Genomic DNA, 230,686 nt, shown 5'->3' with positions numbered 1-230,686 from the left:
GCTTACGGACCTTGACCCAAGGCTCGATTGCCCAGCGCAATATGGTTATCCTTCACGGAATCCACCTAAAGAGCATAACCCTTCGAACACAGGGAGAATATGATGTTGCAGAAATCCAGCCAGTTCATGAAGCAGGCCAATCTTATCAATGGCGAGTGGATCGCGGCAGATTCGGGCAAGACAATCGATGTCATCAATCCCGCGACAGGGCTCGTCATTGGCACAGTGCCCAATTCGGGTAAGGCCGAAACGAAGCGCGCCATTGACGCGGCAGCGGAAGCCTTCAAAACCTGGCGCAAGACATCGGCGCTGGAGCGCTCAAAGCTGATGCGCAAATTGCACGATGCAATCCTGGACAATCAGGATGCGCTCGCCGAATTGCTGACGCTGGAACAAGGTAAATCACTCGCCGAATCCAAGGGCGAGGTTGGCATGTCTGCCGCTTATATCCTTTGGTATGCTGAAGAGGCGCGTCGTACTTACGGTGATACCGTACCGTCACCTTGGGCTGATCGCCGGATCATGATTACCAAAGAGCCAGTTGGCGTTATCGGCGCCATCACGCCTTGGAATTTCCCCTCTTCCATGCTGGCACGCAAGATTGGCCCGGCCTTGGCTTCTGGTTGTACAGCCGTTGTAAAACCAGCCACGCAGACACCTTATTCAGGTCTTGCATGGGGACTATTATGCGAGCAGGCAGGTATTCCGAAAGGCGTCGTCAATATTCTGACAGGCTCGGCCAGCGAGATTGGCGGCGAAATTACCAGCAATCCCGTCGTGCGTAAGATAACCTTCACGGGTTCTACCGAAATCGGCAAGATTTTGATCAAACAGGCGGCTGATACTGTCAAGAAAGTATCGATGGAACTTGGCGGAAATGCGCCATTCATCGTGTTTAATGATGCGGATGTCGACCGGGCCGTCGACGGCGCCATCATGGCAAAGTTCCGCAACTCCGGACAAACATGCGTTTGCACAAATCGGTTTCTCGTTCAGGCTGGAATCTACGATAGTTTCGTTGAAAAATTTGCAGCAAAGACTGCAAAGCTCAAGATCGGCAATGGGCTTGAAGCAGGCACCGAACAAGGTCCGCTCATTGATGAAAAGGCCGTCGAAAAGGTTGAGGAATTTATCGCTGACGCAAAACAGAAGGGTGGGAAGATTGTCACTGGTGGCAAGCGCCATTCGCTAGGCGGCAGCTTCTTTGAGCCAACCGTCATTGGCGATGCAAAGCCGGACATGCTTTTCACGACAGAGGAAATCTTTGGCCCCGTTGCTCCTGTCTACAAGTTTGAGACGGAGCAGGAAGCAATTGATCTTGCCAACAACACGCAGTTCGGCCTGGCCAGCTATTTCTACACGCAGGATCTTGGGCGTGTGTTCCGTGTTTCGGAAGGTTTGAAATATGGCATGGTCGGCGTCAATGAGGGACTGATCACAACCGTCGAAGCTCCCTTTGGCGGCGTTAAAGAATCAGGTCTCGGCAAGGAAGGCGGGCATCAAGGCATCGAAGATTATCTCGATACCAAATATGTCTGCATTGGTGGGCTTGGTCTTTAGACTATGTAGCTCACATCATTCACCTGATGCATTCCGGTGCATCAGGCTGCCTGCGCAGTGAATCTTATAAAAGGTTTTAAAGTCAAATGGATACGGAAGTTTTTGGGCATACTGATTCAGGTGAAGCGGTGCATTGCATTACCATTGTTGGCGGTGGCCTGACGGCGAAAGTCCTGACCTGGGGTGCCGTTATTCAGGACCTGCGCCTGAAAGGTCATGAAAGTCCGCTGGTGCTTGGCTATCAGAACTTTGCCGATTACCCCGCCTATTCGCCCTATCTCGGGGCCACGATTGGCCGTTCCATTAATCGCATTCGGGACGGCGAATTGACGATTGATGGCAAAACCTATCAGCTGGAGAAGAATTTCCGCGGCTTGCACAATATTCATGGCGGCACGCTTGGGGCGGGAAAACGTTTGTGGCAGGTTGTGGCCGTTGGGCCGGACTATGTGACGCTGACAATTCATCTGCCCGATGGCGAGGTGGGTTTTCCGGGTAATCTCAACATTACCTGCACCTATATGCTTGAGTCGAAGGGCACTCTGGCCATTCGTATGGATGCAGTCACAGACAAGCCAACCCTATGCAATCTCGCGCATCACAGTTACTTCAATCTGGATGATGGTGGCGCAACTGACGCGCTCGATCATCAGGTACGTATAGATGCGCAGGCCTATCTGCCTACCGATACTGATCTTCTGCCTGATGGGCGCGTCTTGCCTGTTGCAGGGACAACGCATGATTTTCGTGAATTCAGACCAGTACGGCGTGAAGAAAACGGCAAGCAGGTTATCTATGATAATAATTTCTGTCTGGCGAGCGAGCGGCGCCCGCTGTGCCCGGTCGCTTGGGCCAGAGGAGCTAAATCTGGCGTGGAAATGACCGTGTCCACCACCGAGCCGGGTGTGCAGCTTTATGCATCCAATACGCTTGGCGGAAAGCCTGCCATTGGTTTGACCGGAAAAACATACGAAAATTATGCGGCATTGTGTTTCGAAGCGCAGATTTGGCCAGATTCAACACATTTTTCGTACTTCCCGCAGGCGATCCTGCGGCCAGACGAAACATACAGCCAAATAACAAAGTACAGTTTTAAAAAATCTTAGCCAAAGGCCGCGCGCGCTTCGCTCATGGGAGCAAGCGCGCCGTGAAATTCAACCACGCGAGCGGCAACCCTATGGGCACTGGCTGCAGCCTTGACGGGGTCAAAGCCGGCAAGGCGCGAGGCAATGTAGCCGCCATTGAAGCTGTCGCCAGCGCCGGTCGTATCAACTGCCTTGGCAATGGTTGCTGGCACGTTGGTGCGGCGACCATCAGCCACTACAAGCGCTGGCTCCGTGCCATCTTTAACGACGATCTCGCCTACGCCAAAACCGGCTATCCGGTCAGCCGTGTGATCAGGTGTTGCGTCGCCAAAAAGTGCGTTCTCATCTGGAAATGTGGGTAAGGCAATGTCGGTGACGCGAAAGGCATCGCCGAGTACCTGCTGGGCTGTGTCGGCATTTTCCCACAGGCGAGGGCGGTAATTGGCATCGAAGACAATGAGAGATCCCTGTTCGCGTGCGTTTTTGACAGCGTTCAAAACATTTTCACGGTTTTTGGGACTGAGAATACCCATGGTGATCCCGGAGAAATAAACAATCTCACGTCCGGCGAGGCTTTGTGCCAGCGCCTCCGTGTCATCTGCCAGCTGGCGCGCAGCCGCGTCATTGCGCCAATAGGTGAACGAACGCTCGGCCCCGGTCAAACTTATCGCATAAAGTCCCGGGCGGGCACCGGCGATAATCGGACTATTGGCTGTTTGAATACCGTTTTCATTCAGGAATGCGCGCTGCTTCAGCGAGAAGGGATCATCGCCGAAAGCCGTGACGTAATCTACGGGATACTCGGTTTTGGTAAGCGCCCGGACATACCAGGTGGTGTTAAGCGTATCGCCTGCGAAACCCATGCGCCATTGGTCGCCATTAGCACCGGACAGCTCAATCATACACTCGCCGATTGCCGCAAAACCACCCATGTCATCTCTCCCGAATATTGTTCGCGCGACTGATATACTAGTGCGGTCTGTATGTCATTTCCAAAGTGATGGCTGTCATAATCGTTTCGCCATGGCATGTTAGTCGGCGAATGCGCATGCAGGAGGAAATGATGACGCGGATTACGTCGATAGAACAACTTGAAGCCATTTATAGCGGTGTAAGTGAAGCCTCGACTGCCAAAGTGGCAGATCGAATCACGCCGGATTATCGCTTGCTGATCGAAGGATCGCCATTCGTTGCTTTTGCCACGAGTGGTCCGGAAGGGCTGGATTGTTCTCCGCGTGGTGATCTAGCCGGGTTTATCCGGGTACATGACGAGAGAACGCTGATGATGCCGGATCGGCGGGGCAACAACCGTATTGATTCGCTGCGAAATATCGTCCGTGACCCGCGTGTGGCTCTGTTGTTTCTCATTCCCGGTTTGACAACGACCTTTCGAGTCAATGGCCGTGCCTATATCGAAACGGATCAGGTAGTGCTTGAGAGTTTCAATGTGGACGGCAAGGCGCCACGATCCGTCACCGTCATTGAGGTCGAAGAGGCCTATTTCCAATGTGCCCGCGCACTTATTCGGTCGGAGCTTTGGAATCCATCAAAACATCGTTCTCCGAAGGAGTTTCCGACACCGGGCCAAATCCTTGCCGCGTTGAGCGAAGCGCGCTTTGATGGTGATACCTATGACCGCGAATGGCCGGAGCGGGCCGCAAAAACCATGTGGTAGCAGGAGCAAGGTTTGCTCTAAAGAGATGACTGTCTGCCGATGGCAATTTCCATGCGGTCGGCAGAAAAGTGCGTTGTTGCGTATTCAACAGGCCGTCCATCCATATCGACATTGACGGCTGTTGCGACGATAACAATGGCGCCAGGCGAAAGCTTCAAGTGTCGCAGATCCTCAGCATCAGCATGCCGGGCTCCGATAATCGTTGACTGACGCAGATAGTCATCAATCCCTGCCCGTTTAAACGCTGCGGTAACCGAACCGGTCGCACGATAATCCTCGATGATATTTGGCACACGCGCAGCATCGAACCAGGATGTGGCGCAAGAGATGGGATTGTTATCTGCTGTGTGCATCGTATCAATTCTGATGACCATGCCGGAGTGCATTCCAAGCGCAGAGGCAACTTCCGCTGTAGGCTCCTCCAGCGACGACCCAAGCAGCACACCCTTTGTCTCGCGAACCTGTGTTGAGAGAATTTCCGAAAACCTCGTGCGTTCACCAATTCGATAGGTGAGCTTTTTGGCATTGGCGACGAATGTCCCGCGCCCTTGTTCAGCTCGAAGCACGCCTTCCTTCGTTAATGCGGCTATTGCGCTGCGGATTGTATGACGATTGACGGAAAATCGGGTTGCAAGCTCCACCTCAGGCGGCATGCGCACGCCACTGGCCATTTTGCCCGCTGAAATATCGCCCCTGATCTGATCGGCAATCTGCCGCCAGACAGCAACGCCACTATTCCTGGTTATCAAATGGCTTGAACGCATGCTTTGTCATGCTCCTGTCATTGACGGGTATTATAACCACGCTTATTGTCTAGTTGTATATATAAATAGACAAGTTGCTGTGAGGTGTCAATGCGCAATGCAAATTTGAAAACGGGTGAAGAACCCGAGGTAACAGCTGAGATTGCAGATTCTAGCCGCAAAGCGGCTATGGCGCTTCTGGCGCAAGCAACCGTGCAGGAAATGCGGCAGTTCTGGGAGCGCTGGGAAAACAAGCCAGCAGTGGAAACTCTGCGCGGTCCTGAAACCGGACTGGTCATGGTGCGTGGACGCATCGGCGGTGGTGGCGCAGCTTTCAATCTGGGCGAGGCGAGCGTGACGCGAGCGACCATAAGGCTCGATAATGGCGCTGTCGGTCATGCCTATGCGCTCGGGCGTTCAAGCGAGAAAGTAAAGCTCGCTGCAGTCTTTGATGCGATCTGGCAGGAGCCAGCCCATCGCCAAGCAGTTGAAGACAACGTGCTTGCTCCAATCGCGCAGCGTTTGAATGAAGGGCTTGAACAGAAGCGGGCTGAGACCGCTGCAACCAAGGTCGATTTTTTCACTATGGTGCGAGGAGATGATTGATGCGTGCAGCAACTCAGGTTTTTGAAGGCGGGTTCGCCGACACGGTTTTAAACTCGCAGGAGATTTTTCGGGCATTGATGGACGCTATGGCCAATCCGGGCCGTGTCATTTCCGTCGGTGATCTGGCTCTTGCCCCATCGCCCTTATCGCCGGCGATAGCTTCGATTGCAGCCACGTTGTTGGATCATGATGCGGTCGTCTGGTGTGACAAGCCAGTGAAAGCATCGCAGGACGCTATCGGCTGGCTGAAGTTCCATACCGGCGTTGAGCTCACGAATGATCCTTCCCAGGCCGATTTTGCTTTGGTCAGCGACATCGAAAACATGCCGTCTTTTGATTCATTTGCCAAAGGCACGTCTGAATATCCGGATCGTTCGACCACAATCATTTTGCAGGTGACCGGTTTTGATGGTTCGCAAGAATTGACCCTCCAAGGTCCTGGAATCAAGGATAATGCGGTCTTTGCGCCGAACGAGCTTCCTAGAATGTTTATTGAACAATGGGCAGCAAATCGTGGCGTCTTTCCGCGTGGTATCGACCTGATCTTTGCTGGCAATGGCGCGCTTGCCGCTTTGCCGCGAACCACCCGCATTTCGAAGAAGGAGGCTTAGGCCATGTATGTTGCTGTTAAAGGCGGCGAAGCCGCCATTCGCAATGCGCACAAGCTTCTGGCAGACCGCCGCCGTGGTGATCGCTCCGTTCCGGCTATCGGCCTCGATCAGATTATTGAACAGCTGGCGCTCGCAGTTGATCGTGTGATGGCTGAAGGTTCGCTCTACGATACCGAGCTTGCTGCGCTCGCTGTGAAGCAGGCTCGCGGCGATATGATTGAGGCGATTTTCCTCGTTCGGGCTTACCGGACGACCTTGCCGCGTTTCGGCTATACAAAGCCGGTCGAGACATCGCAGATGGCTATTGAACGCCGCATTTCCGCAACATTCAAGGATCTGCCAGGCGGTCAATTGCTGGGTCCGACCTTCGATTATACGCACCGCTTGCTCGATCCTGAACTTGCGGAAGATGGGTCGGTTGATCTGCCGGATCAACGCATCGAGGCCCATGAAAATATGCCGCGTGTGACCGATATTCTCGGCCATGACGGCATGATCGAAGCTGATGGTGATATGCCTGAGGGAGCTCAAACGGGCGATTTGACCCGTGAGCCTTTGACTTTTCCGCTTGAGCGGGATTTGCGATTGCAGGCTCTGGCGCGCGGCGATGAGGGTTTTCTGCTGGGCTTGGCCTATTCCACCCAGCGCGGCTACGCGCGTAGCCATCCTTTTGCCGGTGAAATTCGCATTGGTGAGGTTGAAGTGGAACTCGAAGTCGCCGAACTTGATTTTCCACTAACGCTTGGCCGCATTCGTCTTACCGAATGCCAGATGGTCAATCAGTTCAAGGGATCATCCAAGCAGCCGCCCCAATTCACGCGTGGCTACGGTCTTGTTTTCGGCCAAAGCGAGCGCAAGTCGATGTCCATGGCTCTTTGTGACCGCGCATTGAGGGCGCGGGAGCTTGGCGAAGATATCACCGCTGCGGCGCAGGATGAAGAATTCGTCATTTCACATAGCGACAATGTCCAGTCGACGGGTTTCGTCGAGCATCTGAAATTACCGCATTATGTGGATTTCCAAGCGGAGCTCGATCTCGTGCGCCGTATGCGTAGTGGGCATGAAAGCCAAAAGAACGAAATCAGTGAGGCTGCAGAATGAACTCAGTCGCCACCGCCTCCATCACCTCCGCCATCGGAGTCGCCCCAGCTGTCGCTGCTGCCGGAAACACCAGTGTCGCCGCTATCGTTATTCAATTTTTTTCGGTTCTTGTTGCGCTGTTCGATTGCGGCAAGCGCTACGATGAAAACAAAAACACCAGTAAAAAGATAAAACTCAATATCTCCCGTCATGCATCCCTACGTTTTGCAGTTCAAACCAAAGGATCAAAACTCCGTGGTTTTGCGCAAACCAACTCCTTTGAGGCTATGACAAAATGACCGAGCTTGCCACCTACAATTTTGCTTATCTTGATGAGCAGACCAAGCGGATGATCCGCCGGGCTATTCTCAAAGCCATTGCCATACCTGGATATCAGGTGCCGTTTGCCAGCCGCGAAATGCCCATGCCCTATGGGTGGGGTACTGGCGGCGTACAGGTAACGGCTGCGATCATCGGCCCGAAGGACACGCTGAAAGTAATCGATCAAGGCGCTGATGACACAACGAATGCGGTTTCAATTCGTGCCTTTTTTCAAAAGGTTGCCAATGTTCCGGTGACCACGAAGACCACAGAAGCAACAATTATCCAGACGCGCCATCGCATTCCGGAGACTGCGCTAGCAGCAGGTCAGACGCTCGTCTATCAGGTGCCAATCCCAGAACCTCTGCGCTTTCTTGAGCCGCGTGAAACCGAAACGCGCAAAATGCATGCGCTGGAGGAATATGGGCTCATGCATGTGAAGCTTTACGAAGATATCGCTCGCCACGGCCATATTGCGACCACCTATGCCTATCCGGTGAAGGTCGAGGGGCGTTATGTGATGGACCCATCTCCGACACCCAAATTCGACAATCCCAAGATGCATAACTCGCCAGCCTTGCAGCTTTTCGGTGCAGGGCGGGAGAAGCGGATTTATGCAATTCCTCCCTATACGCAGGTCGTCAGTCTCGATTTCGAAGATCATCCTTTCGAGATTCAGAAGTTTTCGCAGCCATGCGCTCTTTGTGGTGCCAAGGGCAGCTATCTCGATGAAGTCATTCTCGACGATAAAGGAGGCAGCATGTTCGTCTGTTCCGACACGGATTTTTGTGAAGAACGGCAGGCCGCAGGGCATCGCGGTGAATTATCGGCACCACAGGCGGAGGCAGCAGAATGAGCGATATACCACTCTTGAAGGTTGGGGCATTATCGAAATTTTACGGAAGCCGTATCGGCTGCAAGAATGTTTCGTTTGAGCTTTTTCCTGGCGAAGTGCTGGCCGTCGTTGGCGAATCCGGGTCCGGTAAAACCACATTGCTCAATTGTCTGGCTACGAGACTTGCGCCTTCTGCCGGCACGGTCGAGTACCGCATGCGCGACGGGCATTTCCGTGACCTCTACCGCATGGGCGAGGCAGAACGGCGCTTCCTGATGCGTACCGACTGGGGTTTTGTTCACCAGAATCCCGCTGATGGCTTGAGAATGACCGTGTCTGCGGGCGCAAATGTTGGCGAGCGGCTGATGGCCGTTGGTGACCGGCATTATGGCAATATACGCGCTACAGCCACCGATTGGCTGGGCCGCGTTGAGATTGCAGGGGACCGCATTGACGATCAGCCGCGCGACTTTTCCGGCGGTATGCGCCAGCGCCTGCAGATTGCACGCAATCTTGTTACCAACCCGCGTCTCGTTTTCATGGATGAACCGACGGGTGGACTGGACGTTTCGGTGCAGGCAAGGCTTCTTGATCTGCTCCGCGGTCTTGTCAGCGATCTTGGCCTGGCAGCGATTGTCGTGACCCATGATCTGGCCGTAGCTCGTCTTCTCTCACATCGTATGATGGTGATGAAGGACGGTCACGTCGTGGAAACGGGACTTACCGACCGCGTTCTGGACGATCCGCAGGCGCCATACACGCAGCTTCTTGTCTCCTCAATTCTACAGGTTTGACCATGCCGACACCTATCGTTGTTTCCGATGTTGCCAAGAGCTTCACCATGCATTTGCGTGACGGCATTTGCTTGCCGGTTGTGGCCAATGTTTCCTTCTCCATTAAAGCAGGGGAATGCGCCGTGCTGGGTGGTCCTTCCGGTGCGGGTAAAAGCTCGATCCTCAAGATGATCTATGGCAATTATGCTGCCGATATCGGCCAAATCATTGTGCCTTACCGGGACAGGTTGGTTGATGTTGTGGCGGCAGACGCGCGCACAATGCTTGGCATTCGACGCGATCTGATTGGCTATGTAAGCCAGTTTCTGCGCACTGTGCCGCGCGTTTCTGCCCTTGATGTTGTAGCTGAGCCATTAGTGGCACGCGGCATTGATCGCGATGAAGCGCGCGAAAAGGCAGCCGCTCTTCTCGCGGGGCTTAATTTGCCGGAACGGTTGTGGTCACTGCCGCCGGCGACATTTTCGGGTGGCGAGCAGCAGCGCGTTAATATCGCTCGGGGCTTTATCACGGATCATCCCATTTTGTTGCTTGATGAGCCTACCGCGTCACTCGATGCCAGAAACCGCGATGTGGTGGTTTCAATGATCCGCGACAAGAAAAATGCGGGCGTCGCCATGCTTGGCATCTTCCACGATGACGATGTGCGCGAAGCAGTCGCTGACAGGATTATCGATGTCACTGCGTTTTCGGCTCAAACCGGAGCGGCCGCATGAGTCGTCTGTCTGAAATACCTTTGGTGCATGAAACCGCAACGGTTCAGGATTCCACGCTGGGCCGTTACACGGAAGTTTCCGAGCGTTGCCGCATAAGCGAAGCTACGCTCGGCGACTATTCCTACATTATGCAGGATGGCGCCGTCTGGTGTGCGAAGATTGGCAAATTCGCCAATATTGCAGCCAGCGTTCGTATCAACGCGACCAACCACCCGACATGGCGTCCGACACTGCATCATTTCACCTATCGTTCCGCCGAATATTGGGATGATGCGGGAGTCGACGACGAGTTTTTTGAATGGCGTCGGTCAAATCTTGTCACCATTGGGCACGATGTGTGGATCGGTCACGGATCAACAATCCTGCCCGGAGTGACTGTTGGTGACGGGGCGGTTATCGGTGCTGGAGCCGTCGTCTCGAAGGATGTTGCGCCCTACACAATTGTTGGCGGTGTTGCGGCCAAAAAAATCCGGGACCGATTTGATCCCCATACTGCGGAGCGTCTGCAAAGGTTGGCCTGGTGGGATTGGGATCACGCAAAATTACGTGCTGGGCTGGATGATTTCCGCACATTGGAGATCCAGGAATTCCTGGAAAAACATCACGTTTAGATACAGCCCAAAGTTGTCACGAAACTGAGACAAAACTGCCATTGCAGGTTCACATAAACCCTCTACCACAGGCTGACGCCAACAGAGGTTAATTGATGCTGAAAATCGAAAACGTGACGCGGCGCTTTGGCAATAATATCGCCATAGACAACGTCAATGTAGAAATTCCGCAAGGTCAGATGGTTGGCATTATTGGCCGGTCGGGAGCGGGTAAATCAACGCTGCTGCGCATGATCAACCGGCTGATCGACCCGTCGGAAGGTGCCATCATTTTTGAAGGCACGGATGTTGCCAAATTGCGAGGCAGCAATCTGCGGAATTGGCAGCGCGATTGCGCAATGATTTTCCAGCAATTCAATCTTGTGCCTCGTCTTGATGTTCTCACCAATGTCCTGCTTGGCCGTCTCAATCACCGTTCGACAATCAAAAGCCTTCTGGGCATTTTTTCGCGTGAAGAACGCGCCATGGCCATAGCCGCGCTTGAGCGGTTGGATATTGCAAAGACGGCCCTGCAGCGCGCCGGCACGCTTTCCGGCGGCCAGCAGCAGCGTGTCGCTATCGCCCGCGCCTTGATGCAGAATCCCAAAGTCATTCTGGCCGATGAGCCCATCGCCTCGCTGGACCCGCGCAATGCGCAAGTGGTTATGGAATCACTGCGTGATATCAATGAGCGCGAGGGCCTTACGGTCATAACCAATCTGCATACGCTCGATACGGCGCGTCATTTTTGCCAGCGGATCATCGGGATGCAAGGAGGAAAAATCGTATTCGACGGCGGGCCGGACGACCTGACGGAAATGGCTGCCCGCCGGATTTACGGTGCTGACGGCCTCAAGGACGCATTTTCAGAAGCTATTACATCGACCAGTATTTCGCGCGGCGCGCCAAAACCCATTCCCGAGCTTGAGGCTATTCTGGCCGCTCGCTGAGAGATCGTCTAGCCCACGTCACGGGCAACCATGAACAGATCACAAACTCAAACAGACGTTTGACAGGAGAGACCAATGTTGCTCAAAAAAGCCCTTCTTGGTGCGATCGCAATCGGCGCAATGCTTGCCGGTTCGATGGCTCGTGCAGAAAACCTCGAAACATTCCGCGTTGGCATTATCGGCGGTGAGAATGAAGCTGATCGCCTGCGCAATTATCAGTGCATTGTAGACCAGCTGCCAAAGGTACTTGGCGTAAAGAACGTCAAACTATTTCCTGCTACGGACTATGATGGTGTTATCCAGGGCTTGCTCGGCGGTACGTTGGATTATGCAGAGCTTGGCGCATCTGGTTTCGCAAAAATCTATCTCGCAAACCCGAAGGCTGTTGAACCAATCCTGACAACAGTCCAGACAGACGGCGCCACCGGCTATTATTCGATCATGGTTGCCCGCAAAGATAGCGGCATCAAGACGTTAGCCGACATGAAGGGTAAAAAGCTGGGTTTTGCTGATCCAGACTCAACCTCCGGTTATCTTGTTCCAGTTACGGCTCTGCCAAAAGACATCAAGACCTCTGTGAAGGATTACTTCAGCGAAACCGGCTTTGGTGGCGGACACGAAAATCTTGTGCTTGCTGTCAAAGATGGCAAGTTTGATGCTGGTACGACTTTCGGTTCGGGTGTTGGCAAGTTCGATGAAGGCTATACCTCCGGCAATTTGCGCAAGATGGTCGATAAGGGCATTATCGACATGAAGGATTTTGTGGAATTGTGGAAGTCACCATTGATTCCAAATGGCCCGATAGTCGTCCGTACTTCGCTAGACAGCGACATGAAGACAAAGTTTAAAAACTTCATGATGGAACTTCCAAAGTCAGATCCAGCCTGCTTTGCAGCAACGATGGGCGGCGATTTCAAAGGCTACACAGAAGTAAACACTGAATTCTACCAACCCATCATTGACGCTCGTAAGGCGCAGATCGGCGGTTAATTCAATCACCCTTTCACGGCCAGATCACTTGATCTGGCCGTGATTTTTTATGCTCTGGAAGGATAAGCCCATGAGCCGCGCCAATTCGACAGAACTAACGCCTGAAGGAATAGAGATCGAGCGTCATTGGCAAGAACTTGCCAGCCGTCGCCGTGCATATTCCTGGTTGATCGGCATTGGCTTGCTCATTGCTGTTTCGGGTTCGCTTTGGTTTGCAAACGAGTCAAATGCGGGCAAGTTCTTTGACCGGCTGCCACATTTCTTCGATTTCGCTGGGGATTTGATTCCGCGCGATGGGTGGGAAGTCTGGCGCGCCTTGTTCGATCTGCCATCACCCTATTTCGATGGAAGCTTGAAATTCGACTACCCGGAGGGCCGGGTTTACATTTTCAGTGGGCTCTACATTCCCGAATATTTCTACAAAATGCTGGAGACGCTCAATATCGCGATCATCTCGACATTGGTGGGAGCGTTTTTCGGTTTCCTTCTTTGTTTTCTTGCGGCCAAAAACCTTGTGAAGAGCAAGCTGATAAGGTTTGCCGCGCGTCGCTATATGGAAATTCTGCGCGCCTTTCCCGAGATAGTTATCGCTGGGTTCTTCGCCGCGATTCTTTCGCTGGGGCCTATACCCGCTATGTTCGCCGTCGGAATTCACACCATCGGTGCGCTTGGCAAGCTATTCTTCGAAGTTGTCGAGAATGCTGACATGAAGGCAGATGAAGGCCTGCGCGCAGCTGGTGCCAATTGGTTCGAGCGAGTTGGCTTTGGAATTGTCCCACAAGTCATGCCGAATTTCATGTCCTATGCTTTGTTGCGTCTGGAAATCAATGTGCGTGCCTCCACAATCATCGGTGCGGTTGGTGGCGGGGGCATTGGTGAAGAATTGCGCCTTTCCATCGGGCGTGGTCATCAAGCAAAGACACTGGCAATCATATTGCTGCTTTTGGCAACGATTATCGCCGTCGATCAATTTTCTGCCTGGCTCCGGCGACGCCTTGTTGGCAATCAGGCTTTCGCTTTCGGAGGCAAACAGTCATGAGCGCTATAACCTCCCTGAATGTTGCTGACTTCGAAGCCCGCTACCCCGATGTGTTCAACCCTTCGATTTTGAAGCGCTTCATGCCCTTGATCATAGGGGCTGGTGTCGTGCTTTATGTTATCTATTGCTGGTGGTTTTTTTCCATCGGCACGGTGCTTGCATCAGGCCAATGGCAGCGGGCCGAAATTTACGCTCGCGACTGGGTGTCCTATGCGATCCGCACAACAGTCCGGATGGGCGCTGAGGGGACAACTATCAGCTATCCGCGCTTTTCCGAGCTTGGCGACAATCCGAAGCCGGATTGGGCGATCAAGCAAGGCAATGATGTCACGATAACATTCGGCACGGGTAAGTCGCTTGAGATCACCCCGACACAGGTTATCGCTACGCGCGGCAGTGAGAAACTCCTCGTGCTCATTGAGCCCGATGGTGCCAAACCTCAGGGAGCTTTGCCTGATTGGGCATCGCTCACGGAAGATCAGGTCACGGTCAATTTCGGCTTTGCCGGAACCGCCGATATTATTCCAGAGCGGGTCGTTGTCAGCCGACGTTTCTTCGGCTGGGCGAATTTTGTCTTCGATACCGCTTCGCCCTTCTGGAACAAATCCCTTGGCGAAGTCGCATCCATGATTGTCAGCGGCGAGCGTATAAAGCCGGAAATGTCCAATGCCGAGCTGGCATTCGACAATATCTGGTACAACTCCTCCTGGCAGCATGGCGATGTCTGGACCAAGCTCATGCAGACCATTGTCATGGCATTTGTCGGGACCTTGCTTGCAACGCTTGTGTCGTTCCCGTTGGCCTTCATAGCCGCACGCAATATCATGCCGAACTTCTTTGCAAATCAGATCACAAAGCGGTTTTTCGATTTTCTCCGTTCGGTCGATATGCTGATCTGGGCATTGTTCTTTACGCGCGCCTTTGGTCCGGGACCGCTTGCCGGTATTTCCGCTATCTTTTTCACCGATACGGGTACGCTCGGAAAAGTTTATTCCGAAACGCTGGAAAACATTGATGACAAGCAGCGCGAAGGCGTCAAATCTGTTGGGGCGGCGCCCGTAAATGTTCAGCGGTATGGCGTCTTACCGCAGGTATTGCCGGTTTTCGCCAGCCAAGCGCTTTATTTCTGGGAGTCAAACACACGGTCGGCCACCATTATCGGTGCGGTTGGCGCAGGTGGTATCGGACTGAAACTTTGGGAGGCGATGCGCACCAATACCAATTGGCATAATGTTGCCTATATGGTCGTGCTTATCCTCGCGGTGATCTTTATCTTTGATAGCATTTCCAATGCACTGCGCTCCCGCCTGATGGGAAAGCAACAATGAAATTGGCGACGTTCAAAGGCTTGTCATAATCGGAGCGTAACGCGACACTGCTCCGGAGGAATCAAAATGCGCTATGCGATTTATTTTACACCGCCTTCCAGCGATCCATTGTTGAAAGTGGCGGCTAACTGGCTTGGCCGGAATGCCTTTACCGGGCAGCCGGTGCGTCCGCCACAAATTCGCAACCTTGCGCATGAGGAAGTAACGAAGCTTACGGAATCCGCCCGGCGTTATGGGTTTCATGCAACGCTCAAGGCACCCTTTCATCTGGCCGAAGGGGTGGAGGAACGGGAGCTTCTGTCCGCCTTGATGCATTTTGCGTCCTCCATGCGACCGGTAGAGATTCCCAAGCTGAAGATCGCAAATCTTGACGGTTTCTTTGCTCTGGTTCCTGAAGAACCCGTGGCGAAGCTAAACCAGTTGGCCAATGATATTGTTGTTGCATTTGATCGTTTTCGCGCGCCGCCCAGCGTGGCGGAAATCGCAAGGCGAAATCCTGAGAAAATGAGTGTTTCGGAGCGGCGTAATCTTGAACAGTGGGGGTATCCTTATGTGTTCGATGATTTCCGTTTTCACATGACGCTTACCAATCCCGTTGCGGAGCAAGACCGGGAAAAGATCGCTCAAATGCTGAGCGAATTTCTGGAGCCTGTTCTCGAAGAGCCTGTTGAGATCAACAATATCGCATTGTTTATCGAGGCGGAGCCCGGTGCCCCATTCGAAGTACATTCCCTGCATCCCTTGGCAGGAACGAACATAAGAAAGACCGCTTGAAATGTCCGCCGAACTTGTATTGAACAACGCCAAAATCGTTCTGGAGAATGAAGTAATTCCCGGTTCCGTCCTTATCCGCGACGGTAAAATCGCCGATATTTCGAACACCTCCGCATCAGGCGGGGAAGATTTCGAAGGCGACTATCTTATTCCTGGGTTGATTGAGCTGCACACGGACCATCTTGAAGGCCATTACATGCCGCGCCCCAAGGTCCGCTGGAACCCTATTGCTTCCGTTCTAGCCCATGATGCGCAGATTGCCACATCGGGTATCACCACCGTGCTCGATGCCTTGCGTGTCGGTATGGATGAAGATGCCGAAATGACGCCGCAGGAAATCCGTAAGCTGGCGGATGCAATAGAAGACAGTGTGCAGCAGGATCGCCTGCGCGCTGATCACTATTTTCATCTGCGCTGCGAGGTGTCGGCGGCTGACTGCCTGGATGGATTTGCATTTTTCGAAAATGACAACCGGGTTCGTCTCGCATCACTCATGGATCACGCACCGGGTCAGAGGCAGTTTGTCAATCTTGAGACCTACGCAACCTACTACCAGCGTAAGCTGAAATTATCCGATGTTGAGTTTAATGCATTCTGCGAAAAGCGGATGGCGCAATCTGCGACGAATTCCGGTCCCAACCGCAAAGCTATTTCAGATTTTTGCCGTGACCACGGTATCGTTCTTGCCAGTCATGACGATGCGACGGGCGCGCATGTTGATGAGGCGGTCGAGCAGGGTATTCAGGTTGCCGAGTTTCCAACGACTCTTGAAGCCGCAGCTGCATCCAAACAGGCGGGTCTTTCAGTGCTGATGGGCGCGCCGAATGTTGTTCGCGGCGGTTCGCATTCGGGCAATGTTTCGGCGCGAGAGCTTGCCGAGCATGGATATCTGGATATCCTCTCATCGGATTACATTCCGTTCAGCCTTATCCAGTCGACATTCTTCATGAGCGAGACTGTCGATAATATTACGCTTCCCGAGGCTATCCAGCTTGTGACCAGAAATCCGGCCAAGGCTGTAGGGTTCGAAGATCGTGGTGTCATTGAGATTGGCAAGCGCGCGGATCTTGTTCGCGTTCGCGTCGATGAGCACATTCCGGTGGTGCGTACAGTATGGCGCGAAGGCCGAAGAGTGGTGTGATGACAGCTTCTGCTTCAATAGAGCGCTTGCTTGACCCTGCAGCTGACTACGTTCGAAATGGCGTATTTGTTGCGGTCGTCGGTCCAAGTGGTGCCGGTAAGGATACCATTATCGACTATGCTCGAATGGTGTTAAAAGATGAGCCGGGATTTCATTTTGTACGCCGCGTGGTAACTCGCCCATCGTCCGTCGATGCGGAGGATCATGATACGTTGAGTGAGGCGGAGTTCTCGAAGGCGTTGCAATCGGGTGCTTTTTCGCATCAGTGGGAAGCGCATGGCCTATGCTATGGTTTGCCTAAATCCGTCCATGATGAAATCCGGCTGGGAGCTGTCGCAATAGCAAATGTTTCGCGCGGTATCGTTCCGAAGCTTCGTGCGACCTACGCAAATTTTGCCGTAGTCCACATTACGGCTTCGCACGAGGTATTGGCTAAGCGGCTCGCGGCGCGAGGCAGGGAAAGTGCCGACGAAATTCAACGTCGCTTGATGCGGGCTGGTGCAAATCCTTGCGATCCTTTGGACGCCATCATGATTGACAATTCCGCGGACGTGGCAAAAGCCGGAGGCGAATTCGTTGCGCTGCTGAGAAAGATGGCGGTGAAAGCGGCAATCTCCGAACAGGTTTGAGCCACACAGCTGCTGGAGTGGACAATTGTGCCTCAGGATATTATGTGAATGCATAACAACATATCCGAAACCAGACAGCGAAAAAAATGCCAGTTAGCAGTGCTTATGGCGCCAACCGCTTCGCGGTAGCGCCGATGATCGACTGGACAGACAGGCATTGCCGGACTCTGCATCGCCAGTTCACGCGCTATTCTCTGCTTTATACCGAGATGATCGTTGCCGATGCTGCCATCCACGGAGATCGGGAGCGGATACTGGGTTTTGCGAATGAGGAACAGCCGGTTGCGTTGCAACTGGGTGGCTCTGACGCTGCCAAGCTGGCGGAAGCTGCTCGCATTGGCGAAGCAATGGGATATGTGGAAATCAACCTGAACGTAGGCTGCCCTTCAGACCGGGTTCAATCGGGAACATTTGGCGCTTGCCTTATGAAAACGCCGGATATCGTTGCGCAGGCCGTTCTTGCCATGAAGCGGGCGGTCGATGTCCCGGTTACCGTTAAGTGCCGCATTGGTGTCGATGATCAGGATACAGAGATAGCGTTGAACAATTTGGCGAAAGCCGTGTTCGACGCTGGTGCCGATGCTCTGTGGGTTCATGCCCGCAAGGCTTGGTTGAAGGGGCTTTCACCAAAGGAAAACCGCGATATTCCGCCATTGGACTATGATCGCGTCTACCGGCTTAAGCAGCAATATGTGAATCAATTCATTGGGATAAACGGCGGTATTCAGACCATCAGCGAAGGCCTTCAGCATTTGAATCATGTTGATGGCGTGATGCTCGGCCGGGCTGTCTATCATAACCCGATGATGCTCGCTGAAGTTGATACTGCCATTTACGGCAATGAGAACGGCCCGGCGTCGATCGATGCCATTATTGATTATATGTGCCATTATGCGGATAGGCATATAGCGGCTGGCGGGCGATTGTCTCACATAGCGCGCCATATGGTCGGGCTGTTTCATGGCGCTGCCGGTGCGCGGCGCTGGCGGCAAATCTTGTCAACAGAAGCCAATCAAACAGGTGCGACCAGCAATGTCATACGCCGCGCCTATGCGGCTGTTCAGAATGCTGCCATCGAAAAAGCGGCCTAATCAGTCAGGACCAGCCGGTCCCCGCGAACTGAAAAACCACTGAGTGTGTTAAGAAAGTTCATGCCAAGCAAGCTGCCGTCCATACGGCCATCTTGCGTTACCATGGCGCGCATATTCCGCCGCTCGATATCGCCAATTTTTATACTGTCGATTGTGACGTTCGCAGCATTTGCAAGGCCGTTGGCCGTCATAACGGGCGTGCTGTAGTTAAGTTTATCCGGATCGATACCCGTTCTGCGTGCATCATCTGCCGAAAGCACGATGGACGACGCGCCGGTGTCAATCATGAAGGGTACGGTTTCGCCATTAACCTGTCCGCGCACTTCGAAATGCCCGTTTTCTGCCTTGGCCAGCGTTACAGAAACCAGTCCATCTCCATCCCGCATGGAAATCGGGCTGCCGGGTATCAGGCCCGCGGTAATACGATGGCCAATATCCTGCAATTCATAGCGATATTGGTATCCGGTCACGAGGGTGAGAATAATAACGATCCATACGGCGAGGTTGCGCAAGGAATGGCTAAGCGGAATTCCCGAACCCAATAGCGCAGACCCGACAACAATGCCCAATATGCCAAAATAGGCCAGGCGCGCGAATGAATCATTGGCAATGCCGAATGTCGAGCCCGCATCATTGTTTGTTACCAGTAGCAACAGGACAATGCCGATAAGAGCGATGGCGATCCAAAACACACGCATTCTATTGCTCCTGCCTTTCCCGCGCCATGCGAGTGCGACGGGTTTCCCGGCGCGGGCGCCGTTCCAGCGTCGCGAGTCGGGCAGGGAGCGTGGCCATGATGGAGTGGCGATTATCCGCAGACATCATCATCCATCCGGCGATTTCATCGCGCGTACGTCCACAGCCGAAACAATAGCCGGTCTTTATGTCAATCGCGCATACGAGAATACAGGGTGACTCAATACTCATACAGCAAATCTGGTGTGATTAGAGGGCAATGACAAGCCCAAGCTGCAGCGTAATTGCGGTCAATTGCTGTATGGCTCCCAGCGTATCGCCAGTTTGCCCGCCAATTTTATCCCGGCACAATCTGCTGAACCCGAAAAATACCAGAGTAGTTAAAGCGGCAGCAAGGATAATCGCCAAAAGCCCGCCAGCAATACCGAATGTGATGACCCCGATAAGGCTGGCAGAAATGAGTGCGAAATTGGCTGCTGATGCATCGGGTATTCCGGCTCTGTCAGCAACGCCACCATTTCGCGCCGAGGGCAGGGTTTGCCAGAGTTTTACCAATAATCCACGGCTGGCAGCTTCCGTTCCGATCACGATAAGAACGACTTGAAACAGACTGACTTCATCAATGATGGTTGCAAGTAGCGCTATCCGCAGCAAGATCGTCAGAATCAGTGCCAATGTGCCATAGGAACCGTTGCTGGAGTCTTTCATGATCTCCAGGCGGCGTTCCGCCGTCGCGCCGCCAAAAAAGCCATCAGCCACATCTGCCAAGCCGTCTTCATGCAGTGCGCCGGTGGTCACGATCAGCGCCGTAACAGCAAGGATTGCGCTAATACTCTCTGGAAGGTCAAAGGCATTGCAAATCAGAATGATTATTACGGCAGGCAAAGACAGAACGACTCCAGCCAAGGGAAACCCGCGCACACTGTCTGCCAGCTTCCCGCTAAATCTATCGAACCAGCTTGACGCGACGCTTATGCGAGAAAGAAATGCCAGCGAGCGCATCATATCTGTGATCAGGTCCATGTTGCACACCTTGGTTGACAGGTCGCGACACTCTGCGCCGAACGTTGACCTTTGCGTTTTCCCATACAGCGCTTATAGGACGGGTAAATCTGATTTGCCATGAAGAGTTGACCGCAAGGAACATCATGACCACTGGCCTGCCATTTGACGACTTCCGCACCCTTATCGAAACTTTGCCTGGCCCGGATGACGCGGCTGTTGCAGTCGTTCGCAAACGCGACTCCATGTTGACCAAACCGCCGGGCGCGCTGGGGCGTCTTGAAGAAATTGTTGAGTGGCTTGCAGCATGGACAGGAAGGTCGCAGCCACAGGTGACGCGGCCATTGGTTGCTGTTTTTGCCGGAAATCACGGTGTTACCGCAAAAGGCGTTTCACCATATCCATCGTCTGTAACGGCCCAAATGGTTGAAAATTTTGCTGCTGGCGGCGCTGCTATCAACCAGATTTGCATTGCCAATGATCTCGGCTTGAAAATCTTTGATCTAGCGCTGGAATATCCAACCGCCGATATCACTGAAGATGCCGCGATGGACGAAAAGACCTGCGCCGCAACCATGGCATTCGGCATGGAATCGATTGCAGGCGGTACTGATCTGCTTTGCATTGGCGAAATGGGAATTGGTAATACTACAATCGCTGCCGCGATTTTCCATGCGCTTTATGGCGGGGAGGCGGAAGATTGGGTTGGTCCGGGCACCGGGTCCGACAGGGAGGGAATGAAGCGCAAAGCCGATGCCGTACGTGCTGCGGTCGCTTTGCATGGATCGCATCTCAAGGATCCGCTGGAGGTGTTGCGCCGTCTTGGCGGTCGTGAAGTGGCGGCCATGGTGGGCGCGATCCTGGCGACGCGCGTTGAGAAAATACCGGTCATTATTGATGGCTATGTAGCCACCGCTGCGGCTGCAATTCTACATGCCGCCAATCCCGAGGCGATTGATCATTGCCTGATCGGCCATGTGTCGGCCGAGCCTGGCCATCACAAGGTGCTTGAGCGGCTTGGGAAGAAGCCGCTTCTCGATCTGGGCATGAGATTGGGTGAGGGCACAGGTGCTGCGCTTGCGGCAGGGATCGTCAAGGCTGCAGCGCTTTGCCATAGTGGCATGGCGACATTTGAGCAGGCAGGCATCAGCAATCGCGATTAATTGATGGAAAAGGCCCGCCGAAACGGGCCTTTCAATCAGAACTCTTTGCCGATCTTGGCGTCGACCGAATGAGCGTTGGCGCCACGGAAGAGGAAAAACAACAGGACAAATGTCCAGAGAATGGATTTTTCCGCGCCAAAGAATCCTTGCCCGGCAGTAACCCAATGGAAATAGACGGTTACGATCAAAACGATGGTCGTTGCAAAGGCTGCCGGACGGGTAAACAAGCCGAGAACCAGCAGAATACCGCCGAAAAATTCCGTTATCGCCAAGAGTGGCGACCAGAAGACACCGGGATAAAAGCCGAGGCTTTCGACCATTTCGACAGAGCCGAATGGAGCGGCGATCTTGCCTGAGCCGTGAACGACGAGCAAAGCGCCAGCCGTTACACGCAACAGCGTTTCGGCGAGCGTGCCGAAATTTGAATAGATTGAGCCTAGAGCTGGTATGAAAAGTGGGCGGTTATTGACGGCCATTAATTTCGGGTCCCCGAATTGTTGCAATGCAGCAAGCAATGCAGGCCCGCTAACCCACTATCAAATAACAATAAGTTGAAGTGGAGTCTTCTAGGCAGCTTTTTGGGACTGTGACGAAGTCTTGTTCTTTCCGGCAGATGTGGCGATGCGGCTTCGTGGAAAAGTTGCAAGCGCTTCGGTTCCCTCGCGAAGCTTGGAGAAGAGATGGAACTCGCCATCGTGGACGTGAACCAACGCTTGAACGATGGGTAACCCAAGGCCTGTTCCCTGCTCGGCAGTCTTTATGGCAATCGATCCTTGCCCAAAAGCGGACAAGACAATGGGAATTTCATCGGCGGGTATGCCCGGCCCGGTGTCGCGAACTGAAAGATATTGACCGCCGCCGGCGGTCCAGCCGATCTTCACGTAGACCTTTCCTTTTGACGGCGTAAACTTGACTGCGTTAGCCATGAGATTGAGCAGTATTTGCCGCAAGGAGCGTTCGTCGCCCATCATGGGGAGCATGCCGGATTCGAATTGTGCAATGAGCGTAATTTCCTTGTTACGCGCTTTCAAAGACATCATGCGAATGCACTCATCGGCAATTTCTGTCAGCATTACCGCATCTTCACTGAGTGTGTGACGACCTGCTTCAACGCGGCTTAAATCCAAAATCTCATTGATAAGATTGAGAAGGTGTTCACCTGAAGCGTGAATATCGCTGGCATATTCCCGGTATGTGGCGTTTTCGATCGGTCCCAATACTTCCCTGACCATGACTTCCGAAAAGCCAAGTATTGCATTAAGCGGCGTGCGGAGTTCGTGACTCATTGAGGCAAGGAAGCGTGATTTTGCAAGATTTGCCTCCTCTGCGCGCCGTCTTCCTTCGTCAGACATGGCATTGGCAGTTTCAAGTTCGGCGATCAGTGCATCTTTTTCCGCCTGAAGTGCCAAAGTGAGAACAACTGAATAATTGAGGCGCGTGGCAACGAGATAGAAAAACATCAGGCCCGCCAGCAGCATTACAACCATTGTCGCTTGAGCAGGATCGCCAAGACTATCCGATACGGCGCTTATATAGGCGAGGATAGGGAGGGTAAATGCAATCGGTACAGCCAAGCGCAGAGCGGAAGAAAACACGGCGGTAATCGCCATTGCGAGAATGAGAACCACCGCTTTGATAATCGAAAACTGGCTGATGCCGCAGACTTCGCATTGGAGGAATATGAAATATGTCCAGCCAATGCCCGTCACAAAGTGGCCAAGCAGATAGACAAGATGCCATTGGTGAATGTGACCGTCGCTAATGCTGGTTCTATTGATCTGGCGTGCGAGCAAGCCAAGCAGGGCGTAAAGGCAAATGCTGAAGCACGCCCAGATAATCATTTGCTGGCCGAACCCGGCAAAAATGCTGGTTACGGTGACGATAGCGATAAGCAAGGGAATAGTGGCGGCGTTAATGATCAACGCGCGCGTGTGCATGAACAGCAATTCCCGCTCGAAATGCTCGGTTTTTGGCCGCTGCATGAGGCGTTCCCGGGCGCTGCGAACAACCACAGACATATCGCGGTTGCGCGGCTGCTTGCGCCGGTCAACTATGTTCTTGTCTGCATGGCTCGCGTCTAGTAGTGCCATAAGCCTCATTCCGGGTGAAACCGACCATTGGCTGCATTGCACCGCAAGCCCGTTCATAAATGATTAAAACGGGCTAGATTGCGGTAAGAAAGCGAATCTATTCTTGGCGATAAAGGTAAATATGAAACAACTTTATCAAGCGGGCAGGCCGTGAGAGGGCGGTTTCGCACCTCTCGACGATGGTCTGTAAACCGAACGGCACCACGCTCGGCCATTCGCAAATTTTTCGATATCTGCTTGACGCTTATTTTCTTCGGATTGGTAGCGTTGCTCATAGCGCGCATTGATCAAAGACCACCGGCCATTGACCTTTCCGGTAACGCCTACGTGATTGACGGAGATACGCTGATAATCTCGAATCAGCATATTCGGCTAAAGGGTATTGACGCTCCGGAGCTTGATCAAACCTGCGGCAGGCAGCCATCGCTACGCAATTGCGGGCAGATCGCCCGGCAAGCTCTGCAAAAGCTCGTTGCCAGGACGGACGTGCGTTGTGAAGGACAGGGGCGCGACAAGTTTGATCGCTTTCTGGCAACCTGTTTTGCTGGCCAAATTAACGTCAACCGTATTATGGTCGAAACGGGCCAGGCTATAGCCTATGGCGATTATCGCGATGCAGAATTGCTCGCTCGTGGACGCAGGGTTGGCATATGGGTCGACGCATTTGAAACACCACAGGATTGGCGCAGAACGCATGATGGTGTTACCGAAACATCGCCACCTGAGCGAAACGTAGTCGCCGAAGCGATTGATACGGTCGTCGCGTGGGTTGTCGGATTATTGGGAGGTATCTGGTGAAATTATATGATGGAGGTCGCGCGCCCAACCCGAGACGCACGCGCATATTTCTGGCCGAAAAAGGACTGAATATACCGCTTGTGCCGATCGATATGGGAGCATTGGGGCATCGTTCGAATGAAATAGAATCGCTCAACCCTTTGCAAAGGTTGCCAATTCTCGAACTTGATAACGGTGCGGTCATTACTGAATCCGTTGCGATCTGCCGGTATTTTGAAGAATTGCACCCGGAACCGCCCCTGTTTGGCGAAGGCGCACTCGGCAAAGCACGTGTCGAAATGTGGAATCGCCGCGTTGAACTGAATTTTTTTGGGCCAGTCTCGGCGGCCTTTCGGCACACGCACCCGGCCATGGCGGAGTGGGAAGTCCCGCAAATTCCGGAATGGGGTGAGGCAAATCGGCCCAAAGCCGTGAAGTTCATGGCTTTGCTGGATGAGCAATTGGCAACCAATACATTTATCGCCGGAGAACATTTTTCAATTGCCGATATAACGTTGCTTGTCAGTGTCGATTTTCTGAAACCCGCCAAGATAACCATGCCTGACGAGTTCCAGAACTTGAAACGCTGGCATGAGGCGGTTTCCGGTCGTCCGAGCGCCAAGGCCTGATATTGGATGCTCGCGGTGGGTTCCATTGGTTTGGATGATCTGAGTGCGGCGATAAAGGCTTGCCGGATTTGCCGCGACAATCCGCAATATGGTTTGCCTTTGCCGCATGAACCAAACCCGGTTTGTGTGCCGTCGCCCGTCGCGCGCATTATTATCTGCGGGCAGGCTCCCGGTATTCGTGTTCATAATACCGGTGTTCCATTCAACGACCCATCCGGCGTGCGGTTACGTCAGTGGCTAGGCGTTGACGCTGAAACTTTTTATGACCCGCATAAATTTGCCATTGTTCCGATGGGATTTTGCTTTCCCGGCTATAATGCGCAGGGCGGGGATTTGCCTCCCCGGCGGGAATGCCGCCAAGTCTGGCACGACCGGCTTTTTGCAGCCATGCCGCAAGTGAAATTGATCCTCACCATTGGACAATATGCGCAGGCCTATCATCTCGGTTCGCGCCGCAAATCCAGCATGACCGATACGGTGCGCAATTGGCGCGAATATTTTAACGATCACACAACTCCTGCAATCCTGCCTCTGCCTCATCCATCATGGCGCAACAGTGGTTGGTTGAAAAAGAATCCCTGGTTCGCACAAGATGTTCTGCCCGTGCTTCAGCAGACGGTTCAGAATCTAATTTGATCCATTTTCGGATGAAATTTTTTTACAATTGAAAAAGATTGGAATAATTTTCTTGTACGACGGCCGTTAATCAGCTCATAAAGTATCCCATTCCAAGGGGTAAGCAAACATGGACAGACTCGATAGAAAAATACTTCGCCTTCTTCAGGAGGATGCCACGCTGGCAGTGGCGGATGTTGCCAAGAAAGTTGGACTATCGACGACACCTTGCTGGCGGCGTATCCAGAAGCTTGAAGAAGATGGCGTGATCCAGCGCCGGGTCGCTATTCTTGATCCGGTCCGGGTGAACACGCGGGTGACGGTATTCGTTTCCATCCGTACGGGCGCGCACAATAATGAATGGCTCAAGCGCTTTTCAGAAGTGGTGCAGGAGTTTCCCGAGGTGGTCGAATTCTATCGCATGAGCGGCGATGTCGACTATCTGCTGCGTGTAGTGGTGCCGGACATTGCGGCCTATGATGCCGTCTATAAGCGCCTGATCAGCAAGATCGATATTCGGGATGTATCGTCTGCCTTCGCCATGGAGCAGATCAAATACACCACCGAATTGCCGCTGGACTATATGAGGATCGAAGGCCTCAACGAAAACCGGGAAGGAATTTAGAGCGGTTGCCGGCCATACGGGACCCAAAACCGATCCAACCCAAGCGCGGCTGGCTTACTTTTCCAGTCGCGCGAGCAGGGATGACGTGTCCCAGCGATTTCCGCCCATCACCTGAACATCCTTGTAAAATTGATCGACAAGCGCCGTAACCGGTAATTTCGCCTGGTTGCGGTCCGCCTCTGCAAGGCAGATGCCCAAGTCTTTGCGCATCCAATCAACGGCAAAGCCAAAATCATATTTACCGGCATTCATGGTCTTGTGCCGGTTTTCCATCTGCCAGGAGCCTGCGGCACCCTTGGAAATGACTTCGATGACTTTTTCGATATCAAGTCCTGCCTTCTTGCCAAAGTGGATACCCTCGGCCAGTCCCTGAACTAAACCGGCAATGCAAATCTGGTTGATCATCTTGGTCAATTGGCCTGCACCGGCATCGCCCATCAATCCGACCATTTTCGCGTAAGATTCGATGACTGGCTTGGCTTTTTCAAAAGCTGCCGCTTCGCCGCCTACCATGACGGTAAGCGCGCCGTTTTCGGCACCCGCCTGTCCTCCCGAAACGGGCGCATCCAGAAAATGGAACCCGCGCTTTATCGCTTCTGCGCTGAGCTCCCGCGCAACTTCCGCTGATGCCGTGGTGTTATCAATAAAAATCGCGCCCTTTTTCATGGAGTGAAAAGCGCCATTCTCGCCAGTCGTTACCGAGCGCAGATCATCATCGTTTCCGACACAGCAAAAGACAAAATCCTTGCCCTCTGCCGCCTTTTGAGGCGTGTCGGCATGTGATCCGGAAAACTGTTCCGCCCACTTTGCGGCCTTTTCCCCAGAGCGATTGAAGACTGTCACGTCATGACCGCCCCGGGTCTTCAAATGCCCAGCCATCGGGTAACCCATGACGCCCAGACCAATAAATGCAACACTTGCCATTCAGTAATTTCCTCTGTCTTATGGCCTTCAATCAGGTCGATTTGCGGAGGTTAGAATATTGCGGCGCATCATCAAAGGCCTGCTTTGGATTGTTTTTTCACTTATACCTCTCGCTCTTCTCGCTTTTATCTTCGCTTATGCCTGGCTCGCAGGTTCGGTAGCACCGGCAACCGGTGAAACAAGCATTGCGGGACTGTCCGCTCCCGTCACCATCACCCGCGATAAACATGCTGTGCCCCATATCACCGGCTCCTCGGTTGAGGACGTTTTCAGCGCGCTCGGGTTTGTGCATGCGCAGGAGCGCCTATGGCAAATGGACGTCACCCGCATGGCAGGGCGGGGCCGCCTGTCAGAGCTTTTCGGGGATAAGACCATTGCGACGGACGTCTTCATTCGCACACTTGGTCTTTATGAAGCCGCGCAAAGCTCGGCGGATTCACTGGCACCAGCCGATCGCGCGAAGGTGGACGCTTATGTGCGCGGTATCAATGCATTCATAGATAGTTCAGGGCCTTCTTTCGGGTCGAAATATTCGCCGGAATTCGTCATCCTCCAGCATTTCCCTGAACAATGGACAGCCGCAGATGTCATTGTAACGCTGAAACTGATGTCGGTTACGCTTGCGGCCAATATTGATGACGAGGTGCTGCGACTGAAATTTGCCCGTCTCGGAATGAATGAGCAAGAAATTGTGGATCTCTTGCCTCCTGTCGAAGGGGATACGCCGCCTCCATTGCCAAATTTGCAGCAATTGCTTGGTCTGCCTACAGGAACGATCAAGACGGGTGCGATTGAGGCGGAGAAACAATTTGCTGCGCTGAGCGATATCATGTCCACCGGAGCATCCAACAATTGGGTGGTTGGCGGAGCACGTACTGCCACTGGCAAGCCAATCCTGGCCAATGATCCGCATCTTGGTTTGACCGCACCTGCGATCTGGTATCTCGCGCATCTTCAGGTGAAGCAGGCGGATGGAACAGCGAAAAACCTTGTTGGTGTCACGCTTCCCGGCGCGCCGCTGGTTCTGCTTGGCCGTAACGACAAGGTTGCCTGGGGTTTCACCAATACAGGATCGGACGTTCAGGATATTTTCATCGAAAAGATCAATCCAGCCAATCCGGATCAGTATCAGGCTCCCGAAGGTTTTCGACCATTTGAGAAGAAGAGGGTGGAGATTCGCGTGAAAGGCAGTGAAACCGTCAGTTTCGATCGCCGTAGCACACGCCACGGGCCAGTTCTTCCGCCGGAATATCGCGGCCTTCAACACTATCTGGATGAGGGATCGGTTGCATCGCTTTCGTGGACTGTGCTTGCGGGGGACGATAAAACAATCGCTGCCGGATTGAAGCTTTGGGATTTCGCAAACGTATCGGATTTCCAAAATGGCATGGCTGATTATGTTACGCCTATGCAATCGATGGTCATTGCTGATGTCGACGGCAATATCGGCATGATCGCACCGGGCAGAATTCCTGTTCGCGATCCGGCTAATCAGATTATGGGTCGTGCGCCGTCTCCCGGTTGGGATGCCGTTTACGACTGGAAAGGGTATATTCCCTATGAAGAATTGCCGCGCGCCTATAATCCAGCGGATAATGTTCTGGCCACTGCCAATACCAAGATGGTTGATGCCAACTATCCGCACTTCCTGACCTTTGACTGGGATGAATCATGGCGCTTGGAGCGGATCAAATCATTGATCTATAACGCCAATCAACAAACGCTGGAAACAAACCGGATAGTGCAGGGCGATGTCTATGCAGGCGCCTATGCTGTTCTGACTCCTGCCATGCTTAAACTTGTTGAAGGCCGCGATGATGTTGATCTGACGGCGATAAAACAATTGAAAGAATGGGACTTCATCGAGGATCGTGCGCGCACCGAGTCGCTACTGTTCAATGCGTGGCTGCGGTTTGCGACGAAACGCATCCTTGAGGACGATCTGGGCGACGCTTTCCCGTCCTATTGGCAGGGCCGCGTCGATGCCATGATGCGTTGGCTTGGACAAAATCCGGGACGTGATTGGTGTGACAATGGACGCACGCCCGAGAAAGAGAGTTGCGGCGACGTGCTGGCGCTTTCACTTGGCGATGCGCTGAAGGATATTGAAACGCGGCTTGGCAGTGATCGTGCAAAATGGAACTGGGGTGCATTGCATTATGCCTATAGTGCCCACCGCCCCTTTGCTCAGGTCAGTCCACTCGACAAATTATTCAATGTTACCGTGCCTGCTTCAGGGGGCGCTTATACGTTGGATCGGGGCAAATCGACGTTCACCGACGAGAGCAATCCTTACCGCGCGACCCATGGGTCGAGTTATCGCGGATTATTCGACCTTTCGGATCTCAACCAGTCCACCTATATCCAGACTACTGGTCAATCGGGCAATGTTTTCTCGTCCAACTATCGTGATTTTGCGGAGAAATGGTCGAATATCGAAGCAATTACGATTTCGACGGATGAAGCCGTTTATCAGGATGGTTTGCAGGGGATCTGGCGTTTGAACCCTTAATGACGCTCCTCAAGTGAGGGGAGTCATTACCGATTTCTGATAGGCGGGGCGGGTTTTTAGCCGCTCATACCAACTCTTCAGATGTGGCAGTTCTGGACGATCAATCGCCATTTCAAACCAGGCATAGGCGAAGCAACCGAGCGGAATATCGCCGATGCCGAACTTTGAGCCCGACAGATAGGGTTGTGATGCCAGAGCATCATCGACCATCGCAAATAATTTGCTACAATTTTGAAAACCGGTTTCCTTGGCCGCAAGATCCTGCTTGTCTGGCGCCAAGCGTACGACATTCCAGAACAGATCACGGAACGGAAGCGCAAGCGAGGATGTTGTCCAATCCATCCAGCGTTCTGCTTTTGCGCGTTGTCCCGCATCGGCAATAAAAAGCTCCGAAACGCCATATTGAGCGGCCAGATAGCGGACAATCGTATTGCTTTCCCAAAGGATCAGGTCGCCATCCTCTAGTGTCGGCACAAGTCCATTCGGATTTTTGGCACGATATTCCGGATCACTGACTATGCCAAATGCGCCGCCAGCAGCGATATTTTCATAGGGAGCGCCTGCTTCTTCGGCAGCCCACAGGACTTTCTTGACGTTGGTCGAATTTGTTCGACCCCAGATTTTGAGCATGAGATTCTCTTTGTGATCGGGTTTTAGCGAGTCAAATGGCGGGTGATGCGGCGTTCCATCCAGTCCCATAAATGGCGCAAAGCTTCAACCAGCAATAGATATATGATTGCAGTCCAGAGATAGGTCTGGAAGTCAAAGGTGCGTGAATAGGCCAGTTTGGTATAGCCCATAAGATCATAGACTGAAATCAGCGCCACTATAGCCGAGCCTTTGATCATCAGGATCAATTCATTGCCGTAGGGCCGCAAAGCTACGATCAATGCCTGAGGCAAGATGACTTTGCGGAATGTCACAAACTTGGAAATACCCAAGGAGGCTGCGCCTTCCCATTGCCCCGGTGCAACGCTGCGAACAGCGCCGCGCAGGATTTCCGCCTGATAGGCGGCGGTGTTTAGTGCAAAGGATAGCAATGCGCAGTACCAGGCTTCGCGAAAGAACCCCCAAAGCCCGATCGCCTGAAGTTCTTTGCTGAACGATCCAAGGCCGTAATAAATCAGGAAAACCTGTGCGATCAGCGGCGTTCCGCGGAAAAAGTAGACATAGAAATAGGCTATGGAAGATATGACCCGGTTTTTACTCATCCGGCCAAGCGCAATCGGAACGGAAAGCACTGCGCCGATAATCACTGATGCGAGGACAAGGGTTATTGTGGTCCAAAGCCCGGACAGGTAAGTCGGAGCATATTTGTCGATAAGTTCTCTGTCCCAGGCGACGAAGAGAAAATATATCAAACCGACGATCAGAGCCGTCCAAAGGCCTACCAGCACATGGCCGATAATGCGTGTTTTCGTCCATGGCTTGGGCGGCGATGGTGGTCGGCGCACTGCTGCTGCAGAGGGGGCGATTGCATTATCGGTCATCTTTTTGCCCCGCTCTTGGCCGCCCAGCGATCAATACCGTTAATGACGAATGATGAAAGGATGCCGAGTATAAGGAAAATGAGACAGGCGGTTCCGTAGAACAGGAAGGCTTGCTTCGTTACACGTGCCGCCACTGCAGTCTGGCGCAAAATATCCGCAAGGCCGATGGCCGACACAAGCGCCGTATCTTTCAGCAATATCAGCCAGAGATTACCTAGACCGGGCAGGGCGATACGGATCAATTGCGGCAGGATAATCTTGCGCATGGTTTGCCCATAGGAAAGACCAATCGCATAGCCACCTTCATATTGCCCTTTGGGAATAACACGAAATGCGGAGAGAAAAACTTCACTTGCATAGGATGAGAAGACCGTGCCCAAGGCGAACATGCCCGCGATAAAGGAGTTTATCTCTATGGCGCCGGTATAACCGAGCAATTGACCGATTTTTTGAACGCCGATCTGTCCGCCATAATAGACCAGAAACAGCGTCAACAGCTCGGGCAAGCCACGAAATATCGTCGTGTACATATTGGCGGCGAGTTTGACCGAAGGTTCTTCTGACTGTTTACCGAGGGCGACGAAAAATCCAATCGCCAATCCCAAAGGGAGGGTGGCAAGCGCCAGCGTCACAGTGACAAGAATTCCGCTGGCTATGCTCAGGCCCCATCCGCCTTCGCCAAAACCCAAGAGTGCTATTGAGCCTTCCATAGGCAACTTTCATATCTCGCGGGCAATTCCCCAACCCGTCATTTTTGTAAGTTCGCAGATGGCAGTTTTATCCGCCATCTGCCTGTCAGATCAACTTTTTATCTTAGTTTTCTGCACCATATACGTCGAACTTGAAGTACTTATCGTTGATTTCCTTGTACTTTCCGTTCTTGCGGATCGCAGCAATCGCTTCGCTGAACTTGTCTGCCAGAGCAGTATTGCCCTTTTTGACAGTCACACCAGCACCTGGGCCGTGAATCGCGATATCAGGGGTAATTGTACCGAGGATCTTGCAGCAAGAACCGGCATCACTGTCCACCCACTGGCTAAGTACAACTACGTCATCCATAACCGCGTCGATACGGCCGTTTGAAACGTCGAGCTTATACTCGTCGGCAGTCGGATACATTTTGATGTCAGAGCCGCTATATTTGGCTTCAGCAAAGTTGGAGTGGCTTGTCGAACCTTGAACGCCAAGGGATTTGCCCTTCAGCGATTCCGGTGAGACATCCTTGATATCGGAATCTTTCGGTACAGCGATTGCTGGCGGCGTGTTGTAGTATTTCTTGGAGAAGTCGACCTGCTTCAGACGTTCCGGGGTGATCGACATGGAAGCGATAACAGCATCGAATTTGTCAGCCTGAAGTGCTGGGATCATTCCATCCCAATCCTGCGTGACGAAAGTGCAATCTGCCTTCATCTCTTCGCACAGCGCCTTGCCAATATCGATGTCGAAACCTTCAAGCTTGCCGTCCGAGGTCAGATTGTTGAAAGGAGGGTAAGCTCCCTCGGAAGCGATTTTGATCTTCAGCGCATCCTGTGCATGGGCTGCGCCCATGGTTAAGGCGAGGGCTGCAGCAGAAATCGCGATTGCGAGACGCTTGGTTGTACGCATTTATTTGAACCTCTCTTTTATAAGCCCGGCTGTTCCCCTGTTTTTTCTGGACAGCCTTCCGAGCAAAGTCGCAGTTTACGTCACTGCTCCTGACACCGATATTCCCACTAGTTTTCAAGGAAAAGCAACCGGGAATCGTGTGCCGTTTAACGAATCCGACCGTAAAAATTCCCGATATTTGAGGCCTCTATATTTTTATTTCACACATACGGGATGAAAAGACACATTCAAACACATCAAACGCGAAGTCCCGTTTCACGCTCGATCATATCGGCGAGCCCATTAACGTCATCAAGTTCAAAAACCGGCACGGTTTCATCATTTAAGGCGTGGTCACTGGCAACAGCGACGATTGTCGGATCGCCTGCCGTCAGGGGCTCGCCGGAGCGGCCTTCCTGACGCCGTGTCTCGATCTTCTTGTGTCCCTCGCGTTTATATCCCTCAATCAATATGAGGTCGCAGGGTGAGAGTCGCTCCACGATGGTGGCCAGCGACGGCTCAGCCTCATTCGTCAATTCGTGCATCACCGCCCAACGGCGACCGGAGACAATCGCAACTTCGCCAGCCCCGGCTTTGCGGTGGCGATAAGAGTCTGTGCCTTCCTTATCGATGTCGAAATCGTGATGCGCATGCTTGATCGTCGACACTTTCCAGCCCCGCCGCGTCAGTTCTGTAACCAGCTTGACTGTCAGCGTGGTTTTCCCAGAATTTTTCCAGCCAGTTATGCCGAACAGGCGAGTCGTCATGTTGAGGGCGTCCATCGCTTTTGCGCTTCGAGAATATCTTCCTGCGTATTTATGTTGAAGAAGGGGTCGATGGGCTGGTCTGTTTGCGTCGTTGTCAACGGAAACTCAAAGCTCTTGTGTGGGTGCGCAGCGATCCAGCTCATCACTCGGCGGTTTTCGTCATCAGCCAGCCATGCACGGAGTTCACCACGTGATGAAATCGGCCATATGCCAAAAACAGGGTGAATCCGCTCGGCCGACGATGCAATTACTATCCTATCTGGTGCATCGGCGATTTGCTGACTCAGTTTTTCACAAAGATTATCCGGGAAGAAAGGCGTATCGGTCGCAACCGTCAAGATATGCGAAAAACCATCGCTTTGGGTTGAGGCCCATTCCATTCCCGCCAGTATCCCGGCCAAGGGACCGGCGTAACCGGCAATTTCATCCGGGATAATCGGAATGCCAAGATCGCGAAAATGTGCAGGATCATTATTGGTGTTGAGAGCTAGAACCGGTAGCTGGCGTGCCAGACGCTGGTGAATATGGTCGATCAGTCTGCCCGTGCCGAAGGGTAGAAGAGCCTTGTCAGACCCATTCATGCGGCGCGATTGTCCGCCCGCCAGAATGATACCCGCTGTTTTCAAGATCAGACTCCGTCGGGTGAAGACGCTGCCGCAGTGGCTGCTGGCTTTGCGCGGCTCACCATCTGCTCACGATAAAGCGTATATAGACCGCTGCCAATAACTATGATCGAGCCGATTATCATTGGCATATCGGGCAAATCACCGAAAAACAGGAAGCCAAGAAGGATTGCCCATAGAAGGCTCGTATAACGAAACGGCGCAACGAACGAAATTTCACCTTCGCGCATTGCAAGAATGAGAAAATGATACGCTGCCATCACGCAACAGGCAGCAAGAATCAACAGAAACGTATTTGTGGTCGACATGGGTGTCCAGCCACCCAGCGGTACAATCATCGCGGCACCGGCGACGCCAACGCCGACCGATGTCAAAGCGGATATCATCAGCACGGGTATGGTTTTGGGAACTCTGCGGGTTGCAAGGTCTCGTAACGACGCAAAAATCACCGTAACCACAATCAGCAGAACATAGGGGCTCATTCCTTCCTGGCCGGGACGAACAATTATCAGAACGCCAGCAAGGCCTATGATGATGGCGACCCATCGACGCCAACCCACGGGTTCTCCGAAAAACAAAGCCGCACCGAGTGTGACCAGAAGCGGTAATGATTGAAGAATGGCGGATGTTAGCGCCAGCGGAATGTGAACGAGTGCGATAAGGAAGGTTATTGTCCCAACGACTTCTCCAATAACGCGCAATATCGTCATCTTGTGAAGCGCCTGCCGGATCGGGATCAGCATCCCCTGATACCAAGCCAGAGCCACGATTAACACTGTCGCTATGGTGCTGCGAACCAGCATGACCTGGCCCATGTTTATTTCTTCGGCGACAAACTTCACTGTCGCGTCATTGAAAGTGAAGCACGCCATGCCGATAGCCATGTGCAGACTTCCGCGCAAATTGGGAGATAGCGCCAAGATTTTTTACTTCCGCTGGGCAGGACGATTCTCCTCCAGAATCGCTGTCATTGATATATCAACGAAAGCAATATTGTGCATGCGGAATCTTTGGAATTTTAGCCGCCGGTCACGCTCATATGACGGGAAACTGCCGGGCGATTATGGCGGCGGTCAATAATGAAGTCATGGCCCTTCGGTTTGCGGCCGATAGCTTCGTCAATAGCGTTGCTTAGGAGCTCGTTGCCTTCTGATGCCCGCAAGGGAGCACGCAAATCTGCTGCATCCTCCTGGCCGAGGCACATATAAAGTGTCCCGGTACAAGTCAGGCGAACACGATTGCAGCTTTCGCAGAAATTATGCGTCATCGGCGTGATGAAGCCGACGCGACCACCCGTTTCCGGAATTTCGACATAACGGGCAGGGCCACCAGTCTTGTAAGGAATATCGTTCAGCGTGAATTCTTCCCGCAGCCTTGTTCTGAGCAGCGACAAGGGAAGATATTGGTCCGTTCGGTCGAGATCAATTTCGCCCATTGGCATGGTTTCGATAAGTGTCAAGTCCATGCCGCGTCCATGTGCCCAGCGGATCATGTGCGGAATTTCGATATCGTTGAAATCTTTGAGCGCGACAGCATTCAGCTTGACCTTGATTCCAGCGTCCTGCGCAGCATCAATGCCCTCCATCACTCGGCCAAGATCACCCCAACGTGTGATGGCCTTGAACTTTGCAGCGTCGAGCGTATCCAGCGATACATTGATGCGTTTTACCCCAAGGTCCGCCAGTTCATGCGCAAACCGCGCGAGCTGTGAGCCATTTGTTGTCAGCGTCAGTTCATCCAAAGCGCCTGAACGCAAATGTCGGGAGATCTCGCTGATAAGATGCATGATATTCTTGCGCACCAATGGCTCACCACCCGTGAGCCTTAGCCGTTTCACGCCTTTTTCGATAAAGGCAGTGCACAGACGATCCAGTTCTTCAAGCGTCAGAAGTTCTTTCTTCGGTAGGAATGTCATATGTTCCGACATGCAATAGGTGCAGCGGAAATCACAGCGATCCGTTACCGACACGCGCAAGTAATTAATCGTCCGCCCGAAAGGGTCGATCATGCTTGTCTGCGTTGGCGTCTGGTCGAATGTTGCCAAATGGTTCAAGAGCTTCCTCCTCACCCAGAGATAGTGCGGCGTCAAGGACTTGTCCAGTTATTGCGAATGGCGTCTATGCCTTATAGCTGAGACGTTTTCGCACATTTGCTTATAAGGATCGGCGGAATTAAGAGGCGCCGTCTTGGCGCTTGCAGCAATCAACGACAACGCCTACACCAAATAAAAACAGGGATATCAGTAATGACCGATGCTTGGCCAAAGGAACTACGCGTCAGCAAGGATCGAAAGTCGCTGGTCGTTACATTCGATAATGGCGAGCGTTATGATTTAAGCGCTGAATTGCTGCGCGTGGCATCGCCATCTGCGGAGGTGCAGGGGCATTCTCCCGAACAGCGCGTGACCGTCCCCGGCAAGATCAATGTCGAGATTGCCAAGATGGAGCCTATTGGCAATTACGCAGTGCGAATCACGTTTGACGACATGCATGACACCGGCCTGTTCAGCTGGAACTATCTGATCGATCTTGGCCGGAATAAGGACACACGCTGGCAGGCATATCTCGACGAGTTAACGCAAAAAGGCCTTAGCCGCGATCCGGTCAGCCGGAAACACTCATAAACTACCGCAGAACGACGACACGCGTGCCGACACCGACATTGGCATAGAGATGTTTCACGTCATCATTCGCCATTCTTATGCAGCCCGATGACATGGCGTGACCAATCGTCCACGGCTGGTTGGTTCCGTGAATGCGATAGATTGTCGAACCAATATACAGGGCTCTTGCGCCGAGAGGATTGTTCGGCCCTCCGGGCATATAAGCGGGAAGGATGCGTCCCTTCTTTGCTTCGCGGGCGCGCATGCGCGCTGGCGGCGTCCAGCCCGGCCATTCGGCCTTGCGCGAAATTTTGTTGCTTCCACTCCAGGTGAAGCCGGTCTTGCCGACACCGATTCCATAAGCCAATGCGCGGCCTTCTGCTGTCACATGATAAAGTCGCCGTTCGCCGGTTCGTATGACTATGGTTCCGGCTGAATATTTGGAAGGAAAAGCAACACTTTTTCGTGCAATTGGCGAAAAATCAGATTTAAATTTTGTCGACTGAATTTGGTATCCGTTGTTTGGGTGTTTTCTTTTCCCAAGGTTACTATCCATTGATTTTGCTGTTGCGCCGAAGCAACTTAGACAAAAAACGCCAAGACATACTAAAAATACGCGATAAACTCCAATCATCGTATCCCCCAATTCGATGTTTCGACCGCTTGTACTGTGACATTATTGCATGTTTGGGAAAAGAATGCCTATGATCAACTCGTCGTGTAGTGAATCAAAATGAAATTCGATGTGAATCGCGTTAATCTTTGAGCCGGGGTGAGTGCCGAAAATGCGTCGCCTGAGAATTATCTGCCGGCGGCGGAGCATTGTTAAAACATTCTAAACAAGATGCGCCGAAACTGGAACAACACCAAATTGATGGCCCGCTTTTGACTGCGGGCGAGACTGTTCCAGCTGGGCGAGCACCATGACTTCTTTCTCAAAAAAACGAGCACTCTTTCTGGCCGCAATGTTGTCGGCAACGGCGAGTGCCGTGCCGCAAGCTTCGGCAGCCAATAATCTGATGGAGCTTCTGTTCCCCGGTCGCCGGGTTCAATCCCAGCCTGTCATGCCGCCAGAACCAAGGGTCAACGTAGACCAGAATTCTGCGCCCGCGTCACGCGCGCCAATCAAGCGTGTAACGGTCACTGCGCCCAAGAATTATGACTACAAAGCGGATGCGCTGGTTCAGATCGATTTGACGAAGATTGACCCGCAACTGACAGCTTCCGCACATGTCGGTACCGGTGTTGCGCCATCCATGGAGATGGACCAGTTCGGTTTGAAGATCGATCATCTTCGCGAAGCGCATGTGAAAGCGGAAAAGGACATTGCTGATGCAATTGTCGCTTATTATGCATCCGGTAAGAACCCGATATGGACTGTATCCTATGATGTTTCGCCGAAAGCCAAAGCCGTTATTGCTTTGTTCGCAAAGGCTGCGGAAAGCGGGCTTGATCCTCAGGACTATGTCGTAAAAGTACCCGGAGATGACTATGAGCGGAGCGATATTCCTGCTCGATTGAAGGAGCTTGCCGAGTTCGAACTTTCACTGTCCGCCCGCGCCCTTCGTTATGCGATGGATCAGGGGGATGGCCGCATCAATCCTAATCGCCTGAGCGGATTTCACGATCTGAATACGGACAATGTAAAGCCGCGCAACGTTATCGATCAGCTTGCGTCGGCTGGCGATGCGAGCGCCGTCTTAGCGGGATTTGAGCCGCAAAATAAATGGTACGCCGAGCTTAAGCAGAATTTGCATGCCATAGCTGACACTGCTGGCCCTTCTATTCATATCGCGCCCGGCACATTGATCCGTCCTGGCGAAAGCAATGCCGAGTTGAAGAATGTGGTTGCTCTCATCAGGGCAAAAGCACCCAAGGATTATCTTCTTCAGCATGATGCGGTTCTGCAGGCGAATGAAACTGCTGAAACCTATGATGTAAGTCTTGTCGAGGCGGTTAAGGACTATCAAAAATCGCAGGGGCGACAGGCGGACGGCGTTATCGGCAATGCCACGATAAAAACTCTTCAGGGCGAGAGCAGCGCGTCCAAGCGCGACCGGATTCTCTATTCGATGGAGCGTTTGCGCTGGATGCCTCGTGATTTTGGCAGTCGCTATGTCTTCATTAATCAGCCCGCATATCGCGCACAATATTTCAACGATAATGCTGAGAAATTGGTGATGAATGTTGTTGTCGGGTCTGCGAAGAACCAGACCTATTTCTTCAATGATACGATTGAAACGGTGGTTTTTAACCCGTCTTGGGGGGTGCCACGCTCCATCATTCTCAATGAGATGATGCCAAAAATCCTGAACAATCCATCCTATCTCGAAAATAGCGGCTATGAAGTCTACGACAAGTCCGGCCGGGTGGTTCCATCAAGTTCAGTCAATTGGGGGCAGGTTGCATCAAACGGCGGCGGCGTTGGCATCAGACAGAAGCCAAGCCTGGACAATGCTCTTGGTGAGTTGAAGATATTGTTCCCCAACAGCCATGACATCTACATGCATGACACGCCTGCAAAGTCCTATTTTAAGAAGGATATGCGCGCTTTGAGCCATGGTTGCATCCGTTTGGAGCGTCCACGCGATATGGCAGCTGCAGTGCTTGAAATGCCTGTGGAGGAGTTGAACCAGTATTTCGGCAAGAACGAGCGTAATGTGAAGGTGAAATCACAGCTTCCGGTTTACGTCTCCTACTTCACAGCTTGGCCGGATGCGGCGACTGGGCAAATTCATTATTATGACGACGTCTATGAGCGCGACGCCTATCTTCAAAAGGCTATTCTCAAGACACAGGCCGTCCGTCAGGCTGACACCATTCAAACAGCAAATCTCTGAACGAATTTAATCGCGCGATTTGATTTCAAAGGGCGGCAGGCTCTGGAACGCAAGTTTCAAAGCCTGCGACCAGCCTTCCGAGACGATCTCGTAATAGGGATCATTGCGCTCGATACGCTTCTCAAACCCGAGACGGAAACTGTCTGATTCGTAAAATTGCAGATCGAGCGGCAGTCCAACCGACAGATTCGATTTCAACGTAGAATCAAATGAAACCAGCAATAGCTTTGTCGCTTCCTCGAAAGTCATCGCGGGATCGTAAGACCGCACGATGATCGGCTTACCATATTTATGTTCGCCAATTTGGAAGAATGGCGTGTCCTGCGTCGATTCAATAAAGTTTCCCTCAGGATAAATAAGGAAAAGCCGAGGGTCGCCGCCCTTTATCTGACCACCAAGAATAATCGAAGCTCCAAAAGAATCGGCCCGCTGACCGCCACTATCCACTTGGTGGATCACATCGCGAATCGTGTCTCCGACCAGCCTTGCTGTCTGAAACATCGAAGGCATCTCGTAAATTGAAGGCGAGCGTTCAGAGGGCGTTTTCGTCCGCTCGTTGAGAATGCTGATAACGGCCTGCGTGGTTGCTAGATTGCCGGCCGATAAAAGGGTAATCACCCGGTCGCCCGTTTTGGCCCAAGTGTACATTTTCTTGAATGTCGAAATGTTGTCGACGCCCGCATTGGTTCTTGTGTCAGACATAAACACAAGCCCACGGTCCAGTTTGAGCCCGACGCAATAAGTCATAGCGAATCCCAAGTTCGAAATATAAAGCGATTACTGCTCTACATTGACCTCGACGGCAAGTGATTCAATTGATGGTCCAAAGCGTATTCCGGAAACAGGCGCTGCTTCCCGATAATCTAGCCCGCAGGCGATGCGGACATAGGTCTCGTTCGGACAAAGGTCGTTAGCGGCGTCGAAGCCTACCCATCCCAGCCCATCTATATGTGCTTCCGCCCAGGCATGGCTGGCGGTCTGTTCAATCATATTGTTCATCATAAGATAGCCGGAGACATAGCGGGCAGGTATACCCAAAAGTCTGGCAGCTGACAAAAATACATGGGTATGATCCTGGCAGACCCCGGTCCCAAGTCGAAGCGCCTCTTCGGCGGTTGTGTTGATGGTGGTTGAGTTGGGCGTATAAACCAGCTTGCGGTTCAATGCTCCCATCAACTCATGCAATATTTCCAGCCTGTCCGATTTTGCCGGCAATCCCGCTGCCAGATCCTTGATCGCCTCACCAGCCGCCGTCAGTTCGGTTTCGCGCTCATAGAGCCAGGTTGGCATGAAATTATAGACCTTGCCGAGAACGCCGCTCCTGTCTTCTGTTTCAACATGTCCTGCGGCGCGGATCACGAGTTCTTCTGTTCCCCGGTCAACACTGATCAACATGGTCCGGTTGCCATAGCCGTCGCGGTAATTTGCTTCCTGGGTTGCGCCGTCCACGGTTACTGTCCAGTCGATGACTTTCTGACCCGGAGAGCTTTGCGGATGAAGGCGTAACCGCTGAATGGCATAGTGAACGGGCGCATCGTAGCGGTAGTGGGAATTATGCTGGATGTTCAAAAGCATGGGTTTCAATCAAAATTGTAGGCTTTAGCAATTTTACTGCTCAAGCCAGTTGTTTGATAGATGAGATCGCTCAGGAATTCATGCAATCCATTGTCGAAGATCGTGCGGATATCATTGTTCTCAAGACGCGTCATGATGCCCTCTGCCATATCGTGGCATTCGTGCCGGGCACCATAATCAATCGCCAGATGTTTAAGATTGTCGACTATATTGGAATAGCAGAAATTCAGCGAACGGGGCATGCGTGAATTAAGGATCAGATAATCAGCAATATTCACAGGGCTATATTCGATATCATAGACCCAGCGATAGGAGCGATGGGCGGAAACCGACCGCAAAATGGACTCCCACTGAAAATTGTCCAGCGTTGTACCGACATAGGAAATCGATGGTAGAAGCACATAATATTTTACGTCGAGAATTCGCGCCGTATTGTCGGCTCGCTCAATAAAGGTGCCGATCCGAGCGAAATTGAAAATCTCGTTACGCAGCATCGTGCCATGAAAAGCGCCGCGAATGATTGCTGTTTCACGTTTGATCTGGTCGAGAACGCGCGGCAAGTCCGTTTCGGGAACTGCTGAGGCCAAGGTCGACTTCAACACCATCCAGGTTTCATTGACGCTTTCCCAGGCTTCGCGGGTCAAAGCGGTACGCACCATGCGCGCATTTGAGCGGGCTGTTTCGACGCAGGACATGACACTTGAGGGATTGCTCGGATCACGCAGGAGAAAATCCGAAACGAGGCTGGCGTTATATTCCTTGTACTTGTTGTCGTAACCGATCTTCACACCGGCGCTCATCAATACGGATGACCATTCTTCGGGTGCATCGGATGTTTTGGTCAGCGCCATGCGCAACCCGGCATCGATCAACCGAGCCATGTTTTCTGCCCGCTCTATATAGCGAAACATCCAGTAAAGACCGTTTGCGGTGCGCCCAAGTAGCATTTTCTAATAAAATCCCTCTTTTATTCATCGGGGGCCTTATGGATGACCCTTATTTCCGCAATTATCGGCAGTCGATTGAACCTAATCGTCCAACACCCATGTGTCCTTTGTGCCGCCTCCCTGACTTGAGTTGACCACCAGCGAGCCTTCCTTCAACGCCACGCGTGTCAACCCACCGGGTGTGATGCGGATACGGTCCGAAACGAGCACGAAAGGCCGCAAATCCACGTGGCGTGGCGCGAGACCTTTTTCCGTCATGATCGGTGTGGTCGATAGCGCCAATGTTGGCTGGGCGATGTAATTTTTGGGGTTGGCCTTCAATTTGAGTGCAAAATCCTCGCACTCTTTTTTGGAGGCAGCCGGTCCGACCAGCATTCCATAGCCGCCGGAACCATGCACTTCCTTGACCACAAGTTCGCTGAGATTTTCGAGGACATATTTCAGCGTGTCCGGTTCGGAACAACGATGAGTCGGGACGTTTTCCAGTATTGCCTTTCGCCCGGTGTAGAATTCGACGATTTCCGGCATGTAGGAATAAAGCGCCTTGTCGTCAGCAATCCCGGTTCCCGGCGCATTGGCTATGGTGATGTTGCCTGACCGATACACATCCATGATACCGGCAACGCCAAGCGCCGAGTCGCGGCGGAAGGTGAGGGGGTCGAGATAGGAATCATCCACGCGGCGATACAATACGTCGATGGCGCGGTTGCCTTCGGTCGTGCGCATGACGACCTTGCCATTTTCGACCTTCAGGTCGCCGCCCTCGACTAATTCCACACCCATCTGATCGGCCAGGAACGCGTGTTCGAAATAGGCGGAATTATAGATGCCGGGTGTCAGAACCGCGATTGTCGGTGTGCCGTTGCATCCGGGCGGTGCCACAGCCGCCAGGGACTGCCGCAGCATTTTCGGATAGGTCTCTACCGGACGAACCTTGATCTGCTGAAACAGTTCCGGAAAGAGCTGCATCATTGTTTCGCGATTTTCCAGCATGTATGACACGCCGGAAGGGGTTCGCGCGTTGTCTTCAAGCACATAGAACTGGTTTTCGGCCGTGCGGACGATATCGACGCCTATAATATGGGTATAGACATTGCCCGGTGGGCGGAATCCGACCATTTCCGGCAGATAAGCATCATTATGTGTAAACAATTCGCGGGGTATGCGCCCGGCGCGGATGATTTCCTGACGGTGATAAATGTCATCAAGAAAGGCGTTAAGAGCCATCACGCGCTGTTCGATACCTTGGGAAAGGCGTCGCCATTCATTGCCTGTTATAATGCGCGGGATAATGTCGAAAGGAATAAGCCGCTCGGCAGCCTCTTCGTCGCCATAGACGGCGAAAGTAATACCGGTTTTACGAAAAACATTCTCAGCGTCGAGTGCTTTTTGCGCCAGTCGGCCTGGATTTTGCGTATCGAGCCAGCTTTTCAACTGGTCATATGGCGGACGGACCTCGTCGCCGGTCTTGATCATCTCGTCAAATGGCTTCACTCAAATCCCCTTTTATACAACTGACATTCAAGCGCGTTCGGGGAAAAATGCAAGCACATTCCTCCGTTAACATCCGCCAAGGATAAGAGGGGTTAAAAACTAGGCAGCTATGATGTCTTATGGGCAAGAGCAAAATGCCTTCGTCTAATATGAAGGCATTTCATTGATGTCGGCTAACTAGAAATGGGCCCGGCTGTGATAGCCGGGCCCAAGAATCGAGTCACACCACCTTAATAGGGTGAGTTGCACTGGCGGCGCGGACCGTAATTGGGCTGATATGTGTTGTCCGACGCACGATATGAACGATATCGGTCATAGCACCATTGAGTATGCGAACGGACGCCACGATATGCCGGGCGATTAACAGTGCTGCCAACAATCACGCCCGTGCCAAAGGCGGCCAGCGGGAACCATGCGCCGTCATAATAACGATATCCCGGACGATGATGACGCCAACCGCGATGGCCGCGCCAATATCTGTCGCCTCTCCAGCCGCGATCTCCTCGCCAGCCACGATCGCCGCGCCAATGCCTGTCGCCGCGCCAGCGATCACCACGGCTCATATATTGTTGATGCTTGTTGTAAAAAATGGTTCTGCGATCACGCACGATTTGCACATTCGCATTGCTGGTTTCGATAGCCACAGGCGCAAGCGGTGCGGAAATTGCCGGAACGGCACCCGCCGATAGCATACCGACAGACATGGCCATTGCTGTCAGAATTGAAGTGAGCTTTTTCATCGTTCCTCCAGAGTTTCCCGAAGTATCAAACACTTCGTTCTAATGACGAACCAATTTTGTCGGCATCATTCTACAACAGAAACGCGCATCGCGATGCTTTGTTCCTTCCTCTGGCCTATGCGTTCACGGCAGCAATCAAATTCCCGGTCATCTCGACGCTCAACTCGCGATAATGTGAAATAACGCGGCTGGGATCGTACGTCGCAACCGGCATATCGGAATAGCCGAAATCAACTGCGATCACCGGAATTCCGGCTGCTTTGGCTGTGTTGATGTCCGTATGACTGTCGCCCACCATCACGGCTCTGTCGACGTCTCCGCCTGCCAGCCGGATTGTCTCAATGAGATGCCGTGGATCGGGTTTTCTGAAGGCAAACGTATCACCACCGGTAATGGCGGCGAAACGGGATGTCTCTCCAAGGTGGCCCAGCAGCGATACGGCCAAACCTTCAAACTTGTTCGTGCAAATAGCAAGGAGGTAACCGGCATTGGCAAGCTCGTCCATTGCCTGTGCAACGCCTTCATAAAGCGCGGAGTGTCCTGGCATATTTGCACTATAATGCTCGATAAAAAGACCGAGAAGCCAGTCGAGTTGTTCCGGGCTCAAGAGTTTTTGCTGTGCCTCAAAAGCACGCTCGATCATGACGCGGCCGCCTTGACCGACATAGCGGCGCAGCGCCACCGGGTCGACCTTTTGCATTCCTGCTGCATTCAGACAATGATTGAGGCTGTCGAGAAGATCAGGAGCTGTATCTACCAGCGTTCCATCAAGGTCGAATACTATAATGGGTTGAGACATCTTATTCCTGCAATCGCTTTGTGGGTGTCAAACCGGCCAAAATCAAAAGGCCAGCGGTCTGATTCAAACATTCGCATCCCTTTTCGATCACCACTGGTCTTGACCCTTTTGACTGACGTGTTAGGGAGCCCAATGTCAATGCAAAAAGATGGCATGTCAAAGCTGCAAGAGGACGCATCACCCATGGATCCGAGAACACTGAAGATCGAAGCTGCCGCTGCGGCATTGACCTACGTCGAGGATGGCATGCGTCTTGGTATTGGCACGGGATCGACGGCAGAAGAGTTTGTTCGCCTTTTGGCAAAGAAAGTCGAGGAGGGAATATCTGTCATTGGCGTGCCCACCTCGGAACGGACAGCAGCGCTTTGCCGCGAGCTTTCTGTGCCCTTGTCAACGCTTGAAGAAACGCCGCAGCTTGACCTTACCATTGATGGTGCCGACGAGATTGATGCACAGCTCAGCCTTATCAAAGGTGGCGGAGGCGCGCTGCTGCGTGAAAAGATCGTTGCCGCAGCTTCAAGCCGGATGATCGTAATTGCCGATGCTTCAAAGTTCGTCGATGTGCTCGGCGCTTTTCCGCTGCCCATCGAAGTCAATCGCTTCGGACTGGCCGCGACAAAGCTGGCGATCGAGCGGGCGGCTGCGGGGTTGGGTCTGTCGGGCGCCCTTACATTAAGGGTGACGGGAGGCGATGCATTTGTTACAGAGCCATTTGTAACGGACGGTGGACATTTGATCCTGGATGCATCTTTTGGCCGCATTCCGGATACAAGAGCGTTGTCCAATGCTTTGCATGCCATTCCCGGCGTGGTGGAGCATGGATTGTTTCTGAATCTGGCGCATACAGCCATATTGGCCGGTGCTGACGGTATTCAAACATTGCAGCGTGCCCCATCTGCCTAGGCGCGCAGTAATACTAGAATTGGTTGTTTCATCTGCAAGCTTGGAGATGTTTCGGGTGAGACGCGTACAACGAAAAACGGAGCGATAAATTCATGAACCGAGCAACTGGCTTTCGCCGCTTGATTGCACCCTTGTCCATCGCAATCATGCTGAGCGGTGTTTATTCTGCACAAGCGCAGGAGATCACTCCATCACATCTGGCTGCTGCACGCGCCGCTGTTACGGCTATCAAGACCACCGATCAATTCGATACAATTTTGCCAATGGTTGCCCAGCAGCTGAAGTCGGAGCTGATCCAGAAAGACCCGAACCTGGAATCGATCATCAGCACCACTGTCGATGAACAGGCTCTGGTTTTGGCTTCGCGTCGCGGTGATCTCGAAAACGAAGCAGCCCGTGCATATGCTGTTTCTTTCACTGAAGAAGACCTGAATGCCATCACTGGTTTTTACAATTCTCCAGCTGGAAAAAAGCTCCTTTCGGAAGGCCCGATTGTTACGCGTGAAGTTCTGAAGGCCGCCGGCATCTGGCAGCGCGGTATAGCCCGCGATCTGGCTCAGGCTGTTGCCGAAAAGGTTGTTGCAGCAGCGGCGGCAACATCGCCTGCTCCCGCAGCACCGGAAGCCCCCAAGCCGTGAGCTAACACTACGGTAACTTGATTTCAAAGCCCGGTTCAAGCCGGGCTTTGTGCTTTTAAATCGTTTGGATAAGTCCCATATAGTTGCTCAGGCAAAGATTCGGAGTGCTCCCCCATGACATCATATGACTACGACCTTTTTGTTATCGGGGGAGGGTCCGGGGGTGTTCGCGCTGGCAGGCTTGCGGGCGCAATGGGCAAAAAGGTCGGCCTTGCCGAAGAGTTTCGCATGGGCGGAACCTGTGTCATACGCGGCTGCGTTCCCAAAAAACTGTTTGTTTATGCCTCGCAGTTTCCAGAACATTTTGAAGCAGCCGCTGGTTATGGCTGGACGGTTGGACCTGTCAGCTTTGACTGGGCCACGCTGGTTGCCAACAAGGATCGGGAGATTGCGCGGCTGGAAGGGCTGTATCGCAAGGGGCTGGATAATTCGCATGTCGAGATATTTGACAGCCGAGCAGTGCTGATCGACGCTCACACAATTGAAATCCTCAAAACCGGTAAGCGCATTACGGCTGATCAGATATTGATCGCTGTTGGTGGGCACCCAAACCCGCATGCCGCATTGCCGGGCTACGAGTTTTGCATAAGCTCCAACGAGGCATTTCATCTGGAACAGCTGCCGAAGGCCATTATAATCGCCGGTGGGGGTTATATAGCTGTCGAGTTTGCAAATATCTTCCATGGCCTGGGTGTCGACGTCACCCTTGTCTATCGTGGCAAGGAGATACTTTCGCGGTTCGACCATGATCTGCGGCATCTTTTGCACGAGGCGATGGAAGCCAAAGGCATAAAAATCCGCTGCGGCGAAATATTGAAAGAGGTCAAGCGTAATACTGACGGTCGCCTCGACGTGCATTTATCGTCAGATGACGAACTTGTTGCAGATCAGGTCATGTTGGCAATTGGGCGTGTGCCGAACACAAAAATGCTCGGTCTGGAGCAGGTCGGCGTCGAAGTTGATGAGATTGGCGCCATTAAGGTTGACGACTATTCACGCACGACTGTTGGAAATATCTGGGCGGTTGGCGATGTAACAAATCGCGTACAGCTAACCCCGGTGGCCATTCATGAAGCTATGTGTTTTCTTGAAACGGCATTCAAGGATAATCCCACCAAGCCTGACCACAATGATATCGCGACGGCAGTGTTTTCGCAGCCCGAGATCGGTACGGTGGGGCTCTCGGAAGAGGAAGCCGCCAAGAAGTTCGACGAGGTTGAAGTCTACAGGGCCTTGTTCCGCCCGATGCGCAATACGCTCTCGGGGTCAACAGAAAGGATGCTGACCAAGCTCATTGTCGATGCGGCGAGCCGCAAAGTGGTGGGTGCCCATATTCTTGGGCCGGATGCTGGCGAAATGGCGCAGCTTTTGGGCATTCCGATCAAAGCGGGCTGCACCAAAGACGATTTTGACCGGACAATGGCGGTTCACCCGACCGCTTCGGAGGAGCTTGTTACAATGTACAAGCCTAGCTATCGCCTTATCAAAGGCGAACGCGTCGACGGAGTTTGATGGAAATTAGACTTTTGCTTGCCGGAGCACTTCGTTAATCCTGGACTACCAGCCCTTGCCCGTCGCTTTGAACTTGGCAATCACGTCAGGATCGAGGCGTATCGTTACCGGCTGTTTGGTCGTGGCAGAAAGCGGGCGGCCACGTTTGGCGATTTCCTCATCGATTTTTTTCGCCAGTTCGGGGAAGACTTCGCGGAATGGGCGCGCATTCCTCAGTTCTTCCTCCGTCCATTCAGGATTATCCGGGTCATTTGCAATGCCAGCCTGAATCTTCGCCTCTTCCCGGTCGCTGAGGGGGCTCACACGCCTACGTACAATAAATAAGAGAAATCAAAATAATGGAACGATAGTAAGGAATATTGTCTCCGTTTAAAGCACGACCTTGGTCTTATGCTGCACGAGCGCCAACGCGTTTTATGGCGTTTGCGGGCAGCGTCCCGTTCAGCAACCAGCCCATCACGTCTGGCCAGAGAGTTTCAGCGCGGGTTTTGCGGAAATAACCAAGATGGCCGATCTGATCGGCGCGGTTTTCCGGTGATAACCAAAGCTCGTGAACATCTGCATTCACCAGCCTTTCGAGGAATAATCGAACAGCCCTTGGCGTTCCCCAAGGGTCGTCATTTATGCCAATGCCCAGAACCGGTATCTCCACTGCTGAAAAATGCCGTGCTTCAGGAACTTTTGGGTCTTCGAATAAGAAGTTCCGATTGCGGCACCAGCGCGCCCAGTCACGGAAAATGCTGCCGGGAAGGGCTTCGCCTATTCCGCTCCATTTGGGCAATCGTCCAAGCGGATATGTGAGCGGCACGCCCAGGAGGTTCATTCTGGCAAAGACGGCAATGGGCTCGGCAGTGTTGCGATAGTAACCCGACAGCGAGGCGAGGGTGGTATATCGCTCAAAATCAACTGAACGGTTGCATAGGCCGAGCGCGACCCCGCCAAAGGAATGGCCAATACCGACAATTGGTTTGTTACCGGATGCTTTTTTCAGCTCGTCCAGCGCTGCAGGCATGTCCAGAACTGCCCAATCCTTCATGTGGAGGCGAGGCTTCCAGCCTTTGGGAACTTGTGATTTCGCTACTCCGCGATAATCGTAAGTGAGTACATGAGAAGCGCCGAGCTCAAGCAATCTGTTGGCAAAATGCCGATAAAAACTGTCAGGAACCGCCGCAGCAGAAGAGATCAGAACCGCTGGCTTTTGCCCCGGCCCGCTGAACAAAGTGCCGCGCAAGGGAAACCCATCTTCAGCCTTAAAAGCAATCTCCTGCATCGCAGCCTCCCACACTTACTTTTACGTTAAGGTAATATAGATGGGCACTTCTCACAATGACCAAAAGAGATGAGCGGGGTAATTGTTAACGGGACTGGTATCACAGGCGTAATTGGACTATATGAGCGCCTTCCGGCATGACCGGAAAAATTCAAACAAACGCTACCAAAGTGGAAAGCAAGTAACAGGTGCAATAATGACCAAGAACTGGACACCGACTTCCTGGAGAGGCAAACCGATCAAGCAGGTGCCTTTTTATCCGGACGCTCAGGCTCTGAGCGATGTCGAGGCCCGTCTTCGGACATATCCACCGCTGGTTTTTGCAGGTGAGGCACGCAAGCTGAAGAAGCAGCTCGCCGCTGTCTCGCGTGGTGAAAGCTTCCTGCTGCAGGGTGGTGATTGCGCCGAAAGCTTCGCCGAACACGGCGCCGACAATATTCGCGACTTTTTCCGCGTGTTCCTGCAAATGGCAGTTGTTCTGACCTTCGGTGCCTCGCAGCCCATCGTCAAGGTTGGCCGTATTGCGGGCCAGTTCGCCAAGCCGCGTTCTTCGGACACGGAAACAAAGAACGGCATTGAACTGCCAATCTATCGCGGTGATATCATCAATGGCACCGAGTTCACCGAGCAATCGCGTATTCCGGATCCCGCACGTCAGGAAATGGCATACCGTCAGTCCGCAGCAACGCTCAATCTTTTGCGTGCCTTCGCGCAAGGCGGCTATGCCAATCTGGAGAACGTCAACCAGTGGATGCTTGGCTTCGTGGCCGACAGTCCGCAAGGCGAGCGCTATGGCATGCTTGCACGCCGTATCGCCGATACGGTCGACTTCATGCGCGCTGTTGGCATTACTGCTGAAACAAACGCGCAACTGCGTGAGACAGACTTCTACACAAGCCATGAAGCGCTGCTGCTTGGCTATGAAGAAGCTTTGACTCGCGTGGATTCCACGTCCGGCGATTGGTACGGCACGTCAGGTCACATGATCTGGATCGGCGATCGTACCCGTCAGGCTGATCACGCGCATATTGAATATTGCCGTGGCATCAAGAACCCGCTTGGCCTCAAGTGCGGACCAAGCTTGGAGCCCGACGATCTTTTGCGTCTGATTGATCTGCTCAATCCTGCAAACGAGGCTGGGCGACTGACATTGATTGCCCGTTTCGGTCACGACAAGGTTGGCGATCATTTGCCAAAGCTGATCCGCGCCGTGCAAAAGGAAGGCCGCAATGTTGTCTGGTCCTGTGATCCGATGCATGGCAATACCATCACTGCCAATGGTTACAAGACACGTCCATTCGACCGCATCCTTAAGGAGGTTGAGGGCTTTTTTGCAGTTCATCATGCCGAGGGAACATATCCAGGCGGCATCCACATTGAGATGACAGGCAATAATGTAACGGAGTGCACGGGTGGTGCGCGCGCTATCTCTGCTGAAGATCTGCAGGATCGCTATCACACCCATTGTGATCCGCGCCTTAATGCCGATCAGGCTTTGGAGCTTGCTTTTCTGGTTGCCGAGCTTCTCAAGAAGGAACGTGACAGCCAGCCACAGAAAATGGCTGCAAACGGCTGATCAAACTAACTTAAAATTTAATGGCGGCCCACGTGGCCGCCATTATTGTTTTAGGGGTAAGGTACAGCGCAGGAGGTGCCATGGACAAGAATATCAACGAAATCGATGGCGCCTGCCATTGCGGCACTGTTCGGTTCCATGTGCGACTGAAGAATGGCTTGCACAGTGCTCGCAGATGCACCTGCTCCTTTTGTCGGATGCGCGGTGCGGTTGCCGTGAGCGCCAATATTAGCGACATCACTATGTTGCAAGGCGAAGACGTGCTGACACTTTATCAATTCAATACGAATACAGCCAAGCATTATTTCTGTTCAAAATGCGGGATCTATACGCATCATCAGCGCCGCTCAAATCCACAGGAATACGGCGTTAATGCTGCATGTCTTGAGGGTATCAGCCCCTTTGATTTTGAAGAACTGCCTGTAAATGACGGCACCAGTCATCCTTCCGACAGGGGAAAGGATGCAAGTTCGGAACTAGCCGGAATTTTGAGGTTCTATCCGCGACAGTGACGTCCTTATAAACGCAGAAAACTCTATTCTCACAATCATGTCATTACAAACCACTTTGGGGTGGAGTTTTCTTACTTCGAATACTATCAAAGCGGTATGAACACGAAAACGCCCCGCCGAGTCCGTCTGTCAGCATCCTTCCGTTCATTCATGGCAAGCGAGGCCGCTGGCGGCATCATTCTCATGGTGGTTGCTGCGCTGGCGTTGATCATCGCCAATTCTCCGCTCAGCCAGACATATTTTGATTTGCTTCATCGGTATGTTGGCGGATTAAGCGTCCTGCATTGGGTAAATGACGCGCTGATGGCAGTGTTTTTCCTGCTGGTCGGCCTTGAGATCAAACGTGAGATGATCAGCGGACAATTGTCAAACTGGTCGCGGCGAGCACTTCCCGGCTTTGCTGCAGTTGGCGGGATGGTCGTTCCAGCTGTGATTTTCGTTGCCTTCAATGAAGGCGATACCATCCGGGGCTGGGCTATACCATCGGCCACAGACATTGCTTTCTCGCTCGGCGTGCTTTCGCTGCTCGGGTCACGCGTTCCAATGTCGTTGAAAGTATTTCTGACGGCGCTTGCCATTATCGATGATCTGGGTGCGGTCATCATTATCGCGCTGTTCTATTCGCAAGGCTTGAACATACCGGCCCTCGCCGGTGTAGCCGTCGTTTTTGCTCTCCTTATGGCGATAAATTTCATGGGCATGGTCAGGCTCTGGGCCTATGTCGTGCTCGGTGTAATTCTTTGGATACTGGTTTTCAAATCCGGCATTCATGCGACGATTGCAGGTGTGCTTCTTGCTTTGACCATCCCCATGAAAGGCGAAAAGGGTGAGGCAGATTCGCCGCTTCTCAAGCTCGAGCATGCCATCCAGCCATGGGTCGCTTTTGCAATTGTGCCGATATTCGGATTTGCCAATGCAGGCGTTTCGTTCAGCGGCGTCTCGCTCTCCAATCTGGCCGATCCGGTGCCGCTTGGTGTTGCAGCCGGCCTGTTTGTAGGCAAACAGCTTGGCGTGTTTTCATTTGCATGGCTTGCCATCAAAATGCGGCTGGCTGAGCGTCCCGCCGGCGCAAATTGGATGCAAGTGTATGGCGTCTCTACCCTTTGCGGCATTGGCTTTACGATGAGCCTGTTTATCGGGTTGCTCGCTTACGCCAATTCGCCCTTGCTTCAGGATGAAACGAAGCTTGGCGTTCTACTTGGTTCTTTGCTGTCGGCTCTGCTTGGTGCGCTCCTGCTGGTGCTGTCGTCAAAACGATCAGCCAAGGCGTGAATGTAAAAGCAGGCGGGCTTGCGCACGGCTATTCTCCAGTCCTGCAAGGAGGACCATTTGATGACGGAATTGCATAAAGGCTCGTGCCTTTGCGGAAAAGTGCACTTTAAAACGCGCGGTCCCCTTCGTGGCATAGTCTACTGCCATTGCTCGCAATGCCGTAAACAGTCCGGCCATCATTACGCAGCGACGAACGTGCAGGATGACTGCATTGATATATCCGGAAAAGAAAATATCAGTTGGTATGCCGCCAGTGAGTTTGCCCGGCGCGGCTTCTGCAAACATTGCGGCTCTGTCCTGTTCTGGAAGCACAATGAGCTTGACTACATCTCAGTTATGGCTGGAGCCTTCGATAGTCCCACAAGTCTTGAGGGTGAAGTCCATATTTTCGTTGCTGACAAAGGCGATTACTACGAAATTGCCGATGGCCTGCCGCAGTACGAAAAAAGCAGCAGCGGTGTTGTAGTGGCCCGCCAAAGCATTGATGTGGGTTGACGAATCGCCACATTGCGCTTGTCACGTTATTCGGCGATCTGGAATATTTCCGCGATTCCGTTTAACTGAAATTCTCTAGAATATTCAGGGGCAGGGCATGCACCGGCTTGTTATGGCATTTATCAATTCTATGCGGGCACTCAAGCATCTTGCCGCGCATGAAAAGGCAGTGCAACAGGAACTCGTCCTGTTTTTCCTGTCCATTCCCATTGCCGCTTTTATAGCCCCCTCTGTACTCGTTTTCCTGCTTCTAACCGGCTCGTTGCTCTTCCTGATTATGGTGGAAGTTTTAAACACGGGCATTGAGGCGGCTTGCGATGCAGTTTCGCGCGACTTTCACAAGGAAATCCAGATCGCTAAAGATTGCGGTTCGCTCGCGGTGCTGATCTCGGTTATCCTTGTTGCCATCGTCTGGCTCTATTTGCTCTGGCACGTATTTTTCCTGTGATACGCTTCATGGCAACATTGTTTTTCCATCAACGAAACGATATATGTTCATAATGAGCAAAAATCCTGATATCCTCCGTATCGCCATTGCCCAACTCAATCCGGTTCTGGGTGACATCAAGGGCAATCTTGCCAAAGCGCGCGAAGCCAGAGCCGATGCTGCGCGGCAGGGCGCTGATCTTGTGCTGTTCACGGAACTGTTCATTTCCGGCTACCCGCCAGAGGATCTGGTGCTGAAAAAGGCCTTTATCGCGGCTTGCGAGAAGGCAGTTCAGGATTTTGCCGAGGATACCGGTGATGGTGGTCCAGGTGTCATTATTGGTGTGCCGCTGCGGCGCGAAACAGGTCTGCACAATTCTGTCATGGTTCTGGATGGCGGCAAGGTTATTGCCGAGCGTTTCAAAGTTGATCTGCCAAACTATGGCGAATTCGACGAGAAGCGTGTGTTCCAGCCGGGGCCGATGCCGGGTCCCGTCAATTTCAGAGGCATCCGCATCGGCATACCGATTTGTGAAGATATATGGGGCGAGCTGGGCGTTTGCGAAACGCTGGCCGAAAGCGGCGCGGAAATACTTTGCGTGCCGAATGGCTCTCCCTACTATCGCGGTAAGGTCGATGTGCGCCATCAGGTGGCATTGCGTCAGGTCATTGAAACCGGACTGCCGCTGATTTTTGCGAACCAGCTTGGCGGGCAGGATGATTTGATTTTTGACGGCGCTTCATTTGCCTTCAATGCCGACAAGAATCTCGCGTTCCAAATGTCGCAATTTGAGGAACAGCTGATTGTCACCACATGGCGTCGTGGCAAAGATGGCTGGAGCTGTGGCGAAGGCCCGATGTCACGTATCCCGGAGGGGGAGGAGGCGAACTACCGCGCCTGCATGCTCGGCCTGCGCGATTACGTCAACAAGAATGGCTTCAAGGACGTGGTGCTGGGACTTTCCGGCGGTATCGATTCAGCGATCTGCGCCGCTCTGGCCGTTGATGCGCTGGGTGAAGAGCGGCTTCGCGCTGTTATGATGCCCTACACCTACACATCCAAGGATTCGCTGAAAGACGCCGAGGATTGCGCAAGATTGCTCGGTTGCCGCTATGACATAGTGCCGATCTTCAAGCCGGTGGAAGGTTTTCTCAGGGCGCTGGGGCCGACATTCGAAGGTACCAAGGAAGGAATTACTGAAGAAAATCTGCAAAGCCGCGCCCGCGGTACAATCTTGATGGCTATTTCCAATAAGTTTGGCTCCATGGTTGTGACGACCGGCAACAAGTCAGAAATGTCCGTCGGTTATGCCACGCTTTATGGCGATATGAATGGCGGCTATAATCCCATTAAAGATCTGTACAAAATGCAGGTCTATTCTATGTCCGAATGGCGCAACAAGAATGTGCCTGCCGGTGGTCTTGGCCCCTCAGGAGAAGTGATCCCCGTCAATATCATCAGCAAGGCGCCGTCGGCGGAGCTGCGCGAAAACCAGACGGACCAGGATTCTTTGCCGCCTTACCCGGTTCTCGATGACATCCTCGAATGCCTGGTCGAAAACGAGATGGGGGTGGATGAAATCGTTGCGCGCGGGCACGAGCGGGCCACGGTCGAGCGTATCGAGCATCTGCTCTACATTGCCGAATATAAGCGTCGCCAGTCGGCTCCGGGTGTGAAGGTCACGAAGAAAAATTTCGGTCGTGACCGCCGTTATCCGATCACCAACAGGTTCCGTGACAGGCAGTAAGCGAACTGTTGCAATCTGGCCGCACCAGCCAATCAAAGCCATTTGCCCAAAAAATAGGCGCTTGGCGACGCAAAGCGATTCATCTATAAGCCAATCTCCGGCAATTTCGACCGGGAGGTTTAAGAATGGCAGCTTTCATCATGTCCCCACGGGGCGGCGCCAGTTTCTGATATGTGACGGCGAAAAGCCTTCTGGCTTTTCTATTGGCTTCACAAGTCAAGAACTCATCGCCGACATTGGCCTTGTCCGTATTCGGTCAAGTCGCCAGACCACAATGCCGTACTGATTCACTTTCCTACTCGCGGCATCTTTCTTCTACAATTCCCTATTGAGGCCGGTGCTTATGTACCGGACAATTGTCATGGCTTTTTTTCGACTCGCCATCCGGGGCGGAGCTTTCCGCAGCGTTCTCGGATTCACCTGGAAACATTGGCAGGCACAACCTTTGCGCCTGTCGCTAACGCTTGTCGCAGTGTTGCTGTCGACATTGGCCGATGTGTTGACCCCGCTTTATTCGGGGCGGCTCGTTGACGCCATCGTCAAAGGCAGTCCGCAGGACGAACTGGCATGGAATGCTGCAATAGCAGCCTTTTCAACGCTCATTGCCCTGTCGTTCGGGGCGATTGTCTTGCGGCACATCATTTTCTTGACGGTGGTCAAGCTGACATTGAAAATGATGTCCGATATTGCTGCAAATGCCTTCTACCGTATTCAGCGTTTCTCGACCGACTGGCATGCCAATAGCTTTGCCGGCTCTACGGTTCGCAAGGTCACGCGGGGCATGTGGGCGCTTGATCTGTTGAACGATACGCTGTTGTTGGCGCTGTTTCCGTCCATCATCATGCTTATCGGCTCGACAGTGCTTATGGCCTGGTATTGGCCTGTCATGGGCATCATTGTCGGTCTTGGTTCACTGCTGTTCGTTGTTGTTACAGTGCTGATGTCACTTGGCTTTGTTGCTCCAATGGCAAGTCTTGCCAATCGTTGGGACACAAAGCTTGGCGGTGCATTGGCCGATGCGGTTAGCTGCAATATGGTTGTCAAAGGCTTTGGTGCTGAGGCGCGCGAAGATGCACGTCTTGCCAAGGTCGTGGCGAAGTGGCGTGACCGTACGGCGCGTACGTGGCGGCGCGGAACGATCAACGGCACAACACAGGGCTCGATGCTTCTTGTATTGAGAGCTTCAATGATTGGCTCCGCCTTGCTTCTGTGGTCCAAAGGCCATGCAAGTGCGGGTGACATTACCTTTGTGCTCACCTCGTTCTTCATCTTACAGGGCTATTTGCGCGAAGTTGGCATGGACATTCGCAATTTGCAGCGTTCTGTCAATGACATGGAAGAGCTGGTTGATATTCAGAGTCAACCACTCGGCATTGATGATCGACCCGGCGCAAAGCCGATACAGATCACCAATGGCAAGATCGAGTTCGACAATGTGACGTTCCATTATGGCGCGCACAGACTGCCGCTCTATGACCGGTTTTCGGTAACGATCCGGGCGGGCGAGCGGGTTGGTCTGGTCGGGCATTCGGGCTCGGGCAAATCCACATTCGTCAAGCTGATCCAGCGTCTGCATGATGTGCAGTCCGGTCAGATCCGCATTGACGGTCAGGACATTGCCGATGTCAGACAGGCATCTTTACGCCAGCAAATTGCCATCGTGCAGCAGGAGCCGATCCTGTTTCACCGGACGCTGGCGGAAAACATTGCCTATGCAAGGCCGGGAGCAACGCAGGCCGAGGTGGAGGAAGCTGCGCGACAGGCAAGTGCGCATGAGTTCATCACCAATCTGCCGAAAGGCTACAGCACGCTCGTTGGCGAGCGCGGTGTGAAGCTTTCCGGTGGTGAGCGCCAGCGTGTTGCCATTGCCCGTGCATTCCTCGCGGATGCACCGGTTCTTATTCTGGACGAGGCTACTTCCAGTCTCGATTCAGAATCGGAAATGCTGATCCAGCAGGCAATGGAACGGCTGATGCTTGGCCGGACGACATTGGTGATCGCTCACCGTCTGTCGACCGTGCGCTCTCTCGACCGGCTTCTGGTTTTCGACCATGGCCGCATTGCAGAAGAGGGTAACCATGAAGCGCTGATCGGGCTCAAGGGCGGTATCTATCGCGGTCTGTTTGAATTGCAGGCGATGGAACTGACCAAGGGCCTCATGCTTCAGGACAGCTAACAATATGGGCCGCGTGAAAACGCGGCCCATATTGCCATTCATCGCCGCATCCGATATGCCCCGATCATGACCCCAATCGTACGTTTTGCACCATCGCCTACGGGCTATATCCATATTGGCAATACACGCACTGCCTTGTTCAACTGGCTGTTTGCGCTGAAAAATGGCGGACAAATGGTCCTGCGTTTCGACGATACGGACGTCGAGCGCTCCAAGACCGAATATGTCGAAGCCATTGCCGAAGATGTCGAATGGCTGGGTATCAAACCTTTTCGCGTCGAATATCAGTCGAAGCGGTTTGCTGAATACGCGGCAGCAGCCGAAAGATTGAAGGCCGCTGGCCTTCTGTATCCCTGCTATGAAACTGCCGAAGAACTTGATTTGAAACGCAAGCTGCGGCTCGCGCGACGTCTGCCGCCAGTCTATGGCCGCGACGCGCTGAAGCTGTCGGACGAAGACAAAGCCAAGCTTGAGGCGGAAGGAAAGCGCCCGCATTGGCGTTTCCTTCTGCCGAATTTCAAGGACGACCCTTTCGCCCCGGTACGTACAGAAGTGCATTGGGACGATCTGGTACGCGGGCCGGAAACTGTCGACCTGGCATCGCTGTCCGATCCGGTGCTGATCCGCGAAGATGGTACCTATCTTTATACATTCACCTCTGTTGTCGACGATATCGACATGAACATCACGCATATTATCCGGGGCGATGATCATGTTACCAATAGCGGTGTGCAGATTTCCATTTTTGAGGCGATGGGTGCAAAGTCCCCGCAGCTCGGTCATCATAATCTGCTGACGACTGCTACGGGCGAGGGCTTGTCCAAGCGTACTGGTGCATTGTCGGTAGGCAGTCTGCGCCGCGCCGGCTATGAACCCATGGCGGTTGCAAGCCTTGCCGTGCTCACGGGTACTTCAGAAAATGTTGTTGCAATGCCCGATATGGAAGCGCTGGCGGCGATATTTGATCCGGCTTCCACGTCGAAATCATCCTCGAAGTTTGACCCTGCTGATCTGGACGCGCTCAACCGAGCGCTGATCCACGCCATGCCCTTTAGCGATGCCAAAGACAGGCTTGCTGCGCTTGGTATTCAAGGTGATAATGCAGAGGCGTTCTGGCTGGCTGTGCGCAGCAATCTTACCTTCGTATCCGATGCCGCGCAGTGGTGGGCAATTGTCAAAAATGGCCCTTCGAGCGACGAGCCTCTTGCCGACGAGGATCGTGAATTTGCACGCGCTGCCTTCGATGTTCTGCCATCCGAGCCTTGGAACCATGAGACTTGGAAATCATGGACCGATGCTGTGAAGGTACAGAGCGGGCGTAAAGGCAAAGGATTGTTCATGCCTTTGCGTATTGCGCTTACGGGGCGATCTTCCGGTCCTGAGCTTGCGGATCTTTTGCCCCTCCTTGGTCGGGAAGGAACGTTGGCCCGACGACCCTGACCTTGCGGTTCGGATCGATTGGCTTGTCCACGCTCAACGGTTTGGGCAATGGCGCTTCGTTGGGCGCCGCTGCGGGCTTGCCCAATTCAATGATGGATGATGGCTTTTCAGCTTGCTTTGTTGGAAGGGTCGAAGGTTCAATCTTGGTCTGAATCGGCGGTTGTTCATTGGGCTTTGCAGGTTCCGTCAATGCCGGATTTGCGGGCGGTGTCGCAGCGGGAAGCGGCTCCTGCTTTGTCACTGTTGGCTGTTGCGGATGCGCTGGCGCAATCGGCGGAGTTTGTGGTGCGGGACGCGCGACTGGCGGCGAAACTGGTTTTGGCGGTTGTTTCGCCAGTTCACGCGGATTGCCCATGGTCGAAAAATTGCCGGCTGTTTTCTGGCATGTGCATTGCGGCGTGGCATTAGCACCAGCCTTGCGAAATTTAAAAGCATTCGGCATATCCCGGTAAGCCTGGCCACCCAGAGAAATCATGGCTTCCGGCCGCTCTTCGCCTGTTGGCTTGAAGAACAATTGCGCGCCGGGGCATTGTGCCTGGCATTGCGCCTGATCGCGCGCAAAATTCTCCGCTCCGGTTTCATAGGTCAGCGGAAAATAATAACCGTCACACGTGCGAACGCACATAGTCTGGTATTGACCGCCTTCGATGGGGACCGGGATTGATCCAGGCCCTACAGGTTGCGGTGCGCGGCCTCCATAAATCTCGTAGGATTCCGGCTCTTCCTCATCCAGCCGCGGCAGATCGCGATACTGATAATTGTTTACAGGGCAATTATTGGCATCCAGCGCCGCCTCGATACGATCCCGGCGCAGATTGAACTCGTAATCATCCAGCGTTGGATCACTGTTCAGCCTGTCGAGACGCTCTTGCATGCGCACGCATGTATCGCTTTGCGCATGGGACAAACCAGTCGCAGCCAGTACAGCGCCAAATGCGGCAACGATGATAAAAGATGTCCGGAGCATGGATGGTCTCTTCTTGGAGTTTAGGCGAAACCATCCATGTTGATGCGGCAGCAATAAGACGAAAGTTTTACTCAATCCGCTGTGAAGCTTCCACAACTGCCAGCGCCGTCATGTTGACAATACCGCGCGATGTCACTGAAGGCGTCAGAATATGCGCGGGCTTGGCAGCACCCAGCAGGATCGGGCCGACATGCAGGGCATCTGTTACCGACTTGACGACATTTAGCGTGATATTGGCTGCATCAAGATTGGGGAAAACCAAGAGATTTGCCTCGTCCGTCAAGCGGGAATGGGGCAGTACGCGCTCCCGCAGAATTTGTGAAAGCGCGCTATCGCCGTGCATTTCGCCGTCCTGCTCAAGTTCCGGAGCCTTTACGCGCAGGATTTCTGAAGCGTTGCGCATTTTTGCTGCGCTTTCAGAATCGCGTGAGCCAAAGTTCGAATGTGAGAGCAAGGCAGCTTTAGGCTCAATGCCAAAGCGTCGGATTTCGTTCGCAGCAAGGACGGTTTTTTCCGCGATCTCTTCCGCAGTCGGATCGATACTCACATAGGTGTCGGTAAGGAAGAGCACGCCGCGCTGTGAGATGAGCAGGCTGAGGGCGGAGAAATTACGGATGCCTTCTGACTTGCCGATAATGAGCTCGACATTGCGCAAGTGCCGCTCAAAGCGACCTTCAAGACCACAGATCATGGCATCGGCTTCGCCACGCACGATGGCAAGCGCTGCAATAACGGTGCCGCTGGCGCGAACCATTGTGCGAGCAACCTCCGGTGTCGTGCCGCGTCGCCCTGTCAGGCTAACGAGCAGATCAACATAGTCGCGATAGCGGGGATCGTCTTCCGGATCGATAATATCGAAATCCTGTCCAATCTTGATTTTCAAGCCGTAGCGTTGAAGGCGCGTTTCGATGACCTGGGGACGACCGATAAGTGTTGGAATGGCGATACCTTCTTCCAGCACCACCTGAGCTGCGCGCAATACGCGCTCATCCTCACCATCCGCATAGATGACGCGCTTCTTCTCGGCGGTTTTTGCCGCAGTGAAGATTGGCTTCATGATAAGGCCGGAGCGGAACACGAAGCGGTTCAGCCGGTCGAGATAAGCGTCGAAATCTTCAATGGGACGTTCAGCAACGCCAGTTTCCATCGCTGCCTTTGCCACCGCTGGCGCAATGCGCAGAATAAGACGCGGATCGAACGGCGAAGGAATCAGGTAGTTGGGGCCGAATGTCGGTGTTTCGCCAGAATAGGCGCGGGCTGCAACATCCGATGGCTCTTCACGGGCAAGGGCAGCGATGGCCTGAACTGCCGCCATTTTCATTTCTTCGTTGATCGCACTTGCGCCGCAGTCGAGCGCGCCACGGAAAATATAGGGGAAGCAAAGAACGTTGTTGACCTGATTTGGGAAGTCCGAACGGCCCGTGCAGATCATGGCATCAGCACGTGCTGCGCGGGCCACTTCCGGCATGATTTCCGGATTTGGATTGGCAAGCGCCATAATCAACGGATTGGGTGCCATCTGCTTGAGAAGTTCAGGTTTCAACACGCCCGCTGCCGACAGACCAAGAAACACATCAGCACCACCGATAACGTCGGCAAGAACGCGCGCATCGGTCTTTTGCACATAGACAGACTTCCAACGGTCCATCAGCGTGTTACGGCCCTCATAGACCACACCATCCAGATCGCAGACCCAGATATTCTTGCGGTCCGCCCCAAGCTTGACGAGAAGATTGAGGCAGGCAAGCGCTGCGGCACCGGCACCGGAAGCCACGATTTTGACCTTGGAAAGATCTTTGCCGGCAAGCTCCATGCCGTTGATGATCGCAGCGGCAACAATGATCGCCGTGCCGTGCTGATCGTCATGAAATACCGGAATATTCATCTTCTCACGAAGCTGCTCTTCAACTTCGAAACACTCCGGTGCTTTGATATCTTCGAGGTTTATGCCGCCGAAAGTGGGTTCCAAGGCAGCAACAACGTCAACAATTTTGTTGATTTCCTGCGCGTCAATCTCAATGTCGAATACGTCGATATTGGCAAATTTCTTGAACAGGACGGCCTTGCCCTCCATCACTGGTTTGGAGGCCAGCGGTCCGATATTGCCAAGGCCAAGCACGGCAGTGCCGTTTGAAATAACGGCAACCAGATTGGCGCGACTTGTGTAATCGGCAGCGGTAGACGGGTTGGCGTGAATGGCAAGGCAGGGCGCGGCAACGCCGGGAGAATAGGCAAGGGCAAGATCACGCTGGTTGCCAAGCGGCTTTGTCGCCTGAATTTCCAGCTTACCCGGCGTGGGAAAGCGGTGATAAAACAGCGCGCTTTCGTCAAGTTCTGAATTGCCGGGCGTATTGTCCTGGGCCATGAATTGCTTCCTTCCGGAGTATCGGTCTGGGTCGTCGTCTGATATCTATCTTGAGGCATAAATGAACATAGATTTGATACAAGTCTTTATCGTTCAAATCTGCATTTTTCCTTGCCGTCATAAGACTGTGACATGAATCGGGTTTGTGTCGCGCAGAAGACGCGTTTGCGTCAGCGCGATACGGAGATCCGCATCATGGTCGAGGCCGAGCCTAAAAAGTTCCGCACGCTGTTTCTGTCCGATATCCATCTTGGCTCAAAAGGCGCTAAGGCTAGCTTTTTGCTGGACTTTTTGAAGCACCATGATGCCGAAACCATCTATCTCGTCGGTGATATTGTCGATGGTTGGCGTCTTCGCCGGTCATGGCACTGGCCGCAGGAACATAATGATATTGTGCAAAAGCTGCTACGCAAAAGCCGCAAAGGTGCGACAATTCATTATGTCGCCGGCAATCACGATGAATTTCTGCGTGACTTCCAGGGCACGCATTTCGGCGGCATTGAAGTCACCGACCGCCTGATGCACGAAACGGCTGATGGCCGTAAGTTTCTGGTGATTCATGGCGACCAGTTCGATGTGGTTGTGCGCAATGCCCGCCACATCGCCTATCTGGGTGACTGGGCCTATGATGCAGCGCTTGCTATCAATACCGTGATGAACAAGGTGCGCCGCCGTCTTGGTCTGCGCTATTGGTCCTTCTCCGCATGGGCAAAATTCCGCGTCAAGAAAGCGGTCAATTTCATCGGTTCGTTCCAGACAGTTGTTTCCGACGAGGCGCGGCGTATCGGTGCCGATGGTGTTATCTGTGGACACATTCACCATGCGACCATCGAACAGATAGACGGTATCGAATATATCAACACGGGCGACTGGGTGGAAAGCTGTACGGCTATCGTCGAACATTTTGACGGAAGGATGGAACTTCTATCCTGGACACATCTCATCAGCGAGCATGCAGGCTTCGCGCCGGTGATCCAGATTGCCGATAAGCGGCCAAAGGCGGCGAATGCAGCGTGACGAGATTAAGCGGCTCGTCATCGTTTCGGATGCCTGGCATCCGCAGGTCAATGGTGTCGTGCGAACCCTGACGAAAGTACGCGAGCAGATGGAGGCGCGGGGCTTTGAGGTGACGATCATCTCCCCGGCCGACTATCATTCTGTGCCTTGCCCGACCTATCCGGAAATCCGGCTTGCGTTGACACTGCCATCGGCGGTCAAGGCACGGATTGAAGCCATACAACCGGCCTATGTCCATATCGCGACGGAAGGTCCACTGGGCATGATGGCGCGCCGCACGTGCATCAAGAATAACTGGCGTTTTACCACAAGCTTTCATACCCGTTTTCCTGAATATCTGCGCAAGCGCTTGCCGGTCCCGCTGTCATGGTCCTATGGCTGGCTGCGGCGCTTCCACAATGCTGCCGAATCCTGCCTTGTGCCAACGCAATCAATCCATGATGAGTTGGTTGCGCGAGGATTTGAAACCCTGAAGGTGTGGACGCGGGGCGTAGACCGGGAATTGTTCCGGCGGCAACCAGACGTTGATCTGCACTTGCAACGACCGGTTTTCATCTGTGTGGGGCGGGTCGCTATCGAGAAGAATCTCGAAGCTTTCCTGTCGCTGGATTTGCCGGGCACAAAGCTGATCGTCGGCAATGGTCCCGACCTCGAAAATCTGAAACGCAAATATCCAAAGGCCGTCTTTGCCGGCAAGCATGAAGGTGAGGCGCTGGCACGCTTCTATGCGGGGGCGGATGTCTTCGTCTTTCCAAGCCGGACCGACACGTTCGGGCTGGTGCTACTTGAGGCTATAGCCTCCGGTCTGCCGGTCGCGGCCTATCCTGTGCCGGGATCTAAGGATGTCATCAACGCAACCGGCGCTGGTGTTCTTGCCGAGGATTTGGGAGAGGCGGCTCTGGCTGCTCTTGCGATGGGCCGCGTCGACCCCGAAGCGACGTTGCAGGGATTCAGCTGGGAAGCCTGCGCCGATATTTTCGAAAGTATCCTGACAAGGATCGGCGTCTCGCGCGAAGTGCCCGGTCATACGGTCAAATCCGGCCAGACTATTTCGGCGCGGTAGGGTACTCAACCTATACAATTCCAAAAACGCAATGAATTATGCGCATGAGCCGACCGCTATTTCTATGAACCTGCTAAGTTTCATGATAATGGCCAAACTCAAGGCAACGCATGGTTGTGATTCTGCCTGAACAGCTTCGTATTTTTCCGAAAGTCCCACCGAATGACAGCCGCCGTTGCGGATTTAAGCCAAGGGAAGCCGTCTCGCTTTGAGTTGCGGATTGCGTTGACCTATTTCGCTATTTTCATGTCGAACGGGTTGCATCTGCCCTATTTTCCGCTCTGGCTTGAATATCGGTCGCTGACTCCGACAGAAATTTCCATCGTATTGTCGATGCCCCTTTTCGTCCGGGTCATCGCGGCACCTCTGGTTTCGATGCTGGCAGACCGCTCCAACGACCGGGCGCATATTCTGACCTTGTGCACTATATTGGCGGTAGCCGTCGCGGCGTTCTACTTCGTACCCTTCGGCTTTGTCGGTATTCTCGCTGTGTCGTTGCTGCTTTCGCCGCCATGGACTTCACAGGTACCCGTTGCAGATACGATTGCCCTTTCGGGCGTTCGCCGCTACGGCGCCGATTTTGCCAAGATGCGGGTTTGGGGCTCAATTTCTTTCCTACTCACTTCGTTTGTGGCGGGCATCTTCATCCAGCGTTTGGGCGAGCACATTATCCCTTGGGCTTTGCTCGGCGCGCTGGTGCTGGCATGCGGCATGAGCTTTATCGTACCCAGAATCGGCAAACCACGCAGGCTTTCCCCACTTTCCGATGTCGACATAGCAAATGCGGGCAGGGCGCTGCGCCGTCCGGCCTTTGTAACATTTCTCATCGCGACAGGCATCACACAGGCTAGCCACGCCTATGGCTACAGTTTCTCGGCGATTTACTGGAAGTCGATCGGCATAGAAGAAACCGTAATCGGGGCATTCTGGTCGATCTCTGTCGTTGCGGAAGTGATCATGTTCACCTGTTTCCGCCGCATATTCGGCGGTCTCCATCCCGCCAAGGTGCTGATGATCGGGTCTGCCGTGGCAATGTTCCGCTGGGCCGCCTTTCCTTTGATCGAACCCGCCGGACTTGGCGTTGCTGGTTTTCTGGTCGTCCAGTGCCTGCACTGCTTCTCATTTGCCCTGTCATTTCTCGGCATGCAAAAAATGATCGTCCTGACCATTCCTGAAGAGCGCGGCGGCACGGCGCAGGGGCTTTCAACCTTTTTCATCGGCACGTCATTGGCCATTGCCACGATGGCATCAGGGCCGCTCTACTCGGCCACCGGCATTTACGGCTTTTACGCCATGGTTGCCCTCGCAGCTATCGGTCTGTCTCTCGCCATTGTGTCTCTGAGGCTTGAGCAGCGCGAGACCTAGAAAATTTGGGTCTAGCCCCACAGTTCCGGCTTGGGCGGCGAAACCCGGCTTCCGTTAAATTCTAGTCCCGGCGTCCGGTCCTGCTTGAGGATCAAGGGACCGTCCAGATCGACAAAATCGGCATCTTGAGCCACGATAACAGCCGGAGCCATGGCCAGGGATGTGCCAACCATGCAACCGACCATGATCCCAAAGCCAAGTTCGCGTGCGCGATTATGCATGCGCAGCGCTTCGGTTAGTCCGCCGGTCTTGTCCAGCTTGATATTGATGCTGTCATAGCGCCCCAGCAATTTGTGCAGATCATCCGTGCCGTGGGCGCTTTCGTCAGCACAAATGGGCACAGGGTGCGGAATTTCAGCGAGGATGGCATCATTTCCGGCGGGCAGTGGCTGCTCGATCAGCGCAATACCGGCCCGCGCGCAGGCAAGCATGTTTTCCAGAACATTGGCATTGGTCCAGCCTTCGTTCGCGTCAATAATAATGCGGCTTGATGGCGCGGCCAGTGCTACGGCTCTTATCCGCTCTGCATCATTTTCGCCGCCAACCTTGACCTTGATCAAGGGTCTGTCGGCGAAGCCGCTCGCTGCCTTTGCCATTGTTGCAGCATCACCGAACGAAACAGTCACGGCGGTGGTCAAATCGTGCAATTCTGGCAGGCTCAGTAGAGAGGTCACGCTTGTGCCTTGGTGCTTGGCTTCGAGATCCCACAAGGCGCAATCTACGGCGTTGCGTGCCGCGCCTGCATGAATGAGCCCCGGCAGATCGTTGCGTGTCGCGCCCTTGCTCAAAGCATCGCGCAGACCTTCAATCTCGGCACAAACCGAGTCGATGCTCTCGCCATATCGCGCATAGGGCACGCATTCACCGCGCCCGCTGTGCACGCCGTCACTTAACGTGCACACGACAATTGCTGCTTCAGTCTTGGAACCACGGGAGATCGTAAACGTTCCGGCAATAGGCCATCGTTCTACCGCTATATCCAAGCTAATTATCATAATCTGCGCCTTAATTGTTCCAGTGACATCGGTCGGGAGACTCGATATGTGTGTTGTTGATGTTGACCGATAGAGCAAACAATTCAAGTGCTTCTACTGCCGCGCCTCCGCATGTTGAGTTCAACAAGGACGGGGATCGCGCTACAGTTACACTTACAGGGGCATGGACCACACGCAATGTTCGCCGCGTGGACGAAACCATGCGCGATATCGAAGTTGATAACGGGTTTTCTAGCGCCGTTATTGATCTGTCCGGCGTGGAATTGCTGGATACTGCGGGAACCTGGCTGGTCGAGCGTCTGCGCACCGCGCTGGAAAAATCCGGCAAAACAGTTTCCATTGAAGGACAGTCCGAAAGCTGGGGTGCTCTGTTTGAGGCCGTTGGCGATATTGCGGCTGCTCCTCCGGAAGTCATTCATATTGACCGCCCGTCCTTGATAACGCGATTCTTTGAATCGATTGGTCGCATGGTCTATGCCTTTGGCGATGATTTCATCAAGGCGATGCACATTCTCGGCGCAACCGTTCGCGGCGCGCAGATGAAGGGCAGTAGCAGAAGCAGTATTCGCCCGGCGGCAATTATTCATCAAATAGACAGTATGGGCATCGGCGCGGTGCCGGTGGTTGTGCTTATGTCGACCATTATTGGTGCAATTATCGCGCAGCAGGGCGCTTTCCAGTTGCGCTACTTCGGTGCCGAAATATTCGTTGTCGATCTTGTTGGCATTTTGGTGCTGCGTGAAATCGGTGTGCTTTTGACGGCAATCATGATTGCGGGCCGCTCGGGTAGCGCGATCACCGCCGAAATCGGCTCAATGAAAATGCGCGAAGAAACCGATGCACTGACTGTTATTGGTCTCAATCCCGTCGGTGTTCTGGTTTTCCCGCGTCTCGTTGCATTGGTGATCTCGCTGCCATTGCTGACAATTATTGCGGATTTCGCGGCATTGGGCGGCGCCATGGTCATCACATGGGCCTATTCTGGAATTCCGCCGGATGCCTTTATCCAGCGTTTGCGCGATGCAGTCGATCTTTCCAGCTACCTTGCCGGTCTGATCAAGGCGCCTTTCATGGCCATGATCATCGGGGTGATGGCTTCGGTTGAAGGCATGAAGGTCGGTGGCAGCGCTGAATCCTTGGGACAACGGGTTACGGCATCTGTGGTCAAATCGATTTTCGTCGTCATTGTGGTTGATGGCATTTTCGCCATCTTCTACGCGTCCATCAATTTTTAAAACTGAAGCCCCAGGCAGAAGCCTGCTTAAAGTAGATCGAGGCGCATGAATCCGAAAGAAAGTAACCAGAGCACGCACACAAAGGCTGACGACGTCATCCTTTCTGTGAAAGATGTCAGTGTCTCCTTCGGTCGTTCGACTGTGCTCAACAATCTTGATCTTGATGTTTATCGCGGCGAAATCCTTGGTTTCGTCGGAGCGTCAGGAACGGGTAAGTCTGTTCTCATGCGGACGATTCTGGGCCTCAACCAGAAGCAAAAGGGCAAGATCAGCATTTTTGGTCACGATATTGACGAGGCGAGCGAGCAGGACAAACTCGCTGTCGATATGCGTATGGGGGTTCTTTTCCAGCATGGGGCGCTGTTTTCGTCCTTGACCGTGCTTGAAAACATTCAGGTGCCGATGCGTGAATATTTAGATATTCCTCAAAAGCTTATGGATGAGCTAGCTCGGCTCAAGATCGAACTCGTGGGACTCAAGCCCGATACCGCAGAAAAGTTTCCATCAGAGCTTTCAGGCGGAATGATCAAGCGTGCGGCCTTGGCCCGCGCCCTGTCGCTTGATCCCGAAATCGTCTTCCTCGATGAGCCGACATCAGGTCTTGATCCTATTGGTGCCGCTGACTTCGACGAATTGATTGCCGATCTGCGCGATACGATGGGGCTTACCGTCTATATGGTCACCCATGACCTCGACAGTCTGTTCGCTGTATGTGACCGAATCGCTGTATTGGGCAATAAGAAGGTTCTGATCGAAGGAACCATTGAGGATATGTTGGCGTTTGACGATCCGTGGGTGAAAGAATATTTCCGTGGAAAGCGTGCTCGTCAAATTGTATCCAATGGCGATAACAGGCGGCGTTCGCCGCGTAGTGAAGCTGCGCCAACGCCAAATGTACCACCGCAGAACAGGCTAGTGGAGTGAATTTTATCAGACCACTAGCGGAACAACAGGGTCGAGCAGAGTAATTCATGGAAACAAAAGCCAATTATGTTCTGGTCGGTATTTTCACGCTTGCTGTCTGCATGCTGGCCTTCGGATTTGTTTACTGGATTGCGCGTTATGGTGACAAAACCGAGACTGCAACTTTGGAAATCCGTATTCTCGGCTCGGTAACAGGTTTGGCTGACGGCAGTCAGGTGCTGTTCAACGGTATCAAGGTTGGTACAATCCGGCGCTTGAAAATTGACGACAATAATCCTGATGCTGTGATTGCGCAGGCGGAAGTCGATGCAACAACACCTATTACGCGTTCCACCCAAGCCACGCTGGGCTTTGCTGGTCTGACCGGCCAGGCCTTTATCGAGTTGAAGGGCGGAAAGCTTTATGAACCGATGCTGCTTGTGGAAGCGGCAAAGGAAGACTCCATTGCCCGCATTGATGCCGATCCGTCTGTCGTGAACAACCTTCTGCAAAAGGCCCAAACCATCCTTGAACGCGTCGATGGCGCGGTGGGATCGATTGAGAGCTTTATCACGGAAGTGAAGGGGCCTTTGGTCGATACGGTCAACAATACCAAGCAGTTTACCGATGCGCTTGCAAAGAATTCCGATGTCATCGAAAAGTTCAGCCGCAGTGCTGAAGATGTTCAGGCTGTCGTGGCTGAAGCACGGCAGATGATGGAAAAACTGAATAATGCGTCAACGCGTGTGGACGGCGTATTGGCCAAACTGGACAAACAGCTTTCCGACGAGGATGGCAGCGTTGTACGCGAAGCCCGTCAGACGCTGCAATCCTATCGTTCCGTAGCAGACAATCTGAATGCGAGACTTGGACCAATCACCGACAATCTCAACCGCTTTTCAGGGCAGGGATTGCGTGACGTGCAGTCTCTTGTCAATGAGAGCCGGCAGTCGGTTCAACGCATCGAGCGCGCTATTACAGATCTTGAGAAAAACCCGCAGCGGGTGATTTTCGGCGGTAGCGGCAATGTTCCTGAATATGACGGACGGACGCGCCGTTGACTTTGATGGATTCGCATCGCATGAAAGTTAATGAACTGTTACGCGTGGGATTGGTTAAGTGGTGAAATCGAAGACAGTAATTGCAGCGTTGGTTATCGCCTTGTCCTTGTCGGCCTGTGCCAGTTCCAAGAAGCTCGATACATTTGATCTTTCCAGCCCATCGCCGGAAGTCACCTCGTCAAGGAAGCAGGGCCGTCAGATATTGATCGCTGCCCCGTCCGCATTGAAAGCGCTCGACGGTGAAAATGTCGTTGTTCGTTCCGGTCCCAATTCAATTTCCTTTTTGAAAGGTGCGCAGTGGGCGGATCGTCTGCCCAATATTGTGCAGTCTCGCCTCGCACAGGCATTTGAAAGCACTGGACGGCTTGGCGGTGTTGGTCGTCCGGGCGATGGCCTTGCCATCGATTATCAGGTGATCAGCAATATTCGCACTTTCAACATTGATGCTTCCGGCAGTGAAACGGCCGTTGTTGAGATTGCCATAAAGATACTGAATGACAAGAATGGCACCGTGCGTGCGACAAAGGTCTTCCGTTCGACATCGCCCGTAAGGGGCGCAGGCAACGCATCCTATATTGCCGCGCTTGATAGCGCCTTCGACACTGCCACCAGCGATATCGTCACCTGGACCCTTTCGGTTATTTAGAGCGTAAGCTCAATACCGGCTATTTGGCATTCCATTCAATGCGTGGTTCGACGGGGCTCACCATGAGGAAGATTAGTGATCTGCAAAGCTAGCCTTTAATGTCGGTGATCTTGTTCATGCAACCCATGAACCCTCCTCATGGTGAGCTTGTCGAACCACGCAGTAAATTGGTGCCAGTTTCAGCAACTCGATGAGATGAGTGATCAAGCTGCTTGCTTAAAGCTGCCAGCTTCCGGTCCAGTTGCAAACGGCAATTCTTCGTCGGCCCAACCGGTTATTCCACCGATCATGATTTTCACAGGCCGCCCAAGACGCGCCAGCTTAAGCGCAGCCTGGTCTGCACCATTGCAATGGGGTCCGGCGCAATAGACGACAAAAATCGTATCCAGAGGCCATTCAGCCATGCGTTCGGCTGAAATATCTCGGTGGTTCAGGTGGATTGCAGTGGGAATATGGCGACGCTCATAGGCAGCGCTTGTTCCTACAACATGCAAAAGGGTGAAGTCGGGTCTATCCTTCAGCGCCTGTGCCACGTCGGCGCAGTCGGTTTCCAGCGATAGACGCCTGGAAAAATGATCAATGACCTGATCGGCTGGGGCCGGGGCAATCTCGGTTACGTAGCTCATTCTGTCTCTCCTCGTGTTGATGAGCAAGAAGTAGAACAGGTGATAAATTGCTGGTAGTTGGCAAGAATGCCATATATCGTCAATATCATGTCAAACGCTTCAAATCCGCCCCGTCTTGATAATCCGCTTGTGGTCGCCGTTGCTTATGACGGTCTTTGCACTTTCGAATTCGGTGTTGTGGTCGAGATGTTCGGGTTACCAAGGCCTGAAATGGGCGATGACTGGTATAAATTTGCTGTCGCCAGCATTGAAATGGGCGAGCTACGCGCCACAGGCGGCGTGCGCGTGCTTGCCGATGGCGGTCTTGACCTGTTCGAGCAGGCTGGAACGATTATCATGCCGGGCTGGCGCGGCGTTGAACATTCTGTCCCGGAGCCGTTGGTACAGGCTCTGCAAAAGGCCCATGCCAAGGGCGCGCGCATTCTTTCAATCTGCTCGGGCGTCTTTGTGCTTGCCGCCGCCGGCCTTTTATCGGGGCGGCGCGCAACGACCCATTGGCGCTACGCCGATCTGTTGACCGAGCATTATCCGGACATCGAGTTTGCGCCGAATGTGCTTTATGTGGACGAGGGCAATATTCTGACCTCAGCTGGCAGTGCGGCGGGCATTGACCTTTGCCTGCACCTTATTCGCCGCGATTTTGGTACCGAGGCCGCCAATAAGGTTGCGCGGCGCCTTGTTGTGGCTCCCCACCGTGATGGCGGGCAGGCTCAATTTGTCGAGCAGGCAGTCCCCACAGCCCATGAGGGAGTGAGGCTTTCTCCGCTGCTGGAAACGATGCGGAACAATATTCAGAAGGACTTTTCCATCGCCAGCCTCTCCAAAGCTGCGGGTATGAGTACACGTACCTTCCTGCGCCGCTTTGAAGCTGCAACTGGTACGACGCCTGCCAAATGGCTATTATCCGAGCGGTTGGGTAAAGCACGCGATCTTTTGGAAAACTCTCCGTTTTCTATTGAGACGATTGCCTTGCACACGGGTTTTGGCACTGCTGCTACGCTGCGGCATCACTTCCGCCAGCAATTGGCCACCACGCCCACAGCCTACAGGGATATGTTCGGGAAGGTGTCAGAGCTGGAAGGGGCTTGAGTGTTGTATCATCCAGGTTAGTTGCATTTGACTTGTGCGTGGTTCGACGAGGCTCACCATGAGGAGGATTGCTATTTGCAGGGCGTTAAATCCTGCAAGTTTGGCAAATAATCTGCAATCAACCACCTTCTAGTGAGCCTCGTCGAACCACGCAGCTACCGGAATGCGAGACTACTTTGCTCTCAGCAATCAACCACGCATACTAACAAAAAACGCGGCCCGAAGACCGCGTTTTTTGTTTTCATACCAATTGGCTCTTAACGCAGACGATTACTCGCATGAGCAAGCATGGTGTAAACCTTGCCTGTGTCGGATGTCAGATAGGCCTGGGTCGTTGTGTTGTCGCGATCGTTGCGTGTGACATCCTCAAGCAGGCGCTCAAAGTCATCCATGTAACGATCAACAGCACGCTTGAACTCGCTGTCCGACTGATATTTGCGCTTGATCTCGTCAAAGGTCTGCTGGCCCTTGAGCGTATAGAGACGGCGGGTGAAGACATTGCGCTCACCAGCCCGGTAACGCTGCCAGAGTTCAACGGAAGCCTCGTGGTCGATGGCGCGGGTGATGTCAATCGATAGCGAATTGAGCGACTCGACAACCTGACCGGGTGAGCGGCCTGCCGGTGCCTTTGGGGCTGCCTCGGCTTCATCGGTCGAAGCACGGCGCAGGAGATCGGACACCCAGCCATTACCGGCAGGACGAGCCGGTTCAGCATTGCCACGTGTGTCGAGTGTGCCGCGCATTGCAGGCGCAGCCGGTCCTGATGCTGTCGGTGCCGCCGCAGGACGCGGTGCCGGAGCGACCGCTTCGGTCCGTTGTGGCTGTGCTGCCACTGCGGCTGTTGCGCGGGCTGGCGCTGCGCGCTGTGCCCGTGCTTCGCCAACGTCAGTAAGACGCCCGGATTTCTGAACGATTTCCGAGAGTTCCTTCAATGCGTTGATCTGTTCGGAAACAGCCTTGCGCATCTGTGCCGTGGATTGCTTGGCTTCTTCAGGCATATCCATCACACCGCGTTGCAATTCGGAACGGGTCTGTTCAAGCTCCGTACGGATCGCTGCGGAAGAACGACGGATTTCATCGGTCGCGTTGGCAAACTTCTGCGATGCCTGTTCCACAACTTCGGAGATGGAATTGCGGATCTGTTCGGTTGTCTGGTTTGCACGGCCTTCGGCGCGATCGAATGCCGAAGAAACAAGCGATTCGAACGAACGCATTGTCTTCTCGATTGTTTCCGATTTGGCGATGAGACCTGATGCCAATGCCTGCAAAGCTTCCTGGCGCTCGTCAAAAGTCGAGGCGAGGTTGGTTTGCGATGCGTTGATCAGTTCCGATGCCTTGTTGAGCATGTTGCCGTGCTCGTCAAACCGCTGAGCGATGGAAGCAATGTCGGTTAGCGTACTGTTGGACAATTGTGACAGTTTGCCGAGATTGCCATCAATCAGACGGGTTGAGGTCTCGAAGGATTCAGCAGCCTTCGTGGCGTTCTCCGCAAAGGCCGTCGTCGTGTCGAGCAGGCGTCCGTCAATGTCGCCAAGGTTCTTGGTCGCCATATCGATGAGTTCGCCAAGCTTCGCATTTGAAGAGGAGAGGCGGTCGATAAGGTTGCTCACATCGTCGGTCAGACCAGCCTTGGCCGCCTGAACAGCAGTGATTGTCTCTGCGGTGCGGCTGGCAATAGCATTGATCAGAGCCGCATTTTCAACCCGCAGGCGTTCAGTTGCGGATGTGGTTGCTTCAACGAGCTGCGAGGCGAGCGTACGGCCATTATCGGCAAGGCTTTCGACCAGCGGCTGAGCCGTATTGTCGAGAATGCTGATGATTTCCTGCGAACGGGCCGAGAGAACCTCGTTCAATTCGCGGGTGCTTTCCGCAAGCTTCGATGCGGTCGTATTGGTGGCTGCCGAGAAGCGGGCCTCCAAAGCCTCGAGATTGGCGGCGGCCTCCGTTGCGCGCTGACCAAGCCGTTTTTCGGTTTCCGCCAGGCTTTCATTCATGCGCTGGCTGAATGCCTCGCCATGGCCGTCAAGAGCTTCGCCGGCCTTCTGTGCTTCACCGGTAAGGGTAGAAGCAGCTTCTGTGATTTTCTCACGCAGCGTGCGGGCGACAACCGAAGCACTCTGTTCGAGCGATTTGCGAACATTATCGACACCAATGGCCAGTGCATTCTGCATGGTTGTGGTGCGTTCGTCGATTGTACCGCCATGGTTTTCGAAGGCCTTGGCAAGCACGTCTGCGCTGTCTTGCAGGACCGCCTGCAAGGCTACCGTACGGTCGCCGATGGCACCCGCCTTGTCGTCCAGTGTCTGGCCCAGAGCAGCATTGCCCTGTTCCATCGCTGCGCGAATGGCTGCAATGCGCTGGTCGAGAATGGTCGCATGATCGTTGAGCGTTTCGCCGACGCGGGTATCGCTTTCGGCCAAGGCTGCGCGAATAGCGGCAGCGCGCTCGTCCAGCGTTCCGATATGGGAAGCCAGCGTGTCGCCGATCTGCATATTGCTGCTGTCGAGCACAGAACGGATCCCTGCTGTGCGCTCTTCAATATCGCTAGCATGCTGTGCCAGTGTCTCGCCGATGCGGGCATGGGTATTTTCAAGCGCTGCCTGAATACCGGCTGTACGCTCATCCAGCGAAGAAGCGTGCGAAGCCAAAGTCTGGCCGATACGCTGATCGCTATTGCTGAGCGCCTGCTCGATTCCCGCTGTCCGCTCGTCGATGGAACTTGCATGCGAGGAAAGGATATTGCTGATGCGCGAGTCGCTTTCGATCAGGGCCTGACCGATACCGGCTGTACGCTCTTCAATGGCGCTGGCATGCGAGGCCAGAACATCGCTGATACGCGCGTCACTGCTGGTCAAAGCCGACTCGATGCGACCTGTACGGTCATCCACACTGTCGATAAAGCCGCTCAATGTGCCGTCGATACGTGTGCCGCTATTAAGCAGCGTGGCCTGAATTTCGGCGTTGCGTGCATCAATAGCCTGCGTATGAGCAGCAAGCGTTTCGCCAAGTTTGGCATCGCTGCCGGAAAGAGCCAGCTGGATTTCCTGGTTGCGCTCGTCAAGGCTTCGATTGTGCTGATCAAGCGTCTGCGCAATCTTGGCATGTGTTTCAACAAATGCCGCACGCATTCCAATGGTGCGCTCATCGATGATCTTGGCATGGGCATCAAGTGTCTGGCCAATGCGTGTGTCGGTGGCGTGTATCGCTGTTTCAATATTGGCGCTACGCAGATCGATGTTGCGAGCATGTTCGTCCAGCGTGTCGCGAATGCGTGTATCAGTGTCCGCAAAGGCAGCGTGCATGCCGGCTGTGCGATCTTCGATTGCTTTAGCGTGCTGTTCGAGTGTTGCACCAATACGGGCTTCATTGTCTTCAAGCAGCGTATGAATGCCGGCAGTACGGTTTTCAATTGCCTTGGCATGTTGTTCGAGCGTGGCACCGATGCGGGCGTCATTATCCACAAGCGATGCACGCAGACCAGCAGTACGCTCTTCGAGGGTCGAGCCATGACCTTCGATGATCTGACCAATAGCTGCAGTGCTGCTTTCCAGTATGGATTTAAGGTTTGAGGTGTGATCGCCGATCTGTCCTGCCTGATCGCGAATAACGATGGCAGCGCGGTCGGTTTCCTGAATCAATGTCGCGGCGAGGGCATCGCGTTCTTCAGCAAGTTTGGCAGCGAGCGCTTCACGGCTTTCCACAAGGCGGTCGGAAAGAGCCGCCGCATTGGTGGAAAGAAGGCTGCCTACCTGCTCGGAAAGCGTCGACAGATCATTGCCGATCTTTGCTTTTGTCTCATCGACAATGCCGTCAATCGAAGCGCGGCCATCGGTAAAGGTCTTGGCGATGTCGCGAGTGCGTTCGATCAACTGTTCGTTGATCTGGCGCGCACGGGCTTCGAGGGCCGAATTGAGACGCTCGGTGCTGGCATCCAGCGAATGGGCGCGTGTTTCGAACTCTGCAAGCAGTGAGCGTCCGCGTTCGTTGATTGTTGTATCGAGCCCGGCGAGACGTGTGTCGAATTCGCCAACCAGCGTCTGCGTGGCATTGCCCAGCAGCGACAACATGCTGTTGGTGCGGCCGTCGAGCGTATCAGCCAGTTTCATTGTTACAGAATCTGTCTGTTCGGACAGAGCTGCAATGCGCATTTCCAGAAGATTTGCAAAGGCTTCGCCGGAAGTGCTGATCTTGTTTGATATGTCGTCCGAACGGGAAACGATCTGCTCGGAAATTACCTGTCCGCTCTGTGTCAGTCGTTCAATGAGCGACTCACCAGACTGGTTTATCGACATGCTAAGATTGGTGGACGCGCTGGAAAGGTGTTCGCGCAAGGAATCGCCTGCCAGTGAAAGCTCGTCTTTCAACTGCTCATGGGCACTGGAAATAGAAGCGCGCACGCGTTCTGCGTGGCCGATTACCGATTCGCGTTCACCGCCGAGACGGTCAACGAGAGTGCGGATGCGGTATTCATTGTCGGTGTAGACGCGTTCAAGCTGGTTCACTTCGGTCTGGACCAAGGTTTCCAGTTCAACGGCGCGCGCCAGCGTGCGCTCGACACCTTCGCTCATGGCCGCAACTTCGCGGCGCACAGCCTGACCCAGCGAAGCAACGCGGTCGGATGAGAGCATTTCCGGTTCGGACAGGCGCATTGCTGCTTCCGCCATGGAACGCGCAGCATACTGCATTTCCTGACCACGACGGATCATGATCGCGAATGCCCAGAAAAGCATGATTGGAACGATGATCGCTACCGCTAGGCCAATTGCGTAAGGCGCTGCGGCAAAATCAGAGAAGGACCGGATCGACCAGAGCGATGGACCGTAAAGAGCATTGCCAAGTGCCAAGACACTGCCGGCCCAAAGAACACTGATGATCCCTGTGATCAGACTATAGGATTTTGGCTGCACAACGGAACTGGTGGAGTACGTGGTCTTGGCGGCTTGAAGCAGGTCGTCATTCGCTGGCCGGAAGGAGGGCTGCGATGGAACAGCCGGAGCCTTTGGTGGCGCGGGTGGAGCTGCGGGAATGGGATTGGCAGCCTTGATCTGCGGCTTTGGCGCAGGCAATGGAATGGCGGCAACAGGCGGCGTTGTTACCTCAGGTTCGGGCAATTTTACAGGTTCGGCCGCGGCAGGTGTCTCAAATTTCTCGGCGGCAAGCTCCTGCGCTGCCTGTGAAATCTGGGCTTCGAGATCGTTCAGGGACAAGAGATCATCGTCAAGTGGAGACAGATCCATATCCATCCCGAGCGTTGACTCGTCGAAATCGATTTCTAGAGCCTTTTCAAGGGCTTCACCGAGCTCGTCTTCGGCTTTGAAAGCCTTGCTTTTCGGGGCTGTGGCCATGTTTTCCTCACAATATTGGGCGATGGCCACATGTGGGGCCAACCGCGCCATACTCTTTACGCCGCTACTTTAATGTACTGGCACATGGTTTGGAAAGAAACAATGGATTCAGGAAATGCTTAAAAGTTTAAACACAAGGTTAATTTTTGGGCCTCTCATAAAATTTCAATTGTAGGCAAAAATTTACCCGGCATTCACCATAAGGCACCATTTAAGCACGATTTCCGCCCCGTTTTAACCTTGAATCAGCGTCATCAGCTTAGGCTCGTGAGTTCAAATGTAAAAGCGTTCAGGAGAATATCCAATGGCCCAACAGGCATCGATGGCATTTGCTTCGCCAGGTGGCGAGCGATCGAAGCCAGCGCGCAAGCGCCCGATTGATCTTGTTCACCTTACCCGTGAAACATTCGGCAACCGCGCTCTCGAAACCGAAATCCTCAACCTGTTTTCCCGTCAGACCTGCGGCATCGTGGACAGACTTATCCACGCAAATCCTGATGATCGCGTCCGGCTTGCCCGCTCGCTCAAGGGTTCGGCCAATGCAATTGGCGCATTTCGCGTGGCCGAACTGGCAGAGGCGGTCGAGCAGGCTCCAGCCGATTCGAAACTGGTCAGGGACCTTCGCCCTGCCATTGATGATGCGCGCGATTATATAGCGGCAATAACGCGCTGAAGTTTGCGCTGCGTCAGGGAGTACAATTGACTTACGCCTTTAAAGCCCTATGTCAGCGGTAACTTGATCACTGGGGCCTTAATTCATGGCGAAAATCACCTTTGTCACTCATGGTGGCGAACGCATCGAGGCGGACGCCGAAAACGGCTCTACCGTTATGGAAAGTGCCATTCGCTTTGCTGTTCCGGGTATTGATGCGGAATGTGGCGGCGCCTGCGCTTGCGCCACCTGTCATGTCTATGTGGATGAAGAATGGAAGGCTGCGACTGGCGAACCCGAGGCCATGGAAGAAGACATGCTCGATTTCGCCTATGATGTGCGTCCCAATTCAAGGCTTTCCTGCCAGATCCACGTTTCTGATGAACTGGATGGCCTTGTGGTGCACGTTCCGGAACGTCAGTCCTGATATTTATTGCAGTTCTGTCGTGCGCCCTTCGACAAGCTCAGGATGAGGAATGTTGGTGTATTTGCAATAGATGGCGCCGGGCACGGTGACCTGCCTGCAGCCAACTCACCTTCCTCATGGTGAGCCCTGTCGAACCACGCACAATAGAATTGCCACTCATAGGACGATAATTGCAGCTCACAGGCTGATATTTTCTCATTGACCCATTAGAATCAAACCGCAGAACGGCTTTTCATAGCTTGAGCGGCGGCATTGTCTTGACCTTGGGACAAGCAATCGTTACGCGCATGGCAGCCCGTGTGTCTTGAACACGCCAGCCATTACCCTTTTTCTATCTGCACGGCATGCAGACCGTCCGGCATGAGGAATTTGCGATGAGCGAGATTATCAAAACCGATGTTGTCATCATTGGCGCAGGGCCCGTCGGCTTGTTTGCGGTGTTTGAACTTGGCCTTTACGATCTGAAATGCCATCTCATCGATATTCTTGATCGCCCCGGCGGCCAGTGTGCAGAGCTTTATCCGGAAAAGCCGATCTACGATATTCCGGCATGGCCCATCATCAGCGGCAATGAGCTGACTGAAAAGCTGATGGAGCAGATCAAGCCGTTTTCACCCCAATTCCATTTCAATCGCATGGTGACGGGACTTGAACGTCTCGAAGATGGAACATTCCGCGTCGAGACGGATGATGCTGAAGTGTTCGAAGCCAAGGTGGTCGTCATTGCAGCCGGTGGCGGATCTTTCCAGCCCAAGCGCCCGCCGGTTCCCGGTATCGAGGCCTATGAAGGCAAGAGCGTGTTTTATTCCGTGCGCCGCATGGAAGAATTCCGCGATCAGGATGTTCTTATTGTGGGGGGCGGTGACAGTGCGCTGGATTGGGCGCTCAACTTGCAGCCGATTGCCCGTAGCCTGACCGTGGTGCACCGGCGCGCAGAATTCCGCGCAGCGCCAGACAGCGTCAAGAAAATGTTTGAACTGGTGGAAAGCGGCAGCGTTCGTTTTGAGCTGGGACAAGTGTCTGGCCTCAAAGGCGATAATGGCGAACTGACCCACGCTGTCATCAAGGCGGCAGAAGGCGAGGTCGAGATTCCTGTGACGCGCCTCCTGCCATTCTTCGGCCTGACCATGAAACTGGGTCCGATTGCCGATTGGGGCCTGAACCTGCATGAAAATCTTATTTCGGTGAATGTCGAGACTTTTGAAACATCAGAACCCGGCATTTTCGCCATTGGCGACATCAACTGGTATCCGGGCAAACTCAAGCTGATCCTGTCGGGCTTCCACGAAGCTGCATTGATGACCCAGGCGGCAAAGCGCATCGTCAATCCCGGCGAGCGCGTTGTGTTTCAATACACAACCTCATCAACCAGTTTGCAGAAAAAACTTGGGGTGAACTGAGGGGGTAGTTTACTATTGAACACAAAACTCTCCGTCATCCTCGGGCTTGACCCGAGGACCCGGAGTTGCGCTACACAACAAAATTGACTGATAAATCCCCGGTTCAAGCCCGAGGATGACGGAGATGTTTGTACTTTATTGATGGTGGCGCACTACCTTCTCAAGGCTTAGACAGTTCCTTCACCATGCGGTAAGTCAACAGGCGCTCGAAGCGTGTCTCGAAATTGACTGTTTCAATGCGGTCGAAACGCACCTGATCTGCATCATGTTTCTTGAGCAGTTTTGCCGTCAGCGCGTCAATATCGGCTTTCAACTTCATACAATCGCTACGCCAGGGTAGGGCTTTGACCTGACGCTCCATATCGCCAGCTGCGGTGCGCGCAATGACGATATGGCTTTCCTCATGCCGCTTGATATCCGCCGAAAGCGTGTCCCACACAAGCGCGAGATCCCGCTTTGCGCTGCGGCGCTGTTTCCAGCGGGGCAGGTAAACAGTTGCGCGCACGGTGATATCCGCATTGACGACCTGACAGTTCTTGCCATTGGAGCCAAACTTCACCTTGCTGTCAAAGCGCATCCGCGTCATGCCGGGATGCCGTGTACCGGTCTTCGCCAATACTGGTCCCCTGCGGCTCAACTCCTTGTCGAGTTCGGCTGCATTATCCGCATTCAATGTGAAATACTGGTATTTTCGCAGGACGGTTGCCGCGTTGGCGGGAGCAACGAAACTGGAGGCAATAGCGACCGCAATCGAGCTGGCGGCTAATCTGGCCAAAATATGCATTCAGCTTTTCCTTTTCTTTGGCCAGTGTGCATCATTCAAACAGTATCGTCAAAAACCTTGCAGATGAATTGACGTTCCGCGCAATGTGATAAAAAACCAGACAGCGAACAATCAACGGGAGCGTAGGAATGGATCGGGAATGGCAACTGGCACATGGCCGGTCTTTGACCTTGGGGCCACGCGCATTGATTATGGGCGTGCTCAATGTGACGCCCGATTCGTTTTCTGATGCCGGTGTCCATTATTCGCTGGATCAAGCTTTGCAGGGCGCGCGCAAGATGATCGAAGATGGGGCATCGATCATTGATGTAGGCGGCGAATCCACACGGCCAGGCGCGGCGCGGGTTGAACCTTCGGTAGAGCAATCACGAATTTTACCGGTCATCGACGCTTTGGCGAAGCAGGGCGATATAATTATCTCGGTTGACACATATCGCGAGGAAACGGCGCGGCTTGCCGTGGAGGCTGGAGCCCATATCGTCAATGATGTATGGGGGGTACAGCGGGAGCCCGCCATTGCTGATCTTGCTGCGCGCACCGGCGCGGGGCTTGTCATCATGCATACGGGCCGCGAGCGTGAACGAGATCCGGACGTGATCGCCGATCAGTTTGCCTTTCTCAATCGGTCGCTGGAAATCGCACGGCTTGCTGGCGTATCGGATAGCCAGATCGTGCTTGATCCCGGATTTGGTTTCGCCAAGGATACGGATGAGAATATTGCGTTGATGGATCGCTTTTCAGAACTTGCCGCCTTCGGCTACCCATTCCTTGCGGGCACGTCGCGCAAGCGATTTCTCGGCGCTGTTTCCGGTGGTGAAGCCAATGAAAGAGACGTGGTGACAGCTGCATCCTCGGCTATTTTACGGCTTGCCGGAGCCGATATTTTCCGTGTGCATGATATCGCTATGAGCCGCAGCACGCTCAACCTCGCCGATGCAATGCTGGATAATCGCGGCAAGCGCCCATGACTATCTTGCGTAAAGCCTGGCTGGGTCTTGGCGGCAATCTTGGCGATCCGATCTTGGCCATGGGGCAGGCTCTGCGCGCTCTGGATAGCCGGGCTGATACCTCGGTCAACATCGTGTCGCCGGTCTATAATACGCCGCCATGGGGCAAGCGCGATCAGCCTTCTTTCTACAATGCCTGCGCGGAGCTTGCGACTGAGCTCGAACCGGAATCCCTGCTGGTGGTCTGTCTCAATATTGAACTGGTAATGAAACGCGAGCGGCTGGAGCGCTGGGGCCCGCGCATTATCGATATTGATGTGCTGGCCTATGAGGGGATAGATCGCTTTGAAAGCTCAAGCCTTATCCTGCCGCATCCGCGCATGACGGAACGCGCATTCGTGCTCGTGCCGCTTGGTGATATCGCCCCCGATCTGAAGATTGAGGGAATGAGCGTTTTGCATTGGGCGGCGCTGGCAGATAGTACCGGAATGACAAAAGCCCGCGATGATGCGGGCTGGTGGTCCGTTCAATAGCAGAACAGAAAGGTGCGTGGTTCGACATGGTGAGCTTGTCGAACCAAGCAGGACATATATACAATCAGTTCTTAGCGACGCTGCCCACGGCAGTTGTATCAACGCGCTTCAAGGACATGCCGACAACAGGAATCAACTGGTCTTCCAGATGAACGGAAATCGTTACATTCATGCTGTTATCATTGTTGAATTTCGCCTGCATGGCACCGCTGAGCTGTCTGCGGTTGATTGCAAGAACAACCCGATTGCCTGAGACATTGCCGCCGGTAATGTCGAGACCCTTGCCAGCCGAACCGTCTAGGAAGGTGCCCTTGTAGCTATTGCCGCTGCGGGCGATCGTTGCCTTCATCGGTTGATTGAAAATACCGACACGGCAGTTGCCATCCAGCGTCATGCCTGTTGCGGCGGCTGGTGTGGAGCCTTCCAGCGTGCAGGTAAATTTTGTACCCTTATATTTGCCCGCCACGATTTCTCCGGGGCCAACCCACTGGCCTTGGACATTCTCGAAGAATTCCGCGTCTTTATCCTTAGCTTGCGCCGGCAGCGCCAATAGCGCGCAGGCGAACAGGGACAGGGCGGCGACTGCTGCGCTTGTTTTCATCGACACGGACTCAAACTCTAATCATTGGAATGGCTGCTTCGAACCAATCATGGGTTGGAATGGTTAACAGATGGTTGCCAATGCCATAAAACTTGGGGATATGAAATGCTTCTATTGCCCGGTCAGGGCTTTTTAACACCGCCGATCCTTGCCAGATCGCCGATGAAATCACCAATTCCCGGTCGCTTTTCAGCGTTGAACGGGAAGGGCCGCACCAGATCCATCGCTGAAATGCCGATGCGAGCCGTCATCAAGCCATTGATCACACCTTCGCCAAGTCTCGCCGAAAGTCGCGCGGCAAGACCATGTCCGACCAGTTGTTGAATGATGCTGTCGCCCATTGCCACTGTTCCTGTCACGGCCAGGTGGGCGATGACATTGCGCGTGAGCTTAAGGAAGCCAAGCGTTCCCGGCCTGCCTCCATAGAGTTCAGATAGCCGCCGGATAAGCCGCGCTGATTCGAAAATGACATAGCCGATATCGACAAGCGCGCGGGGGCTGACAGCCGTGACAATCGAAACGCGCTTTGAGGCGGCAAGGATCATTTCGCGCGCCTGCCGGTCAAGCGGGCGCAGCAATTCGGTTTCCGTCAGGCGTATCAAATCGCGCCCATCGATCACATCATCACGCAAGTCGTGCAGAAGCGCGCGGCCCTTGGCGGTGGCGGGCAGGGTTTCGGCAATGCTGACGAGCTTGGCCACAGCAGCCTTTGCCTGTACCGGATCATTTTCGCTGGCGGCCTTGGCTGCCTCGTCACGCAAATGCTGCACTGAGGCGAGGCGGCGCAAGGCCAGTGTTTCGCGCACAATAATAGCGATTAGCGCCAAGGCACCGAGTATCGTGACCCCAAGCGCCACCCAGCCCAGCCATGGCGCACGTTCAAAAAGCGTGCGGATAAGATTGTCGGCCCAAAGGCCCAACGCCAACGATGCAAGCACCCCAATTGCGCCGGTAAAGACTGTGGCGAATGAAAACTTCTTTCTATTCGCCAGAGCTGGCGGCGGGGTCAGGGCATCCAGCTCATTGGCAGCTTCAGGATCAAGGTCAAACACATCGACCGCGGCGGGCGTTACAACAGCAATATCCTTGATCGCTGTTGGCCTGCGCTGTGCCGCTGGTGCTGCCTCGACAGCCTTTGCAGAGGCTTTTTCTTCCTCCGGCTGGTCCATGCGAAACGAAGCTGGCTTGCGTTTTTCACTCATGCGAGGCGATCTCCAATGAGGAATTGTATGGCCCGATCCAGCCTTATGTGCGGCAGTGAAAGCGTAAAGCCTTCTGCCGTTTTCTCCAGTTTGGGAGGGCGGAAACGGACAAAGCGGATAGAAGGATCTTCAGATACTGATTCCGGTCCTTCAAATATTGAATCCGGTTTTTCCGGTAAGTCACCGGGAAATATGGCTGTTTCGGTTTTTCCGTCGAATTTCTCGCCGTCTATTGTCTCGCCTTTCAGTGGTGTCCCGACGATGACCGGCAATATGTCTTTGCCTTGGGTGACAGTTGCCTCGCGGGTTGTTCGCACAGCGGCCATTGCCAACACCTCGACGCTGGCGCTGGTAAAATCAGCGCGGCTTATCGCGCGATCGACAAGGCGGCGTACGATGGCCTGCAACCGGTCATGGCTCTCATGGTGCAAATGATCTGCCTTTGTTGCTGCAACAAGAATGCGGCTGATGCGCCGCTGTACGAGCCCGGTCAGAAAATTCGTGCTGCCGGGACGAAAACAGGAAAGGATTTCCGTCAATGCCCGTTCAAGATCGGCAACAGCGGAGGGACCGGCATTCATCGCCTGCATGGCATCCACCAGAACGATTTGCCGGTCCAGCCGCGCAATATGCTCGCGGAAGAACGGCTTTACCACGTGCGTCTTATACGCCTCGTAGCGCCTTTCCATCATGGCGCCCAGCGAGCCGGACTTGTGTTTTTCCTGTCCCAATCCGGGTAAGGGCGCGAATGTCAGTGCGGGTGAGCCTTCCAGATCGCCGGGCATCAGGAAACGGCCCGGAGGCAGCGTGGAGAGTGCCCTTTCATCGGCCTTTCCCGCCTTCAGATAGGCGGTAAAGCTTTTTGCCAGTCTCTGCGCTGTCATTTCATCGGCATCGGCAGATGCATTTGCTGACGCTGCGGCTTTGAGCCAATCTTCAGCCAGATCGCGCCTGCTTTCCAGCTGCGCCAATTCGAATGAATCCTGCGAGAACTCATTATAATTCTTGCCGAGTAGTGGCAGATCGAGCAGCCATTCGCCGGGGTAATCGACAATATCGACAGAAAGCTTGCCGCCGGAAAACATGCGTCCCCATGCGGATGCGGATTCATACTCGATTGTCAGGCGCAATTCGGAGATCGCCCGGGTTGAATCCGGCCAGATACGGTCCTCGATCAATGCTTTCAGGTGGTCTTCATATTGAAATCGTGGAACGGCATCATCCGGTTGCTGCTCCAGATAGGCTTTGGCAATCCGGCCGGATTTCTGCGCTTCAAACAGCGGCAAGCGCCCGCCATGGATCAGATTGTGCACGAGCGCCGTGATGAAGACTGTTTTGCCTGCGCGGGAAAGCCCTGTCACGCCGATGCGGACGGAGGGGGAGGCTAAGGAAGCTGTACGCTCGGTCAGCGTATCCAGCGCAATTCTTGCCTCGTCGGCCCAACTCGTCAGTCCTGTGGTGAATGTTCCCAATCGACAATCCTATTGCGGCGTTCTTCTGCGACCCATTTGGGGGCTGCTTGTGTCAAACTCAAGGTACTTTGTTTTGCAGGATTGTTGTGCGAACCACGCACAAAGTGTGTGCAATCCGAATCTCACAAATGCTCCGAGGGTGAAAAGAACTCCCGCAGTGTTCCTTTGCCGGGACGAATTTCCGCCAAGGGTTCCTCAAACTCGATCACCGCAAGACCGGCTGTGGGAAATCCGGAGACAAATGTCGGGTGCGTAGGGGGATCGCCACGACCAGACAGTGCCATGGCCACTTCCTCCATCATGGGGTTATGGCCCACCAGCATGACCGATTGGCTGCCCTCATGCTCCAGACCGGCCATACGAATGGCCATCAGATAGGTGTCTGGACCGCCGGAATATAGTTTTTCGAGTTCCTGTAATATAAAGGGTGGCTCCAACCCTACATATTCGAGCGTCTGGCGGGCGCGGATTGCAGTTGAACACAGCACGACATCCGGTTTCAGTTGTGCACGCTTCATCTCCAGCCCGAGGATTTTGGCCGCTTCCGTGCCATCCTTGTCCAGCGTACGGTCAAAATCCTTCTGACTCGGTGTTGGCCAGACCGCCTTGGCATGACGGAGAAGGTAGACGAGACTCATTTACTTATCTCCGTTCTGGAACAGGCTGGAAAGGTGCCATGCTTCACTCTTTGACGCAAATATCCGCTTTGGATCATGCGGCAAATGCACCATTTCTCAAATAAGTGTGCAAAACCTGCCTGCGAATATTCTGTGCGAAGTGCAATTTTGCGAGGCAAAGCGCAACCGCAAGTAGAGCTCTGAGGGTGAGAAATGCCAAGTTTTGGCCTTGTTTCCCTGCTCTGACGTCGCGAGAATTCCATTTATCCGGCTTAAATGCCACTATTTTAAGCGATTTCGCCCTGCTTCTTTATTGATTTACTATGTCTTTTTGTAGTTGTGCGCTCATCGGACACGACCTATATAGGCCTCCTCGCGTCTAAAAGGTGCAGGGTGATTCAATGATGAATAAACTTATCGATCTTGACTATAAGCCCACGGATGACGAGCCCTTCATGAGTGATCGGCAGAAATCCTACTTTCGTGAAAAACTGATTGACTGGAAGAACGACATTTTGCGGGAAGCCCGCGAAACGCTCGAAATCCTACAGCAGGAAAATGCAAATCTGCCGGACATTGCTGATCGTGCTTCTTCAGAAACAGACCGCTCCATCGAGCTTCGGGCTCGTGATCGTCAGCGCAAGCTGATTTCAAAGATTGATGCAGCCTTGCAGCGCATCGATGATGGAACATATGGCTTCTGCGAAGAAACAGGCGATCCCATCAGCCTCAAGCGGCTTGATGCACGCCCAATCGCAACATTGTCCATCGAAGCTCAGGAACGTCACGAGCGACGCGAGAAAGTCTACCGCGACGATTGAGCTTAAGTTTTAAAAAAGAAGCCCGGGAAACCGGGCTTTTTTTATTTTTGCAGATTTATTTCTGCGTGGTTCGAACCACGCAGATGCTCTTATGCAATCGGACCGTACTCCTCTAACGGTCCGGCCGCGACAGATCGCCGAGCAGACGTTCCATCTCATCCTCGATATCGTCAGCCTTTTTCGGTTGCTCTTCCCTGTCGATCTCTTCACCGGGGGCGATATTGAGTTCGCTAGCCAATTCCGGATCGAAAGCGTCCGAAAAATCAGCGTCGCTTAGCGTGATCTCCGGCTCGGAAGTCTCCTCAGGCTCGATATTGTCGAGTGAAGGCTCGCGGTAGACCGCTTCATTGCGGGCGGCAAACGGGAATGCCGCGGCTGTGCTGGCTCTTTGTTCGCCGGAAAACTGCCTGACGGGTTCCGGCGCATCGATTGGCGGCTCCGGTGCATCCACCACGAGCTCAGCCTTGCTTTCGCTGCCAAAAGACGGCGAAGCGGTGCGTTCCCAGCCATTGCTGGCGTCACGCACTGGCACTGTAATGGTGGGAGCCGCTTCTGCTGCAATTGCTGCTGCCGCAGCGACCGTCGGAGGCATATAGGGCAGTGGCCGTGTAGGCTCAGGCGTTGCTGTAATGGGCGGAATGGGTGCCATTGGCGGGATAGGAGGCAAAGGCGCCGTCGCTGGCTGCTGGCGCGGCTCAGGCGGCCTGACATCGCGAGGCGGCGTCGGCTGTGGCGCTGGCGTCGGCGTGCGCAGCGGTACTTGCGGCGCCTGTTGCAAGGGTGGTGCCGGCCGTGTCACTGGCGCGGTTGCCTGTGGTGCCGGAGAAACCGGCTCGGCGCGCGGCGGCTCAACGGGTTTGCGCTCTGTTTTTGGCTCAGGCTCGGGGGAAGCGGTTGCCGCAGGTTCGATACGCGAGGACTGTTTGGCAAATTGCCGGATGTTCTGCTCGATGACGATATCGCTGGGCCCACCGATGAGGATCAGATGCTCGACATCATCGCGCCGCACGAGCACAAGCCGCCGGCGGTTGTCGACAGCAGCGGCATCGGTCACCGAGAGCCGAACCTGCCGGTTGCGCCCACCCGCCACGAACGTGCCGCCTGTTACCCGCCGCAACACGGCAAACACAAGCAAGAGCAGCGCAATGACCAGTGCAAACAGAAGAATGAATCCCACAATGGGGGCGGCAGTATCGCCGACGATAGTGGCAAGCCATGCATTCATGACAAACTCTCCTCTATAATATTCCACCAAGCCCGAAAACTTGTTCCCCGACACGGGCTTCGCAGCATAATTTCGCGTGACACTACAGAGTGGACTTCACAGTCGCAACCCTGATGATTTTAAAACAGTTTTACCCTATAAGGCGTGGAATAAAGCTTATCCGATAAAGGATAGGGTTTAACGCCGGTGAAAGATATGATCCAACCGATTCGAGAAGTATGACACAAGCAGCAGGCCAAACGGCAGCATGCTGGTTGGGCGATGAAAAAGGGGCCTGAGACATATGTCTCAAGAAGCGAATAGTAGACATATGTCTCGAGAAACGAATAGCGATCTTTATCCGGAACCGATCATCGCCAACACGAAATCGAACAGGGCAGGCTTGCGCCTGATCCTGCTGGGTATCGTGCTGGTCGGGATTTCCGTCCTCTATTTCATCTATCGCGACCAGCTCGGCCAGCAATTCCTGCTTGGCCTGCTTGGTTTGCTTGCCATGACCGGCGTTTTCTACCTGTTTGGCTCGGCCATTAATGTCATTCAGTTTACGCCACGCGGCACGAGTGATGAGCTGACCCGCGCCTTTGTCGATACTTACCCGGAAGGTACGGTCGTCTGCGACCAGAAGGGGCGCATTGTTTATGCCAATCGTGCCTATGGCGAGATGACGGGCGTAACGAGTTCGGATGATGTGCGCCCGATCGAACATATTCTTTCCGGAGAGCCAGCTGCATCCGATCCGATTTACCGCCTTGCCAATGGCTTGCGTGATGGAATTTCCGGACAGGAAGAGATTCGCCTGTCACGCCCGCTTGATCCATCGCGCGAACCGGTGCCGACCTGGTACCGCGTCAAGGCGCGCGCCGTTGCCGGCATTCCCGATCAGACCGCCCCTGTCTATGCCTGGCAGATTTCCGATATTTCCGCCGAGCGCGCCGAGCAGGAGCGCTATTTTCAGGATATTCAGGAGGCCATTGATCACCTCGATCATGCGCCCGCCGGTTTCTTCTCCGCCGATCCTGATGGCCGTATCATCTATATCAATGCAACACTGGCGGAATGGCTTGGCATTGATCTGACACGATTCACACCTGGCTCCATGACCGTGCGCGAGATCGTAGCCGGCAATGGAATGGCGCTGATAAATGCAGTCAAGACGGAAGCGGGAACAAGCCGCAATACGGTTATCGATCTTGATCTGGAAAAGGCCAATGGCCAGAGTCTTGCCGTCCGCTTCTACCACCGGGTTCAGGCACAGCGCGACGGCAAGCGTGGTCCGACGCGCACAATAGTCCTTGATCGGGCCGAGGGCGAAGATACTTCGGCGGCGCTGCGTGCTGCGGAAGTAAGGTTCACGCGCTTTTTCAATTCCGCCTCTATGGCTATTGCCGCTGTCGATTCAACCGGCAAGATATTGCGCACCAATGCGCGTTTCCTTGGCCTTTTTGCTCCCGTGGTCGACCGGGATGATATTGACCGGCGCATCCCGCTGGAAACCGTGGTGCATGAACGTGACCGCGAGGCGTTTGATCGTGCATTGGCCTCAGCCTTTGCCGGAAAAGCAGAAATTTCTCCAGTCGATACGGTTATTCCGGGCAATGAGGACCGGCATTTGCGGTTCTACATCAGCCCCGTTTTCGATGCCGGTGGAGAGGATGGAGCTGAAGAGGCTGCCATTGTCTCCGTGGTTGAAACCACCGAGCAGAAAGCGCTTGAAGCCACCATGGCGCAAAGCCAGAAGATGCAGGCTGTCGGGCAGCTTGCAGGCGGCATCGCGCATGATTTCAACAATGTACTGACGGCAATCATCATGTCGTCCGATTTGCTTTTGACCAATCATCGCGCATCGGACCCATCCTTTGCCGACATTATGAACATCAAGCAGAATGCAAACCGCGCTGCCTCGCTGGTTCGTCAGCTACTGGCATTCTCGCGCCGCCAGACATTGCGTCCCGAAGTTCTCAACCTCACGGACGTCATTGCCGATGTGCGGATGCTCTTGACGCGTCTTGCCGGCACGCAGGTCAACCTCAGGATCGAGCATGGCCGCGATCTATGGCAGGTCAAGGCCGATCTTGGCCAGTTTGAGCAGGTTGTGGTCAATCTGACCGTTAATGCGCGTGATGCCATGCCTGAAGGCGGCGATTTGATCATCCGCACCCGCAATATGGGTGAGGCGGAAACGGCCCGCCTTAATTACCGCGATGTCGTGCCCGGCGATTATGTGGTGGTCGAGGTTGTCGATAGCGGCACAGGCATGACGCCCGAAACCATTGCCAAGATCTTCGAGCCTTTCTTCACTACCAAGGAAGTGGGCAAGGGCACAGGCCTTGGCCTTTCCATGGTCTATGGCATCATCAAGCAGACTGGTGGCTCCATCCATGCCGAATCCGAGCTTGGCAAGGGATCAACATTCCGCATCCTGCTGCCACGCTTCGTGGAAGGTGCCGAGCCGCAAATATTGAATGCCGAAGGCGAAGTCATTCAGATCGAAGCGCCGAAGAAAGAAAAGAAGCCCGAAAAGGCAACCGACCTTTCCGGCACTGCAACTGTGCTTCTGGTTGAAGATGAAGACGCCGTGCGGATGGGCGGCCTGCGCGCGCTTCAATCCCGTGGCTACACGGTGCATGAAGCGTCAAGCGGCGTTGAGGCGCTGGAGGTCATGAAAGAGCTGGATGGGAAGGTCGACATTGTTGTGTCTGACGTTGTCATGCCGGAGATGGATGGTCCGACCTTGTTGCGTGAACTGCGCAAGGATTACGGAGATATCAAGTTCATCTTCGTTTCCGGCTATGCGGAAGATGCCTTTGCCAAGAACCTGCCGGAAGATGCGAAATTCGGCTTCCTGCCGAAGCCGTTCTCGCTGAAGCAACTGGCAACAGCGGTCAAGGAAATGCTGGAGAGCGAATAGCGTTTATTGCGATCCGCTCTCCGGGTTCGTTTATTTCGTGAACAGACCAACGCCCGGTGCCAGCGGAAGCCCGACTTCAATCCAGAAAACGAGGAAGGCTGTCCAGGCAACCAGGAATCCGATGGATATGGGCAGCGTCATCGCGGCCAATGTCCCGATGCCAGCATCTTTCTGGTAGCGCTGCAGGAAGGCAAGGCAGACCGCAAAATACGGGCTCATGGGCGAAATTACGTTGGTAGCGGAATCCGATATTCTGAAAGCCGCTTGCACCAGCGCTGGTTCCAGACCCACCAGCATCATCATCGGCACGAATATGGGTGCCATCAGCGACCATTGAGCAGAACCTGAGGTGATGAAAACGCTCATGACGGTCGCCAGCATGATGAAGGCAAGCACAAGGGGCGTACCGGCAAAACCGCTGGCATCAAGCACGTGCGAGCCGCTGATCGCGATCCATTCGCCAAGATTCGTCCATTTGAACCACGCAAGAAACTGCGAGATTGCGAAGAACAGCACCAATGTCGGCGCAAGGTCCTTCAACGCTTCTGACATCAGGGAAACCGCATCACGGGCATTCTTTATCTTGCCGACGGCTTTGCCGTATATCCAGCCGACAAGCAGGAAGAAGACGGCCAGCAGCGCGACAATGGCTTCAAGCAGCGGCGAGGGTACCAACCCCCCTGTCTCATTGCGCAGAGGCGAGGCGGCAGGCAAGGTAATGGCAACCACGACAATAACGAAAGCCAGTGCTGCCCAGCCTGCCAGCTTCAGGCCGCGCATCTCAGTTGCACCAATAGGTTCCAGATTGAGAACCACATCGCCGTTATATTTGCCAGCCAGCGGTTCGACAATCCGCTCAATGACGAATGTACCCACAAGCGAAAGCAGCAGCGCCGAACAGGCGATGAAGTAGTAATTGTCAAGCGGCGAGACATAGGCCTGCGGATTGATCGTATGAGCGGCGCTTGTCGTTATTCCTGAAAGTATCACGTCAACCGGCGTAATCAGCAAGCTCGCATCGTAGCCAGCGCCCACTGCAACATAGCCCGTTACAGCGCCGACGAGCGGGTTGCGCCCCACGGCCTGAAAGATCATCGCTGACAGCGGGATCAATACGATATAGGCAGCATCGGAAGCGACATGGCTGCACATGCCGACGAGGAAAATGACGAATGTCGTCAACTGCCGGGGTGCTTTCATGACACTGATCTGCATCAGGCTGGCGATCAGTCCGGCACGGTCGGCAACGCCGATTGCCAGCATGATGACGAGGATCACGCCGAGCGGCGGGAACATGACATAGTTTTTGGCGATGGTGGTGAGGGCGAATACGAGGCCTTCACCGGAAATGAGGCTTTGTACGAAAACCTCCTTGCCTGTTTTGGGATTGATGCCGCTCGCACCACCCATAGCCATCAGCCAGGATACTATGGCGACAACAACGCAGAGAATGAGAAAGAGAATGAATGGATGGGGCAAGCGATTGCCGGCCCGTTCAATAATGCTGAGAAATCGCTGCATGCGAATATCCTTCAATCAGAATGGAAGAAATAAATCAGCGCGGCGCAAGGCGTCGGGCTGCTATGGCCGTAAACATTCCCGCCGCCACGGGAAGTATTTCATCGCGGTAGTCGTAAAGCGGGTGGTGCAGATAGGCGCCGTCCTCGCCATTGCCGACGAAGAAGAAGCAGCCGCGTATGCGTTCCAGATAGAATGCAAAGTCTTCCGCGCCCATGGTTGGAAGCGTATCGATCCTGCCAGCCTTATCAGCGCCTACGGTATCTATGGCGGTTGCAATCACAAATTCGGTCTCCTCCGCATTGTTCACAACAGCGGGGATACGCATTTGCTGGCTAATCATGGCTGTCGCATTATGCGCTTCGCAGATCTGCGCTACGACCAGCCGCAGTTCCTTGTCGATCACCGCATAGGCGGCGGGCGATCCGTCGCGTGTGTTGATGATCAGCGAGGCGCTGACGGGGATAATGTTGTGGCTGTTTCCACCGTGAAATTGTGTGACGGTGACCACGCCGGATTCGAGCGGCGAGAGGCGACGTGAGATCACGCTTTGCAGGCCCTGTACCACTGCGGTTCCCACGAAGATCGGATCGACAGCAAGATCGGGTCGCGACGCGTGTCCGCCTTTGCCGGAAATTGATATTTCATAGAGCGAACTGCCGCCCATGGTTGGGCCGGATTTGGCAAAGACACGGCCAAGTGGATATCCCGGGCGGTTATGATAGCCATAAATGGCTTCCACGCCCGTCAATGCACCCGCTTCAATCATTCGGGCTGCCCCAAGCCCGCCTTCTTCAGCTGGCTGGAAAATGAGCTTTAGCTGGCCTGTAAACCGGTCGGCTGATTCCGCCAGTCCTTCGGCGGCCAGAAGCAGCGAGGCCGTGTGCCCGTCATGGCCGCAGGCATGCATCTTCCCATGGATTTTCGAGGCGTAGGGTAGTCCTGTTTCCTCGATGATGGGTAATGCGTCCATATCCGCGCGGAACGCGATTGTTGGGCCGGGACGACCAGTATCCAGAGTGGCGACAACACCCGTCTCGGCAAGGCCTGTAACAACATCATAACCCAACCTGCGAAGTCGGCTTGCCACCAGATCGGCAGTGCCATGCTCCTCATATTTCAGTTCAGGATTTGTATGAATGTAGTGCCGGGTTTCGGTTGCATATTTGATGGCTTCGATAGAAAACGCGTTCATCGAGACTCCCAATTTAATGTTCCACACGGCCTGATTGACCTTTTTGACGTTGATATCAGCGTCACAAACATGCCACAATCGCTTTAATTCGTATAAACCATTGCCAAAATGGCAACGCAGGAACGCCATGCAAAGCACGTCACTTCGTTACTTTCTCGAGGTCGTAAAGTCGGGTTCAATTGCCGATGCATCCTACCGGCTTAATGTCGCAAGCTCTGCAATCAGCAGGCAAATTGCCAAGCTGGAGCGGGAATTGGGTGTCGAATTGTTCGAGAGACGGCCGCGCGGCATGGTTCCGAGCGCGGCGGGCGAGGTTCTGTCTGCTCATGCACGGCGAACCATGCTTGATGCTGAACGCGTCACCGCCGAGATCAAAGCATTGCAGGTGCCGGATCGGGGATTTGTGCGTCTGGCCAGCTATGAAGGCTTTGCCGTCGATATTCTTTCCGAAGCCATCGCCGAATTCCGCAAGCGCTTTCCCGGCGTAACCTTTCATCTGTGGGTTGGAAACTCGGTGGAAGTGGCGCAGCTCATTCAAGACGGCGAAGCCGATATAGGTACGACCTTTAATCTGGCGCCGCCTCGCGGCGTAAAAATCGAGCAGGTTGTCCGCCGTCCGATGCACGCGTTGATTCCAAAACATCTCCCGCTTGCGAGCCTCGAATCCGTGACCATGACACAGACGCTGAACTATCCTGTTGCCTTGCCGGACAAGGGGCGAACACAGCGCCATCTGATCGATGCAGCTTTTGCCATGCAAGGGCTTGTCGTGGAGCCTGTCATGTCCACCAACTGCATTTCAGCCTTGCGACGCTTTTCTGACGCTGCCGACTGCATACACTTTACCAGTGCAATCCGTACGCCCGGGCGTACGGACATGGGGGACTTTATCGCTGTTCCAGTTGATGACGAGGTCATGACTGACAGCGTATTGCATATACTGACAATGGAAGATCGCACTTTGCCTGTCGCGGTCCGCGCTTTTCTCGACATGCTGTTGGATAATTTGCATCCCTCTGAGCGCGGAGAGACAGACAAGTTTGCCTGATGAGGGCGATTGAAAATCCTTGAATACTTATAGGCTTGCCCGCGAGCGGTGTTGAATGACGTGTTCGTTGTTGGGCTGGACGGCACCTTGCAGATTGGGTAGCTTGGGCCCATGGCGCTCAAACGGATGGACAATGTAGGAATCGTCGTCGAGGACCTCGAAGAGACGATCGAATTCTTTACTGAGCTTGGCCTTGAGTTTGAAGGTCGGGCCACGATCGAAGGAGAATGGGCAGGGCGTGTGACAGGGCTCGGCGATCAGCACGTCGAGATTGCCATGATGCGTACGCCTGACGGGCACAGCCGGCTCGAATTATCCCGCTTCCTCGCACCCGCTGTTGTCGCGGACCACCGCAATGCTCCGGTAAACGCCTTGGGCTACCTTCGCGCCATGTTCACCGTGGATGACATCGATGAGACGCTTGAACGGCTCTATAAACGCGGCGCGCAGCTCGTAGGTGAAGTCGTGCAATATAAAGAGATATACCGGCTCTGCTACATACGCGGTCCTGAAGGACTTCTCATCGGACTAGCGCAAGAACTCAACTGAGCGCGCCTTTAAAGACCTTAATGAAAGCCATGCGAGTATCCCGCACAGCTTCACGAATAGCTGTCATAACTCGCATTATCCGTGTCCATCAGGCGGCGGACGATTGAAAACCCTTGGGTCAGTTCCTCACGGGTTGCAGGCACTGTTATCCCAAGCCGCACGCGATGAAAGGTCTTTTCCGTACGGCCGGGCTTGAATTCATCCTCGTCATCAATCAGCACGCCTTCATTGAGGGCGGCATTCTTGAATGTCGCAGAAAGCCAGGGATCGGGAAGTTTTACCCAGAGGAATGTTGCAAGCGGCTGAGAGTTGAAATCCAATCCCGCAAATATGCTGCGCGCAATTGCTTCACGAGCTTGGATCTCTTCGCAAACCTTGTTGCGGATTATATCCGCTTCACCTGAATTGACCAATTGTGCGCCAAGTTCCGCCATAGTGAACGGCATTCCGCCGGTAAGCATTTTATGGGCGGTGTAAACGCGGGTCGCCAGGTTTGGCGGGCATGCCACCCAGCCGCCGCGTACGCCAGCTGCGACCGATTTAGATAGGCCGCCAATGTAAAATGTGCGCTCCGGCGCCAGACGCGCGATGGCTGTAAGTTCACGCTTCATCACCGAACCATATAAATCATCTTCAATGATCCAGACATTATAGCGGCGTGCGATATCGGCAAATGCGTGGCGATAGTCCTCAGGCATGGTTGTCGCTGTAGGATTATGCAGTGAGGGCATGAGGAAGACGAGTTTCGGATGTTGTTGCGCACAAAGCCGCTCAAAATCGTCTGGTGTCGCATATCCGGCCTGTGTGTGCATGATGATGCTGCGTCGCCCCATGAGATTGACGCTGCGCGCGGCAGAACAATAGGTCAGATCCTCAAAAGCGATTTTGTCACCGGGGGCAGTGACCGCTGCAATGATCGCAAGAATTGCCGAATGGGCACCAAGTGTTGGCACGATTGATGCGGGCTCTGGCGCCCAATCTGCGGTTGAGAGCCATTTGCTTCCAGCCTCAAGCCAGCCTTGGGGCAGGGTGCGGGAATAGCTGGTTACCTCGCGGGGGTATTGTCGCACAATGTTTTGCAGCAACCGTTCTATCGACTCAGATTGGCCGACATCAATGGCAGCGGTCGAGTCGAGGCGGATATTACCCGGCTCAATAATTGCGCCGCGCGTTCCGCCAAAGGGCGTAGACTGATTTGAACGCTCCACCAGTGGAACATCCTTGTGGCTGGTGACATAGGTGCCTCGCCCGACTTCTCCCGTGACCAATCCTCGTTCGCGAATGAGATTATAAGCGCGGCCCACCGTGCCGATCGTCACGCCAATATCGAAGGCGAGATTGCGTTGCGGCGGCAGCTTGGTGCCGGGCGGAAGAACCCCTTGCGCTATGTCGGATTCAATCCGGTTTGCCAGCCGCATATAGAGCGGGCCGCGGCGTTGTTGGGGTTCAATGTCAGTTTCGAGGTTCGGAAGCCAATTTGTCATGGTGACAATGAATATATTGCGATTCAAACGGAGTCAATTCATTAGAGTATCGAACAATGTTCGAGTCAATTTCGACTTGAAAGGTGATAAAAATGAGTACAATTGACACAATTGATGCCTGTTGCAAGACAAACGAGTTCGTTGAGCCGCGCCATAGCCTATTCCATCGGGTTTCGGCAGCGCTCAACTGGTTCAGCTTGGCTATGATGAAGCGGAGAACCCGCATTCATCTCAGTGAACTGACTGATGATCAACTTCGGGATATCGGCATTTCAAAACGCGAAGCTCGCCGCGAAGTTGAACGGTCCTTTTGGGATTGAAGGCCGTGATGGTTGAGCGCTCGTCTTGTCCAATTCTTGGCTTGAATGAAAAAGAGGAATTGAACGATCGTTCAATTCCTCTTTTTTGTTATTTTCAGTATTTATGCCGTTTTTGCTAGCCAAAAGGCCTTTTTCCACCAGTCAAATTGAAATTCTTCCAGGATATTGCGCGAGATTTCTGAAATCTTGCTGAAGAATGGGCAAATTTTGCTGCATTTTTTCAATCGGAAGCTTCAATTTAGTTGTTGTTGGTTGAGCCAAACACCCGGTTAAAAATCGTATCGACATGTTTGGTATGATAGCCGAGGTCAAACTTCTCGCGAATGACTTCCTCCGGAAGAGAAGCTCGAACATCAGCATCGGCCAGCAGTTCTTCAAGGAAATCTGCGCCGTGTTCCCACACTTTCATCGCATTGCGTTGGACGAGGCGATAGGAGTCTTCACGCGAAACGCCGGCCTGCGTCAGCGCGAGCAATACGCGCTGAGAATGAATCAGACCACGGAATTTATTCATGTTTTTCAACATGTTATCTGGATAGACCAGCAGCTTTTCGATCACGCCAACCATGCGGGCCAGGGCGAAATCCAGGGTGATTGTCGCATCCGGACCGATCATGCGCTCAACCGATGAGTGTGAAATATCGCGTTCGTGCCAAAGCGCCACATTTTCCATTGCAGGAAGTGCGAAGGCGCGAACCATGCGGGCGAGGCCGGTCATGTTCTCGGTTAGAACCGGGTTCCGCTTGTGCGGCATGGCCGAAGAGCCTTTTTGCCCGGGTGAAAAATACTCTTCCGCTTCCAATACTTCCGTGCGTTGCAAATGGCGTATTTCGACCGACAAACGCTCAACCGAAGAAGCAATTACACCCAAGGTTGCAAAATACATGGCGTGACGGTCGCGCGGAATAACCTGCGTGGAAACTGGTTCTGCCTGCATTCCCAATGCTTTAGCCACGTGTTCTTCGACGCGTGGGTCGATATTGGCGAAAGTTCCGACAGCGCCGGAAATGGCGCAGGTTGCAATCTCCTCACGGGCAGCCACCAGTCTGTTGCGGCATCTTCCGAATTCCGCATAGGCCTGAGCCAGCTTTACGCCGAAGGTTGTCGGTTCGGCGTGAATGCCGTGGCTGCGACCGATCGTGACTGTATCCTTGTGCTCGAAAGCGCGAACTTTCAAGGCTGCCAATAGCCGATCCAGGTCATCCAGAAGGATATCGCTGGCACGCATGAGTTGCACATTGAAGCAGGTGTCGAGAACGTCAGATGAGGTCATTCCTTGGTGCACGAAACGCGCATCCGGTCCGACGATTTCGGACAAATGTGTAAGGAAAGCAATGACATCGTGCTTTGTCTCGCGCTCGATTTCATCGATGCGATCAATGTCGAATGTCGCCGCGCCGCCTTTTTCCCAGATCGTTTTTGCAGCTTCTTTCGGGATCACGCCCAGCTCGGCAAGTGCGTCGCAGGCGTGTGCCTCGATTTCAAACCAGATACGGAATTTTGTCTCGGGAGACCAGATTGCGACCATCTCGGGCCGCGAATAGCGCGGGATCATATGTTTTCCTGTCGGCGGGTGTGTCTTGGATTTCTGTGCGGTCTATCAGACCGGGGCGCATCACTCAATGCCAGTTTGCGGCTGGCATCGGTTGGTGTGGATTATCGCTGTTTCGTCACCGCCAGCCATCTGTAGTCAGGGCCCTCAAAACCAACGCCGCGAACCGAAATCATGACAGCGACAACGGGCTTGCCAATGTCTGGATAAAAGGTCTGGACGGCGCCGATACTATAGCCGAGAGGGCAACCGCGACTGGTGGGAATAGCTTGGTCTTCATGCAATAATTCGGGCTTGGCGTCAGGCTTATCCTCGGCAAGCGTAAGCCGGAACCCTTTGATTTCACCCATTTTATTGCATGTTTCACTGGCGGGGGCAGGGATCTCCTGAAGTGTAATTGTCAGGCTGGTATCGAGTGCCGGAAAGACCGGTCTTGGGTTGACGATCACCTTGAATGGATCGGAAGAAAGCTCTGTTACGGGATTGAATGCAACCGTATGACCAGCGTTTTTGCGTAGCTCGGTATCAGGCAAAGATGTCAGATTTTGACCGTCCTGTTCCGCCTTGCTGCGAGCCTTTTCGACGGACGAATTCTCGTCGTCCAGCCTTATGCGTACCGGCGTTTTTGCAAGAAATTTGTCAGTGGCTGTGTCGATATAGAACCGGTTTGCATATGGAAAGCCCGAGCCATCCTGTATGCCATATTCTTCAAAGGCGAAAATGCCGCCATCTTTGGAAAAACCAATAATATCAAGCTTTGCTGCATCGCCAGCCTGAGCCATGTTTGGCATCGCAACCATTACGGCCAACAGGCTCAATCTCGATAATTGGCGGTATGGCATTACGATCCCTTTTTAATCGAGCTCCGTATCAGGTCGATATTAGCTTTATAATGCGCTTCTGTCCCGCCTTTATAAACTGCTGAACCTGCAACAAGCGCATTGGCTCCGGCGGCGACCGCCAATGGCGCTGTTTCTGCCGTAATACCGCCATCGACTTCGATATCGATAGGCCGGCCGCCTATCATCGTTTTGATTTTCCTCAATTTATCCTGCATTTCAGCGATAAATTTCTGTCCGCCAAAGCCCGGATTGACAGTCATCACCAGAATTAGATCAACATTATCGAGAACATATTCGATTGCGGATTCGGGCGTAGCGGGGTTGATCGCAACGCCAGCTTTTTTCCCAAAGGTGCGAATGGCTTGTAAGGAACGATGCAAATGTGGTCCTGCTTCCGCGTGAACCGTAATGATATCTGAACCCGCCTTGGCAAAGGCTTCAATATATGGGTCGCATGGGGCGATCATCAAATGCGTGTCGAACACCGCATCGGTCAGAGGCCGGATCGCTTTCACAACATCCGGGCCGAAGGTGATATTGGGCACGAAATGTCCGTCCATGACATCAATATGTATCCAGTCTGCACCAGCGTTCAGCACGGAGGTTATCTCTGAGCCAAGCTTGGAAAAATCCGATGCCAGAATGGACGGGGCGATAACGAGCGGACGGCTCATGGTAGTCTCCGGATAGGGAAATGGTTGGCGCGGACCTATCATGTGCAGCTTTACCGCACAAGCTTAGCTCAGAGAACGCCAGACAGGGTGGGGATCATTATCGGCCGGGGTGGCGGCATAGACACCGCGTGCCACAGCCCTCGCCATTGTGGAGGCAGCGGTTGCACAAAGTTCAATGAACTCCCCAATTTCCGGTGTCCTTCCGGCTGTTCCTGTGGCAAGCGCAAAGATCAGGTCGCCGTCGAAAGGCGTGTGGGAAGGCCATATAGCCCGGGAAAAGCCGTCATGGGCTGCGATTGCCAAACGTTTGGCCTGCGCCTTGGTAAGAATAAGGTCGGTAGCAATCACGCCGATAGTGGTATTGCCGCCGCGCTGTGCATCGCTGAACTTGGTTCGCACATCAGCAGCCTCGCCGGGTAGAGGGTGGGGCAGGCCAAGTCCGCCAAATTCATCAGCAATTTCAAAGGGAGAAGCCCAGAAGTGTCGCGTATTTCCGACGGTAACCATGCCAAGCGCATTGACAGCCACCAGAGCGCCGATTGTTGTTCCGTTGTCCAGAACCGCTGAGGCGGACCCCAATCCGCCTTTCAAGCCGGCCACTGTTGCGCCTGTTCCGGCACCAATCGTGCCAAGGGTAAAATTCCGCGATGCTGTGTGAACCGCGTCATATCCCATCTCACGATAGGGCGGGTATCGGCCCCAATTCTTGTCGCCGCCATTGAGCATATCGAAAAGGATTGCTCCAGGAACAATGGGAATCCTTTGAGTGCCGACTTCAAAACCCACTTCCATTTCGCGCAACGCCGCTTGAACACCCGATGCGGCATCAAGTCCGAAAGCCGAGCCGCCAGACAAAACAAGTGCGTTAATGGCTTCAACCGTATTATGCGGCTCCAGCAAATCCGTTTCACGCGTGCCGGGCGCTCCGCCAAGTATTTGGACTGCTGCTGTTGCCGGTGTGTCGCAAAATATGACGGTGCAGCCGGACTTCACATGTTCGCTTGAAGCATTGCCAACCTTAAGGCCGCCAACATCGGTAATGAGATTGAGAGCTCCGGCCCGCAGTGCCATTAATTGGTCTCCGGAACAAATTGTTTTCCATCGTATTTTTGCAAGCGATAAGTGTCGGCAATACGTTCGCCCGCAGCATCGAACTGCACAGGTCCGAGCGCTGTTTCAAAAGTAGTTTTGCGGAGCAGCTCGTTAATTGAACCCGCCTGAGACTTTGCGGCTTGCAGCACGCCCAAAGCAACTTCTCCGGCGGCATAGGCAGCGATCGTATAGCCCTCTGGAACTTTGCCTGCGAGCTCAATGGCGTTCTTGGCGGCGCGAGCGCTCTCCAATGTTTGCGGTGCACGGGGCGCGATCATGAGCGTACCCACTGCAAGGTCATTTTCATGGCCTAAGGCGTTTAGCGCCTCACTTCCGATAATCGTCAAGGGGTAATCCAATATCGCGGCGCTACGACCAATTGCTGCGACATCATCACGTTCCCCACCAACGAACACCTGAGTGGCACCAGCGCGTTTGAGGCGTCCGACGAGGGCATTCTGGTTGTCGAGGCCCGGCCTGTACGTATCTGAAAATACCGGCTTTAGGCCTTTCTCTTCAAGCCGCGCACGAATACCGGAGGTTAGCTCACGCCCGAAGATTGTTCCGTCATCAATTATGGCAAAGGGCGTGGAACGCCAACGGTCAGAAAGTATGGCGCTGGTTTCGTTCACTTCATTCCGGTTTGAAGGAGCAAGCCTGAAAACAGGATAGCGTTGGTCGGTTCGTAGCTCCGTCAGCGTTTGCGAACGTATAGCTGGCGTGATGATTGCGATACCTTTTTGACCAAGAATGGGCAAAGCGGCCTCAAGCGCTTCTGTACATAGAAATCCCACGACAATCAGCACATCCGATTGAAGCAGTTGTTTCGCAGCCTCAGCGCCGCCCGTTGCCGTACAAGTGTCGTCAGCGGTTACTATTGATGCTCTTTGCCCGCTTTTGTCTGATGCGATTGCTATTGCAGCGCCGTCCACCAACTGATTGCCCAAGCGCGAAAACGTGCCCGAGATTGGCGCGACAACACCAATTTTGTCTTCGGCATATGCGGTAGTGCAGAAAACCAAGCCAAGGGCGAAGGTTGTCGCGCGGATCAGTAAAGTCATCGAAAAAGTGCCGTTTCCTCGTATCTGTAACCAATAGCCTGTTTTCGGTAACTGTTTCCTTCACTTAGTGCAATCCGGCCCTATATAAATGATACATCTTGCGGTAGTGATGCGAGGACAAATGGAAAAAGTACTGTGTTTATCGCCAAAGACCAGAAGATAGAGCCCCTCGCGTTTCGCAATGCGATGAGCCATTTTGCTGAAGCCGTCCATATCCTGACCACTGATGGCCCAGCCGGGCGTCGCGGCGTAACAATATCGGCTGTCTGTTCGGTATCTGACGACCCTGCGACCATGCTCGTTTGCCTAAACCGCAAGCATGAGTTCAATCATCTCTTTATCGAAAATCAGGTCTTCGCCTTGAATACGCTGTCTTATAGGCAGCAAGCGCTGTCGGAAGCGTTTTCCGGCAAGGGTGATCTCTCACAGGCTGACAGATTCGCACTTGGAAACTGGCATACGGCGCAAACTGGCGCCCCCGTATTGGTAGATGCGCTTGCAAGTTTCGATTGTCGGATTATCGATACCCATGAAGTCGCCACCCACTACGTCATTTATGGCAAAGTGACCGCTATCAATATGGGCGATTATGAAAACTCGCTAGTCTACCTCAACCGTGGCTATCATCGCGTTGGAGAATAGGCCGTGGTTCTACAACAACCGCCAGATCCGCTAATCATTGCCGAACGCTGGATGCTGGAAGGCCGGGATGTTGCAATAGCCACGGTCATAGAGACATGGGGATCGTCACCGCGCCAGGCAGGAAGTCAATTGGTTATTGATAACTCGGGGAATTTTGAAGGTTCCGTGTCCGGAGGATGCGTTGAAGCTGCCGTGATCGCAGAAGCTGCCGATGTGATCCGCCACGGTAAACCGGCTATGCTTGAATTTGGAGTTGCCGATGAAACCGCTTGGAAAGTGGGACTGTCGTGTGGTGGACGGATCAAAGTTTACGTTGAGCGCCTGGGCTAGCTATGGATCCATTTTGCCTGAAGAAACTCAATAAAGAGCGGCTTGAACGCCGCGCCGTAATTCTATTGACTGACCTCACAGATGGGCGCGATCGGGTAGTAAAAGAAACGGACCCTGTAGCTGGTAAATTGGGCGAGGCCATCAGAAAAGCATTTTTGACAGGGCAATCCGGCGTTATCGAGATCGACGGCAGATCTTTTTTTCTGAACGTCTATCTGCCGTCACCGCGCCTCGTTGTCATAGGTGCCGTTCATATCAGCGAAGCACTTGCTCCAATGGCAAAGGCCGCTGGTTACGAGATGGAGATCATCGACCCCCGATCCGCATTCGCGACACCAGAGCGCTTTCCAGATGTGGCGGTCTATGCCGACTGGCCGCATGACGTGCTGCTCGAACGCCCTCTTGATAGCTATTGCGCCATGGCGGTTTTATCACATGATCCAAAGATTGATGATCCGGCATTGGAAATGGCCCTGAAAGCCGGGTGTTTTTACATCGGAGCCCTTGGTAGCCGCACCACTCATGCAAAACGCATTGAACGATTGAAATCGCTGGGATTTAATGACGATCATATAAGCTCGATCAATGCCCCGATCGGTCTGGATATCGGTGCTGTTGGCCCGCAGGAGATTGCAGTTGCGATCATCGGGGGTGTAATCAAGGCGTTTCGCGCTCGCGACAATCTAGGCAAGGATGGAAATTGAACAAGCTCGGTTTTTTGGCGGCATTGATCATTATATTTTTTTGCGGCCCAGCGTCAGCAGCTCAAATCGCTCCATATAAGGATAGTTTATTTGCCTATCCGGAAATTTTGAAAACAGGTGACAACGGCGATTATGTCGTCATCAATTACAATGAAATGCGCGATATTAACGGGCGCGACCAAATCCCGGAGCGGCGTGTCAAGCAGACCTATCTGTCAATGCAGCCCAAACGTACGCAGAAGGATCTGACGGTTGCCACAGATGCCGGTGCGATGAAGGTTATGACGGTTGGCAAAGCTACCGGCGGTGCCTCATTTATAGTGATCTATCTCCATGGTCAGGGCGGCAACCGTCAACAAGGGATGAACGACTACACTTTTGGGGGTAATTTCAATCGCCTCAAGAACCTGCTGAACGAGAATGACGGGCTGTATCTTTCTCCGGATTTTAGCGATTTCGGGGAAAAGGGTGCGAACGAAATTTCAAGTCTCATCAGCTATTTTAAAGCTCAATCACCCAGAGCGAAGCTGATCGTCGCCTGCGGTTCGATGGGAGGGCAGTTGTGTTGGCGTTTGGCAAACGACACTGCGGCTTCCAAAAACATATCTGGTTTGATCTTGCTCGGTTCGTTATGGGACGACGAGTTTTTTAGTTCTGCGGCTTTTAAACGCCGACTTCCCGTATTTTTCGGCCACGGGAGTCGTGATCCTGTGTTTTCGATCAGCAATCAAGAGGCATTCTATCGGAAAATTCGGGCGCAGGGGTCCGCGTATCCGGTGAAATTTCACAGATTTGAGAGTGGTAATCACGGGACACCTATTCGCATGACCGATTGGCGACTGGTGTTGAATTGGATGCTATCCATTCCCTCCTGAATGAATGTTGCAATAAAGTCCCATTGTGGCAGTTGTGCCACTCGACAATTGTTAAAAAGCGAATAGTTTCCGCCTTATACAACACCCTTCGAGACGACTTTTGCGGAGAGAGCAATGCGCCTGCCCAACAACATCCTATGCCGGATTGCCCCATTGGCGATTCTTATCCCTTTGGCAGCGTGTTCCACGACGAGCGAACCGAATATGCGGCCTACAATCATGCCGACCTTTGCCCCTGTTCGGCCACCTGTTGATGCAGCGCTGGCTGATCCATGCATATCTGCTGCGGCGTCGAAATATTTTCTAACGGAAAATCATATAACTGCTGTGGATGCTGAACCAATTGGCGGCGGCGTAAATCAGGTGCGCCTGAGGGCGGATATTCGCGATGCCATGTGTACCGTTACCGATAAGGGCAAGGTGCGTTCGATAGTCGATACCATGCCGAAAAGTGCAGATCAGGTTGCTGCTGAAGAAGCCGCAGCTGCGAAGAAAACTGCGGTCCAGGCAGCACCTGTGCAAAAGTCAAAGAAGAAGAGCTAACTCAGCATCATTTCAGAGAGGCGGGGCGGCGTCAGTCGCCCTGTCTTGTTCCTGATCTGGTCTTAGCGGGACCAGCACTTTCAGCTGGCCTGCATGTATCTTAATTTCCACGTCTTTGGGCAACGCTATCAGTTCTCCATCGATCGTTGCCTTGGCGCTTCTTCTCTTGTGCGGGAAGTGAAGTTGTACTTCTTTCGCCAATACTTCCTCGACATCTGCATTCCGGCGCCACGAGCCCGTAATAACCGACAAAGTCAGCTTCATAAGTGTCCCAGACGTGAGGCTGCCCGCGATATAGACTCCCAGCTCACCCTTATTTACGTCATCTGGAACGGGCAGCATGGTCTGACCGTATGGATTATTGGATACTGAAATCGCCGATACCGTTCTTTCGGTGGGAAATCCGTCGATGGTCATTCTAACGGAAAAGCGTGGTGGTTTGGCCATCGCTTTGAGAAAAGCGCGAAAACTCGCCAATCGCTTACCCCAACGGGAGTGATATGTGAGCGTATTGCGAAATTTGATCATCTGCGGTTGAAAACCGATGGATATCTGGTGCACGAAGCTTTCATCGTTGGCAGTAGAGATATCCACTGCTTCGATCTGCCCGCTCGCAAGACTTTCGAGAGCGGCATTGAGCTCCAATGGAATTTTTAATGCCCGTGCGAACAGGTTCATCGTGCCGGCAGGCAGCACTGCAAGTGGCACTTTTGCCTTCCAGGCGATGTCGGCCGCCGCGGAAATTGTGCCGTCACCGCCGCCAGCCATGAGTACATGTGCACCAGCCTCAGTTGCCACACGTTTCAAGGCTTTTACAACATCCTTCCCCGCAACGACTTCGCTTTGAAAACTGTGCCCGTGCTTTTCGAAAATGTCCTTTGCGGTCTGTGTAAACAGATCCATGTCCATCGTGCGGAATGTGCCGCCATCGCGGTTGAAAACGGCGTGAACTTTCATTACCGGCCCCTGGATTTAATTGAACTTAATTGAAAACTGGTTGGTTATATGAACTGACGCAATGGCTCAGCGGTGATTTGGTTCCGCGGATTTTCCATGTGCGGGCTTTGAAAACCCAGTTTCAGCAATGCGTGCTTTATCTCCGGAGCGCTCATGAACAGCTTCCAAAGCAGGCCGCTCCGATGATTTTCTATCATGGCGATAATGGGCCCCTGATCGATTGCAAGATAAGTCCGTGCATACCATTCAGTAGCAGGCGAGAATGCGTCAACGAACCCGAACCGACCTGTCATCTTGCCCTTTGGCAAGCTGAGAAAATGGCGAAGTGCCTGCATGGATTCTCTGGGTGTGTAGGGCATGCTGCTTAAAGCAGCCGTCGGTGCGATCACCCCGAAATCGGATGCCGGTGAACTGGCTAGATACCCTTTTGGTCCGTGGCTCGATGTCAGCCCCCAGCAATTGGCGCCATAACCCTTATAACCATGTGGGTTATGGACACTATGCAGATAGTTGATCCGACTGTGATTTTGATTTTGCTCCCAATAATCCGCATATTGATCGGACAGTCCTCGCGGATCCAGTCCACAAAATGAATAATGTGCAAAGAATAGAGGGCCGCCATAATCGGCTCCTAGAGGTAATTTTACACCATAGTAGTCACGTCCGTTGAGAAATACTCCGTTGCGCGCAAATCCGTCATGATAAGTATCGGATTGAATGCCGTATTCTTCAGAGCAGGCTGCCAGAACATAGGTGACCAGTGCTTCGTTCCATCCCTGAATTGGCACATTCCGGGCGAAGCGATATTTCGGACTATGATGCCAGTATAAAACGTTACGACCTGGTTTTACGTGGCTGTTCCACTGCACATCTCTCCAGATGCGATTAATACGCTCTCGTATCGCCAGATCTTCGGCGCTGGCAGATTTGAAATATTGCCTTACACAAACCAGCCCTTGAATGAGAAATGAAGTCTCAACGAGATCGCTTCCATCATCCAGTCTTGAAAAGGGAACGGTAGAACCATCGTTGCCATTGATGAAATGGGGAAAAACACCTCGATATCTTTGTGTGTGTTCCAATGCAGACAGCATGATATTAACGCGCTCGCGGGCTTGCCGGTGCGAAATCCAGTCGCGCTCCACAGCAACCAGAATCGCCATAAATGCAAAACCCGATCCGCCAATCGCTACGAGGTCATTGGCTGGATCAGCCGTTCGGCCAGATCTGTCCCGCGCCAAGCCGCTCTTCGGGTGTGCGCCGTGCCAAAAATAGGCGAAGCTTGCGTGCTGGACCTGTTCGAGCAGAATGTCGTCGTCAGCTTGGGCAACTTCTGCTGGATACGCCGGATCAAATTTCAGATGCATGAAAGACGCAAGTCCCCGCTGCGACGTGTGGCATTGGCTTGATGAACGTTTTCTGGTCTTGATAGCATGTAGTAGGGATGATCTAGTCCAGAAAGAGTCCAGCGATCAATAAGCGGTGAAAACAATCATGCACGATGAGTATATTTTTGAACCTGTCCCACAACCAGGACTGGAGATTTCCGGCACGGACAAACTTTTCCCTGTACATCGAATATATTGCGTTGGGCGCAATTATGCCGACCATGCAATCGAAATGGGTCACGATCCGAATCGTGAACCACCATTTTTCTTTCAGAAGAATCCAGACTCGCTCGTAAGACAGGGCCAGGATTTTCCTTATCCACCGGCGACGAGCGATGTTCATTTCGAAATGGAACTCGTGATTGCTATCGGGAAGGATGGGATCGACATTGCCAATGATGCAGCCCTTGATCACGTATTCGGCTATGCTGTTGGGCTGGATATGACGCGTCGTGACTTGCAAGGAGAAGCGAAAAAACTCGGTCGTCCGTGGGAGGTCGGTAAAGCGTTCGAATCATCTGCACCATGTTCACCGATTGTACCAGCTTCAGTAATCGGCCACCCCGAAAAAGGCGCGATATGGCTCAACGTAAATGGGGTTGAACGTCAACGCGGTGATCTCAGTCAGATGATTTGGAAAGTGCCCGAAACTGTTGCTTATCTCTCGACATTGTTCAGCCTTAAAGCCGGAGATCTCATCTTTACAGGAACGCCGGCTGGCGTTGGAGCAATACAACGCGGGGATAAAATGGTCGGTGGAGTGGACGGGATTTCGGAAATTGAAGTGGGCGTTGTTTGATGCAATCTAAATTTTGCCAACAAAGATGATTGTTTTTGCTGCAAACAAGCTGGCTGTTTGGAAATATTTTTTTCGGTCGAAATGCCCGTTGAGGTTGTAGAAAAGCGTTTGAAATCGACCTGGAGGGAAGCATTTGCCGGCTAACTAAATTCGCAGGGGGATTTGATTGAAAATTCGTGTGTTGTCTTTGAAAATAAATGCTTTATCTAATAAGTGAGGACACCCGAATTGGCTCGAAAGTTGGCGCTTGATGAACTACCAAATACTGTTTGGCTCATATCCCATCCCGCGTTTTGCCGGGATAGCCAGCCATAATTTTGTTGTGATGTGCGACGAAAACGGCAGGCCGATTTTCGAGATAAATGGTGGTGCCTCCAATTCAGATGGCAGTTTTAATTATTGCGCCATTCGAGGGCCTTTGACGGCCGTCGTTACCGATTATGCTCATCGTGATCTGCGATACTTTCCAGAGTTCTATTTGCGGCCAACGTCGATAACGTCACTTCTTTTAGAAGGCAGTTATAGTTCGGTCGCAGCTCGCTGGCGCGCCGCAGTTGATCTAGCAGAGCGCATCCGCCAATCTGGCCTCCGTTATTCCTTTTGGCTTCAGAACAGCAATTCTGTGGCGAGCGCGGTAACCGAGGCGATGAAATTGACGCCGCCTTCAGCCGCCGTTGGTAGGGTAAAGGCTCCTGGAAGTTATCGGCGCCTCATACTTGATGCGGCGTAAAACAGAGCCCCGCCTAGAAGATGTTGAGCGCCATCCGTTTCAGCGGATCGTTTTTTTAAATTTTGGCGCAATCCCGCCATTATTGGATTGCTAGTGACGCTACCCCAATTTCATGGTGAACTTGGCAGTATTTAGAAACCGTTTTTAAGCCGGTACCTGCAATGACGCCAATTGTTGATAGCGAAAAGCAAATCCGCAAAATAGAAGCACGAACGGAATCCAGTAACCCCTGGAGCGTTACAGCCCGGTCTGCTCTGTTTGCATTTCTCGGTATCGCCGTCGCCGGGATAAGCTTGCTCGTCCTCAGTCATCTATCGAGCGATATTTATCTTCATGACGTTCGCCAATCGCTACGCGAAATACCGAGAAATCTGGTTTTTCTGGCTTTTGCCTTCACTATTTTGAGCTTCGCAGCCGTTGCCATTTATGATGTCGTTGCTGTTGAGACAATTGCTCCGGGACGAATACCTTACCGAATTTCCGCGATGGCTGGAGGTGCTGGTTACGCTATCTCCAATGCACTTGGTTTCTCTCTGCTCACAGGTGGCGCATTACGCTACAGAATCTATGCTGCCGAGGGGATAGATACAGCCGATATCGGCCGGATCATTGGTACATCCTGGATGGCCATATGGTTTGCATTCATTATTCTTATTGCTGTTGCACTTGTTATTGATCCTTCGCGAATTCCATGGGTTGTTTCGTTCGGACCCATTGTGGACCAAATTATCGGGGCTGGGGTACTCGCTTGCGTAGCGTTGCTACTGTATTGGCTTTCTAGACGTGAGCGGACTCTGCGGTTGGGCAAAATGTCAGTCAAGCTCCCTTCGACGCAGGGAGCGCTGCTGCAGATCATTTCCGGTTTGGTTGATGTCGCTGCTGCTGCGGCAACGCTTTACGTCCTGCTTCCTGCCGGATCGGTTAGCAGTATTCCTGCCTTTGCTCTCGTCTATGTCGTCGCCGTAGCACTCGGCATTGTGAGCCATGCGCCGGGTGGAATTGGTGCTTTTGAGGCCACCATCATCGCTGGTCTCGGGCTTGGGCAAAATCCCGATGCAATTGCTGCACTGGTGGCTTACCGCGCCATCTACACCCTCTTTCCCTTTTTGATTGCCGTTGCCGGCTTTGCCTTGTCTGAAATCCTGCGGAAACGGCACGTGCTCACTGCATCAACCCAGACTGCCGTGAGGATGTTTGAGCCGCTCATCCCTCCGTTGTCGGCAGGAATAGCCTTTCTAGGCGGGATTGTGCTTCTAATTTCGACGGTGATTCCCGGCACGCATTATCGGCTAGAAGCGCTGTCGGGTATTGTTCCGATGCCCTTTCTCGAAATGTCGCACTTGGGTGCGAGCTTTGTTGGGCTAGCTCTTCTGATCGTGGCAAGAGGATTGGCGCGTCGCCTTTGGCGCGCTTGGCTTGTTGCGCTCGGACTGTTCAGCGCGGGTGCTGTATTCGCTTTGATCAAAGGTCTTGCATGGGAAGAGGCGCTGCTGCTCACATTGATGGCGGGTATTCTGCTGCTCTTTCGTGAATCCTTCTATCGTAAGCCACTTGGCGAGAGTTTTGCCTTGTCGTGGGGATGGCTGGCCAGCGTTGGAACGACAGCCTTTGCTATCATCTGGTTGGGGTTCTTTGCCTATCGCCATGTTGAATATGCCAATGAGCTTTGGTGGGAATTTGCATGGGATGCTCAGGCATCGCGGTTTCTGCGCGCTCTGGTTCTGGTTTTAACTTGTCTTGCTGCCATAACAATCAACACGATCATAAATGGGGTAGGGCGTATCAAGCTACGTGCCCAGCCGATACCAGATGAAGTGCCCGCATTGGTTGCTCAATCGGCCCGTGCATCAGATGCACTGGCTTTACTAGGTGACAAGCGATTTTTGATGGATGATGCCGGGCATGGTTTTGTCATGTATGCCCGTTCAGGCGGAAGCTTGGTTTCCATGGGTGAACCAGTTGGTACTGATGATAAAACTGTCTCTGATCTTGCTTGGGCTTTTCGCGGGCTGGCTGATCGGACGGGAACCAGAACGGTATTCTACGGCGTCGGACCAGAGCGCTTGCCACTATTTCTTGATATGGGATTAACTGCGTTAAAGCTCGGTGAGGTTGCACGGGTTGATCTCACCGAATTTTCGCTTGAGGGATCGAAGCGCCAACCGCTGCGTTATGCGGCGCGGCGTTTGGAGAAAGAGGGAGTGACTTTTGAAATACTCCCACGAGAGCGAACTGGTGAAGTCATGCAGGAGTTGCGTACGATTTCGGATGCCTGGCTGGCCATGAAGTCCGGATCGGAGAAAAGATTCTCGCTGGGTTCGTTTGAAAATGCCTATCTTGCCCATTTTGACATCGCAATCTTGCGAAAAGAAGGAGCAATTGTTGCTTTCGCAAATCTTTGGCGCGGTGCAGGGCAAGGGGAAGTCGCTGTGGATCTCATGCGACATTTACCCGATGCTTCAAGTGTCGTTATGGATGGGTTGTTTGCGAACCTGCTGGTTGCCACCAAAAATGAGGGATACCGTTGGTTTAACCTCGGTGCAGCGCCGCTTTCGGGGCTTTCCGATAGCCATCTCGCATCACGTTGGAATCGCATCGGTTCATTCATTTACCGGCGCGGAGCTGAGTTTTACCGATTTGATGGACTTCGCGCTTTCAAGGATAAATTCGGTCCAAAATGGACTCCATACTACCTAATCTGCCCCCCGGGGCTTGCAACACCCCGCTCGCTTATTGATGCGACCAATCTTGTGAGCGGAAGCCCCTTCGAGGTTTTCAAACGATGAAGTTTTTACGCAACCGCTACACATTGATCGTCGCGGCTCTTCTGGCTGTCAGTATTGTTTTGGTTGCCGGGTTGCACTTTGCACCACAGCTGGGTTTCCGCTCATCAGGCAGACCTGTGCTGGTTTCATCGGAACGTCTTACTGACGTGCCGCTTCTACAACCTTCGGGCAAACCAAAGGCACTGGCGATTCTTGTTTCGCAGAGGGGTGGTCTTGCCGCTGGTGATACGAAGTTGGCGCAGCTACTTCTCGATCGAGGTTTTCTTGTTCTTACGGTTGATCTGGAAAAATGGCGCAAGGTGCTCAACGAGGATACGGGCGATTGCACCTATTTCGTGTCGGACTTTGAGGGAATTGCCAAGGAGGCGCAGAGAATGATCGCTGTTGATGTTTACATGCATCCCGTGATTGTTGGGATAGGTGAGGGTGGTGTATTGGCCTATGCGTCGGTTGCAGATACGCCTGCGGCAACAATTGCCGGCGCAGTAATTGTTGATCCATCGCCTGCCCTCAATACGAAACTGCCGTCTTGTGAAGGCGCAGATTATGAAGCAGTTGCAGGGCAGGGCTTCAGTTATTCTTACGATGCAGACCTGCCAAATCCGGCGACAATAATACGCGAGAAATCTGACACTGAGCCGAAAGGGCCGCCTAGCGCCGGATTCTTTTTAGCGCAGGAAAAAATAGGCTCGTCGATAGCAGAACGGCTGGAGTTGGCGGCGGACGCTGCCGTGGATATAGCGAAAGAAGATGCTTCCGCGGAAGCACTACCAGTGATCGATATTCCTTCAGCCAATGGCCCGGCAAAATATGTGGCTCTATTCTTTTCCGGTGATGGCGGATGGCGAGATATCGACAAATCGGTTGGCGATATAATTTCAAAAGAGTCCACCCATGTGGTTGGCATCGATTCACTGCGTTACTATTGGTCGCTTCGCAAGCCGGAAGGCATTGCGAAAGACATACAAAGAATGGTTGCCAAGGCTGATCCTAGCGGGAAATTACCTGTATTATTGCTGGGATATTCCTTCGGAGCCAATACGGTGCCTTTTGCGTGGCCCTATCTTCCCAAAGAGCTTCAAGACCGTATCAGCCTTGTCGGGTTAATCGGTACGGAAAAGACGACTCCTTTTCAGGTCTCTGTTGGCGCTTGGCTGGGATTGGGCGGCGACAATGAGGTTGCGCCAGCAATCACTAAAGTACCGACTGCCAAGGTGCTTTGCGTCTATGGATCAGAGGAAGACGACACGGCATGTACCGATCCGTCGCTAAGTGCCGTGGAAAAAATCGAGCTTCCGGGCGATCATCATTATGATGAGAAATACGAACTTCTTGCCGCAAAGCTGATGGAGGCAGTGGCAGCTCGTCAACTCAAATAGCGTTAGACGCTTTGAACAGTTTGTTGGCGTAGCGTTGGGCGATGACGGCGCAGGCCATCAATTGAATCTGGTGGAATAGCATCAATGGCAGCATGATGCTGCCTATGCTCTGCCCTGCAAAAACTATCGTTGCGATGGGAACGCCGCTCGCCAAACTTTTCTTGGAGCCGCAAAAGGTAATCGCGATTTCATCTTCTCGCGAGAAACCGGCCCACCGGCTGCCAAACATCGTGGCGGTGAGCACAATCGCCAGCAAAATGATATCGATGGCGATGAGCATGACGAGATCACTGATCGAGATCGTCCGCCACAGGCCTTCAGTAACAGATTCGCTGAAAGCAAGATAAACGACCATCAGGATTGATCCTCGATCAATCGGCATCAAAATTGTTTTCTTGCTGCGAAGGAAGTTACCAATCCACGGCTGAAGTATCTGCCCCAGAATGAATGGTGCCAGCAGTTGAAGAAGTATCGACCGGAGTGCTTCCAGCGAAAAGTCTGCATGACCTTGGGCTGATAATAGTATGCCCGCGAGAACGGGTGTTAAAAACATGCCGAAGATATTTGATGCTGTTGCCGCGCAAATTGCTGCGGGTACATTGCCGCCGGCAATTGAAGTAAACGCAATCGACGACTGAACCGTAGATGGCAGGACGCAAAGGAAGAGGACACCTGCGTAGAAGGTCGGCGAAAGAACAGCCGGTACCAAGGCGCCAATTCCCAACCCAAGCAGAGGAAACAGCACAAAGGTTGACGCAAGAATGGTCAAATGCAGCTTCCAATGAAGAAAGCCGGCAATGACCACATCGCGAGAAAGACGCGCGCCGTGGAGAAAAAATAAAAGACCAATCGCAATCTTGGTGGCGTATCCGAAATATTCTGCGGTCGTTCCGCTGACCGGAGCAAAAGAAGCAATGATCACTGTGAGGACAAGCAGCACGGTGAAGGTATCAGGTAGAAAACGTGACATGATTTTTCCAAGACGAGACAGCCTAATACGCTGCATGAACCGCACCGCCCAGTGCCAATAACGTCGCAGCAAAACAAGCACCGTTTGCCACTTATCGGCCCGATCTATTGTAGGGAATAAATAGGCGTGTTGGCCTAATCGGCGATAAGCGTTGCCGTAGAAAAGTCACGCATCGCATCAGCAGCGAGCAGCGCGTCGCCTGGCAAAATCGTCTCACCTGTCAGGACGTTCTGAAACACTGCCGATGATATCGTTTCCGGCACATGGATGATGGTGTCTCCCCAAGCGGGAATGGGCATGAACGGCTCCTGAAATTTCGAGACCGCCTCAAATGGCAAGCGGGGAACCGCGACAATACATGAACTGGATTCGTTGCGGCGCAAGAAGGCCAAAAGGTGGTCTGAATAGATACCGCTAATTTGTAGAGGAATGTAATCACCCCGCAAAAACAATTCCGGATATTGCTGTCTTAGTCGAAGGTGAATTGTGATAATACGTTGCTTCAAAGCGCCCGAATGCCAATCCGCCAATAAATTGGTGAACGGAGATTGCTCGGCATAGTTTAGTTGCGCACTCAGTTTTTCAAAGCCAGCATCGTCAGGCGCACCTGTCTGAGAAAGCGAAAAATCCCAGGTTTCAGAACCAGTTTGTATGACCGGCATGCCAGGTGTTGTCATTTTAAGGACGGTTTGTGAAAGGCTGTTGACTGCTCCCGCAACCCAATACGGCCTCATTCTATCTGCGAACTCCATCAGAAATGTACGATCGAGGAAGACGCTGCCAATATAGTCGGCGACTGCCATTTCATAGGGGCGGTTGACCTCCGTCCAAAAGGCGTCCTTTCTCATTTCCCGGATAGCTCTAATTACAAAGCCTGTTAATTCATCTTGAACAGCCAAGAGCGACTTTTGATCATCGAGATGGAGTTGGGGAGGCCAAATTGCAGCCATGGTCTGATAAATCAGCCATTCTGTTTCTGGATGTGGAACCAGGGCGCCCTCAATCATCTTGACGTTTTGAGCGAAGCGTATTCGCCAGTCCGACACGCATTGTATCCAGTTCGCCGGAGATTCTGTGAGCGCCAAAAGACGCATGCGGGCATCTTCACCAAATTTAGTAGCGTAGGAAAAGCTGGTGGCATTCATGCCTAAAGGCATCATTGCAGCCTTTTGGGCCATGTGTGTGTGAAACGCCTCAACTGGCCGTTTCGCATCGGCAGAGAAGACCGTAATTTCATCAACCGAAATCGGGCCACGGTCATAACGATAGGATTCTTCGACCGCTTGAGCCATAACTGCAGCCGATAGCTGTTGGTAGCGAGTATCAAATTCGTCATATATTTTTGGCGGCAGGGTCGATCTTGTTATCCCTGCGGTTTGCAAAATCATTGTGTAGTGATCCTGTCGATCACTCGGGTAAGTTCGAAACACTGGTAGTTCCGTAATAGTTTCGGAAATTGCGCGCCTTATTTCAAGTTCATCAATGTCCGCGGGCGAAAACTGCAAAAGAAAACGCGCCAACGCGTTCAATTCCGGCGCGAGTTTCTTGTGAAGAATGGCGTGCTTCGCATCCCGGTAATGGTTCTCCCGAGACCGTTCAACTCCCGCTACTGTCGCATGGGCTTGTTCTAGAGTTGGAAGCTGTGCGTGATTCACCAGGACATTTGATGCGACGGCAATAAACTCATAGCCGGCCGTTCCATCCACATCCCACTCTTCTGACTGCACCTCTCCATTCAGAAAAATTTTGTCGGTGACAATGTAAGCATTGCTGCCGGTGGCGTGACGCAATTGTTTCAAATATCCAGCGGGATCTGCAAGACCATCTATTTGATTCACTCGAAATCCGCTTACTGCACTTAGTTTGATTAGTTCCAATGCTGTTTTATGAAAGTCATTGAAAACATCGGGGTCCTCCACATTTGCCCCCACAGAATAAATGGAGTCGTATGAGTGTCGGTAAGTTAAGTGTTTGCGGGCGTCAGCGATGGTCATTAAAATCCAATGCTGCTCTGTCAGAACTTTCTTTAAGGATGAGATGTCAACGGTTAGCCTGTTGAGGTGATCAGCCAGAGCAAGACGATTGGAAACGCTGCTCCGTCCGTATATTACCCGCAAGTTTTCATGAAACTGGTCGGGATGGGATGGCTGAGCTTTGGCTGCTGCTTCACGAAATTGGTTGGCCAGTTCGCTATCGAGTCCTTGCAAGACTGTCGCATAAGATGGCGGTGACAAGGGATATAGATTTTGCGCGTGTGATATTCCCAGCACATTCCCCGCAGTATCAAATACCAAGCTGATCGCACTATTATCGAGTTCTTCGACAAGCGGGCGCTCCAGCACCGGCAGGCTTAGCCGACTGCTCCAGTCGACGTCAAAATACTTGGCGTATTTGGCATCCTTACCCCACTCAAGCAGCGATCTCCACCACGGGTTTTCGTAAGAAGCAGGAATTTGATTAGGATTGATATCGATCAAAAGACTGATACCCGCGTTTTCCAATGCGCGGATAAGTCTTGCAAAGCCCTGTTCGCCGCCCGATTTCCGATCCAGCGTAGTGGGGTCAAAAGATCGACGCCCGTTTCCAGCATCGCTTGTATCGAAAACAGATGAAACGCTGACGCAGTCTATCCCCAGTCGCTTCAGATAGGGCACTCTCGACGCCAAATGATTGAAAGTAACACCATTCTTCAAAAGCAAGCGATAGGCTGATGTCGGTACGTCATTCCGTTTTGGCATTCTGATTCACTACTCCTGATCACGCTCAGTTAAGTTGTCAGGTGGATGGGCGAGTGTTTTGTGAACTGATGTATGAGCTGAGGTCGTTCAGTTTTGCCGAGAAGCGCATCAAGGTATTCGCGCTGCCACCATTGAGCATCATGCTCTGTGACGCGTTTTAAAAGCTTGCGGTGCCGCAATTGCCGTTCGGCGAGTGGCATAGTCGCAGCTTTTTGAATAGCTTGTGCCACGTCATTGATATCGTAGGGATTTACGATCAGAGCTTCGCTCAACTCCTCGGCGGCTCCAGCAAACTTGGACAGTATGAGAATCCCGGGATCTGCATCGTCCTGCGCAGCGACATATTCTTTCGCGACAAGGTTCATTCCATCGCGGAGTGGCGTAATCAAGCCTATCAAACTTGATTTGAACAGTGGGGCAAGTTTAGAGCGCGCAATGCTGCGATTGATATATTGGATCGGCGCCCAGTTGAAATCGGCAAACTTGCCGTTGACTGCGCCAGCGAGTTGTTCAAGTTCTGATTTTATGTCGCCGTAAGCTGTTACGTCTTCACGTGAAGGAGACGCAATTTGTAGGTATTCAGCATGCCCCTGGTACTCAGGATAAAGGTCAAGAAACTTTCGAAATGCTTTTATGCGATGTGGCAAGCCCTTGGAGTAATCGAGACGGTCAGCAGATATGATCTGGAACCGTTTTAACATTTTCCGGCGGATGCGTTCGAGTTCCACCGTGTCATCCGATTTGCTGGATGTCTGGGCAAATTGCTTCACATCGATCCCGATTGGAAAATGCCCGATATGAATTGTACGACCGTCAACCCGCACTAATTCCGGCGAAATTATATCTGCGTCGGAATGTTCTTTAAGATAACGATGAAAATTCTGAACGTCGTTTACCGTTTGAAACCCTATGAGATCATATTGGAGTAGACATGATCGCAGCCATTCATGTCTTGGAACGGCCGAAAATACGTCAATGGAAGGAAAGGGGATGTGCAGGAAAAAGCCGATTTTATTGCCACAACCTTTCTGGCGCAGTTTCGCTGCCATAGGGATCATGTGATAATCATGAACCCAGATCACATCATCCTGCTTAAGCTGGGGGGCAAGCGTGGCCGCAAAACGCTCATTGACTGAAGCGTAGCAATCAGCAAACTCAGTGCGATAGTCCATTAAATCCAGCCGATAGTGAAAGGCTGGCCAAAGCACCTTGTTTGAAAATCCGAGATAATATTTCTCGTGCTCTTCTGGGGTAAGGGATGTCGTCAGCGTTGTTACGTTGTCGTACTTTTCCTGTTTTGGGGCTGAAATATCTTCCGAAATACGTCCATCCCAACCCATCCACAGGCCGTCTTGGCTTTTCAAAGCATCGACAATTCCGACTGTTAATCCCCCTGCCTGTGTTTTTTTAGTGAGGTTCGCCGTTCGGTTTGAAACAACAACCAACCGTCCCATAGATTAAGTCCCTTGCATTCGAGTTGAATAAACCCAATCCGCTCGGGCGCAGATGGTTCCCATTTTTTTCGAATTAGTAATGAACCATTTGTGTCGCGTGGAGTTTAAACAGCACCACCCTAGCTCCACCAACACGGCGAAATTTATAGATGAAATCTGATTCAACGGGAGTACTTCCAAAAGATCTCCATAACTGGGCCTTGTTTCTGGATGTTGACGGAACACTGATCGATCTTGCCTCCACGCCCACGGGCGTAAAGATACCGCAAGAATTGCCGGGACAATTATTATCGCTTTTCACGCAGCTGGATGGAGCCATGGCTCTGGTAACCGGGCGCTCGATTGAATCTGTCGACGCCATGTTTGCCCCTTTTCAATTTCCTGTTGCAGGGATGCACGGCTCGGAAGTTCGGGATGGGTCAGGAAATCTCGGTAGAAAGCTGATTAATCGCTTGGCGCTTGATCAAGCACGCCAGGAGCTGGAAAAGCTGACGGCGCGTTGGCCGCAAACCATTATTGAAGACAAGGGCTTGGCTATCGCCATGCACTATCGTTTGGTTCCCGAGGCTGAAAGGGCGGTGCAGGCCACGATGTCCACGGTTCATTCCAGACTTGGCGAGGGATGGAAACTCCAGAACGGGAAAATGGTTGTGGAACTGCTGCCGTCGGGTACTGATAAAGGATCTGCAGTAGCAGATTTTATGACAATGGCTCCCTTTAAGGGTAGAAAGCCGCTGGCTATTGGTGATGATCTTACGGATGAGGCCATGTTCCGTTTTGTTAACGGATCAAACGGTCTTTCCGTCAGAGTTGGTCAGCCACTTTTTCAAAGTGATGCGCAATATAAGGTCAACTCCCCCAACGAGGTGAGGGGATGGATTGCAGCTCTAACGGGTGCCCCAAAACAAACGGAAAAATCGCCTGAGTTGTTTCCACTTTCTACTCAGGACTGACGCGCCAGATCGTATTTCCCACATCATCAGCGACGAGGAGCGCACCGTTCCTGGCTATCGCTACGCCAACTGGTCGACCTAATGCTTCGTCGTTGCCGCTTATGAATCCCGTAAGAATATCCTTTGGCGGGCCATTGGGTTTGCCATTGGCAAACGGCACATAAATCACTTTGTAGCCGCTTCTAGGTTTGCGGTTCCACGATCCATGTTGGCCGATAAATGCACCATTTTGATATTCCGCCCCTAAGAGCGATCCCGTATTGAACGTCAATCCGAGCGAAGCAGTATGCGGGCCGAGCGCATAATCCGGTTTGATAGCCTTCGCGACCAATTCCGGGTTTTGCAGCTTTACTCTCACGTCAACATTTTGACCGTAATAGCTGTAGGGCCAGCCATAAAATCCACCGTCTTTGATAGATGTCATGTAGTCCGGGACAAGATCGCTACCGATTTCGTCACGTTCATTGACTGCGACCCAAAGCTGGCCGCTGTCAGGATTCCAGGAAATGCCGTTGGGATTGCGCAGTCCAGATGCGAAGACACGCTGTTGGCCGGTTGCTAGATCAATTTCGAGAACGCCCGCCCGGTTCTTCTCTGCATCCATGCCGTTTTCACCAACATTGCTGTTGGATCCGACTGTTACATATAGTTTTTTGCCATCGACACTCGCAATCAGATCTTTAGTCCAATGGCGATTGATTGGGCCCGCGGGCAAATCAATGATCTTTTCCGGTGGGGTTGTAGATTCGGTATCGCCATCCAGATAGGGCACTGCGACGATACTGTCGGTGTTCGCAATATAGAGTTTCCGATCTGCAAGTGTCATGCCGAAGGGGGAACGCAGACCTTGCAGAAATGTCTTGCGTACCTCCGCAACACCGTCATTGTCGGCGTCGCGTAACAGCGTGATCCTGTTTGCGCTTTTAACCATTGCACCAGCTTGACCCATCACCATGCCTTCCAGCCAGTTTCGAATATTGAAACCTTGATTTTCCTTCGTGGGCGCATTGCTTTCGGCAACGAGAACATCGCCATTAGGCAGAACATGAATCATGCGTGGATGATCAAGGTCTTTGGCAAAAGCATTGACTTTCAAACCTGGCGCGGCTTTTGGCGTGACGCCTTCCGGCCATTTGCTGGCTTTCGCAACGTTTACAGTTGGTATGGGCTTGGGATTGGGTGCAGGAAGTGTGGGGTTGGGACCATAGCCTTGTTCAATCGCGATGGTTGCTGATTCTTGTGAATAGACATAGACGGCTGCAGCGCCAAGTCCGGCAAGCACAACGAAGACCAACACGATTTTAGCAAGGGTTTTCATCAATTTATCCTCTCATCGGCGTTAAATCATAATGCCTGTATAACTCCGTCCAGCTGAAACAGCATCAGCTACGGAACCTCATTGTTATGTCGACGTTAAGTTTCGGACAGGAGAAAACAAATGACTGAAACCACATTGCTTACAGACCACCAAGCCATTCGCGATTGGGCCGGTACCCGTTCAGGAGTGCCTGCCATACGTGACCCAGCTGCCCTTATCGGCATTACCGAACCGGTTTTGATGATAAAATTCGGACAAGAGGCGTACGCGGACAATGACGATAGCGGCGCCGACCGTCCGGACGAATTGGGACGCCCCCGCCTTGTGGAATGGGATGAATGGTTTGATCTGTTTGACAAAAACCAATTAGCCCTTGTGGTATCGACAGAGATTGAAGGGCAACCGGACGAATTTCATGAGTTTGTTCGCAAATAAGCCGGTCAGAATTTTACACGTAAAAACAAATCCTGCCGTGGGTTGATCCCTGCGGGTTGGGCCTGTAAATAGAAGCATTGGATTTTGGATCGTCTGACTTTGTTTTACGCTTTCTAGCGCTTCGACAAGCTCCTTCTTCAAAACTCGATTATTAGGAGGCACCTTTAGTTGGGTGCCAGTTGTTGTTGCTAGACGGAGGTCCATCATGGCCACAGGCACAGTTAAATGGTTCGATTCAACAAAAGGTTTTGGTTTCATTCAGCCGGATGACGGCGGCACCGACGCTTTTGTTCACATCTCTGCAGTTGAACGCGCCGGCATGCGTAATATCGTTGAAGGTCAAAAGATCAGCTACGAGCTAGTTCGCGACAAGAAGTCTGGCAAGATGTCAGCTGATCAGCTCGCAGCTGTATAATAATAATGGCCACGGTGTTCGCTGCCAGCGACTTCCGTGGTAGGATTAAAGGAAAGGCTGGGCATGTGTCCGGCCTTTTTCCATCTACTGGCAATTGAAAAGCCGATTGCTTGCAACGACAGGACTACTTTCTATTGAAAAATCTTAAAGAATTGAACGAACGCCGCGCCGCGGCGATAGAAGCAAAAAAGCTTCTGCTGAAGAAATTTGAGTCAGCACCAAAGGCCGATGACCCTGAGGTGGTTGCCAAGCGGGCTGAACGTGAAGCTATCGTTGCCGCCCGTGAAGCAAGAAAAGCTGATCGTGATCGTTTGGCCAAGCTTGAAGAAGAGCGCAAGCTCGCGGAGACTCAAGCTCTTGCGGATGCTGCAGCGGCGGAAGCCGAAGCACTTGCTGCCGAAGCAAAGAATCGGATCGCCAGAGTTGTTCTGGATGAAGCCGAACGTAAGGCGGAACGTGACCGCCGTTATGCCGCTCGCAAAGCCAAACAGCGCTAACTGTCAGCCTTTCTGTCCCGTTTATTGTGCCCCACAGCTTTAAAACCGTGGGATGCTTTTGGTTATGTTTCTTCGAACATAACGCTGGCTATCTGTTGATCACCGATATATTCATAAGAATATTACGGCGGAGCAGAGAGTTTGATGAGTGTTCAATGGCGTGACTGGTTGAAATATTTTACAGCCATATTGGCAGCTATTTCTTTGGCAATATCTTTTCAGATCAATCAAGCCCAAGCAGTTGAGAAGGTTACGGTTTTTGCAGCCGCAAGTCTTAAGAATGCACTTGATGAGGTCACGTCAGCATGGAAGGCTGAAACTGGCAAGGAAGTGACAACTTCTTATGCTGCGAGTTCAGCATTGGCCAAACAAATCGAATCCGGTGCTCCGGCAGATATTTTCATCTCCGCAGATTTGGATTGGATGGATTATCTTACTGCAAAGAAGCTTATTAATGAAGCCACACGCAAGAGCCTTCTTGGCAATAGTATCGTTCTCGTAACATCAAAAGACAATGTTGAGCGGGTAGACATCAAGAAGGGTTTGGATCTGGCAGGGCTTCTCGGTGACGGCCGTTTGGCGATGGGCACGATTGATTCGGTACCGGCAGGCAAATATGGCAAGGCTGCCCTGGAAACGTTAGGCATATGGTCGTCAGTGGAAAGTAAGATCGCTGGTGCAGAGAATGTTCGTGCTGCGTTGCTTCTCGTTTCTCGTGGCGAAGCACCATACGGGATCGTCTACAAAACTGATGCTGTAACTGACAAAGAAGTGGCGATTGCCGGTACCTTTCCGGACGATAGCCATAGGCCAATCGTCTACCCGATTGCGATGCTGGCTGACAGTAAGAATACTGACGCTGTGTCACTGCTTGACTATATAAAATCAGATAAAGCTGTGCCGCTGTTCGAAAAACATGGTTTTACCACACTCAAATAGGCGCGGACTTCCGGCAAGGGACCGCCACAAACACAGCGAGCTTTCGATTTGAATTGGTTCTCGTTAAGCGCAGAAGAATGGACGGCTGTTCATCTCAGTGTGCGTATTGCATCTGTTGCTACGATTGCCAGTCTACCTTTTGGCATAGCGGTCGGCGTGTTGTTGGCCAGAGGGCGTTTTTGGGGAAAGTCACTTTTGAATGGCTTGGTACATCTGCCATTGATTTTACCACCTGTTGTCACCGGCTTTCTCCTGCTGATCCTTTTTGGGAGGCGCGGACCAATCGGGGCATTTCTTGCCGAGAATCTCGGGATTGTTCTGTCATTTCGATGGACTGGTGCCGCCTTGGCCTGCGCTGTGATGGGTTTTCCTTTATTGGTTCGTAGCATCCGCCTTTCGGTTGAAGCAGTAGACAGGGGATTGGAGGATGCTGCCTCAACACTGGGCGCTAGCCCGGGCTGGGTTTTTATGACCATAACTTTGCCTCTGATCTTGCCGGGCATTATTGCTGGTATGATACTTTCATTTGCAAAAGCAATGGGAGAGTTTGGAGCAACGATCACCTTTGTTTCCAATATTCCAGGTGAAACGCAAACCTTGTCAGCGGCGATCTATACCTTCACGCAGGTGCCGGGCGGGGATGCTGGCGCATTCAAACTGACTATTATCTCCGTGATCATTTCTATGGCCGCTTTAATGGCTTCAGAATTCATGACCTATCTCTTCGCTCGCAAAGTCACATCACCATGAAGTTGGTTTTCGAGGCGCGACGGAAGCTCGGTGCATTTCAGTTGGATGCGGCATTTACGTCCGAAGGCGGCGTAACTGCGCTGTTTGGTCCTTCAGGATCGGGTAAAACCTCCATCATTCGCATGTTAACCGGGCTGGCTCACCCTGATGAGGGGCGTGTGATTTTTGATGGCGATGTTATTGTCGATACCACCCGAGGCATATCTATTCCGAAGCACAAACGCCGTTTTGGTGTTGTTTTCCAAGACAACCGGTTGTTCCCCCATTTGTCGGTTCGTCAAAATCTTAACTACGGTCGATGGTTTGTTTCAAAGCCTAAGAACGATGATAGTTTCGCCTCCATCGTTGATTTGCTGGGACTAAATTTCTTGCTCGACCGGCGGCCGATAAATCTTTCAGGCGGCGAAAAACAGCGGGTGGCAATTGGCCGTGCGTTACTTTCTTCGCCTCGTCTGCTCTTGATGGATGAGCCGCTTGCTGCATTGGACGAGACGCGGAAATTGGAAATATTGCCATATCTCGAAGCGCTGCGCGATCAGATGAACATTCCGATCATCTACGTTAGCCATTCAGTGACGGAGGTAGCGCGATTGGCCGATAAAGTTGTCGTACTGGACAATGGCAGCGTTACGATGGCTGGGCCGGTTGCTGATGTGCTAAATCAACCGTCCGTTTCCTCGATGCAAAACCGGAAAGACAGAGGAACGCTGATCGAAGGGAAAGTCATCCAGTACGATATAAAGCACAGACTGATGACAATCGAGTTCAATTCCAATCATTTCTTTGTTCCCGGGCCTGAGATTTCGATCGGCAAGACCGTCCGCATGTATATTCTTGCAAAGGATGTCATGCTTTCCACCGTTTATCCGGAAGGCGTGAGCGCTCTTAACATCCTGCGAGGAGAGGTTGCGATAATCCTTTCCAATTCAGATGGCACAGTGGATGTGCATATTGAATGCGAGGGAACGGCTCTGGTTTCGCGAATTACCTCGCTTTCGCGCGACCGGCTAAAGCTCACAGATGGAATGATGGTTTATGCCATTATTAAAACGGTCGCCTTGGAATCACGAGGACCATAAGAGATTCAGGGTCTGTGCCTAAAAGGATAGTCCTTCAAGAGCTTGCGCGATGCGGTTGTACTCAGACTTTTCGATCGGCAATATGGGGCGTGGCGGATTGGAATGTGTTAGTCCCATTATGTTGGCGATAGCATACATGACGCGAATGCTGGAAAGCTCCTTAAATAAATCCCACAATGGTTGCAAAAGTTGGTCTAACCGTTGAACTTCGCCATCTTTTCCGGCCTGAGCGGCACGTGTTAGTGCAAGACATGGAATAGGCAACAGACCTCCAGCCACACTGTACCAAGCATGTCCGCCAGCCATCAAGGCATTCGCCGCATTCCAATCGCCACTAAACCCAATGGCAAACCCCGAGGGAAGTGCATTGCTGAGCGGCTGGATTATGGAAGGCATTTCAGAAGCTGGTGCTGCCGGATTTTTAAGCGCAACTATGTTGTCAATTTTTGACAGCCGCTCAATGAGTGGAACGCCAAACGTAAAATGTGTTGTAGTCGGATTGTTGTAAATGCAAAGGGGAAGGCGGGTAGCACCAGCCACTGCAGTATAATGCTGGAAGACTTCTTCATCGTTCAGCGGCGTATATGAAACTGGTGCAAGAAGCAGTCCTGAAGCGCCGGCCTGCTCGGCATGCTTTGCAAATTGCTCTGCTTCGTCGGTACGCATGGCACCAACTCCGACGACAATTGGCACAGTCGAGTTGCCAGCTTTCACAGCGATCTCGACTGCGCGTTGCCGTTCCGCCGGGTCAAGATACATATATGTGCCAGTGCTTCCCAGAAGGCCGATAGAATCCACGCGGGCATCTGCAAGGTTACTGATGATCTTTGAAAGATCCCCCTCATCTACGCGGCCGTACGGATCACAAGGAGTAATGGGAAAGGCCGATAATCCATGGAAGATCGAAGAGTTCATGCTGCTATCCTAGCTTTCTGCGCTGGCGCTTAACGGTGCTCCGGGAAGATAAAGCAATATCTCCCGGATTTCGTAAACGGCTGTCGGATTGGCGCGGCGCAACTCGCGTGCGGTTTCTACGGCAGCAGTAAGTGACGGGCAATCAACAACATATAGACCAAGCAATTGCTCTTTGGTTTCGGCAAAAGGACCATCGATTACTATTTCGGCGTCCTTACCGCGCAGCGTTACTGCACGGCCTGTGGGACCAAGACGTGCGGCTGGCCCGAGAGTTTTTTCACGAACGAGACGTTCATTAATCTCCAAGAGCTCGGTCATAAGGGCCGTGTCTTCCTCTTTGGTCCAGGAAGAGACGACTTCCTCTTCGTGATAGGCCAGAATTGCATAAAACATGGATTATGATCCTCTTTAACTCATGGCCGGGGATTCTATTCAAATCAGTTGGCTCTGCAACTGACAGGCGTTGGCCTCTTGCGCTTCCACGACAATGCATGCCTTATTATAGGTCAGAGCAAAAGCTCAATTTTCCTTGAGCAAAAGAAGAAAATGTTCTCCATGACAGTTATTCCGGTCGGGAAAACCGCATAATGGCAATAGAATGGCTTCCCCGTGCCAGTGCTTGGTCATGAGCTGCCACCATCAAGTTATGGGCTTACCGCCAGTGACGGCAATCGTTGCTCCAGAAACATAACTCGACAGCGGATCGCTTTCCGGTCAATTTTCCCGAGCCTTTGTACGAATTTCCACCGTGGTCCGGAATAGGATTCATCTCTTTGCTTAACCCGGGCATTGATTGTTTGGGTGTAAAGCATCGACCCACGCCGCGCTAGGACTTATCGCCATGCATTGCTGTCGACTGATACAATAGAAGGTGTGGCATTGCGTCGATCTGAAATTGCACCGGCAGAATGTTTTCCCTTCTGCGCCTTGCACCGCCACTCTGACTTCGTCCATTTGTTTAATTCCCACGATTCGAAACCTGCGTGGTGTAGCCATTGTCTTCGCGCCTCGGACGCTAGGCCATGGTCTCTCTTCCAAAATGGAAAACCCGTTAACTCGCCCATTGTTCCAGATGCCATGCCTATGCATTCGCAATTGTGGTTACGCCCAGAGTCAGTTCATGATTGGCTATTTCGACGGGGCGAACGTAATTAGTCCCACGGCAATGATTGCCAGCATTATTCCGGCAAGTTGAGTTGTTGGCAGTTTCTCGCCGAAATAAACTATTGCAATTGCGTTGATGGCCACCAGTTGCAGCAATGCAGAAAGGGTGAAGGCCGAGGCCATTCCAAACTCACGCACCAGCCGAAGCATAATCAGATTGCCGATAGTATATAAAATCAGCGTTATAGCCAGCTTCGGGAATGTGGGCGATATTGCCCAGTGTTTGGCTCCGACAGCCGCAAGTAGAAAAACCAGTGTCGACGCCGCAAGCTGCAGCATGCCTGAGATTGTCATAACATCTCCATTGAAGAAGAGCGGGCGCTCGAAATAACACCGCTTGATCGGGTTCAACGATAGCATTGGATTTTTGGCCGCACCATCCGCGCGATAGATCGCCGCCATCGTAAAAGTTCTGGCTTAACCTAGTCAGTTATCGCAATTGCAATGTACCAGAAAAATTCATTCGTTTGACTTATTATTTGCTGCGATGTAGATTATGGATATGGAAAATATAACCAAGCAGAGGAAACGTCAGTCCGCTCGCGGAGAAATTGCCCGCGAAAAGCTCATCGTCGTCGCGCTCGACCTGTTCGGCCGATATGGCTTCGAGGGCACGAGTACGCGGATGTTGCGTGATGCAGCAGGTGTGAATCTACAGGCCATCCTTTATTATTTCGGGAGCAAAGAAGGGCTCTATATAGCCACGGCGGAATATCTTGGCGGAGAGATCAATTCCCACGTTTCAGGCTTGCGAACCAAGGTGAGAGGACGACTGCAAGAATTGGCGGCAGCCGGGCAAAGTCTGTCACGCGAAGAAGCAAGAGCTTTCCTGACAGAGATACTCCAAAAGATGGCAACTCTGTTTGTAAGCAAGGAATCCGAGCCATGGGCACGGTTTTTGATACGAGAACAGATGGAGCCGACAGAGGCATTCAACAGAGTATATACCGCAGTCATGAAGCCTATGCTTGAGGCAGGCATCCAACTCATTAGCGTCTTGCTTGACGAAGATCCTTTATCCGAACATGTCCGCTTACGAATGATTTCTCTTTTCGGCAGTGTTCTTGTGTACCGCACAGCCCACGCTTCTGCGATGCTGCAGCTCGAGTGGAGCAGTATTGGTGCAAGCGAAGTTAAAACTATACAGGATTTAGCGGGGGAACTTGTTGCTGCCATACTGCCCGTCAAGGTGCGATCATGAAGCGGCTAATCATTATATTGATCTTGGTTGTTGTGGTTGCCGCAGGCTTGGCGTGGTGGTTTGAGCTTCCACGCAAAATGGGCTGGGTTGAATCGGAAGCGACGCAACTCACGCTTTACGGCAATGTAGATATCCGTCAGGTGCCACTTGGTTTCAGGGTCAATGGCCGCATGGAAAGGCTGATGTTTGACGAGGGTGATACCGTTGCAGCTGGCGCAGTTATTGCGAGCCTGGATACAGCGCCCTATCAACAGTCTGTTGATGCCGCAAAGGCTGAAGTGTCTGCGCTGCGTGCGACACTTGAAAAGGCAATAGCAGGGCCACGCCAGACTGAGATAGTGCAAGCAGAAGCCGCGCTGAATGAGCAGCTTGCCGATCTTGAAAATGTAACTCTCTCCTATGAGCGTGCCCTCCGCCTCCGCCCGAATGGAACCATTTCCCAGTCCGGTTTGGATGAGGCAATTGCAGCAAAATCGATAGCGAATGCACGGACTGCTTCGGCGCGGGCAGCTTTGGCGCTTCTCAAAGAAGGAACACGTAAAGAAGACATTGAAGCAGCGAAAGCCAACCTTGCAGCTGCAGAAGCGAAACTTTCCAGCGCCGTGACTTCGCTGGATGATGCTCAAATGCATGCGCCTAATGATGGGGTAATTCTTTCCCGCGTTCGTGAGGCAGGTTCCATCGTCGCGCCAGGTGATCCTGTGGTTGTATTGTCGCTGCTGAAACCCGTCTGGGTTCGCAGTTATATTTCTGAGGTTGATCTAGGCCGCATACATCCTGGCATGGTCGTCGATGTATACTCGGATACGAAACCCGGTAAACCCGCTAAAGGGAAGATCGGCTTTATATCGCCAGTGGCTGAATTCACGCCCAAATCAGTGGAGACGCCGGACCTGCGCACAGATCTCGTTTATAGGTTACGCATCATTGTTGATGAGGCAACCCAAGATTTGCGACAGGGAATGCCTGTCACCCTTCGAGTGCCGATGGAACCAGGCCGTGAGCTATGACCGACCGGATTCCATCCACCGATGATGATGCCCGATCCGAATTTGTTCGTCTCGCAGATGTCAGCAAGAGCTTTGGTCAAGCTGCGCAAGCATTGAAAGATGTGTCCGGCATCATAAGCGGAGGCAGGATTACAGGACTGGTTGGTCCAGACGGTGCTGGTAAAACTACGCTGATACGTCTGATTACCGGACTTATGCAGCCGGATGGAGGCTCGATCAATGTTCTGGGATTCGACACCAAACTGCATGCACCAAGCATTCAGGCTCTAATCGGTTATATGCCTCAACGTTTCGGACTTTATGAAGACCTCACGGTTCAGGAAAATCTCAATCTCTATGCTGATTTGCGTAGTCTCCCGCTGGGCGAGCGTCCGGCAGCATTTGATGAGCTTTTGACGTTCACTGATCTAAAGCGATTTACCGGGCGGCTCGCTGGTCAGCTTTCGGGCGGAATGAAACAGAAGCTTGGGCTTGCCTGCGCTCTCTTGAAAAAACCCAGACTCTTGCTCTTGGATGAACCAGGTGTTGGCGTCGATCCGATTTCCCGCCGCGACCTGTGGAAGATGGTAAAGGACCTGACCAAGGACGGCATAGGGGTCCTCTGGTCAACTGCTTATCTTGATGAGGCTGAAGCCTGCGATAAGGTGTTGCTTCTCAATAAGGGCGAACTGCTATTTTCCGGACCGCCCGCGGATTTGACAAATCGGGTTAAAGATCGGGTTTTCAAGTTCACTGGCATATCCGGCAGTCGCCGTCAGGCACTCTCGAAAATCCTGGAACAGCAAGGCGTGGTTGATGGTGTCATTCAAGGCTACGCAGTGCGCATTGTTACCAGCGCGGAAGCGAAACGAAGTGAGTTGACGAAAATCGCGGGAAACACAGCCAAGATACGTGCCACAGAGCCACGTTTCGAAGACGCTTTTGTTGATATGCTTGGAGGTGGCCCAGGGGGGCGTTCCAAGCTTGCCGAAACGGCCACACGGCTCGATGATCAGAATGGAAAGCCCGTCATAGAGGCCCATGGATTGACGAAGAATTTTGGTGATTTCACCGCAGCGAAGGACATTACATTTGACATTCCACGAGGTCAGATTTTCGGGCTTCTTGGGCCAAATGGTGCGGGAAAATCCACCACGTTCAAGATGCTGTGCGGGCTTCTAAAACCTACGCAGGGTGAGGGCAGGGTAGCCGGGTTTGATTTGCGGCGGGATGGTGCCGAGGCGCGCAATCGTCTAGGGTATATGGCGCAGAAATTTTCTCTTTATGGTGATTTGAGCGTCGGACAGAATCTGGATTTCTTCGCCGGCGTCTATGGTTTGAGCGGGTCACGTAAACGCGAGCGCATAAGCTTGATGAATGAGATATTTTCATTTGCCGCTCGGGATAACCTGCCGGCAAAGGATTTGCCTCTTGGCCTAAAACAACGCCTTGCACTCGCCTGTGCCGTTATGCACGAACCAGAAGCGCTTTTTCTAGATGAGCCGACATCCGGCGTAGACCCCATAACACGACGTGAGTTTTGGACACACATTAACGGCCTTGTCGAGAAAGGCGTGACGGTGCTTGTCACCACACATTTCATGGATGAAGCCGAGTATTGTGATCGTATTTCTCTTATCTATCGTGGTCGTTCGATTGCTCTGGGTTCGCCCGATGAACTCAAGGCAGGGGTCGCGACTAAGACGCAGCCGGATCCCACCATGGAGGATGCGTTTATCGCCTTGGTGGAGGCCTCCGAGCGGGAGGCAGCGGCATGACCTCCGTATCGCTAAGTAAAACGACGGAACCAGCGCGCGTCCGGCGATTCTTTGCGCTTGTCCGCAAAGAGACCTTCCAGCTTTTGAGGGATCCAAGTAGTATTCTCATCGCCTTTGTTTTACCCGTCGTTCTATTGTTTCTGTTTGGATATGGCGTTTCGCTCGACACGGGCCAAACCCGTATCGGCCTTGTTATTGAAGAGCAGACACCACTGGCAGGCGATCTTGCTGCCAGCTTCCGGGGATCGCGCTATTTCGATGTTGAAACAGGTCGGGATCGAAGGGAGTTTGATGCAAAACTGATAAGCGGCGAAATTCGAGGAATCGTCATTATTCCTGCCGGCTTTACCTCCGACTTCGCGGCAGGAATGAACCCGCAGATTCAAGTGATTGTTGATGGATCTGATACCAATACCGCCGGTTTCGTTCAGAATTATGCGCAAGGCGTCATTGCAGGGTGGGTGGCTATCCGGTCGGCAGATATGGGAGTTCAAAAAGATGGCAGCGCCTCAGCGATCAGCGTAGAGCAGCGCTTCTGGTTTAATCCGGAACTGACGAGCCGCTTTTTCCTTGTTCCAGGATCAATCGCCATCGTCATGACGCTCGTCGGAACCCTGCTGACGTCATTGGTCATCGCCCGGGAATGGGAACGCGGAACCATGGAAGCAATTATGGCAACGCCGGTGACATCTGCGGAACTGCTGATGGGAAAAATCCTGCCCTATTTCGTGCTTGGAATATTGTCGATGACCCTTTGCGTTATAATCGCGGTATTCCTGTTTGGCGTGCCCTTCCGAGGATCAATCTTTGCATTGTATCTGCTCTCAGCGGCATTTCTTGTGCCAGCTCTTGGTCAGGGATTGCTTATATCAGCTGCAACAAAAAACCAATTCCTGGCATCGCAGCTTGCTTTGATCTCGGCCTTTCTTCCGGCATTTCTCCTTTCGGGTTTCCTGTTTGAAATTAATTCTATGCCGGTGGTCATACAATGGATCACTTTCGTCGTACCCGCCCGTTACCTGATACCAAGCTTGCAGACACTTTTTCTGGCCGGGGATATATGGCCGATGTTTTTGAAGGCAATGGCTATCATGCTGTTTATCGGCAGCGTCTTCTTTGTTCTGGCCGCCCGTAGTACACGAAAACGGATCGATTAATATGTGGTGGACGCGGCTGAAAGCATTGATCATCAAGGAACTTCTCGCGGTGCTCCGCGATCCAAAGAGTCGGATGATCTTGATTGTGCCGCCTATCGTCCAGCTCTTGGTGTTCTCCTATGCGGCTACCCTTGAAGTCCGGAATGTGGACGTCCTGATTCTAAACCGCGACAGTGGTCATTGGAGCGAAGAGTTGATAACGCGGATTGAAGGCTCGCCAACCTTCCGCACTGTATCGCATACGCAGGATCAATCGCGTATTCACGATGCAATCAGCAATCAGACAGTTATAGCCGCATTGGAGATCGGTCCAAGCTTCTCCCGCGACATTGAAGCGGGTTTGCCGGCAACAATTCAGATCATTTTAGACGGGCGTAAATCCAACGCTTCACAGATAGTAGCGGGCTATCTAAGCCAGATTGCCGGAAGACTTTCCCTGGAAACCCCATCGGGGATGAAAACGCAGAGCGCGATGATAAACGTAATGCCGCGCAATTGGTTTAATCCCAATTTGGATTTCCAATGGTTCATGGTGCCAAACTTGATTGCAAGTATTGCAATGCTGATTGGTCTAATTGTTACTGCCCTATCAATAGCCAGAGAACGGGAGCTCGGCACATTCGATCAACTGATTGTTTCCCCATTGCGGACGCATGAGATTGTCATCGGCAAGTTGATACCTCCAATGTTAATCGGCGTTTTTCACATGACAGTCTATTTGCTGGCCGCGATATTTTTGTTCCAGATTCCGTTTCGGGGATCGCTGATTTATCTCTACGGCAGTGGCATTATTTATCTTGCAGCGATCGTCGGGATCGGATTGTTCATCTCAGCTTTGTCGAAAACACAGCAACAAGCTATTCTCGGAGCATTCCTTTTTATCGTCCCGGCTATTCTTCTTTCAGGCTTTGCAACGCCGATCGAAAATATGCCCCAGTGGCTGCAGCCGATTACCATCATAAATCCACTTCGATATTTTCTGGTGATAATCAAAGGGCTTTTTCTGAAGGATATCGGGTCTCTGGAAGTACTGCACCAGACAATCCCACTCGCATTGATAGCTGGCGTGACTTTGTCAGCGGCGGCGTGGCTATTCAGGCGCCGCCTGGAGTAGTTAAGAGGATGATGTGCTGAACTCTTTGAAGACTTTTAGCACATCACAGCCTCACAATAGCAGACGATCAGCTTGTTTTCCGTTTCGTTGAGAATTCCAAGGGGAAAAGAAGTTCTGACGAAGCGTCTCGAGGTAGATATCCCAAACATAATTATCAATCATCGGAACCCTAATCCTTGCGCTTAATTATTATTGTATGAGATTAAATAATCGTTATCCAGTTAAGTTCATGGGGGAGAGTTTTGAGCGATTGGACTCTGTAATTAATCCACAAATCGATGCTGTGATAGCTTGGGTCGATGGATCTGACCCAAAGCATTTCGCCAAGATGCAAGAACATCTGGACGGCCGTATGCTCGGAAAGGCGACGCGATATGCCAACAATGGCGAAATCTATTATTGCATCGCGTCAATTCTCAAATTTGCCCCCTTTATCCGGCGGATTTGGATAGTCTCGGATAATCAGAAACCACAATTTATCGATGAATTTGCGAAGGCTGGCCTGTGCGAACAGGACTTTATCCAGATTATTGATCACACGGTACTGTTTGCAGGCTTTGAAGAAATGTTACCAACGTTCAACGCCAGAACGATAGAAGCAATGTTTTGGCGCATCCCCGAACTCAGTGAGCACTACATCTATCTGAATGACGATTTCTTCATGAACAGAAGTCTGACCCCGGATTTTTTCTTTCGGAATGGGATGCCTGTGATTTTTGGAAAGTGGGTTCCACCACAGCGCTGGCGTCTCAAAACCTTTTTCCGCAATGCCTTGAGAGTTCGGAAGGCTGTTCAACCGAATAAGCGGCCAACATACAGGCTCGCTCATGAACTCGGCGCTCGCATTGCCGGTTTTACGAAAAAGTTTTTGCTGGTCGATCACCTTCCGCATCCCATGCGCAAATCCACCCAGCAAGCGTATTATCAAAGCCAACCAGAGATACTTTACAAACAAATCAAGTTTCGTACGCGGAATATAGAGCAATATTCTCCGGTCGCGCTCATCAACCATTTGGAAATCGCCGCTCGCAACGCCTATATTCACAAGCCCGTTGATATCGCCTACGTGACACCACACGCTCTTCTTTTTATTTACCGCTTTGCCCAACAAGTCCGCAGTCATCACAGAGTATTTGGCTGTATTCAAAGTCTTGATGGTTTTTCCGGGCCTGCAGTACGTCTCATTCGAAAAGTAATGAGACAAAAACTCGGTCAATTCCTGCCCGAAACAATTACATTTAACGATTGAGAACGCGTCACTTATAGCCCTCATATTCCAGATGGAGACGGCCCAATCTTGCGTTTAGCCTACACCGGCAGCGGAATCTTTCACCGTCGCAGTTGTCTCGATCGCCCACGACATAGCGATCATCGAAGTTGGGCTGGATTTCCCGCTCTCATCGAAGGCGGGCCCTTGCAATTCCCTGTGACTACCAGACGGTTCGGCGCACTGCATTCTTCGACAATCATGTTGGCCCATGGTTGACCTTTCTCGTGGGCCATTCGCACGCGAATGATCTTCCCTGGCGTCGCATTGTCTTCCCAGCGACCGAACCAGAGAGCAGTTTGTTCGGGCTTGGTTAAGCTCGACCAAACGTCAGTTACATCAGCGAGAAACCTGCGCACGAGGATCAAATTATCGCCACTGACGTGGCCGGTTGGTATAGGGTTCATGAGATCACCTCCTAAAACAAGCCGGTTCTTTCTCGAGCACCCTCGGCTGTTCAAGCGCGAAAGCGCACTGTCTGGTAAAGCCTCTGTCTATCGTGACCAAAAAACCGATGCTCAGGAGTAAGAGTTTAATGCCGGTGAAAAGTTCAATAGCAATCAGGCTGACCTATTTGAACGACGGTCCACGGGATATTTGGAGGTAAATTTACTGTTTGCACAAACGAAACCCCACTGAATTTCGGCGAAACAAAAAAACTCGTTGTATGGGTATTTTCCTGGCCACTGTATGAAAGTTTATATGTCGTGGAACAGTTGTATGATCGGTTTTCTGGATTGGTTGCGACAATCCAAAAACCCTTATCATTTGAATCCCACCTGAATATTGGCAATGACCAAGCAATTGATGGTGTAGAGATAAACAGCAATGCGCTGACCGCAAGCCACGTTCTTATGGGGAAATCTTGAGAGTGATGGGACATCAATTAAAGCTCCGCGTACATCGACGTTAACATCGAATGCCGCCCAATAGCGGTCACAGATTCTTTCAGTTTGTCGGAGTGGAGCAACGCCAGAGCTGCACATTGGTGCCATTCCAACAAGGAGTTGCGGGTCGAACCCAGCCCGAAGCAGTAACTTGAGGCAGATGAAGGTTTATGGCACAGAAGTGCAATGGGTGAACTGTTTCATGTTGGGCAATGTCCGGGTTGCCGCCAAGGCTGGCTGATATTACAGCGTAATCTCAGTAGCGGTGACATTTATGCGCACTGCGAAGAGTGCGAAACGGGCTTCATCACTCCAGACGATCTCTTGTGGCCCTTAAATGGTTTTCTCACTGTTCTCGAAGAATATGACTACGAAACTGAGAACCCCGATAAAGAAGAAATATCGAGAACGGTCTGGGCAAACTTCATTGTAAAGAAAGTTCCCGTTGAGTAACGACGCCGAAACTTCCCGCTATAGAACGCTATTTTTGGGTTCCCCAAGTTGGGAAACCCATTTTCTTCGGAAATTGTACGGAGACCCAAAGTTCCGTATTTGGGTATCTGCAAGGCATTGAAATTGTTAGAGAATTAAAAAAAGCTATTTTTTGCGGACCCAAAGTTCCGTTCCAAACGGACCCTAAGTTCCGTTCAAGCTGTGAGATCCGATGAAAATCACAAGATTATCAAATGTGTCATTCAATAAAACACGTTGGCGCGCGACGTTAAGACTGCCATTCGCGTTCTCTGCGCAGATGAGCTTGAATTCGGAGACTAAGCTGCAAGCCGATTTTATCGGTAAAACTAGGGAAAGTTTTTTGAGAATAATTGCCGATAGATTTAGGTAAGGAATCGAGGCAAGTATCGTCCGACTAAAAGGTCTGTTCTCCCAACTCTTTCAACCAATTTGTTCACCTGAGGTTTCCAACTTGCATTCAAGTCAAATATTCGGATGCGAGAGTTGACTTATAACGCAACAAATCGCATATTGTATCAAGCAGTGGATACAAAACGTTTGGTTCGATATCACCCGATTCGGGCGACGTCGGAAATGAGACTTCTTTATCTAACGCCCAAAGTGGCAAGTATCCTAAGGGGAGAAGCAAATGAAAAGATTGGGTTTCCTGGCTTAGAAACCGAAGTGCTTGTCGGACGTTTTTGCTCAGGCCATTTGGTAACGGTAAGCCTTCTTGGGAGGAACACTAAGAGTCCCGACTTTGAGAAACTTGAGGGCATAGATGAGGTTTGGGCCATATGTGCTCGGAAGCCTAAGTCTTCTCAAGTTAGGGTGTTTGGGCGGTTTGCAGCACCGGGGGTCTTCGTAGGACTTCAAATGCATGAACGGATCGACCTAGCCTCACGTTATAAATACAATTCAGTGGCTTCGACGATTCCTCAGCAATGGTCTGACTTATTTGGCAACCTCGATCCTTTTCGCGCTACGAAGGTAGAGGATTATTTTGGTGGAGTAGTAAGAAATGTCGATGAAGATTAACGAGAACAAGCAGACCGATTTCGACGCGAAATATGACCGTGAGATTATGAAAGCTGCGTTTGCAAGTATGTTCTGGAGCGTGCTTTCGAGCAAGAAGGCTAGTGGGTACAAGCTGCAAGATCTAGCGCGTGCGCTGGGTCGACACAAATCAGCTGTATCTAGATGGTTTGGATCAACTTCTCCCAATTGGGAGATCAGCACAGTGTCTGATATCGCGAATGCACTGGATGTCGATATCCAGATTCACGCGGTTTGTCGGAATACTGGTAAGATATTTGGACCTTCCGGCGAGGTAAAATCAACAAGTACCATAGCAAGCACTCAGGTCATCTCTGAAGGTACATCTGCTAAACCAACAATGCGAGTGTATGCATAGATGAACGAAAAGTACGTGTTTCAACCTCATGGGTACACCTTGTTTTGCGAGGACGTACGCCATGAGGTTGATGGAAAAATTACAATGGTAGGTGTCTTGGGCGCAGAGATAGTACTGCAAGCTGATTTACCCAGTACACTGCCACAACTCTCCGTTTGGGTAATTTTTTGCGAGGCTCTCAATGATAGTTTCGATTCTCTAACAATTGAGCTTGCACTTCCCGGGCGGTCTTATGAGGACGCGATAATCAGAGCGGAATTCCCAAGCGAACAGGCACAAAGAGAGCCGATCTTAGATGACGTAGACGCCGACGAACTTAGAGCTGTGATGAACTTTCAGTTCAAGTTGGGCCCCATAGTCATTGACCAACCCGGTAGAATACGAGTTCGCGCCATACGAAATGGTTTAGCTATACCATTGGGTTCAATGCTCATACGTTCCAATGCATCGGAAAATACGATTCAACAATAACGCTTTAGGCACTTTCTCCTCCTACGATCGTATCTTGTCGACGATCCCTAGTTTACCGACAATGCACCCAGAATAGCCATCATCAAAATAGCAAAGGTTCGGCCTACAGTTCCGGCTGCAACTCTCTAGAGATAATTCGGGCGCAGATCGACAATAATCCGCGCCCAAAACCAACGACCGCTTTCTTCTCCTTAGAGTTGGTAGTTTTTTCCGAAAGCGGTGTTTCCGTATCACATTAACTTAAGCGCGACAGGCCGTTCCGATAACTGCCACCGTGAGTTTGGTCGCTTGAATGCGCCAACAGCGGACATCACATCCGCCGATCCGTGTCGTGCTTGCCCGCCCTCAGTTTTGCTGCAGTATCATCCGTGTGCCTTCTTTTCTTCGTGCTCGCACCTTGCCAAGTAGTGGCGACATTGAATTTTTGAAGGATTGAAAACTATGAATCAAACAGCTTCCAACGTGAAGTCCCGGAATATCCTCGTGCTGGGCGCTGGAGAACTCGGCATGCCGGTCCTGCGCAATCTGGCCCGTCGCGCAAAGGACATTGACGGCGCAACGATAAGCGTCTTGTTGCGCGCCAGCGCCGTAGAGTCTGACTCACCAGCCAAGCAGCGCGACATCGCTGAAATTCGCGATTTGGGGATTGAGATAGTCGTAGGCGATTTGGTGAAGAGCTCGGTTGACGAGTTGGCATCTCTGTTCTCGCAGTATGACACCGTAATTGGCTGCACGGGTTATGCGGCTGGGATCAACACACCGATGAAGCTGGCAAGGGCCGCTTTGCAGTCAGGAATTCCGCGCTATTTCCCGTGGCAGTTCGGTGTCGACTTCGAAGCGATCGGTCGTGGTGGTCCGCAGAACATCTTCGACGCACAGCTTGATGTCCGTGAACTGCTCCGCTCGCAGCACAAGACTGAATGGGTCATTATCTCCACCGGCATGTTCATGAGCTATCTGTTCGAGCCGGAGTTCGGTGTCGTTGATCTGGAAAAGAGCGCGGTCAAAGCCCTCGGCAGCTTTGATACAGCCGTTACATTGACGACACCTGACGACATCGGCGTGCTCACTGCTGAAGTGGTCTTTTACGAGCCAACCATCAGCAACGAGATCGTCTTCCTGGCGGGCGATACCGTCACCTATGGCGAGCTTGCGGACAAGCTGGAGGCGGGATTAAACCGGCCCTTCAGCCGGTCCGAGTGGACCGTTCCGGTCCTTATGGAAGAACTGGCAAACGATTCCCAAAACATGATGCGCAAGTACCGAGCGGCCTTTGGTATCGGGCGAGGCATGGCATGGGACAAGGCCGACACTTTCAACGTGCGTGAAGGCATCAAGGTTACTGATGTTTCCGATTGGATCAACGCGAACCTGACGGCCAAGTAACGGGGCTTAAAGGTGCGATGGGGGAGCGCTATAATCTCGCTTTCCCCCGTCAAGCTTTGTCAGAAACACCATCTTCAGCAGGGGCGTACCAATTTCTATGGCAATCACGGATCAGCGTCTGTGTCAGGATTTCCAAGGTGTCTGCCAGGACGGCTTCTCTGGCTGGCGGGAATCAAAGCCCTCGCGGGACTTTTGAAACTGCTCCGAGTTCTCGACGACCCATGTCCACAGCGGAATCATACGAACGAGAAGCCCCATTCCCAATTCTGTTAGTTCGTATTCTACCCGCGGCGGCGTCTCTACGAGATCGTAGCGCGTGACGAGGCCATCTCTTTCGAGTTGGCGCAGAGTGCGAGTTAGCATCCGTTGGGTGACGCCATGCATTCGTCTTCCAATATCTGCGTGCCGAAGCCTGCCATAAACGCCCAGGGTGTGAATGACGCCGAGCGACCACCTATTTCCTGCGTGGGTCAGAACCTCACGTCTCACCCCGTCTTCATCCTCGCGAAGTCCATCGCAAACTGCTTGAGAGTAGCTAAGGATTTCTTCTCTGGTCATTACTTTTGCCTCTGGTATGTCCTTCGTTTCATTTTATCAGCCATCACGGTATATTGTGCGGTATTGCAATCACACCTTATCGAGATAATTCCATGGCAACAGTTGGTCGGTACAGCTCTGCTTGTGGCCATTGGCGATTGCTGTGAGTGTGATGGTCAGCCACTTTTGCGGATCAACTGAATTAAGTTTGCAGGTTTCGATTAGTGACGCGATAATACCCCAGTTATGGGCACCTGCTTCATGACCTGCAAATAATGCATTTTTTCTGCTCAATGCAATTGGCCGGATCGTTCTTTCGACGCTGTTGTTATCCAGCTCGACGCGACCGTCAGACAGGAACAGGCACAACCCGTCCCAGTATTTGGCGATATATTTCAACCCTTCGCCCAATGGAGCCTTTGCCGACAAGCGTGCGCGGTGATGAGCAAGACATGTTTCCATATCCATGATCAGTGGTATTGACTGGGCCTTACGGTCTGCCAGACGCGTTTCAGGATTCAGACCGCGAAGCTCGGCTTCGATCTTATAGAGTTCGCCAATCCGTTTTATGCCTTCTTCAGCAATCGGGGACGAGCCTGCGCGTAATCTTAAAGAGCTTGCGACGTGCATGAGCCCAGCAGTAAGCCAGTCGTATACCCCCAGTGCACAGGGCCCAATGACTACACACGTCAGGGCTGCTTGAATAGAGAGTACTATGGCAGGGAGGAAAGTATTCTTGCGCTAGCCAACATGGGACAGATTGCAATTTGCTCCTTTTGCCGGATTCTGCACTTGAGCATTTTCGTATTGCCAGAAATTTGGATCAATGTTTTGTACTTCGTCTACCTGCTCGCGCTGGTAAAAAAATGACTGATACTCATCAGGATCGAATGCAGCCTCAATCTTCGCTGTCCGGAGCAATTTACGAACCTGCTTGTGGTGCAGTCCGCTTTTCTGGCTCAGTTCACCCAGCGACACATAGGTATCGAGAAACTTCTGAGCGCTAGATCTGGAGATTACCGTAGACATTCTCCTGGCCTCCGGATTGAATTCTTCCACGGTTTCTAGCAGACCGTCACGAATGAACCTGGCGATTGAATCGCGGCCCATACCCGGAATGAATTTTTTCAGTTCGAGCTTAGTCAATCCGTTCTTTTGAACGTCGGAACGAACAATACGAGTAATCTCATCGGCATCAACAAGAAGGCCAGCATAGTCAGACGTGCCTACAAGCCGTCCCTTCCACTTCAGTTTTCCGTCCATAATGAGCGACAAAATCTGGGAATTTGATGCGCATGCGATATTCCTTGCCCGCTGCACCGATACTTGCCGTTCTTCCGGATTGGTCACCGAAACCGTTCCCTCAAACAGCCTTTCCATCAGCCTCTGCACTTCGATCTCGGAAAAGCGATGCTTTGCGTAGGCTTTCCCTGTTGAACCAGTGATTGTCGGCAGATGACCGTCAGCGATAAGCACTTTCAATGGGATCCGAGGGATTCCGGTCATCAACTCGACTTGCGGCGTAGACAGCGCCTGCTTGAGAGCTTCGACCATCTCTTGGATATCGGAAGCTTCAACGGTTACACGATGGTCCTGGAGACCGGATTCGTATCTTCCCTCCGTGATACCGCGCTTTTCAAACAGCTTGCGGATGGTGAGCGCGTGGGCTCCGGAATCACGAGATGCGGTTCGAATGGTGTGAACCACCCGTTCCTGGATGATTACGCCAAGCACATCTGCACCGGGCTCGATGGGCATGGTTTTGATGGCAAACTCTCGGACCAACTGCCGAAATTTTTCATAAGCAGGATCGGCCCCCGTTTTTTGTAGAAGTCCGTAAACGAGGCCATAAGTGTCTCGCGGGCCCCAAAACCCTCGGGTTTTGGATTGCAGATTATTGAGATTATCGAGCAGTGCGCAAATTGCATCCGGCCCAGCATGGGCGATTGCGTAACCTTTGTCGGCGGCTTCAGCCCATTGAGGTTCAGTTAACAAGCTCGTTTTTACTTTTGGTGGATGTAAGGCTGAGACGCCCAGCGCTTCGCAAAAGCCGATTGCTGCATACAGCGGCACATCGTCAAGCCAATTCACGTTATCTTTCCCACCGTCAATCCTGCGCAGTAGCCAGTCCTGAAACGGGGAGGGAGGAGCCTTTGCTGAAGCCTCAAGAAGGTTCGCGAGTCGCGGGATTAGCCCGTGAACCGCTCGGCAGAAATCGAAAGGTTCAAACCTCCTGCGGACTGGATGATAGCTGTCGAGAAAAACTTGATGACGGCCACAAGAACGAAAGTGGTCAATGGTCCATTCCAAACGCAACCAAGGGCGTGCCATCGACGGACCTTCGTAAGAGTGGAGGTCTTCGTGGATACAATGAGGGCAATAGCGGAAATAGGTCCGGCTGATTGATAAACGTCCAAGTTGCTGGCCGTTTACGAGATAGAATTTATCGCCCAGCGGTGAGGGGGTATACTGAGACAGTGCTTTGGAATCCACTCTGCCAAGCGTGGCAACTGCTTTGAGGGCTGGCGGATGAGATTTGTCGACCGACCTTGGATGGATCATCATATCGCGAAGAAACCGCGGCATGCTTCGCCCGTTCAATGCAGCCAACCGCGAAGCAAATCCCGCGACTGTTTCTCGCTGCTCTAGAGCGTGGTGCCAATCGAGTGGCTGTGGTTGTCGGCCACGCGCCATCAATCATCGCGCCATTTTTTCAAGAAAGAACCGGGAGGTAATCGTTCCCAGTCGTCAACGAGAAACGGGTTCATCTCATCGTGACCTCTGGCGTGCGACAGCCCGAGATATGCATGAGCGAAATGTTCCCGGCTCAAATGCGTGGCACCTTGTTTCAAAGCAACCTGAATTGCTTCCAACATGACTTGGGTGATGCGGCCAAATCGATATCGTGCCGCATGGGTGATGCGTTCCGGAAGATCGCTGTGGACGACGTTGTCAGACTGTAAGCCAGCCGCTTCTACAGATTTATTGATGATCTTCAATACCAGGGCTCGGTTCTCCGGTAGGTCGATATCCGGCAGATCGAAAAAGTATCCGCGTCTCTCGATTTGTTCATCAAGTCGCGCAAGCTCCGTTGTCTCCGGCATACCAGACATGATGAAGCTGACTGGCCAGGGTTTGTAGTTCATCACGCCTTTGAAAGCTTTCGCGAGATTCGCTCGTTCCGTGTCGGTCTTTGTCTGCTTCAACATATGCTGCGTCTCATCGACATGGATAATCAGGACTTTTCGGTGATGAAGTTGGGCCGGCAACATGTCCCAGATTTCACCCTGTTCCATGTTTTGAACGAACTCGTATCCTGCTTGTCTCAAGATACTCCGCCCGAGAATTTTAAGTGTGGATGGTCCCTGCAGTGCTACCGAGATAACGGGCTTGATAGTTCCAAATGACTTGATCTGGGGTTGCAACAGGTCGTTGTTGGCCAAGAGATGTGCGACGGAATGAGTTTTTCCAGCACCACTAGCTCCCGTGACAAAAAAAGCGCGCCCATCGTCCCGCTGCCCGCTAGACCGTGCGAGCATTTTCACCAGAAAATCGTCAAACTGTTCCTTCAGAACAGAGTCTCGCCCGCTGGTGATATAAGTACTCTTGACCTTGCTGATGATATCGATCGTTTCCCGACTTTTTGCCGGTAGTTTTGTGATGATTGATTCAAAAAAGTCGTCATCAGAAAAATCATCGCTCGGTCTCGCAGAAGGGGACTCCAGCGCAGAAGTCTTGACGGGTCTTCCCAAGGATTTGACGCGGGTCATTCTTCTTCTCCAGGTACATTCATCGAAGTAGAGAATTTAGGTACTGGAGCCAGAGCTGTATCGTCCTGATCTAGCCGTCTAATCGTCGGATCGGTCGAAACTACGCGTGTTACGACGGGATGTTCTTTCATAGCGACGCGAGGTTTGGTGCGTTGCGATACAGCGACAACTGTTCCTGGTCGACCACTTTGGGTGACCACTGGCGTTTCGGAGTAGTTGACCTGGCCCAAAGCAGCCTTCGCCTTTCGGTCTAGCCTTCTTTTGAAAGAGTTATAGTCACTCTGTGTTAGTTCGTTTGTCGGAACGCCAGCAATGCGTCGTCCGTTGTCTGCGATTTCCAGAAGTTTGCCATGAGCAGCCAAGCGGATGGGTCGCCCTGCATCCTGTTGTGCTTTGATATCCTTCATAACCTCCTTTTGAGTTTCCAGTACGTCGACGAGCGTAACGCCTCTATTAACATATGTTTGGCATTCGGCCTCGATATAATCCTTATTTTCAAACGCCTTCCGGTCCCTGACATGTGTCGGTACTCGGACGAGGATCATGCTGAGGTCGTCCGGATCGACAACGATATCGAGCGACATGCTCCCAACCAGAGGGTACAGTTCGCCGAGATCCTTTGAGTGGTACTGCTGATTGATATACGTGATGCCTAGCTTGCTAATCGTTCGGGTATCTCGCAGACCCAACGCCAACATGATCTGTTGTCGCGAACGGGGAGGCGGAAGACCTCGAGAAGCTTCCGCTTGCCACTTGCCGTATGGGGTTCCCCGGTTCAGGCCGCGATGGGGCCGATGGTGGTAATAGTCCACAATAAAGATAATAAGCGACTTGTAGAACTCCTGATAAGTTAACGACGCCATCTTTTCCGCAGGGTAGTCGCCCTTTTCAACGACGTCTTTAAACGACCTTCCGGCGAAATAACGGCACAAGCGTTTGAGTGTTCGGAAGAAGGATTCTACCGTTCCGCGCATCCTTGGATCTTTTTCAGGTAGGCTCCGCGAAACTGCGGACAAGCGGAGTGCTTCTTCGAATTCCCCCAAAAAAACCGGGCCGCCATCGGTCGAGACGTATTCGGGCGTGCCGTGCATGTTCCAGTCGCTCATGGCACCCGCAAATTTAGCCTGGGGCGATTTGTCGATCATGATGGAACGAAGTCCCGATTTAGCTGTGGCGGCTGAAGCGGTATGAGGGCTGAGATGCATGCCCACGACACATCGACTCAACTTGTCGATGCCGATCGTCAGGTTGCACCGGGTGCGTGGAACTTTGGCTTTCGCCTTTTTGGAAATTTGGTTCCAGACTGAAGATTTGACGATGAGCGTGTGTAGGTCGACTTCCCAATCATCCATCTCGATATGTTCGAGCAAGCGGGTTACAACCAATCCTCTGCCTACAGGCGTATACTTGCGCAATGCATAGTCTTCACCATGCCGGGCAGCGTCCAAAAGAAAGGGATCCATCTTGTGAATCCTTCTGCGGACAGCTTTATCACTGACTTTAATACGAATGCTTTTGTCTAAATCTTTATTGAGCTTGTAAAACTTCGCCTCGATATTCTCGTAAATATCGCCCATGGCCGGCCGGAGAATGCTGCCAAATTTCTTGACCTCCTCTTCAATGATGGCAAGCGCACGAGTATCGAGTTGATTACGGTTCCCGCACCTGGAATAGTTCGGTTTGAAAGCCTCCATACGGTGGTTGAATTGGGCGAACAGCTTCAACCAATCGCGAAGCGTGCTTGCGCTGGGGTAATCGAACTCTTTCTGAATTTCGCCTTTTCTTCGACGGCCAGGGGGACGGCGAATGCCAAATTGATCCAAATGCCAGCGATCCATGCCCTCCATCTCATTGAGAATAAACTTCTTCATATCGCCCGAATTGCGGCGAGGCTGCCAAGCCGCAGTTCGGTCACCAGATTGTTTGAGGAATCTGACGCACCACTCTTTCTTCCAAGCTACAGTGCGAAGCTCATTCTCTGACAGATGGCTAAGATCGGAGCTGTCGTACTTCATACGAAGAAGCTGTAATGTCTTGGAGAAATATCCCTCGTCGATGCGGAGGCGATCCTTGTACATAAGATCGTTGATTTGTTTGTCGGTCTTCGTGACAAAGAAATCCTCAATCAAATTGTCATTGACGAGTTGCAGGTAGTGAACGTCTTTGACCTTGCCATCGACCCGGTAGCATTGGCCATCGATGACTAAACGGTCATGGCGTCCGAATAAATGTGCGCGTTCTCGTAGATCTACCATGTTATCCTCCCTTGCACTCTTACTAGGTGCCGGCCGTCATTCGAATCCGTAAATGAAGTGGCTGACGAAAATATTAACGTGCGTCACATTCCGTGAAGTGCGTTAAAAACAATTGCGCTGGGTTCGAGGATCTCGCCCGGGGTGCAAACGAGATCGCCTCGTTGGACCAAACTGAGAGCCGCACGGTATCCGCGTTCTCCAAGGCTGGTTGCATTAGCGATGTCGGCCAGCCGTACTCTGCAGCCAAGCGAGGGAAGCAACGTCCTCACAGCATTTTGTCCCTCGAAGTCGAAATCAAGTGCAGTGGTGATAATGAGTTTGGAATTTTCGATGGTGACGTGGTCGAAGTCATTTTCGCTGAGGGTGGAATACTCGTTTGCGACGGCATCGCCCGCTGAATTCCTGATAGCGCGAAGGTCCTGCAAGAGCTCTTCATCAATATCCTGACTGTATTTGGCGGCATATGCGGTTACCCAGCCATCAGTCCAACGCACGATAAAATCAAAGAAATGCTTGCGATCACGGCCATCTCTGACGAACTTGACCAGTTGCTGTTCTCGGACTTCCGCTACCGTAGGCATTGCGACGAGTGCGCTCAGGACATTTTGCTCCAGCCCACTGTCGTACCAGATTTTGCGCCGACGAAAGGGATCAATGATAAAACCAATTTTCGACCCGCGCTTCCTCTTTCTAGGCGTACGCATAGCCACCGATTCATCGATATGGATGGCAGGTTTTTCGCACGACCAGGCGTCGTCATTGGCAGCTAAGCTATGTGATAACCTCTTACCACGGTCTTGCCACCCCAATTCCCACAATCATCCTTCGAAGCGTCGATGGTGGCTGATACTCCAAAGGCACGTGCTTGAATCTTCATTTCGAAGAGGTTGCGGGGCTTAACCATGGCGTTGTCCTTTCTTAAAAAAGCCAGTCAAAGATTGTTCCATGCAGCTGTCGCCGCATGAATTGAGCAATTTCTCGGGCTAGTGGCCAAGCGTGACGAAGCAATAGAACCAAGCGATGTGTTCGCGGTTCCATATGTGAGGCTTGGTTAGCCAAGGTTCCTTAAGTTGAAGACATGTTTCAAGTAGCGGCACCGCCACTGTTAATCGACATCAGTCAACAAACGCAGCGGCAACAGAATGATGCCGTACGCGGATATAAAGTTTAAGTGGAGGTTTTTGAGTGTACCTGCACTTCTCGTAGTTGAAAGTCATGCGAGAAGCAGCCAATACTTTAGCGTATCGGCATGCAATCATACCGATGCTAGAGAGCTGCTTGACGGATGTTCCGTTCAACTATCGATATGAATTTGCTGGTCATGGGGAATTCCTTTTTTTACTTGGCTTTTCAGCCAAGGTGGCGGTGTATGCCACACACTTTGATAGAGCGCAATATCTATTTTCAATAATTATCCTGCATTGAATGAAGTGTCCAATGGCATTGCAAGCTTCGAATTTGAAACGGGGCCACGATCGTGACTAAGTAAGTAAGCTGCAAAGACCTGAGGGTGCTTGGATGCAGTCTAATGGTTGCTAGACGACAGACCAATCATGGAATTTCTTGCGTCCAGGAGCACCGAATTCCAAATTGGTCCAAATGCTAGCGATCCATGCCCTCCATCTCATCGAGAATGAACTTCTTCATATCGCCCGGATTGCGACGAGGCCTCCACAAGCGCCGTCGACAAAAACTCCGTCAAGCTGGCCCTGAACTGTTCCGTGAAGATCGTGGCCCGTCCCCTATACCAGCCCGAGTTAGTCAGAACAGGCGCAAATGAGGGGTGCGGATTCAATATCCTGTACGAGACAGCAATGAGGTCATCGCGGCCGGGAGCGACGAGCCGAAGTTCGTACGGCCCACCCAAGCCGGTATATTGCTGTGTCTTTTGGGCAAAACTGCTTGACCGCCTGACTTTAAGGAGAAGATATCTTTCGGGAAGCTCGTCAACCGTGTTGGGGGCATTAAAAGGCCCGTGCGTGCATGGTTCACCCTTACAAACTTCGTAAAGCTTGATTGAACTCGCATTCAATCCTTCATTCCAGATCACGCGATTTAATTGTGGGACTGTGAGAAGTGCACGTGCGCTCGCAATGTCACCACCGGAGTCGTCAAGCATTAGTACCATCGGGACGTCGGCTCCTAATTTCGTGGTCGGAATCTTGGCTATATCGCTGATTTCCCGCGCGTTGGCTTCGGACACCGCCCATTGGGTATACCCCCAATGAATAAATGGCGCGGCGGCGCACGCGACGAACAAAAGGGAGCCCACCGTCCGACGATGAAAGTATCTGGTGCCCGACCAGATAAGCGCGAAATAGAGCGCAAAAGTCGGCAGGAAAATCGACGTGAACTGGGCTTGGAACGCATAAAGGAACGTGGTCGATTCGATCGACGAGACATAGGCTGCAAAGGCGATCGCCGCTGCCAGCCCGGCTATACCCGCATTCGGCAATCGTCGGTGCACGATGCCCGCTTTCAATGGTCGCTGCGCCGATTGTTCCGGGGTCGATCCTGGGCAGAACGCCATCCAGATTATAATGACGATGAAGGCAGCTTTGATGAATGGGACGGCAGTCCAAACAGGACGAACCGCAGCCATGATTGGGCGCAGGAAATCCGCGAGATCGTGATTCCTGAGAAGAATTGAAAGGACATCGAAGAACACTATGACGATTCCCAGCGCCAGGGCGATCTGACCTGCGCGGCCGAAGGGATTTCCAGTCCCGCGCGTCTGCGTCTTGGACGGCAGTATGCATAGCAGGGTAATTCCGCAAAGCGCCTCTACGACAAACCGCGGCCAGTACGGGTACATCATGCCGTGCGAAAACGCCAAGGACCAGGGCGCGCCGTAAAGTGTCAGGTAAGCTTTGTCGGCAGCCAAAAGGAGCGGCACGGCCAGACCGGACCAAGAGGGCAATCCAGCATCCCTCGCGCGACGCATCGATACTCCAACCATCGAAAAGATGAAAAGATAGGCAACGAACGGCTTATAGGCCATTGCTGCGACGAGTCCGAGTGCACCGCAAGCATCACCACAACTCTTTGGATTTACCAACAGGGCGAGAGAGAAAGGAAAGACAAAAATACTCGCAATGAACAGGCCTATTCGAAGCATCGCCGCAAGGAGGTAGCCGCCTCGATCGAGATATCCCGTGAATGTGAACATTGAAATTTCCCCTAAGCCCCGGCCATTGATAATGCCTCGTCGCTTCGGGGGAGTTAAATAGAACCTCTCAATTTTATCGAATCCGCGCGACGCGATTACGAAACTGAACTAGCTGGGGTCAAATAATCGGTCAGGTAAAAGAAATTGACGAAATACAAAGCAACTTTATTTAATTAAATCAATTGCTTATATCACGTTTTAGTATTTGTAATGTAATTCTGGGCTTTCCGAGTGGTCGATCGTCCTTGCCGTCAAATCTCCGATGTGCACATGCTACTATCCAGGCCAGGGTCAAAACGCCTGCGATCAAGGTTATCATGGATGCACTTCGCTTCTAAGCATGCGGAGCGGTTTGACAAGTGGAACAGAAGTCATCAATCCACTGTTTCCTATAAACATGTAACCCTCGACGCTGAGATGGATCCCATGACCACCAATACGCTCTCACAATCGATCGTAGCTTTGCGGTCTGTTATCCCTGATGACGCCTTTACTGCTTCAGCGCTCGGGACAGTTCGTGAGGGTAGTGGTGTGGTCATTCGCGAAGACGGCCTACTGCTTACGATCGGTTATTTGATTACCGAAGCCGAGGAAATTTGGCTGACCCGCCGGGATGGTCATGTGGTGCCCGGACATGTTCTCGCTTACGATCAGGAAACGGGGTTTGGCCTCATTTTGCCCATGGCTCCTCTTGATCTTCCTGCAGTGAAATTTGGAGATGCTGATGCTGCATCATTGGGCAGTCAGGTAACCCTGATTGACGGGCTAGGGCAGGCGGTGCGGTCAAAAATTGTCGCGAAACAGGAATTTGCTGGATACTGGGAGTATCTGCTGGACGAAGCAATCTTCATTGCACCCGCTCATCCATCCTGGGGTGGTGCCGCGCTCTTTGATGCTGATGGAAAACTCCTTGGTATCGGCTCATTGCATCTGCAGATGATGATGAATGGCGATCGCGCGGACATAAATATGGTCGTGCCGATCAACGTGTTGCTACCAATTCTCGATGATCTGCTGGTTCAGGGTACGGTCAACAAGCCACCGCGACCTTGGCTCGGAGCCTTTTCTGCTGAGAGCAACGGCAAGATTATTGTTATGGGGGTCTCGTCGGATGGCCCGGCAGCTCGGGCCGGTCTGCGCGAAGGTGATATCATTTCCGAAATTGAGGGCAGTGAAATCGATGGGTTGGCCGATTTCTACCGGAAGGTCTGGAAGAGTGGCCCGGTCGGAACCGAGATACCAGTAAGGGTCATTCGTGACGGGCGGGAGGCATGGCTTCGCATAAAGACGGCTGATCGCAACAGCTTTTTGAAAAAGCCTCGATTGCAGTAACTTCGATGATGTCAAATTTCCTTTTTAATGGCGACGATACTGCCGATAAGACAATCTTACTCGCTCATGGGGCTGGTGCGCCCATGGACTCCAATTCAATGACAGCGATTGCACACTCACTGGCGCTGTCGGGTTTTCGGGTTGCACGTTTCGAATTCAATTACATGGCAAGCAGGCGGACATCCGCCGGGCGGAAACCGCCACCTCGCGCCGAAAGGCTTATTCCGGAATATCTGGCTGCGCTGGAAGCACTGGGCGCGCGAGGGCCATTATTCATTGGTGGTAAGTCCATGGGCGGTCGCGTTGCAAGTATGGTTGCAGATGAATTTCATGCCTCCGGGAAAATCCTCGGGCTTCTGTGTCTTGGGTATCCATTTCATCCAATCGGAAAGCCTGCACAACAACGTACCGCTCATCTTGCTGAGTTGAAAACACCAACACTTATCGTGCAGGGCACTCGCGATCAGTTTGGGAATCAAGACGAAGTCGCCGAATACACGCTTTCCGACAAAATCGAGATGCTGTGGCTTGAGGATGGCGATCATGACTTTCAACCGCGCAAAACCGTCTCGGGATTTGTAGTCGCGGATCACCTAGCAACGTTGGCTTCGCGCGCCAAGGCGTGGGCTGATGAGTTGAAGGGCCGGGCAGGGAAGTCTCCTTGAACGTAAGCCGCGTTAAAGGCACTTCTGGTTCGATGAGACGACCCTCCGTCACATAGGTTTATTGCGAACCGATTTTCGTATCCGCTTTTCGCCCGAGTTGATAATATCGCGACAATGTCCTGACAAACCCCATCTTTGGAGAAATGACCCAAACATCGCTGGTAATGCCAACTGGCGTATCCTTTAAAATGGGATGTCCGGAAAACTCACCAGCGAGACAGGTCGTTGGCCGAGAAACGACCTTCCAATTGTCGATTAGTGGTGCCGCAGCGAGTGTCTTCTTTCCCGGAAAGATACCTCGGCGGATTTGTTTCAGGTCACGCACCAGGTTTTCCAATAGTTCGATTTCTTTGTCGAGGTTCTTCGATGCTTCGACTGCATTGTTGATTACACGCATAAATGCCTCCACGTGGAAGCAAAGCTTCCGCGATTTAGGTTTTGAAGTTTGATGTTGATGCGGTGGCGGTCTCCGCTTACCCGCCGAGACCTATTCGAGCGCGTCGCGGCGGGAGCGCATTTGAAGAAACGAAAGAATAAGACTTGATCCTTTGGCACTGGATAGTGGTGGCGGAGAGATACCCGGTCATTGCTGCGCCTCACTCTCGCGGGGAATATGATTCAGGAGTTGTTCAACATCCTCTCCGGACAGCCGCCCCAGCCTGAGCAACGCCTCCACCATAAATTCAACTTGGCCACGCTTGCTGATGAGGACGTCTTTTGCACGAGCAAACTGCTCGGCGACAATGCAACTGACTTTTTCTTGGAGGGCGATGTTCGATCTTGCGGCGGCCAGGAGTTCGGCTTCGGAGTCTTCGGCGATATAAATCAAGTTGTCGCCCAGTCCATAAGAAGCTTCTATTGCCGTGGCGAGAAGCGTGGCTCGATACAAATCTGACCCTGCATCACCGCCCCAACCGGCTCCATAAACGCCGAAGAAGACCTGTTCAGCCGCAGCGCCAGCGACGCTTACAGCGATCCGGTCCAGGATTTCCGAGGGTAGTCGTTCGAGGTTCGAGATATCATTAAAATGAGTGATACCGCCATTTTGGTGGTTGGGGCCGCTCAGATCGACGGAATTAGACAACCTTACTTCAACAAGTTTTCCAACTCCCAGTGCTAGGCCAACTAATGCATGTCCGACCTCGTGGTATGCATTCCGTCGCATAAGCCGGGGTGGAAATTGCAAACGTTTTGGCAACGCGTCGGAAAGGTCCGTGATTTCAAGGGCTCGCCGACGCCGACGTGCAAGCCTACGCGCATCCCGCACCAATTTCTCAATTGTGGCACCTGACCAACCGTCTGTCGCATCAATGATTTCGGGCAGTTCGGAATGCTGAAGCTCGTTTCGCAGGTGCCAACGCAAAATACCCAAGCGTGCCGCCGCATCGGGCAGGGGAATTTGGATATGTCGGTCCAAGCGGCCAGCCCGGGTTAGGGCGGGATCCATTCGGTTGGGATTGTTGCAGGCACCGACGACGACAACTCCCTCACGTTTTTCAGCGCCGTCGAGCTGTTCCAGCAAAGCGGAAACCACTTCGACATGATATTGCTTGTTGTCTCCAGTGACTTTGTCACGATCTGCAACTGCGTCAATCTCGTCAATAAATAAAATAGAAGGAGAACGTTTTCTTGCTTCTTCGAACGTCGCGCGCATCGCCTTCAGCAGATCTCCGAGGTGCCCCATGGATTGCCAACGCGCCAAAGAGGCGATCACGATATGCACCTTGCAGGTCCGCGCCAACGCTCCTGCAAAGGTGGTTTTGCCGGTGCCAGGCGGCCCGCTTAGAAGTACGCCCCTGTCGACGTCTGTCCATTGAATCTTCCCCGCACTCCAATCTTCAAGATCAAGTGCTAGCTCTTCTCCCCAGATGGCGGCTTCGCCCAGTCCATGCAATTCTTTCAACGTTGGACCTCCAACGGAATCTGATTTGTCTTCATGTCTGGCAGCCAGGTCTTCGAGCAACGTAATCGACTTCTTGATACGCCGACCCTTTCGCATCGCCAAGGACGCCATCGATAATGGCCTCGACGCGATCTTGATGGCATCTTCGTTTGAAATTCGCTCTCCGAGACCCAGAAGAACTGCCGCCTGAACGTGTCGGTGATCTGGAGGCGCGACCTGCATGATCGCGTCTGCGATGATCTTGAAATCGTCCGGAAACGCTTCATGAGAGGTTGCAACGACAACAACACGGGGCACTCTCGTTAGAATTCTCTGGATTGTGCGACCTTCGGCTGTCTTTCGTAAAGCCGGTGTCATCGACAGAACTTCAGTATCGCTGCGACCGAAGTCATCGGAACCGAGTTCCACGTTTCGGCGGCCGATGTGCTCCACGGCGGCAGCATAGATTTCCAGATCATCTGTAAAGGGAACCACAAGTCCGATGACGACAGGCAGACCTCGGCTTAACTCGTATTGCGTGCGGCAAGCCTTTGCGATCGCGCAGTAGGCGAGAAACCGCGGGATGTTGTTCGGGATATTCTTGCGAAGTCGGTTTTTCATGGTCCACCTGACGGATAGAGATGCTACGGCGGGATGTTCTTTCGGGAGCGTCAATCGCGGTTTCGGCGCACGGTGGTGTCGGGATTGATCAGCTCGATATCCAGCTCGATTTCGATAAATCGATGAAGAATCAACGAGGCCAGTCCAGCTATCGGAAGAGTTTCCCTAAAGATTGTCAGGCACTCCGCCATTGACAGCGATCCATGTTCATCGAGCGCTGCAAGCAGGCGTAATCGATCACCGAGTGGCGTGCGCCAATGGGCGTAGCGGAGGAGATCTTTTGCATTTTGAAGTCGAAACCCTGCCTCGATCTCATGGGCTGTGACGAACTCATGGGGAGTGTTACCCAACAGCTCTTTGATCGAAACACGGGGAAGGGGCAAGTTTTCATCTAGAACGTCGACGAAAACCCATCCACTCCGACGCTCGATGAGGAAGTCTGGGATGTGCACGAACCTGCCGTCAGTGAACTCGGATTGGAGGCACGACCACCGGATGACTTCCGCATCTAGGTCCAGCAAGCATCCATAATCGCGTGCCAGTTCTGTTCTGAAGAGAGGTGTGCCAGCGCACCTTACGGTACCTTTAGGCGTGTAACTACGCATGGCAGCTTCGGCACGAGTTTTGTCAAGACTATCGGTGATGTCAGATTCAATGCTCATCGGACGCTCCACTCAAATACGCAACGGATCGGCAGCCGGAAATAACGGCTTCTGTTCGCGATCAGCGTATGAGGTGGAGTGCGAGCTTGTTCATAGTGCAGGAACAAATAGTGAACATTGTAGTTGCTGTCAATACAAAACTATCTTGGAGCAATACCCCTCGTCGCGGTCCTATGTATCGAAAGCGAAACGTCAGACGAACGGTTTTGCCTTAAGATGCGCTCAAGGTTTTGGCGGTCTTGAGTGCCTTGACGCATTTTGGGGTAGCACTACACCTTGTTGTCGACAGTCGACAATTGTTGACACAGAATAAATTGGCGTACGTCTCAGAAAAAATTTCAGCACAGGGGATAAATCGTCAATGCCGCGGCCTTCGCTTCATCTCCGGGGAGACGTGCGTGTAACATGTTACCGTAAGTAGCTGATTTTACGCTGTAAAGAGATATCGCTAGCCACTTGCAGGTTCGGTATCCTTGAAGGATTCACAGATCATTTGCTTGCGCGTAAGGAATAATCAAAAATCCTCCGTTACTTACGTGGCAACTTGGGGTAAATTATCCTTTATACTGGTTTCGACGTTTAGATGCCATACTTCGCACGCCGGATCGTAGATACCCGGGAGGGGAAAGAAGCGATGTATTGTAAGGAAATCTTTCGCGTTCCGCGTAACGATGGGAACGTTGTGAATGATGGCCAAACTCGCAATCGCCAGATCCTGACCGCACTTAGGCTCCTTCGTTCCAGGAGAAGCCACCCAGAGAAACCTCAGGTCGGGAGTCAACGTCATGCGCGCGTACAGCTTCGCGGCGTCGGTTACCATGTCTGTCGTCACAAATCGTTCGTCTTGGATCAGCCGAACAAACCATCGCTCAAGGCTATCGCTTTTTTCAGGGTTCGTTTTTCTCAAGCGCTCTACGCCCCGATAGATTTCAAAATACGTGCTGAAAGAAATCATCAGCGAGCGAGCGGGTTGGACGCTGATCCAAGCCTTGAGAGCCCCATGGGCGCTTTGCCGGGACAGCTCACTCAGCACATCCGTGTCGAGAATGTACATTGCCACCAAAGCTCGTTCTGCGGTGGCCCACTTAGTCATGCTGGACGCCGCTGTCCCCCAAGAGCGCGGAAATCTAGACAAAGTTGGATGAAATGACAAGAAACCCTGCTAATCAATGGACAAAAGATGAGGCGACGTCAGACTTCGCACGTCTTTTGGATGTCGTTGAGAAGGAGGGTCCGCAGACAGTTGTCGATGGTGATCGAGTGTTTGAAGTGCGCCTTTTCAAACATGCGTTGGCGTCGCGAAATGATGTATTGGATGAACTCGGCCCACTAACTGATGATGACCACGCCGTCGCTTTTGGCTCGGATGAGGACAGCTCTTCCACATAATCTCCCCAAGCCAGCGAAGCTCAAGGTTGAGTGGACCAAGGATGTCAATCTCCCAGCATATGCTTCTCGAACTGACATCGATGTTCTTTGTGTTAATGCTTAATATTGAATCCACAAAAATCAATTTCTAGGCCAAGCTGACCGCGAAAGCCACAAGGGCGAACGCCGCGAAGGAAAGGGCAACTACGAGCCCGCTGAACGCTGTCAACGAAATCCTCTCCAGCCAAACACGTCGTTGGAAATCCTCAACGAGAACGTTGAGTTTTAATGTCGGATCACCCCATTTGATGCGCCTGAATTTGAAGACGTTGTTTGCCATCAGCGCACAATGACACGGACACGCTAAAGCACCGTAAAGATATTGCATGTGGCTGGGAAATCACCGAGCATCGTTGGCGATCGTTTTTTTCAAACTGCTTCGCTAAAGTAATAAGGCGAACCTTACTCTTGGCAAAACTCATGAAGTTTGAAAAGTCTTTCATTTCATCAAATGAAGCCGATGTCCGGCTGGAAATCGTTGCAGCCAAACCACAGCACGAAGGGCCATATCCAACAATTATTTTCAACCATGGCTCTACCGGCCGGGGCCACAATAAGTCCCTTTACTCAAGGACGATAAGTCCACGTGTCGCGGCAAACTATTTTGTTGAACGGGGCTGGATGATCTTGTTTCCGCAACGCAGGGGGCGAGGGAAATCAGGCGGAAGTTATGGAGAGGGACTTGCTTCAGACGGGTCCGGTTATTCCTGCAATGTCGAAATCGCGATTGCGGGCTTCGATCGCGCTGTGGAGGATGTGGATGCTGTCGTGCGTCATTTGCGCGAGCGGTCTGATGTGGATCGGAGCCGTCTTGTCATCGGCGGCGTCTCACGCGGCGGGATCCTGGCGATAGCATATGCTGGCATGCGCCCGTATGTTTTCCAAGGTGCTATTAATTTCAACGGTGGATGGCTGGGTAGAGGCTGCTCCAGTCATGAAATCGTGAATCCGGTTATCTTTGAGCGTGGCGCACCAGCCGGCATTTCGACGCTTTGGCTGCACGGAAGCTACGACCAGTACTACCGAATAGGACATTGTCGAGGAAATTTCGAAAGGTTTCTGGCGGCGGGCGGGCAGGGGAAGTTCATCGCTGCTCCCATGGGCCATGCCTTGCTGTTCAAGCCGACACTGTGGAAGAACCATCTCGATCATTATCTTGACGGCATTGCCGAAAGAGCGGGTCTGTAAAGTTTCTTCAGGCAAAAAAACTTAGATGGTTTTTCGGAAGGCTATCCATGGGCACACGACTGGCAACCACACCGCCTATGATCAGATGAGCGAAAAGGTGTTTCGGGAAGTCCACGGTTTGCCAATGTCTGCTTTAAAGAGCTTCCAAAGCGGCCAGCAAATTGTCGCGTTCAACCAGCCCCTGGCGGCCATCAATAGTGCCGATGCCAAGCCTTGCAAACACAACCATGCGAGCTTGGTGCTCCGCCCAACCGACGAACTATCCAACGGACTTGTTTCTCTGAATTTTGCCGTTCGAGCTGCGAAGCCACCCGCTTCCGGTCTTGCCGTGAACGAGCCAACCAGACTTTGTTTTGAGGGTAGGGATGATCGCCATTGTCTGCGTATGTGCTCGAGCTGACACCGACAGTTGCTGTGCCAAGGTTGCTGATGCGTATAATATTAGTTTTCTCGGTTACTCTCTTTACCATCCTCTATGGAGAAAGCCTGCGCGCGCAGCCGTGGCAAAGCGCCGATCCGGCCTCTGTCGGCTGGTCTGCCGAAGGCTTGAAGGAGGCTCAGACCTATGCCGCCAGTCTGAAACCAACGGCAGTCATGGTGGTGCAAGACGGCAAGGTGATTGCCGCCTGGGGTGATACTTCCCACAAGGTGAATGTCGCATCGATCCGAAAACGCCTGCTGAGCGCTCTTTATGGCATCGCAATTTCTGAAGGGCGGATAAGCCTCGGAACCACACTTGCCGAACTCGGCATTGACGACAAACCACCGGCGCTCACCGATGCAGAGAAGCATGCCACAGTACGAGATCTGCTTATGGCGCGATCCGGCATCTACCATCCAGCCGCCTATGAGACCGGCGACATGCGACGCAACAGGCCCGAGCGCGGCAGCAACCAGCCCGGTTCGTTCTGGTGGTACAACAATTGGGACTTCAATGCCCTCGGAACAATCTACCGGCAGCAAACCGGCGAGGATATTTTCCAGAGTTTTGCGCAACGCATTGCCGCGCCGATTGGCATGGAAGATTTTTCGGCTCGGGACGGCCGCTACGTGGCCGAACGCCAGTCGAAGCATTCCGCTTATCCTTTCAGCCTCAGCGCCAGGGATGCTGCCCGTTTCGGCCAGCTTTTTCTCAATGCCGGCCGGTGGGGCGACAAACAGGTTGTTCCCGCAGCGTGGGTACCCAAGTGTCGAACCTTGACATATCAAGGACGTCGGCCGTCATAAATTCCAGTAAGAAATTATCGTGGTTACCCAGGATAAGACGTGAACTTGGCCAATCTTCGCTGTGTTCGCTCTAACTACATGGTGGTAGCCTAGAATCGCCTAATACACTAGAATTGCAATCCTCTTCTGGAGGTCAGACGAAATGTAAGCTGAGACATGCTTTTCTAGACAGAAATCTGTCCTTTTGTGATTCAGCGGTGATGAATTTGAGCTCTGATATCAATAAGTTCGCGGGCTCTCCTCACAAGTGGATCACAGTCCGATCATACCCTTTCGAGGGTTGTTAGTTGTTCGAAAATCGGCATCATTAGAGCGAAGAGTTCAGCTTGGGATGATAGATTGCACTTACGATAGAGTTGCTTGCGGAAAACCTTCACGGTTTGCGCACTTATGCCCAAGTTCAAGCCAATCGACGGTGACGAGTGTCCTCGCAGTATCAAAAGTGCGACCTCTGCCTGCCGGTTGCTTAAGGTAACGTCGAATCGTGTCCGCATGGCGCTTATCAGACTTTCGGTGAGTGATGTTTTTACCCGCTTACGGGCTGGAAGCTCGCCCGATGGAGCAAGATGGGCCCGAAGAAGAGCCATGATAATTGACTGATGCTTTCGCAAATTTGTGTCGGCTTTACTCGAGAAAATATCTCCTGACGAACTGTCTTTGCCCATGGAGATGGTTGCCGTCATGGTCTTGCCGATCGTCAAAACAACCGAGATTTCGTCAATGATGCCGATCCTGCCATAATACCATTCATAGTAGCGACTTCGTTTGAAATGGTCGGGGGCAACATCGAGCAACCGATAGATCCCAGATTCCCCCCGTTCCAGATGGAAATGATAGATTGGATCAAGGACATATGCTCCTGTGAGATAGTCGCTTTCAATATATTTGAAAACATTCGGGCCATAGATACGTCTGAATCGGACCGAAGGAGTTTCCGTTCCGTCGAAAATAATCACGACGATGTTGTCAAAGTCCATGCAGCTGCGCAAATAGGCTTCCAACTTTTCGTAGAAGTCGCTCTTGCCCACGGCGTCTATCGTTTTAGCCAAACTTTCAAAATCGTCTGAGGCCACTCTGAATACCCCTTTGGGGGTATATACCCCTGTGCAAACATTTTGTGAGAATATACGAGAGAACTAAGGGGTATCCGATCCTAAATCAACAGATTGGGATCATCGCCACACAATAGCGGAAACACCGCTAAGGGCAGAGGTGAAATGAAGAAGCGCGTCAACCACAATGCGATGCCGTTCATTGGCTATACGACACCTTGGAGTGTGGTTGTGGGTGGAACTGTGAACTTGCATCTCTCCTGCCTGTCTTCACCTGAGTCCGTTAGTATCCGTCGCTTGGATGATGCATCTGTCGAACCGATCGAATGGCAGGTCGAATCCTTGGGCAACCTCCCCATCCACCGAGACTTCGATCAAGGCTCGTACCTGGCGATCAGAAGTCACCAGTTGGAAAAGCTGGACAGGCTTACCGCCGTGCGTTTTGAACTATTCCTGACGCGCAATAGCGGCCGCCGTACGGTCCTTGATATGGGACGAACTGTCCTGCAATTTGCCGATGGGCGGTTGTTTCTTGTCAAAGGCGACCACCGATATTCTGTTGATGTCAACATTCCCCATAAATGTTGGATCAAAATATGCCTAAGGGATCGTGACGGTCTGACATGCATCGAAATACAAAGTACGGACCCGTTATCACCATTCCATGTTGAAGAAACGGTTGCGGGATTAAGCTGGGACAGCGTCTGTGGCGACCTGCTATTTGGGACTGAGAAGAGCCTTCTAAACCCGACGTTGAACGCGCGATTTTCTGCAATCGAGCTGGAAACGGTGTCGTCTCTTTACGCTTGGCAGTTCCCGACGTTCCTACCTGACAGTCCAATACGCTCCACAGGTGATACGACGGCGTTGCTGTTGGAGTTGGTCAATTTGCCGACATCGTGTGTAACTTCGTCCAGATGGGATGGCTCGTCGTTGGACCCGCGCCTCGTTCCAACCCACTATGATGCTGTGCATTGTCATGATGACGATATGGCGTCGCTCGACTGGCCTGCATCATACCGTGTCAAGGTGCCGGAAACGGCAGCTTGTGGAATCTATGTCTTCGAGGTCCAAAGTGCTGACCAAACAGAGCAGATTGTGTTCTTTGTTGCTTCGAAAGTTCCCCGAAACCAAGTCGTTTTCGTCGTTCCAACTGCGACCTATCTGGCCTATGCAGACGAGATCCTGCCTGAGCATCTTTACGAATGGAAATGCGATGATCGAGGTCACCGGCTGGCTGTCGACAACAATTTTAAGTCACTCTACGATTACCATAGCGATCTGAGTGGGGTCTCAATCTGTTCTTATCAAAAACCGAAGGCGACGCTTCGGGCAGATTACCGCTATCCGCTTGGCGATTGTCCCCATAACCTGCCGGTTGATCTTCACTTTCTGCAGTTCTGCCACAGGCATGGCATCGAGTTCGATCTGATAACCGACCATGATCTGCATAATCGGGGGCCGGAAGGCCTGCATGGATATGGCGTCGTTGTAACTGGAAGCCATCCAGAATATCTGTCCATCGAAATGGAAAACGCCTACAGGCAATTCGCGGCAAATGGCGGCAGTGTCGCCTATATGGGCGGCAATGGCTTTGCAGGTACTGTCGCATTCAAGGATGATTTGATGGAACTGCGCCGTTCGCCTCTCGAAGCTGGCCGAACCTGGGACGGTCCGATTGCCGAGCAAAATTTTGCGATAACCAATGAACCTGGCGGTCATTTGCGCTCGCGGGGCCGGGGGGAATTTTCTCTGGTTGGCGGGGCGATATCGTTAATGGGGTTTGACGGAGCGCAACCTTTTACCAGGACGAGCGACAGTTTTGATCCTGCCCATCAATGGCTGTTCGACGGCGTCGCGGTCGACACATTCGGGGATAGCGGTATCGTCCTTGGCGGTGCAGCGGGATACGAGGTTGATGCAACTGATATCAGATTGGGCACATCGCCGGACACAATTGTAGTTGCCCGTGCGAGCGGCTTTCCAGACAGTTTTTTCCACGATTCATCGCGCTGGTATGAAGGTGGAGATAGCGAAAGGGATGGTCGGCGATGTGGCGAAATGACCGTCAGATACTTGTCTGCCGGAGGCATAATCTTTTCAGCAAGCTCGGTTGCCTGGCTTGGTGCCTTGCCATGTGGGGATGAAATGAATGATGTCGGCCGGATAACGCTGAATGTTTTGCGTCATCTGTCATCCGGATCTGGGGAAGAAAAACCAAACAACAAATTAGATACAATCGAAAGAGGAGAATAAACATGATCAAGAAACTGGCAGTGGCATTGGCCCTGATTGCCGCTTCATTGAGTTCAGCGCACGCGGAAACCGTCAAGCTCGGGCTGCAGCCTTGGCTCGGATATGGACCATTGTGGGTCGCCGAAGAAAAAGGCTTTTTCAAGAAACACAATGTCGATGTGGTGCTGACAACATTTAACTGGGATCAGGATATGACAGCCGCACTTGCCAGCGGCAATCTGAATGTAATCGCAAGTGCCACCAACGCCATGATCACGAACTACAACCAGAAGGTGGATCAAAAAGGGTTTTTGATCATGGATCTGTCGTTTGAAGCAGACGCCATCATTGCAGGCAAAGATATTTCCTCTGTCAAAGACCTCAAGGGCAAGAAAGTGGCTTTCGAAGCCGGCGCAACGAGTGATCTTCTGATCAACTTCGCGTTGAAAGAAAATGGCATGACCATCGCCGATCTCGAGCATGTACCTATGGGCGCTTCGGAAGCCGGTCTCGCGCTGATTGCCGGCAGGGTTGATGCCGCAGTCACCTATGAGCCTTATATTTCCACGGCTCTGGCGCAAGGCGCCGGCAACAAGATGATTTATACGGCAGCGGAAAAGCCCGGCCTGATCGGCGACATGCTGACCGCGTCATCTGAATGGATCAACGCCAACCCAAACGATGTGCAGGGTCTGATCATGGCGTGGGATGATGCGATCAATTTTATTCGCGCCAATCCCGAAGAGGGCAAGGCAATGATTGCCAAAGCTGTGGGAAGCCCCATGGCTGAGTTCGAACCGGCCTTCAAAGGCGTTCGTTTGTACAATGTGAAAGAAAATGTGGAAGCGCTCAAGGGAGAGTTCCAGGCGACGCTACAAACTGTTGGCGAGATCCTACATGCCACCAATCCCGACAACATCAAGACCGTTCCGGTTCCAGCCGATCTTCTTTCGCTTGACGCCCTGAATGCCGTAGCGGCAAAACAATAAACAATAGGCCGGCCACCTTCTGTGGCCGGCCAAATTTTCATGCGGGGACAGTAACACTATGACCGACCAGACAACGGACAGAGGCAGGATAGCCAAAAAGAAGAAGGGACTGCTCAGATTGAGGCAGGATATACCTGACAGTGTCTTTTCTGCCGCTGGTATCGTTATCCCAGTCATTTTGTTCCTTCTGTGGTGGGCCGTTACGGCTATGGAACTGGTACGTCCCCTGTTCTTGCCCAGTCCATGGAGCGTTCTCGAAGAGGGGTGGCGGCAACTCAGCGAGGGCATCCTCTTTGCTGATGCGTCTGTCAGCATTTACCGCATCCTTATCGGCTGGCTGGCGGCAACTGTCGTGGCCGTCCCGATCGGAATCTTGATGGGAAACTACAAGCTCATCGAGGGCTTGCTTGAGCCGTTGATTTCCACGGTACGATATATGCCCGTTGTCGCTTTAATCCCACTGTCGATCCTGTGGGCGGGAATCGGTGATGGACAGAAAATCCTCATTCTGTTTCTCGGGACGTTTTTCCAGCAGGCTCTGATGATCATGGACAACGTAAAAAATATTGATCTCAATCTCATCCGTGCCGGACAGACCCTTGGATTCACCAATAACGAGATTTTACGTCGGATTATCTTACCTGCTGCGCTTCCGGGCATATGGGACACGTTCCGCATAACCATCGGCTGGACATGGACGTATCTTGTGGTGGCGGAGCTGGTTGCCGCCAATGCCGGTCTTGGCCGCCGTATCATGGACGCACAGCGCTATCTTTCAACGGATACGATCCTTTTCGGTACGCTTTTTATTGGCCTGCTTGGCCTCCTGACCGACTACCTCTTCAAAAAGGGCGGCAGGTCACTCTTTAAATGGAGCAGTCAGACCCGATGAGCAGTCTCTCCAAACATGCTGGCCGCGACGCTAAGGTATCGATCGTCGGCGTCGGCAAGAACTTCAATGTTTCCGGTCGCGATCTTGTCGCAATCGAGAAGATCGATTTGGATATAGGCAAAAATGAATTTGTCTCAATTGTCGGCACATCCGGTTGTGGCAAGTCGACCTTGCTGAACATGATAGGCGGTCTCGATGAGCCGACCTTTGGCGAAATCCTCATAGATGGACGGCCGGTCAATGGGCCGGGCAGGGACAGAGGCTTTGTCTTCCAGACCTACAGTCTGTTCGAATGGATGACGGTGGAAGGAAACATCCGTTTTGCGCTGGAGAAGAGCACCTTTTCCAAAGCCGAAAAAACAGAATTAGTTGCGCATTTTGTGCATGCCGTAGGGCTTTCGGGATTCGAAAAGGCATTCCCCAAGCAACTGTCGGGCGGAATGCGTCAGCGCGTGGCGATTGCCCGTGCGCTCGTTTATAAACCGTCGATCCTTTTGATGGACGAGCCTTTCGGTGCGCTGGATGCACAAACCCGCGGTATGATGCAGGAACTGCTGTTGCAAATCTGGGATGACCACAAAGTCACGGTCCTTTTCGTTACCCATGATGTCGACGAAGCAATTTTCCTTGCCGACAGGGTTGTGGTCCTTGCCAGTCGCCCCGGACGGATCAAGAAGGTCATGCTGATAGAGCTCGAAAGACCGCGATCATTCGAAGTTCTGACAGATCCAAAGTTTGCCACCTACAAACGGGAGATTCTTGCCGATATTCGCGAAGAAACCCTGAAACTGATGGCCATGGATCATTCTTGACAGAAATGGCGACCGACCAATGCGACAGATTAGAAGAGACATCCAATGACCCATGCTATAGCGCTTCATGATCTTGCCACCCTCACTGCCGATGAGCGCAATATCCTTTTGCTACGCACAGAAAATGATCTCAGCTATTTCATCGAGAAGGTGCCGCCCATCATAGAAGCCGTGAAACGCGACGGCGACATTGCGTTGGCGAAGTTTGCTCAGGATTTCGATGGTGTAATGCTTGATCCCGATGAATTGGCTGTGGGAGGGCGCGAATTCGACGAGGCTTTCGATGCCGTTGATCCGGATATGATCAAGACGCTCGAATACTCGGCTGACAATATCCGTCGCTTCCATCAGGCCCAGTTGCCAGGCGAGATGTGGATGAAGGAAATCCGGCCGGGAGTGCTTGTCGGCGAGCGGTTTACCCCGATCGATAGCGCTGCCCTATATTCTCCCAGAGGAAAAGGCTCATTTCCCTCCGTAACGTTAATGACTGCGATACCCGCTGTTGTTGCCGGAGTGAAGCTCCCTATCATCCTGACGCCTCCGGGACCTGATGGTAAAGTGGACGCGGCGACACTGGTTGCAGCGAGACTGGCAGGCGTTCAACGAGTATTCAAGGCAGGCGGAGCGCAAGCGGTAGCCGCTGCCGCGTTCGGTACCGCAACCATCCCCAAATGCCACAAGATCGAAGGGCCCGGGAGCCCGTGGTTTCTCGCTGCCAAGCGACTTTTACAAGGACACATCGCATCGCGGTTGCCTGCAGGACCAAGTGAAATCATTATACTGGCCGATGAAACGACTGATCCGCGTATGGCGGCGTTGGATCTTTTGATCGAGTCGGAACATGGCCCGGACAGTTCGGCTTTTTTGGTAACATGGTCACGCGATTTTGCTGAGAAGGTCCGCGATGCCGTGCCCGGCTATTGGAAAAAGATGAGCAGCAAGCGGTCAGAATATTCGGCGACCGTGCTTGGAGGATCAAGTGGTGGAATCGTTCTTACGTCATCGCGAGAGGACGCCTACGATTTCATCAATGATTATGCACCAGAGCACCTCCAAATTCTGTCAAAACATCCGTTCGGACATCTTTCAGAAGTTCGGAATGCGTCAGAAATTTTGCTCGGAGAATATGCGCCCGGATCCATTGCGAACTACATGATGGGACCAAATTGCGTGCTGCCAACATCTGGGGCGGCGCATGTGCACTCTCCGTTGGGTGTCCATGATTTTATGAAGAGCGCATCCATCGGTCATATAACCGCCAAGGGTTATGCTGAAATGGCTCCTCATACCCACAGATTCGCGACTTACGAAGGTTTCGATGCCCATGCGAACTCTGTATCAGAGCTACGAGGGCTTCCACGATAGGGCATTCGGCACTGTGTTCGTGCGCGGATAGCGGTAGTCGTTTGCACAAGAGCCAGCGTGATCCCATCATCTGGCTTACCTGTCGTCAGAACTGGCCAGCATTGACGATCGTTTTGTTGCTCATCCGTCAAAACAATACGGCGCTCAACTCGTTTCCGAGGAGCGCCGTATTACCCGGAGACAACGAGCGTCATTGCTGGCTGCTCGATAATCTCGATTACGGGTGGACAGCACAAATGGGAAAGGCATAGATCATTTGCAAGTCCCGGGCAGACCTTTCTATGATAATAGGTACGCACCCGCGGCTCACAACAGTTTTTGCGCTAGCATCTGCCTGCAAAAACGCCCGGACCGACTGCTGCAGTGACGCCTATCGCTCACCCGGATGACCGCGTATGGCATTAAGCCAAGCTGTTGCCAGCATGAAAGTCCCCTTCTTGCTCACTGCACCGGGTCTGTGTCGGCAATGTGGTTTCGGTCGGCAGTCGATAGGGGCGGACATTTTCTCAGGTAGAGCGGCATAATACGTTGCAAAAAATCTTGCAACATTGTCTAAATACCGATCTGATGAAACTTTCCACGCAAGACGAGCCAAGCGGTGAGGAGATCGAGATGGACGCCAACACGACGATTCAAACAGTGCAATCGTTCTTGGAGCGCGAGAAGGACTGGGTTGTCGATCTCACTCAACGCATTGTCCAAATCCCGTCCGTCAATCCAAAGTTTTACACAGATCCTGCGTTCAATCGTGAGGCGGATGTCCAGGCCGTCCTTGACCGCGAGTTAGCAGCGATCGGATTTCAAACGGAACAATGGGATGTCTTTGACGATCGTCCGAACCTCGTCGCAGATATTGCGGGCGATGAGAGCCGCAGCCTAATTCTTTGTGGGCACGTAGATGTCGTGCCGGTGGGCGACCTCGCAAGCTGGACTGTCGATCCCTTTGGTGGAGAGATCAAGGACGGCAAGTTATTTGGCCGGGGATCAATCGACATGAAGGGCGGGGTAGCTGCTTGTGTCGCAGCCGCCCGCGCCATTCGCCAATGCGGCATTGAGCTGGAAGGCCGCCTCTCGGTTCATGCGGTTGTAGACGAGGAGGCAGGTGGTTTTGGTGCCATGGACGCGGTCAGACGCGGCAAGTTGGCCAAGGCAGTGCTGGTGGCGGAACCAACTTGGGGAGACGTTTTGCCTGCCGAGGGCGGACTTGAATGGGCCCGAGTGACCTTTCGCGGACGCACGGCACATTCAGCTTGGCGTTACAACGAGATTTACCCACAGAGGCAAGGGCCGGAACGACTCGAGCCCGGCGTAAATGCCGTTGAAATCGCGAGCCGTTTCATTCAGGCGTTGCGTTATTTTGAACTTGACCGCACGCGGGCTCGCTCTCACCCTCTTTTGCCCGTTGGAATGAACACGATCAATATCGGTGTCATCCATGGTGGAGCAGGGCTGGGTGCAAATGGTCTTCCAATGACAATGACCAACCCCGCTATCATTCCGGACATTGCAGTGATTGACCTCGACATGAAGTTTCTTCCATCGGAAACGTCAGCTCAGTATCGAAGAGATTTTGAGACATTCGTCTATCATTTCTCACAAACCGATGCTTGGCTACGCGAAAACCCGCCCACAATTCAATGGGAACTGAATGGTCTGCACTTTCCACCTCTCAATACACCAGTGGACCATGCACTGGTTAAATCTCTGGTCAATCGAAAGAGCGCAATAGGCAAGACGCCTGAAGTGAAGGGGTTTGTTGCTGTATGCGATGCCGCTCATTATGCGGGGGCAGGCGTTGACGGTGTTATCTTCGGACCATCAGGAGATGGCTTTCACGGGGATGATGAGTATGTAGACCTAGATTCGCTTGTGGAGACTACCAAAGTCATCGCCGCCAGCATCATCGACTGGTGCGGCGTTAAACGATAGCTTTACGCTCGTCTTCTTTTGATGGCATTGAACAAAGAACTTGCAATACCCGCCAGACCCGAAGGATAGACAAGCATCACTGCTATGATGAGAAGAGCAGTGATGATCGGTCGCCATGCCCCAAAATCTGCCATGAACTCGGAAAATATAGTGAGCGCAAACGACGCCACTATCGCACCATATATGGTGCTTGTGCCGCCGAGCAAAACCATTGAGAGGATGATCGTGGAAAGGCTCATTCCGAAGACATCTACGGAAGCATTCCGCTGATAGGCAGCATAAAATGCGCCGGCAATGCCGGTAAAGAAAGCGCTCGAAGCAAGTGTAATCATGCGTTGCCGGACCAAGGAAATTCCACGGCTGATGGCATACTCTTCGTTATCCCGGAGTGCGACGATGCTGGCTCCGGTCCTTGATCGGACCAGTGACCTCAGAAACAATGTGCTGAGCAATAGAATTCCCAGAGCGATGTAAAAGTAAGCAAACTTGGCGTCGCGAACCATATTGTGGCTAGCAATATATAAGCCTTCAATGCGTACCATCCCCTGTGTGCCGCCCGTATAGGCGGATTGGCTGAGAATAAGCTGCATTACCAGTTGTGCGAACCCAAATGTCACAAGGATAATATAGATGCCCTTCAATCTGAGAATGGGCACAGTAACGATAACAGCGGCAGCTGTTGAAACGATGCCGCTCAGGATAAGTGCTATCCATGGGTCAATACCAAGCAGCTTGGTTGCAAGTCCGTAAGCGTATACACCTATTCCGAACAGGGCCAAATGACCGAAATTGAAGACGCCGCCGTAGCCGAGACTGAGATCCCAGTTCGAAGCGACGACAGCATATATGAAAGCCATAATAAGAATATGGCGACCATAGCTGTCGGTTATAAACAGTGGCAGCAGTGCCAGCACGGCAAACGCGATCGCTGCAACTCCAGCTTCATGCTTCCAGTTGATGCGTCCGGGTGTTTTGATTGATGTAGCAGGCATGCTCATGCAAGTCCCCTTGATTTGCCGGAAAAGATGCCTTCGGGACGCACCATCAGGGTAATGATCAGAACCGCGAAAAGAAGAGCAGGCGTCCAGTAGAGTCCGAAATAGTAGCTGCAGACGGCTTCAAAAAAGCCAATGAGATAGGCCGCAAGGATGGGGCCGTTGATGCTGGACAGACCGCCGAAAACAACCACGATCAAAGCTTTCAGCAAGGGATCAGCCCCCATGACAGGTGACATGAAACGATAACCGCCAAGGAAAATCCCGGCGAGTGCTGCCAGAGCTGCCGAGATGGCGAATGCCAATCCGTAGAGCATTTTGACGTTCAAGCCGACGAGCAACGCGGAGTCTTCGTTCTGAGCTACAGCTCTGAGAGCAAGGCCTATCCTTGTTCGATTGAGAAAGAGCCACAGTGCCAGAAGGATGAAAGGTGTAATGAAAATTATAGTGATCTGGTGCAGTGAAACACCGACACCTAACAACATGGCATTCCCATCGACCAAGGCTGGAATCTGCTTGGAGCGAGGTCCCCAAACCTCGAGGGTGCCGTTTTCAATCAGTGATGCGGCCGCCAATGTTGTAATGACCACAACCAGGACGATGTTAGGTCGGCCAATTAATGGGCGCACGACCGAAGCCTGCAGAAGCCAACCGACACCAGCCATCAGTATCATTGTCAGAGGAACGACAACGAAAAAGGGGATTGCCAGTGCAGTCAATTGCCATGCCACGTAGGCTCCGAGCATCATGAGGACGCCGTGGCTGAAATTGAATACACCAATAGTCGTCCAGATCAGCGCCAATCCAACCGCCATGACGGCGTAAAGCGATCCTTGGAACAGGCCACCGAAGATAATTTGAGCTGCTGCGTCCATTACCCGTCTCTCTCCTCAAGGGATCCGCACATGGGCGGGCGTAGTTTTATTGTCCGAAATATAGCGACATGATCTCTGAGTGATCGAGAGATTGACCAGGTTGGATCTCCGTCGCCACTTCTCCATGGTTGATCAGATAAAGATGTTTGCTGAGCTCAAGGAGAAATTCGACATCTTGCTCCACGACGACGAGCGGAACTCCTCTTTCTGAGATGCCGAGAACAGAAGCACAAAGCTCTTCTTTGATTTTCGGGGCTAGCCCAAGCGTCGGCTCATCGAGTATCAGCATCTTGGGGCTGCTCATGAGGGCAGTGCCTATTGATACCATTTGACGTTCGCCACCAGATAGCGTTCGCACCTTTTGTCGCCAGCGCTCTGCCAATTTCGGGAATATCTTGATGACGGCATCTCGGTTTGCTTCCTCATCCGCCCGCGCGCGTTTAGTGTAGGCTCCAAGCGTCAGGCACTCACCAATTGTCAAATCTGGAAACAACCTATTGCCTTGTGAAACATGGATCAGTCCGTGTTTCACGATGGCTCTCGGTGACAGGCCTGCTATTTCAATATCATTGAAGCGGATGGAGCCTTCCCTTGGATTAATCAGACCGGAGATAGTTCTGAGCAGCGTCGTTTTACCGTGACCGTTTGGTCCGAAGAGGCCGACATTTCCGAAGTTGCCGATGGTAAGACTGATGCGGTGGAGAATATCGATACGCCCGTATCCTGCAGTTAAATCTCGAATCTCGAGTGTCGTACTCATCCTGCTTTCCTCGTACCGAGATACGCCTCAATCACGCGCGGGTCCGCGATCACGCTTCTCGGCTCGCCAAGTGCCAGAACCTGGCCTTGGTTTAGGACGAGAAGATGCTGTGACAGACTCATCAGAAATGTCAGCACATGTTCAATGAGGACGACCGTTATTCCACGCTCGGCAATCCTGCGGATCAGCCCGATTGAACTTTCGATCTCCGGCTTGGTCAGTCCGGACGCAGGTTCATCAAGAAGTAGCATGCGGGGTGCCATTGCAACAGCAGTTGCAAGCATCAAGCATTTGCGATCATAAACCGAAAGTTCATCCGCGGTTTGCCCGAATCTCTTGCGCTCAATCCCGACGAGATTCAGTGCATCGGTTGCGGACTCACGCTGCTCGCTTGGGGTGCGGCGTCGACCGCAATAGACCGCGCCGATCATTGCGTTCTCGAAAACAGTCAGCTTGTCGAAACTGGTCTCTCGCTGGAACGTCCGTGCAAGACCAAGGCGAGCAATGTCATTTCCTGACTTTCTTTGGATTTCGATGCCGTCAAAAACGACTTGTCCGCGGTCCGGTCCGAAGGGAATGCTGGTGATAACGTTGAACAGTGTGCTTTTGCCGCTGCCATTGGGCCCAGCGATACCAAAGATTTCACCAGGCGCAACGTCAAAGGATATGTTATCCAAGGCCTTCAACGAACCAAAGGCCTTGGTAACATTCCGCACTTGCAAGAGTGCCATTGATCACTTCATCCAAGGCTGAGGTTTGAAATCACCAACGGCGTAAGAGGTGGGGGAGATGAGCGTGCGCTTGCCATCCCAGATCTGAAAGAATGTGAGCGGTATATAGTCATCTCCTTGAATGGCGAGGTGGGTAGCCGGGTCAAACTTCAGACGTCCCGCAACCGTTTGCTTGTCTGTTTCCCCGATTGCCTTCATGATTTCATCATGCTTCGTGGCATCGCCAACCTTCTTCAAAGCGTCGAAATAGACATTCACGATTTCGTAAAGCGCAACGCCATAGGTGCCGCTTTCAACGCCGTAGCGCGTCTTAAACTTATTGCCCACTTCTTCGGCGCGGGGGTTCTTGGGAGATACCAGCGACCCGCCGAGCAGGTTATAGATAACGCCGTTGGATTTTTCCTTCGTCAGTTCCACAAATTCCGGCACGCTTGGCGCATACTGTAGAAACACCAGACTGTTGGTCGGTTGCTCCAGGAACTGATTCAGAAATGACGCGGAGTTTCCGGGAAGATAGTCGGTATTGATGACGACATCCGGCGGGTTCTCGCGGACTTTCGCAAGAATGGAACGCCAGTCGGTAACTTCTCCGAACGGCACCATCTCATCTACAGTCAATTTCCAGCCTTGCGTCGCAAAAGTCTTTTTCATGCCTTCGGAAATTGACTTTGAATAAGCATTATCAGACGAAATGAGCGCAACGGTTTTATTCGGCAATTTTGTTTTGCCGTCTGCTGCCAGTTTTTCAATGAAACCCGGAACGTCGGTATTGTAGGCATCGAATGAAGGAGTCCACGACCAGCAGCAATTGTACTTTTCAGGTTCAGGGGCAATGATATCCCGGGTCTGCTGGGAAGTCGCGGCAATGACATAGGGCATTTCTGCTTCAGCCATCGTGTCGATTTCGAAATTGGTCAGGCTGGCGTAGCCTGTTAGCATGAAATGAACGTCGGGATCGCCCAACAATCGCTCCACCGCACTGGTTACGTTACCAGCAGATTGATCTTTCACGTCGCCGACAACAAGTTCGAACGTATCTCCGTTCACCCCACCGGCAGCATTCATCTCGTCGACGGCCATTTGCGCCCCGCGTTGAAACTCCTGCCCATCGGCGCTGGCGGGTCCTGTAATGGGAGCGAGAAGCCCGATTTTTACTACTTCCGCTTGTGCTGCGCTGGCCATCAAAAATGAAAGCGTCGTTGCGTAAAGTGCTGTGCTTGCGAAAATATGGATTCGCGTACCCATCAGTCGGCTCTTCATGGCATTCCCCTTTTTTGACGGTATTGTTTCAGTATATGCACGAAGTGCCAACAATGAAAAGAACATTTCATTGACCTTCAGCCAAACTTGCTTAATTTGTGTTCATGCCCATCAATTGAACAAGCTTCGGAGGATCCGCTTGTGACAATATTAAAAAGAAAAATAGAGACCAGCCACGGCACCCTCGCTCTTCGCGAGACTGACGGGACGGGAATCCCTGTGCTACTTATCCACGGCAACTCCAGCAGCGGGGCTGTGTTCCGCAATCAGCTCGAAGGTACGCTCGGTTCGGAATATCGTCTGATAGCGCCCGATCTGCCGGGCCATGGCGAATCTTCAGACGCGATCAATCCGGACAGAAGCTATTCGATGGAAGGCTACGCGGACGCTATGACCGAGGTTCTCCGAATCCTGCAAATCGAACGGGCCGTCGTCTTTGGCTGGTCGCTTGGTGGACATATCGGTTTGGAAATGATTTCTCGCTTCCCCGGAATGCTTGGTCTCATGATAACAGGAACGCCGCCTGTCGCAGCTGATGAGGTAGCCCAAGGCTTTAGGCCGAGCGAGCATATGGGCCTTGCCGGACAGGAACATTTTTCGGAAATCGATATCGAGAACTATGCCCGGAGTACCGGTGGCGAACCATTCGAGGATTTCTTCATCGAGGTCGTCAGCCGAACAGATGGTCGTGCAAGGCGTTTGATGTTCGAGAAGTTTGCGGCGGGTACCGGCGACAATCAGAAGGAAATCGTTGCCAATGCAGACATTCCAATTGCGGTGGTCAACGGCGTAGACGAACCGTTCGTAAACATCGATTTCGTAGCGAATGTGCGGTATAGAAAACTGTGGGAGGGTAAAACCCATACCATCAAGAACTCCGGGCATGCGCCTTTTTGGGACAAGCCGGACGAGTTCAATCCATATCTTCACCGTTTTATCAAAGACGTCTCGGCGCGCTAGTTCATCTGGGCGAAATTTCTAATGCTTTGGCTAATCGGTCTGCCCATTCCATTTGTCCCGGCACGGTGTGAATTAAATCCTGCCTTATTTCAACGAGGATGGCATCAAGACCGCGGTCTTCGCCATGGACAGGGATCGCGTAATCGTCCCGCCTGTCAATCACATATGGAACATTTGCTTCGACGGAGAGTGTTCCATCGTATCTCAGCGCGCTGATCGTCCGATTTGCAAGCTGTCGGGATTGGTTGAACAGGATACCAGCATGCCATTGACGCTTGTTGCCGAGGAACGTTGGAGTAAACGAATGGATCGCAACGATCGTCGTCTTCTTTCCTTCGTGGAGCCGTTTGTCCAGGTGCTTTACTATGCGATCATGAAACGGTTGGAAAATTCGCTTTACTCGCTGGGTGCGATCATCGGCCGAAATATCAATGTTGCCCGGGATAACCGTACTTTCCGATCTGACGGGAATGCATGTCTCACTGTCAATCGGGCGGTTCAAGTCGATCAGCAAGCGTGAATAGGTTCCAAGGAAGCAAACGGCATTAAGTCGTTCTGAAAGACCGCATGTCACGGCTTCTGCACCTATGTCCCATGCGATGTGGCGCTCGAGATCGCTGTCCGGAAGGCCAAGTTTGCCAAAAGATGCCGGCATATGATTTGAGGCGTGCTCGCAGATGAAGACGATATCTGATGTCCCGGTTTCATTGAGCACGACAACAGGTTCAGGCCAATCTTCGCCTGTTAAGTTTTCGGGTTCACTCAATATACAGTCCTGTAACGTTCGCAGATTTGATCTTCGTCCAGGTCAGCGAGTGCTTTGATTTCGGCCTGCTTCATCCCGACAAAGGTTTCGAGGAATACTGAGGGAAACCAGCTAACCACAGTTGGGTCTGCCATCAGGGCATCCAGTGCACTCGACAATGACTGAGGCAATCGCCTGAGACCGTAGAGGTCAAGGGTCTCTTCATCCATTGTGGATGGGTCGCCGGTGACAATGGCAGGGCAAGGCAATTTCTCATTCAGTCCTGCCAGTCCGGCGCGGATGATCACTGCAAGGGCTAGGTAGGGATTAGCTGTCGCATCAGCCGCACGATATTCGATGTTGTATGCTCGCGCGGGATCTCTGCCGCCTATCGTCACCGTTGGGCAGATGCGGAGCGTAGATTCACGATCTTTGTCACCCAGCCATGTGTATGACGAGCTCCAATTATGTGGTTTCAGGCGGTAGTAGGATGAAACACTTGATGCCGTCATTGCAGTTATTGCCGGCAGGTGCCGGAGAATGCCCGCACAAAAAGATGAAGCTGCCGCTGAAAGTCCGGCTGGTCCTTCTGCGTCATACGTTTTAGGATCACCGTCACTATCAATAAAGCTAAAGTGGATATGGACACCGTTTCCAACCGCGGTAACCGCAGTTTTGGGAGCAAAGCTGGCACGCCATCCGAAATTACGGGCAAGTTCGCGGGTGATTTCGCGGATTGCCACCGCTCGGTCTGCCGCAGCCAGACCATCTGCAGGTGCATGCGTTACCTCGAATTGATTTTCACCGAACTCGGATATGATGACTTCTGGAGAAACTCCCGCTTCTTCCAGCGCTGACATGAGCTGAGACGCGAATGGGTCAGCACGGCGAAGGCCCTCGAAAGACAGGACATGAGCGTCCGGCAAATCCGCTCCAAATACTTGAAATTCGTGCTCGAACGCTGCAATGAGGGACAGCCCGGTCGCGGCTTTCAAGTCTGCCAGTGCATTGATAAGCATTGTTCGAGTGCAACAGGACCAAGGCCTTCCGTCTAGCTCCACAAGGTTTCCCGGCACCAGATCGAAAGGTGTGTGGGCACTTGTATTGGTGCTCCGGAAGCGCGACGCAATATCTGGGATCAGACGCAGATCGCCCGAGGATCCCCACGGATTGGGCTGGGCAATGGAATTGAAGGGTGTCAGCGAAAGGTTGGCTTGAAGCCAGCCAACTCCAGTCGCGGCGGCTTTGTCGAGGCGTGAAGTGGTAATAAAACGGCCACGGGTTGCTCCAGAGATATCGGTCGTTACGATGCCAGTCAGATCTTCAAACGAAGCGGTCATCGCGCTGCACCAAGTTTGTTGAAACGGTCGACGACTGTGTCCGTGTCGGTGACCCAGCAGTAACCGCCGAAGGCGTTGAGGGCAGTCATGTGCCGTTCTTCGGAGACCGCTGCACAAGCATCAGAGACGCAAGTAACATAATATCCACGGTCGGCGGCATCGCGAACGGCCATGTCCACGCATTGATCGGTCATGATACCGCTAATGATAAGGTGACGAATGCCAAGATTTCGCAGAACATAGTCGATATTCGTCGAATTAAAAACGCCGGAAGATGTTTTTGGAATGAGGATTTCATCCCCCACGGGTCCAAGGTTCTCCGGAGGAAAACCCTCAGGGCGGCTGGGAGCTATGTGAATCGGCGTCAGTTTGTGGTCGAGTGAACAGTCGCGACCATCTTCGGTTAGGCTCTGAATGATGGTGTGCACAACTTCAACGCCGCCAACTCGCGCTGCTGCAAGCAAACGTTCATTGTTTGGAATTGTCGTGGTTGCTGTCTGTTTGTAAAAGTAATGATCTTGTCCACGTTCCGGATGATCCGGATCGAGACCCGGCTCCAACCAAATACGCTGCATATCCACGATTAGAATAGCGGTCGCGTCTGGTTCATATGCGGCATCACGGCTCAGCAATCGATTAGACATTTTTGTTCTCTTTGTTGCGTTTCGGACCTGCGAACTGCGTCCGTCCGTTGTCGGCATTGAGTGTTGTTCTCACGCTATCCAGGGTTACGCTATGTGTCTGTCTGATAGCCTCCAGACGCTCGATGCGTTTCGTGGTGGTATCGTCCAGCGATGACAATATCTGCGCTACCAGAGCTTCGATTTGTGCCACGGCCGGCGCTAGCGTGTCATAGGGAGAGGGCACGTCGAGTGGACAGATAATTGTCAATTCAGCGTGCTCAGCAATCGGGGAAAGCCACTGGTCTGTGAAAAGAAGAATTGTCACGCCTTGCGTTGCTGCCTGGCGAGCGAAAGCGATTACATCCGTTTGATATCGTCGATAGTCGAAGATGATCAGGACATCGCGCTTGCCGAAGTCTATAAGCGCGTCAAACGTCTGAGACGTTATTGCTCCCATATCAACTATACCGGGGCGAAACTGCATCAGATAGCCGCCAAGCATCCCTGCAATATGGCGGCTGAATCTTCCGCCAATGAGAACTACACGGCCCTTTGACTCCATAACAAGCCTCGCAGCCCGCTCGTAGGTGAGCCCCGGGGTCGCGTTGATCGTCTTATCAATGGTCTCGGAAACGGCATGAAGATAGGTGTCAGCAATGCCGGACGCTTCATCTCGCGGACGCTTGGTTTCCATCATCAAGAGCGGGGAGTGGAGGCGGTCTTCAACTTCGGCGAGCAGACGTCGCTGAAAGTCGGGATATCCGTCAAAACCAAGTTTGACGATAAGGCGGACAACCGTCGCGTCACTCACCCCAGCTTTTTTTGCCAGGTTCGTTGCTGTGCCCAGGCCGGATGCCGGATAATCCGCAAGGAGTATCTGAACTATTCGCTCTTCTGAGGGGGTTAGGGAAAGGGCTTCATCTAATAAAACGGCTCTGATCTCATTTTCGTTGTTCACAGCGGCCTCCGAGTGAAGTTTATATTTCAGCATAGGCAAATTGCACACAGATTGAAAGAAAAAATTCATTACAGTCAAAGTGCTGCTGGGTGACAGAAAGAAATTCGTCGTATCAGGCGACAACTAAGCAGATTAGTCTTAAGCCATTTTCTTTTCGCGACGAATCCTTCATCAATTCTTATTAGCCAAAGCAAGGAGATTATTGTGGATTTGAGTGAGTTGCCGAAAGGCGGTGAACGTGCGCGACGCATCACGGTTGACGGCAAACCAGCGTGGGTTGCGAAGTCAAGGCGCAGATTGCTTTCGAAGCTCTTTGGAAGCGAAGAAGAGGCTCTCGCTGCGGCGCATTCCGATGATCTCGAGGAAACCCCAGATCAAGAAGGAATAATGGTTTCTGAAAGCAGAGACGGACCTCTCGAAGCAGAGGCCTCATGGTTTACTGTAAGATTTCACACCAAACACTTAACCGCTTATGTCCCAGTAAATATCAACAATGATGAGATCGCTGAATTTGGCTACAGGTCACTCGACGTTTGTCACGAGATTGTTGAGCAGTTGAACGAGAGTATTCCTTCGCCGGGTTTCTGAACCGCGAAGGGCGTCCTTCCTAAATCCGACGAACATCCTGAAGCGCCCTAACGTGAACGGGGTGCGTCGTATTCAATAGACTATTACTGCCATACGTCACTTCGTAGGCGGAGGCCCAACGGTACCATTGACGATATTCACTCAAAAGAGCGCTAAGGGCAGCTGTTTCTTCAGAAGATATTTTTCGGTTAAGCGCATCTAATATACGCCCAACACGGGCAACCCTTCCCATTTCCCGTGAAGTTTTTAAACTTGATAATAGTGCAGGGAGAGGAAACTGCTGCATGATGAATTTCCGTGTGCCATTCATGGATATAGGGAATTATGCAAACGAGCGGCGCAAGTGACAATGCGTAAAAGTCGCACTTTATCTCATCGCTAGGCAAGCTTTGTTGAGCCATGCTACTTGAAACACTCAACTTGGGTTTGCTCTTGGTGAAGTGGGCAGCCTATCGAGAAGGCATGTTACTACTTCGGGCAGACACTGCCTTCCGACCTTATGTCCTGCGGGTTCACTTGGGGTGGCGCACGCCACGATATTTGAACGACCGGGCCCTTCTCGAAAGCAACGGCTCTCTGACGGAATGCTTCAAATTTGAAGATGCGTTTGGTTCCCGAAGATGCTGAGTAGAGCATCGGAAAACTCCGCTCGACACATGACGGCTAGTTTGCTTTTATGAACTCGGGGAGCTGGGGGGGCGCTATTGTGAAAACATATTGGTTGCTGGCGCTTTCGGCGCTCGCTGGTTGTGGCACGTATACTGCGCCTGCTGCCGTTAGGCTTGATGACGGCACTGCGCTTATCGGCACGACCACAGCGGCGGTTTCGGGCGGAACTTTTCAACTGTCATCATCCAACAGTCCGCTAACATGCGGCGGCAACTACAACGCACTCGATACAAGGCCTACAATCGCGATACCTGTTTCATGTAGCGACGGAAGGTATGGGACGGCTGTTGTTACTCGTTCGCGCGACGGATTGAGCGGCAGCGGATACGTCACGACTTCAGATGGGCAACGTGGTGTTGTAGCGTTTGGGAACAATGCAGGCTCGATCCTGGCGCAACCATCGGTTGCTCAACCCGACACCAATCCTGTTTTCGTAGCATCGTCCAATTCGACCATACCAACTGCACCAACCCATGGCTCTACGCCAACTTATCCAACGACCTATCCCCCTGCTTATGCCTCATCATCGCCCAGCTACGCATCCACACCGTCGCGCGCGTACGTCGGCAATTGTCCAACCCCAGATAGCTATGACGCCGCGGGCAGGCGGTGTGGTGGGAGGAGCGCCGCATCCCGGCCAGGCGGGTATGACGGCTACGGCTCTTGGGCTCCCACCTACAAGCCAAGTTATCGCGCTTCGTCCGGCGGAACCACTTTTGTACGTGGGTACTATCGTCGGAATGGTACGTATGTTCGCTCCCACACACGGCGTCGATAATTCTGGAGGCTGGGTTGGCCTAAATTTGGTAAGCGTGGAATAAGTCAGCAAAAAAGTATGGACCGAAGCACCAGACCATTGCCCACAAAGCGGCACCCGATGTGTTGGCTAGTGCAAATTTGGGAAATGACATTCCCATGGATCCGGCCAAGAGACCGTTGAACTGCCTCAAAACGACGACAAAGCGTGCGCCGGCAACGATGATCGGGCCGCGTCGACGGAATAAGTCTTCAAGCTTTTGCAATCGCTCCGGAGTGAGCCTCACGAGCCAGCCGTATCGGAGGAGTAGAGGTCGGCCTCCGAAATGTCCTATTGCATATCCAGTGCTGTCGCCGAGAGCCGCTGCAATCCACACAGAGAGAAACAGATGGATTACGTTGATATCTCCCTGCGATGCCAAAACCGATGAGGCAATGATTAAGCTCTCCCCAGGCAGAGGTATGCCCCAGGATTCCAGATAGATGATACAGAAAACGGCAAGGAGTCCATATTGCTGGACGTATGGCTGAACAAACGAATATATATCATTCAGGAAGTGCACTGCTGGCCTTTCGTTATATTTTCCTGCAATTTAGGATCAATAGGTTCCGGTCGCTGGTGCTCCACGCAGACATCTCGCTTACTACCTGGCGCGCTCGTTCTCCACAGTAGACGGTCGCCGGACTGATCGATGACGAATGCCTTTTTTCGCCGACAATACCCCAGTCGGCTGCATTGTGAACATGATGGCAAAAAAAGCGCCATGGCTAGCCACCTTTTACCGTCGATCATGTGTCTGTCTTTTTTGCGATTGCCACCATGCTGGTTTCTATGGCTCCCTAAAAAACGAACACCGAACTTGGCATTGAAGCCATGCTCCTGCGCATCCCGCTACGCGACCGCTTGTACAGTCTGACGTTGCCACGGTGCGGTTGCGAGCTTGGTGCCGTACTTTTTGTTCCAATATGGAGGTAATTTTTGCGATTGGGATCAGAGGGTTATCCGTTTGTTTGGCAGAGAGACGATAGCATACATCCAATATGGAAGCTGTTTTGCGTGACACACAACAGAGCAAAGAGGATGTAGCGCTCCGCCGGCCCTGATATCTATTCATCACTCAACCAACTGCCGGAGCGGGGCGCGCGTGTCTTAGCGCCGCATCAATCGGAGCTGGCAGCTGTTATGACAGGAGCAAATAAAAAGACGGTCCTTATCGCCGGGGCGGATGAGGCGCTGATTCCTGGACTGGTCCGCGAATTTCAGGCGCAGGGATTTGACATTCATAATTTGAGGCTGCCTTTCACGATTCCAAACCTGGGCTCTGGTATAGCGTCGATCAGTGAAGAAGAGCGGCTTTCCAAAAAGGTTGAACAAACTTGTGTCGCCATCGGCAGCATTGATATCCTGATCAATTGTATTTCCATTTCACCGCAAAAGGATCCCAGTGCGATCGGTTCGTTCAGCGCAGTTTATGCAACCGTAATCCGCCAGTTGGGACGTGTTGTCCAGTCTGTTCTGCCCGGCATGATCATCCGTCAAACGGGACAGACTATTACGCTTGTTACCGGGGACAGGAATCCGATCAACAAAGTTGCCTATCATGCTGCGATCACTGCCGCGGTGAGCCTTGCCGATCGCATGGAAAGAGCGGTCAAGGCAGACAATATTCAGTGTAAAGTCGTGTTTCACCGAAGCAGCCTTGATCATATTCAGAAGATTAAACTCATCGACAAACTCGTTGAATTGGCAACACGGCAGAATATACAGAACTCGAATCTACAACTTTTCCGGAAATGCCTGAGGCAACTCTCCGAGATAACAGATGAAGCCATTGCGGCTACTGTTCATTGAGCAATAATCTGTGTTCCTGAAAGATAGGGCAGCGCAGCTGGGCCTGAACTATTGCAATTTGCATTTTTTTTTCAGGATATTTTTCTGGACAATTCATCTAAAGACCACTCTAGTGCTTGGGGATAAATCAAATGATGTATTTCGGGGGAAATTCATGATGGATTACAAGAGACTTTATTTAGCTTTTGCACTTGGCTTTGTCTTTCTGGTATCTGCCGAAGCAGCCCACGCCGCAAATGCCTTCACCACGGCAAATGTCAATCTGAGAACAGGTCCCGGAACATCTTATGGCCGGGTCGCCACATTGGCACCGGGCGTCCGTGTTGAAGTTCTGACGTGCCAATCCAATTGGTGCCGCGTCGGGCGGCAGGGAATCAGGGGATGGGTTTCCGCCAGTTATCTGGAACATGCACGTGCAGAGCGACCAGTCATCGTTCGGCCGATCATTGTCCGTCCGCGTTATCATCGGGTACGCCCCCCATATCACGGACATCGGCCGCCACACCGGCCGCATCGTCCGCGCCCTAACTGCAAGATTGCCCCCGGCTTTTCCTGCCGATGAGTTGAATTGTTCCCCGCGGCCAAGTTCCGCGGGGCGATGTTTTTCTTCGGCATCCTCTGCTTATGCGTCTCCCGGGTGCCATCGCATAAAAGGATCCTACCGATGCGGTTGCACCGTTCACACCTGCGCCCGTTCCTGCTTGGAACGACATCCATCATCGCGTTGCTTAATCTTAACTCATTGGCCGCCGCGGCCTGTCTTCTTGTTCCTGGGCCGGGTGATGACGCTTATGTCTGCGACAGCGGTACCAGCGCAGCATTGACGGATACTGCAGGCAACAATTCCTTGACGTTTCCGGCGACTGGAACCGGGCAGATCAGCGGCAACGTCACGTTTGGTGCCGGAACCGACAGCATTCTCATGAATTCCGGCACGATAACGGGGGCGGTGAACCAAGGCGACGGTATAGATACCCTGGAAATCGATGCAGGCCAGATTACCGGAAACGTGCAGCAGGGCAGCGGAACCGATGATTTCCGCATGACCGGCGGCACCATCGGTTCGCTCAGCCAGGGTGACGGTCTCGACACCTTCTTCATGTCCGGCGGGCATATCGTCGATTATTTCGAAGACGGTGACTATGCGGTAATGACCGGCGGGCGCATTGGACGCGTCAACATGAAACTCGACGACAATTACTTCAACATGTCTGACGGTATCGTTGATCGAAATGTCGTCACTGGCCTTGGCCGAGATACCATCATCATCTCCGGCGGCACTATCGGCGGCAATATCAGCACCAGCAGCGGAATTGACAGCGTGACCGTCAGCGGCGGCAGCATCGGTAACGGCATCAAGACAGGACTGGACGACGACACTTTCGCCTGGAGCGGCGGCGTCATTTATAATGCAATTCAGCTGGAGTCGGGCAACGACACCGCCACCGTGACCAATATCACCAATGCCAATGCGGGCGGAATGACGCAGCTCTCAGGCGGCACCGGCACGGACAGCATAACGCTCGACAATGTGTCACTCGACGGCATGCCACGTCTCGAAGGCTGGGAATCCATCGCTGCCACCAACGATACCGAACTCACATTTGGCGGCAATTTGACATTGGGGGATGCCGGCACCGGCACCGGAACGCTCTCGGTTGATGCAACCAGCACGATCTTCAGCGGCGGCTCGAACGCCACGGTCACCGCGTTCACAGCCGGTCAATTGGCCAATGTGACGAATGCGGGACGTATTGACCTGACGAACGGTGCCGTGAGCACCTCGGACACATTCACCATCATTGGAAACTACACCGGAACCGGCGGCGGCATTTTTCTCGACACGGTGCTGGGAGACGACTCGTCTGCGTCCGACAAACTCATTATCGACAGTGGTACAGCGTCCGGAACCACGGGCATGTCGGTCATCAACAGAGGCGGGGTAGGGGCTTCCACCAATGCCGACGGTATCATGGTGGTTGAGGCCCTCAACGGTGCCGACACCGGAAGCGGGACCTTTGCCCTGAACAATACGGTGGCAGCGGGTGCCTATGAGTACTTCCTGTTCAAGGGCGGCGTGAGCGCCGGTTCATCCGAGAACTGGTATCTGCGTTCGACCTTGTTGAATGTGCCGACCCCTCCAGAGCCCGCACCTGCACCCACTCCCGTCGAACCCACCGCTCCCGTGGTAGAACCGACGCCGCCGGAAGCTGCCCCGCCACCACCACCTGCGGCTCCGCCACCTCCACCTGAAACGCCGGAAGAGGGCTCAGGGGTGATCGAGCCCCCGGTGCTTCCCGGCGATCCCGCGCCTGTTGCACCGCCTGCGCCTCCCGCACCTCCAGCGGCACAGCCGCCGGCTCCCTTGGCACCCCCGCCGGGCGAGGCTGCTCCGGTGCCGTCACCGATCAATTCCACACCGCCAACGCCGGGTGCAACACGGGTCATCGCCGACGTTGTTCCGCTGTACCGCGTCGAGGTCCCGACCTATTCGGTTATTGCACCTTCGGCCCGGCAGACGGCATTGGCAACGCTCGGAACGTTTCATGAGCGCAGGGGCGAGCAGGATATCGTTGGAGCGGGCGATAATTTCTCTGCAGCATGGCTACGCGCTTTCGGCCAAAGCACCGAACAGAAATGGTCCGGAACAGTCGATCCGTCGATTGACGGTCATATCTACGGCTTTCAGGCGGGATTGGACATCCTGCGGTCAGAGAGTGAAAACGGCCATCGCAACATTGCGGGGCTGTTCTTTGGTTATGCCAATATGGATGGTGATGTGAAGGGGCAGGCGCTCGGATGGAATGACCTTGCGACGGGTGATCTCAATCTCGATGCCACCAGCGTCGGTGCATACTGGACGCATATAGCTCCTTCCGGTTGGTATCTGGACGGCATCGTCATGGGAAGCTGGTTTGGAGGAGACGCTACTTCAAGCCGCGGAATTGGCATCGATATTGACGGCTCCGGTGTGACTGCGTCAATTGAGGGAGGAATACCGATTGCTCTCTCCGAAAACTGGAAGCTCGAGCCTCAGGCCCAACTGATCTGGCAGCATCTTTCACTCGACGATGCCAATGACTTGTTTTCTCCGGTTTCTTTCGATACCGAGGATGCCTTTACCGGACGGATCGGTGTACGGCTTCAGGGCAAATATGCAACCGCGACCGGCACGTGGCAACCATACCTCAAGGCCAATCTCTGGCGGGAGTTCAGCGGTAGCGACAGTGTCTATTTCGGTAGTGACGGTATCGACACAGATTATGAAAGCACATCTCTCGAACTTGGTGGTGGCGTATCCTACGACTTCACCAAGTCCGTGAGTGGATTTGCAACAGCAGATTACACCTTCGATGTTGATGGCGGCGACAAGAAGACCGTTGAGGGCAATATCGGCTTGCGGGTTCAGTGGTAGCAGAATTTTTTCGGCGGGATTGTAAAACCCCTGCCGGAATGCAATTCGATCGGGTATGGCACCCAACTTGATTTTAGTTTGACCAAAGAGACATGACGAAACATACATTCACCCGAAATCAGCTCTATGGACTTGTCTGGACCAGGCCGATGATTGCGATCGCCCGTGAGCTTGCGATTTCCAATTTAGTCCTTGCCAAAATATGCCGCGAACACGACATTCCAACTCCGCCCGCCGGTCATTGGATGAAACTCGAGTTTGGCAAGCCGAGCGCCGTTCAAAGGTTACCGGAGCATCGCTCCAAAGAAGAGATTGTTGTCATTCCCGTCAGTTAGAATACCGGAATGCTCCACGAGACCAAGATCTGCCATCATACCAGTTGGGCCTGACTTAGGGTCAGCCATCTTCCTGCGGTTCGACAATTCACTATGACCCGAAGGTCAACCAGATGAACACCGATGCGCATAAAAGAATGCAGACCCTTGAGCTATTAAAAAGTGAGCTTGCCAAGCTGCGCGATCTCGCCGATGCGGAGCAGTTGCAAATGGTGGCATATCTTATAGAAGCGGCCATTCGCAGAGCGAATTTCGAAGTTGTTCCTCCTTCCGACAATACCGACCATGCCGACTGAGTATTTGATCCTGATAGCTTCATCCGATGAGACTTTGAACGTCGCTGGAAAGTAGTTCAAACTTTGAATTACTTTTTATATTTTATGCTTTTGCAGTTAACTATCATTCTTATCCAACTTTATTTCTACTTTATTGTTCTAAACTTTATGTATAGAGTTCGATCAGTTGATGTTTATTGCACTGCCGTATAAAACGACGTTCTTATTTGTATTTATCTACATTGCCTGGGCGCGTATAGTAGCTGGGATGGTAGAAATGTATGGTGTGGTACGACTTGCAGCACAAGTAACATTGGGAATTTTATTGGCGACTACTGGTGCCGATTTGGCTTTGGCCGAACCTGCTGCATGTAATGGGCTCAGGCAACAGCTTGCAGCCGCTTCAAGCAAAGGTCGATCGGGCGCGGCACCTGACAGCCGCGCTATCCAACAGGCCGCAATCAACCTTCAGCAGTCACGGGGCAAAGCGAGGCAGGCGGGCTGCAGCGGTTCTTTGTTTTCTCGCAGCAAACCTGCTCAATGCCAGGGGATGGAGCGGCAGATTGCCAAACAGGCGGCAAACCTCGATCAGCTGAAGCGGGGTGGCAGCGGTCGAGCCAATTCTAGCGACACAGCCCGGATCGCCTCAGCGTTGAAGGCCAATGGTTGCGCGCCTCAACGCAAAAGTTTTCTTGAGGTGCTTTTCGGAAAAGGAAGGGAATCTCCAGTTCCACAAAAGCAAGCGGCTCCGCAGCCTGAACAAAAACGCCCACCAAAAAATTCGTCACCGGAAAGAGTTCCAACAACGTATGATGGCGTCGACCCTGTAACCGGAGCGTCGGTGAAAAAGGGGTATCGGACGCTATGCGTTCGCATCTGCGACGGCTATTACTTCCCAATCTCATTCTCGACCAAATCCAAATTCTTTGTCCGGGATCAGAATGCCTGCACTGCAATGTGCCCGGCTGGAAACGCTCAGCTCTATTATCACGCTGTTCCGGAACAGGAGTCCGACGACATGATATCGGTTGCGGGAAAGAAACCCTATTCCGAACTGCCGCACGCCTTCAATTACCGCACGGCAGGTGTTGACGCTGTGCCGGGTTGCACATGCCAAAGTGGGGAACGGGCAACTGGCGTGATCGATGCTTTTGCGGAAGAAACCATCAACGCCGGTTCGGTCAATGCCGAAAATATACCGGCGCTTGCCTTGGTGCCACGAAGTGTCGAGAAGGGACAGAATAATGACAGCGCTTTCGCAGCTATGCCTGGCATTGCGTCTGTCCAACCGCTTGCCCCCGGCAGCGGATTGATCCCTGAGACCGAGCGGCAGAATGTCCGCATGGTTGGTCCTGCCTTTTTGCCTGACAAAAGTGATGCAATGGATTTTCGGTCGCTACCACGAGAAGTCCCCGTTGAAAAGGAGGTTTCCACGAGGTTCACGGCCGAAACGGTCATTGAAACCATATCGACTGACATATTACGTCGTATCCGGGAATGAGGCTTGTCCGCTTCGTGGGCGAGATCACTGCCAGCAGATGCTTGCCTGATCGCGATCGGTGTCTGCAATCTGGAGCCGCTCCCGCCTTCCCGGAAGCGGCTCCTCTTTTTAGATACACATGGCAGATGGTGGGCTGGCAGCTGCGCCGATGATCGGACACGACAGATGGCTGGGTAGAAAACCATCCCGCCGTTGGCAGGTAATCGACCCCGGCTGAGAGGGCAGGCGAACAAAATAATATGTATCGGTGAACGCCCAATATCTTCTGCGTAGTTCGATTAAATACAGTAATAACTGTTCGGCCGTTCGGTACAGAAATGTTTCGATTACTTGTGAGGCAAGAATTCCATTTCCGTTTACTGCGTTCTTGTACCTATCCTGATAGTTATCCGCCAATTATCGAATCGGTCTCCGTCATGGCGGCTGACTGCTGCCGTTGATCGTTGGCGTCTTGCGCGCGTGTGTCATATTTGCCGCACAGTTTTGCGGATCTACGCGGTATTGGGAAATTATCCAAAGTTAGGTTCCGATTGAGTTCCGATGCGGTTATGAAATTCAGGACGCGCGCGCCTAGTTTGCGCCTGGGGAACCGAATTGGGGAACGCTGTGAAAAGAACATCGAAAAAGCGCTCGGCGCAATTGCTCGCCACTACAGCGATTTTACTTGGTCCAATCGGCTTTATCCAGCCCTCCTTTGCGGCTTGCACCACATTGGGTGGGGTGACCGCGTGCGACACAGCAGCACCCAATCCCTGGACAACGACGGTTGGCGAAGGCAACGTTGCTGCCGGTGACAACCGGACCGTCAACATTGGCGCTGGCAGTCAGGTCGCGGTCGGCAACGCCAATGGCATCAGCTTGCGCGACGGTGCCACCATCACTGTTGCAAACACAGGCGTTGTGAGTGCGCGCGCAACGACAACTGCCGGAAACTTTGGCACCGGCGGCAATACGATAGAATTTCGCAACAACGGAAACCTTACCATTGATCAGGGCGGCCAGGTTCTGGCACTTGGTACACAAGGTAGCGCCGAGGCGATCAATTTTCAGGGGACCGGGAATACTGTTACGAATAATGGTCTTATCGATGCCAACAACTCTGTCGCCATCTGGTCGCAGAACACCAGTGGCCTGAACACCGTCATCAACACCGAAACCGGCATCATCGAAGCCGGAAACGGCACGACGAGCACTGTGATTGGTGGTTCCGGCAATGGCGCTCTCGATTTCACAAACCGGGGAACGGTGAGAGGCAGCATCCGGCTTGCTGGCGGTAACGATATCCTGCGCCTGTACACCGGATCAATGGTTACCGGCGACTTTAGCGGCGGTGCGGGCAATGACACGATCTTCTTGAGTGGTGTTGGGCAGGCGACCTTGCCCGGGAACTTCGTCGGTTTCGAGTCCCTTATCAAAAACGATACCGGAACCTGGACCCTTACGGGTACGATTGCAGGTGTCACGGTCACCGATGTCCAGAATGGCACGCTGGTGCTTACGGGTGACAACACGAGCTATACAGGTCAGATTTTGGTCCAACCCGAAGGGACGCTGGAGGCGCAGGCCCAAAGCCTGCCGCCGTCAGTTGCCAATGACGGTCTTGTGCGTTTCGCCCAGCCGGATGCGGGTACCTATGCAGGGTTGATCTCGGGTTCCGGTGTGGTTGAGAAAACCGGAGCGGGCGTTCTGACACTTGCCCCGACCGCTGCCGGTGGGAACACCTATTCCGGCGGAACGCGCATCAATGAAGGCGTGGTGGCTGTGAGTGCTGACAACGCACTCGGTGCAGCGACGGGTGGTGTTACGTTTAACGGCGGGACGCTGCAGCTTGACAGCAGCTTTGATCTGTCAGCGACGCGAGCAGTCACGATCAATGCACCCGGGGGTACAATCGACACGCAAGGTTTCGACACCACCCTTGCGCAAGGCGCAACGGGTGCGGGAGGCCTTACAAAGGCTGGAAGCGGCATACTGACGCTGAGCGGTGACAATACCTATACGGGCGGCACGACGATCTCGGCAGGCACGTTGCAGCTCGGCAATGGCGGAACATCAGGTTCCATCATCGGCGACGTTGCCAATAATGGCTCGCTGGCATTCAACCGTTCTGATGCCTCAATTTTTGCAGGCATCATCTCAGGAACAGGGTCAGTGTCCCAGACCGGCAGCGGGACAACAGCTCTGACCGGCGACAGCACCTATACGGGTGGAACGACCATCTCCGCAGGGACGCTGCAGCTCGGCAATGGCGGAACTTCGGGTTCAATTGTCGGCGACGTTGCCAATGATGGCACGCTCGCTTTCAACCGATCGGATACGATCAATTTCGATGGCCTTATTTCCGGCAGTGGCTCGGTTGCCCAACTCGGATCCGGCACGACCATCCTCAACAGCAACAACCCGTACACGGGTGGCACGACTGTTTCGGCCGGCACGCTTGCCATCGGCGATGCTGCACATCCGGATGCGACCCTTTCGGGTGGCGGAGCGACCAACATTCTCGCTGGGGGTACATTTGGCGGCTATGGCAGCGTCACGGGTGATGTGAGCAATGCCGGAACCCTTGCCGTCGCCAATGCGCTGGCAGCCTTCACAACCGGACCGAACGGCAATTTCACTATCGATGGAACGCTCAGCAACAGTGGCCATGTCCAGCTCGGCGGCACCGGGGTCGGCAATACGCTGACTGTCAACAACTATGTCGGCCAGAGCGGCTCGATTGGCTTCAACACCTATCTCGGAACAGACGGCTCGCCATCTGACAGGCTCATCATTGACGGCGGAACGGCCTCCGGTGCGACGGCGCTGCAAATTACCAATGTTGGCGGTCCTGGTGCTTCGACGTCAAGCGATGGCATTCTCCTTGTAGATGCGGTGAATGGCGGAACAACAGCGGCAAGTGCATTCTCGTTGGCAGGGCCAGTTGCTGCCGGTGCCCGCGAGTATCTGCTGTTCAAGGGCGGGGTGACAGGTGGCACGACCGAGGACTGGTATCTAAGATCCGAACTGACACCTCCGGAAGAGGGCGTGCCTCCGGCGACTCCCGGTGAGGGAACACCATCTTTGCCAACGGATCCTTCACCACAGCCACCCAACCCTGGCGCAACGCCTGTTGAAATGGGTCCGGGCGAATCGATTCCGCTCTATCGTCCGGAAGTGCCCACATACACTGTGGTACCCCCAGCGCTTCGCCTCGCCACCTTGGCAACACTTGGAACCTTCCATGAGCGGCGCGGTGAACAGAGCGTATTGACGACAGGCGACAATTTCTCCGCAGTCTGGGGCCGTGTCTTTGGTCAAAGTACCGAACAAAAATGGTCCGGAACCGTTGATCCGTCCATCGACGGATCTGTCTGGGGTGGCCAGATGGGACTCGATATCCTGCGTTGGGACAATGGCAGCGGTCATCGCGATACGGCAGGCGTGTTCTTTGGCTATTCGACCATCAACGCGGACGTCAAAGGTCAGGCGCTGGGCTGGAATGGTGTCGAGGTTGGCGACATGGATGCCGATGCAACCAGTGTTGGTGCATACTGGACGCACATCGGACCAACGGGATGGTATGTTGATGGCGTTCTGATGGGGTCCTGGTTCAACGGCAGCGCACAATCAAACCGCGGCATTGGCGTGGATACCGACGGCAATGGCGTTACAGCTTCGCTTGAAGGGGGATATCCGATCGCCATCGCGCAGGATTGGGTGCTGGAACCGCAAGGACAGATTATCTGGCAGCATCTGTCTTTGGACAAGCAGAATGATGGTTTCTCAACGGTTAATTTTGACACTGACGACAGCTGGACCGGAAGAGTAGGGTTACGCCTTCAGGGGAATATCCAAACCTCTGCAGGTCTGCTGCAACCATATCTGAAAGCCAATCTCTGGCACAATTTCGACGGAACGGACAACGTAACGTTCGGCACCGACGAAATCAGCACCGAGTTTGGCGGGACGTCAGTTGAGCTTGGCGGCGGCATCGTTGCGGCGGTATCTGAGGACGTCAGTCTTTTTGCGACTGCAGATTATACCTTCAATGCGGGCGGGGAAAGGCAGCGTGTGCTCGAAGGCAACGTAGGCCTGCGTGTGAAGTGGTAACATTTCCACGACAAGAATCCTTCCGCTGCCGATGAGCTGGTGACGGAAGGGTAGCGTGGAGCGCACGCGATCGAACCACTTGGATCGAAGGGATTGGAGGTCGCAACGCCGCGGCCCAAGTACGGGCGCTTTTTTACACCACCTATTAGTGAGTGGCACTACCTAGCTTGCGGCGAGGAGGGTGAGTTCACCCCAGCGACAGATAAAAGCTCCGCACTCCCGGCAATGGACAGCAGATTCGTCGCCGTCTTCAACCGGAATTTCACGATACGAAATATCGCACTCTTTGCACAGGAGCGGGGACTCCAAATGAATTTTCTCTGGATCGTTCATGCGAATAGTCAATACCATCATGCGTGACCTGTCCGTGACTACACCCCGGCGAGCATGGGCAAACACAAGCTGCTCGAAAACGTACGTTCTCGTGACCATCATGGTTGGGTGAACCGCATAGAAATGTAGCGCCGGACCTATATCCACATTGTTTGATTTCAACCTGAGAGGTGTGCGCGATCCTGATGCTCGCGATACCGCTGACCTCGCGTGGCTCTAAGTTCAGCAAGTGAGAGCAATCGCTTCCATTTTGGAAGTATTAAAATTTAGTAAATTCAGATACTTGCGGCACGCGTCCTGCGTTTTAGACCGGAACAGTTCCAGAATGGAACCAGTTCCGAATGTTTTTCCTCCAGATCATCGGCATTAAAGCGTCGTTCGGCTCTCCTGACGCCATATTGGTTGCACGAGATGCCTGCCCGGCTGCCTCAACTGTGAGCGCCGGAACAAGGAGCTGGCGTTGTCATGGCAATGGTGGAATTCGAGAGCAGTATGCAAACCGAGCGGCCGGATCCGGCGCGGCCCAAAAGCGAACCAGAAACCAAGTTTCCCCCTCACATCCTGATGCCGATATGGGCTGGGATGATTGCCACCTGCCTTCTGTTCTGGGCGGCTATCGCACGGCTCGTACTCGATTTCTGATCTGCCCGTTAATCCGGCGGTCCCCTGAAAAATTCAATTCAACCGCAGCGTCAGCCTCCTCTCAGACAAGGCACCTGCAAAGGATAAATAAAATGTTGATATCCGTTCTCCGTTCCGTTGCGGGAGCAAGCGTAGCTGCTCTTGTAATCTCCAATCCCGCATTAGCTGTGGATACCAGCCTTCCTGGCGGAGCCACATCGCTGCGCGAACAACATGCTGACTGGACTGTCATCTGTGGTGTTGACAAGAAAGATGACAAGCAGACTAAGAACTGCATTCTCCAGCAGGAACAGGTTCGACAGCTCGAGAACGGTCCGAGCCAGCGCGTGTTGGCCGTCGAGGTTCAGCCGAAGGGTAAAGAGGCCGATGCTGTTCTGGTCCTCCCACTCGGTCTCAAGCTAGACAAGGGCGCTGCCCTTCAGATCGATGACGGTAAGGATATCGCATCCAATCCATATCGCACCTGCCTCCATGCAGGATGTGTTGTCAGTGTGAGTGCCGATGCCAAAATGGTGGCTTTGCTTGGTAAGGGCAAGGCACTCACTGTCAAGACAATGACCGATGATGGCAAGGACGCGAACTTTACGATCTCCCTCAACGGTTTTCAGAGCGCATTCGACCGCGCGATAGAGCTCCAGAAGTAAGTCAGGTTCCAAGCTTCCGGCTGCGCATTCGGCCGGGAAACTGAAAGGCGGTTTGGCAAACCGCTGCCCGCCTCTTCCAGCCAAAATTCCCCATCAATCACGAACATCCCCGCACCGACAGTTGTGCTGAACGAATAGAGAAACGTTATGAAGTTTAATCAGAAGAAACAAAAATTGCTCGGCAGAGCCGTCCGTCGGCTAGGCTTATCCACAGCGATCGTAACCCTACTAACAGCCCCGTCGCTCGCGCAGCAGATCAAAGCTGACGGTACAACTGTTACGGTTCCAACCGGAACAGTTGTCGATACAAGCGGTCAGGGCTCGCCCAACGGATTTGGACTTTACGCCGTCAACGGGGGTCTCATCAGTGGTAGCGATCTTTCCGTGATCACGAACGGCAATGCAGCTTTCGGTGTCCTTGCCGAAGGTGCTGGCTCTGAAGTGACCATCACGGGCGGAAGCATTCGCACAAGCGGTGATTTATCGAGTGCTGTGGCAACCCGTTATGGCGGTGGTACCATCGATCTGGATGGTGTTGATATTTATACCAGCGGTTCGAATTCGGATGGCGTTTGGGCTCAAGCGGGGGGTACTATTCGCGTTCGCAATTCCACAATCCAGACCGATAGCGCCTCTACTCATGGCGTGTGGGCAAGTGGCGGCGTAGTCCAGCTGACGGACACACAGATCAGGACGGGTGGCACGTATGGTGTTGGCATGCTCCTGAGCGATAACGGCACCATTGATGCCGAACGCGTGACAATCAATACGCAGGGTGAGACATCTCACGGTGTGAACATGGCTTCCGGCACACTGACCATGCGTGACTCCGATATTACAACGACAGGAGCAGGTGCAATTGGCATTCGCTCCCTTGGTGGTGTAGCGGTTCTGGACAATACAGCCATTGAAACCAACGGCATCAATGCAACTGGTATTGTTGCTCAGAATAGTGCGTATGTGATCGCCCGCGACAGTCGTGTCACGACTGCCGGTGCAGGCGCTTTTGGTGTCTTGGCGACGGCTGCCGGCTCGCGTGCCGATCTGGTTGACACAAGCATTGAGACAACAGGCAATGGCGCACATGGCATTGTGTCGCAGAATGGTTCTGTTGTTTATGCCGTTAATGTCTCGGTTGTCACGGGTGGGAATGGTGCCCATGGAGCAACGGCTATTGGTGACGGCTCTGTTGTGAACTCCTTCGGCGGCAGCTACACGACGTCCGGATTCAACTCAGCTGGGCTGGAAGCCCGCAATGGCGGACATCTTGAGATTGACCGTGATCCGCGCACCGGCGCTGGAACGCAAATTCATACCGGTGGCGACAGTGCAGTTGGCGTACTCGTCCAGAATGGAACAGCTAATGTTACTGGCGCATACATTAAGACAGAAGGAGATAAGGTAGCTCCTCACTGGGGAGCTGTCGGGATACTTGCAACACAGGGCGGCAGCGCATTGGTACGTGACACAGTCATCGAGACCCACGGCGAATTCGGCGACGGAGTTAACGCAGAAGGTGCAGGTTCACACCTTGATGTCTTTGATAGTAAAATTACGACGACGGGTTTGTCTGCCAAAGGAGCTGTCGCCTTCAATGGTGGCACAGCTCAACTGACAAACATCGAGATAGTCACAGATGCCGGGAACGGCATTGTTGCAGGTGATGCCGGTTCATGGCTCAACATGAATGGTGGTAGCATTGTTACGAAAGGCACCGGCCAAAATGGTTCTGCAGCTTTTGCATTGCGAGGTGCTACCGTTAATATCGATAACGTTGCAATTCGTACCGAAGGCGATGATGCGCGTGGTTTGCATGCGTTCAACCTTGGTTCCACTGTCAACGCGACAGGCTCAGAAATTACGACTATTGGCACGGGATCGCATGGTGCGTTTGCAAGCGCCGGGGGTGCAGTCAATCTTGCCGGTAGCATGGTCAAAACGGAGGGTAATGCGGCCAATGGTCTCATGGCCAAAGCTGGCAGCACGATCACTGCAACCAATACGGTGATTACGACCACGGGTGCAGATAGTGTGGGCATATCGTTAGCCGACGATAGTAGCGCTCGATTGGATAATTCGGTTGTGATCGTCGAAAACGGTGCGGCACTCAAAACCGAGAGTGGAACCGTAGACTTCGAACTGAAGAACGGCACGCAGGTTATTGGCAACAGCGGTGTTCTTCTTAGCGGCGCAGCAGGATCAGATACAACACTGACAGCTGATGGAAACGTCAGCCTCATTGGTGATATGATTGCGGGTGCTGACGACACCAATATCAATGCCGCCTTGTCCAATAACAGTTACTGGGCAGGCGCGGGCATTGGTGTCACCGGCCTATCTCTGGACGCAACTAGCTACTGGAAAATGACGGGGTCGTCGGAGGTTGGTTCGCTGACCAATGACGGCGTTGTCGAGTTTGATGCAGCCAACCCGTACAAGACGCTTACCGTGGACACCCTTATTGTAAACGGCGGTTCGTTCATCCTGAATACCAAGCTCAACGAGGGCGGTGCTGCGAGCGAAACTGATAAAGTGATCGTCAATGGCGATGCGACTGGTAATGGTCTGATCAATATCCGCAACAATGGTGGAAGCGGCGCTTTCACGGGCACTGGCGCAACCGACGGTATCCAGGTTGTTCAGGTCGGCGGTGAAAGTGATGCGGACTTCAAGCTCGGTTCTGCCGCCGTTGTTGGCATCTATGACTATAAGCTGGTGCAGGCTGACGGTCAGAACTGGTACCTGCAGACGGAAGGAGAGGATCCAGTTGGCTGTGAAGAAACGGGCACTTGTCCTCCTCTTCCTTGCGAGGAAACGGGCACCTGCCCGATAGATCCGCCAACGGGACATGTGGTCGACACGGTTCCGGGCTATAATATAGCGCTTGCCGGTGCACAGGAACATGTGTTGACCGCCCTCGATACGTTCCACGAACGCGTCGGCGAGTTGCGGTCGGAAGAGATGAGCGATGGGTTCCATGCCTGGACCCGCGGTATCGGCAAGACCGGGTCTTATTCGCCCAAGGTCAAGGGCTACAACGGCCACGGCTTCGACATGACCACAGGCGGAGTGCAGATCGGCGGCGACTATTCGCTTGGCGGCGTGTTCATCCCGGGTGATAAACTGACGCTTGGCGTATTTGGTGAATATGCTCACTCCAACTTCGATGTCCGTGGGCGCACAGCTACCGGCTCGATCTCGAGCAAGGGTGTCGGTGCCTATGCGACATGGCAGCAAAGTACTCCGACCGACACCAAGCCCGGTACCGGCGTCTATATCGATGCCGTCGTCAAACAGGACTGGATCGATTTTGGTGTCAGCGCCAAATCCGTCTCCGGGTTTGCAATTGGAAACAGCTATAGCGGCAAAGCCACCTCGGCTTCGATCGAGACCGGCTATGGCTTTGATCTTGGCAATAATGTCATCCTGCAGCCACAGGCACAGCTGACCTGGTCAAAGGTAACAGCCGACAATTTCACCGACGGCAACGGCATTGTCGTTCACAGTCAGGAAGCGGAAAGCCTGCGTGGCCGTCTTGGCATCCGCCTGGAGAAGACATTCTTCTTCGGTGATGAAGAAGAGGAGCAGGTCTATCTGATGCCAGTCCCCGAAAAGACTGCAAAGGGCAAGGCAAAAGCCAAGGGCAAAATGAAGAGCAAGGTTGTTGTCGCCCCGGCGAAGAAGGACAAGAAGTTCGTCAAGTCGGTCACCACCTTCGTCGACGCCAATGTCAAGCATGAGTTCAAAGGCAGGAACGGCCTCATCGCATCCGATACCGCGATCGGCAGCGACATGAGGGATACCCGCTACGACGTCGGTGTCGGTGCGGTGGCTAAGGTATCGAAGAATGTAAGTCTCTTCGGACGCGCCTCGGTCGAGTTCGGCGGCAGCACTGATGTCGCAGGCAAGGTCTCTGGCGGTCTTAAGATCACCTGGTAATGGATATCCGGAACTCGGTTCATACCGGGTTCCGGTTGCAGCACCTGCCAGGTTTATATCCCCTACCGGGTAGAAATGGTGCAAACTGTCCCGGCCGGAAGCCTGCAAGCGTTCGGCCGGGATACGGATTTGCCAGGTGGCATGAGGGATGGTGGACAACGTGCGTCGCTGTTCCTCCAGGTGAAGTCACGAACCACTCGTATAATGGGGCGTAACGGGACCGTCCGGAGCCGGCCGTCTTCGCCTCCGCTACAAATCGCGGTCAGATCATTGATGTACGTCGATATCTGATCGCTTATTCGATGAAACGGGAGTCATGATATATGAGAGCGACACTGATGTCGGCGATAATTCTGATAGCAATCACGGGCGTGGCAACAGCCAATCCTGGTGGGAAGCGGCGCGCTGATCGGGACCTCAATTCAGTGTATTCTCAATTGGCCACCCGGCTGGAGACTACTGGAAAAACTCAGCTCAAGATTACCCAGCGTGCATGGATCGCGTTTCGAAATGAGGAATGTCGTTACCGACAGGCGAATTTTGCCAACATGACTTCGCAATCTGATTGCGAAACAGCTCTCACTATCGCCCGGACCAAGGAACTTCGAACTCAGTTGGCGTGGTTGGCTCCAATGGATAATGGGGGGAAACCTGGTCAGCCGGACGTTCAGAAGAGCTGTGCTCAGGTAATGGGCAAGGCAAAAGCCAACCGTCTTGTCCAACAATGCCTGACAGTTTCACCTGCAACGAGGCCGCCGTGCAATGCAGTCAATCGCTGTGATCTGATATCTGGTGAGATTGAACGGGGTTGTGATCTACTTGGCGCAAATGCTCCCACCTTTTGCAATGACTAGGGCGCTGTGAGTTCCTGCCCATGCGGCCATCCCGCCGCCGCCTGTTAACTGTACCAAATTTTCGTTGTGGACAATTCCAACAAGGAAGCCGATTGATCATGTGCAGGACCGGATTATGGACATAAACGAAAGAATTGATCGCCGGGCGATCGTCTCCTACTGGGCGGCCGCAGCCTTCGTCATTGTGATCGCTCTGATCGGGGCGGCCACGCTGATCCGGCGTGATTATCAAAGCAGGATCGATACAGCCAGCCAGAACGCCATGAACCTGGCCAATGCGCTGGCTGAACACACCACGCAGATATTTGTCAAACTCGATGCCTTGAGCCGTGCTGTCATGGAAGACCGCTCCAATCCGATTGTCGGTGCCAACATGTTGTCGGAAGTCATGATGCGCCGGGCTGCAGCAGAGCCAGCAGCAACGGCAATCGCCATCATTGATAAAGCAGGGAAAGTAGCCGCCAGCAGTGTCCTGACGTATCCGGTCGGCAAGGATATGTCCGGAACCACTTCCTTTAAAATGCTGAGCGCACTGGACGGCCCTGAGTACTATATCAGTCCGCCCTATCGCACTGAATTTGGTGTACGTGGAGACTGGAGTGGCTGGACAATGAACTACGTCCGGAAAATAAAAGGAAGCGATGGAGCATTCGACGGCTTTGTGCTTATCATTGTCGACGGGCCATTCCTGTACGGGTTCTATGACCGCCTTCAGGATCAAGGCGGGCGGGCGGTCGGCTTGGTTGGCAAGGATGGTGTCGTCCGCGCTTCAAATGCCACTGCTGTGATAGGGCGCGATATCAGTGCATTTGCGCAAAGTGCAATTCAGAACAAGGGAGGTGTCATAATCCGACCGTCAGTTTATACCGGAATGGAACGGATTTTTGCCTACAGTCCATCATCGGCAGCTCCCCTGCTAGCCTATGTTGGTGTGTCGACAGTGCCCATTTACAAGGCATGGCTCGCTTCATCGATCGTCATCGTTGTTGCTCTCTTCGCTCTTCTCGCAGCATTGGTTGCTCTCGGTGTTATTCTCGGCAAATATATACGCAACCGGGCTTCGTTGTTGAACAGCACGCTTGATACGGCCCGGGCCCGTCAGGAACGCGAATTCCTGCAAACCATTCTCAATACTGGCGGGGCACTTGTGGCGGTCACGAACTCACGGGGTCATTTCATTGTCGCGAATCCGGCGTTCCGTGCGATATTCCAACTGGAGGACAGCAACGCCTACGCCGAGGACATCAACGTTCTCGAATATGCGCTTGGAAGCAATGTTCATAGTGTAATCGACAAGTTACCATACCAGACAAATCGCAGTGTGCGTTCACGCAACGGAGAGAACCGCGAACTTTCCTGGACCGTCACGTCCATCCGCGACAATGAAGGCGAGGTTAAAAATCTCGTGGCTCTGGGGTTTGACATCACTGAACGCCGCGCTGCCGAACTCGCTATCTATCAATCCGGCAAGATGATCACCCTCGGCGAAATGGCAACCAGTATCGCTCATGAAATCAACCAGCCCTTGGCAACGATTACCATGGCGCTCGACAATCTGCGTGAGCGCCTCAAGAATGGAAGTGCCAAACCGGGTTTCGTCAATACCAGTCTTCAGCTGATCAGCGATCAAGTCGAGCGTACCGCCGCGATTGTCAGCCACATGCGGATATACGGGCACAGGAGTGACGGCAATGCCTATCCGCTGGATCCGACACAAGCAATCGAGGGCGCTCTTTCCATTGCCCAGACTCAATTCAGGGACGCAGGAATAGAACTTCGCAAAAACTATAGAGCTGGCGAATATCAAATGCTGGCCGATTTGACACTGATCGAGCAAATCATTCTGAACATCTTGCTCAACGCCAAGGACGCGATACTTGAGAAGCAGGCGTTTGCGAAAGATGAGGCTGTTGAAAAGTGGATTGAGATCAGCCTGGATGAAGAACCTGCAGAAAAGATGATCGTCATCAGCATCAGCGACTCTGGCCCCGGTATTGCGCCGGGGGTCCTCGACCGCCTGTTCGAGCCCTTCTTCACCACCAAACCAATCGGCAGCGGAACGGGTCTTGGCTTGTCACTGTGCTATGGAATGGCCCGCGATCTTGGCGGACGCGTTGAGGCACGCAATACCGCTTCAGGAGCGGAGTTTCGTGTGTTGATGCGTGTGGTAGTATGATCAAATGGCCGTTTTGACTCTCGGCTTGTAGGGGATATACCGTAATGGCTCTTTCCACCCACGATACAGTGACCGCGGCCCAAACAACAGTTTTGCTTGTTGATGATGAAGTAACGTTGCTTGGTGTCCTGGGCACGGCACTCACGGACTCTGGGTATCATTGTTTGAAGGCTACAGCGGCTTCGACGGCATTAAACCTGCTTGAAAAGACAATCGATATTGACGTGATCGTAAGTGATATCCGCATGCCGGATATGGATGGGCTTGCCTTGCTACAGATCATCCGCGAACGGTTCGCCGACCGAAAATGGCTTCAGGTGATCTTCATCACCGGACACGCAACGCTCAACAACACGGTGGCCGCCTTGAGGCTTGATGCAGTCGATTTCCTTCACAAGCCCGTCCGCCGCGAACAGCTTCTGACAGCTGTCGAACGGGCCGCCATCAAGGCAAAAGAGCACAAGCAGACGCTTCATGCGTGGAACGAAGGTCGCGCAAGGCTGGAGCGTCTTAGTGATGAAGCGCGGCGTTTGACAGAAATGTTGACGGCGTTTCCAGGATCGCCGCTGTCTACTAAAACAGATTCTGATCCTATCCAGACTGCGGATGCCAGTGAAACTGGAATACCGTCGCCTGAACGCCTTCTCGAATTGTTGCAAACCCGTGACATCCGTACCCGCTATTTTACCGATAAACTGTTCGCTGATCCGGCATGGCATATGTTGCTCGACCTGATGGAAAACAGGCTGCTTGACCGGCAAGTCTCTATTTCCAGTCTCTACATTGCATCCGGTGTCGCCGCGTCAACGGCATCGCGGCGGCTCGACGAAATGGAAGAAGCGGGTCTGGTCGAACGATGGAACGATCCGGATGACGGCCGCCGGCAATATGCAAAACTGACTGATCGGTCTGTGGAGTTGCTGAACGCCTATCTATCTACGCTTGATAGACAGTTGGGGTAGCTGGCAGCAGGCCATAAAGGAGATCGGCGCGTCCGTGGACATCTCCGATGGCGTAGTTTGCCGTGATAGTGGTCATGGGATTCTTTGTTTGGAGAGTTTTTGTAGCCGGACCCGGACTGCATTTGAAGCTGCCTACATCAATGAAGCAGGCCAACCTCGTCTGCCGGAAGTTAAGGTACAGCAACCAATAGAATGAAAGCGACAAACACAACCAGATGAACCAGTCCATTAAGCAAGTTGGTACGTCCTGTACCGAAGCTCATCATGCTGACTGCCAAGACAAGCACGAGAAGTACAGTATCGCCCGAGGACAATCCGAGGATGAGTTCGCGACCCGTCAAAATGCTTGCAATCGCGACTGCGGGAACAGTTAAACCTATGGTGGCCAAAGCAGACCCAAGGGCGATATTGAGACTTCTTTGCAGTTCGTTTTTTAACGCGGCTTGAACTGCCGAGATCGCCTCCGGTAGCAACACCAACGTGGCGATGAATGCTCCAATGATCGCATCGGTTTGTTCGACATGGAGATGGGCCAAGCCATTTTCAACTGCAGCAGAAACTTCTTCTGCCAGCAAGACGACGCCAACGAGACCGATAATGAGAAGAAACGCGTGTTTCACGCTGGCGCGGGTACTCAGGGAACGGTGGCCATGCTCCGGTGGCGCAAGATCAGTCAGAAAATCATCGCGATGACGGACTGTCTGCGTGAACAGAAAAGCTCCGTACAATAAAATGGAACACAGACTGACAAAAAAGAGGGAGACGGTCGAAAATGATCCTGGGCTATTTGAAAGTGTGAAATTGGGAAGAATAAGGGTGAGAACGGCCAGCGCCATGAGGACCGACAGAAATGCACTCGTTCCCTGTCGTTTCAGATCCTGCTGGTGATAGTTCAACCCGCCTAACACAAGGCATAGTCCCACCACCCCGGCGCAAACGATCATAACCGTCGAGAACACGGATTCACGTGCCAGCGTCGGGTTGTTTTCGCCATGAAGCATAAGCGAAACGATAATCGCTACCTCAACGGTGGTAACCGATAAAGTGAGAAGCAGCGTGCCGAATGGCTGTCCCAACTTGGCTGCCAATACTTCGGCATGGTGCAGGACAACGAAAACGGTAGTGAACAAAACCGCCAGTGTCGCGAGTGAAAATAATGCACCCGGAACCAGGGAAAGCGAGCTTGCAGAGAAGGTGGTGACACGAAGCGTCGCTCCAATCAACAGCGCCGCCGCAGGAACGGCGTAGCTAAAAAGCGACAATGGCCTCGCTATCATAATTCGCCGATCTCCCATTCACGCAATCTACTAACGGATTGAATCCGACGTGCATTTATGCCACTTCATCTGGTAGCCGTAGTCCTGTTTTTTACCGTAACACCACCCAACCGAGAGCAAATCAGCCGACAACTCTTCTCGTCGCGTGCATGCTTTATTGGTTTCAGGATCGCTACCCGCGCCGCCGCGACAATTTGAGTTTTCATCAAACCACCTTGAGATCAGGGATGCGGTCTTCGAGTCCGGACGCTCCTGTTTGATCACGGAGCTGGTCTCAGAGGTGATCATGCCCGAAAAGCTATCCCAGTCGATGGCGATAGAAGCTACTCCACTCGGGGTACTCTTTCGCGCTGGGCTTCCAGCCTGCCAGTCAACGAGTGCCTCTAAGTGGCAGCTGGTTGCCGAACACACCACGGTGACACTGTCGGGCTGGACGACATAGTTGCGATTTGGCCAGCGCTCCATAAATTTTTGTTTTTCGGCGAGCACTGCTTGCTTGCTTAGATATTTGCCATAATACGAAACACTGCTGGAGTATGCACGCTGCATAAACTTCAGAGCTGACGCATTGTCGCTGGAAAGTGCTTCGTGATAGCTGACGATGAAATCTTTCGCCATGGTTTCGGCTGCGGTTGTGCTGACACTTGGCTTTGCCAGAGGGGGCTTTTCAATCTCAAGGTCGGTCTTGTAACAAATCACCTGTTTTACCGATGGAGAGATTTTTTCCGCCAGATCAGATGTAGGGATGCCGGGGAGGGCCGCGCCGACATTCTGGTAGCTGATACCCCTTGCCTGAAGGAAAACCTCGAGGACGCTGGCTCGGATGGCGAAATTAACGTTCTGAGCGATGATACCTGTTTCTGCGGTAAACTTTGTTCCCAGCGTCGCCGTATTAATGCCGAGAAGGCTTCCCGCTCTGTCGATAAGGGGGCCACCTGAATTGCCCGGTTGAATAGGTGTTGAAATCTGCAGATATCGGCTGTCGTTGCCTAAACCAATCATCGAATTGATATTGCCGGTCGTGATTTTCACGCTATCTGAAAGAATATTTGTAAGAGGATAGCCAAGGGCAGCTACATCTTCGCCTAAACGGGGCGGAGCGCGTCGTATGATTATCGGGGCGCTATTTGAAACGAGACTAGAAATGCGGACAACTGCCAGATCATTTTGACTGTCAACAAAACGTTCGCTGATATCCCCAGCACCGGAAATCTTGACCCGGTTGCAATCCTCAATGACGTGGGCGTTCGTGACTAACCAGCCCTCGCCATTAATGACGAAAGCCGAGCCGGAGCCAGTCGCTCTTTCCGCAGACATGGATTGCGATATCGGGAATGTTATGAATGCAGCGAATATTGCAGCGAATGACCAGTTGCGGTCCATTTTCTTCCCCTCCAGAATTACATAAGCGTAATTCAAGCGCTATTTGAAGCCAAAAATGCCACGCTTCGTGACCCTATAGAATTCACTTGCCAAAGAGCCATGAGAACAGTCCTTTTCTTTTCGCCGCCGGGTTTCCCTGAGGGTGTTTTTCCAGCACACGGACTTTCGTCTGAGGCGGCCTGAAGCTTTCCGGCGGAGCCCAAGCGGAAATCTTCGCTTGGGCCTTAGGTTTGGAGGGTGCGCGCGCAGCTGTACGCATTCGGGGAGCTGTCGTCTGACCTGAAGATAAGCCAAGGAGGCCGGCCAGCGTTTCGGGTACCTCGACTGCTTCTTTCGCTCGGGTCAGTGCGACGTAGAGCAATCTGAGCTCAGCCGGATCTTGGCTCTGTTTGTTTTCATTGCCGTTCGTCATCTTTGATGAATGGCTCTTCATAAAATCATCCATCAGCCTGACCGTGGTCCACTCCCGACCTTTTGCTTTGTGCGCTGTGGATATTGTGATATTGCTGCGATCCTCATCGACCGATTTCCCCAGTGCCCACATCAGCTGCCGTTCGCCTCGCGATTCAACCAAGTTTACGAACGTCTGCAAGTGCTCTCCTTCACCACTTTTGGCAAATTCACACACTTGCGTCCAATCAGAGAAACCGAAAAAGTCAGCAACATTGCTCGGTTTGCCGGCCTTCAATTCCTGCACTCCTCGTAGCATATCCATAAGTTCAGAGTTGCCGCCGACCAAATGAGGCGCTTTTCCAATGTCCAGGGATTCGATCAGCGCCGTGATGGTTGAGCCATTGGTCCTGGCAAGGATTGCTTTTGGGTCGACCAGCCCGACACGGCTGCGGATGTTCGGATTTCCCACGACAGGCTTTTGCTCTCCCAACAGAGACAGTATCTTGCTGGCCGGCTCTGCGATCCCGTGTCCAAAGCGAAACGATCTGCTGAGATAGGTTGTATGGTCGGTCGCGATCTGCTCCATCGCGTTGACAGCGCCGCGCCACTCATAAATCTGTTGGTACCTGTCACCAACATAAACCATCTGGGCATGTTGTTTTTGTAAGACGTCCAACACAACCGGATTGGTATCTTGAGCCTCATCCATAAGTATGAAATCTGCTGCAATTTTCGGCTCTGACAGCGCCCAGAGCTTCAGATAACCATCATGTCCTAAGGGCAGGGGGTCATTGTGCGTTTGCATTCTTGACCAGACATGCTGTGCGCCATGCACAGCGAATTCGGAAACCAAGTCCAAGGTCTCCTGCGGCGCGGCCAACAACGAACCATGTCGTGGCACGTGTCCTGCTAAAGGCTCTGCGTCCGCGCTTTGAGCAAAACGTTTGACGGTCTCAAGAATAAGGAAAGCTTGGGAACGCGGCAGGAGGGTGTGATCTTTATCTATGCGCCAGCTTTTACCGATGCCCAGAAGCTCTGCCAGTTGCAACGCACTGACGCGACCTGTCATTTTTTCCATTATCGATTTGTACGCCGAGGGTGTTGCCCGGAACGCCAACCCGTGTGTAGTTGAACAGTTGACGGATGAGGGAAACCTGTCTTTCGCGTCCCTAACGATGTCCCTGTTAAAGGCAATGTATTGTCCGCGTTTAGACGTTCCGTGAGCCAACATCTCGAGTGTCGATGTCTTTCCGCTTCCGGCATAGGCGTTGATCCGGAGGGATCCCCCGGTACTGAAGCAGGTGAGAGCTTGATCTTGTTCCTGCGTGGGGCGAAATTTTGTTTTCACACTGGGCTTTGACGAAGGACGCGATGGCGACTTTTGTGATTGTGCTGGGGGCTGCGGATTCTCGCGGTCGACTGTAAAGAGATCAACTGGATGATCGATTGCGCTTATAGCCAATGCGGTCTTGTTTCTCAGGGCAATTGCCTTTGGCGTCTTCCTGTATCCAAGCTCATAATGGAGCAGTTTTAAACATTTTCTGTCGTGTGCTGAGGTCGCATGAACGAACTCGGCTTCGAGTTGCTGCGCAGAATATCCAATATATGGCCGTTTCATTTTGGATCCAGGTAAGTTGCCCCCGCGCATATTTCGCGCTCTGGTTGCAATCTACACTGAATCTCGTAAATAAAATCAGTAGTATACGACCAGATTGGCTTGTCGCTCTATCCTCCGCCATGCAATTTTGGCTTTCGCGAAAGTGCAGGAGTGCTCTGTGAGAGAGCGGACGGTGCCAAGGGTACGAAGTTCCGCAACTTCTATGCTCCTACGGGCACATTGATATGATCAAGCCGAAGACGAGGAGTGTGAGTAGAGATTTAAATTGAATTTGTTGTCGTTGTATCCAGCCTATCGGGTCACGCCTCTTCATCCTCGCTGGCCTGAGTAGGCCAAAGAAAATCAAAAATTGTCTTCGCTTTCCTTTTGCCATGGAGAAGCTCACCAACTTGCTTACTCCAATCACGGTCTTGGCAATGCTCAGAGAAATGCTTCCAAGAGCCGTCGACTTTAGCCTGGGTACTCTCTTCAGATTGCTTTACAAAGTCGGCGACCTTAATTCTTCCGACACCAAGAAACATATTCATTACAGCGCGATTGTCACCTTCCAATGCGGAGCAAAGCAACTGGCGAACAATGTTATCTTTCTCAATTCTTGTGATGCGATCGCCTACAGCTATCAAGTTGTTAATAAGTCTCGGAAACATCTGCGCAGCTTTCTCCAGTGTGGCCGCTGTGACGTCATGTAAGTCCTCTCTTATCTTCCGAAAAATATCGGCATGATAACTTGCTTCTATGGCATCCAACGCTGGATCGTAATTCAGTACGGACGGAAGAATTTCGGCCTTACCGCTTAGAGTTTCTGTGATGAACCGGATGAAAATATCCCGGAACTCGAGCTTCTTTGACACGTAGCCGGATGTAGCAATTTTCTCCAAAAGAATCGATGCAGTGTGGTCGGCGTCGTTAAGATGTTTCAACCATTCCTCAGGTGTAATCACATCTAAAAGTTCACCGACCCGGTTGTGAACGATGCTCCAGCCGCCCGTTCCGATCCCGGAAGTGTCCGAAAGAAGTCCAATTGGATAGGCCGCTAATTCGAGCGGGGCAAAGTCTTTCTGTTTGATACGAGAATCGAAGCGAGCCAGCATTGGGAGAAATTCGCGCCCAGTCGTACTTTTCAGGTAATCAAAATTCTCGATAAGGAGAGCGACACTTATCCGCGGTAATTCTTCAGTTAAGAAGGCGCTTCGAACAACACCTGCAAAAAACTGTTGATCAGGTTTCAAGCGGCCCTGTTCAAGCCAATGATCTACTTGGAGTGCTTTCTTGGCTTGTCCAGATATAATCTCGTATTGTTCCTGCGCGAGAACCAGTTTGCCATCATATAAATCCTTAAACCAGATAAACTGACTCGACTCTAATTGAACGTTTTGACCATTCATCGGTGTCGGCAAACCGCTTTGCAGCTGGACTTGTCCCGCTAGGAATAATGCGTGAGCTAGCGCGGGTGACGTCGTGTCGTCGTAGACACTATCATGCAAATTCTCATAGAACTCACTGCGTTGAAATGCTGAAAGCAGCGCAATTTCAGAACGTTTGGCTGTATCCGTGTATACCCAAACCGCGCTGAGCAATAGAATCTTGTTTATGTATGTTTCAGCGTCGTCAACATCGCTTGAAATCAACTCTTGCAAAATCGAGTTCCCTATTGCGATCCACTGATCATCATTGAGAAGTGAAACAGCTTTAAACTCCGAAAATGCGTGCAATGCCAACTCTGATTCTTCTTTGGCAATTGTTTGAAGAAAGTCATTGTCTTTTGAGAGGTCAAGCGTGGGCTTTTTGAAGTGAGAAAAAGCAACATTTGACGACGGCGTACTGCTGGCGACGCCAAATAGGAAATCAGGGCTCGTGGGAAGGGAAATTGTTTCCAGCGCGTCTTTCAAAAGGTCCCTCTGCCCAACGGCGTCGAGCGAATGATACACTTGATCGACAAAATTGATCCAGTTTCGACCTTGTCCGGCATCATTGCTGTCGGCTCCTTCTATGCTGCTGAGGACGCAGGACAGCAAGTTTTGCGTTAAGCCTAATAGTTCAATTGGCTCGCATAGACCATAGAGCTTGAGATAAGGAGTATAGATATTCGGCGTTAATTCGATGCTATGTACTTGCTGAAAAGCCTCGACAAGAGATTTGCAAAAGTGTCTTCGAGCATTGCCGCTATAGTTCTTGCTCAGGGCAGCAAAATTTACGATCACGATACTATAATCGCCGCTGCTTTGCCATTCTTGCATATTGTCCTGGATGACCTCATTGACCCGTAAGTCAAATCCTGGGGAATTTGCCAGAGCAATTAGTTCGTCAGGCCCAGTAGCCACGGCGGATTGCTTTATCTTGTCATCAAGTAGCAACTGAAATGCCAAGCCGGGCTCTACATTAAATATGATGGCAGCTAGGTTTCTTTCGAGATTGTCGTCTGAGGCAATTGCTCTAAGTCTATCGTCGATAAGTGTTTTTTCACTCAAACGACCAGGATAGGCCTCAAGAGCATCTTGATAAGCGATATAAATCGCAATCGTGGGCAACGCTATTTGAAACTCGTGAAGGACGTACAACCCAGTCAGTTCGTTGATGAATGAGATGATCTGACGGGGCGTAGCCTTTCCATTTTCTACCCGCAGAATACGATTGAAAATAAGGTACACACGAAATAGCTCGTCGGTGTCAGAAAACCCTGACAGAGCTTCGCCGATCTTTTGCAAGAAAAAGTCGCGCGAATTGGACATAACGGGAGGCGATACTGTCAAGATTTCATCAAACGTTTTCGAGAAAATCTCGCGGCTGCCTAGTGATGAGATGGAGCCAAAGTTTTCAACGCTATCAGTCGATGGTGCGTCGTCCTTTCCTTCGATAAGATGCCTATCGTAGGGGACTATAGCTGTCACAGGGTTCTTGTTTCCGGTAGTCTTTGAGAGTGGTCCACGTGAGAAAACTGCCCGAACGAGAGCCCAATAGTCCGCGATTTCCTTTTTGGGCAACCTGTCAATGTTGTCCAAGACCATGACAACCCTGATATTTTTGCCTTGTACTACGGTGAGAATTTCCCGCAATGTTGACTGAAACTCAAAATCATTAGGATCAGTCTCCCGAATATACTGTGTAACTTCCTGGTTCTCGTATTGTCGAGCACTTATCAGTAGTGTCTGCGAGATTGCGATCCGAAGTTTGGCAAAGGTCTGCCGCCAAGTTTTGGTATTTTTACCCTTGTGAATCCAATACTTGCCGAACGCTTTAAGAAAAGTGAGACCTAGAACGATATATAAAGTGAGGGCTGGCCACGATAACAGAAAGCCGATCTCGTCTTTGGCCTCTCTCGCGGTATCGAATCCTGCCTTTGCCCAAAAGTAGTAAATGGGAAGAAAGGGCAGGAACAAGAGTACTGCAATCCCATACCAATCTAAGATTGACTGGTTGTTTGAGTGTATTTCTCTAACCTTCCCTTTGACCTTTTTTTCAATTTCTTCGAGTTCTCGAGCCCTTTCTGTAAATGTCAATTTGGTCCAATCGAGAAAATGCTCCAAAAAAGAACGTCGGAACGAAGACCCCTGTGATTTCCAAATGTCAAAAGTGAAGAAATGAAACTTAACCTTTCCGGATATTACAGCGCTCCGCAGCTTGCGTTCGGCGATTTCGACAACACTCGACTTACCGCTACCCCAAGGACCATCCAGTCCTATAGCTCGATCTTCTTCGCGAAAATTGGCAATTGCTTTTGCCAATGCATCAGCAGTTCTATCATGACCTTTGCCGCGAAAAAGATCCTCAGCGGAGGGTTGATCAATAAGGATCTTTCGTTCGATTGGATTGACAGTCATTTACAACTCTCTGAAGCAGTTCTAAAATCAATGAAGTCAAAAAATACCGATATCGGTTTGTAATTACTTCAATAATCAAAGTAAAATTATGGTTGGGCATCCACAAGGGGGCGTGATTAATCTGTTGTGGAAAGTTTTAGGAGCTCCCCGGCGACGAGAAACGACCGACATCTTGATCAAGATCATCCGATTCTGATAAATTGCCCGACACATCGGCTGTTTCAGACTGTTGCTTTTCGCAGAATGGTTGGCTTTACGCTTGCTCACAGGTGCGAACTAGGAAAAGACCTGGAAAAGAAAAAGCCCGAACTTGCTAGTTCGGGCGTTTAGATTCTAGTGTCCTTTTGAAAGCAAGGATATTGGAATCAAAACGGTCGCGAAGGTGACGGCGAACGTATGACTTCACCTTCTGGTGTGCGCTCCAATTCCTGAGTTACACGATCGAATTGTGTTTCGATTCTTGCGGCCATCGCGCGACCAAGGAACGACGTTTCGGCGGCAAGATCCAATGGATAAAGTTCCGAATCTCTTAGTGAAAGCACAGCAATATCGTCTAACGATATTTCCGTCGCACGATATTGTTCGGTAAACAGGGACAGTGCCGAGTAGACAATTCGAGGTGAAAGATTTGCTGTTTTGGTGTTCCAGATGTGAACAGCCGTATTACGGCCAGCAATACGTATGCCAAAATTAGGCGTGAAGTTCACTTTGAATCGATCATTGGGGCTTTGGTATATAGCCGGAGCGACGTGGAAGATTTCTCCAGGATTCTGATTTCTCCAAATCAAGAGTCTTTCCAGCCCAGCCCGTACTGACTCTCGCTCAGGGGGCTTAACGATAGTGGCGATCGAACGCATCACCTCGTCTGGGGTGTGGCCGCCTGATATCAATTGTTCGATTCGAAGACGCAGTGAACGATGAAAATCATATCCATCACCAGACGGCACAAGGCGGGTTCGGATGATCGAACGCTGAGGCTTATCGTTTGAGGCCAATAGCTTCAGGTAGGCTGAAAATCCAAAAGTCGGCATGCAAGTCTCCTACAATTTCATTGATTGGCCCCCCCATACCAATCCGTGTTGTTAAGTTGCTAACCACCAACGCTGATCTACAGCTCGACATTTCCATTTTTCCGGACAGAACTACGCCCGACAAGCCCCTTGATAAACGCATGACTAATTCTGAAAAAAGCTCCGTAAGTGTCGCTGCATTTCTCACAGTTCGAACAAGTGCCAATTCAAACCACATTCTGATCTTCGTTCTTGGGTTCCCCACCTTGGGGAACCCATTTTCTCGGAGATATTTTTTCCGCTAAGTCTTTGACTTCGTTAGTAGCAGAACGGAACATTGGGTCCTAAATACAGAACTTTGGGTCTCCCACCAGAAATATTTCGACAGTTAGCTGCAGCCGCTTGTGCTTCCGCACGTGTCACACTTGAGGCATGTTCCGTTGCGCACCATCGTAAAATTGGAGCATTCGGAGCAGCTATCACCGGTATAACCTTGCATCATCGATTTGATGCGGCGATCGGAAATAACTTTCTTCGCTGCTGCCTTAGCTTCTTCGGCCGCTGCTTCCGCATCGGTGTCCTCAAACAATGCAGTTGACGGGCTTTGCTCCGGTTTAGACTGCTCTTCGTAATCCCGTTTGAAGCCAGTGGATTCCTGCGTTGTGGCAGCAATGACAGGTTTTGTTGCAAGCGCCGTTGCGGAGCGGCTGGCAAGGGTCATGACATTTGATGACGCAGCTGCCTTTGGCGCGCTAACTACGCCTGTCCCTCCTGCGTTGCTAAAACCCTTTGGATCAGCCTTGCCGGGCGAAACAACTGTAAGGGACGCGCCGCGTGTCAAGCCTTTGGAGACTGGTTCGGCTTTACCTTCTGAAATGCCGCGCCCAAGTGACGTGTTTGAAAAGTCGGACTGATCGACGTGCGCAAGGTCATGGCGATCAAGATAGGAGACAGCCAATTCACGGAAGAGATAATCAAGGATCGATGTTGCATTCTTGATCGCATCATTGCCCTGAACCATGCCAGCCGGTTCAAACTTCGTGAAGGTAAATGCCTCAACATATTCTTCAAGCGGCACGCCATACTGCAGGCCAAGCGAGATCGCGATGGCAAAGTTGTTCATCATTGCCCGGAAGGCAGCGCCTTCCTTGTGCATGTCGATGAAGATTTCGCCCAAACGCCCATCATCGAATTCGCCGGTGCGCAGATAGACCTTATGGCCACCAACAACTGCCTTTTGAGTATATCCCTTGCGGCGGTTCGGCAATTTCTCACGATCATGAACATATTTCTCGACAATACGCTCTACGATCTTTTCAGTGATCTGTACTGCGCGAGCGGCAGCCGGGGCTTCAACATAGGCTTCGATCGCATCATCCGCATCTTCGTCCTCATCGGCGAGAAGGGAGGCGTTGAGTGGCTGAGAAAGCTTGGAACCATCGCGGTAAAGCGCGTTTGCCTTGAGAGCCAGTTTCCACGAAAGCATGTAAGCGGATTTGCAATCCTCGACAGTGGCTTCATTGGCCATGTTGATGGTCTTGGAGATCGCACCAGAAATAAAAGGCTGCGCAGCGGCCATCATTCGAATGTGGCTATCTACCGAGAGATAGCGTTTCCCGATCTTGCCGCATGGATTGGCGCAATCAAATACTGGATAATGCTCTTCCTTGAGGAATGGAGCGCCTTCCAAGGTCATGGCACCGCAAATGTGCACATTGGCGGCTTCAATTTCTTTCTTCGAGAAGCCAAGAGCTGGCAAAATCTCGAAGGACACGTCGTTGAGCTGCTCATCGGTGAAGCCGAGAACATTCTTGGCAAAATCTTCACCAATGGTCCATTTGTTCACTGCGAATTTGATATCAAAGGCAGATTTCAATGCGGTATTGAGCGTTGCGATGATCTCGTCCGTGAAGCCTTTGGCCTTCAGCGAGCCGGGATTGATCGCCGGAGCTTGATTGAGATTGCCGTGCCCGACAGCATATGCTTCGATCTCAGCAATCTGACTCTCCGAATAACCGAGAGTGCGCAATGCTTCCGGAACGGCGCGATTGATGATCTTGAAATAACCGCCGCCAGCAAGTTTCTTGAACTTCACGAGTGCAAAATCTGGCTCAATACCAGTGGTATCGCAATCCATGACCAAGCCGATTGTGCCAGTTGGGGCGATGACCGTGGCTTGCGCATTACGGAAACCGTGCTTCTCACCGAGCTCGAGTGCTTTATCCCAAGCTGACTTTGCATGCGTAATGAGGTCTTGATCCGGGCAGTGATCGGCGATCAATGCGACAGGGTTTACAGCAAGGCCTTCATAACCCTGCTTTTCACCATGGGCTGCGCGTTTGTGATTGCGGATTACACGCAACATATTGGCTGCATTGGGCGCATAACCGGCAAAAGCGCCGAGTTCTTTCGCCATTTCGGCGGAGGTAGCATAAGAGACACCCGTCATGATGGCGGTGAGGGCGCCGCCAATGGCGCGGCCTTCATCACTGTCATAAGGAATGCCGGAGGTCATCAGCAAGCCGCCAATATTGGCATAGCCGAGACCGAGCGTGCGATATTCATAAGATAGTTTAGCAATTTCCTTTGAAGGGAACTGCGCCATCATGACGGATATTTCAAGTACGATTGTCCATAGGCGAGCAGTGTGTTCGTAGCCTGTAATATCGAACTTGCCATCCTTGCCGCGATAGGTCAGCAGGTTGATCGAAGCGAGGTTACAAGCCGTATCGTCAAGGAACATATATTCCGAGCATGGATTGGAGGCGCGGATCGGACCGGCGGCGGGGCAGGTGTGCCAGTCATTCATTGTTGTGTTGAAATGGAGACCCGGATCAGCCGAGGCCCAAGCCGCATAGCCAATCTTTTCCCATAGGTCACGGGCCTTCAGGGTCTTCATGACCTTGCCGTCCTTGCGAGCAGTCAAATTCCAGTCGCCATCATTTTCTACGGCGCGCAGGAATTCGTCCTTCAGAGAAACGGAGTTGTTTGAGTTCTGGCCAGCCACAGTCAGATAGGCTTCAGAATCCCAATCTGTATCATAGGTTTTGAAGTCGATATCCGTGTAACCCTGCTTGGCAAACTGGATAACGCGCTGAATGTAATTTTCTGGAACCTGGTTCTTCTTCGCGGCCTTGATTTCACGCTTTAAAGCGGGGTTTTTCAAGGGCTCATAGCAATCCCCATTGTCAGCTTCGCAGTTGACGCAAGCTTTCATGATTGCAGTAAGATGCTGCTTGACGATTTTGGACCCTGTGACGAGAGCAGCAACTTTTTGCTCTTCCTTCACTTTCCAATCAATATAATCCTCAATATCGGGATGATCGACGTCTACGACGACCATTTTGGCAGCGCGACGCGTTGTGCCGCCTGATTTAATCGCACCAGCAGCACGGTCGCCAATTTTCAGAAACGACATAAGGCCGGAGGAGCGACCGCCACCGGAAAGCTTCTCGCCTTCGCCGCGAAGGTAAGAGAAGTTTGAGCCTGTGCCTGAACCATATTTAAAGAGACGGGCTTCACGAACCCAAAGATCCATGATGCCGCCTTCGTTGACAAGGTCATCAGCAACAGACTGAATGAAGCAGGCATGAGGCTGCGGATGTTCATAGGATGATTTTGATTTCGTCAGTTTGCCGGTCTCGGGATCAACGTAATAATGTCCCTGACCCGGGCCATCAATACCGTAAGCCCAGTGCAGGCCGGTATTGAACCATTGCGGCGAATTCGGCGCAACGCGTTGTGTTGCCAGCATATAGGCAAGTTCATCGCGGAAGGCGAGGGCGTCCGCTTCGCTATCAAAATACTTACCCTTCCAGCCCCAATAGGTCCAAGTACCCGCCAGGCGATCGAAAACCTGGCGCGCATCCATCTCAGAACCATAACGCTCATCGGCTGGCAGAGCGGCCAATGCCTCTTCATCAGCCACAGAACGCCACAACCAGGATGGTACGGAGTTCTCTTCAACTTTCTTGAGCTTGGCAGGCACCCCGGCTTTGCGGAAATATTTTTGAGCCAGAATATCGGCTGCCACTTGACTGAACTGGGCCGGAACATCGATGTTCTCGAGGCGGAACACAACCGATCCGTTCGGGTTCTTGATTTCGCTTGTCGCCACGCGAAACTCTAGATCCGCGTAAGCAGACTGGTTCTCTTTTGTAAAACGCCGTTCGATCCGCATCTGTTTGGTCCTTGTCTCTCTATATATAGTGTTCAACCGGCGCCATGTGAAGCGTTGAGCCTGCCCTGAGCGCAATCCCATTGTCCCTGGTCAAATGCTTGAAACCAGTTCTGCATCCCGATCCGTCTTCAATGTGCGCTACCGCTACATTTTCGAACCGGATGGTTCTCTTGAACGTCTGTCGTTCGATTCTTACCTTATTTCCGCATCACACTATCTGGTAGAAATTCTGCCTGCAAACGCTAAATATAGTATTAACAAGAGAATAATTCAAATTTTGAATGCTCTCTCATTTGCCTGCAGTGCACAAATTCACCGAACGTGTTTTCGTAAGAAAACAGCGTCTAAGACTTTGCTCAAACTGGAAAAAAACCGGTTACCGACACTCCGGTCACGCTACTAACGCAACGGTCTCCTATAAAAAGTGACTCGATGGTTTGCGTCAAGAAATAGTTTCTGACAAATTTATGACCGCAACATCTTGTGTGTCACATATGTGGATAACGGGGAGAACTGATTAGCCGCATTGATAAAACGGTACAACTCCACGTCGACAAAAACTGTGGAGTTTAGAGTGGGCGGTCTGTGGTCAGCGAGGAATCCGGTAGGGATCGAAGCTCATCAGAAGAGCTTTAAGTTCGGGCTCTTCAACGCGTGACGCAGATTCTTCAAGGCTGACCCATTCGAGCCGTCGTTCACCACGTTCGGGCCATTTCTTTTCCTGGCGGATAAATTCCAGCGGAAAAACATCTACAATGAAATCACCGATCTCACCTTCACACATATCGTCCTTTTCGTAACGATATGTGCCCACTGAGAATGGGCTGATGTCGCCCCTGACTCCTGCTTCTTCATATGCTTCCGCTTCCGCAGAGCATGCAAAAGTTTTACCGACCTGTGGCCAGCCCTTCGGCAAGACCCACCGGCCAGTGCCACGGCTGGTGATCAGAAGAACTTCGGGAACGTCTTTCTTTAATCTATAAACAAGCGCAGCAACCTGCCGAACCCGGCCATCAGGCATCTCGGTCCGTTTCGCAGTCACCAATTCGTCTTTGTAGACTATATTCAAGGTTCCACTCATTCTTTCTTGTTATCAGCAAGATTGAACCGATTCGTGCAAATCGCAACTGATCATCGGCTACACTTCTTTGCTTAAACGCGACTTGTGACATTTTTTTGAACAGCAGTGCAAAAAGATCACAACTATGAGCAGAGCCTCTTGTTCCTTCGTTTTGCTTATTTTTATCGGTAGGATGATCGGCGATCTACCGATCCATCACCCTTTATGGCCTTTGGTTATAGGTTCCTGATATGTCAGGCCCATGTCCCAAGGAAAATAAATCCATGTATCCTGAGAGACTTCGGTCACAAAGGTATCAATGAGTGGTCGACCTTTGGGTTTTGCATAAACAGTAGCAAAATGTGCCTTTGGCATCATGGCGCGAACAATAGCGGCCGTTTTCCCAGTATCGGTCAGGTCGTCGATCACAAGGATTCCCTCACCGCCATTTTCCAGAAGGCGAGCATCCACATCTTTGAGAACTTTGAGTTCTCCTTGCTCATCGTAATCATGATAGGAGGCAATGCAGACAGTCTCGATCATGCGTATGCCGAGTTCGCGGCAAATAATTGCAGCTGGAACGAGGCCGCCTCTGGTGATTGCGACCATAGCTCGCCATTCACGCTGCATACCAGCAACACGCCATGCCAATGCACGGGCATCGCGATGGAATTGATCCCAGGATACCGGAAAGGCTTTGTCGGGCAGGGACATTGGATGCACTCCATAGATCAAGCGAGGAAGCGGGAAACCGCAAGGAATGCAACTCGCAATAGCGGGAAAAGCTGGCTCATGGCAAGCAGCTTGCATTGGTTACCCACGTTTAGTGCAATTAACCTGGCACTTATGACAGTTTAGCGCGACATCAGCGTCAAGCACGGCATATCATTCATCATCGACGTGGTTACCCCACCAAACACCCATTCCTTCAGGCGCGACTGGCTGTAAGCGCCCATAACAAATAGATTTGCCCCATTATCTGCAATTCTGCGCCTAAGGATCTTGTCGGTCGGTTCGCCATTGGAATCAATGGTTGACGGATTTACGTTCACACCATGACGACGAAGCGCATCAGAAAGTGGCGTGCCGGGTATATCTACATTCGGGTCGGTAGACTTTCTTGGATCAACCCAAAGAATGTCAACGCTTTCCGCTTTGATCAGCAATGGCAGGGAATCAAACGCGGCGCGAGAAGCTTCGCGCTTGCCGTTGAATGCAACGACCACACGGTCAATCTTTTCGGGCAGTTGTGTCTTGTACGGCACGAAAAGCACAGGACGCCCGCTTTCCATGACCAAGGGGTCAGTGACGTCATTGACGCTATCAGGGTCACTAGGGTCAGGCTGACCCGCAATTATTATATCTGCGCGCAGGGCGCTTTGAGTAACGCCCGCTGATGGACTGCTGCTCTCCGAGCGCACGATACGAAATTCATGCGAAATCGTTGTTTTCGCCATTTCTGCGTTGAACGCTGCGGTTATTGCCGCTGCATTTTCTTTATGCCGCTGCTCATGTGCCTCAAACAATGTCGTGTCGGCAAAGCCTGTGGGATCAGCATAAACGATGGGTGAGGGGATTGTATAAAGGCCAATAATATGGGTCCGCTCGCTCGACGAGGCGATCAATCTGGCAGCGCCGATAACCCGTTTTGCTTCCCGTTCACTGCGAATAAAAGCGATGATGGTGCGAAATGCCATTTTGGCCTCCATTGTCTTTGTGCCATCGAAACATGGCTGACTACAGTATACAGCCAGAACGAGCCGTGCGTTAGCGTGGAAGTTGCGTTGCTTCCAGATTTGCGATCATGGCTTTAACGGCAGATACAGCAGAGGCCAGCTTCGCCGCGTCCCGGGCACGGACAACAAGCTCCGTGGAAAAACGACCGTTCTCATATTTAGGGTATGACCCTATGATTGTGTCTGGGTTTTCAGCTTGTATGTTGCCCAATGCAACCGCGATGGAACCCTCACCAAATGGACAATTCACTGATTGCGAAAGTAGCTGCGTGCCTACTTTCAATGTTGGAATAACATTGTCCAGCATAGCTTGAAAGATGGAAGGTACGCCGGCCATAACGTACACATTTTCCAGGTTGAACCCGGGAGCGGTTGAAACCGGATTGTCTATATGGATTGCACCTCTTGGCATCCTCGCCATGCGCTGACGACTTTCTGTAAACTCGATACCCCTTGAAGCGTAATTGTCCCCCATGATTTTCATCGCCTTGGCGTCATGTTCGCATGGCACACCAAATGCTACGGAGACAGCATCAGCGGTGATGTCGTCATGCGTCGGACCGATACCACCAGAGGTAAAAACATAATCATAACGCTGGCGCAGGCTGTTCAACGCCTCAACAATTCGGCCTTGTTCGTCCGGAACTATGCGAACTTCCTCGAGATCAATCCCAATGGCGGTCAGAATATCGGCAAGATGGCCGATGTTTTTGTCCTTGGTGCGCCCGGAGAGCAATTCATCACCAATCGCGAGCATGGCGGCTGTCACGATTTTATTGTCATTAGTCATTGAAACACTCCTGATGGGAACAGGAACGTAGTTCCCGAAACGTACCGCTGCAAGCCCCGCCAGACAAACTGTTCATTGTGTTGGCCTGGTCGTAAATACATTGCAAAACAACAAAAAACCCGGCGGAAAGCCGGGTTCATGTTGGTGCGGACGGCGGGACTTGAACCCGCATGACCAATGGCCGACAGATTTTAAGTCTGTTGTGTATACCAATTCCACCACGTCCGCGTGACTATGCTTTTCAACGGTTCAATCGATTCCGTCAACGGTGTTTTAGCAAGTTATCGCATTGATACCGGTCCGAAATGAATTTCGGACCGGTTACCATAACTGCCTTGATCAATCCTCGACAAACACCTCATCGCGTTTTTTGCGGATGCTGGGCAGGAGCACTACCACAAGTACAGCTGCCGCAAGCAGCAATAGCGTCAAACTGATTGGCCGCGTGACAAATGTCGTGGCATCGCCGCGTGACATGATCATGGCGCGCCGCAGATGTTCTTCCAGAAGCGGACCCAATACAAAGCCGAGCAGCAAGGGGGCAGGTTCACAGCGGAGCTTGGCCAGAACATACCCAATCAGCCCGAAGAATGCGACCGCGAAGAGATCAAAGACGTTGGAATTAACGCTGTAAACACCGATGGAGCAGAACGCGATGATCGCCGGGAAGAGCATATAATAGGGAATAGTCAGAAGCTTAACCCAAAGCCCGATCAGCGGCAGGTTTAGCAGGATCAGCATAAGATTACCGATCCACATTGATGCGATGATGCCCCAAAAAAGAGCTGGCTGTTCAGTCGCCACATTTGGTCCGGGGACAATGCCCTGAATGATCATAGCGCCGATCATCAGCGCCATGACCGGGTTGGCCGGGATGCCAAGTGTCAGCATTGGTATGAATGATGTTTGAGCGCCGGCATTATTTGCAGATTCTGGACCCGCAACGCCAGCCACAGCGCCTTTGCCGAACTCTTGAGGCGTTTTCGACATGCGCTTTTCGACAGTATAAGAGGCAAAAGATGCGAGAATTGCGCCGCCCCCAGGCAATATGCCGAGTGCAGAGCCGATAGCAGTGCCACGCAAAATCGGCGCCGTCATCTCCTTCCAATCCTGTTTGGTTGGCCAAAGATTAGTGACCTTTTTAATCATGACATCCCGGTCATGTTCATTTTCGAGATTGCGGAGAATTTCTGCAATACCAAAGACGCCAACCGCAACGGCCACAAAGTTCAACCCGTCTGAAAGCTCCAAGATCCCAAGATTGAACCGAGGCGTTCCCGTATAAATATCGGTGCCGACAAGCCCCAATAGTAGTCCTAGAACGACCATTCCCAGTGCCTTGACCACTGAACCATGGGCGAGGGCAATGGATGAAACGAGACCGACGATCATAAGGGAGAAATATTCGGCAGAACCGAACTTCAACGCAACTGCGGTCAGCGGGGGGGCGAAGACTGCAACCAATATGGTGGAAACTGTTCCAGCAAAGAAAGAGCCAATAGCGGCAATAGCCAATGCGGCACCTGCTCGACCTTTCCTGGCCATTTGATAGCCATCAATTGCTGTGACGGCGGAAGACGATTCACCCGGCATGTTAATCAAAATAGCCGTTGTCGAACCACCATATTGGGCGCCGTAATAGATGCCCGCCAACATGATCAGCGAAGATACCGGCTCCAGTTGAAAAGTAATTGGCAAGAGCATCGCAATCGTTGCTGTTGCGCCGATGCCGGGCAATACACCGATAAGTGTGCCGAGGATAACGCCGATGAAACAAAAGAAGAGGTTCCATGGGGCGCCTGCGGTGGTGAACCCGAGTACAAGATTGTTAAAGAGTTCCACGATGTGTCCTCACTGTCCGAGCCAAGGGCCAAAGCGGCGAAATGGCAGTCCCAATGCGTAACTGAAGACGACGACGGAGAAGATCGTCAGACCGCAGACAAGAAGCAGAGCCATACCAGGCCGCATTTTGTTGCTTGCAAATGCTGCAATCAAAGCAGTTAAAAACAGCGATGGAACAAATCCCAGGCCGCGAATAGTAAGGCCGAAAAAAATAGGAGCTGGCAGGATGAGCAGCATCCCGCGCCATGCGATTGGGCCCATCGGCTCATGTTCGATCTGCGTTCCCTGAATGATAACGATTACGCCCAGGACGATTAGGATTCCAGCCAGCACGAAAGGGAAATAGCCAGGGCCCATTCGAAATGCTGTTCCGAGATCAAGTCCATAAGCCTGTATCGCAAAGAACAAACCCGCAAGAATGAAAAATAGACCGCATACAATGTCGCGAGTACTGAAACTCAAGGATTTCATTTATCCCCCCAGTCGCCGTTTTCCGGCTTTGCTTAAACAAAAGGACCGGGGCATCGTAACGCCCCGGTAAATGCTGAATTAATCTGCGTATTGACCGGCAGCTTCAATGATGGGCTTCCAGCGTGTCACTTCGCTTTCGAGCTTTGACTTCAAGCCTGCCGGGGTAGCTTCTGCATCTGTCACGGGCACTGTGCCAAGTTCGGCAAATCGGGCAACAATGTTCGGATCCTTCAGGGCCTTTTGCAGCGACGCTGATAGTTTCTCAGTCACTTCGCTCGGCGTGCCTTTGGGAGCGTAGATACCGTGCCAAATGCCTACTTGCATTCCTGGAAGGCCAGCTTCCTCAACAGTTGGGACATCTGGAAGGGCATCGAGACGCTTAGCTGACGTCACTGCATAGGCCTTGATGGTGCCGCCTTTGATCTGCTTGGTCGTATTGGTTGTCTGATCACACATCAAATCAACCTGACCGCCGAGCAAATCGGTCATCGCAGGTCCTGTACCCTTGTACGGAACAGTCACAAGCGGAACTTTGATTTCATTCATGAACAACATGCCACAAAGGTGCGAGGCAGCGCCGATACCGGCATTGGCCAGACTGATCTTGTCCGCATTGGCCTTCACATATTCTACGAGACCTTTCAGATCGGTTGCTTCGAAATCTTTCTTCGCAACGATGGTCATTGGCACGTCGGTCACAAGGCCAACATATTCAAACGCATTCAACGTATCATAAGGAAGCTTACGATACAGCGTTGCGCTGGTTGCCATGCCAATGTGATGCAAAAGCAACGTGTAACCATCGGGGTCGGCCTTGGCTACCTGAGAAGCACCCAAAGTGCCGCCGGCGCCACCGACATTCTCCACCAGAATTTGTTGCCCGAGATCTTTTGACATTGTTTCTGCTACCAGCCGGGTAACAGTGTCGGTTGGGCCGCCCGCAGCAAATGGCACAACCATTGTAATGTTGCGCTCGGGGTAACCTTGAGAAAAAGCAGTGCTGGATGCCAAGGCAAATGTTGCGGTGGCTGCCAGAGAAATTAGTATCTTGCGCATTAAACACTCCTCCCAGAATACGGCTTGTAAATAGAGCTAGCCTTTTTTACGAAACAGATATTGCCGGGCTCCTCCGAGGTCTGGCAGAATCTGTATGATTTCCATTAGCGCTCTATCGGAGGCAAGCGCGGCCAGTATGTCAAGCATTTCATGGGCTTCGCATAATTTTTTGAGAAAATCTCTTGAGGTAGAGTGCTCAAAGCCGTTTTCGTATATGCAAGAGTGAGATGTAAAAGACGATACGAGGTAATTGGATGTCAAAGCAGGATAGGGCCAACAAGCCAGAGAGCTGGACGCAATCAGCCCCATTGCTGGTGGATGTAGCCATGGGACGCCACGCTGCGGACCTCGTCGTGCGAAATGGCCGTCTGGTAAGCGTATATTCCGGTGAAATAATAGCGGGTATTGATATTGCCATTATTGCCGGGCGTTTTGCATTCGTCGGTCATGGCGCGGAACACTGCATCGGGCCAAAAACCAAAGTCGTTGATGCAGCTGGGCGTTATTTGGTGCCGGGCCTTTGTGATGCCCATATGCACGTTGAAAGCGGCATGGTCACCGTTACTGAATTCACCCGTGCCGTTATTCCGCATGGCACGACATCAATGTTTATAGACCCGCATGAAATCGCCAATGTTTTGGGATTGGAAGGCGTACGCCTGATGCATGATGAAGCACTTGGCATGCCGATTAACGTGCATGTGCAAATGCCTAGTTGTGTGCCGTCAGCTCCGGGTTTGGAGAATGCAGGCGCAGCCATAAGTCCATCGGATGTGGCCGAGGCGATGACTTGGCCCAATATTGTTGGGCTGGGCGAGGTTATGAACTTTCCAGGTGTTGCCAATAATGATGCCACGATGCGCGGCGGCATTGATGCCACAGTCAAAGCTGGCAAAACCGTTGGCGGTCATTTTGCTTCACCGGAGTTGGGGCGCGCTTTCCATGGTTATGTGGCTGGTGGTCCCGAAGACGATCATGAAGGCACGCGAATGGAAGATGCGATGGCACGCGTGCGCCAGGGTATGCGCGCGATGCTGCGCCTCGGCTCTGCCTGGTACGATGTTGCAAGCCAGATCAAGGCGGTAACCGAGCAGGGGCTCGACTCCCGCAATTTCATCCTTTGTACCGATGACAGTCATTCCGGAACGTTGGTCAATGACGGGCATATGGATCGCGTTGTAAGACATGCGATCGCACAGGGACTTAAGCCAGTTACCGCAATTCAGATGGCGACGCTTAATACTGCACAGCATTTCCGGCTTGAGCGCGAGATCGGATCAATCACACCGGGGCGGCTGGCGGATTTTCTTATCGTATCAGATCTTCCGAACCTCGTTATTGATCGCGTTTATGCGCGCGGAACGCTTCTGGCGGAAAAAGGCAAGTTAATTGCCGACATTCCAGCGTATGACTATCCCTCATTCGCCAAAAATACGATTAAGCTGGGTAAAAAGCTGAAAGCCAAAGATTTTGATATTGCCGCACCCAAGCCCGGAAAACACGTGACGGCGCGGGTGATCGGTGTGATCGAAAATCAGGCTCCGACAAAAGCGCTTGAAGCGGATTTGCCCGTTTCTGACGGCATCGTGCAAATGGATCGCCGCAATGATGTTTGCCAGATAGCTCTCGTGGAACGTCATCGCGGAACCGGCGCTGTCGTAAACGGATTTGTGTCAGGCTTCGGTTATACGCTCGATTGCGCCATGGCTTCGACAGTCGCCCATGACAGTCATCACATGATCGTCGTTGGTACGAATAAGGAAGACATGGCAAAAGCCGCCAATCGTCTCGGTGAGGTGGGCGGTGGCGTGGTCCTGTTTTCAAAGGGACGTGAGTTGGCATTGGTCGAAATGCCCATCGCGGGTTTGATGTCTGATCAGCGCGCTGAAGTGGTTGCGGCCAAAGCTGACAAGCTGGTGAATGTCATGCGGGCAATGGGGTGCAGCCTCAACAACGCCTATATGCAGCACTCCTTGCTGGCACTCGTCGTCATTCCGGAATTGCGCATCTCCGATGTCGGGATTATCGATGTCCGAACATTTGAAAAGGTTGATTTGTTTCTATGACTGCTTTTGCCAAGGCTGTCGCTTTAGCGACCACCAAGATGCGTGTGCTTTTTCCGGAAACGCCGCTTCAACTCAATCACTACCTTTCGCAGAAATATGGCGCGCAGATTTGGTTGAAACGCGAGGATTTATCGCCAGTCCGTTCCTATAAGATCAGAGGCGCGTTCAATTTCATCTCGCACTATCTGAACACAAACAAATCCGCAGATGCGGTGTTCGTTTGCGCCTCTGCGGGTAACCATGCTCAAGGGTTTGCTTTTATTTGCCGGCATTTTGGCAAAAAGGGCGTTGTCTTCATGCCCGTCACGACGCCGCAGCAGAAAATTGACAAGACGCGCAGTTTCGGCGGCGAATTCATCGAAATCCGGCTTGTCGGCGATATTTTCGATCAATGCTATGCAGCAGCACGGACATTCGAAACGGAAATGGGTGCCGTTATGGTGCCCCCCTTCGATCATATGGATATTATAACAGGGCAGGCGACTGTTGCGTATGAAATTGCAGCCCAACTGCCTGATGAGCGCAAGCCCGACTTGATGATTCTTCCTGTTGGCGGAGGAGGTCTTTCCGGTGGCGTGACGCGCTATCTTTCTGATCTTGGCTGGGAAACACAATTTTGTTTTGTGGAACCGGCAGGTGCTCCGAGCCTAAAGCGCAGCTTGGAAGCCGGGAAGCGGGTGAAACTTGAAGCCGTGGATAACTTTGTTGATGGCGCTGCTGTTGGCGAGATCGGGCGTGAAAATTTCAAACTTCTCAAAGGCTTCAGTCCGAACTCTGTCACTTTGATTCCGGAAAACAGGCTCAGCTCAACCATATTGGAGATGCTGAACGTCGAGGGCATCGTAGTTGAGCCAGCTGGTGCCTTGGCCATTGACGCACTTAAGGATTTCAAAAAAGCCGATCTGAAAGGTAAGCGGGTCGTGCTTGTCATATCTGGCAGCAATTTCGATTTTGAAAGACTGCCAGAGCTTAAAGAACGATCACAGCGCTATGAAGGCTTGAAAAAATACTTCATTTTCCGGTTCCCGCAAAGACCGGGAGCTTTGCGCTCATTCCTGGATTTGCTCGGTCCTGAAGACGATGTTGCTCGCTTTGAGTATTTGAAGAAGTCAGCGCGCAACTTTGGTTCTGTGCTTATCGGCATCGAAACCAAAAACAGGAAGAATTTTGACGTATTGTTCAAACGGTTCGACGAGGCAGGCTGGGCTTATCAAGACATCACAGATAATGAAACGATTGCCGGGATGATCATCTAGGAGGGCGTATGACGACGTGGATCATTCTCTTTCGTGGCGTGGGTGGCGCGACATTGTTGCCGGTGAAACCACTCGCGATAGCCTTGTCTGAGGAAGGGTTTGAAGGTGTCAGGACATACATCAATACTGGAAATGTGGTCCTGAAATCGTCTGATACATCGGAAAGAGTCCTAAAGCGCATCACTCCAATTGTCTTGAAGGAATTTGATTTTTCAAAAGCCATTTTGATAGCCAGCACAGCTGAATGGGCGAAACTCATTGCTGATAATCCGTTTTCCAACGCAGTCTGTGAGCCAACCAAGCTTCACGCATATCTTATGGACCGCGAACCGGATGAGGTCGCAATAAAAGCATTGCAATCAAAGGCGGAGGGTCCTGACGAATTTCAGATACGAGGCCGGGTGCTTTACTACTACACGCCGCAGGGAATATCGAATGCTCGTCTGTTTCCCAAGATTGAAAGAACTTTGGGCGTGGTCGCCACAGCCCGTAATTGGAACACAGTGTTGAAGCTTCAAGCGTTAGCTGAAGTTGCCTGAACGGCTATCGCCTCGGAAAGAACATCGAATATTCTGGAATTCCCACATTGGGCGACGTTGAAGCGCATGTAGGAATTGGCTGTCTGCGACTGGCTAAATACATTGCCCGGGGCAAATACCACGCCTTTTTCAAGGCCATATTTTGCAATTTCGGCTGCGTCGATACCGTCCGGCAATCTGCACCATAGCAACATGCCACCGCGCGGCTCATTCCAGGGCACTATGCCAAGCGCTTTCAACCGGGTGATCGTATCTCCCATGCTACGGGCGAGTTGGGTACGCAAACCATCCATATGCTTGCGATATGCGCCTTCCTTCAGCATAAAAAGCACGAGCTCTGCTCCCATGCGGTTGCCACCGAATGATGTGGCGATCCGCAAATCTATCAATCCGTTGATCCAGTCTTGTCTGGCGGCGATAAAGCCGCAACGGAGCGATGCTGAGATTGATTTGGAGAAGCTGCCGATGTGCACAACCTGATTCAGTCCATCAAATGCGGCGAGTCGCGGAGCAGGCTCATGCTCGAAATCGGCAAAAATATCGTCTTCGACAATTGTAAGATTATGCAATTCCGCAAGCTTTAGTATCCGGTGGGCCGTTAGCGGAGATAACGCTGCTCCTGTTGGATTTTGAAGCGCGGAATTAGTGATGTAAAGCCTGGGGCAATGGCTTTTCAATGCCTGTGCAAACAATTCGATGTCAGGCCCATTTGGCGTATATGGCACGCTCACGACATTGGCTCGATGTGCTTTGAGCAGGGCGTGAAAGTTAAAATAGCATGGATCGTCGACGATCACTGTATCTCCAGGCTCAATCAGAAATCGGCATAGCAGATCAATTGCTTGGGTTCCCGAATCCGTCAGCATGATCTGATTGGTCGAAACTTCGATACCGTGCTCGCCCAGCCGTCTCGACAGGAGTTGCCGAAGCGGTTGCAGACCAAGGGGAGATGCGTAATCGGTCAGCGTTGAGCTATTCGATCTGGCTAGCGCCCGCAATGCACGCCGAATGCCATCTTCGGGCATCCACGAAGCGGGCAACCAACCGCAGCCTGGTTTTAGCATGCCATCATTGGCATCCAATGAGGTTCTTGAGACCCAAAGCGGATCGATTGCATGGTCGAGTTTTGGGCCGATTTCGGCAAGAGTTAAAGGAGCAAGATGACCTGCAACGAAGAACCCGGATCCACGCCGTGATTGAATGAGCCCCTCGGCTGCCAGCCTGTCATATGCATCAACGACAGTCGATTTTGACGTCGCCATGATTTCCGCCAAACTTCGAATCGATGGAAGTTTGGCGCCGGGAGGCAGCAATCGCGCTGCGATACGTTGCCGGATTGCCTGCATAACTTGCTCAACCCGCGTCACGCCACATATCCTTGTTTGTCCATCTGTACTGCTCACTTATCCATTACAGTTTGCATAAATTGTACTGTACCGTATCTGGAAAATCCATCCTTAAGCGCGCTAGAGCAAGGCACGGATGAGGTGAATTGAATGGATAAGACAACGAGCGGTTGGATCAATGGTTTTGTAGGCGTTCTCATTTTTAGCGCGTCACTGCCCGCCACACGTGTTGCAGTGGCAGATTTTGATCCAATTTTTTTGACGGTAGCGCGGGCAACCATTGCTGCCTTGCTTGGTCTGGTGCTTTTGCTCGCGTTTAAAGAAAAATGGCCTTCAAGGTCCGATCTTGGACATTTATTCGTCACTGCCATGGGTGTCGTGGTCGGCTTTCCGCTATTGACCGCACTGGCGCTTCAGCATGTTACGTCGGCACACTCGATTGTTTTTATTGGCCTTCTGCCTCTATCGACCGCTATTTTCGGTGTTCTGCGGGGCGGGGAATCCATGCGTCCAATGTTTTGGATATTCTCGTGCTTGGGTAGTGCATTGGTTGCAGGTTTTGCTCTCACACAAAATCTGGATGCCTCATTGACCGGCGACCTTTTGATGTTTGCCGCTATCGTGGCTTGCGGCTTGGGCTACGCCGAAGGAGCGCACCTGTCGCGCAAACTGGGTGGGTGGCAGGTGATTTGTTGGGCACTGGTCTTATCTTTGCCTGTGATGCTGCCTCTTACCTTGTTGCAATTACCCCAAGACTGGATGGCGATCGGTCAACCGGCTTGGTTCGGATTGATCTATGTCTCGCTGTTCTCAATGCTTATCGGTTTCGTTTTCTGGTATCGTGGCTTGGCGCAAGGGGGCATAGCGGCTGTCGGACAGCTTCAGCTATTACAGCCATTCTTCGGTTTGATGATCGCGGCCACATTGCTGCATGAGACAGTTGGCTGGCAGATGATTGTCGTTACAATTGCCGTTATTGCATGCGTTTTCGGGGCAAAACGGTTCGCCAAGTAAGGCGGTGTTTTGCGTCGCACAATAAAATCATTTGCTTTTTGTGCGGGAAGAGCCCATATGCCGGTCAGACGCTTGGGCCGGGCAATCCGGTCTTCCGAAACAGGACTTGTGGCGTCTGAGCCCCATCCGCATGATGCGGTGGGCACGGCTGCGCAAGTCGCTTGATCCCTTTGGGGCTTTTCGCGTCTCGTCGTTTATCCGAAAATGTTGCATGCAGGTTGCGCCCTGCGATGCGTTATATGGCCCGCGATGTATCGCGCTTGGCCAAGATGAGAGTTTAAATTGGAAACTACTGAAACAAACGGCTTTGCCACCATGGGCCTCAATGCGATTCTGCTTAAGGCAGTGGACGCAGCTGGAATGATTGCTCCCAAGCCAATCCAGCAACAGGCTATTCCGGCACAGCTTGCAGGTCAGGATATTCTTGGTATTGCCCAGACCGGTTCGGGCAAGACGGCAGCTTTTGCTTTGCCTATCCTGCAAAAAATCATAACTATCGGTGATAAGCGCAAGGGCAAGACCGCCCGCGCTTTGGTGCTTGCTCCTACTCGTGAGCTTGCAGTGCAGATCGAAGAAACCTTCCGTACATTGGCGAAGGGCGCTCATATTTCAACGGCTCTTGTCCTTGGCGGCGTTTCCCGCATTGCCCAGATCAACAAGATGCAGGCCGGTGTCGATGTTCTGATCGCCACACCAGGTCGCTTAACAGACCTCGTGCGCGACAATCGCATTGATTTGTCCGAAACCCGCTGGCTTGTTCTCGATGAAGCTGACCGCATGCTTGACATGGGCTTCATCAATGATGTCAAGAAAATCGCCAAAGGTACTCACCGCGATCGCCAGACAGCTCTGTTTTCTGCGACCATGCCTCAGGAAGTTGCTACCTTGGCAGCCAGCCTTTTGCGCAATCCTGTGCGTGTTGAAGTGGCGCCTCAAGGCACCACGGCAGCAGAGATCAAGCAGGTTGTTCATATGATCCCGACCCGCCAGAAGAAGCAGGTTTTGTCGGCCATGCTGAAAGACGAAACCCTGTCTTCCGTTATCGTATTTACACGTACGAAACACGGTGCTGACGCGGTTACCCGTATTCTGGAAAAGGACGGCTACAACGTTGCAGCTATCCACGGTAACAAGTCTCAGAATGCCCGTCAGCGCGCTTTGAATGGCTTTAAGGATGGGTCCGTCCGCATCCTCGTTGCAACTGACATTGCAGCACGCGGTATCGATGTTGTCGGTATCAGCCACGTGATCAATTTCGACCTGCCAGATGAGCCGGAGAGCTATGTTCACCGCATTGGGCGCACTGGTCGTAATGGCGCATCCGGCAATGCCATCACGCTTTACGATCCGGCTGAAGAAGGTTCAAAGTTCAAAGCCGTGGAGCGTGTAACCCGCATGCGTTTGCCAATGGCAGATTCGCCGGTTGATCTTTCCAGCTTGCCGGCCCGGGCGGCAAACAGCGATCAACGCCCGCCACGCCGCGAAGGTGGCAATAGTGGTGCGCCTGCAAAGAGCAAGAAGCCGCATCGTGGTCAACCAGCTGGCGGCAAGCCTCGGGAACCACGCGGCGAGAAGATTTGGAGCAATGATGGCGGTGCCCCCGCGCAGAAGCGTCCTTTCCGCCGGAATAAAAAAGGCTTTGGTTCCAAAGCTGCATAATTTGAGCTTACATTGAGCAACCTCAATTTTTTGAGAGGCCCTCGGCGTTAAATGCCGGGGGCCTTTTTGTTTATGCCCAAAGATTTATCCCCGTGGCAGCAGATTGTGAGATTATGCGCTTGAACGGTGTGATCCGGACAAATAGGTTTAGGGCAGTATATTGAAGGGCTAGGCAATGTATAAATCCGTGATCGAAGCAATTGGAAACACACCGTTAATCCGCCTCAAAAAGGCGTCAGATCTCACCGGTTGCGAGATCTACGGAAAAGCCGAATTTCTAAATCCCGGTCAATCGGTCAAGGATCGTGCTGCGCTCTACATCATTCGTGATGCGGAAAAGCATGGCCAGTTGCGTCAGGGCGGCGTGATTGTCGAGGGCACTGCGGGCAACACCGGGATCGGCTTAACCATGGTTGCCAAGGCGCTCGGTTACCGCACCGTTATCGTCATCCCAGAGACGCAGAGCCAGGAAAAGAAGGATGCGCTGCGGCTCCTTGGGGCAGAACTGGTGGAAGTGCCCGCGGTCCCGTACAAGAATCCCAACAATTACGTGAAGGTTTCTGGCCGTCTTGCGGAGCAACTCGCAAAAACCGAACCAAATGGTGCAATATGGGCCAACCAGTTCGATAATGTTGCAAATCGTCAGGCACATGTGGAAACCACCGCACAGGAAATATGGCGTGATACGGACGGGAAAGTAGATGGTTTTGTTTCCGCTGTTGGGTCGGGGGGCACCTTGGTCGGCGTCGCCATGGGGCTGAAAGCCAAGAACGAAGCGGTGAAAGTCGCTATTGCCGACCCCCTCGGAGCAGCCCTGTTTTCTTATTATACGACCGGAGAATTTAAATCGGAAGGAAGCTCGATTACTGAAGGCATCGGGCAAGGCCGTGTAACCGCCAATCTTGAAGGCTTTACTCCAGACTTTTCATATCAAATTCCGGATGCTGAAGCATTGGAAATTGTGTTTGATCTGGTGACGGAAGAGGGGCTTTGCCTTGGCGGATCATCCGGTATCAATATCGCCGGTGCTATTCATTTGGCACGTGATCTCGGTCCCGGACATACAATCGTGACTATCTTGTGCGACTACGGCAATCGTTATCAATCAAAACTTTTCAACCCTGAGTTTCTGCGCTCGAAAGACCTGCCGGTACCGCTGTGGATGGAGAGAAACATCGATATTTCTGTACCCTTTGCGAGTGAATAATGGCTTATGACACGACGATCCTTTTTCGCGATGATTCCTATCTGAAAGAGGCCAACGCCACGGTAATAGCGGTTAACGACCGGGGTGGCATCCTCACAGATCAAACCAATTTTTATGCCACATCCGGTGGGCAACCTGGCGATACAGGGGTTTTCGTTCGGTCGGATGGTTCTACTATTGTTATCGCCGCAACTGTGACAGGTGAGACAAAAGAAGAAGTCATCCATGTTCCTGCCTCTGATCAGCCTGTGCCGGATATTGGCGAAAAACTGTTGCTTCGCATTGATTGGGAGCGACGTTACAAATTGATGCGCATGCATGCAGCATGTCATCTGCTGAGCGTTGTTTGCCCGTATCCGATCACCGGCGCGGCCGTCAGCGAAGAAGATAGCCGAGTTGATTTTGACCTGCCTGACGCAGGTGTTACCAAGGAAAGTGCGACTGCAAAATTGATGGAATTGGTCAATGCCAATCATCCCATTTTTACTCGCTGGATCACCGACGAGGAACTCGCTGGAAATCCCGGGCTGATCAAGTCGAAAAATGTCCGTCCACCCACGGGAACGGGGCGTATCAGGCTCGTTTGTATCGGTGAAAATGCTGCCATAGATTCCCAACCTTGTGGTGGAACTCACGTCGCAACGACCGGCGAAATCGGGCAAATCCACATTGGAAAAATAGAAAAGAAGGGTAAGGAAAACCGGCGGTTTCGTATCCGTTTTGGCGCTTTGCCCGAAGGAGAATGAGATGAGCGACAAAAGCGCTTTTGTAGTGTCACCGGATTGGCTTCAGGAAAGGTTGGGACAACCTGGCCTGAGCATCGTCGACGGTTCTTGGTATCTTCCATTCCAGAATCGTGATCCCAAGGCAGAGTATGATGCGGGACATATTCCGGGCGCTGTCTTTTTCGATCATGATAAAATGGCTGACCCTGACTCCAACTTGCCGCACACATTTCCAAAGCCTGAAACCTTCGCTGCTGCTATTGGCAGCATGGGCATTACCAATAATGACACCATCGTGGTCTATGACGGGCCTGGAGTGTTTACGTCGCCCAGAGTCTGGTGGATGTTGCGCATCATGGGCGCAAAAAAAGTATTCGTTCTTGATGGTGGTTTTGACAATTGGAAGAAGGCGGGAAGGACAGTTACCGATGAGGTGACAAAGATAGCGCCGTCGG

204 protein-coding genes, 1 tRNA gene and 2 pseudogenes (1 of these 207 only partly in view) are annotated in these 230,686 nt (G+C 52.5%); 115 read left to right on the top strand and 92 right to left on the bottom strand.

Annotated features, from left to right (window positions below; genetic code table 11):
* Positions 1–102 precede the first annotated feature (102 nt).
* Together V9K95_RS02980 and V9K95_RS02975 are read left to right on the top strand one after the other, a co-directional pair.
* A complete protein-coding gene (locus tag V9K95_RS02980; protein WP_336439861.1) occupies positions 103–1,560 on the top strand; it encodes an NAD-dependent succinate-semialdehyde dehydrogenase in 1,458 nt (485 codons plus the stop codon).
* 86 nt (positions 1,561–1,646) lie between these two features.
* Positions 1,647–2,666: an aldose epimerase family protein gene (locus V9K95_RS02975; RefSeq protein ID WP_336439862.1), complete on the top strand. Its 1,020-nt coding sequence runs from the start codon at positions 1,647–1,649 to the stop codon at positions 2,664–2,666.
* Here V9K95_RS02975 and V9K95_RS02970 read toward each other — a convergent pair.
* Positions 2,663–3,577 carry a sugar kinase gene (locus V9K95_RS02970; protein ID WP_336439863.1) on the bottom strand — a complete coding sequence of 305 codons (915 nt, stop codon included), beginning with the start codon at positions 3,575–3,577 and terminating at the stop codon, positions 2,663–2,665. The genes V9K95_RS02975 and V9K95_RS02970 overlap by 4 nt on opposite strands.
* A 131-nt stretch (positions 3,578–3,708) precedes the next feature.
* Here V9K95_RS02970 and V9K95_RS02965 point away from each other — a divergent pair, with 131 nt between their 5' ends.
* Positions 3,709–4,320 (top strand): pyridoxamine 5'-phosphate oxidase family protein, encoded by a 612-nt coding sequence (locus V9K95_RS02965; RefSeq protein WP_115053265.1) that lies wholly within the window; start codon positions 3,709–3,711, stop codon positions 4,318–4,320.
* Positions 4,321–4,337: 17 nt separating this feature from the next.
* Here V9K95_RS02965 and phnF read toward each other — a convergent pair whose 3' ends face one another.
* A complete protein-coding gene (phnF, locus tag V9K95_RS02960) occupies positions 4,338–5,084 on the bottom strand; it encodes a phosphonate metabolism transcriptional regulator PhnF (protein ID WP_115052700.1) in 747 nt (248 codons plus the stop codon).
* A 90-nt stretch (positions 5,085–5,174) separates the two neighbouring features.
* Between phnF and phnG the strand changes: the two genes are divergently transcribed.
* The 16 genes from phnG to dusA all read left to right on the top strand — a co-directional run bounded on the left by phnG (position 5,175) and on the right by dusA (position 18,555).
* Positions 5,175–5,669, top strand: a complete 495-nt coding sequence (gene phnG / locus V9K95_RS02955) for a phosphonate C-P lyase system protein PhnG (RefSeq protein ID WP_336439864.1) — start codon at positions 5,175–5,177, stop codon at positions 5,667–5,669.
* Positions 5,669–6,280 carry a phosphonate C-P lyase system protein PhnH gene (gene phnH / locus V9K95_RS02950; protein ID WP_336439865.1) on the top strand — a complete coding sequence of 204 codons (612 nt, stop codon included), beginning with the start codon at positions 5,669–5,671 and terminating at the stop codon, positions 6,278–6,280. The genes phnG and phnH overlap by 1 nt, the downstream gene beginning before the upstream one ends.
* Before the next feature lie 3 nt (positions 6,281–6,283).
* Positions 6,284–7,381: a carbon-phosphorus lyase complex subunit PhnI gene (locus V9K95_RS02945; RefSeq protein WP_336439866.1), complete on the top strand. Its 1,098-nt coding sequence runs from the start codon at positions 6,284–6,286 to the stop codon at positions 7,379–7,381.
* Entirely contained in the window at positions 7,378–7,659 is a 282-nt protein-coding gene (locus tag V9K95_RS02940) for a hypothetical protein (RefSeq protein WP_336439867.1), read from the top strand. The genes V9K95_RS02945 and V9K95_RS02940 overlap by 4 nt, the downstream gene beginning before the upstream one ends.
* Positions 7,656–8,537, top strand: coding sequence for an alpha-D-ribose 1-methylphosphonate 5-phosphate C-P-lyase PhnJ (locus V9K95_RS02935; RefSeq protein ID WP_115052704.1), 882 nt, complete (start codon positions 7,656–7,658; stop codon positions 8,535–8,537). The genes V9K95_RS02940 and V9K95_RS02935 overlap by 4 nt, the downstream gene beginning before the upstream one ends.
* The gene (phnK, locus tag V9K95_RS02930) at positions 8,534–9,310 is read left to right on the top strand and encodes a phosphonate C-P lyase system protein PhnK (protein ID WP_307285838.1); all 777 of its coding nucleotides are present in this window, start codon (positions 8,534–8,536) and stop codon (positions 9,308–9,310) included. Before V9K95_RS02935 ends, phnK begins: the two co-directional genes overlap by 4 nt.
* A gap of 2 nt (positions 9,311–9,312) precedes the next feature.
* The gene (gene phnL, locus V9K95_RS02925; protein WP_336439868.1) at positions 9,313–10,023 is read left to right on the top strand and encodes a phosphonate C-P lyase system protein PhnL; all 711 of its coding nucleotides are present in this window, start codon (positions 9,313–9,315) and stop codon (positions 10,021–10,023) included.
* A complete protein-coding gene (locus V9K95_RS02920) occupies positions 10,020–10,634 on the top strand; it encodes a DapH/DapD/GlmU-related protein (protein WP_115052707.1) in 615 nt (204 codons plus the stop codon). Before phnL ends, V9K95_RS02920 begins: the two co-directional genes overlap by 4 nt.
* Before the next feature lie 95 nt (positions 10,635–10,729).
* On the top strand, positions 10,730–11,563 hold the full coding sequence (phnC, locus tag V9K95_RS02915; protein WP_115052708.1) for a phosphonate ABC transporter ATP-binding protein: 834 nt from the start codon (positions 10,730–10,732) through the stop codon (positions 11,561–11,563).
* Positions 11,564–11,641: 78 nt separating this feature from the next.
* Entirely contained in the window at positions 11,642–12,553 is a 912-nt protein-coding gene (gene phnD / locus V9K95_RS02910) for a phosphonate ABC transporter substrate-binding protein (protein WP_307286597.1), read from the top strand.
* A gap of 70 nt (positions 12,554–12,623) precedes the next feature.
* Positions 12,624–13,592 (top strand): phosphonate ABC transporter, permease protein PhnE, encoded by a 969-nt coding sequence (gene phnE / locus V9K95_RS02905; RefSeq protein ID WP_307285829.1) that lies wholly within the window; start codon positions 12,624–12,626, stop codon positions 13,590–13,592.
* Positions 13,589–14,920: a phosphonate ABC transporter, permease protein PhnE gene (gene phnE / locus V9K95_RS02900; protein WP_336439869.1), complete on the top strand. Its 1,332-nt coding sequence runs from the start codon at positions 13,589–13,591 to the stop codon at positions 14,918–14,920. The genes phnE (V9K95_RS02905) and phnE (V9K95_RS02900) overlap by 4 nt, the downstream gene beginning before the upstream one ends.
* Positions 14,921–14,986: 66 nt before the next feature.
* Positions 14,987–15,694, top strand: coding sequence for a DUF1045 domain-containing protein (locus V9K95_RS02895; RefSeq protein WP_115052711.1), 708 nt, complete (start codon positions 14,987–14,989; stop codon positions 15,692–15,694).
* Position 15,695: 1 nt separating this feature from the next.
* Positions 15,696–16,835 carry an alpha-D-ribose 1-methylphosphonate 5-triphosphate diphosphatase gene (locus V9K95_RS02890; RefSeq protein WP_307285815.1) on the top strand — a complete coding sequence of 380 codons (1,140 nt, stop codon included), beginning with the start codon at positions 15,696–15,698 and terminating at the stop codon, positions 16,833–16,835.
* Entirely contained in the window at positions 16,835–17,464 is a 630-nt protein-coding gene (phnN, locus tag V9K95_RS02885; protein WP_336439870.1) for a phosphonate metabolism protein/1,5-bisphosphokinase (PRPP-forming) PhnN, read from the top strand. Before V9K95_RS02890 ends, phnN begins: the two co-directional genes overlap by 1 nt.
* Positions 17,465–17,550: 86 nt before the next feature.
* A complete protein-coding gene (dusA, locus tag V9K95_RS02880) occupies positions 17,551–18,555 on the top strand; it encodes a tRNA dihydrouridine(20/20a) synthase DusA (protein ID WP_336439871.1) in 1,005 nt (334 codons plus the stop codon).
* Here dusA and V9K95_RS02875 read toward each other — a convergent pair.
* Genes V9K95_RS02875 through V9K95_RS02865 form a run of 3 tightly spaced genes read right to left on the bottom strand, consistent with a single transcriptional unit; the run spans position 18,552 to position 20,274 of the window.
* A complete protein-coding gene (locus V9K95_RS02875) occupies positions 18,552–19,253 on the bottom strand; it encodes a TIGR02281 family clan AA aspartic protease (RefSeq protein WP_336439872.1) in 702 nt (233 codons plus the stop codon). The two genes, dusA and V9K95_RS02875, sit on opposite strands and share 4 nt — an antisense overlap.
* A gap of 1 nt (position 19,254) precedes the next feature.
* Complete coding sequence (locus V9K95_RS02870; RefSeq protein ID WP_336439873.1) at positions 19,255–19,482, bottom strand: DUF1289 domain-containing protein; 228 nt, start codon at positions 19,480–19,482, stop codon at positions 19,255–19,257.
* An 18-nt stretch (positions 19,483–19,500) separates the two neighbouring features.
* On the bottom strand, positions 19,501–20,274 hold the full coding sequence (locus V9K95_RS02865) for an adenosylcobinamide-GDP ribazoletransferase (RefSeq protein ID WP_336439874.1): 774 nt from the start codon (positions 20,272–20,274) through the stop codon (positions 19,501–19,503).
* A 122-nt stretch (positions 20,275–20,396) separates the two neighbouring features.
* Between V9K95_RS02865 and cobT the strand changes: the two genes are divergently transcribed.
* Positions 20,397–21,416 carry a nicotinate-nucleotide--dimethylbenzimidazole phosphoribosyltransferase gene (gene cobT, locus V9K95_RS02860; protein ID WP_336440207.1) on the top strand — a complete coding sequence of 340 codons (1,020 nt, stop codon included), beginning with the start codon at positions 20,397–20,399 and terminating at the stop codon, positions 21,414–21,416.
* Between the two features lie 35 nt (positions 21,417–21,451).
* On the opposite strand, the gene V9K95_RS02855 is transcribed toward cobT, so the two are convergent.
* Together V9K95_RS02855 and V9K95_RS02850 are read right to left on the bottom strand one after the other, a co-directional pair.
* Positions 21,452–21,892, bottom strand: coding sequence for a DoxX family protein (locus V9K95_RS02855; protein ID WP_115052718.1), 441 nt, complete (start codon positions 21,890–21,892; stop codon positions 21,452–21,454).
* A gap of 90 nt (positions 21,893–21,982) precedes the next feature.
* Positions 21,983–23,506: a sensor histidine kinase gene (locus tag V9K95_RS02850; protein WP_336439875.1), complete on the bottom strand. Its 1,524-nt coding sequence runs from the start codon at positions 23,504–23,506 to the stop codon at positions 21,983–21,985.
* A gap of 237 nt (positions 23,507–23,743) precedes the next feature.
* Here V9K95_RS02850 and V9K95_RS02845 point away from each other — a divergent pair, with 237 nt between their 5' ends.
* From V9K95_RS02845 to V9K95_RS02830, 4 genes are all read left to right on the top strand, one after another.
* Positions 23,744–24,304 (top strand): thermonuclease family protein, encoded by a 561-nt coding sequence (locus V9K95_RS02845; protein WP_336439876.1) that lies wholly within the window; start codon positions 23,744–23,746, stop codon positions 24,302–24,304.
* Positions 24,301–24,912 (top strand): glutathione S-transferase, encoded by a 612-nt coding sequence (locus tag V9K95_RS02840; RefSeq protein WP_336439877.1) that lies wholly within the window; start codon positions 24,301–24,303, stop codon positions 24,910–24,912. The genes V9K95_RS02845 and V9K95_RS02840 overlap by 4 nt, the downstream gene beginning before the upstream one ends.
* Positions 24,913–24,927: 15 nt before the next feature.
* Complete coding sequence (locus tag V9K95_RS02835) at positions 24,928–25,548, top strand: uracil-DNA glycosylase family protein (RefSeq protein WP_336439878.1); 621 nt, start codon at positions 24,928–24,930, stop codon at positions 25,546–25,548.
* 109 nt (positions 25,549–25,657) lie between these two features.
* Entirely contained in the window at positions 25,658–26,152 is a 495-nt protein-coding gene (locus tag V9K95_RS02830; RefSeq protein ID WP_115052723.1) for an Lrp/AsnC family transcriptional regulator, read from the top strand.
* A 54-nt stretch (positions 26,153–26,206) separates the two neighbouring features.
* On the opposite strand, the gene V9K95_RS02825 is transcribed toward V9K95_RS02830, so the two are convergent.
* Positions 26,207–27,076 carry an NAD(P)-dependent oxidoreductase gene (locus V9K95_RS02825; RefSeq protein ID WP_115052724.1) on the bottom strand — a complete coding sequence of 290 codons (870 nt, stop codon included), beginning with the start codon at positions 27,074–27,076 and terminating at the stop codon, positions 26,207–26,209.
* 58 nt (positions 27,077–27,134) lie between these two features.
* On the opposite strand from V9K95_RS02825, the gene V9K95_RS02820 reads away from it, so the two are divergent.
* A complete protein-coding gene (locus tag V9K95_RS02820; RefSeq protein ID WP_336439879.1) occupies positions 27,135–29,588 on the top strand; it encodes a penicillin acylase family protein in 2,454 nt (817 codons plus the stop codon).
* A 9-nt stretch (positions 29,589–29,597) separates the two neighbouring features.
* On the opposite strand, the gene V9K95_RS02815 is transcribed toward V9K95_RS02820, so the two are convergent.
* From V9K95_RS02815 to moaA, 8 genes are all read right to left on the bottom strand, one after another.
* Complete coding sequence (locus V9K95_RS02815) at positions 29,598–30,218, bottom strand: glutathione S-transferase family protein (RefSeq protein ID WP_336439880.1); 621 nt, start codon at positions 30,216–30,218, stop codon at positions 29,598–29,600.
* A gap of 23 nt (positions 30,219–30,241) precedes the next feature.
* Positions 30,242–31,078 carry an ABC transporter permease gene (locus V9K95_RS02810; protein ID WP_115052727.1) on the bottom strand — a complete coding sequence of 279 codons (837 nt, stop codon included), beginning with the start codon at positions 31,076–31,078 and terminating at the stop codon, positions 30,242–30,244.
* Positions 31,075–31,788: an ABC transporter permease gene (locus V9K95_RS02805; RefSeq protein WP_115052728.1), complete on the bottom strand. Its 714-nt coding sequence runs from the start codon at positions 31,786–31,788 to the stop codon at positions 31,075–31,077. The genes V9K95_RS02810 and V9K95_RS02805 overlap by 4 nt, the downstream gene beginning before the upstream one ends.
* A gap of 103 nt (positions 31,789–31,891) precedes the next feature.
* Complete coding sequence (locus tag V9K95_RS02800; protein ID WP_336439881.1) at positions 31,892–32,683, bottom strand: ABC transporter substrate-binding protein; 792 nt, start codon at positions 32,681–32,683, stop codon at positions 31,892–31,894.
* Positions 32,684–32,919: 236 nt separating this feature from the next.
* Positions 32,920–33,429 (bottom strand): molybdopterin-guanine dinucleotide biosynthesis protein B, encoded by a 510-nt coding sequence (gene mobB, locus V9K95_RS02795; RefSeq protein WP_115053268.1) that lies wholly within the window; start codon positions 33,427–33,429, stop codon positions 32,920–32,922.
* Positions 33,426–34,055 carry a molybdenum cofactor guanylyltransferase MobA gene (gene mobA / locus V9K95_RS02790; RefSeq protein ID WP_307285775.1) on the bottom strand — a complete coding sequence of 210 codons (630 nt, stop codon included), beginning with the start codon at positions 34,053–34,055 and terminating at the stop codon, positions 33,426–33,428. The genes mobB and mobA overlap by 4 nt, the downstream gene beginning before the upstream one ends.
* A gap of 2 nt (positions 34,056–34,057) precedes the next feature.
* Positions 34,058–34,936 (bottom strand): DMT family transporter, encoded by an 879-nt coding sequence (locus tag V9K95_RS02785; protein WP_336439882.1) that lies wholly within the window; start codon positions 34,934–34,936, stop codon positions 34,058–34,060.
* Positions 34,937–35,070: 134 nt separating this feature from the next.
* The gene (gene moaA / locus V9K95_RS02780; RefSeq protein ID WP_336440208.1) at positions 35,071–36,060 is read right to left on the bottom strand and encodes a GTP 3',8-cyclase MoaA; all 990 of its coding nucleotides are present in this window, start codon (positions 36,058–36,060) and stop codon (positions 35,071–35,073) included.
* Between the two features lie 237 nt (positions 36,061–36,297).
* Between moaA and V9K95_RS02775 the strand changes: the two genes are divergently transcribed.
* The gene (locus V9K95_RS02775) at positions 36,298–36,675 is read left to right on the top strand and encodes a DUF971 domain-containing protein (RefSeq protein WP_336439883.1); all 378 of its coding nucleotides are present in this window, start codon (positions 36,298–36,300) and stop codon (positions 36,673–36,675) included.
* Between the two features lies 1 nt (position 36,676).
* Here V9K95_RS02775 and V9K95_RS02770 read toward each other — a convergent pair whose 3' ends face one another.
* Positions 36,677–37,288 carry a L,D-transpeptidase family protein gene (locus V9K95_RS02770; protein ID WP_115052734.1) on the bottom strand — a complete coding sequence of 204 codons (612 nt, stop codon included), beginning with the start codon at positions 37,286–37,288 and terminating at the stop codon, positions 36,677–36,679.
* 289 nt (positions 37,289–37,577) lie between these two features.
* Here V9K95_RS02770 and V9K95_RS02765 point away from each other — a divergent pair, with 289 nt between their 5' ends.
* Complete coding sequence (locus V9K95_RS02765; protein ID WP_336439884.1) at positions 37,578–39,494, top strand: L,D-transpeptidase family protein; 1,917 nt, start codon at positions 37,578–37,580, stop codon at positions 39,492–39,494.
* A 6-nt stretch (positions 39,495–39,500) separates the two neighbouring features.
* Here V9K95_RS02765 and V9K95_RS02760 read toward each other — a convergent pair whose 3' ends face one another.
* The 6 genes from V9K95_RS02760 to V9K95_RS02735 form a co-directional block, all read right to left on the bottom strand.
* Complete coding sequence (locus V9K95_RS02760; RefSeq protein WP_115052736.1) at positions 39,501–40,241, bottom strand: proteasome-type protease; 741 nt, start codon at positions 40,239–40,241, stop codon at positions 39,501–39,503.
* Between the two features lie 30 nt (positions 40,242–40,271).
* Positions 40,272–41,069, bottom strand: coding sequence for a transglutaminase family protein (locus tag V9K95_RS02755; protein ID WP_336439885.1), 798 nt, complete (start codon positions 41,067–41,069; stop codon positions 40,272–40,274).
* A 5-nt stretch (positions 41,070–41,074) separates the two neighbouring features.
* Positions 41,075–42,016 (bottom strand): alpha-E domain-containing protein, encoded by a 942-nt coding sequence (locus V9K95_RS02750; protein WP_307285758.1) that lies wholly within the window; start codon positions 42,014–42,016, stop codon positions 41,075–41,077.
* A gap of 81 nt (positions 42,017–42,097) precedes the next feature.
* Positions 42,098–43,510 carry a circularly permuted type 2 ATP-grasp protein gene (locus V9K95_RS02745; protein ID WP_115052739.1) on the bottom strand — a complete coding sequence of 471 codons (1,413 nt, stop codon included), beginning with the start codon at positions 43,508–43,510 and terminating at the stop codon, positions 42,098–42,100.
* A gap of 230 nt (positions 43,511–43,740) precedes the next feature.
* Positions 43,741–44,250, bottom strand: a complete 510-nt coding sequence (locus V9K95_RS02740) for a BA14K family protein (protein WP_336439886.1) — start codon at positions 44,248–44,250, stop codon at positions 43,741–43,743.
* Positions 44,251–44,365: 115 nt separating this feature from the next.
* A complete protein-coding gene (locus tag V9K95_RS02735) occupies positions 44,366–45,049 on the bottom strand; it encodes an HAD-IA family hydrolase (RefSeq protein ID WP_115052741.1) in 684 nt (227 codons plus the stop codon).
* A gap of 183 nt (positions 45,050–45,232) precedes the next feature.
* Here V9K95_RS02735 and rpiA point away from each other — a divergent pair, with 183 nt between their 5' ends.
* The 3 genes from rpiA to gor all read left to right on the top strand — a co-directional run bounded on the left by rpiA (position 45,233) and on the right by gor (position 48,102).
* Positions 45,233–45,952, top strand: coding sequence for a ribose-5-phosphate isomerase RpiA (gene rpiA / locus V9K95_RS02730; protein ID WP_336439887.1), 720 nt, complete (start codon positions 45,233–45,235; stop codon positions 45,950–45,952).
* Between the two features lie 92 nt (positions 45,953–46,044).
* The gene (locus tag V9K95_RS02725; protein ID WP_336439888.1) at positions 46,045–46,590 is read left to right on the top strand and encodes a DUF2059 domain-containing protein; all 546 of its coding nucleotides are present in this window, start codon (positions 46,045–46,047) and stop codon (positions 46,588–46,590) included.
* Positions 46,591–46,704: 114 nt separating this feature from the next.
* Entirely contained in the window at positions 46,705–48,102 is a 1,398-nt protein-coding gene (gene gor, locus V9K95_RS02720) for a glutathione-disulfide reductase (RefSeq protein WP_336439889.1), read from the top strand.
* A 45-nt stretch (positions 48,103–48,147) separates the two neighbouring features.
* Here the strand turns inward: gor and V9K95_RS02715 are convergent, their stop codons facing one another.
* Complete coding sequence (locus tag V9K95_RS02715; protein ID WP_336439890.1) at positions 48,148–48,405, bottom strand: BrnA antitoxin family protein; 258 nt, start codon at positions 48,403–48,405, stop codon at positions 48,148–48,150.
* 85 nt (positions 48,406–48,490) lie between these two features.
* Positions 48,491–49,372 carry an alpha/beta hydrolase family protein gene (locus V9K95_RS02710; RefSeq protein WP_336439891.1) on the bottom strand — a complete coding sequence of 294 codons (882 nt, stop codon included), beginning with the start codon at positions 49,370–49,372 and terminating at the stop codon, positions 48,491–48,493.
* Positions 49,373–49,568: 196 nt separating this feature from the next.
* Here V9K95_RS02710 and V9K95_RS02705 point away from each other — a divergent pair, with 196 nt between their 5' ends.
* The 8 genes from V9K95_RS02705 (at position 49,569) to gltX (ending at position 59,017) form a co-directional block, all read left to right on the top strand.
* Positions 49,569–50,948 (top strand): class II 3-deoxy-7-phosphoheptulonate synthase, encoded by a 1,380-nt coding sequence (locus V9K95_RS02705; protein ID WP_115053270.1) that lies wholly within the window; start codon positions 49,569–49,571, stop codon positions 50,946–50,948.
* Between the two features lie 80 nt (positions 50,949–51,028).
* On the top strand, positions 51,029–51,460 hold the full coding sequence (locus tag V9K95_RS02700) for a GFA family protein (RefSeq protein ID WP_336440209.1): 432 nt from the start codon (positions 51,029–51,031) through the stop codon (positions 51,458–51,460).
* Between the two features lie 96 nt (positions 51,461–51,556).
* Positions 51,557–52,732, top strand: coding sequence for a Na+/H+ antiporter NhaA (nhaA, locus tag V9K95_RS02695; RefSeq protein ID WP_336439892.1), 1,176 nt, complete (start codon positions 51,557–51,559; stop codon positions 52,730–52,732).
* 60 nt (positions 52,733–52,792) lie between these two features.
* Entirely contained in the window at positions 52,793–53,227 is a 435-nt protein-coding gene (locus tag V9K95_RS02690) for a GFA family protein (RefSeq protein ID WP_336439893.1), read from the top strand.
* A gap of 97 nt (positions 53,228–53,324) precedes the next feature.
* Positions 53,325–53,675 carry a diacylglycerol kinase gene (locus V9K95_RS02685; protein ID WP_115052749.1) on the top strand — a complete coding sequence of 117 codons (351 nt, stop codon included), beginning with the start codon at positions 53,325–53,327 and terminating at the stop codon, positions 53,673–53,675.
* A 52-nt stretch (positions 53,676–53,727) separates the two neighbouring features.
* Positions 53,728–55,401, top strand: a complete 1,674-nt coding sequence (locus tag V9K95_RS02680) for an NAD+ synthase (RefSeq protein ID WP_336439894.1) — start codon at positions 53,728–53,730, stop codon at positions 55,399–55,401.
* Between the two features lie 361 nt (positions 55,402–55,762).
* Positions 55,763–57,577 carry an ABC transporter ATP-binding protein gene (locus V9K95_RS02675; protein WP_307285716.1) on the top strand — a complete coding sequence of 605 codons (1,815 nt, stop codon included), beginning with the start codon at positions 55,763–55,765 and terminating at the stop codon, positions 57,575–57,577.
* A 66-nt stretch (positions 57,578–57,643) separates the two neighbouring features.
* Positions 57,644–59,017, top strand: coding sequence for a glutamate--tRNA ligase (gene gltX / locus V9K95_RS02670; RefSeq protein ID WP_336439895.1), 1,374 nt, complete (start codon positions 57,644–57,646; stop codon positions 59,015–59,017).
* Here the strand turns inward: gltX and V9K95_RS02665 are convergent.
* On the bottom strand, positions 58,935–59,984 hold the full coding sequence (locus V9K95_RS02665; RefSeq protein WP_336439896.1) for a DUF2865 domain-containing protein: 1,050 nt from the start codon (positions 59,982–59,984) through the stop codon (positions 58,935–58,937). The genes gltX and V9K95_RS02665 overlap by 83 nt on opposite strands.
* A gap of 67 nt (positions 59,985–60,051) precedes the next feature.
* Positions 60,052–62,349, bottom strand: coding sequence for a phosphate acyltransferase (locus V9K95_RS02660; RefSeq protein ID WP_115052753.1), 2,298 nt, complete (start codon positions 62,347–62,349; stop codon positions 60,052–60,054).
* A gap of 195 nt (positions 62,350–62,544) precedes the next feature.
* Between V9K95_RS02660 and V9K95_RS02655 the strand changes: the two genes are divergently transcribed.
* From V9K95_RS02655 to V9K95_RS02645, 3 genes are all read left to right on the top strand, one after another.
* On the top strand, positions 62,545–63,366 hold the full coding sequence (locus tag V9K95_RS02655) for a UDP-2,3-diacylglucosamine diphosphatase (RefSeq protein WP_115053272.1): 822 nt from the start codon (positions 62,545–62,547) through the stop codon (positions 63,364–63,366).
* Entirely contained in the window at positions 63,356–64,429 is a 1,074-nt protein-coding gene (locus tag V9K95_RS02650; protein WP_336439897.1) for a glycosyltransferase family 4 protein, read from the top strand. The genes V9K95_RS02655 and V9K95_RS02650 overlap by 11 nt, the downstream gene beginning before the upstream one ends.
* A gap of 162 nt (positions 64,430–64,591) precedes the next feature.
* Positions 64,592–65,794, top strand: a complete 1,203-nt coding sequence (locus tag V9K95_RS02645) for an MFS transporter (RefSeq protein ID WP_336439898.1) — start codon at positions 64,592–64,594, stop codon at positions 65,792–65,794.
* A gap of 11 nt (positions 65,795–65,805) precedes the next feature.
* Here the strand turns inward: V9K95_RS02645 and dgcA are convergent, their stop codons facing one another.
* Positions 65,806–66,789 (bottom strand): N-acetyl-D-Glu racemase DgcA, encoded by a 984-nt coding sequence (gene dgcA, locus V9K95_RS02640; protein WP_336439899.1) that lies wholly within the window; start codon positions 66,787–66,789, stop codon positions 65,806–65,808.
* A 59-nt stretch (positions 66,790–66,848) separates the two neighbouring features.
* On the opposite strand from dgcA, the gene V9K95_RS02635 reads away from it, so the two are divergent.
* The 4 genes from V9K95_RS02635 to V9K95_RS02620 all read left to right on the top strand — a co-directional run bounded on the left by V9K95_RS02635 (position 66,849) and on the right by V9K95_RS02620 (position 70,634).
* Positions 66,849–68,024, top strand: a complete 1,176-nt coding sequence (locus V9K95_RS02635; RefSeq protein ID WP_115052758.1) for an ABC transporter permease — start codon at positions 66,849–66,851, stop codon at positions 68,022–68,024.
* 45 nt (positions 68,025–68,069) lie between these two features.
* On the top strand, positions 68,070–68,948 hold the full coding sequence (locus V9K95_RS02630) for an ABC transporter ATP-binding protein (protein ID WP_336439900.1): 879 nt from the start codon (positions 68,070–68,072) through the stop codon (positions 68,946–68,948).
* A gap of 47 nt (positions 68,949–68,995) precedes the next feature.
* The gene (locus V9K95_RS02625; protein WP_115052760.1) at positions 68,996–69,988 is read left to right on the top strand and encodes an MlaD family protein; all 993 of its coding nucleotides are present in this window, start codon (positions 68,996–68,998) and stop codon (positions 69,986–69,988) included.
* A 61-nt stretch (positions 69,989–70,049) separates the two neighbouring features.
* Positions 70,050–70,634, top strand: coding sequence for an ABC-type transport auxiliary lipoprotein family protein (locus tag V9K95_RS02620; RefSeq protein ID WP_442958520.1), 585 nt, complete (start codon positions 70,050–70,052; stop codon positions 70,632–70,634).
* A gap of 203 nt (positions 70,635–70,837) precedes the next feature.
* Here the strand turns inward: V9K95_RS02620 and V9K95_RS02615 are convergent, their stop codons facing one another.
* Positions 70,838–71,260 carry a rhodanese-like domain-containing protein gene (locus V9K95_RS02615; protein ID WP_307285686.1) on the bottom strand — a complete coding sequence of 141 codons (423 nt, stop codon included), beginning with the start codon at positions 71,258–71,260 and terminating at the stop codon, positions 70,838–70,840.
* Between the two features lie 66 nt (positions 71,261–71,326).
* Here V9K95_RS02615 and ftrA point away from each other — a divergent pair, with 66 nt between their 5' ends.
* Complete coding sequence (gene ftrA, locus V9K95_RS02610) at positions 71,327–72,349, top strand: transcriptional regulator FtrA (protein ID WP_336439902.1); 1,023 nt, start codon at positions 71,327–71,329, stop codon at positions 72,347–72,349.
* A 257-nt stretch (positions 72,350–72,606) separates the two neighbouring features.
* Here ftrA and V9K95_RS02605 read toward each other — a convergent pair whose 3' ends face one another.
* Positions 72,607–77,694, bottom strand: coding sequence for a kinesin (locus tag V9K95_RS02605; protein ID WP_336439903.1), 5,088 nt, complete (start codon positions 77,692–77,694; stop codon positions 72,607–72,609).
* A gap of 304 nt (positions 77,695–77,998) precedes the next feature.
* On the opposite strand from V9K95_RS02605, the gene V9K95_RS02600 reads away from it, so the two are divergent.
* The 3 genes from V9K95_RS02600 (at position 77,999) to V9K95_RS02590 (ending at position 80,173) form a co-directional block, all read left to right on the top strand.
* Positions 77,999–78,367: an Hpt domain-containing protein gene (locus V9K95_RS02600; RefSeq protein WP_115052765.1), complete on the top strand. Its 369-nt coding sequence runs from the start codon at positions 77,999–78,001 to the stop codon at positions 78,365–78,367.
* An 85-nt stretch (positions 78,368–78,452) separates the two neighbouring features.
* On the top strand, positions 78,453–78,773 hold the full coding sequence (locus tag V9K95_RS02595; protein WP_115052766.1) for a 2Fe-2S iron-sulfur cluster-binding protein: 321 nt from the start codon (positions 78,453–78,455) through the stop codon (positions 78,771–78,773).
* Positions 78,774–79,147: 374 nt separating this feature from the next.
* The gene (locus V9K95_RS02590) at positions 79,148–80,173 is read left to right on the top strand and encodes an NAD(P)/FAD-dependent oxidoreductase (RefSeq protein ID WP_307285670.1); all 1,026 of its coding nucleotides are present in this window, start codon (positions 79,148–79,150) and stop codon (positions 80,171–80,173) included.
* A 160-nt stretch (positions 80,174–80,333) separates the two neighbouring features.
* On the opposite strand, the gene V9K95_RS02585 is transcribed toward V9K95_RS02590, so the two are convergent.
* A complete protein-coding gene (locus V9K95_RS02585) occupies positions 80,334–80,957 on the bottom strand; it encodes a DUF922 domain-containing Zn-dependent protease (protein ID WP_336439904.1) in 624 nt (207 codons plus the stop codon).
* A gap of 128 nt (positions 80,958–81,085) precedes the next feature.
* Here V9K95_RS02585 and folP point away from each other — a divergent pair, with 128 nt between their 5' ends.
* Together folP and folK are read left to right on the top strand one after the other, a co-directional pair.
* The gene (gene folP / locus V9K95_RS02580) at positions 81,086–81,925 is read left to right on the top strand and encodes a dihydropteroate synthase (RefSeq protein ID WP_336439905.1); all 840 of its coding nucleotides are present in this window, start codon (positions 81,086–81,088) and stop codon (positions 81,923–81,925) included.
* Entirely contained in the window at positions 81,922–82,437 is a 516-nt protein-coding gene (folK, locus tag V9K95_RS02575) for a 2-amino-4-hydroxy-6-hydroxymethyldihydropteridine diphosphokinase (RefSeq protein ID WP_336439906.1), read from the top strand. Before folP ends, folK begins: the two co-directional genes overlap by 4 nt.
* 64 nt (positions 82,438–82,501) lie before the next feature.
* Here the strand turns inward: folK and V9K95_RS02570 are convergent, their stop codons facing one another.
* From V9K95_RS02570 to V9K95_RS02555, 4 genes are all read right to left on the bottom strand, one after another.
* On the bottom strand, positions 82,502–83,038 hold the full coding sequence (locus tag V9K95_RS02570; protein WP_115052770.1) for a hypothetical protein: 537 nt from the start codon (positions 83,036–83,038) through the stop codon (positions 82,502–82,504).
* 122 nt (positions 83,039–83,160) lie between these two features.
* Entirely contained in the window at positions 83,161–84,240 is a 1,080-nt protein-coding gene (locus tag V9K95_RS02565; RefSeq protein ID WP_336439907.1) for a YcjF family protein, read from the bottom strand.
* Positions 84,237–85,712, bottom strand: coding sequence for a YcjX family protein (locus V9K95_RS02560; RefSeq protein WP_336439908.1), 1,476 nt, complete (start codon positions 85,710–85,712; stop codon positions 84,237–84,239). Before V9K95_RS02560 ends, V9K95_RS02565 begins: the two co-directional genes overlap by 4 nt.
* A gap of 122 nt (positions 85,713–85,834) precedes the next feature.
* Positions 85,835–86,350 (bottom strand): SixA phosphatase family protein, encoded by a 516-nt coding sequence (locus V9K95_RS02555; protein WP_307285650.1) that lies wholly within the window; start codon positions 86,348–86,350, stop codon positions 85,835–85,837.
* Between the two features lie 383 nt (positions 86,351–86,733).
* Between V9K95_RS02555 and dksA the strand changes: the two genes are divergently transcribed.
* Complete coding sequence (dksA, locus tag V9K95_RS02550) at positions 86,734–87,150, top strand: RNA polymerase-binding protein DksA (RefSeq protein ID WP_040854267.1); 417 nt, start codon at positions 86,734–86,736, stop codon at positions 87,148–87,150.
* A 112-nt stretch (positions 87,151–87,262) separates the two neighbouring features.
* Here dksA and V9K95_RS02545 read toward each other — a convergent pair whose 3' ends face one another.
* Complete coding sequence (locus V9K95_RS02545; protein ID WP_336439909.1) at positions 87,263–88,375, bottom strand: hypothetical protein; 1,113 nt, start codon at positions 88,373–88,375, stop codon at positions 87,263–87,265.
* Positions 88,376–88,685: 310 nt separating this feature from the next.
* On the opposite strand from V9K95_RS02545, the gene cckA reads away from it, so the two are divergent.
* Complete coding sequence (gene cckA / locus V9K95_RS02540; RefSeq protein ID WP_336439910.1) at positions 88,686–91,283, top strand: cell cycle histidine kinase CckA; 2,598 nt, start codon at positions 88,686–88,688, stop codon at positions 91,281–91,283.
* A gap of 30 nt (positions 91,284–91,313) precedes the next feature.
* Here cckA and V9K95_RS02535 read toward each other — a convergent pair whose 3' ends face one another.
* Both V9K95_RS02535 and V9K95_RS02530 read right to left on the bottom strand, forming a co-directional pair.
* Positions 91,314–92,804: an AbgT family transporter gene (locus V9K95_RS02535; RefSeq protein ID WP_336439911.1), complete on the bottom strand. Its 1,491-nt coding sequence runs from the start codon at positions 92,802–92,804 to the stop codon at positions 91,314–91,316.
* A 34-nt stretch (positions 92,805–92,838) separates the two neighbouring features.
* The gene (locus V9K95_RS02530; protein WP_115053275.1) at positions 92,839–93,996 is read right to left on the bottom strand and encodes an amidohydrolase; all 1,158 of its coding nucleotides are present in this window, start codon (positions 93,994–93,996) and stop codon (positions 92,839–92,841) included.
* A gap of 127 nt (positions 93,997–94,123) precedes the next feature.
* On the opposite strand from V9K95_RS02530, the gene V9K95_RS02525 reads away from it, so the two are divergent.
* A complete protein-coding gene (locus V9K95_RS02525; RefSeq protein WP_115052776.1) occupies positions 94,124–95,044 on the top strand; it encodes a LysR family transcriptional regulator in 921 nt (306 codons plus the stop codon).
* 111 nt (positions 95,045–95,155) lie between these two features.
* Positions 95,156–95,593, top strand: coding sequence for a VOC family protein (locus tag V9K95_RS02520; RefSeq protein WP_115052777.1), 438 nt, complete (start codon positions 95,156–95,158; stop codon positions 95,591–95,593).
* Positions 95,594–95,643: 50 nt separating this feature from the next.
* Here V9K95_RS02520 and V9K95_RS02515 read toward each other — a convergent pair whose 3' ends face one another.
* Complete coding sequence (locus tag V9K95_RS02515) at positions 95,644–97,077, bottom strand: aminotransferase-like domain-containing protein (RefSeq protein ID WP_307285632.1); 1,434 nt, start codon at positions 97,075–97,077, stop codon at positions 95,644–95,646.
* Positions 97,078–97,169: 92 nt separating this feature from the next.
* On the opposite strand from V9K95_RS02515, the gene V9K95_RS02510 reads away from it, so the two are divergent.
* Positions 97,170–97,397, top strand: a complete 228-nt coding sequence (locus V9K95_RS02510) for a DUF1127 domain-containing protein (protein WP_307285629.1) — start codon at positions 97,170–97,172, stop codon at positions 97,395–97,397.
* Positions 97,398–97,635: 238 nt separating this feature from the next.
* On the opposite strand, the gene purB is transcribed toward V9K95_RS02510, so the two are convergent.
* The 5 genes from purB to V9K95_RS02485 all read right to left on the bottom strand — a co-directional run bounded on the left by purB (position 97,636) and on the right by V9K95_RS02485 (position 102,618).
* The gene (purB, locus tag V9K95_RS02505) at positions 97,636–98,952 is read right to left on the bottom strand and encodes an adenylosuccinate lyase (RefSeq protein WP_336439912.1); all 1,317 of its coding nucleotides are present in this window, start codon (positions 98,950–98,952) and stop codon (positions 97,636–97,638) included.
* Positions 98,953–99,053: 101 nt separating this feature from the next.
* Complete coding sequence (locus V9K95_RS02500; protein ID WP_337345096.1) at positions 99,054–99,749, bottom strand: DUF2259 domain-containing protein; 696 nt, start codon at positions 99,747–99,749, stop codon at positions 99,054–99,056.
* Positions 99,750–99,790: 41 nt separating this feature from the next.
* Positions 99,791–100,465 (bottom strand): ribulose-phosphate 3-epimerase, encoded by a 675-nt coding sequence (rpe, locus tag V9K95_RS02495; RefSeq protein WP_307285621.1) that lies wholly within the window; start codon positions 100,463–100,465, stop codon positions 99,791–99,793.
* Positions 100,466–100,528: 63 nt separating this feature from the next.
* Positions 100,529–101,536 carry a P1 family peptidase gene (locus V9K95_RS02490; protein WP_336439914.1) on the bottom strand — a complete coding sequence of 336 codons (1,008 nt, stop codon included), beginning with the start codon at positions 101,534–101,536 and terminating at the stop codon, positions 100,529–100,531.
* Positions 101,536–102,618 carry a branched-chain amino acid ABC transporter substrate-binding protein gene (locus V9K95_RS02485; RefSeq protein WP_336439915.1) on the bottom strand — a complete coding sequence of 361 codons (1,083 nt, stop codon included), beginning with the start codon at positions 102,616–102,618 and terminating at the stop codon, positions 101,536–101,538. The genes V9K95_RS02490 and V9K95_RS02485 overlap by 1 nt, the downstream gene beginning before the upstream one ends.
* A gap of 186 nt (positions 102,619–102,804) precedes the next feature.
* Here V9K95_RS02485 and V9K95_RS02480 point away from each other — a divergent pair, with 186 nt between their 5' ends.
* The 5 genes from V9K95_RS02480 to V9K95_RS02460 all read left to right on the top strand — a co-directional run bounded on the left by V9K95_RS02480 (position 102,805) and on the right by V9K95_RS02460 (position 105,712).
* Complete coding sequence (locus V9K95_RS02480; RefSeq protein ID WP_307286584.1) at positions 102,805–103,260, top strand: flavin reductase; 456 nt, start codon at positions 102,805–102,807, stop codon at positions 103,258–103,260.
* Between the two features lie 51 nt (positions 103,261–103,311).
* On the top strand, positions 103,312–103,590 hold the full coding sequence (locus V9K95_RS02475) for an XdhC family protein (protein WP_115053277.1): 279 nt from the start codon (positions 103,312–103,314) through the stop codon (positions 103,588–103,590).
* A 2-nt stretch (positions 103,591–103,592) separates the two neighbouring features.
* Positions 103,593–104,294, top strand: a complete 702-nt coding sequence (locus V9K95_RS02470; protein ID WP_336439916.1) for an XdhC family protein — start codon at positions 103,593–103,595, stop codon at positions 104,292–104,294.
* Positions 104,291–105,169, top strand: coding sequence for an alpha/beta hydrolase (locus tag V9K95_RS02465; protein WP_442958521.1), 879 nt, complete (start codon positions 104,291–104,293; stop codon positions 105,167–105,169). Before V9K95_RS02470 ends, V9K95_RS02465 begins: the two co-directional genes overlap by 4 nt.
* Before the next feature lie 114 nt (positions 105,170–105,283).
* A complete protein-coding gene (locus V9K95_RS02460; RefSeq protein WP_115052787.1) occupies positions 105,284–105,712 on the top strand; it encodes a hypothetical protein in 429 nt (142 codons plus the stop codon).
* A gap of 12 nt (positions 105,713–105,724) precedes the next feature.
* Here the strand turns inward: V9K95_RS02460 and V9K95_RS02455 are convergent, their stop codons facing one another.
* Together V9K95_RS02455 and V9K95_RS02450 are read right to left on the bottom strand one after the other, a co-directional pair.
* A complete protein-coding gene (locus V9K95_RS02455; RefSeq protein ID WP_336439917.1) occupies positions 105,725–106,669 on the bottom strand; it encodes a diacylglycerol/lipid kinase family protein in 945 nt (314 codons plus the stop codon).
* 44 nt (positions 106,670–106,713) lie between these two features.
* Positions 106,714–108,036 (bottom strand): glucoamylase family protein, encoded by a 1,323-nt coding sequence (locus V9K95_RS02450; RefSeq protein WP_336439918.1) that lies wholly within the window; start codon positions 108,034–108,036, stop codon positions 106,714–106,716.
* A 127-nt stretch (positions 108,037–108,163) separates the two neighbouring features.
* Between V9K95_RS02450 and V9K95_RS02445 the strand changes: the two genes are divergently transcribed.
* From V9K95_RS02445 to V9K95_RS02430, 4 genes are all read left to right on the top strand, one after another.
* A complete protein-coding gene (locus V9K95_RS02445; protein ID WP_336440211.1) occupies positions 108,164–108,856 on the top strand; it encodes a fumarylacetoacetate hydrolase family protein in 693 nt (230 codons plus the stop codon).
* Between the two features lie 250 nt (positions 108,857–109,106).
* On the top strand, positions 109,107–109,586 hold the full coding sequence (locus V9K95_RS02440; protein ID WP_336439919.1) for a hypothetical protein: 480 nt from the start codon (positions 109,107–109,109) through the stop codon (positions 109,584–109,586).
* A gap of 191 nt (positions 109,587–109,777) precedes the next feature.
* Positions 109,778–112,372: a bifunctional lysylphosphatidylglycerol flippase/synthetase MprF gene (mprF, locus tag V9K95_RS02435; protein WP_442958534.1), complete on the top strand. Its 2,595-nt coding sequence runs from the start codon at positions 109,778–109,780 to the stop codon at positions 112,370–112,372.
* Complete coding sequence (locus V9K95_RS02430) at positions 112,369–113,751, top strand: virulence factor family protein (protein ID WP_307285596.1); 1,383 nt, start codon at positions 112,369–112,371, stop codon at positions 113,749–113,751. The genes mprF and V9K95_RS02430 overlap by 4 nt, the downstream gene beginning before the upstream one ends.
* On the opposite strand, the gene V9K95_RS02425 is transcribed toward V9K95_RS02430, so the two are convergent.
* The 3 genes from V9K95_RS02425 to V9K95_RS02415 form a co-directional block, all read right to left on the bottom strand.
* Positions 113,744–114,721, bottom strand: a complete 978-nt coding sequence (locus tag V9K95_RS02425; protein WP_336439921.1) for a bile acid:sodium symporter family protein — start codon at positions 114,719–114,721, stop codon at positions 113,744–113,746. The genes V9K95_RS02430 and V9K95_RS02425 overlap by 8 nt on opposite strands.
* 134 nt (positions 114,722–114,855) lie before the next feature.
* Positions 114,856–117,459, bottom strand: a complete 2,604-nt coding sequence (gene treY, locus V9K95_RS02420) for a malto-oligosyltrehalose synthase (RefSeq protein ID WP_336439922.1) — start codon at positions 117,457–117,459, stop codon at positions 114,856–114,858.
* Between the two features lie 29 nt (positions 117,460–117,488).
* The gene (locus V9K95_RS02415) at positions 117,489–118,913 is read right to left on the bottom strand and encodes an alpha,alpha-trehalose-phosphate synthase (UDP-forming) (RefSeq protein WP_336439923.1); all 1,425 of its coding nucleotides are present in this window, start codon (positions 118,911–118,913) and stop codon (positions 117,489–117,491) included.
* 149 nt (positions 118,914–119,062) lie between these two features.
* Between V9K95_RS02415 and otsB the strand changes: the two genes are divergently transcribed.
* Positions 119,063–119,866 (top strand): trehalose-phosphatase, encoded by an 804-nt coding sequence (otsB, locus tag V9K95_RS02410; protein ID WP_336439924.1) that lies wholly within the window; start codon positions 119,063–119,065, stop codon positions 119,864–119,866.
* On the opposite strand, the gene V9K95_RS02405 is transcribed toward otsB, so the two are convergent.
* A complete protein-coding gene (locus V9K95_RS02405; protein ID WP_336439925.1) occupies positions 119,853–121,184 on the bottom strand; it encodes a PQQ-dependent sugar dehydrogenase in 1,332 nt (443 codons plus the stop codon). The two genes, otsB and V9K95_RS02405, sit on opposite strands and share 14 nt — an antisense overlap.
* A 120-nt stretch (positions 121,185–121,304) precedes the next feature.
* On the opposite strand from V9K95_RS02405, the gene V9K95_RS02400 reads away from it, so the two are divergent.
* The 6 genes from V9K95_RS02400 (at position 121,305) to modC (ending at position 125,299) form a co-directional block, all read left to right on the top strand.
* The gene (locus tag V9K95_RS02400; protein ID WP_115052799.1) at positions 121,305–121,619 is read left to right on the top strand and encodes a hypothetical protein; all 315 of its coding nucleotides are present in this window, start codon (positions 121,305–121,307) and stop codon (positions 121,617–121,619) included.
* Positions 121,620–121,824: 205 nt separating this feature from the next.
* On the top strand, positions 121,825–122,034 hold the full coding sequence (locus V9K95_RS02395) for a cold-shock protein (RefSeq protein ID WP_115052800.1): 210 nt from the start codon (positions 121,825–121,827) through the stop codon (positions 122,032–122,034).
* A gap of 134 nt (positions 122,035–122,168) precedes the next feature.
* Complete coding sequence (locus tag V9K95_RS02390) at positions 122,169–122,531, top strand: DUF6481 family protein (RefSeq protein WP_115052801.1); 363 nt, start codon at positions 122,169–122,171, stop codon at positions 122,529–122,531.
* A gap of 144 nt (positions 122,532–122,675) precedes the next feature.
* On the top strand, positions 122,676–123,470 hold the full coding sequence (gene modA, locus V9K95_RS02385) for a molybdate ABC transporter substrate-binding protein (protein WP_336439926.1): 795 nt from the start codon (positions 122,676–122,678) through the stop codon (positions 123,468–123,470).
* A gap of 48 nt (positions 123,471–123,518) precedes the next feature.
* On the top strand, positions 123,519–124,220 hold the full coding sequence (gene modB / locus V9K95_RS02380) for a molybdate ABC transporter permease subunit (RefSeq protein ID WP_336439927.1): 702 nt from the start codon (positions 123,519–123,521) through the stop codon (positions 124,218–124,220).
* On the top strand, positions 124,217–125,299 hold the full coding sequence (modC, locus tag V9K95_RS02375; protein ID WP_336439928.1) for a molybdenum ABC transporter ATP-binding protein: 1,083 nt from the start codon (positions 124,217–124,219) through the stop codon (positions 125,297–125,299). The genes modB and modC overlap by 4 nt, the downstream gene beginning before the upstream one ends.
* A gap of 18 nt (positions 125,300–125,317) precedes the next feature.
* Here the strand turns inward: modC and V9K95_RS02370 are convergent, their stop codons facing one another.
* The 3 genes from V9K95_RS02370 to V9K95_RS02355 form a co-directional block, all read right to left on the bottom strand.
* The gene (locus V9K95_RS02370) at positions 125,318–126,214 is read right to left on the bottom strand and encodes a dihydrodipicolinate synthase family protein (RefSeq protein WP_115052805.1); all 897 of its coding nucleotides are present in this window, start codon (positions 126,212–126,214) and stop codon (positions 125,318–125,320) included.
* A gap of 9 nt (positions 126,215–126,223) precedes the next feature.
* Positions 126,224–126,607, bottom strand: a complete 384-nt coding sequence (locus V9K95_RS02365; RefSeq protein WP_115052806.1) for a YciI family protein — start codon at positions 126,605–126,607, stop codon at positions 126,224–126,226.
* Between the two features lie 735 nt (positions 126,608–127,342).
* Positions 127,343–127,672 (bottom strand): hypothetical protein, encoded by a 330-nt coding sequence (locus V9K95_RS02355; RefSeq protein ID WP_336439929.1) that lies wholly within the window; start codon positions 127,670–127,672, stop codon positions 127,343–127,345.
* A 217-nt stretch (positions 127,673–127,889) separates the two neighbouring features.
* On the opposite strand from V9K95_RS02355, the gene V9K95_RS02350 reads away from it, so the two are divergent.
* From V9K95_RS02350 to V9K95_RS02325, 6 genes are all read left to right on the top strand, one after another.
* On the top strand, positions 127,890–128,579 hold the full coding sequence (locus V9K95_RS02350; protein ID WP_442958535.1) for a CerR family C-terminal domain-containing protein: 690 nt from the start codon (positions 127,890–127,892) through the stop codon (positions 128,577–128,579).
* Positions 128,576–129,589 carry a secretion protein HlyD gene (hlyD, locus tag V9K95_RS02345; protein ID WP_336439931.1) on the top strand — a complete coding sequence of 338 codons (1,014 nt, stop codon included), beginning with the start codon at positions 128,576–128,578 and terminating at the stop codon, positions 129,587–129,589. The genes V9K95_RS02350 and hlyD overlap by 4 nt, the downstream gene beginning before the upstream one ends.
* Complete coding sequence (locus V9K95_RS02340; protein WP_336439932.1) at positions 129,586–131,346, top strand: ATP-binding cassette domain-containing protein; 1,761 nt, start codon at positions 129,586–129,588, stop codon at positions 131,344–131,346. Before hlyD ends, V9K95_RS02340 begins: the two co-directional genes overlap by 4 nt.
* A complete protein-coding gene (locus V9K95_RS02335; protein WP_336439933.1) occupies positions 131,343–132,503 on the top strand; it encodes an ABC transporter permease in 1,161 nt (386 codons plus the stop codon). The genes V9K95_RS02340 and V9K95_RS02335 overlap by 4 nt, the downstream gene beginning before the upstream one ends.
* Position 132,504: 1 nt before the next feature.
* The gene (locus V9K95_RS02330) at positions 132,505–133,617 is read left to right on the top strand and encodes an ABC transporter permease (protein ID WP_336439934.1); all 1,113 of its coding nucleotides are present in this window, start codon (positions 132,505–132,507) and stop codon (positions 133,615–133,617) included.
* A 229-nt stretch (positions 133,618–133,846) separates the two neighbouring features.
* Positions 133,847–134,866 (top strand): Stealth CR1 domain-containing protein, encoded by a 1,020-nt coding sequence (locus V9K95_RS02325; RefSeq protein WP_336439935.1) that lies wholly within the window; start codon positions 133,847–133,849, stop codon positions 134,864–134,866.
* A 119-nt stretch (positions 134,867–134,985) separates the two neighbouring features.
* Here the strand turns inward: V9K95_RS02325 and V9K95_RS02320 are convergent, their stop codons facing one another.
* On the bottom strand, positions 134,986–135,291 hold the full coding sequence (locus V9K95_RS02320) for an SRPBCC domain-containing protein (RefSeq protein ID WP_336439936.1): 306 nt from the start codon (positions 135,289–135,291) through the stop codon (positions 134,986–134,988).
* Between the two features lie 666 nt (positions 135,292–135,957).
* On the opposite strand from V9K95_RS02320, the gene V9K95_RS02315 reads away from it, so the two are divergent.
* The 3 genes from V9K95_RS02315 to V9K95_RS02305 all read left to right on the top strand — a co-directional run bounded on the left by V9K95_RS02315 (position 135,958) and on the right by V9K95_RS02305 (position 139,495).
* Positions 135,958–136,224 (top strand): hypothetical protein, encoded by a 267-nt coding sequence (locus V9K95_RS02315; protein ID WP_307285537.1) that lies wholly within the window; start codon positions 135,958–135,960, stop codon positions 136,222–136,224.
* A gap of 1,021 nt (positions 136,225–137,245) precedes the next feature.
* Positions 137,246–137,638, top strand: a complete 393-nt coding sequence (locus V9K95_RS02310) for a helix-turn-helix domain-containing protein (protein WP_336439937.1) — start codon at positions 137,246–137,248, stop codon at positions 137,636–137,638.
* A 912-nt stretch (positions 137,639–138,550) separates the two neighbouring features.
* Positions 138,551–139,495 carry an aromatic alcohol reductase gene (locus tag V9K95_RS02305; protein WP_336439938.1) on the top strand — a complete coding sequence of 315 codons (945 nt, stop codon included), beginning with the start codon at positions 138,551–138,553 and terminating at the stop codon, positions 139,493–139,495.
* Positions 139,496–139,618: 123 nt separating this feature from the next.
* Here the strand turns inward: V9K95_RS02305 and V9K95_RS02300 are convergent, their stop codons facing one another.
* From V9K95_RS02300 to V9K95_RS02270, 8 genes and pseudogenes are all read right to left on the bottom strand, one after another.
* Entirely contained in the window at positions 139,619–140,053 is a 435-nt protein-coding gene (locus tag V9K95_RS02300; protein ID WP_336439939.1) for a winged helix-turn-helix transcriptional regulator, read from the bottom strand.
* Positions 140,054–140,122: 69 nt separating this feature from the next.
* A pseudogene (gene tnpC / locus V9K95_RS02295) lies at positions 140,123–140,687 on the bottom strand (IS66 family transposase); the annotation flags it as partial.
* Between the two features lie 86 nt (positions 140,688–140,773).
* Positions 140,774–142,123: a hypothetical protein gene (locus tag V9K95_RS02290; RefSeq protein WP_337345092.1), complete on the bottom strand. Its 1,350-nt coding sequence runs from the start codon at positions 142,121–142,123 to the stop codon at positions 140,774–140,776.
* Positions 142,124–142,348: 225 nt separating this feature from the next.
* Positions 142,349–142,726, bottom strand: a pseudogene (locus V9K95_RS23665) (TniQ family protein); the annotation flags it as partial.
* Positions 142,726–143,802 carry an ATP-binding protein gene (locus V9K95_RS02285; protein WP_336439941.1) on the bottom strand — a complete coding sequence of 359 codons (1,077 nt, stop codon included), beginning with the start codon at positions 143,800–143,802 and terminating at the stop codon, positions 142,726–142,728. The pseudogene V9K95_RS23665 and the gene V9K95_RS02285, both read right to left, overlap by 1 nt.
* A complete protein-coding gene (locus V9K95_RS02280; protein WP_336439942.1) occupies positions 143,799–146,057 on the bottom strand; it encodes a hypothetical protein in 2,259 nt (752 codons plus the stop codon). The genes V9K95_RS02285 and V9K95_RS02280 overlap by 4 nt, the downstream gene beginning before the upstream one ends.
* Before the next feature lie 83 nt (positions 146,058–146,140).
* Positions 146,141–146,761: a hypothetical protein gene (locus V9K95_RS02275; protein WP_336439943.1), complete on the bottom strand. Its 621-nt coding sequence runs from the start codon at positions 146,759–146,761 to the stop codon at positions 146,141–146,143.
* Positions 146,762–147,681: 920 nt separating this feature from the next.
* Complete coding sequence (locus V9K95_RS02270; protein ID WP_336439944.1) at positions 147,682–149,226, bottom strand: hypothetical protein; 1,545 nt, start codon at positions 149,224–149,226, stop codon at positions 147,682–147,684.
* Between the two features lie 426 nt (positions 149,227–149,652).
* Here V9K95_RS02270 and V9K95_RS02265 point away from each other — a divergent pair, with 426 nt between their 5' ends.
* A complete protein-coding gene (locus tag V9K95_RS02265) occupies positions 149,653–150,558 on the top strand; it encodes a S1C family serine protease (protein WP_336439945.1) in 906 nt (301 codons plus the stop codon).
* A 5-nt stretch (positions 150,559–150,563) separates the two neighbouring features.
* Positions 150,564–151,223, top strand: coding sequence for an alpha/beta hydrolase family protein (locus tag V9K95_RS02260; protein WP_336439946.1), 660 nt, complete (start codon positions 150,564–150,566; stop codon positions 151,221–151,223).
* A gap of 58 nt (positions 151,224–151,281) precedes the next feature.
* On the opposite strand, the gene V9K95_RS02255 is transcribed toward V9K95_RS02260, so the two are convergent.
* The 4 genes from V9K95_RS02255 to V9K95_RS02240 all read right to left on the bottom strand — a co-directional run bounded on the left by V9K95_RS02255 (position 151,282) and on the right by V9K95_RS02240 (position 155,481).
* Positions 151,282–151,620, bottom strand: coding sequence for a DUF6634 family protein (locus V9K95_RS02255; protein ID WP_336439947.1), 339 nt, complete (start codon positions 151,618–151,620; stop codon positions 151,282–151,284).
* A gap of 186 nt (positions 151,621–151,806) precedes the next feature.
* A complete protein-coding gene (locus V9K95_RS02250; RefSeq protein WP_336439948.1) occupies positions 151,807–153,726 on the bottom strand; it encodes an AAA family ATPase in 1,920 nt (639 codons plus the stop codon).
* Between the two features lie 50 nt (positions 153,727–153,776).
* A complete protein-coding gene (locus V9K95_RS02245) occupies positions 153,777–154,388 on the bottom strand; it encodes a hypothetical protein (RefSeq protein ID WP_336439949.1) in 612 nt (203 codons plus the stop codon).
* A 532-nt stretch (positions 154,389–154,920) separates the two neighbouring features.
* Positions 154,921–155,481, bottom strand: coding sequence for a PIN domain-containing protein (locus V9K95_RS02240; protein ID WP_336439950.1), 561 nt, complete (start codon positions 155,479–155,481; stop codon positions 154,921–154,923).
* A 44-nt stretch (positions 155,482–155,525) separates the two neighbouring features.
* Between V9K95_RS02240 and V9K95_RS02235 the strand changes: the two genes are divergently transcribed.
* From V9K95_RS02235 to V9K95_RS02220, 3 genes are all read left to right on the top strand, one after another.
* Positions 155,526–155,777 (top strand): hypothetical protein, encoded by a 252-nt coding sequence (locus tag V9K95_RS02235; protein WP_336439951.1) that lies wholly within the window; start codon positions 155,526–155,528, stop codon positions 155,775–155,777.
* 459 nt (positions 155,778–156,236) lie between these two features.
* On the top strand, positions 156,237–157,004 hold the full coding sequence (locus V9K95_RS02230) for an alpha/beta hydrolase family protein (protein WP_336439952.1): 768 nt from the start codon (positions 156,237–156,239) through the stop codon (positions 157,002–157,004).
* Between the two features lie 375 nt (positions 157,005–157,379).
* Complete coding sequence (locus tag V9K95_RS02220) at positions 157,380–158,231, top strand: serine hydrolase domain-containing protein (protein WP_336439953.1); 852 nt, start codon at positions 157,380–157,382, stop codon at positions 158,229–158,231.
* Positions 158,232–158,494: 263 nt separating this feature from the next.
* Here V9K95_RS02220 and V9K95_RS02215 read toward each other — a convergent pair whose 3' ends face one another.
* A complete protein-coding gene (locus V9K95_RS02215; protein ID WP_336439954.1) occupies positions 158,495–159,304 on the bottom strand; it encodes a helix-turn-helix transcriptional regulator in 810 nt (269 codons plus the stop codon).
* A 144-nt stretch (positions 159,305–159,448) separates the two neighbouring features.
* On the opposite strand from V9K95_RS02215, the gene V9K95_RS02210 reads away from it, so the two are divergent.
* From V9K95_RS02210 to V9K95_RS02185, 6 genes are all read left to right on the top strand, one after another.
* Positions 159,449–161,539 carry a N,N-dimethylformamidase beta subunit family domain-containing protein gene (locus tag V9K95_RS02210; RefSeq protein ID WP_336439955.1) on the top strand — a complete coding sequence of 697 codons (2,091 nt, stop codon included), beginning with the start codon at positions 159,449–159,451 and terminating at the stop codon, positions 161,537–161,539.
* A 2-nt stretch (positions 161,540–161,541) separates the two neighbouring features.
* A complete protein-coding gene (locus V9K95_RS02205; protein WP_336439956.1) occupies positions 161,542–162,507 on the top strand; it encodes an ABC transporter substrate-binding protein in 966 nt (321 codons plus the stop codon).
* Between the two features lie 58 nt (positions 162,508–162,565).
* Positions 162,566–163,399: an ABC transporter permease gene (locus V9K95_RS02200; RefSeq protein WP_336439957.1), complete on the top strand. Its 834-nt coding sequence runs from the start codon at positions 162,566–162,568 to the stop codon at positions 163,397–163,399.
* Positions 163,396–164,211, top strand: coding sequence for an ABC transporter ATP-binding protein (locus tag V9K95_RS02195; RefSeq protein WP_336439958.1), 816 nt, complete (start codon positions 163,396–163,398; stop codon positions 164,209–164,211). Before V9K95_RS02200 ends, V9K95_RS02195 begins: the two co-directional genes overlap by 4 nt.
* Before the next feature lie 45 nt (positions 164,212–164,256).
* Positions 164,257–165,576, top strand: coding sequence for a histidinol dehydrogenase (gene hisD / locus V9K95_RS02190; protein WP_336439959.1), 1,320 nt, complete (start codon positions 164,257–164,259; stop codon positions 165,574–165,576).
* 612 nt (positions 165,577–166,188) lie between these two features.
* Positions 166,189–167,505 carry a M20 family metallopeptidase gene (locus V9K95_RS02185; RefSeq protein WP_336439960.1) on the top strand — a complete coding sequence of 439 codons (1,317 nt, stop codon included), beginning with the start codon at positions 166,189–166,191 and terminating at the stop codon, positions 167,503–167,505.
* A 2-nt stretch (positions 167,506–167,507) separates the two neighbouring features.
* Here the strand turns inward: V9K95_RS02185 and V9K95_RS02180 are convergent, their stop codons facing one another.
* The 5 genes from V9K95_RS02180 to V9K95_RS02160 are packed head-to-tail and all read right to left on the bottom strand — an operon-like array spanning position 167,508 to position 172,126.
* Positions 167,508–168,503 (bottom strand): branched-chain amino acid ABC transporter permease, encoded by a 996-nt coding sequence (locus V9K95_RS02180; protein ID WP_336439961.1) that lies wholly within the window; start codon positions 168,501–168,503, stop codon positions 167,508–167,510.
* Complete coding sequence (locus V9K95_RS02175; protein WP_336439962.1) at positions 168,500–169,375, bottom strand: branched-chain amino acid ABC transporter permease; 876 nt, start codon at positions 169,373–169,375, stop codon at positions 168,500–168,502. The genes V9K95_RS02180 and V9K95_RS02175 overlap by 4 nt, the downstream gene beginning before the upstream one ends.
* Before the next feature lie 46 nt (positions 169,376–169,421).
* Positions 169,422–170,135: an ABC transporter ATP-binding protein gene (locus V9K95_RS02170; protein WP_336439963.1), complete on the bottom strand. Its 714-nt coding sequence runs from the start codon at positions 170,133–170,135 to the stop codon at positions 169,422–169,424.
* Entirely contained in the window at positions 170,132–170,866 is a 735-nt protein-coding gene (locus tag V9K95_RS02165; protein ID WP_336439964.1) for an ABC transporter ATP-binding protein, read from the bottom strand. The genes V9K95_RS02170 and V9K95_RS02165 overlap by 4 nt, the downstream gene beginning before the upstream one ends.
* A 3-nt stretch (positions 170,867–170,869) precedes the next feature.
* Positions 170,870–172,126 (bottom strand): ABC transporter substrate-binding protein, encoded by a 1,257-nt coding sequence (locus V9K95_RS02160; RefSeq protein WP_336439965.1) that lies wholly within the window; start codon positions 172,124–172,126, stop codon positions 170,870–170,872.
* Positions 172,127–172,267: 141 nt separating this feature from the next.
* On the opposite strand from V9K95_RS02160, the gene V9K95_RS02155 reads away from it, so the two are divergent.
* Positions 172,268–173,086 carry an alpha/beta fold hydrolase gene (locus V9K95_RS02155; RefSeq protein WP_336439966.1) on the top strand — a complete coding sequence of 273 codons (819 nt, stop codon included), beginning with the start codon at positions 172,268–172,270 and terminating at the stop codon, positions 173,084–173,086.
* 1 nt (position 173,087) lies between these two features.
* Here V9K95_RS02155 and V9K95_RS02150 read toward each other — a convergent pair whose 3' ends face one another.
* From V9K95_RS02150 to V9K95_RS02135, 4 genes are read right to left on the bottom strand one after another with little or no spacing between them, the layout of a single operon-like run.
* Entirely contained in the window at positions 173,088–173,852 is a 765-nt protein-coding gene (locus V9K95_RS02150; protein ID WP_336439967.1) for an N-formylglutamate amidohydrolase, read from the bottom strand.
* Positions 173,849–175,171 (bottom strand): glutamine synthetase family protein, encoded by a 1,323-nt coding sequence (locus tag V9K95_RS02145; RefSeq protein WP_336439968.1) that lies wholly within the window; start codon positions 175,169–175,171, stop codon positions 173,849–173,851. The genes V9K95_RS02150 and V9K95_RS02145 overlap by 4 nt, the downstream gene beginning before the upstream one ends.
* Positions 175,168–175,815 (bottom strand): isochorismatase family cysteine hydrolase, encoded by a 648-nt coding sequence (locus V9K95_RS02140; RefSeq protein WP_336439969.1) that lies wholly within the window; start codon positions 175,813–175,815, stop codon positions 175,168–175,170. Before V9K95_RS02140 ends, V9K95_RS02145 begins: the two co-directional genes overlap by 4 nt.
* On the bottom strand, positions 175,808–176,752 hold the full coding sequence (locus tag V9K95_RS02135) for a MurR/RpiR family transcriptional regulator (RefSeq protein WP_336439970.1): 945 nt from the start codon (positions 176,750–176,752) through the stop codon (positions 175,808–175,810). Before V9K95_RS02135 ends, V9K95_RS02140 begins: the two co-directional genes overlap by 8 nt.
* Positions 176,753–176,956: 204 nt before the next feature.
* On the opposite strand from V9K95_RS02135, the gene V9K95_RS02130 reads away from it, so the two are divergent.
* The gene (locus V9K95_RS02130) at positions 176,957–177,340 is read left to right on the top strand and encodes a hypothetical protein (RefSeq protein ID WP_336439971.1); all 384 of its coding nucleotides are present in this window, start codon (positions 176,957–176,959) and stop codon (positions 177,338–177,340) included.
* Between the two features lie 1,466 nt (positions 177,341–178,806).
* On the opposite strand, the gene V9K95_RS02125 is transcribed toward V9K95_RS02130, so the two are convergent.
* Positions 178,807–179,328, bottom strand: coding sequence for a DedA family protein (locus V9K95_RS02125; RefSeq protein ID WP_336439972.1), 522 nt, complete (start codon positions 179,326–179,328; stop codon positions 178,807–178,809).
* 620 nt (positions 179,329–179,948) lie between these two features.
* Here V9K95_RS02125 and V9K95_RS02120 point away from each other — a divergent pair.
* From V9K95_RS02120 to V9K95_RS02065, 13 genes are all read left to right on the top strand, one after another.
* A complete protein-coding gene (locus tag V9K95_RS02120; protein WP_336439973.1) occupies positions 179,949–180,617 on the top strand; it encodes an SDR family NAD(P)-dependent oxidoreductase in 669 nt (222 codons plus the stop codon).
* 154 nt (positions 180,618–180,771) lie between these two features.
* Positions 180,772–181,179, top strand: coding sequence for an SH3 domain-containing protein (locus V9K95_RS02115; protein ID WP_336439974.1), 408 nt, complete (start codon positions 180,772–180,774; stop codon positions 181,177–181,179).
* Positions 181,180–181,281: 102 nt separating this feature from the next.
* Positions 181,282–184,032 carry an autotransporter family protein gene (locus V9K95_RS02110; protein ID WP_336439975.1) on the top strand — a complete coding sequence of 917 codons (2,751 nt, stop codon included), beginning with the start codon at positions 181,282–181,284 and terminating at the stop codon, positions 184,030–184,032.
* A gap of 92 nt (positions 184,033–184,124) precedes the next feature.
* A complete protein-coding gene (locus V9K95_RS02105; RefSeq protein WP_336439976.1) occupies positions 184,125–184,367 on the top strand; it encodes a hypothetical protein in 243 nt (80 codons plus the stop codon).
* Between the two features lie 113 nt (positions 184,368–184,480).
* Positions 184,481–184,663, top strand: a complete 183-nt coding sequence (locus V9K95_RS02100; RefSeq protein ID WP_336439977.1) for a hypothetical protein — start codon at positions 184,481–184,483, stop codon at positions 184,661–184,663.
* A 304-nt stretch (positions 184,664–184,967) separates the two neighbouring features.
* A complete protein-coding gene (locus V9K95_RS02095) occupies positions 184,968–186,143 on the top strand; it encodes a DUF2865 domain-containing protein (RefSeq protein ID WP_337345091.1) in 1,176 nt (391 codons plus the stop codon).
* A 606-nt stretch (positions 186,144–186,749) separates the two neighbouring features.
* Positions 186,750–190,235 carry an autotransporter outer membrane beta-barrel domain-containing protein gene (locus V9K95_RS02090; RefSeq protein ID WP_336439979.1) on the top strand — a complete coding sequence of 1,162 codons (3,486 nt, stop codon included), beginning with the start codon at positions 186,750–186,752 and terminating at the stop codon, positions 190,233–190,235.
* Positions 190,236–191,033: 798 nt separating this feature from the next.
* Positions 191,034–191,210 carry a hypothetical protein gene (locus V9K95_RS02085; protein ID WP_336439980.1) on the top strand — a complete coding sequence of 59 codons (177 nt, stop codon included), beginning with the start codon at positions 191,034–191,036 and terminating at the stop codon, positions 191,208–191,210.
* 92 nt (positions 191,211–191,302) lie between these two features.
* Positions 191,303–191,854: an invasion associated locus B family protein gene (locus V9K95_RS02080; RefSeq protein ID WP_336439981.1), complete on the top strand. Its 552-nt coding sequence runs from the start codon at positions 191,303–191,305 to the stop codon at positions 191,852–191,854.
* Between the two features lie 147 nt (positions 191,855–192,001).
* Positions 192,002–195,793 (top strand): autotransporter outer membrane beta-barrel domain-containing protein, encoded by a 3,792-nt coding sequence (locus V9K95_RS02075; protein ID WP_336439982.1) that lies wholly within the window; start codon positions 192,002–192,004, stop codon positions 195,791–195,793.
* 323 nt (positions 195,794–196,116) lie between these two features.
* A complete protein-coding gene (locus V9K95_RS23660) occupies positions 196,117–196,647 on the top strand; it encodes a lysozyme inhibitor LprI family protein (protein ID WP_443147276.1) in 531 nt (176 codons plus the stop codon).
* 115 nt (positions 196,648–196,762) lie between these two features.
* Positions 196,763–198,823: an ATP-binding protein gene (locus V9K95_RS02070; protein WP_336439983.1), complete on the top strand. Its 2,061-nt coding sequence runs from the start codon at positions 196,763–196,765 to the stop codon at positions 198,821–198,823.
* A 44-nt stretch (positions 198,824–198,867) separates the two neighbouring features.
* Entirely contained in the window at positions 198,868–199,785 is a 918-nt protein-coding gene (locus V9K95_RS02065; RefSeq protein ID WP_336439984.1) for a response regulator, read from the top strand.
* Between the two features lie 170 nt (positions 199,786–199,955).
* Here the strand turns inward: V9K95_RS02065 and V9K95_RS02060 are convergent, their stop codons facing one another.
* From V9K95_RS02060 to V9K95_RS01995, 14 genes are all read right to left on the bottom strand, one after another.
* The gene (locus V9K95_RS02060) at positions 199,956–201,062 is read right to left on the bottom strand and encodes a calcium:proton antiporter (RefSeq protein WP_336439985.1); all 1,107 of its coding nucleotides are present in this window, start codon (positions 201,060–201,062) and stop codon (positions 199,956–199,958) included.
* A gap of 30 nt (positions 201,063–201,092) precedes the next feature.
* Positions 201,093–202,445, bottom strand: coding sequence for a S1C family serine protease (locus V9K95_RS02055; protein ID WP_336439986.1), 1,353 nt, complete (start codon positions 202,443–202,445; stop codon positions 201,093–201,095).
* A gap of 82 nt (positions 202,446–202,527) precedes the next feature.
* A complete protein-coding gene (locus V9K95_RS02050; RefSeq protein WP_336439987.1) occupies positions 202,528–204,456 on the bottom strand; it encodes a UvrD-helicase domain-containing protein in 1,929 nt (642 codons plus the stop codon).
* Between the two features lie 299 nt (positions 204,457–204,755).
* Complete coding sequence (locus V9K95_RS02045; protein WP_336439988.1) at positions 204,756–208,274, bottom strand: P-loop NTPase fold protein; 3,519 nt, start codon at positions 208,272–208,274, stop codon at positions 204,756–204,758.
* 365 nt (positions 208,275–208,639) lie between these two features.
* Positions 208,640–209,305, bottom strand: a complete 666-nt coding sequence (locus tag V9K95_RS02040; protein WP_336439989.1) for a hypothetical protein — start codon at positions 209,303–209,305, stop codon at positions 208,640–208,642.
* 367 nt (positions 209,306–209,672) lie between these two features.
* Positions 209,673–213,464 (bottom strand): vitamin B12-dependent ribonucleotide reductase, encoded by a 3,792-nt coding sequence (locus tag V9K95_RS02035; protein WP_336439990.1) that lies wholly within the window; start codon positions 213,462–213,464, stop codon positions 209,673–209,675.
* Between the two features lie 589 nt (positions 213,465–214,053).
* A complete protein-coding gene (locus V9K95_RS02030; RefSeq protein ID WP_336440212.1) occupies positions 214,054–214,485 on the bottom strand; it encodes an NUDIX hydrolase in 432 nt (143 codons plus the stop codon).
* Between the two features lie 255 nt (positions 214,486–214,740).
* Positions 214,741–215,238 carry a xanthine phosphoribosyltransferase gene (gene gpt, locus V9K95_RS02025; RefSeq protein WP_115052815.1) on the bottom strand — a complete coding sequence of 166 codons (498 nt, stop codon included), beginning with the start codon at positions 215,236–215,238 and terminating at the stop codon, positions 214,741–214,743.
* Positions 215,239–215,378: 140 nt separating this feature from the next.
* Complete coding sequence (locus tag V9K95_RS02020) at positions 215,379–216,221, bottom strand: universal stress protein (protein WP_162802476.1); 843 nt, start codon at positions 216,219–216,221, stop codon at positions 215,379–215,381.
* 70 nt (positions 216,222–216,291) lie between these two features.
* Complete coding sequence (locus V9K95_RS02015; protein ID WP_115052817.1) at positions 216,292–217,050, bottom strand: molybdopterin-binding protein; 759 nt, start codon at positions 217,048–217,050, stop codon at positions 216,292–216,294.
* A gap of 142 nt (positions 217,051–217,192) precedes the next feature.
* Positions 217,193–217,278, bottom strand: a tRNA-Leu gene (locus V9K95_RS02010).
* Between the two features lie 111 nt (positions 217,279–217,389).
* On the bottom strand, positions 217,390–218,892 hold the full coding sequence (locus tag V9K95_RS02005) for a tripartite tricarboxylate transporter permease (RefSeq protein WP_115052818.1): 1,503 nt from the start codon (positions 218,890–218,892) through the stop codon (positions 217,390–217,392).
* Positions 218,893–218,901: 9 nt separating this feature from the next.
* Entirely contained in the window at positions 218,902–219,363 is a 462-nt protein-coding gene (locus V9K95_RS02000; RefSeq protein ID WP_115052819.1) for a tripartite tricarboxylate transporter TctB family protein, read from the bottom strand.
* A gap of 78 nt (positions 219,364–219,441) precedes the next feature.
* Positions 219,442–220,419, bottom strand: coding sequence for a tripartite tricarboxylate transporter substrate binding protein BugD (locus V9K95_RS01995; RefSeq protein ID WP_115052820.1), 978 nt, complete (start codon positions 220,417–220,419; stop codon positions 219,442–219,444).
* 254 nt (positions 220,420–220,673) lie between these two features.
* Here V9K95_RS01995 and ade point away from each other — a divergent pair, with 254 nt between their 5' ends.
* The 3 genes from ade to V9K95_RS01980 are packed head-to-tail and all read left to right on the top strand — an operon-like array spanning position 220,674 to position 224,280.
* Positions 220,674–222,485, top strand: a complete 1,812-nt coding sequence (ade, locus tag V9K95_RS01990; protein WP_336439991.1) for an adenine deaminase — start codon at positions 220,674–220,676, stop codon at positions 222,483–222,485.
* The gene (gene ilvA / locus V9K95_RS01985; RefSeq protein WP_336439992.1) at positions 222,482–223,741 is read left to right on the top strand and encodes a threonine ammonia-lyase IlvA; all 1,260 of its coding nucleotides are present in this window, start codon (positions 222,482–222,484) and stop codon (positions 223,739–223,741) included. The genes ade and ilvA overlap by 4 nt, the downstream gene beginning before the upstream one ends.
* Before the next feature lie 8 nt (positions 223,742–223,749).
* Complete coding sequence (locus V9K95_RS01980) at positions 223,750–224,280, top strand: DUF1697 domain-containing protein (RefSeq protein ID WP_336439993.1); 531 nt, start codon at positions 223,750–223,752, stop codon at positions 224,278–224,280.
* Here the strand turns inward: V9K95_RS01980 and V9K95_RS01975 are convergent.
* On the bottom strand, positions 224,256–225,626 hold the full coding sequence (locus V9K95_RS01975) for an aminotransferase-like domain-containing protein (protein ID WP_336440213.1): 1,371 nt from the start codon (positions 225,624–225,626) through the stop codon (positions 224,256–224,258). The two genes, V9K95_RS01980 and V9K95_RS01975, sit on opposite strands and share 25 nt — an antisense overlap.
* Positions 225,627–225,776: 150 nt before the next feature.
* On the opposite strand from V9K95_RS01975, the gene V9K95_RS01970 reads away from it, so the two are divergent.
* The 5 genes from V9K95_RS01970 to sseA all read left to right on the top strand — a co-directional run.
* The gene (locus V9K95_RS01970) at positions 225,777–226,640 is read left to right on the top strand and encodes a DMT family transporter (protein WP_115052825.1); all 864 of its coding nucleotides are present in this window, start codon (positions 225,777–225,779) and stop codon (positions 226,638–226,640) included.
* A gap of 315 nt (positions 226,641–226,955) precedes the next feature.
* Positions 226,956–228,299 carry a DEAD/DEAH box helicase gene (locus V9K95_RS01965; protein WP_115053281.1) on the top strand — a complete coding sequence of 448 codons (1,344 nt, stop codon included), beginning with the start codon at positions 226,956–226,958 and terminating at the stop codon, positions 228,297–228,299.
* Between the two features lie 175 nt (positions 228,300–228,474).
* Entirely contained in the window at positions 228,475–229,506 is a 1,032-nt protein-coding gene (locus V9K95_RS01960; protein ID WP_336439994.1) for a cysteine synthase A, read from the top strand.
* Positions 229,506–230,252, top strand: coding sequence for an alanine--tRNA ligase-related protein (locus tag V9K95_RS01955; RefSeq protein WP_115052827.1), 747 nt, complete (start codon positions 229,506–229,508; stop codon positions 230,250–230,252). Before V9K95_RS01960 ends, V9K95_RS01955 begins: the two co-directional genes overlap by 1 nt.
* A gap of 1 nt (position 230,253) precedes the next feature.
* Positions 230,254–230,686 carry the 5' portion of a 3-mercaptopyruvate sulfurtransferase gene (sseA, locus tag V9K95_RS01950; RefSeq protein WP_336439995.1) on the top strand. It continues 419 nt past the right edge of the window, so 433 of the gene's 852 nt are visible here — the first part of the coding sequence; its start codon is at positions 230,254–230,256; its stop codon lies beyond the right edge, outside the window.

Source organism: Phyllobacterium sp. CCNWLW183 (assembly GCF_037203775.1).
GTDB classification, from domain to species: Bacteria; Pseudomonadota; Alphaproteobacteria; order Rhizobiales; family Rhizobiaceae; genus Phyllobacterium; species Phyllobacterium ifriqiyense.
The sequence above is the reverse complement of the archived record's forward strand: the minus strand, read 5'-3'. Positions and strand labels throughout refer to the sequence as shown.

Coding starts and splice junctions, on each gene's coding strand:
- V9K95_RS02980 (WP_336439861.1), top strand. CDS start 103: ATGTTGCAGAAATCCAGCCAGTTCATGAAGCAGGCCAATCTTATCAAT.
- V9K95_RS02975 (WP_336439862.1), top strand. CDS start 1,647: ATGGATACGGAAGTTTTTGGGCATACTGATTCAGGTGAAGCGGTGCAT.
- V9K95_RS02970 (WP_336439863.1), bottom strand. CDS start 3,577: ATGGGTGGTTTTGCGGCAATCGGCGAGTGTATGATTGAGCTGTCCGGT.
- V9K95_RS02965 (WP_115053265.1), top strand. CDS start 3,709: ATGACGCGGATTACGTCGATAGAACAACTTGAAGCCATTTATAGCGGT.
- phnF (WP_115052700.1), bottom strand. CDS start 5,084: ATGCGTTCAAGCCATTTGATAACCAGGAATAGTGGCGTTGCTGTCTGG.
- phnG (WP_336439864.1), top strand. CDS start 5,175: ATGCGCAATGCAAATTTGAAAACGGGTGAAGAACCCGAGGTAACAGCT.
- phnH (WP_336439865.1), top strand. CDS start 5,669: ATGCGTGCAGCAACTCAGGTTTTTGAAGGCGGGTTCGCCGACACGGTT.
- V9K95_RS02945 (WP_336439866.1), top strand. CDS start 6,284: ATGTATGTTGCTGTTAAAGGCGGCGAAGCCGCCATTCGCAATGCGCAC.
- V9K95_RS02940 (WP_336439867.1), top strand. CDS start 7,378: ATGAACTCAGTCGCCACCGCCTCCATCACCTCCGCCATCGGAGTCGCC.
- V9K95_RS02935 (WP_115052704.1), top strand. CDS start 7,656: ATGACCGAGCTTGCCACCTACAATTTTGCTTATCTTGATGAGCAGACC.
- phnK (WP_307285838.1), top strand. CDS start 8,534: ATGAGCGATATACCACTCTTGAAGGTTGGGGCATTATCGAAATTTTAC.
- phnL (WP_336439868.1), top strand. CDS start 9,313: ATGCCGACACCTATCGTTGTTTCCGATGTTGCCAAGAGCTTCACCATG.
- V9K95_RS02920 (WP_115052707.1), top strand. CDS start 10,020: ATGAGTCGTCTGTCTGAAATACCTTTGGTGCATGAAACCGCAACGGTT.
- phnC (WP_115052708.1), top strand. CDS start 10,730: ATGCTGAAAATCGAAAACGTGACGCGGCGCTTTGGCAATAATATCGCC.
- phnE (WP_307285829.1), top strand. CDS start 12,624: ATGAGCCGCGCCAATTCGACAGAACTAACGCCTGAAGGAATAGAGATC.
- phnE (WP_336439869.1), top strand. CDS start 13,589: ATGAGCGCTATAACCTCCCTGAATGTTGCTGACTTCGAAGCCCGCTAC.
- V9K95_RS02895 (WP_115052711.1), top strand. CDS start 14,987: ATGCGCTATGCGATTTATTTTACACCGCCTTCCAGCGATCCATTGTTG.
- V9K95_RS02890 (WP_307285815.1), top strand. CDS start 15,696: ATGTCCGCCGAACTTGTATTGAACAACGCCAAAATCGTTCTGGAGAAT.
- phnN (WP_336439870.1), top strand. CDS start 16,835: ATGACAGCTTCTGCTTCAATAGAGCGCTTGCTTGACCCTGCAGCTGAC.
- dusA (WP_336439871.1), top strand. CDS start 17,551: ATGCCAGTTAGCAGTGCTTATGGCGCCAACCGCTTCGCGGTAGCGCCG.
- V9K95_RS02875 (WP_336439872.1), bottom strand. CDS start 19,253: ATGCGTGTGTTTTGGATCGCCATCGCTCTTATCGGCATTGTCCTGTTG.
- V9K95_RS02870 (WP_336439873.1), bottom strand. CDS start 19,482: ATGAGTATTGAGTCACCCTGTATTCTCGTATGCGCGATTGACATAAAG.
- V9K95_RS02865 (WP_336439874.1), bottom strand. CDS start 20,274: ATGGACCTGATCACAGATATGATGCGCTCGCTGGCATTTCTTTCTCGC.
- V9K95_RS02855 (WP_115052718.1), bottom strand. CDS start 21,892: ATGGCCGTCAATAACCGCCCACTTTTCATACCAGCTCTAGGCTCAATC.
- V9K95_RS02850 (WP_336439875.1), bottom strand. CDS start 23,506: ATGGCACTACTAGACGCGAGCCATGCAGACAAGAACATAGTTGACCGG.
- V9K95_RS02830 (WP_115052723.1), top strand. CDS start 25,658: ATGGACAGACTCGATAGAAAAATACTTCGCCTTCTTCAGGAGGATGCC.
- V9K95_RS02825 (WP_115052724.1), bottom strand. CDS start 27,076: ATGGCAAGTGTTGCATTTATTGGTCTGGGCGTCATGGGTTACCCGATG.
- V9K95_RS02815 (WP_336439880.1), bottom strand. CDS start 30,218: ATGCTCAAAATCTGGGGTCGAACAAATTCGACCAACGTCAAGAAAGTC.
- V9K95_RS02810 (WP_115052727.1), bottom strand. CDS start 31,078: ATGACCGATAATGCAATCGCCCCCTCTGCAGCAGCAGTGCGCCGACCA.
- V9K95_RS02805 (WP_115052728.1), bottom strand. CDS start 31,788: ATGGAAGGCTCAATAGCACTCTTGGGTTTTGGCGAAGGCGGATGGGGC.
- V9K95_RS02800 (WP_336439881.1), bottom strand. CDS start 32,683: ATGCGTACAACCAAGCGTCTCGCAATCGCGATTTCTGCTGCAGCCCTC.
- mobB (WP_115053268.1), bottom strand. CDS start 33,429: ATGACGACTCGCCTGTTCGGCATAACTGGCTGGAAAAATTCTGGGAAA.
- V9K95_RS02785 (WP_336439882.1), bottom strand. CDS start 34,936: ATGGCTATCGGCATGGCGTGCTTCACTTTCAATGACGCGACAGTGAAG.
- moaA (WP_336440208.1), bottom strand. CDS start 36,060: ATGATCGACCCTTTCGGGCGGACGATTAATTACTTGCGCGTGTCGGTA.
- V9K95_RS02775 (WP_336439883.1), top strand. CDS start 36,298: ATGACCGATGCTTGGCCAAAGGAACTACGCGTCAGCAAGGATCGAAAG.
- V9K95_RS02770 (WP_115052734.1), bottom strand. CDS start 37,288: ATGATTGGAGTTTATCGCGTATTTTTAGTATGTCTTGGCGTTTTTTGT.
- V9K95_RS02765 (WP_336439884.1), top strand. CDS start 37,578: ATGACTTCTTTCTCAAAAAAACGAGCACTCTTTCTGGCCGCAATGTTG.
- V9K95_RS02760 (WP_115052736.1), bottom strand. CDS start 40,241: ATGACTTATTGCGTCGGGCTCAAACTGGACCGTGGGCTTGTGTTTATG.
- V9K95_RS02755 (WP_336439885.1), bottom strand. CDS start 41,069: ATGCTTTTGAACATCCAGCATAATTCCCACTACCGCTACGATGCGCCC.
- V9K95_RS02750 (WP_307285758.1), bottom strand. CDS start 42,016: ATGCTACTTGGGCGCACCGCAAACGGTCTTTACTGGATGTTTCGCTAT.
- V9K95_RS02740 (WP_336439886.1), bottom strand. CDS start 44,250: ATGAAAAAGCTCACTTCAATTCTGACAGCAATGGCCATGTCTGTCGGT.
- V9K95_RS02735 (WP_115052741.1), bottom strand. CDS start 45,049: ATGTCTCAACCCATTATAGTATTCGACCTTGATGGAACGCTGGTAGAT.
- rpiA (WP_336439887.1), top strand. CDS start 45,233: ATGGATCCGAGAACACTGAAGATCGAAGCTGCCGCTGCGGCATTGACC.
- V9K95_RS02725 (WP_336439888.1), top strand. CDS start 46,045: ATGAACCGAGCAACTGGCTTTCGCCGCTTGATTGCACCCTTGTCCATC.
- gor (WP_336439889.1), top strand. CDS start 46,705: ATGACATCATATGACTACGACCTTTTTGTTATCGGGGGAGGGTCCGGG.
- V9K95_RS02710 (WP_336439891.1), bottom strand. CDS start 49,372: ATGCAGGAGATTGCTTTTAAGGCTGAAGATGGGTTTCCCTTGCGCGGC.
- V9K95_RS02705 (WP_115053270.1), top strand. CDS start 49,569: ATGACCAAGAACTGGACACCGACTTCCTGGAGAGGCAAACCGATCAAG.
- V9K95_RS02700 (WP_336440209.1), top strand. CDS start 51,029: ATGGACAAGAATATCAACGAAATCGATGGCGCCTGCCATTGCGGCACT.
- nhaA (WP_336439892.1), top strand. CDS start 51,557: ATGAACACGAAAACGCCCCGCCGAGTCCGTCTGTCAGCATCCTTCCGT.
- V9K95_RS02690 (WP_336439893.1), top strand. CDS start 52,793: ATGACGGAATTGCATAAAGGCTCGTGCCTTTGCGGAAAAGTGCACTTT.
- V9K95_RS02685 (WP_115052749.1), top strand. CDS start 53,325: ATGCACCGGCTTGTTATGGCATTTATCAATTCTATGCGGGCACTCAAG.
- V9K95_RS02680 (WP_336439894.1), top strand. CDS start 53,728: ATGAGCAAAAATCCTGATATCCTCCGTATCGCCATTGCCCAACTCAAT.
- V9K95_RS02675 (WP_307285716.1), top strand. CDS start 55,763: ATGGCTTTTTTTCGACTCGCCATCCGGGGCGGAGCTTTCCGCAGCGTT.
- gltX (WP_336439895.1), top strand. CDS start 57,644: ATGACCCCAATCGTACGTTTTGCACCATCGCCTACGGGCTATATCCAT.
- V9K95_RS02665 (WP_336439896.1), bottom strand. CDS start 59,984: ATGCTCCGGACATCTTTTATCATCGTTGCCGCATTTGGCGCTGTACTG.
- V9K95_RS02660 (WP_115052753.1), bottom strand. CDS start 62,349: ATGGCCCAGGACAATACGCCCGGCAATTCAGAACTTGACGAAAGCGCG.
- V9K95_RS02655 (WP_115053272.1), top strand. CDS start 62,545: ATGGTCGAGGCCGAGCCTAAAAAGTTCCGCACGCTGTTTCTGTCCGAT.
- V9K95_RS02650 (WP_336439897.1), top strand. CDS start 63,356: ATGCAGCGTGACGAGATTAAGCGGCTCGTCATCGTTTCGGATGCCTGG.
- V9K95_RS02645 (WP_336439898.1), top strand. CDS start 64,592: ATGACAGCCGCCGTTGCGGATTTAAGCCAAGGGAAGCCGTCTCGCTTT.
- dgcA (WP_336439899.1), bottom strand. CDS start 66,789: ATGATAATTAGCTTGGATATAGCGGTAGAACGATGGCCTATTGCCGGA.
- V9K95_RS02635 (WP_115052758.1), top strand. CDS start 66,849: ATGTTGACCGATAGAGCAAACAATTCAAGTGCTTCTACTGCCGCGCCT.
- V9K95_RS02630 (WP_336439900.1), top strand. CDS start 68,070: ATGAATCCGAAAGAAAGTAACCAGAGCACGCACACAAAGGCTGACGAC.
- V9K95_RS02625 (WP_115052760.1), top strand. CDS start 68,996: ATGGAAACAAAAGCCAATTATGTTCTGGTCGGTATTTTCACGCTTGCT.
- V9K95_RS02615 (WP_307285686.1), bottom strand. CDS start 71,260: ATGAGCTACGTAACCGAGATTGCCCCGGCCCCAGCCGATCAGGTCATT.
- ftrA (WP_336439902.1), top strand. CDS start 71,327: ATGCCATATATCGTCAATATCATGTCAAACGCTTCAAATCCGCCCCGT.
- V9K95_RS02605 (WP_336439903.1), bottom strand. CDS start 77,694: ATGGCCACAGCCCCGAAAAGCAAGGCTTTCAAAGCCGAAGACGAGCTC.
- V9K95_RS02600 (WP_115052765.1), top strand. CDS start 77,999: ATGGCCCAACAGGCATCGATGGCATTTGCTTCGCCAGGTGGCGAGCGA.
- V9K95_RS02595 (WP_115052766.1), top strand. CDS start 78,453: ATGGCGAAAATCACCTTTGTCACTCATGGTGGCGAACGCATCGAGGCG.
- V9K95_RS02590 (WP_307285670.1), top strand. CDS start 79,148: ATGAGCGAGATTATCAAAACCGATGTTGTCATCATTGGCGCAGGGCCC.
- V9K95_RS02585 (WP_336439904.1), bottom strand. CDS start 80,957: ATGCATATTTTGGCCAGATTAGCCGCCAGCTCGATTGCGGTCGCTATT.
- folP (WP_336439905.1), top strand. CDS start 81,086: ATGGATCGGGAATGGCAACTGGCACATGGCCGGTCTTTGACCTTGGGG.
- folK (WP_336439906.1), top strand. CDS start 81,922: ATGACTATCTTGCGTAAAGCCTGGCTGGGTCTTGGCGGCAATCTTGGC.
- V9K95_RS02570 (WP_115052770.1), bottom strand. CDS start 83,038: ATGAAAACAAGCGCAGCAGTCGCCGCCCTGTCCCTGTTCGCCTGCGCG.
- V9K95_RS02565 (WP_336439907.1), bottom strand. CDS start 84,240: ATGAGTGAAAAACGCAAGCCAGCTTCGTTTCGCATGGACCAGCCGGAG.
- V9K95_RS02555 (WP_307285650.1), bottom strand. CDS start 86,350: ATGAGTCTCGTCTACCTTCTCCGTCATGCCAAGGCGGTCTGGCCAACA.
- dksA (WP_040854267.1), top strand. CDS start 86,734: ATGAATAAACTTATCGATCTTGACTATAAGCCCACGGATGACGAGCCC.
- V9K95_RS02545 (WP_336439909.1), bottom strand. CDS start 88,375: ATGAATGCATGGCTTGCCACTATCGTCGGCGATACTGCCGCCCCCATT.
- cckA (WP_336439910.1), top strand. CDS start 88,686: ATGTCTCGAGAAACGAATAGCGATCTTTATCCGGAACCGATCATCGCC.
- V9K95_RS02535 (WP_336439911.1), bottom strand. CDS start 92,804: ATGCAGCGATTTCTCAGCATTATTGAACGGGCCGGCAATCGCTTGCCC.
- V9K95_RS02530 (WP_115053275.1), bottom strand. CDS start 93,996: ATGAACGCGTTTTCTATCGAAGCCATCAAATATGCAACCGAAACCCGG.
- V9K95_RS02525 (WP_115052776.1), top strand. CDS start 94,124: ATGCAAAGCACGTCACTTCGTTACTTTCTCGAGGTCGTAAAGTCGGGT.
- V9K95_RS02520 (WP_115052777.1), top strand. CDS start 95,156: ATGGCGCTCAAACGGATGGACAATGTAGGAATCGTCGTCGAGGACCTC.
- V9K95_RS02515 (WP_307285632.1), bottom strand. CDS start 97,077: ATGACAAATTGGCTTCCGAACCTCGAAACTGACATTGAACCCCAACAA.
- V9K95_RS02510 (WP_307285629.1), top strand. CDS start 97,170: ATGAGTACAATTGACACAATTGATGCCTGTTGCAAGACAAACGAGTTC.
- purB (WP_336439912.1), bottom strand. CDS start 98,952: ATGATCCCGCGCTATTCGCGGCCCGAGATGGTCGCAATCTGGTCTCCC.
- V9K95_RS02500 (WP_337345096.1), bottom strand. CDS start 99,749: ATGGTTGCGATGCCAAACATGGCTCAGGCTGGCGATGCAGCAAAGCTT.
- rpe (WP_307285621.1), bottom strand. CDS start 100,465: ATGAGCCGTCCGCTCGTTATCGCCCCGTCCATTCTGGCATCGGATTTT.
- V9K95_RS02490 (WP_336439914.1), bottom strand. CDS start 101,536: ATGGCACTGCGGGCCGGAGCTCTCAATCTCATTACCGATGTTGGCGGC.
- V9K95_RS02485 (WP_336439915.1), bottom strand. CDS start 102,618: ATGACTTTACTGATCCGCGCGACAACCTTCGCCCTTGGCTTGGTTTTC.
- V9K95_RS02480 (WP_307286584.1), top strand. CDS start 102,805: ATGAGCCATTTTGCTGAAGCCGTCCATATCCTGACCACTGATGGCCCA.
- V9K95_RS02475 (WP_115053277.1), top strand. CDS start 103,312: ATGCTGGAAGGCCGGGATGTTGCAATAGCCACGGTCATAGAGACATGG.
- V9K95_RS02470 (WP_336439916.1), top strand. CDS start 103,593: ATGGATCCATTTTGCCTGAAGAAACTCAATAAAGAGCGGCTTGAACGC.
- V9K95_RS02460 (WP_115052787.1), top strand. CDS start 105,284: ATGCGCCTGCCCAACAACATCCTATGCCGGATTGCCCCATTGGCGATT.
- V9K95_RS02455 (WP_336439917.1), bottom strand. CDS start 106,669: ATGAAAGTTCACGCCGTTTTCAACCGCGATGGCGGCACATTCCGCACG.
- V9K95_RS02450 (WP_336439918.1), bottom strand. CDS start 108,036: ATGCATCTGAAATTTGATCCGGCGTATCCAGCAGAAGTTGCCCAAGCT.
- V9K95_RS02445 (WP_336440211.1), top strand. CDS start 108,164: ATGCACGATGAGTATATTTTTGAACCTGTCCCACAACCAGGACTGGAG.
- V9K95_RS02440 (WP_336439919.1), top strand. CDS start 109,107: ATGAACTACCAAATACTGTTTGGCTCATATCCCATCCCGCGTTTTGCC.
- V9K95_RS02430 (WP_307285596.1), top strand. CDS start 112,369: ATGAAGTTTTTACGCAACCGCTACACATTGATCGTCGCGGCTCTTCTG.
- V9K95_RS02425 (WP_336439921.1), bottom strand. CDS start 114,721: ATGTCACGTTTTCTACCTGATACCTTCACCGTGCTGCTTGTCCTCACA.
- treY (WP_336439922.1), bottom strand. CDS start 117,459: ATGCCAAAACGGAATGACGTACCGACATCAGCCTATCGCTTGCTTTTG.
- V9K95_RS02415 (WP_336439923.1), bottom strand. CDS start 118,913: ATGGGACGGTTGGTTGTTGTTTCAAACCGAACGGCGAACCTCACTAAA.
- otsB (WP_336439924.1), top strand. CDS start 119,063: ATGAAATCTGATTCAACGGGAGTACTTCCAAAAGATCTCCATAACTGG.
- V9K95_RS02405 (WP_336439925.1), bottom strand. CDS start 121,184: ATGAAAACCCTTGCTAAAATCGTGTTGGTCTTCGTTGTGCTTGCCGGA.
- V9K95_RS02400 (WP_115052799.1), top strand. CDS start 121,305: ATGACTGAAACCACATTGCTTACAGACCACCAAGCCATTCGCGATTGG.
- V9K95_RS02395 (WP_115052800.1), top strand. CDS start 121,825: ATGGCCACAGGCACAGTTAAATGGTTCGATTCAACAAAAGGTTTTGGT.
- modA (WP_336439926.1), top strand. CDS start 122,676: ATGAGTGTTCAATGGCGTGACTGGTTGAAATATTTTACAGCCATATTG.
- modC (WP_336439928.1), top strand. CDS start 124,217: ATGAAGTTGGTTTTCGAGGCGCGACGGAAGCTCGGTGCATTTCAGTTG.
- V9K95_RS02370 (WP_115052805.1), bottom strand. CDS start 126,214: ATGAACTCTTCGATCTTCCATGGATTATCGGCCTTTCCCATTACTCCT.
- V9K95_RS02365 (WP_115052806.1), bottom strand. CDS start 126,607: ATGTTTTATGCAATTCTGGCCTATCACGAAGAGGAAGTCGTCTCTTCC.
- V9K95_RS02355 (WP_336439929.1), bottom strand. CDS start 127,672: ATGACAATCTCAGGCATGCTGCAGCTTGCGGCGTCGACACTGGTTTTT.
- hlyD (WP_336439931.1), top strand. CDS start 128,576: ATGAAGCGGCTAATCATTATATTGATCTTGGTTGTTGTGGTTGCCGCA.
- V9K95_RS02340 (WP_336439932.1), top strand. CDS start 129,586: ATGACCGACCGGATTCCATCCACCGATGATGATGCCCGATCCGAATTT.
- V9K95_RS02335 (WP_336439933.1), top strand. CDS start 131,343: ATGACCTCCGTATCGCTAAGTAAAACGACGGAACCAGCGCGCGTCCGG.
- V9K95_RS02330 (WP_336439934.1), top strand. CDS start 132,505: ATGTGGTGGACGCGGCTGAAAGCATTGATCATCAAGGAACTTCTCGCG.
- V9K95_RS02325 (WP_336439935.1), top strand. CDS start 133,847: ATGGGGGAGAGTTTTGAGCGATTGGACTCTGTAATTAATCCACAAATC.
- V9K95_RS02320 (WP_336439936.1), bottom strand. CDS start 135,291: ATGAACCCTATACCAACCGGCCACGTCAGTGGCGATAATTTGATCCTC.
- V9K95_RS02315 (WP_307285537.1), top strand. CDS start 135,958: ATGGGTGAACTGTTTCATGTTGGGCAATGTCCGGGTTGCCGCCAAGGC.
- V9K95_RS02310 (WP_336439937.1), top strand. CDS start 137,246: ATGTCGATGAAGATTAACGAGAACAAGCAGACCGATTTCGACGCGAAA.
- V9K95_RS02305 (WP_336439938.1), top strand. CDS start 138,551: ATGAATCAAACAGCTTCCAACGTGAAGTCCCGGAATATCCTCGTGCTG.
- V9K95_RS02300 (WP_336439939.1), bottom strand. CDS start 140,053: ATGACCAGAGAAGAAATCCTTAGCTACTCTCAAGCAGTTTGCGATGGA.
- V9K95_RS02285 (WP_336439941.1), bottom strand. CDS start 143,802: ATGACCCGCGTCAAATCCTTGGGAAGACCCGTCAAGACTTCTGCGCTG.
- V9K95_RS02280 (WP_336439942.1), bottom strand. CDS start 146,057: ATGGTAGATCTACGAGAACGCGCACATTTATTCGGACGCCATGACCGT.
- V9K95_RS02275 (WP_336439943.1), bottom strand. CDS start 146,761: ATGCGTACGCCTAGAAAGAGGAAGCGCGGGTCGAAAATTGGTTTTATC.
- V9K95_RS02270 (WP_336439944.1), bottom strand. CDS start 149,226: ATGTTCACATTCACGGGATATCTCGATCGAGGCGGCTACCTCCTTGCG.
- V9K95_RS02265 (WP_336439945.1), top strand. CDS start 149,653: ATGACCACCAATACGCTCTCACAATCGATCGTAGCTTTGCGGTCTGTT.
- V9K95_RS02260 (WP_336439946.1), top strand. CDS start 150,564: ATGATGTCAAATTTCCTTTTTAATGGCGACGATACTGCCGATAAGACA.
- V9K95_RS02255 (WP_336439947.1), bottom strand. CDS start 151,620: ATGCGTGTAATCAACAATGCAGTCGAAGCATCGAAGAACCTCGACAAA.
- V9K95_RS02250 (WP_336439948.1), bottom strand. CDS start 153,726: ATGAAAAACCGACTTCGCAAGAATATCCCGAACAACATCCCGCGGTTT.
- V9K95_RS02245 (WP_336439949.1), bottom strand. CDS start 154,388: ATGAGCATTGAATCTGACATCACCGATAGTCTTGACAAAACTCGTGCC.
- V9K95_RS02240 (WP_336439950.1), bottom strand. CDS start 155,481: ATGACTAAGTGGGCCACCGCAGAACGAGCTTTGGTGGCAATGTACATT.
- V9K95_RS02230 (WP_336439952.1), top strand. CDS start 156,237: ATGAAGTTTGAAAAGTCTTTCATTTCATCAAATGAAGCCGATGTCCGG.
- V9K95_RS02210 (WP_336439955.1), top strand. CDS start 159,449: ATGAAGAAGCGCGTCAACCACAATGCGATGCCGTTCATTGGCTATACG.
- V9K95_RS02205 (WP_336439956.1), top strand. CDS start 161,542: ATGATCAAGAAACTGGCAGTGGCATTGGCCCTGATTGCCGCTTCATTG.
- V9K95_RS02200 (WP_336439957.1), top strand. CDS start 162,566: ATGACCGACCAGACAACGGACAGAGGCAGGATAGCCAAAAAGAAGAAG.
- V9K95_RS02195 (WP_336439958.1), top strand. CDS start 163,396: ATGAGCAGTCTCTCCAAACATGCTGGCCGCGACGCTAAGGTATCGATC.
- hisD (WP_336439959.1), top strand. CDS start 164,257: ATGACCCATGCTATAGCGCTTCATGATCTTGCCACCCTCACTGCCGAT.
- V9K95_RS02185 (WP_336439960.1), top strand. CDS start 166,189: ATGGACGCCAACACGACGATTCAAACAGTGCAATCGTTCTTGGAGCGC.
- V9K95_RS02180 (WP_336439961.1), bottom strand. CDS start 168,503: ATGAGCATGCCTGCTACATCAATCAAAACACCCGGACGCATCAACTGG.
- V9K95_RS02175 (WP_336439962.1), bottom strand. CDS start 169,375: ATGGACGCAGCAGCTCAAATTATCTTCGGTGGCCTGTTCCAAGGATCG.
- V9K95_RS02170 (WP_336439963.1), bottom strand. CDS start 170,135: ATGAGTACGACACTCGAGATTCGAGATTTAACTGCAGGATACGGGCGT.
- V9K95_RS02165 (WP_336439964.1), bottom strand. CDS start 170,866: ATGGCACTCTTGCAAGTGCGGAATGTTACCAAGGCCTTTGGTTCGTTG.
- V9K95_RS02160 (WP_336439965.1), bottom strand. CDS start 172,126: ATGAAGAGCCGACTGATGGGTACGCGAATCCATATTTTCGCAAGCACA.
- V9K95_RS02145 (WP_336439968.1), bottom strand. CDS start 175,171: ATGACCGCTTCGTTTGAAGATCTGACTGGCATCGTAACGACCGATATC.
- V9K95_RS02140 (WP_336439969.1), bottom strand. CDS start 175,815: ATGTCTAATCGATTGCTGAGCCGTGATGCCGCATATGAACCAGACGCG.
- V9K95_RS02120 (WP_336439973.1), top strand. CDS start 179,949: ATGACAGGAGCAAATAAAAAGACGGTCCTTATCGCCGGGGCGGATGAG.
- V9K95_RS02115 (WP_336439974.1), top strand. CDS start 180,772: ATGATGGATTACAAGAGACTTTATTTAGCTTTTGCACTTGGCTTTGTC.
- V9K95_RS02110 (WP_336439975.1), top strand. CDS start 181,282: ATGCGGTTGCACCGTTCACACCTGCGCCCGTTCCTGCTTGGAACGACA.
- V9K95_RS02105 (WP_336439976.1), top strand. CDS start 184,125: ATGACGAAACATACATTCACCCGAAATCAGCTCTATGGACTTGTCTGG.
- V9K95_RS02100 (WP_336439977.1), top strand. CDS start 184,481: ATGAACACCGATGCGCATAAAAGAATGCAGACCCTTGAGCTATTAAAA.
- V9K95_RS02085 (WP_336439980.1), top strand. CDS start 191,034: ATGGCAATGGTGGAATTCGAGAGCAGTATGCAAACCGAGCGGCCGGAT.
- V9K95_RS02080 (WP_336439981.1), top strand. CDS start 191,303: ATGTTGATATCCGTTCTCCGTTCCGTTGCGGGAGCAAGCGTAGCTGCT.
- V9K95_RS02075 (WP_336439982.1), top strand. CDS start 192,002: ATGAAGTTTAATCAGAAGAAACAAAAATTGCTCGGCAGAGCCGTCCGT.
- V9K95_RS23660 (WP_443147276.1), top strand. CDS start 196,117: ATGAGAGCGACACTGATGTCGGCGATAATTCTGATAGCAATCACGGGC.
- V9K95_RS02070 (WP_336439983.1), top strand. CDS start 196,763: ATGGACATAAACGAAAGAATTGATCGCCGGGCGATCGTCTCCTACTGG.
- V9K95_RS02065 (WP_336439984.1), top strand. CDS start 198,868: ATGGCTCTTTCCACCCACGATACAGTGACCGCGGCCCAAACAACAGTT.
- V9K95_RS02060 (WP_336439985.1), bottom strand. CDS start 201,062: ATGATAGCGAGGCCATTGTCGCTTTTTAGCTACGCCGTTCCTGCGGCG.
- V9K95_RS02055 (WP_336439986.1), bottom strand. CDS start 202,445: ATGGACCGCAACTGGTCATTCGCTGCAATATTCGCTGCATTCATAACA.
- V9K95_RS02050 (WP_336439987.1), bottom strand. CDS start 204,456: ATGAAACGGCCATATATTGGATATTCTGCGCAGCAACTCGAAGCCGAG.
- V9K95_RS02045 (WP_336439988.1), bottom strand. CDS start 208,274: ATGACTGTCAATCCAATCGAACGAAAGATCCTTATTGATCAACCCTCC.
- V9K95_RS02040 (WP_336439989.1), bottom strand. CDS start 209,305: ATGCCGACTTTTGGATTTTCAGCCTACCTGAAGCTATTGGCCTCAAAC.
- V9K95_RS02035 (WP_336439990.1), bottom strand. CDS start 213,464: ATGCGGATCGAACGGCGTTTTACAAAAGAGAACCAGTCTGCTTACGCG.
- V9K95_RS02030 (WP_336440212.1), bottom strand. CDS start 214,485: ATGCCTGATGGCCGGGTTCGGCAGGTTGCTGCGCTTGTTTATAGATTA.
- gpt (WP_115052815.1), bottom strand. CDS start 215,238: ATGTCCCTGCCCGACAAAGCCTTTCCGGTATCCTGGGATCAATTCCAT.
- V9K95_RS02020 (WP_162802476.1), bottom strand. CDS start 216,221: ATGGCATTTCGCACCATCATCGCTTTTATTCGCAGTGAACGGGAAGCA.
- V9K95_RS02015 (WP_115052817.1), bottom strand. CDS start 217,050: ATGACTAATGACAATAAAATCGTGACAGCCGCCATGCTCGCGATTGGT.
- V9K95_RS02000 (WP_115052819.1), bottom strand. CDS start 219,363: ATGAAATCCTTGAGTTTCAGTACTCGCGACATTGTATGCGGTCTATTT.
- V9K95_RS01995 (WP_115052820.1), bottom strand. CDS start 220,419: ATGCGCAAGATACTAATTTCTCTGGCAGCCACCGCAACATTTGCCTTG.
- ade (WP_336439991.1), top strand. CDS start 220,674: ATGTCAAAGCAGGATAGGGCCAACAAGCCAGAGAGCTGGACGCAATCA.
- ilvA (WP_336439992.1), top strand. CDS start 222,482: ATGACTGCTTTTGCCAAGGCTGTCGCTTTAGCGACCACCAAGATGCGT.
- V9K95_RS01980 (WP_336439993.1), top strand. CDS start 223,750: ATGACGACGTGGATCATTCTCTTTCGTGGCGTGGGTGGCGCGACATTG.
- V9K95_RS01975 (WP_336440213.1), bottom strand. CDS start 225,626: ATGCAGGCAATCCGGCAACGTATCGCAGCGCGATTGCTGCCTCCCGGC.
- V9K95_RS01970 (WP_115052825.1), top strand. CDS start 225,777: ATGGATAAGACAACGAGCGGTTGGATCAATGGTTTTGTAGGCGTTCTC.
- V9K95_RS01965 (WP_115053281.1), top strand. CDS start 226,956: ATGGGCCTCAATGCGATTCTGCTTAAGGCAGTGGACGCAGCTGGAATG.
- V9K95_RS01960 (WP_336439994.1), top strand. CDS start 228,475: ATGTATAAATCCGTGATCGAAGCAATTGGAAACACACCGTTAATCCGC.
- V9K95_RS01955 (WP_115052827.1), top strand. CDS start 229,506: ATGGCTTATGACACGACGATCCTTTTTCGCGATGATTCCTATCTGAAA.